The organism is Hyphomicrobium sp. (genome assembly GCF_041659645.1).
Taxonomy (GTDB): domain Bacteria; phylum Pseudomonadota; class Alphaproteobacteria; order Rhizobiales; family Hyphomicrobiaceae; genus Hyphomicrobium_B.
The window spans coordinates 1-230,686 of sequence record NZ_JBAZXX010000004.1; the positions used below are offsets into that span (position 1 = coordinate 1).

At 58.8% G+C, this 230,686-nt stretch carries 208 protein-coding genes, 4 tRNA genes and 3 pseudogenes (1 of these 215 cut by a window edge); 127 read left to right on the forward strand and 88 right to left on the reverse strand.

Annotation, left to right across the window (positions count from 1 at the left end):
- Window positions 1–112: 112 nt before the first annotated feature.
- The gene (locus tag WC811_RS14385) at window positions 113–496 is read right to left on the reverse strand and encodes a dsDNA nuclease domain-containing protein (protein WP_372645805.1); all 384 of its coding nucleotides are present in this window, start codon (window positions 494–496) and stop codon (window positions 113–115) included.
- Window positions 497–698: 202 nt separating this feature from the next.
- Between WC811_RS14385 and WC811_RS14390 the strand changes: the two genes are divergently transcribed.
- Window positions 699–1,412 (forward strand): ParA family protein, encoded by a 714-nt coding sequence (locus WC811_RS14390; RefSeq protein WP_372646729.1) that lies wholly within the window; start codon window positions 699–701, stop codon window positions 1,410–1,412.
- Window positions 1,413–1,450: 38 nt separating this feature from the next.
- Here WC811_RS14390 and WC811_RS14395 read toward each other — a convergent pair whose 3' ends face one another.
- The 4 genes from WC811_RS14395 to WC811_RS14410 all read right to left on the reverse strand — a co-directional run bounded on the left by WC811_RS14395 (window position 1,451) and on the right by WC811_RS14410 (window position 6,870).
- A complete protein-coding gene (locus WC811_RS14395; protein ID WP_372645807.1) occupies window positions 1,451–1,735 on the reverse strand; it encodes a hypothetical protein in 285 nt (94 codons plus the stop codon).
- Between the two features lie 951 nt (window positions 1,736–2,686).
- Window positions 2,687–3,796, reverse strand: coding sequence for a replication initiator protein A (locus tag WC811_RS14400; protein WP_372645810.1), 1,110 nt, complete (start codon window positions 3,794–3,796; stop codon window positions 2,687–2,689).
- Window positions 3,797–4,666: 870 nt separating this feature from the next.
- Window positions 4,667–5,305, reverse strand: coding sequence for a hypothetical protein (locus WC811_RS14405; protein WP_372645812.1), 639 nt, complete (start codon window positions 5,303–5,305; stop codon window positions 4,667–4,669).
- Window positions 5,305–6,870 carry a type IV secretory system conjugative DNA transfer family protein gene (locus tag WC811_RS14410; protein ID WP_372645814.1) on the reverse strand — a complete coding sequence of 522 codons (1,566 nt, stop codon included), beginning with the start codon at window positions 6,868–6,870 and terminating at the stop codon, window positions 5,305–5,307. The genes WC811_RS14405 and WC811_RS14410 overlap by 1 nt, the downstream gene beginning before the upstream one ends.
- 533 nt (window positions 6,871–7,403) lie before the next feature.
- Between WC811_RS14410 and WC811_RS14415 the strand changes: the two genes are divergently transcribed.
- The 19 genes from WC811_RS14415 to WC811_RS14505 all read left to right on the forward strand — a co-directional run bounded on the left by WC811_RS14415 (window position 7,404) and on the right by WC811_RS14505 (window position 26,060).
- Entirely contained in the window at window positions 7,404–8,561 is a 1,158-nt protein-coding gene (locus WC811_RS14415; protein WP_372645816.1) for a hypothetical protein, read from the forward strand.
- 269 nt (window positions 8,562–8,830) lie between these two features.
- Window positions 8,831–9,223, forward strand: a complete 393-nt coding sequence (locus WC811_RS14420; RefSeq protein WP_372645818.1) for a hypothetical protein — start codon at window positions 8,831–8,833, stop codon at window positions 9,221–9,223.
- A gap of 1 nt (window position 9,224) precedes the next feature.
- Window positions 9,225–9,623: a hypothetical protein gene (locus WC811_RS14425; protein WP_372645820.1), complete on the forward strand. Its 399-nt coding sequence runs from the start codon at window positions 9,225–9,227 to the stop codon at window positions 9,621–9,623.
- A 206-nt stretch (window positions 9,624–9,829) separates the two neighbouring features.
- Complete coding sequence (locus WC811_RS14430) at window positions 9,830–10,726, forward strand: ArdC family protein (RefSeq protein WP_372645824.1); 897 nt, start codon at window positions 9,830–9,832, stop codon at window positions 10,724–10,726.
- A gap of 123 nt (window positions 10,727–10,849) precedes the next feature.
- The gene (locus WC811_RS14435; protein ID WP_372645826.1) at window positions 10,850–11,863 is read left to right on the forward strand and encodes a toprim domain-containing protein; all 1,014 of its coding nucleotides are present in this window, start codon (window positions 10,850–10,852) and stop codon (window positions 11,861–11,863) included.
- 523 nt (window positions 11,864–12,386) lie between these two features.
- Window positions 12,387–13,313, forward strand: a complete 927-nt coding sequence (locus WC811_RS14440) for a DUF2493 domain-containing protein (RefSeq protein ID WP_372645830.1) — start codon at window positions 12,387–12,389, stop codon at window positions 13,311–13,313.
- 130 nt (window positions 13,314–13,443) lie between these two features.
- Complete coding sequence (locus WC811_RS14445) at window positions 13,444–13,911, forward strand: hypothetical protein (protein WP_372645832.1); 468 nt, start codon at window positions 13,444–13,446, stop codon at window positions 13,909–13,911.
- On the forward strand, window positions 13,908–14,342 hold the full coding sequence (locus tag WC811_RS14450) for a hypothetical protein (protein WP_372645834.1): 435 nt from the start codon (window positions 13,908–13,910) through the stop codon (window positions 14,340–14,342). The genes WC811_RS14445 and WC811_RS14450 overlap by 4 nt, the downstream gene beginning before the upstream one ends.
- 26 nt (window positions 14,343–14,368) lie before the next feature.
- Window positions 14,369–14,566: a hypothetical protein gene (locus tag WC811_RS14455; protein WP_372645836.1), complete on the forward strand. Its 198-nt coding sequence runs from the start codon at window positions 14,369–14,371 to the stop codon at window positions 14,564–14,566.
- A 79-nt stretch (window positions 14,567–14,645) separates the two neighbouring features.
- Window positions 14,646–15,182, forward strand: a complete 537-nt coding sequence (locus WC811_RS14460; protein WP_372645838.1) for a GcrA family cell cycle regulator — start codon at window positions 14,646–14,648, stop codon at window positions 15,180–15,182.
- Between the two features lie 21 nt (window positions 15,183–15,203).
- Window positions 15,204–15,608 (forward strand): DUF2958 domain-containing protein, encoded by a 405-nt coding sequence (locus WC811_RS14465; protein ID WP_372645840.1) that lies wholly within the window; start codon window positions 15,204–15,206, stop codon window positions 15,606–15,608.
- 60 nt (window positions 15,609–15,668) lie between these two features.
- Window positions 15,669–17,693 (forward strand): ParB/RepB/Spo0J family partition protein, encoded by a 2,025-nt coding sequence (locus tag WC811_RS14470; protein ID WP_372645842.1) that lies wholly within the window; start codon window positions 15,669–15,671, stop codon window positions 17,691–17,693.
- Between the two features lie 206 nt (window positions 17,694–17,899).
- Entirely contained in the window at window positions 17,900–18,253 is a 354-nt protein-coding gene (locus tag WC811_RS14475) for a hypothetical protein (protein WP_372645844.1), read from the forward strand.
- Complete coding sequence (locus WC811_RS14480) at window positions 18,253–19,386, forward strand: DUF6878 family protein (RefSeq protein WP_372645847.1); 1,134 nt, start codon at window positions 18,253–18,255, stop codon at window positions 19,384–19,386. The genes WC811_RS14475 and WC811_RS14480 overlap by 1 nt, the downstream gene beginning before the upstream one ends.
- A 563-nt stretch (window positions 19,387–19,949) precedes the next feature.
- Complete coding sequence (locus WC811_RS14485) at window positions 19,950–20,198, forward strand: hypothetical protein (RefSeq protein ID WP_372645849.1); 249 nt, start codon at window positions 19,950–19,952, stop codon at window positions 20,196–20,198.
- A gap of 73 nt (window positions 20,199–20,271) precedes the next feature.
- Window positions 20,272–20,538: a hypothetical protein gene (locus WC811_RS14490; protein ID WP_372645851.1), complete on the forward strand. Its 267-nt coding sequence runs from the start codon at window positions 20,272–20,274 to the stop codon at window positions 20,536–20,538.
- A gap of 395 nt (window positions 20,539–20,933) precedes the next feature.
- Window positions 20,934–21,110: a hypothetical protein gene (locus tag WC811_RS14495; protein ID WP_372645853.1), complete on the forward strand. Its 177-nt coding sequence runs from the start codon at window positions 20,934–20,936 to the stop codon at window positions 21,108–21,110.
- A gap of 1,102 nt (window positions 21,111–22,212) precedes the next feature.
- The gene (locus WC811_RS14500; RefSeq protein ID WP_372645855.1) at window positions 22,213–24,069 is read left to right on the forward strand and encodes a MobA/MobL family protein; all 1,857 of its coding nucleotides are present in this window, start codon (window positions 22,213–22,215) and stop codon (window positions 24,067–24,069) included.
- Window positions 24,070–25,238: 1,169 nt separating this feature from the next.
- Entirely contained in the window at window positions 25,239–26,060 is an 822-nt protein-coding gene (locus WC811_RS14505) for a hypothetical protein (RefSeq protein WP_372645857.1), read from the forward strand.
- Between the two features lies 1 nt (window position 26,061).
- Here the strand turns inward: WC811_RS14505 and WC811_RS14510 are convergent, their stop codons facing one another.
- Window positions 26,062–26,640 (reverse strand): invasion associated locus B family protein, encoded by a 579-nt coding sequence (locus WC811_RS14510; protein WP_372645859.1) that lies wholly within the window; start codon window positions 26,638–26,640, stop codon window positions 26,062–26,064.
- A gap of 282 nt (window positions 26,641–26,922) precedes the next feature.
- Window positions 26,923–27,642 carry a tyrosine-type recombinase/integrase gene (locus WC811_RS14515; RefSeq protein ID WP_372645861.1) on the reverse strand — a complete coding sequence of 240 codons (720 nt, stop codon included), beginning with the start codon at window positions 27,640–27,642 and terminating at the stop codon, window positions 26,923–26,925.
- A gap of 254 nt (window positions 27,643–27,896) precedes the next feature.
- Between WC811_RS14515 and WC811_RS14520 the strand changes: the two genes are divergently transcribed.
- Window positions 27,897–28,304, forward strand: coding sequence for a hypothetical protein (locus WC811_RS14520; protein WP_372645863.1), 408 nt, complete (start codon window positions 27,897–27,899; stop codon window positions 28,302–28,304).
- 4 nt (window positions 28,305–28,308) lie between these two features.
- Here the strand turns inward: WC811_RS14520 and WC811_RS14525 are convergent, their stop codons facing one another.
- The 6 genes from WC811_RS14525 to WC811_RS14550 form a co-directional block, all read right to left on the reverse strand.
- A complete protein-coding gene (locus WC811_RS14525) occupies window positions 28,309–29,466 on the reverse strand; it encodes a hypothetical protein (protein ID WP_372645865.1) in 1,158 nt (385 codons plus the stop codon).
- Window positions 29,467–30,083: 617 nt separating this feature from the next.
- Window positions 30,084–31,064 (reverse strand): hypothetical protein, encoded by a 981-nt coding sequence (locus WC811_RS14530; protein ID WP_372645867.1) that lies wholly within the window; start codon window positions 31,062–31,064, stop codon window positions 30,084–30,086.
- Window positions 31,065–31,151: 87 nt separating this feature from the next.
- Window positions 31,152–34,304, reverse strand: coding sequence for a type 2 lanthipeptide synthetase LanM family protein (locus WC811_RS14535; protein WP_372645869.1), 3,153 nt, complete (start codon window positions 34,302–34,304; stop codon window positions 31,152–31,154).
- A 1-nt stretch (window position 34,305) separates the two neighbouring features.
- Complete coding sequence (locus tag WC811_RS14540; RefSeq protein ID WP_372645871.1) at window positions 34,306–34,623, reverse strand: mersacidin/lichenicidin family type 2 lantibiotic; 318 nt, start codon at window positions 34,621–34,623, stop codon at window positions 34,306–34,308.
- 92 nt (window positions 34,624–34,715) lie between these two features.
- Complete coding sequence (locus WC811_RS14545) at window positions 34,716–35,000, reverse strand: helix-turn-helix transcriptional regulator (protein ID WP_372645873.1); 285 nt, start codon at window positions 34,998–35,000, stop codon at window positions 34,716–34,718.
- Complete coding sequence (locus tag WC811_RS14550; protein ID WP_372645875.1) at window positions 34,997–35,455, reverse strand: hypothetical protein; 459 nt, start codon at window positions 35,453–35,455, stop codon at window positions 34,997–34,999. Before WC811_RS14550 ends, WC811_RS14545 begins: the two co-directional genes overlap by 4 nt.
- Before the next feature lie 362 nt (window positions 35,456–35,817).
- On the opposite strand from WC811_RS14550, the gene WC811_RS14555 reads away from it, so the two are divergent.
- Window positions 35,818–36,396: a hypothetical protein gene (locus WC811_RS14555; protein WP_372646731.1), complete on the forward strand. Its 579-nt coding sequence runs from the start codon at window positions 35,818–35,820 to the stop codon at window positions 36,394–36,396.
- A 16-nt stretch (window positions 36,397–36,412) separates the two neighbouring features.
- Here WC811_RS14555 and WC811_RS14560 read toward each other — a convergent pair whose 3' ends face one another.
- Together WC811_RS14560 and WC811_RS14565 are read right to left on the reverse strand one after the other, a co-directional pair.
- On the reverse strand, window positions 36,413–36,757 hold the full coding sequence (locus WC811_RS14560) for a DUF86 domain-containing protein (protein WP_372645877.1): 345 nt from the start codon (window positions 36,755–36,757) through the stop codon (window positions 36,413–36,415).
- A complete protein-coding gene (locus WC811_RS14565; RefSeq protein ID WP_372645879.1) occupies window positions 36,758–37,051 on the reverse strand; it encodes a nucleotidyltransferase family protein in 294 nt (97 codons plus the stop codon).
- A gap of 103 nt (window positions 37,052–37,154) precedes the next feature.
- Here WC811_RS14565 and WC811_RS14570 point away from each other — a divergent pair, with 103 nt between their 5' ends.
- Window positions 37,155–37,523 carry a LexA family protein gene (locus tag WC811_RS14570; RefSeq protein WP_372645881.1) on the forward strand — a complete coding sequence of 123 codons (369 nt, stop codon included), beginning with the start codon at window positions 37,155–37,157 and terminating at the stop codon, window positions 37,521–37,523.
- Between the two features lie 6 nt (window positions 37,524–37,529).
- Window positions 37,530–38,783 carry a Y-family DNA polymerase gene (locus WC811_RS14575; protein ID WP_372645883.1) on the forward strand — a complete coding sequence of 418 codons (1,254 nt, stop codon included), beginning with the start codon at window positions 37,530–37,532 and terminating at the stop codon, window positions 38,781–38,783.
- A 330-nt stretch (window positions 38,784–39,113) separates the two neighbouring features.
- Here WC811_RS14575 and WC811_RS14580 read toward each other — a convergent pair whose 3' ends face one another.
- The 3 genes from WC811_RS14580 to WC811_RS14590 form a co-directional block, all read right to left on the reverse strand.
- Entirely contained in the window at window positions 39,114–40,118 is a 1,005-nt protein-coding gene (locus tag WC811_RS14580) for a hypothetical protein (protein ID WP_372645885.1), read from the reverse strand.
- On the reverse strand, window positions 40,115–40,759 hold the full coding sequence (locus WC811_RS14585; protein WP_372645888.1) for a hypothetical protein: 645 nt from the start codon (window positions 40,757–40,759) through the stop codon (window positions 40,115–40,117). The genes WC811_RS14580 and WC811_RS14585 overlap by 4 nt, the downstream gene beginning before the upstream one ends.
- A gap of 77 nt (window positions 40,760–40,836) precedes the next feature.
- The gene (locus WC811_RS14590; protein ID WP_372645890.1) at window positions 40,837–41,214 is read right to left on the reverse strand and encodes a hypothetical protein; all 378 of its coding nucleotides are present in this window, start codon (window positions 41,212–41,214) and stop codon (window positions 40,837–40,839) included.
- Here WC811_RS14590 and WC811_RS14595 point away from each other — a divergent pair, their 5' ends adjacent.
- From WC811_RS14595 to WC811_RS14605, 3 genes are all read left to right on the forward strand, one after another.
- Window positions 41,215–41,952 carry a hypothetical protein gene (locus WC811_RS14595; RefSeq protein WP_372645892.1) on the forward strand — a complete coding sequence of 246 codons (738 nt, stop codon included), beginning with the start codon at window positions 41,215–41,217 and terminating at the stop codon, window positions 41,950–41,952.
- Between the two features lie 814 nt (window positions 41,953–42,766).
- Window positions 42,767–43,798: a hypothetical protein gene (locus WC811_RS14600; protein WP_372645894.1), complete on the forward strand. Its 1,032-nt coding sequence runs from the start codon at window positions 42,767–42,769 to the stop codon at window positions 43,796–43,798.
- A 117-nt stretch (window positions 43,799–43,915) separates the two neighbouring features.
- Entirely contained in the window at window positions 43,916–44,713 is a 798-nt protein-coding gene (locus WC811_RS14605; protein WP_372645896.1) for a metallophosphoesterase, read from the forward strand.
- Between the two features lie 66 nt (window positions 44,714–44,779).
- On the opposite strand, the gene WC811_RS14610 is transcribed toward WC811_RS14605, so the two are convergent.
- The 4 genes from WC811_RS14610 to WC811_RS14625 form a co-directional block, all read right to left on the reverse strand.
- Window positions 44,780–45,118, reverse strand: coding sequence for a hypothetical protein (locus WC811_RS14610; protein ID WP_372645898.1), 339 nt, complete (start codon window positions 45,116–45,118; stop codon window positions 44,780–44,782).
- A 686-nt stretch (window positions 45,119–45,804) separates the two neighbouring features.
- Window positions 45,805–46,908 (reverse strand): alpha-hydroxy acid oxidase, encoded by a 1,104-nt coding sequence (locus tag WC811_RS14615; protein ID WP_372645900.1) that lies wholly within the window; start codon window positions 46,906–46,908, stop codon window positions 45,805–45,807.
- Window positions 46,908–47,591, reverse strand: coding sequence for a Fe2+-dependent dioxygenase (locus tag WC811_RS14620; protein WP_372645903.1), 684 nt, complete (start codon window positions 47,589–47,591; stop codon window positions 46,908–46,910). The genes WC811_RS14615 and WC811_RS14620 overlap by 1 nt, the downstream gene beginning before the upstream one ends.
- Before the next feature lie 75 nt (window positions 47,592–47,666).
- On the reverse strand, window positions 47,667–50,123 hold the full coding sequence (locus WC811_RS14625) for a TonB-dependent receptor (RefSeq protein WP_372645906.1): 2,457 nt from the start codon (window positions 50,121–50,123) through the stop codon (window positions 47,667–47,669).
- Between the two features lie 592 nt (window positions 50,124–50,715).
- On the opposite strand from WC811_RS14625, the gene exbB reads away from it, so the two are divergent.
- Genes exbB through WC811_RS14640 form a run of 3 tightly spaced genes read left to right on the forward strand, consistent with a single transcriptional unit; the run spans window position 50,716 to window position 52,723 of the window.
- Window positions 50,716–51,435 (forward strand): tonB-system energizer ExbB, encoded by a 720-nt coding sequence (gene exbB, locus WC811_RS14630; RefSeq protein WP_372645908.1) that lies wholly within the window; start codon window positions 50,716–50,718, stop codon window positions 51,433–51,435.
- A 5-nt stretch (window positions 51,436–51,440) separates the two neighbouring features.
- Window positions 51,441–51,917 carry a TonB system transport protein ExbD gene (gene exbD, locus WC811_RS14635; RefSeq protein WP_372645910.1) on the forward strand — a complete coding sequence of 159 codons (477 nt, stop codon included), beginning with the start codon at window positions 51,441–51,443 and terminating at the stop codon, window positions 51,915–51,917.
- A complete protein-coding gene (locus WC811_RS14640; protein ID WP_372645912.1) occupies window positions 51,917–52,723 on the forward strand; it encodes an energy transducer TonB in 807 nt (268 codons plus the stop codon). The genes exbD and WC811_RS14640 overlap by 1 nt, the downstream gene beginning before the upstream one ends.
- 286 nt (window positions 52,724–53,009) lie before the next feature.
- Here WC811_RS14640 and WC811_RS14645 read toward each other — a convergent pair whose 3' ends face one another.
- Entirely contained in the window at window positions 53,010–53,432 is a 423-nt protein-coding gene (locus tag WC811_RS14645) for a helix-turn-helix domain-containing protein (RefSeq protein ID WP_372645914.1), read from the reverse strand.
- A 69-nt stretch (window positions 53,433–53,501) separates the two neighbouring features.
- Here WC811_RS14645 and WC811_RS14650 point away from each other — a divergent pair, with 69 nt between their 5' ends.
- From WC811_RS14650 to WC811_RS14715, 14 genes and pseudogenes are all read left to right on the forward strand, one after another.
- A complete protein-coding gene (locus tag WC811_RS14650) occupies window positions 53,502–54,443 on the forward strand; it encodes a cation diffusion facilitator family transporter (protein WP_372645916.1) in 942 nt (313 codons plus the stop codon).
- 1,211 nt (window positions 54,444–55,654) lie between these two features.
- Window positions 55,655–57,001, forward strand: a complete 1,347-nt coding sequence (locus WC811_RS14655; RefSeq protein WP_372645918.1) for a TolC family protein — start codon at window positions 55,655–55,657, stop codon at window positions 56,999–57,001.
- A gap of 40 nt (window positions 57,002–57,041) precedes the next feature.
- Window positions 57,042–58,196, forward strand: a complete 1,155-nt coding sequence (locus tag WC811_RS14660) for an efflux RND transporter periplasmic adaptor subunit (RefSeq protein ID WP_372645921.1) — start codon at window positions 57,042–57,044, stop codon at window positions 58,194–58,196.
- A 43-nt stretch (window positions 58,197–58,239) separates the two neighbouring features.
- Entirely contained in the window at window positions 58,240–61,413 is a 3,174-nt protein-coding gene (locus WC811_RS14665) for an efflux RND transporter permease subunit (RefSeq protein WP_372645923.1), read from the forward strand.
- Complete coding sequence (locus WC811_RS14670) at window positions 61,391–62,203, forward strand: tetratricopeptide repeat protein (protein WP_372645925.1); 813 nt, start codon at window positions 61,391–61,393, stop codon at window positions 62,201–62,203. Before WC811_RS14665 ends, WC811_RS14670 begins: the two co-directional genes overlap by 23 nt.
- Before the next feature lie 423 nt (window positions 62,204–62,626).
- Window positions 62,627–63,322: a ZIP family metal transporter gene (locus tag WC811_RS14675; RefSeq protein WP_372645927.1), complete on the forward strand. Its 696-nt coding sequence runs from the start codon at window positions 62,627–62,629 to the stop codon at window positions 63,320–63,322.
- An 86-nt stretch (window positions 63,323–63,408) separates the two neighbouring features.
- Window positions 63,409–65,592, forward strand: coding sequence for a heavy metal translocating P-type ATPase (locus WC811_RS14680; RefSeq protein WP_372645929.1), 2,184 nt, complete (start codon window positions 63,409–63,411; stop codon window positions 65,590–65,592).
- A gap of 33 nt (window positions 65,593–65,625) precedes the next feature.
- Window positions 65,626–66,105 carry a bacterioferritin gene (locus WC811_RS14685; RefSeq protein WP_372645931.1) on the forward strand — a complete coding sequence of 160 codons (480 nt, stop codon included), beginning with the start codon at window positions 65,626–65,628 and terminating at the stop codon, window positions 66,103–66,105.
- A 772-nt stretch (window positions 66,106–66,877) separates the two neighbouring features.
- Window positions 66,878–68,170 carry an efflux RND transporter periplasmic adaptor subunit gene (locus WC811_RS14690; RefSeq protein ID WP_372645934.1) on the forward strand — a complete coding sequence of 431 codons (1,293 nt, stop codon included), beginning with the start codon at window positions 66,878–66,880 and terminating at the stop codon, window positions 68,168–68,170.
- 14 nt (window positions 68,171–68,184) lie between these two features.
- Window positions 68,185–71,430, forward strand: coding sequence for an efflux RND transporter permease subunit (locus tag WC811_RS14695; RefSeq protein ID WP_372645936.1), 3,246 nt, complete (start codon window positions 68,185–68,187; stop codon window positions 71,428–71,430).
- A 1,294-nt stretch (window positions 71,431–72,724) separates the two neighbouring features.
- Complete coding sequence (locus WC811_RS14700; protein ID WP_372645939.1) at window positions 72,725–74,341, forward strand: MFS transporter; 1,617 nt, start codon at window positions 72,725–72,727, stop codon at window positions 74,339–74,341.
- Window position 74,342: 1 nt separating this feature from the next.
- Window positions 74,343–76,010 carry a tryptophan halogenase family protein gene (locus tag WC811_RS14705; RefSeq protein ID WP_372645941.1) on the forward strand — a complete coding sequence of 556 codons (1,668 nt, stop codon included), beginning with the start codon at window positions 74,343–74,345 and terminating at the stop codon, window positions 76,008–76,010.
- Between the two features lie 18 nt (window positions 76,011–76,028).
- Window positions 76,029–76,451 carry an XRE family transcriptional regulator gene (locus WC811_RS14710; protein WP_372645943.1) on the forward strand — a complete coding sequence of 141 codons (423 nt, stop codon included), beginning with the start codon at window positions 76,029–76,031 and terminating at the stop codon, window positions 76,449–76,451.
- 405 nt (window positions 76,452–76,856) lie between these two features.
- Window positions 76,857–77,364: pseudogene (locus tag WC811_RS14715) on the forward strand (ribonucleotide-diphosphate reductase subunit beta); the annotation flags it as partial.
- Window positions 77,365–77,485: 121 nt separating this feature from the next.
- Here WC811_RS14715 and WC811_RS14720 read toward each other — a convergent pair.
- Window positions 77,486–77,717, reverse strand: a pseudogene (locus tag WC811_RS14720) (hypothetical protein); the annotation flags it as partial.
- 889 nt (window positions 77,718–78,606) lie between these two features.
- On the opposite strand from WC811_RS14720, the gene WC811_RS14725 reads away from it, so the two are divergent.
- Complete coding sequence (locus tag WC811_RS14725) at window positions 78,607–79,074, forward strand: hypothetical protein (protein WP_372645945.1); 468 nt, start codon at window positions 78,607–78,609, stop codon at window positions 79,072–79,074.
- 10 nt (window positions 79,075–79,084) lie between these two features.
- Here the strand turns inward: WC811_RS14725 and WC811_RS14730 are convergent, their stop codons facing one another.
- The gene (locus WC811_RS14730) at window positions 79,085–81,580 is read right to left on the reverse strand and encodes a hypothetical protein (protein WP_372645947.1); all 2,496 of its coding nucleotides are present in this window, start codon (window positions 81,578–81,580) and stop codon (window positions 79,085–79,087) included.
- A gap of 113 nt (window positions 81,581–81,693) precedes the next feature.
- Between WC811_RS14730 and WC811_RS14735 the strand changes: the two genes are divergently transcribed.
- Window positions 81,694–82,383 (forward strand): SOS response-associated peptidase, encoded by a 690-nt coding sequence (locus tag WC811_RS14735; RefSeq protein ID WP_372645949.1) that lies wholly within the window; start codon window positions 81,694–81,696, stop codon window positions 82,381–82,383.
- Between the two features lie 11 nt (window positions 82,384–82,394).
- On the opposite strand, the gene WC811_RS14740 is transcribed toward WC811_RS14735, so the two are convergent.
- The 3 genes from WC811_RS14740 to WC811_RS14750 all read right to left on the reverse strand — a co-directional run bounded on the left by WC811_RS14740 (window position 82,395) and on the right by WC811_RS14750 (window position 83,857).
- Complete coding sequence (locus tag WC811_RS14740) at window positions 82,395–82,691, reverse strand: hypothetical protein (protein ID WP_372645951.1); 297 nt, start codon at window positions 82,689–82,691, stop codon at window positions 82,395–82,397.
- Between the two features lie 182 nt (window positions 82,692–82,873).
- Entirely contained in the window at window positions 82,874–83,128 is a 255-nt protein-coding gene (locus tag WC811_RS14745; protein WP_372645953.1) for a hypothetical protein, read from the reverse strand.
- Between the two features lie 270 nt (window positions 83,129–83,398).
- Window positions 83,399–83,857 (reverse strand): hypothetical protein, encoded by a 459-nt coding sequence (locus WC811_RS14750; protein ID WP_372645955.1) that lies wholly within the window; start codon window positions 83,855–83,857, stop codon window positions 83,399–83,401.
- Window positions 83,858–84,105: 248 nt separating this feature from the next.
- Here WC811_RS14750 and WC811_RS14755 point away from each other — a divergent pair, with 248 nt between their 5' ends.
- Window positions 84,106–85,005, forward strand: coding sequence for a hypothetical protein (locus tag WC811_RS14755; protein WP_372645957.1), 900 nt, complete (start codon window positions 84,106–84,108; stop codon window positions 85,003–85,005).
- Window positions 85,006–85,250: 245 nt separating this feature from the next.
- Here WC811_RS14755 and WC811_RS14760 read toward each other — a convergent pair whose 3' ends face one another.
- From WC811_RS14760 to WC811_RS14775, 4 genes are read right to left on the reverse strand one after another with little or no spacing between them, the layout of a single operon-like run.
- Window positions 85,251–85,715: a hypothetical protein gene (locus WC811_RS14760; RefSeq protein ID WP_372645959.1), complete on the reverse strand. Its 465-nt coding sequence runs from the start codon at window positions 85,713–85,715 to the stop codon at window positions 85,251–85,253.
- Window positions 85,716–85,728: 13 nt separating this feature from the next.
- Window positions 85,729–86,637 (reverse strand): hypothetical protein, encoded by a 909-nt coding sequence (locus WC811_RS14765; RefSeq protein ID WP_372645961.1) that lies wholly within the window; start codon window positions 86,635–86,637, stop codon window positions 85,729–85,731.
- Between the two features lie 52 nt (window positions 86,638–86,689).
- On the reverse strand, window positions 86,690–86,971 hold the full coding sequence (locus tag WC811_RS14770; protein ID WP_372645963.1) for a hypothetical protein: 282 nt from the start codon (window positions 86,969–86,971) through the stop codon (window positions 86,690–86,692).
- Complete coding sequence (locus WC811_RS14775; RefSeq protein ID WP_372645965.1) at window positions 86,968–87,717, reverse strand: hypothetical protein; 750 nt, start codon at window positions 87,715–87,717, stop codon at window positions 86,968–86,970. The genes WC811_RS14770 and WC811_RS14775 overlap by 4 nt, the downstream gene beginning before the upstream one ends.
- A 266-nt stretch (window positions 87,718–87,983) precedes the next feature.
- Here WC811_RS14775 and WC811_RS14780 point away from each other — a divergent pair, with 266 nt between their 5' ends.
- Both WC811_RS14780 and WC811_RS14785 read left to right on the forward strand, forming a co-directional pair.
- Window positions 87,984–88,367: a DUF736 domain-containing protein gene (locus WC811_RS14780; protein WP_372645967.1), complete on the forward strand. Its 384-nt coding sequence runs from the start codon at window positions 87,984–87,986 to the stop codon at window positions 88,365–88,367.
- Window positions 88,368–88,507: 140 nt separating this feature from the next.
- Window positions 88,508–88,717, forward strand: a complete 210-nt coding sequence (locus tag WC811_RS14785; RefSeq protein ID WP_372645969.1) for a hypothetical protein — start codon at window positions 88,508–88,510, stop codon at window positions 88,715–88,717.
- A 244-nt stretch (window positions 88,718–88,961) separates the two neighbouring features.
- Here WC811_RS14785 and WC811_RS14790 read toward each other — a convergent pair whose 3' ends face one another.
- From WC811_RS14790 to WC811_RS14805, 4 genes are all read right to left on the reverse strand, one after another.
- Window positions 88,962–89,354 (reverse strand): hypothetical protein, encoded by a 393-nt coding sequence (locus WC811_RS14790; protein ID WP_372645971.1) that lies wholly within the window; start codon window positions 89,352–89,354, stop codon window positions 88,962–88,964.
- Window positions 89,355–89,510: 156 nt separating this feature from the next.
- Window positions 89,511–90,761, reverse strand: coding sequence for a tetratricopeptide repeat protein (locus WC811_RS14795; RefSeq protein WP_372645973.1), 1,251 nt, complete (start codon window positions 90,759–90,761; stop codon window positions 89,511–89,513).
- Window positions 90,762–91,133: 372 nt separating this feature from the next.
- Window positions 91,134–91,208, reverse strand: a tRNA-Asn gene (locus WC811_RS14800).
- Between the two features lie 121 nt (window positions 91,209–91,329).
- Window positions 91,330–91,403, reverse strand: a tRNA-Cys gene (locus tag WC811_RS14805).
- A gap of 389 nt (window positions 91,404–91,792) precedes the next feature.
- Between WC811_RS14805 and WC811_RS14810 the strand changes: the two genes are divergently transcribed.
- From WC811_RS14810 to WC811_RS14830, 5 genes are all read left to right on the forward strand, one after another.
- On the forward strand, window positions 91,793–92,446 hold the full coding sequence (locus tag WC811_RS14810) for a protein-L-isoaspartate O-methyltransferase (protein WP_372645975.1): 654 nt from the start codon (window positions 91,793–91,795) through the stop codon (window positions 92,444–92,446).
- Window positions 92,447–92,784: 338 nt separating this feature from the next.
- A complete protein-coding gene (locus tag WC811_RS14815) occupies window positions 92,785–94,185 on the forward strand; it encodes a TolC family outer membrane protein (protein ID WP_372645977.1) in 1,401 nt (466 codons plus the stop codon).
- A 278-nt stretch (window positions 94,186–94,463) separates the two neighbouring features.
- Entirely contained in the window at window positions 94,464–95,942 is a 1,479-nt protein-coding gene (locus tag WC811_RS14820; RefSeq protein ID WP_372645979.1) for a DUF2497 domain-containing protein, read from the forward strand.
- 324 nt (window positions 95,943–96,266) lie between these two features.
- Complete coding sequence (locus WC811_RS14825) at window positions 96,267–97,001, forward strand: DUF2497 domain-containing protein (RefSeq protein WP_372645981.1); 735 nt, start codon at window positions 96,267–96,269, stop codon at window positions 96,999–97,001.
- A 122-nt stretch (window positions 97,002–97,123) separates the two neighbouring features.
- Window positions 97,124–99,892 (forward strand): valine--tRNA ligase, encoded by a 2,769-nt coding sequence (locus tag WC811_RS14830; RefSeq protein ID WP_372645983.1) that lies wholly within the window; start codon window positions 97,124–97,126, stop codon window positions 99,890–99,892.
- A 71-nt stretch (window positions 99,893–99,963) separates the two neighbouring features.
- On the opposite strand, the gene WC811_RS14835 is transcribed toward WC811_RS14830, so the two are convergent.
- Complete coding sequence (locus WC811_RS14835) at window positions 99,964–100,563, reverse strand: DUF2939 domain-containing protein (RefSeq protein ID WP_372645985.1); 600 nt, start codon at window positions 100,561–100,563, stop codon at window positions 99,964–99,966.
- A 116-nt stretch (window positions 100,564–100,679) separates the two neighbouring features.
- Entirely contained in the window at window positions 100,680–102,035 is a 1,356-nt protein-coding gene (locus WC811_RS14840) for a M48 family metallopeptidase (protein ID WP_372645987.1), read from the reverse strand.
- Window positions 102,036–102,260: 225 nt separating this feature from the next.
- Between WC811_RS14840 and ilvD the strand changes: the two genes are divergently transcribed.
- Window positions 102,261–103,985, forward strand: coding sequence for a dihydroxy-acid dehydratase (gene ilvD, locus WC811_RS14845; RefSeq protein ID WP_372645989.1), 1,725 nt, complete (start codon window positions 102,261–102,263; stop codon window positions 103,983–103,985).
- Window positions 103,972–105,069: a tetratricopeptide repeat protein gene (locus WC811_RS14850; protein ID WP_372645991.1), complete on the forward strand. Its 1,098-nt coding sequence runs from the start codon at window positions 103,972–103,974 to the stop codon at window positions 105,067–105,069. The genes ilvD and WC811_RS14850 overlap by 14 nt, the downstream gene beginning before the upstream one ends.
- A 29-nt stretch (window positions 105,070–105,098) precedes the next feature.
- Here WC811_RS14850 and xth read toward each other — a convergent pair whose 3' ends face one another.
- The gene (gene xth / locus WC811_RS14855) at window positions 105,099–105,881 is read right to left on the reverse strand and encodes an exodeoxyribonuclease III (protein WP_372645993.1); all 783 of its coding nucleotides are present in this window, start codon (window positions 105,879–105,881) and stop codon (window positions 105,099–105,101) included.
- A 48-nt stretch (window positions 105,882–105,929) separates the two neighbouring features.
- Entirely contained in the window at window positions 105,930–106,253 is a 324-nt protein-coding gene (erpA, locus tag WC811_RS14860; RefSeq protein WP_372646732.1) for an iron-sulfur cluster insertion protein ErpA, read from the reverse strand.
- Window positions 106,254–106,372: 119 nt separating this feature from the next.
- Here erpA and WC811_RS14865 point away from each other — a divergent pair, with 119 nt between their 5' ends.
- From WC811_RS14865 to WC811_RS14930, 14 genes are all read left to right on the forward strand, one after another.
- Window positions 106,373–107,602: a deoxyguanosinetriphosphate triphosphohydrolase gene (locus tag WC811_RS14865; protein ID WP_372645995.1), complete on the forward strand. Its 1,230-nt coding sequence runs from the start codon at window positions 106,373–106,375 to the stop codon at window positions 107,600–107,602.
- 75 nt (window positions 107,603–107,677) lie between these two features.
- Window positions 107,678–109,438 (forward strand): arginine--tRNA ligase, encoded by a 1,761-nt coding sequence (gene argS / locus WC811_RS14870; protein ID WP_372645997.1) that lies wholly within the window; start codon window positions 107,678–107,680, stop codon window positions 109,436–109,438.
- 62 nt (window positions 109,439–109,500) lie between these two features.
- The gene (locus tag WC811_RS14875) at window positions 109,501–111,186 is read left to right on the forward strand and encodes an SPOR domain-containing protein (RefSeq protein ID WP_372646001.1); all 1,686 of its coding nucleotides are present in this window, start codon (window positions 109,501–109,503) and stop codon (window positions 111,184–111,186) included.
- A gap of 117 nt (window positions 111,187–111,303) precedes the next feature.
- Window positions 111,304–112,326, forward strand: a complete 1,023-nt coding sequence (gene nagZ / locus WC811_RS14880; RefSeq protein WP_372646003.1) for a beta-N-acetylhexosaminidase — start codon at window positions 111,304–111,306, stop codon at window positions 112,324–112,326.
- A 73-nt stretch (window positions 112,327–112,399) separates the two neighbouring features.
- Complete coding sequence (locus WC811_RS14885) at window positions 112,400–113,236, forward strand: ScpA family protein (protein WP_372646005.1); 837 nt, start codon at window positions 112,400–112,402, stop codon at window positions 113,234–113,236.
- A 40-nt stretch (window positions 113,237–113,276) separates the two neighbouring features.
- A complete protein-coding gene (gene scpB / locus WC811_RS14890) occupies window positions 113,277–114,128 on the forward strand; it encodes an SMC-Scp complex subunit ScpB (RefSeq protein WP_372646007.1) in 852 nt (283 codons plus the stop codon).
- A 220-nt stretch (window positions 114,129–114,348) separates the two neighbouring features.
- Window positions 114,349–114,558, forward strand: a complete 210-nt coding sequence (locus tag WC811_RS14895; protein WP_372646009.1) for a twin-arginine translocase TatA/TatE family subunit — start codon at window positions 114,349–114,351, stop codon at window positions 114,556–114,558.
- Between the two features lie 47 nt (window positions 114,559–114,605).
- Window positions 114,606–115,046 carry a Sec-independent protein translocase protein TatB gene (tatB, locus tag WC811_RS14900; protein ID WP_372646011.1) on the forward strand — a complete coding sequence of 147 codons (441 nt, stop codon included), beginning with the start codon at window positions 114,606–114,608 and terminating at the stop codon, window positions 115,044–115,046.
- 4 nt (window positions 115,047–115,050) lie between these two features.
- Window positions 115,051–115,875, forward strand: coding sequence for a twin-arginine translocase subunit TatC (tatC, locus tag WC811_RS14905; RefSeq protein WP_372646013.1), 825 nt, complete (start codon window positions 115,051–115,053; stop codon window positions 115,873–115,875).
- 149 nt (window positions 115,876–116,024) lie between these two features.
- Window positions 116,025–116,150 carry a hypothetical protein gene (locus tag WC811_RS14910; RefSeq protein ID WP_372646015.1) on the forward strand — a complete coding sequence of 42 codons (126 nt, stop codon included), beginning with the start codon at window positions 116,025–116,027 and terminating at the stop codon, window positions 116,148–116,150.
- Window positions 116,151–116,387: 237 nt separating this feature from the next.
- On the forward strand, window positions 116,388–116,543 hold the full coding sequence (locus WC811_RS14915) for a hypothetical protein (protein ID WP_372646017.1): 156 nt from the start codon (window positions 116,388–116,390) through the stop codon (window positions 116,541–116,543).
- 502 nt (window positions 116,544–117,045) lie between these two features.
- Entirely contained in the window at window positions 117,046–118,326 is a 1,281-nt protein-coding gene (gene serS / locus WC811_RS14920) for a serine--tRNA ligase (protein ID WP_372646019.1), read from the forward strand.
- 58 nt (window positions 118,327–118,384) lie between these two features.
- Window positions 118,385–119,149 (forward strand): 5'/3'-nucleotidase SurE, encoded by a 765-nt coding sequence (gene surE, locus WC811_RS14925; RefSeq protein ID WP_372646021.1) that lies wholly within the window; start codon window positions 118,385–118,387, stop codon window positions 119,147–119,149.
- A gap of 376 nt (window positions 119,150–119,525) precedes the next feature.
- Window positions 119,526–121,001 carry a LysM peptidoglycan-binding domain-containing protein gene (locus tag WC811_RS14930; RefSeq protein ID WP_372646023.1) on the forward strand — a complete coding sequence of 492 codons (1,476 nt, stop codon included), beginning with the start codon at window positions 119,526–119,528 and terminating at the stop codon, window positions 120,999–121,001.
- Between the two features lie 181 nt (window positions 121,002–121,182).
- Here WC811_RS14930 and WC811_RS14935 read toward each other — a convergent pair whose 3' ends face one another.
- Window positions 121,183–122,040, reverse strand: a complete 858-nt coding sequence (locus WC811_RS14935) for an ATP-binding protein (RefSeq protein WP_372646028.1) — start codon at window positions 122,038–122,040, stop codon at window positions 121,183–121,185.
- A 227-nt stretch (window positions 122,041–122,267) separates the two neighbouring features.
- On the opposite strand from WC811_RS14935, the gene yajC reads away from it, so the two are divergent.
- The 6 genes from yajC to WC811_RS14965 all read left to right on the forward strand — a co-directional run bounded on the left by yajC (window position 122,268) and on the right by WC811_RS14965 (window position 129,080).
- Window positions 122,268–122,606, forward strand: coding sequence for a preprotein translocase subunit YajC (gene yajC / locus WC811_RS14940; protein WP_372646030.1), 339 nt, complete (start codon window positions 122,268–122,270; stop codon window positions 122,604–122,606).
- 89 nt (window positions 122,607–122,695) lie between these two features.
- Window positions 122,696–124,318 carry a protein translocase subunit SecD gene (gene secD / locus WC811_RS14945; RefSeq protein ID WP_372646032.1) on the forward strand — a complete coding sequence of 541 codons (1,623 nt, stop codon included), beginning with the start codon at window positions 122,696–122,698 and terminating at the stop codon, window positions 124,316–124,318.
- A gap of 12 nt (window positions 124,319–124,330) precedes the next feature.
- Window positions 124,331–125,308: a protein translocase subunit SecF gene (gene secF, locus WC811_RS14950; protein WP_372646034.1), complete on the forward strand. Its 978-nt coding sequence runs from the start codon at window positions 124,331–124,333 to the stop codon at window positions 125,306–125,308.
- A gap of 30 nt (window positions 125,309–125,338) precedes the next feature.
- On the forward strand, window positions 125,339–125,716 hold the full coding sequence (locus tag WC811_RS14955) for an Mth938-like domain-containing protein (RefSeq protein WP_372646036.1): 378 nt from the start codon (window positions 125,339–125,341) through the stop codon (window positions 125,714–125,716).
- Window positions 125,717–125,767: 51 nt separating this feature from the next.
- Window positions 125,768–126,586, forward strand: coding sequence for a squalene/phytoene synthase family protein (locus tag WC811_RS14960; RefSeq protein ID WP_372646038.1), 819 nt, complete (start codon window positions 125,768–125,770; stop codon window positions 126,584–126,586).
- A 19-nt stretch (window positions 126,587–126,605) separates the two neighbouring features.
- The gene (locus WC811_RS14965) at window positions 126,606–129,080 is read left to right on the forward strand and encodes a hypothetical protein (RefSeq protein WP_372646040.1); all 2,475 of its coding nucleotides are present in this window, start codon (window positions 126,606–126,608) and stop codon (window positions 129,078–129,080) included.
- A gap of 7 nt (window positions 129,081–129,087) precedes the next feature.
- Here the strand turns inward: WC811_RS14965 and trmFO are convergent, their stop codons facing one another.
- Window positions 129,088–130,515 carry a methylenetetrahydrofolate--tRNA-(uracil(54)-C(5))-methyltransferase (FADH(2)-oxidizing) TrmFO gene (trmFO, locus tag WC811_RS14970; protein WP_372646733.1) on the reverse strand — a complete coding sequence of 476 codons (1,428 nt, stop codon included), beginning with the start codon at window positions 130,513–130,515 and terminating at the stop codon, window positions 129,088–129,090.
- 162 nt (window positions 130,516–130,677) lie between these two features.
- Window positions 130,678–132,036: an Nramp family divalent metal transporter gene (locus WC811_RS14975; protein ID WP_372646734.1), complete on the reverse strand. Its 1,359-nt coding sequence runs from the start codon at window positions 132,034–132,036 to the stop codon at window positions 130,678–130,680.
- A 256-nt stretch (window positions 132,037–132,292) separates the two neighbouring features.
- Here WC811_RS14975 and WC811_RS14980 point away from each other — a divergent pair, with 256 nt between their 5' ends.
- From WC811_RS14980 to WC811_RS14995, 4 genes are all read left to right on the forward strand, one after another.
- Window positions 132,293–133,387, forward strand: coding sequence for a DUF2157 domain-containing protein (locus tag WC811_RS14980; RefSeq protein ID WP_372646043.1), 1,095 nt, complete (start codon window positions 132,293–132,295; stop codon window positions 133,385–133,387).
- A complete protein-coding gene (locus WC811_RS14985; protein WP_372646045.1) occupies window positions 133,384–133,971 on the forward strand; it encodes a GDYXXLXY domain-containing protein in 588 nt (195 codons plus the stop codon). Before WC811_RS14980 ends, WC811_RS14985 begins: the two co-directional genes overlap by 4 nt.
- 67 nt (window positions 133,972–134,038) lie before the next feature.
- Window positions 134,039–134,386 (forward strand): RidA family protein, encoded by a 348-nt coding sequence (locus WC811_RS14990; protein ID WP_372646047.1) that lies wholly within the window; start codon window positions 134,039–134,041, stop codon window positions 134,384–134,386.
- 208 nt (window positions 134,387–134,594) lie between these two features.
- The gene (locus tag WC811_RS14995) at window positions 134,595–134,942 is read left to right on the forward strand and encodes a hypothetical protein (protein ID WP_372646049.1); all 348 of its coding nucleotides are present in this window, start codon (window positions 134,595–134,597) and stop codon (window positions 134,940–134,942) included.
- 80 nt (window positions 134,943–135,022) lie between these two features.
- Here the strand turns inward: WC811_RS14995 and WC811_RS15000 are convergent, their stop codons facing one another.
- Window positions 135,023–135,931 (reverse strand): DUF937 domain-containing protein, encoded by a 909-nt coding sequence (locus WC811_RS15000; protein ID WP_372646051.1) that lies wholly within the window; start codon window positions 135,929–135,931, stop codon window positions 135,023–135,025.
- Between the two features lie 276 nt (window positions 135,932–136,207).
- On the opposite strand from WC811_RS15000, the gene WC811_RS15005 reads away from it, so the two are divergent.
- Window positions 136,208–136,657 carry a VrrB protein gene (locus WC811_RS15005; RefSeq protein ID WP_372646053.1) on the forward strand — a complete coding sequence of 150 codons (450 nt, stop codon included), beginning with the start codon at window positions 136,208–136,210 and terminating at the stop codon, window positions 136,655–136,657.
- Window positions 136,658–136,944: 287 nt separating this feature from the next.
- Window positions 136,945–139,101, forward strand: coding sequence for a sodium-translocating pyrophosphatase (locus WC811_RS15010; protein ID WP_372646055.1), 2,157 nt, complete (start codon window positions 136,945–136,947; stop codon window positions 139,099–139,101).
- A gap of 84 nt (window positions 139,102–139,185) precedes the next feature.
- Here WC811_RS15010 and WC811_RS15015 read toward each other — a convergent pair whose 3' ends face one another.
- Window positions 139,186–139,440 carry a hypothetical protein gene (locus WC811_RS15015; protein WP_372646057.1) on the reverse strand — a complete coding sequence of 85 codons (255 nt, stop codon included), beginning with the start codon at window positions 139,438–139,440 and terminating at the stop codon, window positions 139,186–139,188.
- 174 nt (window positions 139,441–139,614) lie between these two features.
- Window positions 139,615–140,091, reverse strand: coding sequence for an outer membrane protein assembly factor BamE (locus WC811_RS15020; protein WP_372646059.1), 477 nt, complete (start codon window positions 140,089–140,091; stop codon window positions 139,615–139,617).
- 100 nt (window positions 140,092–140,191) lie between these two features.
- Here WC811_RS15020 and WC811_RS15025 point away from each other — a divergent pair, with 100 nt between their 5' ends.
- The 7 genes from WC811_RS15025 to WC811_RS15055 all read left to right on the forward strand — a co-directional run bounded on the left by WC811_RS15025 (window position 140,192) and on the right by WC811_RS15055 (window position 145,419).
- On the forward strand, window positions 140,192–140,806 hold the full coding sequence (locus WC811_RS15025) for a ubiquinol-cytochrome C chaperone family protein (protein WP_372646061.1): 615 nt from the start codon (window positions 140,192–140,194) through the stop codon (window positions 140,804–140,806).
- A complete protein-coding gene (locus WC811_RS15030; protein WP_372646063.1) occupies window positions 140,803–141,321 on the forward strand; it encodes a DUF177 domain-containing protein in 519 nt (172 codons plus the stop codon). Before WC811_RS15025 ends, WC811_RS15030 begins: the two co-directional genes overlap by 4 nt.
- A 246-nt stretch (window positions 141,322–141,567) precedes the next feature.
- The gene (plsX, locus tag WC811_RS15035; RefSeq protein ID WP_372646065.1) at window positions 141,568–142,653 is read left to right on the forward strand and encodes a phosphate acyltransferase PlsX; all 1,086 of its coding nucleotides are present in this window, start codon (window positions 141,568–141,570) and stop codon (window positions 142,651–142,653) included.
- Window positions 142,654–142,655: 2 nt separating this feature from the next.
- Window positions 142,656–143,633 (forward strand): beta-ketoacyl-ACP synthase III, encoded by a 978-nt coding sequence (locus WC811_RS15040; RefSeq protein ID WP_372646067.1) that lies wholly within the window; start codon window positions 142,656–142,658, stop codon window positions 143,631–143,633.
- 129 nt (window positions 143,634–143,762) lie between these two features.
- Complete coding sequence (locus WC811_RS15045; RefSeq protein ID WP_372646070.1) at window positions 143,763–144,068, forward strand: integration host factor subunit alpha; 306 nt, start codon at window positions 143,763–143,765, stop codon at window positions 144,066–144,068.
- A gap of 69 nt (window positions 144,069–144,137) precedes the next feature.
- Entirely contained in the window at window positions 144,138–144,665 is a 528-nt protein-coding gene (locus WC811_RS15050; protein WP_372646072.1) for a MerR family transcriptional regulator, read from the forward strand.
- The gene (locus WC811_RS15055) at window positions 144,649–145,419 is read left to right on the forward strand and encodes a 4'-phosphopantetheinyl transferase superfamily protein (protein WP_372646074.1); all 771 of its coding nucleotides are present in this window, start codon (window positions 144,649–144,651) and stop codon (window positions 145,417–145,419) included. Before WC811_RS15050 ends, WC811_RS15055 begins: the two co-directional genes overlap by 17 nt.
- 47 nt (window positions 145,420–145,466) lie before the next feature.
- On the opposite strand, the gene WC811_RS15060 is transcribed toward WC811_RS15055, so the two are convergent.
- Both WC811_RS15060 and WC811_RS15065 read right to left on the reverse strand, forming a co-directional pair.
- On the reverse strand, window positions 145,467–146,744 hold the full coding sequence (locus tag WC811_RS15060; RefSeq protein ID WP_372646076.1) for a hypothetical protein: 1,278 nt from the start codon (window positions 146,742–146,744) through the stop codon (window positions 145,467–145,469).
- Window positions 146,737–148,110 carry an APC family permease gene (locus tag WC811_RS15065; RefSeq protein WP_372646079.1) on the reverse strand — a complete coding sequence of 458 codons (1,374 nt, stop codon included), beginning with the start codon at window positions 148,108–148,110 and terminating at the stop codon, window positions 146,737–146,739. Before WC811_RS15065 ends, WC811_RS15060 begins: the two co-directional genes overlap by 8 nt.
- Window positions 148,111–148,415: 305 nt before the next feature.
- On the opposite strand from WC811_RS15065, the gene WC811_RS15070 reads away from it, so the two are divergent.
- Both WC811_RS15070 and WC811_RS15075 read left to right on the forward strand, forming a co-directional pair.
- On the forward strand, window positions 148,416–149,444 hold the full coding sequence (locus WC811_RS15070; RefSeq protein WP_372646081.1) for an alpha/beta hydrolase: 1,029 nt from the start codon (window positions 148,416–148,418) through the stop codon (window positions 149,442–149,444).
- 172 nt (window positions 149,445–149,616) lie between these two features.
- Window positions 149,617–149,694 (forward strand) — tRNA-Pro (locus tag WC811_RS15075).
- Between the two features lie 186 nt (window positions 149,695–149,880).
- On the opposite strand, the gene WC811_RS15080 is transcribed toward WC811_RS15075, so the two are convergent.
- The gene (locus tag WC811_RS15080; RefSeq protein WP_372646083.1) at window positions 149,881–150,642 is read right to left on the reverse strand and encodes an FCD domain-containing protein; all 762 of its coding nucleotides are present in this window, start codon (window positions 150,640–150,642) and stop codon (window positions 149,881–149,883) included.
- A 184-nt stretch (window positions 150,643–150,826) separates the two neighbouring features.
- Between WC811_RS15080 and WC811_RS15085 the strand changes: the two genes are divergently transcribed.
- From WC811_RS15085 to WC811_RS15095, 3 genes are all read left to right on the forward strand, one after another.
- On the forward strand, window positions 150,827–152,470 hold the full coding sequence (locus WC811_RS15085; protein ID WP_372646085.1) for an L-lactate permease: 1,644 nt from the start codon (window positions 150,827–150,829) through the stop codon (window positions 152,468–152,470).
- A gap of 84 nt (window positions 152,471–152,554) precedes the next feature.
- Window positions 152,555–153,007 carry a (2Fe-2S)-binding protein gene (locus WC811_RS15090; RefSeq protein WP_372646087.1) on the forward strand — a complete coding sequence of 151 codons (453 nt, stop codon included), beginning with the start codon at window positions 152,555–152,557 and terminating at the stop codon, window positions 153,005–153,007.
- A gap of 2 nt (window positions 153,008–153,009) precedes the next feature.
- The gene (locus WC811_RS15095) at window positions 153,010–155,370 is read left to right on the forward strand and encodes a molybdopterin cofactor-binding domain-containing protein (RefSeq protein WP_372646090.1); all 2,361 of its coding nucleotides are present in this window, start codon (window positions 153,010–153,012) and stop codon (window positions 155,368–155,370) included.
- A 92-nt stretch (window positions 155,371–155,462) separates the two neighbouring features.
- Here the strand turns inward: WC811_RS15095 and rsgA are convergent, their stop codons facing one another.
- Window positions 155,463–156,428, reverse strand: coding sequence for a ribosome small subunit-dependent GTPase A (gene rsgA, locus WC811_RS15100; protein ID WP_372646093.1), 966 nt, complete (start codon window positions 156,426–156,428; stop codon window positions 155,463–155,465).
- A gap of 159 nt (window positions 156,429–156,587) precedes the next feature.
- Between rsgA and WC811_RS15105 the strand changes: the two genes are divergently transcribed.
- From WC811_RS15105 to WC811_RS15135, 7 genes are all read left to right on the forward strand, one after another.
- The gene (locus WC811_RS15105; protein WP_372646095.1) at window positions 156,588–156,902 is read left to right on the forward strand and encodes a co-chaperone GroES; all 315 of its coding nucleotides are present in this window, start codon (window positions 156,588–156,590) and stop codon (window positions 156,900–156,902) included.
- Window positions 156,903–156,943: 41 nt separating this feature from the next.
- Complete coding sequence (groL, locus tag WC811_RS15110; RefSeq protein ID WP_372646097.1) at window positions 156,944–158,578, forward strand: chaperonin GroEL; 1,635 nt, start codon at window positions 156,944–156,946, stop codon at window positions 158,576–158,578.
- 106 nt (window positions 158,579–158,684) lie between these two features.
- Window positions 158,685–158,957 (forward strand): hypothetical protein, encoded by a 273-nt coding sequence (locus tag WC811_RS15115; RefSeq protein ID WP_372646099.1) that lies wholly within the window; start codon window positions 158,685–158,687, stop codon window positions 158,955–158,957.
- Window positions 158,944–159,162 (forward strand): hypothetical protein, encoded by a 219-nt coding sequence (locus tag WC811_RS15120; protein ID WP_372646101.1) that lies wholly within the window; start codon window positions 158,944–158,946, stop codon window positions 159,160–159,162. Before WC811_RS15115 ends, WC811_RS15120 begins: the two co-directional genes overlap by 14 nt.
- Before the next feature lie 40 nt (window positions 159,163–159,202).
- A complete protein-coding gene (locus WC811_RS15125) occupies window positions 159,203–159,487 on the forward strand; it encodes a hypothetical protein (protein WP_372646103.1) in 285 nt (94 codons plus the stop codon).
- Window positions 159,488–159,685: 198 nt separating this feature from the next.
- Window positions 159,686–159,913: a hypothetical protein gene (locus WC811_RS15130; RefSeq protein ID WP_372646105.1), complete on the forward strand. Its 228-nt coding sequence runs from the start codon at window positions 159,686–159,688 to the stop codon at window positions 159,911–159,913.
- A 111-nt stretch (window positions 159,914–160,024) separates the two neighbouring features.
- Entirely contained in the window at window positions 160,025–160,876 is an 852-nt protein-coding gene (locus WC811_RS15135; RefSeq protein WP_372646106.1) for a transglutaminase family protein, read from the forward strand.
- A gap of 39 nt (window positions 160,877–160,915) precedes the next feature.
- Here the strand turns inward: WC811_RS15135 and WC811_RS15140 are convergent, their stop codons facing one another.
- The 12 genes from WC811_RS15140 to WC811_RS15195 all read right to left on the reverse strand — a co-directional run bounded on the left by WC811_RS15140 (window position 160,916) and on the right by WC811_RS15195 (window position 174,727).
- Window positions 160,916–161,878, reverse strand: a complete 963-nt coding sequence (locus WC811_RS15140) for an ABC transporter permease (RefSeq protein WP_372646108.1) — start codon at window positions 161,876–161,878, stop codon at window positions 160,916–160,918.
- 4 nt (window positions 161,879–161,882) lie between these two features.
- Window positions 161,883–163,499, reverse strand: coding sequence for a sugar ABC transporter ATP-binding protein (locus WC811_RS15145; RefSeq protein WP_372646110.1), 1,617 nt, complete (start codon window positions 163,497–163,499; stop codon window positions 161,883–161,885).
- Between the two features lie 12 nt (window positions 163,500–163,511).
- Window positions 163,512–164,582 (reverse strand): substrate-binding domain-containing protein, encoded by a 1,071-nt coding sequence (locus WC811_RS15150; protein WP_372646112.1) that lies wholly within the window; start codon window positions 164,580–164,582, stop codon window positions 163,512–163,514.
- Between the two features lie 83 nt (window positions 164,583–164,665).
- Window positions 164,666–165,655: an XdhC family protein gene (locus tag WC811_RS15155; RefSeq protein WP_372646114.1), complete on the reverse strand. Its 990-nt coding sequence runs from the start codon at window positions 165,653–165,655 to the stop codon at window positions 164,666–164,668.
- Between the two features lie 107 nt (window positions 165,656–165,762).
- Window positions 165,763–166,773: an extradiol dioxygenase gene (locus tag WC811_RS15160; RefSeq protein ID WP_372646116.1), complete on the reverse strand. Its 1,011-nt coding sequence runs from the start codon at window positions 166,771–166,773 to the stop codon at window positions 165,763–165,765.
- Between the two features lie 102 nt (window positions 166,774–166,875).
- The gene (locus tag WC811_RS15165) at window positions 166,876–168,033 is read right to left on the reverse strand and encodes a VWA domain-containing protein (RefSeq protein ID WP_372646118.1); all 1,158 of its coding nucleotides are present in this window, start codon (window positions 168,031–168,033) and stop codon (window positions 166,876–166,878) included.
- 5 nt (window positions 168,034–168,038) lie between these two features.
- The gene (locus WC811_RS15170; RefSeq protein WP_372646120.1) at window positions 168,039–168,929 is read right to left on the reverse strand and encodes an AAA family ATPase; all 891 of its coding nucleotides are present in this window, start codon (window positions 168,927–168,929) and stop codon (window positions 168,039–168,041) included.
- Window positions 168,930–168,934: 5 nt separating this feature from the next.
- Entirely contained in the window at window positions 168,935–169,516 is a 582-nt protein-coding gene (locus tag WC811_RS15175; protein WP_372646122.1) for a (2Fe-2S)-binding protein, read from the reverse strand.
- Window positions 169,513–170,382 (reverse strand): xanthine dehydrogenase family protein subunit M, encoded by an 870-nt coding sequence (locus WC811_RS15180; RefSeq protein ID WP_372646124.1) that lies wholly within the window; start codon window positions 170,380–170,382, stop codon window positions 169,513–169,515. The genes WC811_RS15175 and WC811_RS15180 overlap by 4 nt, the downstream gene beginning before the upstream one ends.
- A complete protein-coding gene (locus WC811_RS15185) occupies window positions 170,379–172,853 on the reverse strand; it encodes a xanthine dehydrogenase family protein molybdopterin-binding subunit (protein WP_372646128.1) in 2,475 nt (824 codons plus the stop codon). The genes WC811_RS15180 and WC811_RS15185 overlap by 4 nt, the downstream gene beginning before the upstream one ends.
- A 5-nt stretch (window positions 172,854–172,858) precedes the next feature.
- Window positions 172,859–173,260: a hypothetical protein gene (locus tag WC811_RS15190; RefSeq protein ID WP_372646130.1), complete on the reverse strand. Its 402-nt coding sequence runs from the start codon at window positions 173,258–173,260 to the stop codon at window positions 172,859–172,861.
- Window positions 173,261–173,320: 60 nt separating this feature from the next.
- Entirely contained in the window at window positions 173,321–174,727 is a 1,407-nt protein-coding gene (locus tag WC811_RS15195) for an APC family permease (RefSeq protein WP_372646132.1), read from the reverse strand.
- 235 nt (window positions 174,728–174,962) lie between these two features.
- On the opposite strand from WC811_RS15195, the gene WC811_RS15200 reads away from it, so the two are divergent.
- Window positions 174,963–176,078: an FAD-dependent oxidoreductase gene (locus tag WC811_RS15200; RefSeq protein WP_372646134.1), complete on the forward strand. Its 1,116-nt coding sequence runs from the start codon at window positions 174,963–174,965 to the stop codon at window positions 176,076–176,078.
- Between the two features lie 47 nt (window positions 176,079–176,125).
- Here WC811_RS15200 and WC811_RS15205 read toward each other — a convergent pair whose 3' ends face one another.
- Together WC811_RS15205 and WC811_RS15210 are read right to left on the reverse strand one after the other, a co-directional pair.
- Window positions 176,126–177,022 carry a fumarylacetoacetate hydrolase family protein gene (locus WC811_RS15205; RefSeq protein ID WP_372646136.1) on the reverse strand — a complete coding sequence of 299 codons (897 nt, stop codon included), beginning with the start codon at window positions 177,020–177,022 and terminating at the stop codon, window positions 176,126–176,128.
- A 51-nt stretch (window positions 177,023–177,073) separates the two neighbouring features.
- On the reverse strand, window positions 177,074–177,481 hold the full coding sequence (locus tag WC811_RS15210; RefSeq protein ID WP_372646138.1) for a RidA family protein: 408 nt from the start codon (window positions 177,479–177,481) through the stop codon (window positions 177,074–177,076).
- 268 nt (window positions 177,482–177,749) lie between these two features.
- Here WC811_RS15210 and WC811_RS15215 point away from each other — a divergent pair, with 268 nt between their 5' ends.
- Window positions 177,750–178,589, forward strand: a complete 840-nt coding sequence (locus WC811_RS15215; RefSeq protein WP_372646140.1) for an IclR family transcriptional regulator — start codon at window positions 177,750–177,752, stop codon at window positions 178,587–178,589.
- 155 nt (window positions 178,590–178,744) lie between these two features.
- The gene (locus tag WC811_RS15220; RefSeq protein ID WP_372646142.1) at window positions 178,745–179,605 is read left to right on the forward strand and encodes an alpha/beta fold hydrolase; all 861 of its coding nucleotides are present in this window, start codon (window positions 178,745–178,747) and stop codon (window positions 179,603–179,605) included.
- A 22-nt stretch (window positions 179,606–179,627) separates the two neighbouring features.
- Here the strand turns inward: WC811_RS15220 and WC811_RS15225 are convergent, their stop codons facing one another.
- Both WC811_RS15225 and gmd read right to left on the reverse strand, forming a co-directional pair.
- Window positions 179,628–180,581 (reverse strand): GDP-L-fucose synthase family protein, encoded by a 954-nt coding sequence (locus WC811_RS15225; protein ID WP_372646144.1) that lies wholly within the window; start codon window positions 180,579–180,581, stop codon window positions 179,628–179,630.
- Between the two features lie 29 nt (window positions 180,582–180,610).
- On the reverse strand, window positions 180,611–181,684 hold the full coding sequence (gene gmd, locus WC811_RS15230; RefSeq protein WP_372646146.1) for a GDP-mannose 4,6-dehydratase: 1,074 nt from the start codon (window positions 181,682–181,684) through the stop codon (window positions 180,611–180,613).
- 475 nt (window positions 181,685–182,159) lie between these two features.
- Between gmd and WC811_RS15235 the strand changes: the two genes are divergently transcribed.
- The 3 genes from WC811_RS15235 (at window position 182,160) to WC811_RS15245 (ending at window position 186,933) form a co-directional block, all read left to right on the forward strand.
- Entirely contained in the window at window positions 182,160–183,059 is a 900-nt protein-coding gene (locus WC811_RS15235; RefSeq protein ID WP_372646148.1) for a glycosyltransferase family 2 protein, read from the forward strand.
- A gap of 127 nt (window positions 183,060–183,186) precedes the next feature.
- Entirely contained in the window at window positions 183,187–184,980 is a 1,794-nt protein-coding gene (locus WC811_RS15240) for an ABC transporter ATP-binding protein (RefSeq protein WP_372646150.1), read from the forward strand.
- A gap of 159 nt (window positions 184,981–185,139) precedes the next feature.
- Window positions 185,140–186,933, forward strand: a complete 1,794-nt coding sequence (locus WC811_RS15245) for a hypothetical protein (RefSeq protein ID WP_372646152.1) — start codon at window positions 185,140–185,142, stop codon at window positions 186,931–186,933.
- Here WC811_RS15245 and otsB read toward each other — a convergent pair whose 3' ends face one another.
- Genes otsB through WC811_RS15265 form a run of 4 tightly spaced genes read right to left on the reverse strand, consistent with a single transcriptional unit; the run spans window position 186,934 to window position 191,139 of the window.
- The gene (gene otsB, locus WC811_RS15250; protein ID WP_372646155.1) at window positions 186,934–187,752 is read right to left on the reverse strand and encodes a trehalose-phosphatase; all 819 of its coding nucleotides are present in this window, start codon (window positions 187,750–187,752) and stop codon (window positions 186,934–186,936) included.
- A 14-nt stretch (window positions 187,753–187,766) separates the two neighbouring features.
- Window positions 187,767–188,861 (reverse strand): carbohydrate kinase family protein, encoded by a 1,095-nt coding sequence (locus WC811_RS15255; protein ID WP_372646157.1) that lies wholly within the window; start codon window positions 188,859–188,861, stop codon window positions 187,767–187,769.
- Complete coding sequence (locus WC811_RS15260; RefSeq protein WP_372646159.1) at window positions 188,858–189,667, reverse strand: ROK family protein; 810 nt, start codon at window positions 189,665–189,667, stop codon at window positions 188,858–188,860. The genes WC811_RS15255 and WC811_RS15260 overlap by 4 nt, the downstream gene beginning before the upstream one ends.
- A complete protein-coding gene (locus WC811_RS15265) occupies window positions 189,664–191,139 on the reverse strand; it encodes a trehalose-6-phosphate synthase (RefSeq protein ID WP_372646161.1) in 1,476 nt (491 codons plus the stop codon). Before WC811_RS15265 ends, WC811_RS15260 begins: the two co-directional genes overlap by 4 nt.
- 320 nt (window positions 191,140–191,459) lie before the next feature.
- On the opposite strand from WC811_RS15265, the gene WC811_RS15270 reads away from it, so the two are divergent.
- On the forward strand, window positions 191,460–192,521 hold the full coding sequence (locus tag WC811_RS15270; RefSeq protein WP_372646163.1) for an HWE histidine kinase domain-containing protein: 1,062 nt from the start codon (window positions 191,460–191,462) through the stop codon (window positions 192,519–192,521).
- Between the two features lie 18 nt (window positions 192,522–192,539).
- Here WC811_RS15270 and WC811_RS15275 read toward each other — a convergent pair whose 3' ends face one another.
- From WC811_RS15275 to WC811_RS15295, 5 genes are all read right to left on the reverse strand, one after another.
- The gene (locus WC811_RS15275) at window positions 192,540–194,441 is read right to left on the reverse strand and encodes a glycoside hydrolase family 15 protein (protein WP_372646165.1); all 1,902 of its coding nucleotides are present in this window, start codon (window positions 194,439–194,441) and stop codon (window positions 192,540–192,542) included.
- 126 nt (window positions 194,442–194,567) lie between these two features.
- On the reverse strand, window positions 194,568–196,493 hold the full coding sequence (locus WC811_RS15280) for a response regulator (RefSeq protein ID WP_372646167.1): 1,926 nt from the start codon (window positions 196,491–196,493) through the stop codon (window positions 194,568–194,570).
- Window positions 196,494–196,504: 11 nt separating this feature from the next.
- Window positions 196,505–202,132 carry a HAMP domain-containing protein gene (locus WC811_RS15285; RefSeq protein ID WP_372646735.1) on the reverse strand — a complete coding sequence of 1,876 codons (5,628 nt, stop codon included), beginning with the start codon at window positions 202,130–202,132 and terminating at the stop codon, window positions 196,505–196,507.
- 267 nt (window positions 202,133–202,399) lie between these two features.
- A complete protein-coding gene (locus WC811_RS15290; RefSeq protein ID WP_372646169.1) occupies window positions 202,400–202,942 on the reverse strand; it encodes a sigma-70 family RNA polymerase sigma factor in 543 nt (180 codons plus the stop codon).
- Window positions 202,939–203,226 carry a NepR family anti-sigma factor gene (locus WC811_RS15295; RefSeq protein WP_372646171.1) on the reverse strand — a complete coding sequence of 96 codons (288 nt, stop codon included), beginning with the start codon at window positions 203,224–203,226 and terminating at the stop codon, window positions 202,939–202,941. The genes WC811_RS15290 and WC811_RS15295 overlap by 4 nt, the downstream gene beginning before the upstream one ends.
- A 200-nt stretch (window positions 203,227–203,426) precedes the next feature.
- On the opposite strand from WC811_RS15295, the gene WC811_RS15300 reads away from it, so the two are divergent.
- Together WC811_RS15300 and WC811_RS15305 are read left to right on the forward strand one after the other, a co-directional pair.
- The gene (locus WC811_RS15300; RefSeq protein ID WP_372646173.1) at window positions 203,427–204,230 is read left to right on the forward strand and encodes a response regulator; all 804 of its coding nucleotides are present in this window, start codon (window positions 203,427–203,429) and stop codon (window positions 204,228–204,230) included.
- A gap of 164 nt (window positions 204,231–204,394) precedes the next feature.
- Window positions 204,395–204,943 carry an SRPBCC family protein gene (locus WC811_RS15305; protein WP_372646175.1) on the forward strand — a complete coding sequence of 183 codons (549 nt, stop codon included), beginning with the start codon at window positions 204,395–204,397 and terminating at the stop codon, window positions 204,941–204,943.
- Window positions 204,944–205,016: 73 nt separating this feature from the next.
- On the opposite strand, the gene WC811_RS15310 is transcribed toward WC811_RS15305, so the two are convergent.
- Together WC811_RS15310 and WC811_RS15315 are read right to left on the reverse strand one after the other, a co-directional pair.
- Complete coding sequence (locus WC811_RS15310) at window positions 205,017–205,634, reverse strand: response regulator (protein ID WP_372646177.1); 618 nt, start codon at window positions 205,632–205,634, stop codon at window positions 205,017–205,019.
- Entirely contained in the window at window positions 205,631–206,995 is a 1,365-nt protein-coding gene (locus tag WC811_RS15315; protein ID WP_372646179.1) for a HAMP domain-containing protein, read from the reverse strand. The genes WC811_RS15310 and WC811_RS15315 overlap by 4 nt, the downstream gene beginning before the upstream one ends.
- 638 nt (window positions 206,996–207,633) lie before the next feature.
- On the opposite strand from WC811_RS15315, the gene WC811_RS15320 reads away from it, so the two are divergent.
- On the forward strand, window positions 207,634–208,794 hold the full coding sequence (locus tag WC811_RS15320) for a hypothetical protein (protein WP_372646181.1): 1,161 nt from the start codon (window positions 207,634–207,636) through the stop codon (window positions 208,792–208,794).
- A 30-nt stretch (window positions 208,795–208,824) separates the two neighbouring features.
- On the opposite strand, the gene WC811_RS15325 is transcribed toward WC811_RS15320, so the two are convergent.
- Window positions 208,825–209,034 carry a DUF2842 domain-containing protein gene (locus WC811_RS15325; RefSeq protein ID WP_372646183.1) on the reverse strand — a complete coding sequence of 70 codons (210 nt, stop codon included), beginning with the start codon at window positions 209,032–209,034 and terminating at the stop codon, window positions 208,825–208,827.
- Window positions 209,035–209,154: 120 nt separating this feature from the next.
- On the opposite strand from WC811_RS15325, the gene WC811_RS15330 reads away from it, so the two are divergent.
- On the forward strand, window positions 209,155–210,276 hold the full coding sequence (locus tag WC811_RS15330; RefSeq protein WP_372646185.1) for a COX15/CtaA family protein: 1,122 nt from the start codon (window positions 209,155–209,157) through the stop codon (window positions 210,274–210,276).
- Here the strand turns inward: WC811_RS15330 and argC are convergent.
- From argC to rplM, 4 genes are all read right to left on the reverse strand, one after another.
- Window positions 210,251–211,198 (reverse strand): N-acetyl-gamma-glutamyl-phosphate reductase, encoded by a 948-nt coding sequence (gene argC / locus WC811_RS15335; RefSeq protein WP_372646187.1) that lies wholly within the window; start codon window positions 211,196–211,198, stop codon window positions 210,251–210,253. The two genes, WC811_RS15330 and argC, sit on opposite strands and share 26 nt — an antisense overlap.
- A gap of 1 nt (window position 211,199) precedes the next feature.
- Window positions 211,200–211,955 (reverse strand): TerC family protein, encoded by a 756-nt coding sequence (locus WC811_RS15340; RefSeq protein ID WP_372646189.1) that lies wholly within the window; start codon window positions 211,953–211,955, stop codon window positions 211,200–211,202.
- A 161-nt stretch (window positions 211,956–212,116) separates the two neighbouring features.
- Window positions 212,117–212,596 carry a 30S ribosomal protein S9 gene (gene rpsI / locus WC811_RS15345; protein ID WP_372646191.1) on the reverse strand — a complete coding sequence of 160 codons (480 nt, stop codon included), beginning with the start codon at window positions 212,594–212,596 and terminating at the stop codon, window positions 212,117–212,119.
- Window positions 212,597–212,601: 5 nt separating this feature from the next.
- Window positions 212,602–213,063, reverse strand: coding sequence for a 50S ribosomal protein L13 (gene rplM / locus WC811_RS15350; protein ID WP_372646193.1), 462 nt, complete (start codon window positions 213,061–213,063; stop codon window positions 212,602–212,604).
- Window positions 213,064–213,462: 399 nt separating this feature from the next.
- On the opposite strand from rplM, the gene WC811_RS15355 reads away from it, so the two are divergent.
- From WC811_RS15355 to WC811_RS15370, 4 genes are all read left to right on the forward strand, one after another.
- Window positions 213,463–214,059 (forward strand): hypothetical protein, encoded by a 597-nt coding sequence (locus tag WC811_RS15355; protein WP_372646195.1) that lies wholly within the window; start codon window positions 213,463–213,465, stop codon window positions 214,057–214,059.
- A gap of 42 nt (window positions 214,060–214,101) precedes the next feature.
- Window positions 214,102–214,917 (forward strand): enoyl-CoA hydratase, encoded by an 816-nt coding sequence (locus WC811_RS15360; RefSeq protein ID WP_372646197.1) that lies wholly within the window; start codon window positions 214,102–214,104, stop codon window positions 214,915–214,917.
- 2 nt (window positions 214,918–214,919) lie between these two features.
- Window positions 214,920–215,357 carry a CoA-binding protein gene (locus tag WC811_RS15365; protein WP_372646199.1) on the forward strand — a complete coding sequence of 146 codons (438 nt, stop codon included), beginning with the start codon at window positions 214,920–214,922 and terminating at the stop codon, window positions 215,355–215,357.
- A gap of 220 nt (window positions 215,358–215,577) precedes the next feature.
- Window positions 215,578–216,219, forward strand: coding sequence for a GTP cyclohydrolase II (locus tag WC811_RS15370; protein ID WP_372646201.1), 642 nt, complete (start codon window positions 215,578–215,580; stop codon window positions 216,217–216,219).
- 56 nt (window positions 216,220–216,275) lie between these two features.
- Here WC811_RS15370 and WC811_RS15375 read toward each other — a convergent pair whose 3' ends face one another.
- Entirely contained in the window at window positions 216,276–218,051 is a 1,776-nt protein-coding gene (locus WC811_RS15375) for a glucan ABC transporter ATP-binding protein/ permease (protein ID WP_372646203.1), read from the reverse strand.
- Between the two features lie 111 nt (window positions 218,052–218,162).
- On the opposite strand from WC811_RS15375, the gene WC811_RS15380 reads away from it, so the two are divergent.
- Together WC811_RS15380 and WC811_RS15385 are read left to right on the forward strand one after the other, a co-directional pair.
- The gene (locus WC811_RS15380) at window positions 218,163–218,864 is read left to right on the forward strand and encodes a RibD family protein (RefSeq protein WP_372646204.1); all 702 of its coding nucleotides are present in this window, start codon (window positions 218,163–218,165) and stop codon (window positions 218,862–218,864) included.
- A gap of 5 nt (window positions 218,865–218,869) precedes the next feature.
- Window positions 218,870–219,469, forward strand: a complete 600-nt coding sequence (locus WC811_RS15385; protein ID WP_372646205.1) for a cytochrome b — start codon at window positions 218,870–218,872, stop codon at window positions 219,467–219,469.
- A gap of 13 nt (window positions 219,470–219,482) precedes the next feature.
- On the opposite strand, the gene WC811_RS15390 is transcribed toward WC811_RS15385, so the two are convergent.
- The 4 genes from WC811_RS15390 to WC811_RS15405 are packed head-to-tail and all read right to left on the reverse strand — an operon-like array spanning window position 219,483 to window position 222,805.
- Window positions 219,483–220,316, reverse strand: coding sequence for a methyltransferase domain-containing protein (locus tag WC811_RS15390; RefSeq protein ID WP_372646206.1), 834 nt, complete (start codon window positions 220,314–220,316; stop codon window positions 219,483–219,485).
- The gene (locus tag WC811_RS15395; RefSeq protein ID WP_372646207.1) at window positions 220,313–221,359 is read right to left on the reverse strand and encodes a glycosyltransferase family 4 protein; all 1,047 of its coding nucleotides are present in this window, start codon (window positions 221,357–221,359) and stop codon (window positions 220,313–220,315) included. The genes WC811_RS15390 and WC811_RS15395 overlap by 4 nt, the downstream gene beginning before the upstream one ends.
- Window positions 221,352–221,756: a 6-pyruvoyl tetrahydropterin synthase family protein gene (locus WC811_RS15400; protein ID WP_372646208.1), complete on the reverse strand. Its 405-nt coding sequence runs from the start codon at window positions 221,754–221,756 to the stop codon at window positions 221,352–221,354. The genes WC811_RS15395 and WC811_RS15400 overlap by 8 nt, the downstream gene beginning before the upstream one ends.
- A gap of 23 nt (window positions 221,757–221,779) precedes the next feature.
- Window positions 221,780–222,805: a zinc-binding alcohol dehydrogenase gene (locus WC811_RS15405; RefSeq protein WP_372646209.1), complete on the reverse strand. Its 1,026-nt coding sequence runs from the start codon at window positions 222,803–222,805 to the stop codon at window positions 221,780–221,782.
- A 19-nt stretch (window positions 222,806–222,824) separates the two neighbouring features.
- Between WC811_RS15405 and mdoH the strand changes: the two genes are divergently transcribed.
- From mdoH to WC811_RS15420, 3 genes are read left to right on the forward strand one after another with little or no spacing between them, the layout of a single operon-like run.
- A complete protein-coding gene (mdoH, locus tag WC811_RS15410) occupies window positions 222,825–224,627 on the forward strand; it encodes a glucans biosynthesis glucosyltransferase MdoH (RefSeq protein ID WP_372646210.1) in 1,803 nt (600 codons plus the stop codon).
- Window positions 224,628–224,631: 4 nt separating this feature from the next.
- Window positions 224,632–225,378, forward strand: a complete 747-nt coding sequence (locus WC811_RS15415) for an FkbM family methyltransferase (RefSeq protein WP_372646211.1) — start codon at window positions 224,632–224,634, stop codon at window positions 225,376–225,378.
- A gap of 26 nt (window positions 225,379–225,404) precedes the next feature.
- Entirely contained in the window at window positions 225,405–226,418 is a 1,014-nt protein-coding gene (locus WC811_RS15420) for a hypothetical protein (RefSeq protein WP_372646212.1), read from the forward strand.
- A 9-nt stretch (window positions 226,419–226,427) separates the two neighbouring features.
- On the opposite strand, the gene WC811_RS15425 is transcribed toward WC811_RS15420, so the two are convergent.
- Window positions 226,428–227,321, reverse strand: a complete 894-nt coding sequence (locus WC811_RS15425; RefSeq protein ID WP_372646213.1) for a TIGR01459 family HAD-type hydrolase — start codon at window positions 227,319–227,321, stop codon at window positions 226,428–226,430.
- Window positions 227,322–227,588: 267 nt separating this feature from the next.
- Between WC811_RS15425 and WC811_RS15430 the strand changes: the two are divergent.
- The 6 genes and pseudogenes from WC811_RS15430 to nusG all read left to right on the forward strand — a co-directional run.
- Window positions 227,589–227,741 (forward strand): annotated as a pseudogene (locus tag WC811_RS15430) (hypothetical protein); the annotation flags it as partial.
- A gap of 197 nt (window positions 227,742–227,938) precedes the next feature.
- Window positions 227,939–229,051 carry an NADH:flavin oxidoreductase/NADH oxidase gene (locus WC811_RS15435; protein ID WP_372646214.1) on the forward strand — a complete coding sequence of 371 codons (1,113 nt, stop codon included), beginning with the start codon at window positions 227,939–227,941 and terminating at the stop codon, window positions 229,049–229,051.
- Window positions 229,052–229,198: 147 nt separating this feature from the next.
- Window positions 229,199–229,582, forward strand: coding sequence for a YbjQ family protein (locus WC811_RS15440; protein WP_372646215.1), 384 nt, complete (start codon window positions 229,199–229,201; stop codon window positions 229,580–229,582).
- Window positions 229,583–229,712: 130 nt separating this feature from the next.
- Window positions 229,713–229,788 (forward strand) — tRNA-Trp (locus WC811_RS15445).
- A 91-nt stretch (window positions 229,789–229,879) separates the two neighbouring features.
- Window positions 229,880–230,077, forward strand: a complete 198-nt coding sequence (gene secE, locus WC811_RS15450; RefSeq protein WP_013948205.1) for a preprotein translocase subunit SecE — start codon at window positions 229,880–229,882, stop codon at window positions 230,075–230,077.
- A 49-nt stretch (window positions 230,078–230,126) separates the two neighbouring features.
- Window positions 230,127–230,686 carry the 5' portion of a transcription termination/antitermination protein NusG gene (gene nusG / locus WC811_RS15455; protein WP_372646216.1) on the forward strand. 16 nt of this gene lie beyond the right edge of the window, so 560 of the gene's 576 nt are visible here — the first part of the coding sequence; its start codon is at window positions 230,127–230,129; its stop codon lies beyond the right edge, outside the window.

Below are 230,686 nucleotides of genomic sequence, written 5' to 3' on the forward strand. Positions count from 1 at the left end.
AAGTTGGCGCCGGAGCATGTGGTCTGATGACGTCGAACGAACCAGCAGCATCCTGCCAGTCCAGCGGCTGCGGTTGCCAGGGCAATCCAAGGTTCGACGGCGTCGATCCGCGCTACAAGCGCGTGCTCTTCCGCAAGCCCGGACCGGTTTCGACGTTAATAACGATGACGAGCTTCGCTTCGCCGAACCGCTCCCCGCTTTGATGCAGTTTCCGCAGCTCTTCGAACCGCTTCAGCGCACTTTCGATATCACCGAACTGAAGCGGCTTCTGCCTCGTCTTGATCTGTACGTAAGTGCGGACCAAAGACCCAATCACTTCGATGTCCTCGTCACGCTCAACGAGCATCGTCGTTCCGTCCTCGCGCACGCACGTCAAAAGGCAGGCGACGCCATAAAGGTGCTGGTAAAGAAAACCTCTATGGACCGCCTCGATGCGGATGACCTGCGCCGGATCATGAGGCGCGCCAAAATCAGGATCTCTCTTCAGGTTGTTCATTTACGCGCCTTCTCCGACACCGTGATTCGCATGACGGAAAGTCTAACACTGCCGACCGTCACACCACCGCTTGGCCTGCGCCTCGCGCTCCACGTGAAGAAATAATTAAGATCCAAAAATATTGTTTACAAAATTCGTATTGAACTCAGCAACCGCGGTAGTACGGTAGCAACATTGCAACGTGTACGGAGTGATTCGGCCCATGCCCCAAACTATTGCGTTCGTCTCGCAGACCGGCAATGTCATGAAGACAACCATTGCCACCGCCATGGGCATCACGCTTGCTGCCGCAGGTCTCAAAGTCCTCGCCGTCGATTTTGATAGCGAACACCGCGACCGCGGCGCCTCCATCGCCACCTGGCTCGAGGAACGCCGCGCCAGGCACCCCGATCGTCCGCAACTCGAAGTCCTGACGCCTCGCACAGCCCAGGAAGGCCTCGATGGCATCAACCGGGCGGATATCGACATCGCCCTGCTCGATTGCCCGTCACGCGCGACGCAAGCATCCTTCTTGCTCGCCGCCGGCGCCGATTTTACGATTCTGCCACAACCGCCCGGCGCGAAAGACGCAATACTGACACTGTCCACCCTTCATCAAATGATCGCTGCCGGCATCCAACCAGAGCGCCTCGCCGTGATACTGGCTCGCACGGGCTCTGACGCGGAAGCGGCCGACTACATCAATTGGCTACATAGCGCCAATGTTGGGCCCATCAACATCATCAGTCAGCATATCCCCGAGCGGCCCTCCTATCGCAATGCCTTGGCCCGCCACCTCGCCATCACCGAAGCCCAGCCGGTGAGTGTTCGCGTACAGGCCCGGCGGGCTATCGATGCGTTGATTGAAGCTTTTGATTACGCGACCACCCGAACCGATATCCGCCCCCCTGCCCACTATCTACAAGGAGCTGCCTAATGGAGGAAACACCCGCCGCACGTCTCGCCGCCCGTAAATCAAATCGTCCATTGCCACCACTTATCGTTCCACAAGAGGGCAAACCCGCACTCGAGATCGGCAAACGACGCCACGCCGGCACGCACTCCGTCGAACGGCCACGCTCGCTCAATACACCCATCACCAACCGTCACTTCGAACTGATTGATAAAATCACGCAGCATTTCAGAGCCAAGCATGGCCGCAATGGATGGAAGATGAATCGCACAATCGAACTCGCCGTCGAAGAACTTGCCCGCAAACTTGATCTCCTCACGTGAATGCCACGCCGTCATCGCCGCCATCCTGCTATCAAGCCATCACTGTAGTTAGCTACTCTGCTACCTCGTTTGGCCACTCCATCATCCGCGCCAGCTCGGACTGATTTCCTCTCGCTTTAAAATCGACGCAACGACGGGTAATTTGACCTGTGGTGCGTTATTTGTGAGTGGTCGCCACCACCCTAGCCGACGGCATGCCGTGCTCATGTCAGGTCAAATTTCAGGTATGGGGAGTTCTGCGAGTACGCTACGTTGCTACCATGCTACATTGCTAGGCCACTATGCTGCTACCCTGCTATTGCGCGATCAGGTGACCCTACGCCTTGACCGCTCCAGATCCGAGGCATGCGATGCCTCCGGGTTGGCACATCATTTAGAAACGAGTTTCATCCCTCGAACCGGCCATCAATTCGGCGACATGGCAGGCTACAGCGCTACAGCGCTAGCCTACCACTACAATAGCGCCATGGCACGATACCGGCGTTGTACGATAGCGGGCTGGCAGGATAGCTCGATGGCACAGTAGCGCGATGGCATGATAGCTTTCACGTCAACTCGCAGACGATACCCCAACAGGTTCTCTCGTTGCCTCGCCTCTCAACCACCAAACCACGAAACTATCGCGCCACGTTGCCATCACGCCACATTCACGGCACTGTCAGACTCTCGCGAAATAGCAGGCCACAACACCATCATGCTGCTGCGCTATCGTGCTACTTCGCGTTCGTCTGGAGAGGGTAGCCATCCACCTCCATGAGTTTGGAAAAGGCGGCCTTTGCCGGCGGCCATCCGGACCAGCTCAGCGTCAAGCCCGCCTGCGCCCACCGTCAAACAACGAGTGCATGGACAAAGCCGCTTCGACTTGACACTTAAACGGAATTTTAAGTTACGATTGCGCCAGAAACAGAGCTTCGGCCGTCATCACTCGACACGACCGGAGAACGTCGCAGCCACGTGCGCCCGGCAGACTTTGCATCAGGGCGGCGTATTGCCCTTGTAGACACTTTTCACCCAGGCAACGAAACGCGCATCCTCATCGAATGCGGTTTCGAGGTTATGCGCGCGCGCAATGTATTGCTGTTCGATGGCACCGATGTCCCAACGTGGCGCCCAAACCTTGGCTCGCTCAATGGCATCAGAAGAAATCAAGATCTTTCTCTCACCGGACGTCGTCGCCTTCACCGGCTGCGGCGAAGGGCCGGAAGCGAGGGCAGGGGAGGTGGCATCTTTTTTTGCCGACTTCGTTGGCCGCTTGGTGAAAAGCACCATGTTGTTTCGTTCCAGCGTCACCTCGTAGTCAGGCAGAACGTCGTTGCCTTCGAGCTCGCGAATGTAGGAAATAAAATGCTTGTTGGCCTGCGACGAGCCGCATTTCTTTTTGAGCAGCTCAAGACCGATCTTCCAGTTCTCCTGATAACCGCAATGTTTGCAGACAATTTCATAAATCTGGCGATGGATGGCCTTGCGAATGTTGAAATACTTCATGTTCATCGTCAAAACATCTTTGCCCTCGATGGCGTTGAGGAGCCACTTGGGCAAAACCAATTCCAAATAATCAGAGCGCTTTGCGCCGTTTTTCCGGCGCGGATATTTATAGCTTTCAATCAAACCGAAATTGGTCACCTCATCCACGACACCTCCCGTCGGAATGTTTGTTTTGACGCGGGTGCCCGCCAACCGATCAACCGCAGCCTCAAGCCGATCATAGCCATCGCCGCTTGGATCCCGGTTGGTGAACTTCATGAGATCGTGGACCATGATACGAATGGTCTGCCCAATCGCCTCCATGTTGTTCTGACGTCGGATCAAATTCGAGATCGCGTAATACCAGATATCCTTATCGAAAATCGTCGCGAAACCTTCGGGACCGGCGCGTAACTCGATATAGTAATCCCCATGCTCATACCGCTCGAGCTTCTCCTTGTCGCCCTTGCGCGATGACAGCTTGAAGATCGGATGTTCGAGCGACGCGACATCGGAGCGCAAAAGCGAAACGTCGGATTTGAGCGACACGTCAAAAAGATTGTCGAGGACGAAGAAATCACCAACCGGGTGGCGATCAGGAAGAAGAAGTCGATTGCGCATATCCACGAAGATTAGAAATCATCCATTCACATCGCAAGCGATTCGTTGCACGGATTGATCCGCCAACGATTTCTGTTATTCCAAATGGTCGCTATCCGGCTCCGTGTTTTTTTCCTTTTCATTTTTTTATTCAAAAACTCCCTGAGTTAAATAAGTTAGACTCAAGTTAAACAAGTTAAGCGACCGAATCCCTTGATAAGGTATTGACGCGACGCGACGATTTTTTCGTTTCGGTCGGTGAAACACCGAATTTTCGTCGGTGAAACACCGAATATAAGGTCGGCGAAACACCGTATTTCAGTCGGCGATACCCAACGCCGGTCGGCGAAACACCGAATAGCCTGTTCTCACTACGGTCGGCGAAACACCGAGGAGAGGTTCCAAAAGTGCCGCTCAACGAAAATATTTCAGTAAAATAAATATGTTATCGGAAATTGGTTGGCGAAACACCGAATCCGAAAACCAAAAAGCCCTAGGCCTTATGCGCGCCAATTGAATCCTGATATATCAATGATTTATACCCATTGGGTCGGCGAAACAACGAAGAGGCCCTGACGATCCCCCTTGGTTGCCATCGCCCCAGAGTCGGCGAAACACCGAAGTGACCGAACACCAACATAATTCAAATCAAAGGCTTACACGCAAATCGTCGGCGAAACACCGAGTGGTCGGCGAAACACCGAATCGGCACCTCAACATTACAGGTAGGAATCACTAGCTGATCAATCCGAGCTCAGCGAAACTGAAACATTTCATCGTCTGCCATCGCGATCTGTATTGTTATAGACCAATGCGTTGGTTTGAAATGGTCGGCGAAACACCGAAGAGGTTCACTATGAACCATCGACACTCGCTCAACTCCACATCGTTTCAAAACAAACCCAGATAATGAAATAGCCAGATTCCACCCGCGATAATCACGAGGACCATAAACCCATCAGCAAATGCGGTCGGTAGAGCGTTATGCTGCACATGCGATGACTCCGGCGGCACAAAATCTTCGACCTCGCCCTTGTTGAGCGGCCAGCAATACTGATGATCACAGTTATCGTCTGCGAGCTTGCGCGCTTTGGCGAACGCCTTATCCAATTCAAGAACCAGATGATTGATCTCAACCGGGGAGGCTTCGGCGCAGTTGATATAAATTGGGTGATCGCCCAGAAAATCAGCAAGGATAACCCTCGCCCCATCATCCAACAGGTCCCCGGCTAGCTTCATTTTTGACTTCAATCTCTGCATTAACGCCAACTCTGCCTGCGACTTGAAAAGCCTTTCGGCAAGATCCTGTTTGAAGCCAGCCAAACTCTGGAACGGCTTGGCCTCGACATAACCGCCGCGCCGCTTCGTCCCCGTCGCGACAAAATAAAGTTTCCGGTCTCCGTCTCGTTTTATCCGACACTCGACCCGGGCTTCGCCGAATGCTTCCGGGGAATGCGCACCCCTTTTTTCGACCCACCTCACAATCGGAAAACCGGCGGGGTCATAAGTAATCGTCAGGCTTTCAATCATCAGCGCGATCCATATTTTGGATCGGGGTCATAAAGTAGTCGTCCGGTCTCATCCTTGAACAACAGATCCGAGTGATAACGAAAGCGTTCGACCACTGCCGGATTCTCTTCAACATTAAACACCAGCAACCGACCCTTGCTGCGTCGGAACAGCAGTCGGAGTTCATGATGCGCGAGCAGGGGTACCGGCCGGCGTTCATCCTCGGATCGGCGCTGACCACTCGAAATTTCGGTGCCAGCCTGCGGGCGCACGCCGCGTTCCTGAATCATCGTCTGACCAAGATACCCGGAAAGAACATCAAGCGTTTCTTTGTCGCTGACGCTGAAAGCCGTCACCACGCCGGCGTTGGCAACGAAGGTCTGCCACGATGACCTATAATGACGCTGTAGCTGTCCGAGATTTTGCACGATCGGCCAAAGCTTGACGCCGTATCCGGCCATCAATCCCGCCGCCGTTTCAATTGCCTCCATGTAACCGAGTGTCGGAAATTCATCTAAAACGAACAAGACCGGGAACTCGGCATCGTGCTTGTCACGCTCCATGACATTGAGCGCCAGAAGGATCATCAAACGCAGCCAGCGCGTATGCGTCGCCATTCGTGACGCGGGAAGACAGAGATAAATTGTCATATTGGTGCGCTTCAGATCGCCAATATCGAAATTGGCCTCCGTCAACATCCGCTCCATCACCGGACTTTCAAGCCATTGCGTTTGTGTGCGGGCCGACGACAGAACCGAGCCTCGCTCATTGTCACCCATCGCCTCCAGCTGATGCGCAACGCCCTTCGGGATGTAGCTGTACCGTGTATGGTCCTGACTGAGAAGAATCCGCATCAGGCCGCCCTGAGCGGTTAGTTCATGTGCTTCCGCCTCCGTGGTCACCGCCGGATCGGTCAACATCAAAAGCTTGCGCACGGTCACCAAGTTCTTCCGGTCCGCAAAACGTGGATCCGTGACCACGATCAGGATCAGAGCGCGCAGCAGCGCCTGCGCCGATTCCGTCCAATGCCGCTCGCCCTTTTCAGGATGCATAATGAGCGCATCGGCAAACATCGCGATGTCTTCAATCAACAGCTCTGAATTTGGATCCAGACCCTGCAACGGATTGAAACTATGCGTCGGCAGACCGCTTTCACCAAACGGATCGAGCACATACACCTTCTGGTTCAAACCTTCGGCACCGCTGCTTGGACCGGTGCCGCGGCGCCTCGCCGTGCGGGCCGCGTTCTCCCCCTTAGGGTCGACCACCACCGCCGAACCCTTGTAATGGATAAGATTGGGTATGATGAGCGACACACCTTTGCCCGCTCGAGAGCCCGCAATTGTCAGCAAATGCCGATTGTCCGCGCAACCGATCAACCGTCCACCGCGATACCCGAGTGTCACGCCGCCGTCAGGCTCCCACACACCGTCGCGCATTTCATCGGGCGACAGCCACCAGGATGACACGGCCCGCTCAAGTGCACTGTTGGCTGGCGGAGCCATGTAACCCCTCGGTATCTCGGCCCGCAATTCCGCTTCAAACCCAGGTGTGCCGAACTTTTGCAGTGAAACGATTTCTGTCATATTTCAACCCGCGGCTCTCCGCGGTCCCTCGCTGCGCCACGTCAACGTTCGTCCGTGAATGCATCGCAAGTCCGCCGCGGTTTCACGGCGCAAACACTGCGCAAATAAATTTGGAGGATCCGAAACGCTTGCTTCCCCGCAAAGCGCCGGAAGTGGATATGAAAGTTGTGGCCTGCCACATTCTGCAAAGATGAATGACACAACGCGACTGCACCCATTCCCATATCACGGCAAACTCGGCGCTACCGCAAGACCCTCTAACAAAATTCCCAAACCTTCCGATACACAGACGCCGTCGATAGTAAGTAAAGTGAACCGGCTACCACAAGCGCGCGCATGGAGCGGCAACGATGGGACGAGAGATTGGCCAAGACAGCGATCAACCACACGACGAAAAGCTCGCCGCCAAACTTGAACAATTGACCGACCGACAACGCCAAACGTTCGATCACGCAATTTACGTCGTCTACGAGGACAAACCGGCACCGAGCCGCTTCCAACATGCCATCGCCGACGAGCTGCTTAAAAACCACATGCCTGCGCTGGAAGAAATCCAGCTTGGGCACATCAAGAAACAGGAGCAAGAGCGAATTCAAGAGGAAGGGAAACAACGGCGCAACAACGACGCCTATAGGAATGATGAACCTTCGCGGCCCCCCAATAGCGGAACGATGGACCAATTCATCCCGCATGCTGCAGAAGACGAGATGGCCAACAAAAAGTCACCCGACGCTGAACTACCGCAGCCGCCACGCGAGCAGATCGCCGTCCAAGCACACTCGGAGGTTCAACAGTCTACAAAAAACCAAACATTGCCCGAAGCCGAACCAACCGGCACACGAAACGATCGACATACGCCCCAGGACAACGATTTCGGCAACCTCATCCTTTACCCGGACCACGAGCAGCCGATGCCTGGCCGCTATGACGAGCTGAGGCAACTCGGTCAGCCTGAACAGGCTAAACCAACCCACACCCAAGCGATCGCAGAACCCGAGCATAAGCCAGCGGCCATCACGCAATCGGAACTACACATCGATGCCGCGAAAGGCGATCAGGAAATTCGCCAAAAACTGACGCCAGAAGCGCTCGATACGATGATGGCCCACTATGATCAGCTGGCGCATCGCTACGACATCTATACCGACGACGCCCAGGCCAAAAAACAAGACGAACTCGACGTTAAACACGGCGTATCGCGCAACACCGACGGCAAAGCCCAGCAAGAGGCCAACCTTAATGAAAGGCAGTATGACCCGGCCGAGCATTTGCGTCTCGCCGAACAAGTCCACGTCACTGCCGGTTACTACGCGGTCCGACTTGAACTCATAGATCCAGCCGAATCGGCCCGCTGCCAACAAGACAGCCAACAGGCCAACAAACTTGCCTTACTTATCCATGCGGACCTTGCCGCCGCGCGCGAGGACGTTAATCCCCAGAAGCTCGTCGAACGGCAAAACCAAGACGCAAAATCCAAAGTTCGTGAAGCTGCCAGCAACGGGCAAGGGCTCACCGATGCCGAAAAGGCCTCGGCATCGCCGGAAGCAAAAAACCAACTCGACGGCCGAGACAAATCCGACAAAGAACGCGGTTCTGAGAAACTATCGAAAGTCGATGAAGCCCTACTTGCCTCCATGCGCAAAGATGCTGGCAAAGACACTGGGCGAGGCGGCGGGGGCCGAGGACGTTAGAACTTTCCATCACAACCCATTATTGGACGCCGTCGCGTCGAAATGCGTTACCGAAAAAAGGTAGCCTATTCGAGGTTGGTGAAAACAACGCTGTCCTTCCCATTTTCCAAGATAATCTGTATACTGATCAAAACCTCAGCGCAGTTCTGAACGGCCCGCCTGTTTTACAATGGCGCAATTCAGCGAGCTAGATATCGCGAAGGGGAGGGGCGTTCCGCCGCAACCAAGAGAGCGGGACAATAGATCGAATTCAAACGGAGGAGCTTTACATGAATTGGCGGCAACCCATCGACACCCATTACAATCCACTTAGTGCCAGGACGTTTCAAAACGAAGTGCGCAAACGCTTCGCTCGGCTGGCGGCCTGCATCGGTTGGACTATGCAGGACTACGATCTGTACACGAAGCCGAGCAAAGGCTCCGACCATATTTACCTGCACCACGACAACTATTACCTCGCCCTCTACCCAGACGTGGGCGTCCTGGCGTTTCACACCTGCCGTTCGCGAAGAGACCATCACGGTCGCCCTGTGGCGCTCATGCGCTTAGATTTCCTCGATGATATTCCCAACCTCGCAAGCAAGATCCACGGAGCAATCACTCTCCGCCGGTTCACCGGCGAAATGCGTCCGGTAACGTTTGCGCTAACGCGAGAGTCGTAGGGTGGAGTGGCGCTACCCTATCAAAGACCGTACCGACCTCGAATACAAAGCGCGTTACCACAGCGAAGTGAAGCAACGTCTGACTCAATTTGCGACTGCGCTTGGGTTCAAGGATCAAGACTATGATCTTCGTTCCATCAAAGGCTACGATGACAGCTCGGGCCTGATCTTTCTCACCCACGACGAGCTTTATGTTTCCGTCGGCCAAGACGCCTTTGCCGGATGGGAAATCAAGATCTACTTCAGCGAGCGTCGCGGTGACCGAAGTCCCACACCACGGCTCGAACTGCCGATCGAGCTCCTCGACAACATTCCTCTGCTGGTCCTGATCGCAAACGATCATTTGAATCACAAACGAAATCTGAAAGCGCTGCAGGCGAGTGGTCCGTTGCCATCGTAGTGCACCGTTTTCGCACCGTCCACATGGCGTCTTCGGGTTAGACGCCGGCACTTTTCCCACCAGCATTTCCCAATCGACCATGGCACCTGTTGTCTGCTGCCCATTCGTTTCGATGAACGCGAATGAGGGCGAGGAGGGGAGCGACGGCTGAGCGCCTCTGAAAAAGAGCGAGCGCTTCGTCCAGTTCCTTTTTTCGGAGCCTTACCATGCCAAACGATCTTTACGCCGAGATCACCGACAAGCTCGTCGCCCTGATGGAAGCCGACCCGCAAAATCCGCAGCTGCCCTGGCGCCGATCGGGAATTCCACTCACCATTCCCGCCAACGCCACCACCCATCAACCCTACAACGGCATCAACATCCTGAGCCTTTGGATGGCGGGCGAACAGCATGGCTTCACCACCCCCCTCTGGGCCACATACCGCCAATGGGCAGCCGCTGGCGCGCACGTACGGCGCGGCGAAAAAGCTTCGCTCGTCATTTTCTATAAAGAATATGAAACCAACCCTAATCCAGACGACACCGATGACAACGGCAAGCGCCGCGTTGCGCGCGCCAGCCACGTCTTCAACGCAGCTCAAGTCGACGGCTTCGAAGTGCCGGCACCCACGGATAAGCTCAATCCCATAGATCGCATTGCCGCCGTCGAGACGTTCATCGCCAACACCGGCGCCACCATCCGCATATCGGGCGATCGCGCCTATTATCGCCCCTCAACGGATGAGATCGTCATGCCTGAAGAACATCTGTTCACGGGCACCGACACGATGACGCGTAGCCAAGCCTTCTATGCAGTGGAATTGCACGAAGGTATTCATTGGTCCGGCGCATTAACGCGCCTCAACCGACAATTCGGCAAACGCTTCGGCGACGACGCCTATGCCTTCGAGGAACTCGTCGCTGAACTCGGTGCATCGTTTCTTTGCGCCGAACTGCAAATCACGCAGGCTGCGCGTCCCGATCACGCGCACTACCTTGCCAACTGGCTTCACGTTCTGAAGAACGACAAACGGGCGCTCTTTCACGCTGCAGCAAAAGCGGCCGAAGCCGTCACCTATCTCAAGTCACTGCAGAAACAACCGGGCCTGTTGGCCGCTGAATAAGCCACGCGGCTGTCCTTATCTGATGAAAGGATCGACAACTCGTTTACGAGCGCGCGTGCAGCGTTCGTTTCCCAAACCAAACACATTTCGGAGACACATCTCTTGTTCTAAGAAAGACCCTCGATGCCCAACACAGCCGCCGACGTCGCCCGCCAGCTTGCCGCCAACGCGGAAGCCTTTTGTCGATATTATCTAAGCCGCGGAAAGCGCCGGGGCCGCTATTGGCATATTGGCGATGTTCACAACACGCCGGGGCAAAGTCTGTTCGTCCGCCTCTATGGAGAGGAATCCGGGCCTGGAGCCGCCGGTAAATGGACGGATACGGCCACGGGTGAGTTCGGCGATCTGCTCGACGTCATCGCGCTGCAAAAAGGCCACCAACACCTTCGCGAAACACTGCGCGAGGCATTTGAATTCCTTCAGGCACCTTACCGGCCAGTTCCGTTGCAGCCACGTGAGACACGATCCGAGCAAGCGCCACGCCGGCTTTTTCGCGCATCGCGCCCCATTCAAGGAACACTCGGCCAGCGCTATCTACAATCTCGCGGCGTCACCATGTCGATTTCTCCGGCCGCAGTCCGCTACCATCCGCGGTGCTATTTTCGCGACGATGACAAGGCGCAACTTCAATTATGGCCGGCCTTGATCGCCGCCGTCACTGATCTTGATGGCCGCATCTCTGGCGTGCATCGCACCTACCTCGCCCTCGACGGATCCGGCAAGGCACCCTTCAACGAACCGCGCCGCGCCATGGGCAATCTCTACGGCAACGGCGTCCGCCTCGGTAAAGTCGACGACGTCGTGGTCATTGCCGAAGGGCTTGAAACAACTCTTTCGACCGTGGCACTGATGCCGCGTCTTCCCGCAGTTGCAGCGCTATCGACCTCGCAACTTTTTCTGTTCAGACTTCCGCCCGGTCTGAAACGCATCTACATCGCCGCAGATAATGACGCCGCCGGTGACATGGCGGCGACGCGACTTGAGAAGCGCGCATCGGATGCCGGCATAGAGTGCTTGCGTCTTTGCTCCGAGCTAAAAGATTGGAACGACGATCTTCGCCACTTGGACTATAGCCGCGTCCGATCACATATTTTATCGCAACTTACCGACGAAGATCGGCAGCGCTTCGCCGCGTAAGGTCCTAGGGCGTCCAGCGAAACACATGACCTACAACCCCGCTGAAAACACGGTCCAGGAAAATCCTGACTTTGCAAACCGAGCAAACGTCCCGCCATTCAAAGGCGGCGGGTCGTCGGATGTTGAACAAAGTTGCGAGACAGAGACGGCTGAAATCTAACCGGGCACGCGGAAGTCCGGCTGGGCCGATCTTTGCCGATTTGCGTTGTGAATAGGTCGACGCGAGGATGGCCACGCGCGGTTCGGCATCGACTGCCGCCGTATTTACCGTGTGATGAGACAAGGTTCGCCACGACAGACCAGCCCCGGCTTCAAACACAACCACCGCGACGGGCGGGCTTTCCATAAGTGTACGCCCGGCCGCGCCGCGCGCTGAGGCGCGCCCTCGGGGAACGCAAGCGAAAAATGCGAAGGTCGTTTCGCATTTTTAGCTTGCCGTTCGGCGCCAGAGGTCCGGGCGCGGAAGGGATGGAAAGGCCCGCGGTGGTCGCGGCGCTTGTCCGTTCTTATTCCGGAGGTTCTTATGTCTATCGTCCCAAAAATTTCCCGCACCCGCAGCAACACCGCCGTCGTCATCGAGCAGCTCGAGCTCTACGGTTATCACCCGGGCCAGGACGAACCCGATCCCCGCCCTCTGCCTGAAACCGAAACCCTCGACACATTGATCGCTGGGCTTTTCGACTCGCTTGCCGAACCGCTCAGCGATACGCGCCTTGAACCCGATCTTCCCGATCTGCTTTGGTCGCTGACCGATCTCTTCCATCGCAAAGCGGCCCGCGTGCAACGCCAGCTCGACGCCAACGAAACGCGGCAGAAGGACTGCCAGGCTGAACAGGACGGTTCCGAGGTCCGCTCGACTGATCTCGAACGACTGATCAGCGAGGGTCACACGCTGATCGAACGCCGCAACGTCTACGAATTCCTGCGTGACCGTGCGGGCGAGCATTTCGAATCCCACACCGGATCCGCCTGGCGCCCGCGCACCGGCTCACTCGTCAATCACCGCAACCTGACGGCCGCCATGATCGACAGCCGCGATTTCATCGCCGCGAAACGATCCGCCGAACGCGACGTGTTGATCCCGACCGGCACCAAGATCCTCTTCGCCGCCGGTGTCGAGTGCAACGATCATCAGGCCATATGGGGTATACTCGACAAGGCTCTCGCCAAACATCCCGACATGGTCCTCGTCCATGGCGGTACGCCGCGTGGCGGCGAACGAATCGCGGCCTGCTGGGCCGACAATCGCAACGTCACGCAGATCGCGTTCAAGCCGGATTGGACCCGAGACGGCAAAGCCGCTCCGTTCATCCGCAACGACCGCATGCTCGAGCTCGTACCGAAAGCCGCCATCGTCTTTCCCGGTTCCGGCATCACCAACAATCTCGCCGACAAGACCAAGAAATTCGGCATCCGCCTGGTCGATTGCCGCAAGCCGCCGGCGGGCTGACCCCGGCTGCGCAGAATACGGCCGGTGTTACCGCCGGTCGTATCCTTCACAAAGGTTCGAGTGCGAGGAGGGTGGGGGAGGGGGCGAACACGCCGATTGCGCGTGCGAACCTCAAACCTCCGGAGCCGCCATGACCATCACCCATCCCCTGACCGATCAGGAGATCGTCGACATCGCCCCGCTCGGTGCCATCATCGCCTTCAGCGACGGCACTCCGAAGCCACCCGAACGTTTCCATAAGAAACTCAACGCCTGGCAATCCCAGAACGGCAGTGGCCGTCTGACGCGAAAAACCAAATCCGCCAATCCCGCCTACCGCGATACCTTCACACTCCACATCGGCAACCACGGCAGCAACGGCACAATCGTCGTGTCGTACAACACGACATTTATGCTCGGCGGAGCCAAGAAATTTGCCATCGTCGAGACCCCCGCCGTCGGCAGCGTTCGCGTCCTGCATCAATGGGGCGGCGAACCTGAACTCCTGCACGTTGCATCCTCGCACGTCGCCGCCGAAGCCTGGCTCAGAGACCATCGCTATTCCAACGTTATCCTCGAGGATGTCGTCGCCATTTCGCCGGCGGGGGTGGCAGCATGAAAGTCACCCTTCCCATCATCATCCCCTCGCAGCGCATCGCCGACCTCATGAAAGGCGCGATCGACAACAACCCGATGACGCGCGTTTGGTGCGCGGGCATCGTGTTTAAAGCCGCCCGCATCAACCAATGCCCGATCAACACGGCCGAGGAACTGACGGGCCCGTCACCGTGGTACGCCAATCCGCTCCTCTACGACGATCAATTCCTGATCGAAGTGCACGAGATCCTTGATGATCCGGCACTCGGAAGCACTCGTTCAACGATCCGCCGTCATCGCGTCACGCACGACGACTTCGCCGAAGCCTTCAAACGCATGGCGCACCGGGATTATGCCCGGCACCTCGCCGATTTTTTCAAGGAACGCGACGACACGGTCACCGGCGGCATCTTCCTTCAGCTCGTGACGTTCAAAGTCGTCGTCTACGGCTAACCACACCCCAACCACATGGATATGTCATGGAATTGATCATTCATACCTACAACCACCGACCGTCTCGCTTTTACGTCGACAGCCGACGCGTCTGCGAAACGGATTTCCATTTTGCGATGATCTCGGCGCGCGTCGCCGGCCGCCAACTGAGCGCATTCTTGACGCGACGGCGCAAAGGCAAATCCGGCGAACATCACGTCGTCCATTACGTATCGATCAACTGAAAACGCTCCGACCCATCATCAATCTCAACGGCTCGCCACCACGGCGGGCCGTTTTCATTTCAACAGAAAGGACATCCTCATGTGCTGGACCAATCAACGCGTCGACACCCTCAAGGCACTCTGGGCTCAAGGCCTCCCCGCTTCGCAGATCGCTGGCCAGCTCGGCAACGTCACACGCAACGCCGTCATCGGTAAAGTCCACCGCCTTGGCCTCGCCGGACGCGCTACCGTAAGCCGTGGTCATGTACACAAACGATCGACCCCGGCACGAACGCCAGACCGCCGCGTGAGAAAGCCGATGCAAGTCGTATTAAGACCTCGCGTTCGACACGTGACTGACCTGCCGCCGCTCGCAGCTGCGCCCGACCAGCATCCCACCATTGCCGATCTCCAACCGTCTCATTGCCGCTGGCCGATCGGCGATCCGAAGCAGCCGGAATTTCATTTCTGCGGCCGAGCCAACGATCTCGTCCATGCCTACTGTCCGCATCATTTCGCGCTCGCGACTCGCGACACCTTTAAACGCTCGCGAACCAAACCAAGACCGGCACCTCTCGCGACACCGCCACCGGTCACGACAATTCCACAACCGGCCTTCCAATCCGCAACCGCTTAAACCCCTTCCGGAGCACGCCCCATGATCCTCATCACCAAAGAACAATTGCAACAACTCGCCGACAACGGCCGCCGTCAAGCAGCTGTCAAAGGCACAGACGCCGAACTCGATCTCCAACCGGTCGTCAAAATCTTCAATCCGACCGGCGCGGGGACTTGGCTGCTCACCGAAATCGATCCCGACGACACAGACATCGCCTGGGGTCTTTGCGATCTCGGATTTGGCTGTCCCGAATTCGGCACCGTGCGCATTAGCGAGCTGCGAACCGTGGGCGGCCGCTTCGGCTTACCCTTGGAACGCGACAGGCATTGGCAAGCCACCGCTCCCATCTCGGCCTATATCGAAGCTGCAGATGCTGCCGGCCACATCGTCGACCACGTCAAACCATCGGCAAAGAAGGGCGAGGACGAGGCGGGGAGAGCGTGAGTGACCGCGTCAGGAGGGGAGAGAGGCTTCCCACCGCGCCGTCATTACCCGGAGCCTCCCATGACCAAGCGTAAAACCGCCAAATCCGAATGCGCAAAACCCGCGCCGTCCGTCATCACATTGACCGAAGCGACCAACATTCCGTTGAACCGGCTGTTCGTCAGCAACGAGAATGTCCGCCGCATCAAAAAGGGCGTCACCATCGAGCAACTCGCCGAAAGCATCTTGCGCCGCTCGCTGCTGCAAAGCTTGTCAGTCCGACCGATCCTCGATGACAACGGCGCCGAGACCGGCAACTACGACGTAACCGCAGGCGAACGCCGCTGGACCGCGCTGCAGCTCCTCGTCAAGCAGAAGCGCCTCGCCGCCGATGCCAACACCCCTTGCATTATCAAGACCACCGGCAACGCCACGGACGACAGCCTTGCGGAAAATACCGACCGGGAAGCCCTGCATCCGCTCGACGAATATCGCGCCTTCGCCAAGATGAAAACCGACGGCATGCCGGATGAAGATATCGCCGCCGCCTATCACGTTACCCCCGCCGTGGTTCGCCAACGTCTGAAACTCGCCTCCGCCAGCTCGGTGCTGCTCAAAGCCTACGCCGAAGACGAACTGACACTCGATCAACTCATGGCCTTCTGCATCACCGATGATCACAAGCGGCAGAACACCATTTGGACGGCCATTCAGAAGAACCAAATCCACCCTTCAGCCTACAACATTCGTCAAGCTTTGACCGAAAAAACGGTCCGTGCCGACGATCCCCGCGTCCTCTTTATCGGTCTGGACGCCTACATAGCATCCGGCGGTCCTGTCATCCGCGATCTCTTCACCGCACGCGAGCATGAAGCGGCCTACTTGCAAGCCCCCGAATTGCTGACCCGTCTGGTCAGCGAAAAGCTTGAGGCCTCGCGCCAAGATTATATCGCCCAAGGCTGGAAATGGGCCGAAGCCGCCGTCGACATTCCCTATGCCGACAAACAGGGTATGACACGCCTGACACCGACCAAAAATTCGCTGACCCGCGACGAACAGAAACAGCTCGATGGGCTTTCGGACGAATATGATCGTCTTATGGACAGCGAAGACGAAGAAACCGACGACACCTCCCGTCGCCTCGATGAACTGAAGGACGAAATCGACCGTCACAGCAGGCCAACACCGGTTTTCAAGAAGAAAGATATGGCCCGTGGCGGCGTCTTCATCGATCTCGCCAATGACGGCAGCCTCAACGTCGACTATGGATATGTCCGTGCCGAAGATCGTGTCGCCGCCGACCTCGCCTCCGGCGACGAAGACAGCGACAATCTTGGCGATGATGTCGACAACGACAGCGGAACGGTTCCAGAAGTCGAAACCGGCGGACTTTCAGAACGCCTCGTGCAGGATCTCACCTCCTATCGCACGCTTGCCCTCCGGGACCGCGTCGCGCAGGATTTTCACATCGCCTTCCGCGCCGTGCTGCATACCTTCTGCCTATCGCACTTCGACTTCTATGGCGAACGAAGCTGTCTGCAGATCACCTCAAACGAAGGCTTCCCGGCGCAAGCACCTGGCCTCGACGAAACGCCTTCAGCGAAAGCCATCGCAGCCCGCCATCAAACATGGGTCCCACGCATTCCGGACAATCCCGATGCGCTCTGGACCATGCTTGGTGAGCTCTCATTTGGCGAACAGCAGGCGCTGTTCGCGCACTGCGTCAGCCTGACACTCAATGCCGTCCGGGAACCGCACAACCATCGCGACGATGAAATTCGGCACGCCAATCAGCTCGCCACTGTTCTGGGTCTCGACATGGTGCAGGAAGGCTTTACGCCTACGGTCGAGAATTATTTCGGCCGCATCACCAAAGCCCAGATCATCGACGCCGTGCGCGAAGCCAAAGACGAGCACGCCGTGCATCTGATCATGGATTTGAAGAAACCCACCATGGCGAGCGAAGCGGCGCGCCTGCTGCAAGGATCGGGTTGGTTGCCGCTGCCGTTGCGTCCCTCATCCAGTGCAGCGGTATCCGCCAGCGAAGCTGCCCAGCTGCCGGCGTTCCTTACCGGCGACGACCACCTAGCCGAAGCCGCCGAGTAACGTCGACACGACAATTCGACCATCAGCAGGGGCGCGTTCCGAAGCGTCCCTGCTTTTTTTATCGATGACAAAAGAGGACCAACGCATTCGGCTCAGCAACCAGCAATGCCGCAGGTTGTGTTTCAGCTGATACCCGCTGAACCCTCGCTCGCGACCGCACGCCGACAACAAAAATCCCAGTTCAACAACGAAAGAAAGGACCGCAGATGACCCACCCGTATTTCCACGCCGTCTCCTCAGCCAAACTGTTTGGGGGGACATCGGACGATTACCTGCCGATCCACGCGTGGTTTGACGCAACCAAAGAAAGCTTCCCTGATTTTCGTCATCGCGCCCTTCGCCACCATGCCGAAGGCGTCTTTGAATGCGAGCGCGTCTTCGGCGCCACGATCCGCAACAGCCACGGCAAGGACGTCCCGGTGCGCTACGTCGGCGAGCAGCACGTCATGGAAGATTGCGGCCGCATTCCCACCATCGCCGACTGGCTGTCAAAAATACGACCCGAAGCCTGGATGTCCCGCGCCACGAATGTGGGTGCTCAGGCGCGGAGGGCCGCCTGATGACCAGCACGTCCAACCCAATAACGAAAGTAAAGGAACGCTTGCACCGATTGCCGGCCAAAACCGCGGCACCCTTTCGGCAGCTCATAAAAACAGGGCAGGTTTCCGAAGGCGTCATCGACACCATCCTCGATGCCGGGGAGCTCGCCGGCGATACCAGCAAACTCATCGGCTTCGCCGCAGGATTTCTGCATATGACCGCCATCGGCGTACCGATCAAAGACACAATCGCTATGGCCGCAACACTCAAGCGTCGCATCAATCTGAACTGGAGCCCTAAACGATGGCACGACGAACACGAGCGCCTGTCGCGCGCCACGACCTTGAAGACCCTCGCCGATCAGAACGTTTCTTACGACGTTTCCGCTTTCCAGAGACACCTGCCGCCCCGCTTCCCAGGCTATCTGATACGTTCGAGTCGCCGCCTCGGGATGGAAGGCTTACGTCAACGTCATTGTGTTGCCAGCTATCACCGGCATCTCGAGGCTCGCCAATGCGCCATTGCCGCGGTCTTCGTCGACAAGCAACGGTGGACCGTCGAGCTTCAACTGACATCCGATCCGGAAGAGCCCATCAGAATTCAGCAAATCAAAACACGCTGCAACGGCCACGCGCCCGCAAGCGTGCGCCAGACAATCCATAACATGCTCGACATCGCCTTGCCGAAAACGTCACCAGCGCCAGACCGAACAGAGGAACGCCTCTATAAGGAAAATCTTCGCCGCCTGCTTCCGGTGCTGCGGAACGCAGCTATAGAATCCGTCACCGTTGAATTTGACGGTAGCGGCGACAACGGCTCAATCCAGAACATAGACTACGCACCGCACGCAAACCGCGACGTCTGCAACCAGCATATGGAATATCTGGCAACCGAAGGCGTTTTTAGCAACGGACGATGGATGACAACCGTCCTCCTCCGCGAAGCCAGAGTTGACGACGTCATCGATACCGTCACCAGTGATTATCTCGATGAAACCGGCGTCGACTGGTGCAACGATGACGGCGGCTTCGGCCGGCTCGAAATCGACGTCGCCGCAGGCACGGTGGAGCTCGAAGTCAATCAGCGCCATACCGAAAGCTCGGTTGAGTTTTCTTCCAAAGACGACATCGCAACCGGGGACCAAATCGAATAGTCCTTAGTCAATCGCGCTGAAGAGGGTCGCCCTGCGCTGTCGCCACGACCAACGCGTCGCCTGATCATCAATCGGCTCTCGAAACACAACGCCTCCACGCGCTCACGGCAACCAACGGCTGTTCCAAAACCAGACTGTTCGCTGACCTCATTCCGCGCAGCGCATTGGCGTCCGCTCCGGCACGGTTTGAAATCTGTTCCGCCAACACCTCGTCCTTTTTCGTTCAAGATTATTGACGCGCGCGACAACGGCCTCTCGAGTTGCCGACCATGGCACAAGCCGCGTCCGGGTGAGGCGCGCTTATCAGGCGGCGAGAAACCGCCGCCCGCGCCCAACTGAAAAATGGCTCCTCTCCCCATAATCTGCGCTTGCCCGCTCCCGACGGGCTTCGCCCGCGGGCTTGCGGGACCAGCGCGATCTTTTAGATCGCGCTCAAGCGCACATTCCAGGGCCCCTCGCTCGCAATTTTTGCAGTTGCCCCAAACGCAGAAGGCTCGTGCCAGCAGGCGGGCAACGAGGCCGCAATCCCGCGGCGTCGTCATCAAGACCGAAAGGAATAGCTCATGGCTAGCAACACTCAAACCGCAGACAAACCAAACCGTCCGCCTTACCGCGTGCTTTGTCACGTGGGTCAAGTCGACCGCAAGTTCTGGGAACAGAACGGCGTTGGCTTCCCGCATAAGAAGACGGAAGGCGGCATCGTCTTCACGCCGCCGTTCGACATCAAGGCTGGTACGCCCTGCATGATCGCACTGAACAGCAAGAACGACGAGGCCTCAGAAGACACCGCGAACGACGAACCGTTCGCCTAACCGTGAGCCGACCGGAGGGCCGCGCAAGCGGTCCTCCGAAGGCTTCCCTCTTACCTCAACTCAGGAGAAAACCATGCCCGACGTCGCTGGAACCGCCCACACCATGACCTCAAGCTTCATTTACTTCAAACGCTCCGGCAAATATTACAGCGAAGGCAACGGCGTCATCACGAACCCGCAATTCGAAAGCACACGAGAAACGCTCCTCAAGATCAATGGCGGCGCCATGCCGGAGCTGAATTCATCGGGCGCGGAATTCTTCATCGTCCTCTTACCGCCACAGGGCTTTCCAATGCTCCTGCCGCCGATCGACGAAATCGCCCTCGATCACTCAATTTAAAAATCCTCCCCTCGGTACCTGTCAATCGCGATCCTGTCCTTGCCGACTGATGTCGGGCCCACCCATCGCTTCCAATTCGCAACTCCCACACCGTGCCGCTTAGCGCATCACCGTCAGGCCAGCGCCACCCTCTACGGCAGGGGCGACAAAGACGATTTACGCATGGTTTTCTCCTCGCGCAGCGCCCGGCGGCTTTCACAGGTGGGATGAAGCCAGAGCCGCCATCGCCGTCAATCGCCAGCGCTTCGGACACTTATTCTTGCGCTTCGCGCATGTCCTGCAGCTTGCCGTGTGGTGCGCGCAAGCGCGCAGCGATGACAACGCCAGCTATGGCTCTGGCCCAATCATCCCACAAAGCCGCGCATCGGGCGCGGCGCAACACCAAGGAGTAAACCATGCGTAAATCGTCCTCCCAAACCGCCCACACCACTCCGTTCTTTCCCGGCCTCGACACCGACGTTTGCAACGATACGCTCGTGGAACGTTCCATCCTGATCGACGACAGTTACGACGATCAGACCGAAATCCTGACCATCATCCGCGACCGCGTCGCACGCGACGGGGTCTTATGACCCCCTCGCTGCAGTCGAGCAAAGTTTAGCGGCGCCAGCCGCAGGCCGCGACGCCGCCGCCTGCGGTGGGTGCGGCCGCTCTGGTCCTGGCTTTTGTTTCCCTGCCGGGCCAAGTGTTACCCCACGACAGTGTGCACAGCGCATTCACTGTAGACGCTGCTTTTATCCGCAATAGCGTTATCAGCGTTTACAGCGTGCCACTTGATAGCGTCCACAACACCATAAACAGCGTATACAGTGTCAAACTTACTGCCACTGTTTACGCCGTGAACAGTTTACTGTTCGCGGCGTAAACCGCTTTTTTTTCACCCTAGGTGTAAACACTGAATACAACTCACTTCATCCGCCACGCCCTGGTCCAGTCTCGATGGGCTATCCGCTCTCGAAAATAAATCCGTCACCGTCCATGCCGAACGGCACAAATCTGGGCCGCCGGAATTCCTTCGGGATATACCTGCCAGCACTTTGTTTCGTATCGGATCGATTCGCCTGGCGAACGATTTTTCTTGAACGACTCGAAGTGTCGTGACTCAATGACTCTATCTTCTCCCGAAATTCCAAAATTTTTTAAGGCGCAATAATGGGGGTTCGCACCCCCTTTGCGCAGCACGTCACGCCTTCGGCGATACGGACACGGAATTCGCCTCATCCGCGCATCGTCTGCTCGCTTGTGAGCGACCGGAAAGGGGAGGGGCGCTTTGTGCTGGCGGTCTCCGACGTCGTGCCCGGTACGGACTGGCGCGGCCGCCGCAGCGGCCAAGCCGATGCTGCGTGCTTGCCTGCGATAATCGGAAAGCAAATAGGACGGGTGAGCCCACAATCGATTCTCTTAATTCCGTGTGCCGAACGAAGGTTTGGGAATTCGCGCTTTCCACTCGGCAGTCGTTACGAACGCGGATATAATTGCGCTGTCCATTCGGTCGGTATTCGGCGGCAATATCCACACGCAGCGATAGGACCGATCTTAGTAATTCTTTAAGCGACGCAAATAGAATCTCGCGTCAGAGCAGCGACAGCAGCTGAAGAGATCCAGGCGGTTGCTTCCCGCCCGTCGCTCTCCGCCAGCTGCGTGTGCCAAGCGCGGCAGAAAGTATGTGTGCCGATGCGCGTTCGTTCTCTTCCGCATTTCAAGCACGATCACATCGGCAAGACATCGCACACAAAGAATTTCAGCTACCATCACATCAACTACATCATGCGCGAGGGCGCCTGCACGAAAGTGCTGGCCGAAAACATGTCGGTGACCCGCGAAGACGCGCGACGATTTTTCGAAAGGGAAGCCTATAGAGAGGGTGTGGCGGCAAACGCGCGCGTTGCCGACACCTTCATCATCGCTCTTCCCATCGAGCTCGATGCCGAGCAGCGCTATGATCTCGTCGAGCGCTTCATGCACAAAATTGGCAAAAACCGTATCGCGTGGCTGGCAGGTTTTCACGAGACAGGTGAAGACGCGCACAATCCGCATTGCCACGTGATCTTCCGTGATGCTGACATCGAGACGGGCCGGAAAGTTCTTGGAACCACAACGAGCGCCAAGGACGTCAAGGAAGCGCAAGACAAAGGCTGGCGAGTGCCGCCGCGCATGACCACCAAGGATCTCCGCGTGGCCTGGTGCAAGCACATCAACGACGATATGAAGCGGCTCGGCATCAACGTGCGCTTTGACGAGCGACGGCTCAAAGACCAGGGCATCGAGCGCGAAGCCGAGATCCATGTCGGCCGCAAAGGTCATGCGATGCAACAAGCGGGTAAGGATCCGGCAAACAGCGAAGATCGCCGCCGCGGCAATCATGTCAATCCCTACACGCTCGTCGATACCGGCAGCCGTCACGATCACAACGAGCGCATCAAGGCCCGCAACCATGGCAGCAACGACAACGCCGACCCGAGCGCCACTTATATTGCCAGCTTTGAGGAAGCGCGACAAAAGACCGAGCTGCGCGAACAGCAGGGAGTCCAGCGCAAGGGCATGTATGCTGAGCAGCACCTCGATCGTGCCGCGCTCCGAAAGGCCCATCGAGCGCAACGCCGCGAAAACGAACGGATGGGGCGCGTCCTCTATGCTGGCGCCCGCGCCAAGGCTTATCGAGAGACCGGCGATGCCTACAAGGAGCGCTGGACAGCAGCTCGGCAGATTAAAAACCACAGGGCCCAACGGCTGGCCATGAAGACGATCTTCGCTGAGCAGAAGGCCGCCTACGCCATCGCTGCCGCTGCCGAAGTGGAAAAGATCAAGCCGGAAAAGAATGCCCGGTGGCAGGCCCAGCAGGCCTCGCAGGCTTCCGAACGAGAAACGCTGAAGAGCCTGCACAGCGCGGAGCAAAACGCTTTGGCGCGCCAACATGTCGCCGAACGCCACGCGCTGCACGAACGCTGGCAGCATACCAACATGGCCAAGCAGGCCGACCGTCTCAGCGCCAAATTTGAGACGCAGCAGAGCATGGCGGTGGTGCAGACGAACGCCGTCAAGCTGATCCAACTCCGCAACCGGCAGGACCGCGGCGCCTATACCGGATCCGACGAAGCCATCGGATTTTTCACCGATACGGCGCGCGCCGAAGCCGACAAGCGGGCCGGTCTGCGCTCGATGCTCGATCAAGACCGTGCCGACAACTTGAGCCGGGCCGCCGCCACCTCTGATCGCTCCCGCGCACAACCTGGTATCAACGTGCAAAAGCGCAGCGGCGTGGACTCGCAAGCCCGTCCGGACCGTCGGGCCGCCAACGATCAGGGCCGGGGGACGATCAACGACACCCAAAAGGGAGCTGGGCCACCCGACAACGCCAAACCGGCAAACGCGAAAGCGCTGAATGCCAAGGCGACGGAGGCAAAGCCCGACGGCAAGACTGAGCCCAAAAAGGACAAATCCCGTAACGATGACCGCCAGGGCGATCTCTTCGCCCGCTATCGCAAAGACTATAAGGACAACGGCCGGGACAGCGGCCGCTCGGGACGATAGCCGACGCCCGGCATTGGCCGTCTAAGCCGAGCGTCGTCACTATCACAGGGCCTTCTCTCAGCGGACCAGGTGTTCAGCCGCCGTTGTTGACACGTACGCAATCGCTTCGCGCGTTATTCCGCGCCGCCGCGCGGGAAGTGACGGAACCAAGACCGTCTCCCCGGTATGGCGGCAGCAGTGGCGGGAGCAAGACAGATCCTGATCTGACGCTCACGACCGGGACGCTGGCTGACAATTACGTCCGTTTGTGCCATAACCCCGCTGCCGATCTTCTTCGGTGGATCGACGAAGACATCAAGTGTGTTGCGCCTCTCGCCGTCCCTCTCCCCACGTCCCATCACATCCTGCATGCTCGGCCGTTCATCCCGTCACCTCCTCTGGAAATCACCAGACAGTTTTGCCGCCGAGTTTTGCACGCGGTGCAAAGCTGGCTGGACCCGCCGCGCGAAGAAGGGCGCACTGACAGTTTGCCTGCTCGATCGCGAGCCAGTGCTGGCGGGCATGACCAGCTGCGATCGGTTCGAACCGCGCCAGCAACCGCACCCGAAAGAGGTGAAGCCGAAAGCCGCGCAGGAGATCTTGCTTCCGAACTCGAAGCGCTGAGCAGCTATTACGCCTCGCGTCTCGCGGCCGTTCGTGCCGGTGCGCGACGCGCGGATGTCGGCGCATTGGTGCGAGCCATTCAGACCGAGCGCGTTCTTGCCATGCGTGCTTTGCTCTCGCGCGAACAAGTGGCGCGGCAGAATCGTAATCTCGATCGTCCGCTTCTCCCTAAGGGCAATTCGACCGACTATGGATCCAACTCTCTGCACTGATCCGGTGGAAGCCCGGCCGCGATCGGAATCATGACCTCTCGTCAAGGTCGCCAACACGTCCAACCAAAGTTCCAGAGTTTTTAAAGTGAGCTGCGGTCCTGGATGCAAGTGTGATGATCCAAAAAGTTTTGGGGTGAAACGATGCATCCGACGTGCTTGTAGGCGCAAAAATACTGGGGCGTTCATTTCACCGGCGGCGCACGCAATGTAGAAAATTGCACTCGGCTAGCTACTCACGGTCAGACGACAGGATTTGCTTCGGGGCTACGTTTGTTCGCATGGCTTGTTTCAAACATTCCACCTCGATATAATCTGCATAAAGACGAGTTATGAGGAAAGGAGAGTCGCCGTTAGTTGAGTAGAACAGCGCTGATCGATCCCACGCGTGAAACGCCGTTTGGCAAGCTTGTGGGCATAATAATCAAGGAGTGCGGTCTTAGTTATAGGGCCGCGGCGCGATTGCTGAAGCTGTCGCCAAATCTTCTCTCGGATATTGTTGCTGGGCGCAAGGATGCGACGCGCAGGCTGATAGCGGAGCGCGGTTGGGCAGAGCAGTTGGAGAAGTACGATCCGGAAATTTGGGAGCGGCATCGCGTTCGATTCGAAAATCTAGCTTCAAAATTAGCATCGAAAGCAAGATACCATCATTCTTCCCCTGCCAATCATTCAACAATCGGTTTCGTTCTCTGGCAGATACTTGGCGGCGTTGCTTACGATGCCGAGCAGGCGAAGCTCGTTTTGGCGATAGATCGCGGACGGCTTCACGACATTCTCCATGGCAAAATACGGCTTTCGCAACAATACATCGCCGAGAACGATTGGGTGGGTCGACTGCAGGCACATTACGCTGATGCTTGGAATGAGTTCGGCGAGAACTTCTTGAGACAGGTCGGACAACTTCAGCCGCGTACGCGCATCATCAAATCCCGCGAACCTTCAGACCGAACAAGCTTTGGATACATTTTATGGAAGATACTCGGTGGCCCCTACATCGGTCACTCCCTAGCGACCGACGTGCTGGGTGTCAGCAAACATGAATTACGGGATCTGATCTATGAAAAAAACTGGTGGCGGACAACGCGCATCGATTTGAAGAGCTGGCGCGATGTTCTGGCTAAGGAGTTTCCCGAGCAGTGGCAACTTCATCGAGAACAATTTGATGGATACGTGAAGTAGCTCAGTCTGACGGTTGCCGGTTGGGATAACCAGGGGCGATAAAACTGAAGATCAGTTCGCGCGTGTTTGGCAATACAACTTTTTGGGGCGGCCGCATAATGAGGTCCTCCCTTTTCTTCGAGAAATCTTCGTAAGTGATGGCAACGTCCGACTGGGCTTTGTTAAAACCGTTTAACGGTATGGTGAACTCAACCGGACGATTGTCAGCGTCCCGTGCTTCGGCGATCATGCAATCGCCCTTCGACATGAGATGCAAAAACTCTTCGGTGGCATCACCCATCGCAAAGCAACCCGCGCCATTGCATGATATGAACTTGAGTAACAGATCGGTTGCAGAATCTCTTTGATCAGTTTTCTCATCGGTTCGAACGTATGCTCGAACGCCGGTCTCGAAAGTGGCGTTACATGGAATGCGCAGCATCAGCGACCTGAACGAAGAGCCTTCGAAATAGGTGATCGATGCGGCCAGGAGAGGCTCGCCCGCGGCGCTGATATGTTCCCAGCACAGCATCGTGCGTATGCGCGATTGATTGGAGCGATCAACTTTGATCCAGGTTGAAGGATTGTCGTTTGAGAACATGGTGGCTCGCGCTAGTTCGTAATACGACCATTCTGCAATGTGTTTGGCGCTCCATGCAAGTCACTGTTCTCGTCACGAAAAGACATTGACACCACGATTTTGCGCAGAGACCGAGCGTAAAGCGGAGTTTCCTGGAACGCTTCTCGACGGGAGCAGGAACGCGCCTTGTTGGCAACCGCGATTGACCAGGACGCGGTCGCTTTGAACTTTGGTCGGCTGCACTGGCGGCAAGCTGCGAGAAAGAATGGCGAGCGCCTCACAGCGAGGGCGTCGGATATGATGTTAGGCAAAGCTATACCCCGGATCGGGTAGGTGAATACTTTCCCAGAAATGTCTTGCAAGGGCAATTTCTTCCGGTCCGCATACATTCATGTAGATCGCTGTCGTCGTGAGACGCGAGTGACCCATCCAGCGCTGGATAATCGGAAGCGCTGTACCGGTTTGCATAGTCCCGACACCGAAGCCGTGACGCAGACCACGCGGCGACGCCTGCCTTCCAACCACGCCCGCGCGCGTCATTACTCTCTTGATGACACGCCAAGCGGTGGAGCGTCCCCACCGCCATAGCCTTGCGCGCGAGGATCTGATGTCTTGCTGTGCTAGCGCAATGTCGAAATAGAGATCGAGTCCGTTCATCAGATTCGGCGGAATCGGCACCTCTCTTAGGCTACGTTTGCGACGCTTGAGGGTGACGAATGTGACGACGCAGCTTTCGATCTGGAATGAGGCCGCCGTCAGTGCGAGCACTTCACTCACTCTGGCACCCGTAAACGCCAAGAGATATGCGAACAGTCTTTGCTTGGGATCGAAGCTTGCCGCCGCGGCCAGGACACGCCGGAGTTCAGCGTTGTTGACGTATTTTCTTAAGCCGTCTCGTGCGTAGAGAGTCTGACCGGTCTCCCAATCCTTCGACGCAGTGCGGCGTGGAACAATATTGGACAGATTGTTTCGGTTCGTTCCTGCAACGCGTTCAATCACTTCGGGCGGCTGTAGAGAGATCATTAGCTTTTCGGTAGCAGTGATAAACGCTCAATACAGTAAAAAATCATGTTGTGCAACATTATGTCCAATAACGTTTCAAATTACTCGGGATCGCAAAATCTAATTGTCTTGGCGTCTCGGGCATTTGCAAGTAATCGTGATCTTGGTTCGGATAAATATCAATTATGTCATTATGTTAGCTGAGCGGCTACTGGAAATAAATACTTGAATCCAACGCATAGAATGAGATAATATAACATATTAGAAGAGCGCAGATGCATCTGATTTTGGAGGGAGGCTTAATGAAATCGTCAAATTTATTGGTCGCCTTCGCGGCAATGGGCTCAGTTTTGGGCGGCGCAGCTGCCGCCGACGAGAAGGTTGCCAACGCGGCAACGGCTGTTAATCCCGAAGTTCAGGCGCACTGGAATAGCTGCATCAAGCAGCAGGCGGAAATCGGTGCCGAAGGTAAGGTACTCAAAGCCAAGTTCAACACTCCTGAAAAAATAAGCAAACGGTCTTGCGACGCAAATGAGCAGTGGGCAGCGCATGATGAGAGATGGGTAGCTTTCGTTCGGGGCTGCTCGGATGTTTTTGGATGGAACGACGTCGATGCTGGGCGAAAAATACTTCAGCTTTCATTGAATGCGGCTGGTTTGCGCGACGGATGTTTGCCGAAATAGAGCGTTACAGTTTAAGTGACGGATTTAATCGACTTGGTGTGGTTCCTGGCGCCACAGGTTTTGACGCTGTAAGAGCTTCGTCCAAGTCGTTAGCCCCCTTCTTCTGAACGGCCTCACCCTTTGCATCCTGTCCCGCCGTCATGTGTCGTTTCTGCTCACCATCTTTACGGCAGTCATCGACAATGCCTTTGAGAACGCTTTCGTCCTTCTTCAGCAACTGCAGCTTCTCATTAGGGACTTTATCGATACATTGCTTGGCTTCCTCTGCCGTCATCGTGTCGCCTGGTCGGTACTCGGCGCCAGCAATCTTTGCCGATCCGAGTAAGGCAGTGAACGCGCGGCGCCGAGAGGAATCGTCGGCGTAGTACTCGTTGCTTTTATACGCAGCGTAATAGACATCGCCCGATTTAGCTTGTGTGCCTGCGAAATATCCCTTGCCGTAAGTGTTTGCCCAACTGTTCCAGCCATCTTGGTAGGATTTGAGCTGGCCGTTCGCGCTGTAGAAGATGTTGTGCGAGGAGGCCATGTAATCGCCGTCGTTGGAATATCCGAAGCCCGAGGAGCCGCGTTCTTCGACCCACGTACCGTCGTCGCGATAGTGGCCGTTGTGATCGCCGCCGGCCGATGCAGCGTCCAGCATTGCGGCCGCATCTGTCTGCTTGATGGCAGCTACGATTTGCTCGAGCTCGGCGATCGAACGGACATGACCGGCGGCATTGAGCGCTAGTGCGATAGCCTGGTCTTGTGCGGCCGGATCGCTGACCTGGCTTCGGATCATCGAAACAATCATCGCTTCGAACTTAGCGGGATCTTCTGTGCTGTTTTGGGTTTCGCCAGCTCGACGCGCAGCGTCACGTTCGTCATTACGAGGATTGGGCATGTCCACGAAGTCGACATGGGCGCGAGGCAGTGTGTTTGAAAGTTTGCCCTGGTTGGCGGCTGTGATGATAACCTCGACCGCATGCAGAGGTTTGATCGCACTGTTCTGGGCTGAAGTTATAAGCTGGCTGTAGCGACCACGAGCGATAGTCGGCGCGGCTGGCGAGCTATTATCGACGCCGGCGTGCAACGATGCCGTGAAGCCGCGAAGCTGATGGCGCCTCGAAAATTGGCGCGGTTCCTGTTCAAATCCCATAGCCATAAAAAGATCTTTCGCCGTCAATGACCGGATTCTTGCGCATTTAGTTTGCTGAATTGCTAATTCCGGCCAAATTGCCAAAATACGCAATAAAATTGCGCGCTTTTTTGTTAGATTGGTAGATTAGTACGCGTATCTAAGGGCTTGATTGCTAATGCAAATGAGTAGGGGTGCCGTGAAAAAGATATCGAATTGGTTGGAATTCGCTAAAAGCCATCCACTCATGTTTCTCTTCATTACAGGGATGTCGATTTTAATTGTCGGCGGGATAATTAACTACTGGATTTATTATTGGCAATTGTCACCCGAGCAGAGACGGCGAGAGCACGAAGAGGCAGAACGGGAACATATTTCAGGCGACTGGTAATTGAGTGTCTTTGAATGTGCGTTTAACAATGAGGGGGCAACAATGTCTGCAGATAAAAAAGACCAGGAAGGCGTCAACAAAGCATGGGCGGATCGCTACTACACGGAACCTGTGGAAGACTGGTCCGATCGGGCCGCGCGCAAACACGCTGAATCGCAAGTCGAAAGAGACCATCAAGACAAGGTCGAAAGGCTTTTGCGTCGGGGTTTCTTTTTTGGAACGACGCCTCCCGGTCCTCGAGGATAAAAAAAGCCGCTAGCGAAAGTGGACACCACTAAGAGAAGAAGCCCGTTCCAAACGTCGCGTCCATGGCTTCGAGAAAGCGATAGATATTTACTGCGAGTACACCCCCGAAAATGTGGGTCAGACCCGCAGCAAGAGTAATACGCTCATTCCCGGCACCCTCGCCAACCTTCTTCAAAATGAGCCAGCCGCGAATGAAAGCGATCATCCCGATAAGTTGGAAAAAGGTTAGGGCCGCGTAGACGGCCGTTTGGAAGGGCTGTGTGTCCGCTCCGAAGTTGAAGGCGATCGCGGACGTTACTGTGCCAGGGCCAGCAATAGTAGAACTGCCAAACACGGTCGCGATGATTTCATTTAAGCTCATGCCGACGGTGTAGAGGACGGCTCCAACCACTAAGTTCGAGAGGATTTTGGGGATCGAGTATGTCCGAGGGTCCTGACCGTATTTCGATGCCGTCACCAGGCCGTTGATGACCAGAAAGGTGCCGATCAGGATCGATATCACTGACAGCATGAAGATCATGGGGCTTTTGATGTTCATGATCAAATTGAGCATCAATCCGTCGAGACCAACATTGCCGGCCGTGCCGCCGAAAGCGGCGTAAGGAATGCAAGCGGACAGACCGCCGCCGGCGTCGGAAGAGCTGCTAAAGTTGAACAAAGAGTTTACCAGCAAACGAATGAACGCTGGCAAGGCCAGCAGGCCCGAGCCTCCGATCAAATATCCTTTCGGGCGGGAGATACCGTACTGGCGTGATGCGTTGATGCTGTCGGTGAAGTAACCCAGTTGGGTGACTCCGATGCCGATCATGATGGCGCCCATGATGTAAGCGACACCAACGAACAATTTTTCAAACGGTGCCATGTTGCGCGAAACACTGCACATCATTTCGCCGAGCGTCAGCGTGTCGGCGAAAGCGGGCGTGGTGACAATGAGAGATGCAACGGCGATAAACGCTGCCAGGGATGGTTGGTAATTAGCCGCTTGCTTTGTGGTGTTAGAATTGCCCATTTTGGGGCGCCTTTCGCGCCAATTAGTATTTTTAGCGATGATTTCATATGCAACTTAAGGAATAGCTAATTACTCGGCCGAATGGGGCTATCCCGCTGTTTTTGCTAATGTCAGGATCGATGGTATGCGGTCTGGAGCTGCTAGGCGTAGAAGGCCATAACCGATGCCGGCAAGGCCAGTCATTAGGCCGTGCCCTAGCGATTGACTGGCTTGAGCTGACCTCCAACCCACTTCGGCGATTTCATGGACGATGTTATCTCTGGCCATCTCGATTAGCTCTCGAGCGCCCGGCGCAAATTCCGGGATCTGTGCGGCTACGACGAAGGGTTCAACATTGCCCAAAGTGCCATGACAGAGGCAATGGCTGGATTGCCAGTAGTTTTGCGCTGTCTCTTGAAGCGTGCGCTCGATATCGACTTTGATGTCAGTGCTCTTCGTAGCCGCGAAGGTGGCCAGCCTGGAGAGTGCTATTCCAGGAGCTCCATGACACCATGAACACTGATGCCCGGTAGCTGTGTGATGGCGGTCAGTCCATTCACTCTCGCCAATAAGTTGTCGTTCATGATCTGCGATCGAAAGCGCAGTCGCGAGATAGTACGGGTCCGCCGTCATGCGGTGAAGTTCGGCAAACGCCAATGCTGGACCAGATGCACCATGCGATAACCCCCGCTGAAAAGGTGTTGCGCGCCAATTTTCCTTTCCGTCGGCATCGGTTTTTAGCAAATGCTCAGCACAGGCGATCGCGAGCTGGAGAGCCGGACCGTCGGGCCTTTGCGCGGCGAGAGGTAACAAGGTCAGAAGCAGACCTGAGGAGCCGCTTATGATGTCGAAAACCTTGTCGTCTGCAATGCGAGGTGCGAGCCCCGGCAGAAGGCCTTCCGCAAGGTCGAGGAGCGCATGGTCTTTCCAAAGAATCCCGAGATGCGTCAGAACGTAAATGGTGGCGCCGGTTCCAGAGAAAGCGCTGATGGAAGGATCGTCGGCGTGAACAAGTTCCTCCTTGATGGTCCCAATAAGCGCGGCGGCGGCCGTGCGGAAGTGTTCGACGCCGCTTTCATGTGCGAGGTAGGCGAGAAATAGGGCCGCTCCGCCGACGCCATCATAGAGACCGTGCCGGGCGGGGTGGATGTTGTAATGTGGATGCCGTGCATCGACGTCATCGAGCAGCGCCTGTATGTGAAGAAATGAGGCGCTGTCGTCCGCAATTATCAACCTGCGGACAAGCTCGTTACCGAGCTTGACCGCTAGCGCGAGACATGGATCGGCATAGCGGCTTAAGTCGCCTTCGAGCGGTCGCGCGTACCCGTGGTCGTATCCTAGCGAAGCGCGAATGAACCAGATTTGCTTCTCGAGGTTCGCGGGGGAAAAAGCTGCGATCTTATTTTTGACGGTATCCATCATTGCGACGGCAAGTATGCCGGGGACGATCGTGCCGTCCGCGCCGTGCGCAGATGTTGTTGCAGGGGTCAAATGAAAGAAGGGAATATCGTTGTCATCGAGTTGCCGTAGCTCGGAGGCGATCAACCGTTTTACCAGTGGCCAATGCGTTGACGCTGGAACGAGCTTCGCGAAGTGCTGCTGGCGATCGAGCTCATCTCGCAAAAAATCTGGGTGTGTGGAGTCGCTTAGCAACGTTGCGTAGAGGGACGTAGGTCTCATCACTGCGCGTGTTTGATCGGCCCTGAACCGTGCGATGGGACCGAGTTCACTGAACAAGAACGTCTGATGTTCTTTCAAGAGCTCGTACGCCGTTGTGAAACCAGCGATCAGATCTGGTATCGATATTTTCCCATCGGTTTGCGGCCGGCTGTGCAATGAGCCAACGCCACCAACCACCTCCGAAATCTGAGGTGTTGAGGTCTCTAATCTTTGAAGAGCAATGATGCGGTGCGGTGACCTTTGGCCGGGCGTAGCAGCGATGCCGCTCGAATCGAAAACAGCTTTCTCGCTGGTAAGCTCAGGCTCAGGGAGCATGGCCGTTGCCATGACCGAACCCCGGATCGCGGCAAAGCAAGCCTCGCGCGATGTTTGCGGGTCGGAATGGAAAAAAGGATGAAAGACGGTTTCTAGATCGACCAGGATTGGGTCGGCACCATGCGCCACGATATTTTCGAAGTGCATGTCTGTCGCTGAGATTGCATAGGCGAGGGCGAGGAGGGCACCTTCACGGCGATAGAACTGCTCTACTTCGTCTGGCGTGTCACACAGGACATGCGGGACGAATTCGACCCATCCATAGGTACCTCGGTCTATCGTGCGCATCAGTTTCAGCGGCGGTGAGAAGCCGGCATCGTTGATCCAGGCCAGCAGTTCTTGGAAATGCTTTTCTGGATTGGTGGAGCGCGGCTTGTAGACAAGCCGGGCCCCCGATTCGAACGACAAGAGGAAGACCGAACGGCCGCCGTTATGGGTATCGCCCGCACCTGGAGTTACAGAGGTTAATCGGTCTCCTTCACCTAAGCTAAAGTGGCTCCGAAGGAGATCGATATCGCTGATGAAGCGCTGATAAAATTCTTGGACGTTAAGAAGCCACGCCGCGCAGGTTTTTTGAACGTTGCGGCCGAGCACGGGGTATTTTTCAAGAAACGCCACTTGTTCGCCGAGGTCCGAGGCGGTTTCGAGGAACGTACGCGGCCTGTCGGCCCCGCTTTCCAGCTCGTCGAGCATTAAATTTCTGACGGCATTTTCCAAAACGACGGCGCGTTGTGTTTGAACAATCAAACGGCCGTAAAGCCAATCCAGCGAGTTGCGGGTGAGTGACTCTGGATCTGCAACGGCATTTTCTGTGCGCGCGGTTTGAGCGTATAAAAACCCGGCAAGAGCGTCGGTATAGAAAGCGATAAGAGTGGAAAACGGCTTTAAGATCGCCGGGTATTCGTTGTCGACAGTTCGGCGATAGCCAGTTCGTGCAATGACCGTTTTAATTTCGCGGAACCATTGCGGTGCCGATGCCTCGTTCAGTAGCTGGTCAGGCTCACCACCCAGAATTTGCAAGGTTTCTTCGCGACTACAATTTAGACCGAACAAGGTGGTGATCAGTTCGTCGTGATTGGATATGCCCGTTGTCGCGACCCAAGCTCCGAGGCGTTCCTCGGCGAGTTCGGCATCGAAATGCCTTGTCGCACGAGGTGCCTGCTGAACGGCCTGCCAGCGCTCCTCAAACGTCAACGCCCTGGACCAGTGTCGCCAATTGAGACGCAAGTCCGATTGAGCGTGAGGCGAAAGGTCGCCGGCAGTCATTTTAATTCGGCGTAGGTACGTGGCAGAAATTCGTGTCCGGGCGGCAATACGACGTATAGGTGTTGCAGCCATAGTCGAAACTTGTGCAGCCTCTGTCGCGCGTTGAACAGTCCGACGTGTAGGTGCCGCAGCCAGTATCGGTCGTGTACTCGCTCGCCTTCACCACGCTATTTTGGGCTGCGCCAAAATTGAGGCCACCGGCCGGGTTCGCAGGAAGAGAAATGAGCTGCTCGTCTGTCAAAGTTTTGCGGAACTCGGGCGATTCCCAGGCTTTGATGATTTGCAATTTCGTAAGCGTTTGATTTTTATCGTTTGGCATTGTTCCTGTCCTTTTTTGTTATTGTTGGCTCGCGCAAGTCGAATTTCGACACCATTTGTCGTGAGCGTGCGGAATGTAGGTTTTTCGCCGCGTTAACGTCTATTCCCGGAAAAGGGGGTATTAGTTTCACCCGATGTCCAAATTGGTTCTGGCGCTATAAGTTTCTGGGCGAGTGCAAGAGCTACCGCATGCGTTTTGTTGCTCGCTTTAAGCTTTTGACGCACGTTCTCAACGTGGGCGCGAACGGTGTCTTCCTTGATGTTCATGATCGTCGCCACTTCACCGCCAGTCTTTCCGCGCGCGGTCCAGGTCATGGCCTCGATTTCGCGTGCGGTCAGGCGTGGCTTGCGCCGATCGGCTTTCGCGAAGGTGGTCATCGGCCACCTGCGCTAACGGGCCGTTTGTTGATGCGGTTAAAGAGATGCTCAGCCGCTTGCTCAGTTGAAAAGTCGAACCCGTCGGTTAGTAGGTTTTCGAGCAATGTACTGGCGTCTTCGAGGACCTCCTGATTTTGACCGATCGAATTGAGGCAGGTCAGCATGAAATTTGCCAAAGCCGGAGCAGGGCTATCGGCATAGTTCCATATTGTCAGCACTACGCGTTTTTCGCGGTCTCCAGTCGCCTGGTGCATGACCTCTGACCGATCGCGATTGTGTACGACCGTCCAGGTGGGAGCCGGCTCGCTGATCAGCCTGGACATAAAGGTGTTCCAACGATCCTCAAGTGAGCGTCCGACTGTGAGGATGATGCCTGTCTGGCGCTCGATTTCTTCAACGACGGCTTGGACACCCGCTTCGCCGTGTCGGTGCACAAAATGCTCGTAAGTATCCATGGCTAAATATCCCTCAAAGTAATAAGTTAATTGGTTTAAATACAATCGCCGTCTAATCTCTGCGTGCTACCAGTAATTGGTAGTTTCTATGCCTTGAATTGTATGTATTGGCGGCTTGAAAGCAATTGAATCCTTTGCTCGAGACGGCTAATGCATTGAGTTTATTACTGGATAGAAATAACTACTTACCAGAAAACGGTAGGTTCAGAGAAATTCGCAATGATGTTGCGAAAGTAATTCGGGACATGGATTTTGCTTGAGCGCTGCGGGACCGATCCGCTCTAATTTTGCTTACGCTTGTCGATCCCGGCGCGCTTACCTAAGTGCGCGCGATACTGAAACGTTTGCCATTCATCACGCCAATGTCGCCACGCTTGGTGGCGAGCCCTCCGTTAGGCTCCGAGTGGCTGCACGAAATCAAATTTGATGGGTTTCGCGCGCAGGCTCACGTCGATCATGGTGATGTTGCCGTCTTCTCGAAAGCCGGCAAGAACCTGACTCGGCGTTTTCGCCGTCTACCTGCCATGGTTCAGAAGTTGCCGGCATCGCAAGTGATCATCGATGTAGAGCTTATCGTTTGCGACGAAGCGGGTCTGCTGGATTTTACGGCGTTGCTTCGGTCAGGAGCCGAGAGAAATTTGTGCCAATGCTGTTTCGATCTGCTTTCGATCGACGGGGTGTCATTGACTGAGAAGCCGCTCGATGATCGGCGCGAGCGGCTGCGGAAGCTGTTGCAAGGGCTGCCGGAGCGGGAGCTCGTTTTTTCGATGGCCTTTGATGATCCAATTAAGTTGCTTGCAGCAGCTGAAGAACAGAAGATTGAGGGGCTGGTGTCGAAAAAGCGGGCATCGCTTTATCGGTCGGGTCCGATACGCGACGGGCTGAAGATCAAGACGGATGCTTGGCGCATGGCCAGCCGCGGCCGTTTTAAAGGCCGCTAGAGACCACCATTAGCGCTTAGGGGGATTTCTCGAGCTCAGCTCTGCAAGCCGCCTCGAGCTCTCCCAGCTTCGTTTGAATGAGGGTGTAGAGCAGGGGCGGAGAAACGTGTTCGTAGTTGTGGCGAAGGACATTGCCGATGCCGGCGACGTTGCGCCAAGGAATGTCAGGGTGGTTGGCTTTGAAGTCGTCAGGCAGATGCCGGCTTGCTTCTGAGATTATTTCGACGCCGCGCTCGACGAGCCATTGCAGTTTCCAGTCCGCTTCGAATTCCTCGAGCTTTAACCCACGTAAGAGCTCCTGCAGGCGCTCGCTAGCTTCAACAATGTCGAGGAGACGCGGGGCGAAGATCTGCGCGACCATCTAAAAGACGGGGACGGCCGATTGAACGATGCGCTCGCGCATCGCGTGGTGGATGCTGTCGCGCGTCATGATATCGGCTGGCCGGCCGAGCAAGGCGCTGGCCCGTTCTTTGATCGTCATCAGATCGAAGAGATCGAGCTCGCCTTTGGTGTAATCAAAGAACAGGTCGACGTCGGAATCAGGTTGCGCGCGATCAACTGCGGTCGAGCCGAACATAAAAAGCCGCTGGACGCCGAGCTGTCGAAGTTCGGCTTCGTGCTTTCTGAGTAAATCTAAGGCGTCGGTGCGTTTCATAGATTTATTGTACCACGACGGATGTCATTTTTCCACTTTCCCCCTTGAAGCGTTGTGCGATCGTCATTGACAAGTTCACTGTCGTTCTTGTTATGTTCTAAAGATGACGGGGTACAAGGGCGATCATACGACGGGCTTTGAAAGCCCGGCACGCGATTATATTGAGCCGGTGGTCGATCTGGCCGCTGCGCTGGATCTGAGGCGTCCGCATAAGTACCCCGTGCGCGTCGTGGGCCAGGCGCTGAGGGGCAGGGGCATCCACGACGGCGACGTGCTGGTGGTCAACGCAGCGGCCGAGCCTATGGCGGGACGGGTCTGTGTGGCCATCGTCGACGCTGAGGTCTGGCTCGCGACGTTACATTTCAAACATGAGCAGTGGTGGTTAAAGCCCTCGGAGCGCGCGCCGCGGCCGGTCGAGGGCGAAGTCGAGATATGGGCGATGGTCGAGGCGCTCGTGCGCTTCGATGTGTGATTGCCGATGTTCGCACTCATCGACGCCAACAGTTTTTATTGTTCGTGTGAGCGTGCTTTCGATCCGCGACTGCGCGGAAAACCCGTCGTGGCGCTCTCAAACAATGATGGCTGCGCGATCGCGCGCACGAACGAGGCCAAGGATCTCGGCATCAAAATGGGAGCGCCGTGGCACCTGATCAAAGGTCAGCCAGAACTTCGGCACGTAATTGCGAAGAGCTCGAATTATTCGCTTTACGCTGACATGTCCCGCCGCATCTACGAAGTGCTGATCGGTTTCGGCGAGGAGGTCGAGCCCTATTCGATCGATGAGATGTTCATCGATACGCGCGAAGTGTACGACCGCGACAAATTCGGGTGTGCGTTGCGTCGGCGGGTGCTGAAGGTCGCGAAGATCCCGTGCTGCGTCGGATTTGGCCCGACGAAGACGATCGCCAAGCTTGCCAATCGGCTTGCAAAGGCCGATCGCGAAGGATCTGGCGTATGCGATCTTTCAGACCGGAGCGAACGTGATGAGCTCTATCGCTCAATTCCTGTGGGCGAGGTTTGGGGCATCGGTTCTGCGGCCGTAAAGAAACTTGAAAAAATCGGTGTCGAGACCGTCGCGGATTTTGTGGCACTGCCCGAGAGCATCGTGCGCGAACTTCTTACCGTGACGGGCCTTCGTACGGTCTCGGAATTGAAGGGGCTGGCGTGCCTGTCACTTGCGACGCAGCCAGGCCCGAAGAAATCGTTGGCGGTGACGCGATCGTTCGGCCGGGCGATCAGCCGGCGCGAGGATCTCGAGGAGGCTGTGATTTATTATGCGACGCGAGCTGCTGAGAGATTACGCGGCCACGGGCTCATCGCTGGCGCGTTGCAGGTGTTCATCACGACCAATCCTTTTTCGAAGACTGACCGGCAATATGGAAATTCGATAACCTTGGGTCTGGAACCCTCGAACGACACTTTTGTCGTCGTAGGAGCCGCGCGCCAAGCGCTCGAGGCACTTTGGTGCGACGGATACCGGTATGCCAAAGCCGGCATCGTATTGCTCGACCTGGAAGCTCAAGACAGTGCAGCGGGTTCGATGTTTCCGAGCCGTGATCCGGCAAAGTCCGCCGTTTTAATGCAGGCTTTGGACGGCGTTAATCGCCGCTATGGCAGACTTGCGTTGCGGCCAGGTAGTTTGACAAACCGGCCGGTTTGGGCAATGCGCAGGGGTAACCTGTCACCGTCATACACGACGCGGCTGAGCGATATTTTGAAGGCGCGTGCTTGATCGAATTGTCGAGGCCGTTTGCTGAAACATATTGAGGTTCCGATGTCCCCGCCAAAGAGACGTCTCGGAGCGATCTGCGTGGCAATATTGATTGGCGTTGCGCCGGCACAAGCGAACGAGATAGCGACGGCCACGAAGTTTGCACGACAGCATTTTCCAAAAAGTCCGAAGGATCAAGACAGGTATATTCGGCTTTTGATGGCGTGGAGAACTTGTGGACGTCGGCCGATCGCCAGCATCGGCGTATGTTCAAAATTGCGATACTGCCTCTCTTACACGAAGCGGTAGGTCACTCCGCAGTTTCGGTCAGCGATTGACGGTCTCGATGTTCTAGTGAAAACTTTTTTCTTCGTAGATACGGCAGTTTTCGTCCCCGCACGATGCAAGCGCATTTCTCCGAGCGTCGTTCGCATCGTGCATCCCCTGTAACGACCAACCGCATTCAGTATCGCTAGTGGCGAACGCGGCCCATCCTTTCGCTCTTTTTTGCCAGGAGCGATAGTTTTTGATGCAATCCCCCTTAGGCGCGAGTGCGGTGTGATCACTTGGCGCTTCTTGATCGGGCACGTTAGTTGATACCAGGTCGGTCGATTGCTCCGGCAGACATTCTTTGCGATAGAAGCGATACCGAACTGCGGGGTTCGTGGCCATGTCGACGTAAAATTCGCCGGTAGTCTTACGTAAAGAACCCCAATTGTCGACCGCCATCTCTTCACTCACTTTGTTGGCCAGTTTTTGATCCGTTGCTTTGATGCATTCATCTATAGCCTCGACGCGCGCTTGGATGATATTCGCTCGCTGCGCGGCGGTTTGGAGTTGATTTTCTAGCTCAGCACTTCTCGATTCTGCGGCGGTCTTCAACGCCTCGGCTTTCGCTCGCCGTTCTTCATAAAGTGCTTTCTCGGAATTGATTGCAGCGGCCGCTGCTTTGTTCATGGCTTCGGCCTGTTGGACGTCTGGAGCGTTCTTAGCGATCTCTTGCTGTGCGCGTACTTCTTCCAATGCTTTGCGCGCCTCGGCGTTGCGAAAACGTTCGGCTTGCTCGGCAAGGGCGGTCTTCGTAGCAGCGTCTTCAGTAGCGAACTGCGCTTCACTGGTTTGATGTAACTCAGAAACGTCGCCCTTGGCGTTTTCGGTCACCGCTTTAGCAGAAACGGAGCGGGCGTTGATCGTTTCCATGATAGAGGGAAGAACCCCTAGGTTCAGAAGTTCGAGTATCGCAAAGCTAACAAGCAGGGCGTGGCCAGTGCGTGTACGCAGCGCGGCTACGAAGGCTTCGTATGCGTTCGACGGTGAGGAGCGAACCGGCGTTGGCGGTGGTTGATGGCTACTCATTTGTCGCTCTCAAATGAAAGGGAAGGAGGAAGGGGTGGTCCGATGTGGAACAAGATTGCCGAAGTGCCGGCATCAGCTTTGTTTTTTAAGCCACTGATTTTGGCGGCAACTACTTGCCCCTCTGTGTCGGCTTTGGTCTGCGCGAGTGCTGCCTCGTTCTCCATTTTTTCGGCAGTCGCCTTGGCTTGATCGCGTGCGGCTGTTGCCGTCTCGACGAGCAGCGAAGCTTCAGCTACCGAGGCGTCGCGCATAGCCTTCTGCTTTGCCGGAGAGTTAATCGCGATGGCATAGGCATTGTCTGCCTCGTTCTCCATCCGATCAGCGTCGGCCTTCGCTTTCATTACTGCGTTGTGAGACTCTGCAGCTTTCGACGTGGCATCGGCAGCGGCGGCGTTCGCGCGGCCGGCCTCTTTTTCTCTGGCCGCGTTCGCTTCTGCTTGAACCTGTTGTTGTTTGCCCCAGGCTTCACGGATCCCGGCGGTCTGTTCCCAGACCGGAAGGGCGGCGAAAGTGTAAATTTGCAAGGCAAAAAAAATAGCAGCGATGACGCGGCCAAGCCGACTCCCGATGATTGAAGCGCCAGCAAAATTGGCGAGTTGGGAAAAAGTTCCCGGGTTTGCTGATTGACCTTGCTCGCTCACTGTGCCCCCCGATGACTATCCGTTCTCAGCATATGCCATTCGTCGACCGGGCGACCCCCAGCGTCTTCGGAAATTCTTCACCGTTGCGCCGGCGCCACTCGCCGGTCAGTCCTCCTTATCACCGGACCGTTTGAGCGCGACGTGCCGAAGGTGCAACACCTAAAACATTTCAAATCCAATTTACGAAAATCGCAATTTCGACCACATTCGACTGCTATCTGGATGGCGCGCGTTGATAGGCGATCTCCTTTTAAAAGGGAGTATCGCGCGCAATGTTCAGGCATCTTCAAGCCATTCTGCAGGGCCTCGTCGACGGCACCCAGCCGCTGCCAGAGCCATTTCCACAGAGACTCAATTTCACAAAACATCGCCGGACCGGTCGTGACGTCACGGCGTACGTCGCTCGCCAGCTCGAGCACGAAGGTTTCAAGCTGAGCGACGACGAGTTGCGGCATTTGCTTTTCAAAATCGCCTCACACGTCACGCGCACCGGCCGCGGCGGCCGGGCGTTTTATGTCCACGAACTCCTCACAAAAATCTGGCCCGCCATAGCCATGACGTTACGCGCCAATCCTGAGTGGTTGAGCAGCAAAGCCGGTGTGCCGTGGGCGGTCGAAAACTACGAAAACTGGACCCGTGCGATGGACAAGCAAGGCCGCGCCCAACTCGGCGAACCGCCGCGCGTCGCCGAAGTTGAATACTATCCCGGCTACTATTTGGTTGAGCTGATGAACAGTCGGCATGTGCACGCTGAAGGCGTTGCCCTCGGCCACTGTATGTCGTGGTCACTCAATCAAGAAGCGCTCGCGAAGCACGGCTATCCACGGCCTGACACACCGGAGGCGATGGAATGCTTAACTTACGCGATGAAAATTCGGTACGGCGAGCTCCGCCTTTTCTCACTGCGCGGACCCGAAAATAAGCCGCTGATGTCTCTCTCTTTTTCAGTTGCGGCCAGACACATCGAAGAAATGCGAGGCGATGGAAGTTTGCACCAGTCCTTTGGCTGGACCATTTCCCAATGCGCGTTGTTTAAGAGCCTTTCGTCGGTCGTCGATTTGGAATTGTCACATCGGCCGCAGTGGGGCGGGTGTTTACGCCGTTGCCCGGGAAATGGCTGGTGTGAAGGAGTCATAAAGTTTTGCGGCGAGAGACACTTGCCGTCTCCGTTCTACCGCAGCTCGGGGGAGTAAGCATCGATGTTCAAACATGCCATTGAGATGCTGCAAGGTCTCATCGACGGTACCGCGCCGCTGCCGCCACCATTTCCTCCGCGGCTTAACTTTCTCAAAGAACCTCGTACGGCAAAGGCCCTTGCCGCCAATGTGGCTTTGCGGGCTAGATGGCAAAGGCTGCCGCTGACCGATACTGAACTCCGGTATCTACTCTTCAAAGTTGCTTCTTATCTTCGCAGCATAAAGCGGCATAACAGACCGCTGAACGTATCGGGCATTATCGACGATATTTGGCCGGCGATTTCGCTGACGTTGAGTAGCAACCCCAACTGGCTGACGAGTAAAGCCGGAGTCCAGTGGGCGATCGATCATCATCGAATGTGGCTCTACAAAATGGAGAAACAAGCCCGCGCGGAGGGCGGTGAACCGGTGCGGGTCGCTGAGCTGGAATGGAACCCCGGATTTTATTTCGTCGAGCTGACGACCGGCTTGCATGTCCGTGACGAAGGTTTAGCGCTCGGACATTGCATGTCATGGTCACTTAATCGCGAAGCCGTCGAAAAACACGGCTTGCCACATGCCGGTTCGCCCGAAGCTTTGGAGTGCCTGACATACGCGGTGAAGTTGCGTCATCGCGAGCTCCGGCTTTTTTCGCTGCGCGGTCCGACCCACAACGCGCCGCTGATGACGATCGCCTATTCGATCGACGACAAAAGTATCACCGATACGAAAGCCCTCGGCGGCGCCGATTGTTACAACTGGACGCCTTACACTTGCGCGATGGTGAAGAGCTTGTCGGCCGTCGTGGAGATCGATTTTAAGAAGGTTCGGCATGGCCACGGCTGTTACCGCAATTGCCCCGGGAACGGATGGTGCCAAGGACGCATCGTTTTCTACGATGAGCTCACCGCTTTTCGCTCCGCTGAAGGCTTGGGAGGTGACGATGCTTCCTGAAAATGAAATCCTCGACATGCTCGTGGGGCTGATCGACGGCTCCCGTCCGTTGCCTCGGCCGCATCCACAACGCCTCAGTTTTCCAAATGACGATTGGGCGTTGATCGAGATTGCCGCGATTACGGCCCACATTGGCGGACATCTGCCACCTGACGAAGTGCGCCACCTGTTGTTCAAACAGACTGCTTGGTGCAGCAAGCGCGGTAAAACCACTCGAGCCGCCGTGAATCATGAACTGCGTTTGATAAGCCTTCCAATTGAAATGGCTCTCTCCTGTTACCCCAAATGGGTGAAGGGCCGCGCGGGAGTCGGATGGGCTGTACGCCGCTATGCCGACTGGCTCACCGCAGCCGACAAATTGGCATGTCTAAGTTATGAGAAGCCGCTGCGTGTTGGGGCGGTGCCGATAGAGAACCGCACACTCGATCTCGTCGAATTGACGAACGCCGCGCATGTTCACAGAGAAGGGAAGAGCCTAGAGCACTGTATGTACTGGTCGGTCAACCACGAGGCCTTGGAGAAGCACGGCTATCCCAAGTTGGGTAGCCCTCAATCTTTGGAATGCCTGACCTATGCTGTGAAGCTGAGACACGGGGAATTGCGCATCTTCTCAGTTCATCTTCCAAGCGGCAGACCTAAAATGACGGTTGCTTACAACAAAAAATCAAAGCGCGTGCTCGCCCAAGGTTTTCGAGAAGATGCTTACGAGTGGTCATTGTTGAAATGCGCGGCCGTTCACGCGGTCGCCGGGATCGTGCATATCGACACCGTCTATTCACAACACCATCAAAGCTGTGATGAGCGCTGCCCGGTGAAAGGATGGTGCAAAGCCAACCTGAAGTTCGAAAACGAATGGGGCGAACTGGCTGTCCCACCGACGGTTATTTACCGCGGTAGCACTGCCCGCTGAAAGAATGGTGCATGACGCGTTTGAATTTCGATCTTGCGACCTGATGCCTAAACGGTTTGCGAGACCGTCGTCGGACACCGCGTCGGGAGCCGTGACGGGCCGCTTATTGGGGGATGAATGTCGATTGATTTGCTGCACTATCCCAGTCCCGAAGCCGTGCAGGCAACATCTGTATACGTGATCGCGGATTTGCATGGACGCTTGGACTTGGCGAGAGAAATGGAGGCCGTTGTCCTTCGCGATATCGCCAAGTACGGACCGAAGAAGCCGGTAATATGTGTCCTCGGCGATTACATAGATCGAGGACCGGATTCTTGTCAGCTTCTATCATGGCTCACCGCTTCACCATTTGATCGACTGCCTTGTGTCTTCCTAAAGGGCAATCACGAAGCATGGATGTTGTCATTTCTGATCGACCCGGTAGGAACAGGCATAAATTGGCTCCTTAATGGTGGTGCCGATACTGTCGAAAGCTACGGCATCAATATCGACGATGACCCAGATGATGCGGATTGGCTGTGGTTACGTTCCCAGCTGTTGAAGGCGATCCCGCCAGTTCATCTTTCATTTCTCGAGGAGCTGCGGCTGGCCTTCGTCTGGGATCAATTTATCTGCGTTCACGCTGGCATCAATCCGCGGCGCCCTCTGAACAACCAGGACGAAGACGATTTGCTCTGGATTCGGGAACCGTTTCTGAATTCACGGAAGGACTTCGGATACCGCATCGTGCACGGCCATACGATCGTAGAGAAACCGCAACTGCGGAAAAACCGCATCGGCATCGACACTGGTGCTTTCGACAGCGATGTCCTTTATTGCGCCGTGTTGACCAGATCCGGCGTGCGGCTGCTCAAGGTCGGAACCAAGCAATCTTCTTTGGGGTCGATTTCAATAGTAGGGGAGTGCGAGGAGTGATCTTCAGCCCTGCATTTGCAAGGGCCGGTCGGTTTGTGATTGCGGGACTGAGGAATAAGCGAACGTCTATTGCGGTGTGACGGTCACTGATCCGTTGGTGAGATAAAGGGCGCCGCCGGCTTGCGTTGTCGTGCAACTGGAAGCGCCACCGCAGTAGCCCGATCCGCCACCACCGCTACCAGAGCCTGCAGGTTGAGCCACCACCGCCACCGCCATAGAAACCGCACCCGCCGCCCCCACCCGATCCGTCGATGGTACCATTTTCACCCGCACCGCCTTATCCGCGTGAACCGGCATGACCATTCCCGCTTTGTCCTCCGCCACCCGCCCCGCCCGCCGTTTGCGTGTCTGGCAAGCCTTGGCAAGTCGCGGTTCCTGGGGCGCCAAATCCAGAAGTGCCGCCACCTGCGCCGCCTGCAGGTCCGGTACTACCGCCGACACCCGTGCTTGACACGCGCTAAGAGTGCAGTGCTCTCCCGCGAACTCAAAACATTTTTGAACGAAGAGAATAGCGTCTCACGAGCTATTGTCGTCAGTGTTAACTGTCTTCGTGGCAAGTCGATCTAACCGACGTCCAAAACTCTACAAGTGAGCAGGTAAAATCGAGTTGGACTGGTTGTTCGATTCCCCGCTGTCTTTTTGTTGCGGTACCCTACTCCGCGGGCCAAACACAAATTTGCTAATGCAATAGTCAGTTGGGGGTTAGCAACCAATCGTTCCCGAATTTTGCGCAGGGCTGTCGCGTCGCCATTTTTCGCTAACGACAGATCATATACTCCGGCCAGCCGAGTAATTGTCTCGGGCCTATCAAGCAAATCCGAAAGTTTTTTTTGGTGCCTCGCGACATCGCTTCCTTGACAGCAATAGAATTTGGCTGCTGTGCAGATTACTGATGAAAGACTAGAGCGTTCCTTATTGCCATATGGGGCACGATTGCGTTTTTGTGATCCCACTCCCCGCTATCAAATTAGACATTTCACCGGAATTTCACAGACCGAGATCTCCCGTGTTCGTCAGCACTATCAATATAGTTCTCGAAAAGAGTAAAGAAACCTAGGCTTCAAAAATGAGAGATAGACGGAGCGAAGAGGTTAGAATTCTGCCCTATACCGCCTAATTATGTGAGGGCCGATATCGCTCAGGGTTCGGCAACCCGTTAAAGCCATCGCAATCTCGAATTCGTCGCGCAGGAGCCTCAATACGTGCGATACGCCGAGGGCGCCGGCTACAGAAAGTCCATAGATGATAGGTCGGCCAACCATCACGGCCGAGGCACCGAGCGCCAGCGCTTTCAGTACATCCGTTCCGCGTCGAATACCGCCGTCGAAAAGCAGCGGCACGCGGCCGCCCACGACCCCGGCGATCTCGGAAATCACGTCAATTGTGGCCGGCAAGGTATCGAGAGTGCGGCCCCCGTGGTTGGAAACGACTATACCGTTCATGCCCGACGCAATCGCTTGCTCTGCGTCCCATGGCGAAAGAATCCCTTTCAGTACGATTGGCAATTTCGTCTGTTGGCGGAGCCAGGCGACGTCATCCCACGTTGGAGCGACCGCCATATAATGATCGAAGACAGCGCTTGCGCCTTCTGACAGAGGCTCCGCATCTGCAGTCGGCAGGCCTTTCAGATTTTCAGGAATTGCATAGCTGCACCACTGAAATCCGGCGCGGTGCTCCCGGTTCCGAACGCCATTGACAGGCGCGTCGACGGTCACCATCAACAGCTCGAAGCCCGCACCTTCCGCTCGTCTTATCAGCTGCAGCGTCGCCTCGCGGAGAGGCTGAAAATAAAGTTGGAACCAGCGACAAGTCGGACCGGCTTTGGCCGCGCTTTCCATGCTGACGCTCGCTTGCATGCTGAACACCATGCCGGCCTGTTGCGCGCCAGCCCCTACAGCCGTGGCAAGTTCCCCTTCCGGGTGCGCCATCTTCTGGTGGGCGAGCGGGGCCACCAAGATTGGATGGGCCTGGTCGCATCCAAACAGGCTTAACTGCGTATGACATCCCGGTCCTCCTCGCAGCACGCGTGGGATCAATGCGAGGCGGTCCAGACGCTCCCGGTTCCATCTCTGCGTAATCTCGTCCGCGCCACCGCCGGAGAAGTACGCCCACGCCTTCCCGTCGAGCCGCATCTGCGCTTGCTGTTCGTAATCGGCAAGGCTAACGGGAAGTTCGGTCGCTCCCTCTACCGACATCAGGCGTCCGCCCAATAGCGGATGAGATTGTGATAAATACCGCTCAGTCCTACGACTTCGGGGTTCTTGACGCCGAGCGACGTCGTCAGCTTTTGGATGGTCTGATCCATATCGAAGAGCATCGTTCGGGCGCGCTCATCCCTCACCATGCTTTGAACCCAGAAGAAGGAGGCGACACGGAAGCCACGCGTCAAAGGCTTTACGTGATGCAAGCTCGTCGCCGGATAGAGAACCGCATCTCCAGCCTGAAGCTTGATTTCGTGAGTTCCGTATGAATCGACCACACATAGCTCTCCACCATCATACTCGTCGGGTTCTGAAAGGAACAATGTCACTGAAACATCAGTGCGCATTCTTGCGCCTGTTCCCGGTATCCCTCGGATCGCCCCATCGACGTGGCTGCCGAAGAACTGGCCCGAACCGTAGCGATTGAACATCGGCGGAAGAACGCGAAGTGGCAATGCAAACGAGACGAACAATGGGCTTTTGAACAAAGCCTCGAGCACCATCTCGCTGAGTTGGCGCGCCTCTGGAGCGCTGTCAGGCAATTGCATATTTTGCTTGACGGCTGCAGCTTGCGCTCCGGCCGTTGCTCGCCCGTCGATCCACTTGGCGTCGTCCGTGACCATTCGGCTTGCGGCGACCTGCTCTTTGGTCAGCACTTTCGGAACGACGATCAACACCGTACCGGCTCCTCAAAAGATACCTCCGGGCGCGGATCGCCCGGAGTTATATTAGCACCAGCAAACATTGGATTGTTAGTACTTGTACTTGACGGTCAAGTACCCCGCACGGCCAGGCGCAACGAATGCGAACGTGCCTCCCGGTGGGTTGTCCGGAGCCTGATAGATCGCATCGTAGTAGAGCTGATTGGTCAGGTTTAGACCTGATACCTCGACCTCCCAGTTCTTTGTTATTTCGTACTCGGCAAAGGCATCGAAACGCCACCAGCTAACGGTATGGTTATTCGCTTCGTTGGCAGCAAGATGGCCACCATAAACTTCCCCCGAGTAGGTTGCCGTTCCGCCGACGGCGAGTTGATCCGTCAATTGATACTTCGACAGCATCGAGAACTGGGTCAATGGAATGTTAGCCAATCTTCTCCCGATATCCTGCGGATTACTGGATCCGAGAACTTCGGTATTGAGCAGCACCAATCCTCCGTAAATGCTCCAATCTTTTGTGATATTACCCGCAGCGCTCAACTCAATGCCTCGTATGCGATACTTGCCGGCAAAGGCATTCGTGTCGTCAGCCGCAGTAACGTTGTCGTTGGTTCGGGCGTGATCGACGTCCGTCTGGAACAGAGCGGCTGTGGCAAGCAATCGCCGATCAAAAAGTTCCCATTTGGTACCTACCTCGTAGCTCCGGGCCCGTTGCGGCGGGACATCGACCAGGGTTGCGCTGATGCCGTTATACTGCGCGCCGGTCGAATCAAGCTCGCTGCCAACAGGGCTCTCAGACGTGCCGTACGCGAAGTAAAAGCTGCTGATTGGAATGGGCTTGTAGACGATGCCGGCATTCCAACTAAAGAGATCATCCTGCACGCTTGCGGTGTTGTTGGCTATGGCGGTGTTGGCGGCGGTAGATCCAGGAATGTTCGTTCCCGGACCGCCGACTTGGCTGCGTGCAAAGTTGTCGAGCCGCACGCCGCCGTTCACGATCCACTGCTCGGACAAGTGCACCGTATCGCCTAGGTACGTTCCGACAGTGTCGATGGTGGCGTCGTACGTTTTGCCTTTGCGAAGGATGGTAGTGTCGTGACGGTAGGGATCTGATACTAGCATTCCATCAATAATCGGGACGGGAGCCGCGTTCGGAGAAAGCGCGTATCCAAACCTATTGATCTCTTCTCGGCTAACTTCCACGCCCGCCACCAAGTCATGACGCAAAAAGCCTGTACGGAATTTCGCGTTGAGCTCGGTCTGGTTTGCGTAAATATGGGCGTCCTGGTCACGGTTGGGATGATGATAAGTAAGGCCTTCAACCGACGTTGCGATGTAATTCAGTGAGCTTTCGCCGACCCGGGTGCGGTTGGTCAATGTCAATCCATCAGTGAGCTTTGCGACCACCGTCGCGGTACCGATGTCGGCTGTTTCCTTGAAGAAATCGAGGTCTTTCTCGCCGTACCAGGTGTCTCGAGGCACGCCGAACTCAGTAACGGGCAGATGGGTACCGATCGTCGGCAAGGAGGGTGCCGAACTGCGGATGACTGGCACGCCCCAATCGGGAGTCGCGTCATTGCGGTAACGATAGTAGTCGAGCGTCACGGCAACGTTCCTCGTCGGCTTTGCGGTCGCCGAAATCAAACCGCCCCACTTCTCCGTGTCCGCAAAATCGCGTCCGGCAACGTCATTTTGGTCGTACATGACGTTGGCCCGCACGGCGAAGTCGTGTGTGATGACTTGGTTGAGGTCGACGGTCGTGCGCACGGTGCTGTCGGTGCCGATCGTCGTGCTGATCTCGCCGAAGTTCCAATTGAGATCGGGCTGCTTGGTGATGAGATTGATGGCGCCGCCAATGGTGCTTCGCCCAGCTATGCCGCCGCTCGGCCCCTTGTAGATTTCGATTTGCTCGATGGCGAAGACGTCCGGAATGACGTTGCCCGGATTGCGAATGCTGTCGACGAAGATGTCGTTGTTGGCTTTGAACCCGCGCACCGCAAATGCGCCGAAGGCATTGCCGCCCTCAGCCGATCCGATCGTTAGGCCGGGCGTTTCTCGCGCGAGCTCGCGAAGATCTCGTGCACCCTTGTCCTCGATCACCTCCTTCGGAATAGTTGTGACGGTCTTGGGAGTATTCAATAGCGGTTGCGTTAGCTTACCGGAGGCCGACCTGTCGACCATGTAGGGCGCATCGGGATTGGCGTAGGGATTGCCACCCGGCTTCGCCGCGCCCATTCCCGCTGCGATATTTGCCTGCTGTTCAGCGGTGAGTTCTTGCGGTCCCGGTGGCGGCGGCGGCGGCGGCGCCTGCTTAGCCTGCTTGGGAGCTGGAGATTTTACAGTTGAAACGGCTTCTTTTTTCTTCTTGTGGGTTTCGACAACAAGCGGTTCAAGATCTGAGGATTTTGCTGTTTGAGCAACGGCAAGAGTCGCTGGACTGATCGCCAGCATGCAAGCGGCGGCAAAGGCGCGTGTAACGTGATCTTTAGGTGGCCTAGCAAGCAGAAACGCAGTTTCATTATTGGGTGTAACGCAAAAAACTGTACGCATGAACTCCCCTCCGCATGCAAAAAGGCAACTCGAAAGAGCCGTGCGCCCCCCGCACGTTCTATTCTCTTTCCGTCAACTACTACTCATGGCATAGGCTTAATGGTCAATCTCAATCCCGGTGGCGACGAAACTGACCTGGAGGTCGATACTTTACAGTCACAGTATAGAATGTGATAGGGGTGGCTATTTGGTTTTCAGCTGCGGTGCCTGCCATCGCGCGATAGGGAAAACAAATCGGTGAGGTCTTGGCACCTGCCGATGATTAAGTTTCGAACGCTCGAGACGGAGAGCTGTTATTCGGCCGACCAAAATGCGATGGGATCAACAATAGCATATGACTAAGCAAGTGTTCGTCGTGGGATTGGCGTTAGCCTTTGCCTGTTTCTACGAAGTGGGCGGACCGCTTGCCCAACCTGCCCCCAAAGCCGAGAAAGCCGTGGTGGCGCCGGGTGTCAACAGGGCGATCGTTCAGAATCCTGTAAATGCTCCGACCTCCGAGCTTACGCCCGTTGAAAACCTTCCCATCAATGATCCCGCCCTTTTATCCCGAACTGCTCCGTCATTGGCCGCACGAGGCGTCGGCGGAGTTCCGATGGCGGAATCAAAGATAAATTCGAGCTTGCCGCATGATTTATCACCACTGGCGATGTTCCTTGGAGCGGGCGCGGTCGTCAAAAGCGTGATGTTAGGCCTCGCTTTCGCGTCGGTGTTGACGTGGACAATTGGACTTTTCAAGGCCGTCGAGCTGTTCTTGGCGCATGCGCGGCTCCGGCGCGATATACGTGCGATAGCTGCCGATACTTCGCTCGCGGCGGCGTCGCAAACGCTTGCCAAAAGAAGAGGCCTGTTGGGGGCGTTCATTGACGTCTCAACGGTGGAATTGACCATGTCGACAGAGGCGCCGGATAAATTCGGCATTAAGGAGCGCGTGGCCTCACGGTTGGGGAGGATCGAGCTCGCGGCAATTCGAGGAATGAACAGGGGAACCGGCGTCCTCGCCTCCATCGGTGCAACCGCTCCATTCATTGGGTTATTCGGAACAGTGTGGGGCATCATGAACAGCTTCATCGGCATTTCGAAGTCGCAAACGACCAATCTCGCGGTGGTTGCACCGGGCATTGCGGAGGCATTGCAGGCAACTGCCATCGGATTGATCGCGGCGATTCCTGCTGTTCTCATTTACAACTGGTTCACCCGAGCCCTCGGCGGATATCGCGCGCTCGCCGGCGACGCCTCGGCGGAAGTAATGCGTCTTGTTTCGCGCGACTTGGACCGCGTCAGCGGTCATCGTAACGCGAACGCCGCGGAGTAGATCGAATGGCTGGCGACCTCAACAGCGATGGGAATGATCTCCACGAGCAGCACGAGATCAATGTCACGCCCCTGATCGATGTGATGTTGGTTCTTTTGATTATTTTCATGGTTGCTGCGCCTCTTTCAACTGTCGACGTGGCTGTCGACCTTCCCGTATCGACGGCGAAGCCACAGCCACTTCCCGACAAGCCACTTTACCTTACCATCAAGGCGGACCGAACCTTGGCTCTGGGAAACGACACGGTTGAACGGCTGTCCTTGGCCTCCGCGCTGGATGAGCATACAGCCGCCGACCGGAACACGCGCGTCTTCCTTCGCGCGGACAAGGTGATCCCTTATGGCGAACTGATGCGGGTCATGAATCTCTTGCGGAGCGCTGGTTACCTGAAGATTGCGTTGACCGGGATCGAGGGGACGGACAGCGAGCCCGTATCGGTTGCGAAGCCGGCCTCCCGATCGGATCCACCGGGTCAGCCGTAATGTTGGCATCAGATGTCCTCAAGCCGCGAAAGGGGTCCTGGCTGTATTGGGTCGCGTGCGGTGGCATCATATGTCTGCTTCACGTGGGGCTCGGACTGTGGGCGGTCTACAAGCAACCGCAGGAAGAAGCCGACGAAGTGGCGGGAGCCATCGCTATGGAGCTATCCCCGGTAGTTGTTTCGCAACGCGCCGAGACGCCAGAGGCGACCGTTGGACCACAAAATGACGAGGCAGTTCCGACGCCGCCGACCACTGAAAAAGTGGATGAATTGAAACCGCTGGATATCCCGCAATTTGAACAGTCTCCCCTTGTACCTACTGCAGAAGTGGCGCTTCCGATTGCGAAACCGATCAAGGACGTGACCCCAAAGGACGAAGAACTCAAGGAAGTTCGGCCGGAAAATCTGGTGCCGCAGCAAACTGCCGCCGCCCAAGCCATGGCTCCGCCTCAAGTCTCCGTCACAGAAACAAAGACCCTCACTGCGAGCCAGATCGGCGAGGCAACCAAGTATAGCCAAGCTGTCCTGACCTTCCAGAAATCGATCCGGTTGCACGTCAAAAAGCATCAAAACTTTCCAGCGGAAGCAAAGGAACGCGGTGAGCAGGGGAGCACCGTCGTCCAGTTCGCGATCGACCGAAAAGGCAGTCTCGTGAGCCGCAGCGTCCAAGCGTCGTCGGGATCGGCGCGACTTGATGACGAGGCCCTGGCTACTCTTGATCGATGCAATCCCTTTCCGCTTCCCCCAGATCAGGCGCCCGGAGATGTTTTAAGTTTCACCCTGAAAATTGAATTCAGGATCAGGTAGTTGACTTGCTGAACGGGAGCATTGTTCGGCATAAAAACAGCGACGAGACCGTCGGGAGGTGTGAGGTACAAGCTTGCGTGATAGCGGGCATGAGTGGGGCCAGCACAGCTTAACTAGGGCGCGAAGGAAAGCTCGCGAGGTAATTCCATTGGCGCGTGGCCGAAAAGAGAATGGACGACAAGGGAGTCCGCTCACCAAAATGGCGACCGTCATGGGAAGTTCCCGGCTTCGGCGCCACCAGCGCTGAACGTCTGGGAGGCGAATCCGGCTTGCCCCCGCCCGCGCTTCATTTGTCGTGGTGAATATAATGCTTGTGCGAAAGCACGTCGATGACCCGACATTCGGAAATCCGCCCGCACGCGCATTCGGCAAGCATCCGTTGGACCTCGCGCTCCAGCGCCCTCAGCCGCGCGATGCGGCTTCTGATTTCGGAAAGATGATGTCGCGCTATGGCGTCGACGGCCTTGCATGATTTCTCGGGCTCATCGGATAAATCGAGAAGTTGTCGGATGGCGTCAACTTCGAACCCAAGCTCGCGAGCGTGTCGAATAAAGCGCAGGCGGTCGACCGCTTCAGCTCCATAAAGACGTCTATTGGCTTCGGTCCGCGACGGCTCGGGCATCAGGCCTACGCCCTCGTAGTAGCGGATGGTGGGGACTTTGACGCCTGTTTTTTGGGAAAGCACCCCAATCGGAATCGCGTCTGACAAAATTTTCTTGCTCCTCTAGCCGCTAGAGGATGTACGAACCGCAGGCGCGACGCAAGGACGACACGAAACATGGCCGCTCACCACGATCACAAGCACGACCATGACGACGCTGGCGGCCACAGCCACAGCCACGCACCTGCGAATTTCGGGACTGCGTTCGCAATCGGGATAACTCTCAATCTTGGATTTGTACTAATCGAAGGTGGTTACGGCGTTGTGAGCAATTCGCTCGCGCTGATCGCCGATGCCGGGCACAACCTTTCCGACGTTTTGGGCCTGCTGGTCGCCTGGGTGGCCAGTGTCCTGGTGAAGCGTCCGCCCAGCAAGCAATACACCTACGGGCTTCGCGGCTCTTCGATTCTCGCCGCACTATTCAACGCCGTATTCCTGTTAGTTGCGCTTGGAGCGGTGGCATGGGAAGCGGTCCAAAGATTAGCGACGCCCGAACCGGTGTCGGTCGGGACAGTCATGGTCGTGGCAGCGGTCGGAATCGTCATAAATGGTGTAACCGCCTGGTTGTTTGCGACAGGGGCGAAGGATGACATCAATATCCGAGGCGCCTTTATGCACATGGCGTCCGATGCATTGATTTCGGCAGGCGTTGTGATAGCGGGTCTGGTGATTTTCCTGACGGGCTGGGTTTGGCTCGACCCGTTGGTGAGCTTGATAATTTCGGCTGTGATTGTGTGGGGCACCTGGAGTTTGCTTCGCGATAGTTTGGCAATGTCGATGGGCGCCGTCCCGTCCGGAATCAATGCCGCCGCCGTGCAAACGTACCTGGAAAGTGTGAAAGGCGTCTCGGAGCTGCATGACCTGCACATCTGGCCGATGAGCACCACTGAGGTGGCGCTCACCGTCCACCTCGTCATGCCGAGCGGGCACCCGGGCGACGAGGCGCTGCTAGAGATCTGCCACGAGTTAGAGCACGATTTCAAAATCGGGCACGCAACCATTCAGATTGAAACGAGCGAAAGTGTGCGATGCGCACTGGCGCCCGCGCACGTGGTCTGACCGATGAGCTAAAGTTGTGTCGAAAATATCTCGTCCAGGCATGTTCTTAAATGTTGAAGTGAACAACCTCTTCACGCGCGCCTTCGTCGACGTGCATTCTCGTTGAGTATTGGGGTCCATTCCAAATTGGAGGTCTTAATGCAGAAGGCTCGAAAAATTCCACAAACTCTAATGGGCGTTCTTTCACTGCTGGCGGCGACACCCGCAGCGGCACAATCGTTATCGGACCTGCACGAGCAGCGCCGCGAGCGCGGTCTCAATTGCATGACCGATCATTTCCACTACGGTTCCAGCTCGGACAAATCCTCGAAACGAGCCGCGCAGGCCGCCGCCATCCAATCGTGGGCTGACTTCGTCGATTTTGAGTATGGATCGGCCTGGACGAGCTGGGCACGTTCAGGCAGCAAAAGCATTTCGTGCACACAGGCGGGCTCAACCAACTGGGGCTGTGACGCCAGCGCGAGAGCGTGTCGGCGATGAACAGAGAATGCAGGGGTCTTACCGCACGCAAATTTTATCCCAGGCGATTCTCGAATTCCGGAACGCCGGGCGAAGTTGCGCGGTAGCAACGCGCGGCGATAGAAGATGTGCCGATGAAGACGTATCGCCACGGCGCGACCATTTTTATAGGCAAAGTTGAGCCGAATATGTTTAGGTCGAAGAATGTCGGGTAGACTTCTCAGATATCTGGTAAATCTCGTTGTCCTGCTCACGATGACCGTGGCAGGGCTGCCATTGGTCGTCTGTGTGAGTGAGGCCCACGGCGCGGCGATTGAACTCGACAGCTCGCATCCAATACGTTCCTCGACTCAAAATTCAAAACAGCACGACGTCCTTTTCAGCAGCGCTAAACAATCGGCGAAATCGCCCGATTGTAAGGATTTCCGCCTTGCAAGGGGCACTTTGCTCGCGCAAGGCCGATTTGAAAAGGCTTCGAATTTAACTGCGGCTGCGCACGGCAAATCACCGGTCGCTCTTGCATATGGCGTCAAAGCGCCTTTGTATGTTGGTGCAGTCAGCAGAATAGTTAGGCGTGCAACCCCGACTCTTCGGTCTGCACTCAGCGACCGGCGCACCATCGTTCTCCAAATTTAGATCATCCCAATTAAGTGTTTGGCCGGCCTTGCACCGCTCTGATGTGGGGCGAGGTCTGATTCCGTCATTGGGGGATTTTGGGCATGCCAGTTCCGACTGGAGCATGGAGACGATCGATGGCGCTTGCCTTCGCGATGGCAGTGGCCGGCTGTAAAGCCGAGCCAGCGCCGCTGTTAATCACATCGGCAACCCGTGCAGGGGAAATTATCGTCCGCGACGCACCTCTGCGGACACCAGCGGCAGAACAGAACAGTAAGCCCGAAAGGTACGGTCCTCCAAAAGGGACGCTCAGTCTTCGTGAAGCGGTTGAACTGGCGCTCGCGTACAGTCCAGCCACAAAGGCCGCGTTCGTGGAGATCGACGCCCGCCGAGCTGACGCGACGCAGGCCTCCTATAGAGTGAATCCCCAACTCTCCTATGAAATCGAGAACTTCGGAGGCAATAAAAGCAAGGTGGCTTTCGGCGAGGCCGAGCAGACGGCCACGCTTTCGCAAGTGATTGAGTTGGGCGACAAGCGGGTGAAACGCCTCGCTGCCGCCAATTTGGAAACATCCTTGGCGGGGTGGGATTTCGAGACGACCCGGGTTGTGGTGGCGGCCCGTGCTGCCGATCTGTTTGTCGACGCTCTCGCGGCCCAAGAACGATGGGTGGTTCTTCGCGAATTTGCGGCCGTCGCTGAGGAAATCCGCTCGGGTGTCGAAGCCCGTGTTCAAGGTGGCAAATCCAGTCCCATCGATCTCGATCGCGCGGTAGCAAGCGTGGCTCGCGCCAACGCGCTCGCCGAAGCTGAGCGTGGCCGATTTGATGCCGCGCGCGCGCGGCTCTCCAATTTTTGGGGCGTGGATCGCCCGACGTTTGCAAGCGTCAAAGGTCGCTTGGGCCTCGATCGGCGAGCGCCGTCCCTCGCCGCGGTGCGCGCATTTTTGGAGAATAATCCTCAGCTCGCGCGCTGGTCCGACGAAGTTGGTCGACGTTATGCGGCGTTGGATCTCGAGCGCGCGAAAAGCGTTCCCGACATCACCGTCGGGGCCGGCGTGCGGCAGCTTGCTGGCGACAATGCAACCGCGCTCGTCGCGTCCGTGTCGCTGCCGCTTCAAATTTTCGACGCCAATCAGGGAAACATCGCCGCCGCCGAGCGTCGAGCGGTCAAGGCGGAATTTGATGCGGCCGCGGCTCGAAACGAGCTCGTCCAATCGCTGGTTGGAGTCCTCGGCGAACTCAGCGTGGCAAACGCGCAGGTAACTGCGTTCGAAAGCAAGGTGTTGCCAGCTGCACAGTCGGCATTCGATCGCACTCGCGCCGGCTACGATGGGGGAAAATTCGATTTTCTTGGCGTCCTCGATACGCAGAGGACGCTGTTCGAGGCGCGTCTGGAACTGCTCAACGCCCGAGCTGAGTACGAAAAAGCTCGGGTGAAAGCCGAAGCCCTTATCGGCCGAAGTCTCAACGATATAGCGCGGTAAGCGACTGTTCTTCACCATAAATTCGAGGACTAAAGTAGTTGTGAAAAAAATCATCATTGCATTGCAGGTTCTGATTAGCGCCGCGTGCGTTGGCGTTCCCGGTCACGCCGCTGCTGAAGATCAGCCGGCGGAAGATGCGGAACAGCTTGTCAGGCTATCCAGCGCCCAGGCCGAACTCATCGGCCTTGAAACGGCGATCGCGAAAAAGGGAGGATTTGCCGTCGAGCTTTGGCTCAACGGCGAGATCACCGCTGATCAGGACCGCACCCTTCAAGTGTTGCCGAAAGCCGGCGGCGTCGTGGCAGAGGTCAAGAAAAGCCTCGGTGATAGCGTGGTCGCAAACGATCGTCTGGTTGTCATCGAAAGCCAGGACATCCCGGCGGCGTCAGCGTCCTATCTCGTTGCGCGATCCAAGGTGGACCTCATGCAGCGCCAGTTGGAGCGGCATGAAAGTCTTTGGAAGAAGAACGTCATTGCGGAAGAAGAGTACCTGGTTTCGAAACAGGCGGCGACCGAAGCCCAAGTCCAACTAAGCGCCGCCATGCAGAAGCTCGCGCTTCTGGGCATCGATCCTCAAACGGTGACGGAGAGCGCAACGATCGGCATGGCTTCGGCGCGCGTGCCGGTGCTTGCGCCGGTCGATGGAACGATCATCGAAAAGAAAGTTTCGGTGGGGGATCAAGTCACCGATCAAACTCCCTTGTTCCGGCTTGCGAACCTCGAGCGGGTATGGGTGATCGCCAACGCCTTTGAGCAGGATATGGGCCGCGTGGCGGTCGGCCAGACTGCGACCGTGACTTTGAAGGCTTATCCCGACAGGAAATTCACGGGGACGGTCACGTGGGTTTCCCAGGTTTTGGATGAGCGGACGCGTACCTTGGCGGTGCGTATCGAGCTTGAGAATCCAGAGAAGTTGCTCAGACCGGGGAGTTTTGCGCGAGTCCTGTTGCGGCTGCCGGTGCAGGCGAGCGCGGTGAGTGTCCCGCCAACGGCTATCCAGCGCCAGGACACCAAGCAGATCGTATTCGTCGACGCAGGTGGCGGGGTCTACAAGCGCCGCGTCGTCAAAACAAACGCGCAATCGCCCAACGAAATCGAGGTGGTGGAAGGCCTTGCGCCCGGCGAACGGGTCGTGACCGATGGAAGCTTCATTCTGAAGTCGGAGTTGGAGAAATCCAGCTTCGGGGGGGAGTGAGAACTATGCACGCGTTCCATCCCTGGGCCCGACGGAGTTCGCCATGATCAACAAAATCATCGCGGGCGCCCTCTCGCAACGATTGCTGGTGCTTCTCGGCGCCGTCGGCTTACTCGCCTACGGAGCCTATTCGGCGCGGTACCTTAATCTCGATGCATTCCCGGACGTCACGAACATCCAGGTGCAGGTTAATACCGAAGCGCCGGGCCTCGCGGCAATCGAAGTCGAAAAGCTGATCACTTTTCCCGTCGAGACCGTCATGAGCGGCTTGCCGGGTTTGCAGCAGGTGAGGTCGATATCGAAAACGGGCTTGTCGGTGGTGACGATTGTCTTTGACGACAACGTCGATACCTACTTCGCGCGGCAGCTCGTAAGCGAGCGCCTCGCGGCGGCGAAGGAGCGAATTCCGAACGGTCTCGGGGCACCCGAGCTCGGCCCTATCACGACCGGCCTTGGTCAGGTGTTCAAATACATCCTCACCAGCCCAACTCTCGACGCTATGGAACTTCGCGCGATTAACGACTGGATCGTGAAGTTCCAACTGCGCACGGTACCGGGCGTCACTGACGTCTTGAGCTTTGGCGGCTCGGTGCGTCAGTACCAGGTCAACGTCGATCCCAACCGACTGGTGAGCTACGCGCTCTCGATCGCCGACGTGAAAGCGGCACTGCAAGCCAACAATGCCAACGCAGGTGGCTGGTACATTGAGGGGTCTCAGGAACAGCTCGTGGTTCGGGGCGAGGGTCTCATTCGAGGCGGCAGAGAAGGCATTGTCGACATCGGAGACGTGGTCCTCAAGTCCGTCGACGGCGTCCCGGTCTATGTACGCGACGTAGCCGATATCGAGTACGGCAGCGAGATTCGCCAGGGGGCCGTTTCGATGAACGGCAAGGGCGAGGTCGTGATGGGTGTCATCCTCCAGCTTAAGGGTGCCAACACTAAGAGCGTCATTGAAAATCTGAGGACCAAGATCGCGACGGTTCAGAAGTCCCTACCGGAAGACGTCAAAATCGAACCCATCTACGATCAAGCGGACCTGATTGAAAAAGCGGTCGGCACCGTAACCAAGGCTTTGAGCGAGGCGGCAGTCCTCATCATCGTCGTGCTGTTTCTTTTTCTGTGGAACGTGCGATCGGCGCTAGTGGTCCTCTGCTCCATCCCGCTCTCCATGCTGGTCGCCGTCATCATGATGCGGTGGTTCGGCTTGTCGGCGAACTTGCAGTCGCTCGGCGGCTTGGCCATCGGCATTGGCATGATGGTGGATGGCTCGCTGGTGATGATCGAGAACATCATGCGTCATTTGGCGGAGCCCAATCGGGGCAACAAATCTGTTTCCGCGCGGGTGCTGCACGCCGCCGAAGAGGTGGGCCAACCAATCTTCTTCGCGGTTTTAATTATCGTCGTTGTTTTTCTCCCTCTGTTCACACTCCAAGGCGTGGAAGGAAAATTGTTCAGCCCTATGGCTTTTGTCGTCGCGTTCGCCATGCTTGGCTCGCTCGTCGTGGCGCTGACGATCGTCCCGGTGCTTGCCTCGCTGGTCTTCCGGGGAAAGCTGAGCGAAGACGACAGCTTCCTGGTCAGGGGTGCCAAGGCGATTTACGGGCCCGTGCTGAATTTCGCATTGCGCCGGAAACGTTTTGTCGTCGGCATTGCGGTCGCCTCGCTGGTGGTCACCGGCATCATCATCCCGAGACTGGGCAGCGAATTCGTTCCCGAGCTCGACGAAGGAACGTTGAGTGTCCGCGTGACGGCGAATCCGAGCATCTCCATCGACGAGTCGCTGCGGATCGCCGGCAGGATCGAAAAGAAGCTCGTCGCTTATCCGGAGGTCAAATATGCGATCAGCCAAATCGGCAGGCCCGAGCTGGGCGGCGACCCGGAAGCGCTGAACAACAATGAAATATGGGTCGGCCTTAAGCCTCAGTCCGAGTGGGTAACAGCGCACACTCGCGCGGGGTTGATTGAAACGCTGACGAACGATCTTTCCGAATACCCGGGCGTTGCCATCAACTTCTCGCAGCCGATCGCCAATCGGGTAGATGAGTTGTTGTCGGGGGTCAAAGCCCAGCTCGCCGTGAAGCTTTTCGGCGAGGATCTCAAGGTCCTCGAGCAAAAAGGGCAAGAGATCGAGAAGATTGTGAGCTCCGTCGCGGGTGCGGCGGACGTTCAGACGGAACAGATCAGCGGCGAAGCCCAGGTCGTGGTGCATGCCAATCGTGATGAAGTGGCCAGATACGGCCTCAACGTCGCCGATGTGATGGACATGGTATCCCTGGCGGTTGGCGGCGAGGCCGTGACGGATGTCCTAGACGGACAACGTCGTTTTTCCATCTACCTGCGAGTGGCAAAGCAATTCCGCTCCAGCATGGACGCAATCGGAAAACTCTGGGTCACCAACAAGGAGGGGGTGAGAGTTCAGCTCGCTCAAGTTGCCAGCATCGGTTTGATCGAAGGTACGCCTACCGTCAGCCGGGAGGACGCGCAACGGCGCATCGTGATCCAGGCAAACGTTCGCGGCCGCGACCTCGGGGGATTTGTCGCCGAGGCCCAGAATCTTGTCGCGAGCAAAGTGGAATTGCCTGCGGGATACTTCGTCACCTGGGGCGGGCAGTTCGAGAACCAGCAACGTGCACAGCGCACGCTGATGATCGTCGTGCCGGTCTGTCTCGGCCTCATCTTTGCGCTGCTGTTCTTTTCGTTCGGCTCCGCACGCAATGCGTTGCTGATTATATTGAACGTGCCGTTTGCGTTGGTAGGCGGCGTATTCGCGCTCTGGATATCCGGCCAGTTTCTAAGTGTGCCGTCGTCGGTGGGCTTTATAGCGCTGTTTGGCGTGGCCGTGTTGAACGGCGTCGTCATGGTGTCTTACTTCAACCAATTGTTGGCCGAAGGATATGACGTCGAGACGGCGGTTCGCAAAGGCGCGATGCTGCGGCTGCGGCCTGTGCTCATGACTGCGACCGTGGCCAGCCTCGGACTCATTCCACTTCTCGTCGCGACGGGGATCGGCTCGGAGGTCCAGCGGCCCTTGGCGACGGTCGTCGTCGGAGGGCTAATGACTTCGACGCTGCTTACGCTCGTCGTCCTGCCGATTCTTTACAGCTGGTTCCCCGCCCTCGACCGCGAAATCGCTCGCGCCGAGGCGGCAGAGCATGGCTTCGGTTCCATTCACGACCATGACACGGGAGGAGGCCTTGGCGGAACCGTCACCAACTAGGAAGCGGCAGACGCGCATCAAAATCGTTGTCGCTTTTACCTGTGCGGCGATTGGCATCCTTATTGGTGCCGCATCGGCGTCAGCGGGGGCATTCGACAACGAGGATGGTCTCGCGTCCAAGAGCATTGAGCCCGTCGATGAGGAGGCTCAACGGCTCGCCGACCTCGCCAATGGTGCCTACAAAACTGGGGATTATGCGCGGGCCGTCGCGGGCTATTCCAGCCTCATTAAGCTCAAGCCCCGCGATGCGCGTGTTTTCTTCAATCGGGGACTCGCGCGTTATAAATTGCAGGAGATGCAGAAAGCCTACGACGATTTCAGTGAGGCCCTGGGAATCGAACCCCGGTTCCCTTTGGCATTGATCAATCGCGCCAAGATTTCGCTTCTCCGGCAATACTATCGAAATGCTCTTGAGGACATAGATCGCGCCTTCGCTTTGAAGCCGGCCGACCCCGCCATTCTTTATCACCGTGGCATAGCCCATCAGGGATTGGGGGAGGGCGCGAAGGCGCTGGCCGATTTTACGAAAGCAATCCAGTACTCCCCCACATTTGCCCCGGCTTTCTCCGAACGCGGACACGCGTTCCTCGCACAGGGGAAAGATGCGGAAGCCGTCCGCGATTTCAATGTCGCGTTGCGACTTGATCCGGGGAATGTCCGGGCCCGAATGGGTTTGGAACAGCTCACAACAGTCGTCTTGTCTCGCCCCCCTCCTACGCCATGGAGCTTATTCGAAAATGAAAAAAACAATGACATTCAACAAAGCAACGCGAACGATGGGGTTCGATAAAATGAAATGGCTGAGTCGAATAATAATTGCCGCCGGGATCGCACTAAGCCCGACATCCTCTATGGCGGTGCCCCAACATTTCGAGGCTTTCCAGAACACGATCGGAGGTTTGGAGGCCATCGACCAACGTTCATATCGGCACTGCCACAATATGCCGGTGCGAACTTACTGCCACAAAGCCGACAGTCTCCCACAAAACTGGCCGCCTTTTTCAGATAGAAAGCCGGAATGGAAACTTGATTATCAAAAGCGCAAAGGACACGTACATTCCGACGAATGCGGTCATCGGGTGCGATGACTTGCGGAGCGCGATTATACACCATCGAGACGGCGTGGGCAGAGAAGGTGTCGCCGCGTCTCCTTCATGTCCGCGTGAATTTTGTACGAATTGCAGACCGTACGTAATGCGAGGATGAAAGTTTGATGACGTTGACGTCGCCCGTTTACTACACGGCGATCCCCGTGATTGCCGCCGTCTTTGGAGCAATGCTAGCCGCCTATCAACGGCCGGGCGCCGCCGTGACGAGTGCTATCCAGCATTTTGCAGCCGGCGTGGTTTTCGCGGCAGCGGCGGGAGAGGTGTTGCCTGATGTCAAACACGGTACTTCACTTTGGCCCATCGTGATTGGCGGCGGAGCTGGTATCGGCACAATGCTGCTTTTCAAAGAATTGGGCGAGCGAACGAGCGGTCAAACCGGCCTCGCCGCGCTGGTCGGCTTAGATCTTTTTATCGATGGTTTGGTCCTCGGCCTCGGATTCGCGGCGAGTGCCAAGGCGGGACTGCTTCTAACAATAGCCCTCACCCTTGAAGTCTTATTTCTGGGTCTATCGCTGGCGGCCGAACTCGGCGAGGCCGCTTTGTCCCGGGTCCGGAGCGTCGCGATTGTCGGTGGTGCGGCATTGCTGCTGCCGGCCGGTGCCTTCGCCGCCTCGGGTATTGCTCAACTATCACCCGCCGTGTTGAGCGGGTTTCTGTCGTTCGGTTTGGTTGCGCTGCTCTATCTGGTGACGGAGGAATTGCTCGTCGAGGCGCATGAAACGCCCGATCGACCCTGGGTGACGGCGCTATTTTTTATCGGATTCCTCCTTCTTCTAGTTTTGGAACAACTCATTGTCTAAGGCGGCGAAGGCAGCGGTAAAAAAACCGCTTGCTCCTCTAGTCACTAGAGAACGTAGCGTGCCCCTCTAAACAGGCAAGGACGCATATGGCGAGCTCAGTTCAAACACGTTTTCGCATCGACGGCTTGGATTGTGCCGGATGCGCGACTAAGGTCGATACAGCGGTGCGCCGCATGCCAGGTGTGGAGGAGGTCGCCGTGTCGGTCGCCGCTGGGACGATGACCGTCCGCCATCAGGGAACGGTCAACCTCGGCGCCATCGAGAAGAAAGTAACGGCCCTTGGCTATAAAATATTTCCGGCATCCGATCGTCACACGCCAACGAAGGCGAACGGTTGCTGCAGTCCTGACGCTACGCACGCCGCCGGCGAAGCTGGCCGCGCCCAGATGCCCGCTCATGATGACGTCCCGAGGAAGGGCGCATGGTGGCAAAGCAAAAAGGGACGCCTGACGCTCGTGTGCGCCGGGGCCCTGGTCGTTGCCTTCGCTATTGGCAAGCTCGCGCCGGCGATTGCGCCCCTTGCGTTCGTGGCGGCGATGTTGGTCGGCCTCGCACCGATCGCGCGGCGTGCCGTCATGGGTGCTCTGGAAGGGGCGCCTTTTTCCATCGAAACCTTGATGACTGTCGCGGCGGTGGGCGCTGTGCTCATCAATGCGGCGGAGGAGGCCGCGACGGTTGTCTTCCTGTTTCTGGTGGGTGAGTTGCTCGAGGGAGTCGCCGCAGGAAAAGCCCGCGCGAGCATTCAGTCGTTGACATCCCTCGTGCCGAAAAGCGCGCTTTTGGAACAGGCCCGTGGCACGCGCGAGGTCCCAGCAGAGAACTTAGCCGTGGGCGACGTAATTTTGGTGCGGCCGGGAGACCGCATTTCAGCGGACGGCGTCATCGTTTCTGGCGAAAGCGGCATCGATGAAGCGCCGGTGACTGGTGAAAGCACGCCGGTCCGCAAAGGCGTAGACGCGGAGGTATTTGCTGGAACCGTCAATGGCGATGCCGCGCTTCGAGTACGGGTCACCGCAGCGGCAGCCGACAATACGATTGCGCGCGTCGTCAAGCTCGTTGAAGAAGCGCAAGAATCCAAGGCACCCACCGAACGCTTCATTGACCGCTTCGCGCGCTACTACACGCCGGGCGTAGTTGTGGTGGCTGCGCTGATTGCCGTTATCCCGCCGCTCCTCTTCGGCGGTGAATGGCAAGAATGGATCTATAAGGGATTGGCTATTCTTTTGATTGGTTGCCCATGCGCGCTGGTGATCTCGACGCCGGCCGCGATCGCAGCTTCGCTCTCGTCGGGGGCGAGAAGGGGATTGTTGCTAAAGGGCGGTGCCGTGCTCGAAAACCTCCGAACCATTACGGCGGTGGCTTTTGACAAGACTGGGACCCTTACGGAAGGTCGGCCGAAGGTTACCGATATCGTCGACTTCTCGCTTTCGGCCGCCGACGTCCTGACATTTGCTGCCGCGCTGGAAACGGGTTCCAGCCATCCGCTTGGTAAAGCGATCTTGGCGAGAGCGACGTCGGACAACAGAGATCTCCCACCCGTGACGGGAGCGAAGGCTCTTGGCGGGAAGGGTATCTGCGGGACCATTGGCGGCAAGCAGGTGTTTTTAGGATCTCCGAAGGCTGCGGACGACCGCGTCCAAATATCTGTAAATCAGTGGGATCGTATCAAGGCCCTCAGCGAGGAGGGTAAGACGGTTTCTGTGCTTATCGTCGACGACGGCATCGCGGGCGCCATAGCGATGCGCGATGAGCCACGCGCCGACGCCTTGGCCGGCCTCAAAGCGTTGGCACTAACGGGCATCAAAACCGTGATGCTCACAGGCGACAATCGGCAAACGGCCGCCGCAATAGGCAAGCAGCTGGGGATTGAAGTGCGCGCGGATCTGTTGCCGGAAGATAAGCAGCGGATCGTAACCGAGCTGCAGCGCCAAGGGTTGGTCGTTGCCAAAGTGGGCGACGGTATCAACGATGCGCCCGCGTTGGCGGCCGCTAATATTGGTATCGCCATGGGAGGCGGGACGGACGTAGCGCTCGAAACCGCCGATGCCGCAATTCTTCATGGCCGGGTGGGCGACGTCGCGGCGATGATAGGCTTATCAAAGCGCACCATGGCCAACATCAGGCAGAACATCACCATCGCATTAGGTTTGAAGGCTGTTTTTCTCGCAACCACGGTTCTTGGTTTAACCGGCTTGTGGCCCGCGATTTTAGCCGATACAGGGGCAACTGTGCTCGTCACCATGAACGCAATGCGCCTCCTTCGCGTTTAGCATAGCCTCGCATCAAGGGCATCGGAGACTGATATGAGCAAGAGCCAACAGGACAAAGCCAGCGACATCACACGCGACGGGCTTGCAAAGCTTCTGAATGAAGATCTTGGCCGGGAATACCAGGCGATCATTTCCTACGTCGTATACTCCCAGGTGCTGAAGGGCGCCGAGTTCATGAGTATAGCTGAACAGCTTGAGGCCCACGCGCATGAGGAGTTGAAACACGCACTCATAATATCCCGTCAGATCGATTACCTCGGCAAAATGCCGACAGTTGTTCCAAAGCCCGTCCGAACGTCGGAAGACGCTAGGCAAATGCTTCAGTTCGATCTTGATAATGAAAATGAGACAATTCGGAACTACCGGGACAGAGTGAGGCAGTGCGAGGCCCTCGGTGAGTTTGCGTTAGCCGAACAAATTCGCCAGATCCTCGTCGATGAACAGGATCATCAAATAGATTTGGCCACCGCGCTTGGCGTTGAGGTGCCGGACTTAACCAAAAGAAATAGCTGAGTGGATTCTCGTAGGAAACGTTTGTGCCGGCTTGACCATCGCGGCAATGCGCATTTTCGGAAACTGGCTATGCGCGTCCGGCGCGCCGCCGCGACGCCAGCATTGTTGCCTGGACTAGACACTTCGCCGCGTCTTACGTGGAATTGGCTGATTTATCGCAATTGTAGCGTGGACTTTGGCTTGACTTTGCCATGATCAGAAAACACTTTCCTCACCTATGAACGGTTCGACCCAAACAGTTGTGCGATTCGCGAACGTGCAGAAGTTGCGCGAGTCGAGTTGTGTGATTTTAGCTTGGTCGAGTCGGCTCCTGAAGGTGTTTTTGGCCGGCTTGGTATTGTTTGCATGTGCGCCGATTTCCGCCTCGCATGCCAAATCACACCTGAATGCCGACGGTTATGCGTCGCAGATCGCGGAGACTGCGGCTGATCTCGCTGGGCAAGAAAGCACGGATAACAACTCTTCTCCGAACGGCGGCCCTGAGCACCATTATTGGTGTGGTTGCCCGTGCCTTGGAGCATTTCCCCCACGCTCGGGATATGAGTCTGCGTATTTCGCCATGACGCGTGTAGGGTATCCCGCTTACCTTGATGCGCTCGCCCCCAAGTATGAACCGGCACCTCTCCGGAAGCCCCCGCGCATTCCGGTAAGCGCATAAGCTCCCGCTCCCGTTCGCGGTTATTTCGATGCACGGGTAGATCCTCATCCTCCTGTAACTAAAGCTTGGACGCGCGCTTTCATCAGCGTGCCGTCCGGCATGGATAATAATATTATGAAGCGACTTGGTCTCGTCGCGGGCTGCCTCCTCGTCGGCACGTTCGTGGGTGCGTACTTTTTTCATACGGAGGATTTTGCAGCGGGGTTGAATAACCTCGCGGGTCTCAATTCTCAGGCCGAAACGTCTCATTCGGAAGACGCGGCGAAAGACACCGGCCATGAGCACGAGGGGAAATCAGCGGGGGTGGCATCCCACGCTGAGCAAGATGGCGGCCAACAGACGGAAAATGAAAAGCTCGCGATGGCGGCCGAGCAAATCGATCGATCCAAAATCGCCGTCAAAGTCGCGGCGCCTGGCCTCATAAGTAAGCGGTTGCGCGTGCCAGGAACCATCCTTGCGGATCGAAATCGCGTCGGCCGCGTGCCGTCGAAAGTCGTCGGAACCGTCGTTGAACTCAAAAAGGGCCTGGGCGATGCAGTGAAAGCTGGTGAAGTCATCGCGATCCTCGACAGTCGTGAGGTCGCTGACGCGAAAAGTGAATTCATTGCAGCCGTCGTCAATTTCGGGCTGCAGGATACGCTTTATCGGCGCGAAAAGACTCTTTGGGAAAAGCAGGTCTCCTCGGAACAGCGTCTTTTGCGGGCAGAGGCAACCTATCGGGAAGCGCAAGTTCGCCGCGACGTTGCAAAACAGAAGCTTTCGGCGCTTGGCGTCAGCGAAAAAGCTGTCTTGGAGCTTGCGGACACGGGCCAAGTGGCAACCCGCCTTGAGCGCTACGAAATTAAATCACCCATCAGCGGCCGTATCGTCGAGCAGCTCGTGGATATTGGCACACCGATGGGTGGTGAAGGCCAAGCGCATGAACTTTATGCCGTTGCGGACCTCTCCAAGGTTTGGGTCGAACTTACGGTATCGCCGCAGGATCTTCCTCAAATCAAGGAGGGTCAGCGGCTCACGATCGAGGGCGCTGGCAAGTCTGACGGGACCATCATCTTCACCAGTCCAGTCCTGAATCAGGATACGCGTTCCGCTCGCGTTATCGCATCGGTAGAAAACGCCGAGGGTATCTGGCGTCCCGGATCGTTCGTCACTGCTGACATTGCTGTCGCGGAATCAAGGGCCAAACTGGTTATCCCGAAATCCGCCCTTCAGACGATCGAAGGAGGCGCGCGCGTTTTTGTTCGCACCCCTGAAGGCTTCGAGGCGCGCCAAGTCACGATCGGGAATGACGATGGGGATGCGGTGGAGGTGCTTTCCGGGCTAAAGCCCGGTGAGCCGATCGCGATTGCCAATACGTTTTTGCTTAAAGCCGAGCTTGGGAAATCCGAAGCCGAGCACGACCATTGATTTAGGGTTCTGAAATGATTGTTCGACTGCTCTCGTTCTCGGTCCATCAGCGCTGGCTTGTCGTGATGCTGACACTGGCTGCGGCCGCCTACGGCATCTATACGCTCGATAAACTACCGATAGACGCCGTGCCAGACATTACGAATAACCAGGTGCAGATCAACACAATCGCGTCGTCGCTCTCACCGGAGGACATCGAAAAGCAAATAACTTTCCCCATAGAGACCGCCCTGGCCGGCATTTCCGGTCTCGAGTACACAAGATCCTTGTCGCGAAACGGATTTTCTCAAGTTACCGCTGTGTTTTCTGAGAAGACAGACATCTATTTTGCGCGACAGCAGGTCGGAGAGCGATTGCGTGAAGCCGAAAAGAATCTTCCGGACGGGATAGCACCCAAGCTCGGGCCCATATCCACGGGTCTTGGCGAGATCTACATGTGGACAGTGCAGTTTGCACCCGCATCTTCCGCGCAAGTGGAAGACGGCAAACCCGGCCCTCAAAGCGACGGCAGCTATCTGACACCTGAGGGCCAGCGGCTGACGACCGACATTGAGCGGGCCGCATATCTTCGAACCGTGCAAGATTGGATCATACGCCCTCACATGGTCACGGTGCCGGGAATTGCGGGCATCGACGTTATCGGCGGCTTTGAAAAGCAGTACTTGGTTCAACCAGATCCCGCGCACCTCACGGCACTTAACCTCTCTTTTGGCGATCTGGCGCAAGCGCTCGAGCAAAACAACGTGAACCGAGGCGCGGGATACGTTGAGAAAAACGGCGAAGGCTTCGCTGTCCTTAGTACGGGACGCCTCATGACGGCGGAGCAAATTGCGAACGTCGTCGTCGCAACGCGTGGCGGTGTCGCGATCCGCATCAGGGACGTCGCCAAAGTGGGCATCGGCCGCGAGATCAGGACGGGTAGCGCCAGCGAGAATGGTCAAGAAGTCGTGGTGGGAACGGCGCTGATGTTGATAGGTGGCAACAGCCGCACAGTCGCGGCCGCCGTTGACGCGAAAATGAAGGAGATCCGGCGCAGCCTTCCGCCGGGCTTGCAGGCACAAACGGTCCTTGATCGCACGCTCTTGGTCGATGCGACGGTCGCGACCGTTAGTAAAAACCTTGCTGAGGGCGCGCTCTTGGTCATTGTCGTGCTGTTCCTGCTGCTTGGAAATTTCCGCGCAGCCCTAATTACGGCTTTCGTCATTCCGCTCGCGATGCTTTTGACGATGACGGGAATGGTTCACGCCAGGATCAGCGCGAATCTGATGAGCCTGGGTGCGCTGGATTTCGGTCTCATCGTGGATGGCGCGGTGATCATTGCAGAGAACACGCTCCGACGAATAACGGAGCATCAGCACGAAATAGGCCGGAAACTCAGGCTTGAGGAGAGATTACAAACGGTCATCCAATCTGCGGAGGAAATGATCAAGCCGTCGGTCTACGGGCAGGCAATCATCATTCTTGTCTATCTCCCGCTGCTTACCTTCACCGGCATCGAAGGCAAGATGTTCGAGCCTATGGCTTTGACGGTCATCATCGCGCTTGTCGCCGCATTCGTGCTTTCGATGACTTTCGTGCCCGCCGCCATCGCGATCGCTCTTTCGGGTCGCGTGGAGGAAAAAGAAAACCTATTTGTGCGGATTCTCAAGCGCGCCTACGAGCCGGTGCTGCGACGAGCAATTGTGCGTCCGATGGCATTCGTCTTGGGTGCCGTGGCGCTCTTGATTGTTGCGGGACCATTGTTCTCGCGGCTTGGTCAGGAATTCATTCCGACGCTTGACGAGAAAAACCTTTCGATGCAGGCGATCCGCATCCCCAGCACATCGCTCTCGCAATCTCAGCAGATGCAAGGCGAGCTCGAGAAAGTCGTTAGCAAGCTTCCAGAGGTTGCTTTCATTTATTCGAAGACGGGTACGGCGGAGGTTGCCTCCGATCCGATGCCACCCAATGCCTCTGATACTTTCATCATCCTGAAACCGACGGAAGAATGGCCAGATCCAAACCTTGGAAAGGATGCGCTCGTCACAAAAATTCAAGCCAGCATTGAGAAGCAGCCAGGCAACAATCTCGTTTTCTCGCAACCTATTCAGATGCGGTTCAACGAGCTTCTGGCGGGTGCGCGGGGAGATCTGGCAATAAAAGTGTTCGGCGAGAATTTCGAACCGATGCTGCGCGTTGCCAACCAAGTCGCATCGATTTTGCGTAGTACGCCGGGCGCGACCGATATTAGTGTCGAGCAGGCGTCGGGGCTCCCCTTCCTCGCGATCAAAATCAATCAGGACGAGACCGCGCGACTGGGCCTCAGTATCATGGCTGTCCAAGACGTGATCGGCGCCGCAATCGGGGGGCGTGAAGCCGGTCTGGTGTTCGAAGGCGACCGCCGCTATCCGATTATCGTGCGACTCGCGGATGGCATGCGCGAGGATCTAGAGAAGCTCAAGCATCTACCGGTGTCTTTGCCACCAGACCGCAATGGCAAAACATCGTCTGTCCTGTTGGAGCAGGTGGCTAACTTCGAATTCACCGAAGGGCCGAATCAAATCAGCCGCGACAATGGCAAGAGACGCGTTGTTGTGACCGCCAATATTCGCGGACGCGACATTGCGTCAGTTGTGGGGGAGGCGCAGCAGAAAGTTGGGAACCAAATCGCATTGCCGCCGGGATATTACATTTCCTGGGGCGGCCAATTCGAAAATCTCGCCGCCGCGCAGCAACGCATGATGATCGTGGTGCCGGCGTGTTTTTTTCTGATCTTTTTGCTGCTCTATTCTGCACTCGGGTCTACTCGCGACGCACTGCTGGTATTTTCGGCCATTCCGCTTGCTTTGACGGGAGGTATTGTAGCGCTGTGGCTGCGCGGTATGCCGTTCTCGGTATCGGCGGCTGTGGGTTTTATTGCGCTGTCGGGCGTGGCGGTGCTCAATGGTCTCGTGATGATGACCAGCATCAATCAGCTCATCGAACGGGGATTTCGGCGTCGCAGGGCGATATTCGTCGGGGCGCTTACGCGTCTACGGCCTGTCGTCATGACTGCGCTCGTCGCTTCGCTCGGTTTCGTCCCAATGGCGGTTTCTACGGGAACTGGGGCGGAAGTTCAGAAGCCGCTTGCCACGGTCGTCATCGGCGGGCTTGTCAGCGCCACGATACTTACACTTTTGGTTCTGCCGGCACTGTGCGCGAAGTTCGGGAAAAGGTCTGTCGCGAGGATTGAAGGTGAAACGCGAATTTCAACGTTGGCGACATCTCAAGGAATGGCATGATCATGGGCAACCAGTATTTTCGGCCGCTGCCAGAAAAGACGAGTCCTCGCGTCTTTGATCGCAATAGAAATCGAGCCATCGCGGGGCCTCGCGCGTTTAGAACTAGCCCCTGTTAGTGTGAGCAGAAGCGGTGCAAAGCCATAACTTCAATAGAAAGGCGTTGCCAATCCGCCTTATAGCGGCGCTGGTGCTCGCCTTTATGTTGCCGGCGTCGGTACTGGCCGCGCCGATGCGCTATTGCGTCGGCCAAAACGGCCATCGCGGGATCGAATTCGTTCTCGCCAAACACTGCTCTCACGAGAATGCCGACGTGAAGAGCAGTGCGGGGTTAATTGACTTCTCTATTGGCGCTTTGCATGTCGTCGGTTCGCATTGTCAAGATAGGCTGCTCGTCCCTGAGGTTACCAAGCCGGATGCATGTCGTATTGCGACGTCACACCCCGAGCCTGTCCTCCCGCCGGGTTTTCGTGCGCAAAAACCTGCCCCGACGAAACCATCAAGTCAGGCAGCCCGGCGATTTGCGCCCGGGTTCTGGTACCTCGATCTCCGCCTCGTTTGTCTCAGGACCATTGTGCTTCTGAACTAGAGCGACGGCAGCAATACGAGCCAAGCAGAGTTAAAGCGCGCGAAATATATCGCATGTCCGCGTAGAGCGCGGCTGAGTGTGCTGTTCCCTTTTCAAAAATCTGTTCAGCGAGCGGGTGCAATCGCGCATTGGCGAGCCCTCCGCTGAAGACTCGAAACATCCTTCAACGAGGAAAACCCAAGATGCAAAATATCAATAGGATTTCATCCCTACGCTTTTTAACGCGATCGATGTTGGCTACAGCGTTCGTCGGTATCAGCCTCGTTTCCTTTGCGGCGCAGAGCGCGGAAGGGGGCACTTCAGCGAATTCGTTTGGTCCTCTGGTCGTCGCGGACGCGCATTCCTATCGGCATTGTCACAATCTCCCTAGGAGAACGTATTGCCACAAGGCCGATCGACTGCCGCAGAACTGGCCGCCGAACACCAACACGCCCCATCGAACGGGAAGCGAAACGGACACACGGAGAGATTGCCTGCCGCTTTCAAGAAGCTGCATCGCGAACTTCCGTTACGGCAAAGGATAAGTGAGCAAGGCTGCCAAGGCGCCAGGTGTGCCTTGGCAGTTCGTTGGGAGGCCACGGAGTTCCTGCACAAAAAGGTGCGCTCGGTGGTCGACTTCAGCGCACGCGCGCGCGTGGCGGCTTGTTTGAAACGAGAGCCTTAGCGGCGATGACAAATCAATGGCCTTTTTCAACTGGGGAGGATTGGATGTCGATGCGGCGAGTGGTCGGCGGAGTGACATTTGCAAATCCGAGAGCGTTTTGGTTCGGTGTTACGGCCGTTACCGCCGGGGTTCTCGCGCATATTCCCATGTATCTGATGGGTAGTGGAAACGGCTATCGCTTGGCAGGGATGCCAATGGATCAAACAATGATCCTTGGAATGGTCTCGATTGCGGTGGGATTGCTTGCGAGCCTTTACGGGTTGATGCCAAGCAAGGGGGAAGAACTCGGAAAGCGCGCATCGCAGTTTGAAGTGACAACCCTAGACGACGCGAAGATCACTATTTCTCATGTTGGATTGATGGTCACGATGGCGTTCGCCGTGACAATCGACGTGATGAAGCCAACGACTCTCGCGTTCGTCATGCCTGGCATGTCCCTCGAATACAATTTGTGGTCTCCGCTCAATCCGCGCGGGGCGATACCCGTCAGTTACATTGCACTTTTCGCGATTGTTGGAACCTTCCTGGGCTCCTTTCTTTGGGGGTGGCTTGGAGATCGGATTGGGCGTAGGGCCTCCATCCTCTATGCAGGCATTGGGTTTATTGCTACTTCGATTTGCGGAGCAATGCCGAGCTTCGAGTGGAATTTGGCAATGTGCTTCCTGATGGGAATGACCGTCGGAGGTATGCTTCCCATCTGTTACACACTTCTCGCCGAAACCATTCCAGCGAGACACCGCGGTGTGCTAATGGTCTTGATCGGCGCCGACATCGCCGGCGCGTACGTTGCAACGAGCTGGCTCGCCGCTGCGTTAATTCCGACGTATAGCTGGCGAATTTTGTGGCTGATTGGCTTGCCCACTGGCCTAGCGCTAATTGCGCTGAATAGGTGGATTCCCGAGTCGCCGCGCTATCTCATTGCTGCGGGCAGAATTGAAGAGGCTGCCGCCGTAATGGCGCGTTACGGCGCGCACATCAAAGATCTAACGGCGTTTACTGCCATGGAAGATCAAGCTCCCGATCGCTGGTCGAGTCTGTTTAGTCCTGCATTTCTCAAACATACAGCGGCAGTAGCCTGTCTTGGTTTCGGTTCAGGGTTGGTTCTGTTCGGGTTTAATCTTTGGATGCCGACTAACTTACGCCAGATCGGCTTTACAGATTCTGACGCACTTCTTCGTAATGCGGCGTTACTAGGTTTTCCATCTACGCTTTTGGTTGCTTGGCTGTATGGGGGCTGGAGCAGTCGCAAGACGATCCTCCTTCTGACGACTACGATATCGGTAGCACTTTTGGCCTTTGTCGTCGCCGCCGGGGGAATCGTCGACAATCGTTTTCTCCTGTCCATTCTGATGCCGATACCCATCTGCGGTATCAGCTCACTGTCGGCGGTGGTGTCGGTATACGCGTCCGAAATTTTCCCTACGCAAATACGGGCGAAAGGCGGCGGACTGGCCGCGGGAGCGAGCAAACTAGGCGGTGTCGTCATCATCGCGCTCGTGACAACGGGGATGGCGCCTCCCTCGATGAAAGCGATCGCCCTTATCGGCGCGGCATCGATGACATTGGCATCGTTGCTCGCGATGGCCACTTTGATTGAAACCAAAAGCCGACGACTCGAACAACTTGGTGCGCACGAAAAAGCGCAAACGGGAGACGCGTGATATGGGAAAGCCGATACGAAGCATTACCATCGTCGGTGGTGGTACAGCCGGCTGGCTCGCGGCCGCTTTTCTCAATCGCTACTGCACATCAGATGACCCGGGTAAGAGTATTGAGATCACTCTTATCGAATCTCCGGACATCCCGATTGTCGGTGTTGGCGAAGCAAGTTTGCCGGGAATGGTCGTGCTGCTTCATCAACTTGGTATTTCTGAAGCGGAATTCTTCAACGCTGCGGACGCGACTTTCAAAGTCGCGGCCCACTTCGTCAATTGGAATCACGATAAAAACGGCAAGCCGATCGAGTTCCTGAATATCTTGAATGCTCCGCCGATCATCGAAGGACGGGCACTGGCTGATTATTTTGTGACCTTCGATCCTGCGCGGAAAGACCCCTCCGTGGGCATATCGTATGTTCGCGGCTTTTCTCCTGTCGTAGAGATCGTGAGGAACAATCTTTCACCCCGTCGCCCCGGTGAGTCCGATTTCAGCGCTGAGATCGGCTACACCTACCACTTCGACGCGACGAAGGTTGCTGAGTTCCTCAGAAAGCTGGCGACGGGCCGGGGTGTCAAGCATATTACCGACAATGTCAACTCGATCGCGCTTGACGAGAGGGGGTTCGTCAGAAGCTTGGGATTAGGTGAGTATGGTGAACATGCGATTGACTTTATCATTGATTGCACGGGCTTCAGAGGATCTATCCTGCAACAGGCTTTAGGGGAACCGTTCGAATCGTACGCCGACTACTTGCTGAATGACCGTGCCGCAGTCGTGCAAATTCCCCACAAAGACCCGGCGGCAATCGCGCCAGTGACGAAAGCGACGGGGTTTTCGGCCGGTTGGAATTTTAACATCCCACTCACGACCCGTATCGGTACCGGCTATGTTTTCTCAAGCCACTTTATCTCCGACGACGAGGCGACAGAGGAACTCCTTAATTGGTATGGCGATCAAGCCAAAGGCTGCGAACCTCGCATTATCGCAATTCGCACGGGCCGTGTCCGCAATGCATGGAGTAAAAACTGCGTCGCGTTGGGCCTCGCGGGAGGATTCATCGAACCACTCGAGGCGACGGCAATATTCATGACGGATCTAGCGGTGAGATGGCTGCGCCGCTTTCTTCCAACTAGCGATTTCGAGCCCGAACTGGCCAACGCGTACAACCGTCAGGTAGCGCGGCTTTACGACGAGGTTCGTGATTTAGTGCAGCTTCACTACCATCTCAATAATCGGCACGATACAGAGTATTGGAAAGCGGCGCGCGACGGGACGAGACTTTCTGATCGTCTCCAGGAGAATCTCAGGATATGGCGCAATAGGACTCCCGAAGATCTGGACCTGGGCAGCACGTTTTTGTTTGGTGGACCTGTCTATGCTCTCCTGTTGATTGCTAAGGGCTTCTATCGGGATACCGATCTCGTTAATGCGCCGTCATTGAACCACGCCGCTTACGATCATTACCGACGCGCGGTCCGCGACGGGAGATCAAACCAACTCCGGGATTTGATTTCGCAAAGCGAGTTCTTGCGAACTATGGGCAAAGCGGCGGTGGTGCGGCCTTCAGGCCAACGCCTCGGGCCGCTTGTCGGCTTTGCGGCAGGCAACACGAAAATCAAGTTGCCAGTATATGCGCCGAAATCAAGAGGAAATGATCCGTCTAAGAGCTAACGAAGCCGAGGCCCCATAATGATCAAAGCAAAAAGCGGAGTGTCAAGGTTTGGAGCCTCGTCCAGACGATCCGCAAGCAAATCTGGACACAAGATCTTTGCAACTCAAATTTACGAGCGATGGAATTTAGATATCGATGATTCAAGAAGAGTCGTTGCCTCACAAATTATATATTCAATCAGGACTAAATGGGGCACAGCGGTCGCATTCGAGGAGGCAACGGGCATCTCGCAGACCGAAATCTCGCGCATTCGGCACGGAAAACTTGCACGATTTTCATTGGACAGATTGGTTCGCCTACTCTGGATGGCTGATCCCGACGTTGAAGTCGAACTTCGAGTGAATGTCGTGCGCAAATCCCGCAAACGGCGGGTGCGAGAAAAGGGACAGGCTTGCACATCACGACGAGCTTCTCCCACAAGTTCCGATGATATGCTGTGATAGTGGGGCACTAGCCGAGAATGCGCTTGAAACCTTTCCGCTCGACAATTCATTACTTATAGAATGAACACGGCCTCAATCTTGGCTTATGTTCAATTCGCTAGACAAGGAGCTTTCCCCTCGCGTGCGTCTCCTCGTGGTGACGGAAAAATTGACCAGGACGTTTTTAGCGGAGATCATCGTGCGGATGCGGACCCCTCACTTTGCCGAAAAAATTCCAACTTGGTGCGGAGCGGCGCGATCGAATCTAGCTTTAAGTCCCCTAGCCGTCATTCAATTACGACTACTGTCGAAACCATAGCAGACAACCTTATGGCCAGTGCCCATCGCTCGACGAGGATGGTCTGAATTGTCAGCTTTCTTTGGGGGCTGTGTGAGAACCCAGCGGGTGGGGTTTCATGGCCGATAGCGCTCTGGAAAGCCAAGGACGGCTTGACGGAGGACGAGCGGCGCATGATCAAGCGCAACCTCGAATTCTTCGCCGCTTCAGAATCCCTTGTTGCCAACAACATCGTGCTGGCGATCTACCGGCATCTCACCAATCCCGAATGTTGGCAGTATCTGTTGCGGCGAGCGTTTGAAGAGGCGGTGCATACTCATACGTTTCAGTACATCGTCGAAAGCCTCGGGCTCGATGAGGGTGAGCTCTTCAACATTTATCGCAAAATCCCTTCGATCACCGACAAAGCCGCCTGGGCAATGGCCTACACCAAGCATCTCGATGATTCGACTTTCGCGACTGGCACAAAATCGACCGATCAAGTATTTCTTCGCGACCGAGTGGCATTCTACGTCGTGTTCGAAGACATGTGGTTCTACACGGGGTTCGCTCAGATTCGGTCGCCGCAACAACATAGTCGGTATCGCCGAGCAGTATCAGTACATCCTGCGGGACGAGAGCATTCATCTGAACTAGCCGGAAATATATTTCTCCCACACATCGGTACTTCAGCGGCAGCAACGGATTGACGTCGGCGCGGCAATTGATCATCGCCTTGTCGTCGACGCGTACTAGGCCTCCAACAGGCTTTGCCTTCTATTGACGACGAAAGCAGAACGGGATTTGCAACTGCGTTTAGCTTGGCGTCCGTGCGCTTGAGCGTCGATTTTTCGACGTGCGTCGCAGACTGCGCCCGAAGGTAATACGTCGTCTTGAGACCGCTCCCATGCAAGATGGTAATGCGCGTCAAGCTTTCGGCCGTTCGGCGCGGCGAGGTACAGATTGGGCGACTGACCTTGATGGGCTGCTGATTGCTGCAACGCAGCAGTTCAAGGCTGTTGATGAGCCATACAATTGCATTTTTCACCAGCAGCCGGCCGCTATCTATTTCGTGCGGGTTGCGCCCGCTCTTGGGGGCGTCGGCTGCGAGACAGGTTCGTTCAGTTCGACGACAATACGCTGTGAAGATTGGGCAGCACATCAGGGTTCCGACGGCGAGAAGCGGCCCCCGCGCGCCCGACGACGAGCGCGCTGAAGCGACTCGCGGCATTATTCAATCAAAGGCAAATTACGCAGCCGCGATTTCGGCGAAGATAGCGGCGGGCGAGTCAACCGCTGACGGGCTTGCTAGCGCCATCGGGAACGAGTGGTATGCATTGGGCGCAATAATAACGCTTCCGATCGCCAATATCATCGTGGGTGTGTGGCGTCCGCGCCTGGCAAAACCATAAGCAATTCGACTTCAGAATTTTCGGACATCTGTAATTCGGATCGACTGTCAGTAAGGGTCCAAAAGCAAGAAGAGCCGCTGGCGTCCACGGATTAATAGGGGAGTCGCACGCGTGAATGTGAAAGGCATTATGTAAAATGATTTTGAGAAGATTGTCATTTCTCAATTCATTAGACGCGATTACAAAAGTCGCATAAGGTATCTTATGTTAAATGTGGCGCGGTGCGTAGGGGAGGGATCACCTCCCGACACTGCTCGGGAAGCACTTTCAACATTGCGAAAAAAGGCGCTCCGATTTTCTAAACGATCGGCCACGAACAAGGCTTTGGCCGCCTTCAGCCTTGATTGTCAGCCCTCTGCCCCACCCTATCCTGAGCCTTGACTTGCAAACCTGACATCCTGACTTTTTATGCATATTAAACGTTCCATTGATGTCATCCTCAATGAGCTAGTAGAACCAACCTCGATTGAGGGCCGGGGGGACTATGGACAGCACGAGTTCTGACAGACCTGTTGCGCGCGCGTTCGCATCGCTGCTGCGCAACCCATTCATGATGACTCTAGCTGTGATTGCAACTGCCGGTGAAGCGTACAACACCGTCCTATTGCCGGCGATTGTGAACACCGAAGAAGCACGGATCAAAATTCACCAGGCAGAAAACGCTGCGACGCTTCTCAAAGCTCAGGCCGACGATGCCCGGGCGAAGGCTTGCGAGGAAATGTTCAAAACTTACGGGGATGCTCTGAATACCGGACAGCCCGATGTCTTGAAGCCGTGTCTTGCGCTTGCCCGGCCGACCGGTAACTCCAGGGTCAAGAGTGCAGAGACGGCCGTAGCGCCTTCGGTTGAAGATGAGGCCCCCCAGCCTAATACCGGCGACCCGAAGTTGGACGCTTTGCTGACGCATTTATTCGGGGATCAGAGCAAGTCCGTCGGCACTCCTAAGCAGTAATCGCAAGGCACTATTTTGCCGGATTGAAGAGCGGAAGCCCCTCGTTGGTATCTTGGCCTGTGCCGTAATTTTTCAGAGCCGAGCGTAGCGCGCGTTGGAGATCGTGTTCAAAGTCGACGCGGACCTGCTCTAAGGCATTCAAGCACCAAACGCGTGGCACGTTCCGCATCTCCGCCTGGTCAACGAGTTGCTGCACCCCCCGGGCGGCATAATCGAAAAACGCTTGAGCGGCTTCCTTGCGCAGTCGAAACCGCCGGGTGCGATCGTTTTCGCCGTAGACCTGGCGCATAAGGTCCTTGATGCGCTGCCAAGAGGCATCGTCGCCAATAAATGTGTCCATCATGACATTTTCGATGAACACGAAACGGCCGATGAGCTCGCGAACGACATAGCCTGCAAGCCGGCTGGGCAGGATAACGCTCTCGCGGGAATAATCTTGGTGGGAACGCGAGAAGAGATAGCGCTGATCGATCAGGTCTTTGATGACTTTCTCAGTATAGCGTTCACTGATACCGAGCTTCTCTAGCACAGTGATAATTTCGCAAGCCTCAATGCCGTCAAAACTCTTTTCGCTTGCCAGATTAACAAGCACTGACAGGATGTAGAGGCGGAGGAACTGCATTTGCGATCGGCCGAGCTTGGCATCAAACGGATTGCCGATCGCGGAGAACGTATCGTTATAGATCGATTGGTTGCCGCACATGATGGCTCGGAGCGCCTCGTGCGGAGGCAGATTGTAGTTGCCGGTGCGCTTGTAGATCTCGACGGCCCGTGTCGAGGACGAATATCCATACTGCAGAAACTGCCGTGTCATCTTAAGCGCTAGGCGTGTATCGCCGGTGGCTGCGACCTCGATGAGGCGGCCGACTTCGGTGTTGAGGATGCCGGCAGACAACATGTCGACGATCATGCCGGCATTATCGACTATCATCCTGGCGCCGCCGTCTGTGATGAACTCAAACCGCTTTCCGGTCAGAAGATTGCGGGCGACGGTGAAGCGTTTGGACAGCACTGCTTGGATGGCCGGCGGATCAATGTAGACAGCGTCGAAATCGAAGGCGTCAAAGACCGGCGCGCTCTTGCTGCGCAGATAGGTTGCATCGCGCATAGCGAGCACAAGATTTGCTCGAAGCGTTCGGGCGAGAGAAAGCGACTCGAGGAAAATCGAAGACTGATCTTTTATGTCCTCGCGTTGATCGACATTGTCGATGACTAGAAATATCGGCGCATTCTGTGAGGCGTACGACAACACTTTAGTGACGTAAGGTTCACGCGCCTGATAATCCGACATCATCAGCTGTGTGATGGCGTCGTTGAGTTTCTCCGGTTCTTTTGCCTGTAGAGCCATTGGACCGACCGTCAAGTTTTCGATGTCGGAGGCATAGGCGTGCTTGAGGCATCGCTCATAGTCGCGCAAGAACGTATGGTTTTTGACGTAATCGAAGGCGCGGCCAATGATATAGGAGCGCGGTGAAACGTCAGCTGAGAAGTCGCGAAAGTCTACATAGATCCAGTGCGCCTTGGCTTTGCTGGGGTCGAGCTCGAAATGCCCGCGGGCGCTGATTTTGGCGACGTAATTCAAGAAGGTGGTCTTGCCCGAACCGACCAGCCCGAGGGTAAGGAGCGCTATAGGGCGTGTCGCCACGCGAAGACCGGTGATATGCCTAGTGATTGAAGTCATGTCACCGCCGCGACTGACGGGCCGCAGCGGCCGAGACGAGAGAACTTGCTCCCGCTTATTGACGTGCATCTGAATACGACTATCGAAGCGAACGCGATCCGGGGTTTCGACATAGGCTTTTTCGAGGATCTCGGGATTGTCACTTAGCAGCTCTTCCGAAAACGCCGTGATGATCTCCTGCTCGATGTGAGAGAAAACGCTCGTCCGTTTCACCTGCGAGAACGTACGATCATAAATTGCGTTGAGCCTGCGCGTGTCGGTTTGATTTCGCTCACCGCCCAGAAGGGCCGTATCGAGGGAACCGTTGATTATGGCCGCACGCGAAAGGAGCCCGACGAATTCTTCGCGATCGGTATCAAGAGCTGTCTGGGCATCCTTAAAAACGATCGCGTGGCTGTTTTCGAAAGATACGTTATCCCGGCGATTGACCGGAAAGATGATCCAGGCATTGCCATTGGTCACGATGGCGAATCCTACGCCCTTGCTGCGCGCGTAATCGCGCGCTTGGCGCACGGCCGCGCCCACCTCCCCTTTCAACCACGAGCCTTTAAGCGGTATCCGCCGTTGGTCCGGTAAGGCATCAAGGCGTGCATTGATACGTTTTGCCTCGACTAGGACATTGGCCTGCGCGCAAGAGAAAAGATAATCGATGTAACGATCCACATCGTCTTCGGGTATCCGCTCTTCGACGGTTACTTCTTCTTTGTTCCACGACAGCGTGCCGTAAAGGATGTCATCGATGATACGTTGACGTGTTATCGCTTCATTCGCATCGCCAATGCGGAGCTCTGAGATGTCTTTGCGGATTTCGTCAGCGGTGCGCATGCAAAACATCTTTTTTGTTGGCAATAAGAGGAGACTACCGTCGCAGCGGGAGACGGGCAAGGTCGTCGTGACCTACGTTGCCGTGCCGGCGTCGGACCGGTAAACTCTGAGGAATGTGCAATCTCTATTCCCAAACACGCAATGTCGAGGCTATTCGGCGGCTCTTCCGGGTACCGCACAATCGCGCCACGTTGCTGGACCCCAGGCCGGCGATTTTCCCGGGCTACGAAGCGCCGATCGTTAGTCGCGCGGATGATGGGGAACGCGAGCTTGTCTCCATGTCTTGGGGCTTTGTGCTGCTGCAGGACGGCAAAGCGCCTCGCCGCGTCACGAACGTGCGCGACGATAAAATCCTCTCGAGCCGATTTTGGAAGCCCTCCTTCGAGAAGCGGCGGTGCCTGGTGCCGGCATCGTCCTACTGTGAGCCGAATGGCGAGAAGCCTGCGTCGTGGTTCTGGTTTGCCGTCAACGGTGACGAAGATCGTCGCCTGTTCGCCTTCCCGGGCATCTGGCAGCGTTGGAAAGGGCCCATCAAAAAGGATGGCCCGAACGTCGACATCGACGTCTATTCTTTCGTGACCACCAAACCGAACGCTTTGACCGACAGCATCAATCACGAACGTATGCCGGTGTTGCTGACCGAAGTGGAAGAATTCGAAACATGGCTGACCGGTTCAACGGAAGCGGCGTTCGCCCTCGCCCGCAGCTTTGACCCCGCCAAAATGCGCATTGTTCAGAGCGGTAAAACCAAGATGGACTTACTCGGTAAAGCCGGCGACGACGGAACGGCCACCCTGCTCTGAAAAGCTGTTTCTCAGCGACGCTTCCAACCGGCTTGCTCGAGGGCGTCTAAGAAGATTTGGATTGCGAGACCGCGGCCAACGTGTCGACCGGCTGCAGCGGTCACGCGCTCGAGGGCGACGTCATAGAGGATCGACGCGGCCAGTGTCAAAACCGTCTGCAATCTTGCCAAGGAATCTGGAGTGCCGCGGTCTTCGGGAAACGCTTGCCCCAACCACTTGATAAGCTCCGTTTCGAGCTTCGCAAGGTCGTAATCGTTATAAGGGACCTGTAGTTGTTTTAACGTCTTGGCGGTGATGGAGCTGGCCATGTCCCGCGGCTCCTTAGATTTTACCGGAACGAAGATTCCTTATGATGCGCGCACGTCTAGCCGGGGACTGCTGCCAGCGTTGCCACCACCAAACGATGCCAGCGACAATCATGCCCCACAAGAGAACAGCGATAGCTACACAAAGCCAAGCCTTCCAAGTCATCCTTAGGTGACCTCCCAGACTATTTTGTATATTTCTTCAGTAAGCGCTTTAGTTGACGCTCGCCGAGGTCCTGCGCAAAATCTATGCCCAAGTTTTCAATCCGCCATTCGATCGCGAGTTCGTTCATAGCCGTAGCAAAACAGCCAGGTTCGCTGTCGGTTGCGAGCATTGTTTTTAGGGAAACTTTTCGCTGGTCGATTTGGACCCGCATACGCTCGCGAAGGACTGCCGCGTAGTCGTGTTTTAGTTCAGTCATTTCACTTGAGTTTGTCATGGAGAACATACTTTCGGAGGAAGCACTTTCTGCCCACGATCACGCTTCTTTAAATTCTGACGAACGGTCGCCTCGCCTTTGCTTTTTTCGAGATCTGCGATGAAGTCGGGATCTGGTTCGACACGGCGAACCGGCGCGTCATCCCGAATCCTCGCCGGAGTATTGCCCCGACGAAAGTCCCAACCGCCTTTCACAACCACCGCTCAAGCCCGATAAGGCAACCCACCCACGCTGAGCGGCACAACCCGCTCAGCTCGTGTTCAGCGGATGTCATTCGAAATCAGCGGATGGCAGGACGGCATCGGCGCTCGCGGCTGGCCGGTAAGGTTCTGCATTGCCCGTGATGATGTTCCCGCGTTCCCAACCTGCGAGCCGGACGACTCGCGTCGCTTCACGGGCGTAGCCGTAGAATTTTGGCTGGCGGTTTTCCTTGGTCGATTTTTCGTTTTCGAACAGGACTGCTTCACCCACTTTCAAATCGAGGTTCGGCGGCAGGTCGACATTCTCTGACTGGCTCTTGCTGGCGCGCAAAGCATCGGAAATGCTTTCCGGTGTCGCTTGGCCCTTCGCGTAAAGCAGGCCGCTATTTTTCTGAGTGCCGCCCCACAATGCGAGCTTTGTCGTCGTCTCCTCGCCCGCAAGTTGGTACTCGCCCTTGAGATTGGGCCGCTGGTTCACTGCGGTTGCACTGCGATCGTAGGTCAGCACGAATTTTGATTGTTCAGTCATTGAAATCCCCCGAGAATGAAATGATCCGTATACGGAGTATTACGAGATCGACGGCTTCTCGCAAGAATTATTTGAACAGCGTTCGTTAACCTTTTAAAGCGGGTCTTTTTTTGGCGGATTGGCCTAATTTGGTGGGCTTATAAGATCGTATAAGGTCGCAGGGGAGAGCCTGTTACGACGCCGACCATGCTACTGGCGTTACAATCACATAAGTGCTGCCGGCACCGGCAAACATCGGGGGATTAGAGATGACAGACCAACCAAGTCCGTTTCGCGCCCTCTTGGGAAGTCGCATTCTCCAATTCTTCGCCGTCCTCGCTGCCGCAATTGGGATCTTCGGCGAGGGCGTCGTTGTTTTCACCAATTATGAAAACTCGAAAATCCAACTGGAGACGGCACGCAACGCCGAACGGGCACAACGTGCGGCGGCCGATCAGGCGGAGGTCGCGGTCACCCAGGCTAAAATCAGTGCCTGCAACGAAACCTCAAAATTTATTCTCGATAACACACCGATGGATCAAGTTAACGACAAGCTCAAACAGCTCGCCGCAAATTGTGGATGGCAACCTCAACACACTGCCGCGTCAGATACGGAATCCCCTGCTTTCAAGGAAGCACTGGCGAAAGCCGAAAAACAGAATGCCGACCTCCTCGCTGACACGCCCAATCTTTTGCGCCGTCAGGAACAAGCGCTACCGGCCATCGAAGCCGCGGATATTCAGGAATTCGGAAAACCGGCTCGAAAAACGGCCATTCAGCTCGCCGGCATTGCTTTCAATGCACTGGGTGTCGGCGATTTCCCCAAGGCGCTGAACGCAGCCACGCGCGCCCACGACATTCTGCCAACCGATTTGAAAATTGAATCCACACGAGCCATTGCCCTCCTCCTGAACGACCGCAAAGCTGACGCCGATGCCATCATAGATGCTCATCACGGCCAAACCGTCCAAGTTGACAAAGACTACAGCGAACCATGGGCGCAGCACGTCTCCTTTTCGCTGGGGCTTCTCAAAGAACTTCATGTCACAACGCCGGCCACCGAAGCCCTCGATCGCAAAATGGCAACAGAGAACACGCAGGGAATCTGCGCGCAGGAGCGCGCCAAAGGCAAAGACGAAGAATTCCTTCGAGCTTTAGGCTGTCTCTAATCAGTGTCGAAGTTATGCTTGCGATAGATCGAGCCTCTTCTCGACACGATCCAGCCGCGTATAAACTTGTGCTTCGCATGTCGTCGCCACGAAGCTCGTTTGTATCCTTGGGGAGGCGAATAAATGAGCGCGGTTCGTCAGCCTTCGTCGCCCTGACCTACGAACCCTGGCCAAGACTCAGCGCGTTAGGCAGCACGACAATCGCAACACAAACAGCTAAAATGCGCGATCGAAACGGAACGCGCTTACTTTGCGCGTGCGAGCAATCCAAGTGCCGCAATTTCCTTGACCATAAGACGTTCGATAACTTCACCGGCGGGCATCTGCATCCGACGACCAAGTTCGCTCGCGCCGCGCCAGACATCGTCGGCAAGTGGCACAGCATAGCCGCTCGCCCCGCCATTCCTGCGTGTTGCTTTCAGCGCTTCGAGCATGATTTCCATTACCTCTCCCTCGGTCACTTTGCGCGCCTGTGAACCGGTCTTCTGCCGCTCAAGCTCGATCTCAGCTACGGCGCGCCGCACTTCGCCCTTGAAGGTGTCACGAACGCGAACGGCATAAACCTCGGTGCGACCCGTTGCGCGCGATGGCCTCGGCTTGCCGGCGGTTGTGGCAGGTGCCGCGTGCGATGCCGCGAAGGGCAACTCATTTTGCTCCTGCGACTGATCCTCTTTCCGGTCACCACGTCCGAAATTTCGAAACACGCTCATCTGATTAACCTCGCTACTCGATCATCAACTGACCATCTGAAGTTCGTACAAGGCGTGTTGGCCGCGTCGAAGACTTGGCACTCGCCAATCGCTTCGCCAAAACATCCCGCGAGCGATCCCGCTCAACGGTCACATCCAGAGAGGGCTTCACTCCCCGTAACGGCAAGGACGCAAGAAACAATCCAAATCCGGCGGCACCTTCTACAACCAAGGCCACCAGCAGGGTCAGCCCCTTCTGCACCCGCGTTTGACGCATGCCGGAGAAATTGGACAGGATTCCCGCCTGCACATCGCCGGAAAGACGAGCGCCCACTTTGATGAGTGCATCGATTTCTGACTGAAGCTTTGCCCGCAGTCTCTCGGTCTTGTCACGCTCCACGGCCGATGCAACTTCAATCTGCAGATCGCCATAAGCGGCGCAAAAAGTCCGGCTCGCGCCGGTCGTGGCGTCCCTGCATTGCTCAGATGTCTGCCAGCGTTTGTCCTGCTTAGCGCGTTCGACGGATGCCAACACGACCGGCGTTGCACGAACCGCAACCACCGTAGCAAGCTGTCTATTGACGTTTTCGAGGTCCGTCTTCGCCGCCGCATACCGCAACGTTTGGGCAGCGTGACTTTCGCCCATTTCTCCGCGCGTCCAAGCTGCGAAGCCGAGCGCGCTCATGAACGAAAAAGCAAGGCAGCCCATGAAGAGGAGGGTGGCGATGCCAGCACCTAAGCGGAAACGCTCGATCCAAGCCCAAGCAATCGCCAAAGGCAGAAGAGCCTTGAAGACATCGATCATGATCGAGACGGCGCCGAGCACGCGGGAGGTTGCGGCATCGACGCCTTGCGCCGTCCAGAAGGAGTAATTCATCGCCATTGACACAGCGATAGCGACGAACGCCGCTAACATCAGCACAAAGGCGACTACTCTACGCATCACGCCACTCCGCTCACAGGTGTCGTCTAGCTTCGCCGCCTGCTACTGACGGTTAACGCACTTTCTCTGCCTGCACCTTGAGATAAGCAGCGCGCATATCTTCGAGCAGCACACACTGTCTCTTGCCGCGCCGCTTGGCCTCGTCTTTCATCCAGGCCTTGAAATCACGCGTCACGATCGTCGCGAATTGCACATCGCGGCCGGTTTTGCGCGAAATACGTCCGTCCTCCCGGCGCACATCGCCGTAGTGATTAAGCGCCCGCTTGGCATTGTCTTCCGGCGGCGGCGGCGGCAGGATCCGCGACGGCAGCGCGCTGTCCTTCTTTACGCTCATCGTCCGCGCCCCTCATTATCCCGGCCTTTGGGTTTGCCCTGATTGGTTCGAAACGGTGCCAATTCTTTCTCGAGACGCAGTAGTTTCTGCAATGCCGCCGAAACTCCCTTGGAGATCGAATGCATCATCCCACGCGCTTCATCGGCAAGCCCACGCCCGCGATCAATTTCAGTCAGTCCATAACCTTCGGCGAGACCGGCGCCGTAAGCTGGCGCGTTACGCACCGAACCTTCAAGGGCCGCATAACCTCCCGCCTCTTTCAAATAAGCTCGCGCCAGATCCTCTTCTTGATCGCGGACTTTGTCTTCGTTGCTGAAGCGCGAGAAAACAATACCCATGCGCCACGTCTCGATGCCTTCGGCACGCAGGCCGTGAAGGAGCTTGACCGTCGAAGCGAGCTCGAAAGTCGGGTTCGGGCCAGTTGGTATCACCATGAAGGTCGATTTGCGCGCGAGTAGCAGCGTGCCCTTATCATTCCAACCGGGCGTATCGACGACAAGCACTTCGCAGCGCCCGACCATCTCGAGCGCTTCGCGCGTGTTCGTCGACTGCACTCTGATTTTCGGCAGAATGTCGTTATGGGCGCGAACCGCCGACCAGGCCATCGCGGTTTGCTGCCCTTCATTGGTGTCGGCAAGAATGACGTCCGCGCCCTCGTGCGCGCGTGCCGCAGCGTAGCTGCAAGCCAACGCTGTCTTGCCGACGCCGCCCTTGCCGTTGGTGAAGGGTACCATCACGTGCGCCATAAAACTTGTCCGCTATGAGTTTCTAGAATTACCGAAATCCTAGAAACCATTGTTCGCAGCAAACCGGAAGCCCCCATGCACCACAACTGCAAAAGTTTGGGAATTCCCAGATCCCAAACCGGCGCCCGGGACGGCATAAACCCGCGCACCTATGTTCACGGCACCGGGTGCATCTCGCATCTGATCGCCATGGCGTTTCGAGACATGCGATCTCCCGGCAAACAGGCATCGCCATTCCGGCGATCTCTACAACGCAGGAGACCAAGATGATTATTGGAAGCTTTGCGTACGACAAAGCCAAAGACGTCTACGCCGGCGGTATCCTCAGCCTCAACTTTCAGATCGAAGGGGTGACTTTCATACCCAACGTGCGCTCGACTGACAAAGAGCCGGACTACCGCGTTATCGCTGAAACGTCGAACGGTGATATCGAACTCGGCGCCGCATGGCGGCGCACAAGCGACAAGGGAAACGATTTTGTGTCGGTTTCGCTCGACGGTCCTCTACTGTCACGGCCCTTCAACGCTGCTCTGTTCCTCGATGGCGAAGGCACGTCGGCGTCGCTGGTCTGGAACCGCATCCGCGCCCAACGAACCGGGCAAGCAAAAACCCAAGCCAATATTTCTGAAGCCGCTATCCAAGGCTCCTAATATTACATGGACCGGTCGCTACCAGCGGCCGGTTTTTCGGCCAGTCATCTGAAAAGGAAGCTGTAAAAAAAAGATGGTCTCGCATTACTGCGGCGGGCCTCGGCCTTGCCGAATCTCGCCGCCTCGCCTAGCACACCGGCATGTCCACTAAGCCACTTCCGATCATCGGCTATCCCCATTTGGCGCTCGCCGCACAAGAGGACGGTGCCCTTTTCGCGCGTACGACCGAGGGGCTGCGCATGACCGGTTTCAAAATCCATCCCGACCACGTGGTACCGCCTGAAAGCTTTGATGGCCGTCAGATTATCACCGCCATCACGGCCGCGTTCCAGAAGGCCCGAAACCGTTAGAACTCGACCCTCGACGCGCGCGAAGTTCTGAAAAGCTCGAAGGTATCGATCTCAATATAAACACGTACGGGTGAACGCCCGGAGCGTAGCGGGCCCGGAACGTAAATTTCACGCCGAGTAAAAGATTGCCTGCAGCTTCGCCAAATCAAGATGAAAGCAAGTCGACGTCAGTATTTCTTCACGCTCAAAAAATGCGAGATCGCGCTCGGCATAACGTCGCATCCGTCACGGATCGCACCTGACCTTACCGCTCAGCCCGCGCAATGACGTCGGTCTCGTCGGCTTCGGGCTCCGACACGACATGAGTATTCCACACCACCTGGCCGTCAAGCCGGTCAACCGGTCCAGGGTAGTCTATGATTTGCCCATCGCTGTAAAAATCGACCACCTTGCCGCCCTGAGTCGCGAATACATGATGCTCTATGCCGTTGCTCGTTGCCACGATGATCAGATCATCTGAGGCGTTGCTTCGCATCCAGCTATCGAGTGACGGCTTTGGATCCGAATAGAAAGTACCCGACAGCGTTCCCCCCAAACGCTGCACGGCCTCCATCCAGTCTTGTTGCGCATAATCGGATCGCCATTCGTCAATGTCTTCGCCCCGGTCATCAACGATTTGCTGTAGCAAACGGCCCATTTCTTCCGCAGTCTTACCAGTGATGGCGCAGAGCATCGTGAGTGTGCACGAGCCAATGTTGGGGTCGGTCGGTCGTAGTTTAAAAGTCATGGCAATAGGCGAGGCAGCGACATCACGAACTCTTTCATACCACCTGTTCTTCTGCCCAACGCAACGTCATGCAACGTCTTTCGCTTCTTCAAAATCCGCCAGGTCATTCTGAACGTCCGCCGCTTTCTTCGCCCATCGACCACCAGCGGGGTCAATTGCGATCATGGCCTCGTACATGCTCAGGGCTAGCGCGTAGCTCGTACGCGCCGCCGCCGACTGGCGCCCGAGTGCCTCAACCTCCCCTGACATCCGAACAAGCTCAGCAAAATCCGCGTGCCAACACAAATTCAACGGATCGATCTTGACCAAATAGCCCATCGCCTCGCGCGCAACCGCCAGATCATCAAGTGCTAGCTGCCAATTGCCGCGTTGGGAATGAAGAACCCCGCCGAGCCGGCTGAGAGCTTGGGAGATGCACACATACCCTGGCAGATATCCCGGATCCGCCGCGACCATGCGTTGTGCAACTGCAAGAGCCTTTAGGTAAGTCTCCAACTGTAAGGCGTCATCTTCAAAGCTGGCGACGTCCCCCAGTACCTTACACGTCGAATAGAGTTCTTCTGCCCATTTGAGATCGTCAGGCTTGGCTTGTGTTGCAGCGATACTTATCCGAAGTGCCTCATCGCCCGAGCGGATCGCGTCCCACGGCCTCCTTGCGAGGAAATGCACACCCGCCACTCTGCGATGCAAATCAACCAGCGTGGCCCAGAATCCGTGCTCAGCAGGCGTGCCCTGCGCCAAAGTTTCGACGAGGGCCACCGCCGTTGCGAACGCCCCATAGGCTTCTTCCAGCCGGTCCTGCAAAACCAAACCATCGCCAAGCACACGATAGACATAGGCGACATTTGCCCCGAACTCCGTATTATCGGGATGGGCGTTGAACAACGCTTCCCGTATAAGAAGCGCTGCTGAAAACCATTCTCGTGCTTTTAGAAAATCGCCCTGCCCCGAGGCCACTTCACCCATACCAAGCCGGGCAAGAGCGAGTCGCCGCTGCCATTCAACGTTCAGCGGCTCGAGCGCGTGAAGTTTTTCCCTGATCGATAACCCCCGCACACAAAAATCGGACGCCTCGCCAAACCGGCCTTGCCCGACGAGCGCATACCCGATGTCCGAACAACAAGAGGCAACCTCACCTTGGGATTCCGAGTTCGCCGGATCGGCATCCGCTAACATCTCGGTGACCGCCAGGGCACTCTTATAGGCCTGTACCGCCGCTCCCAGATTTCCTTTGGCACAAAGACCGACGCCTGAGGCAACAAAAGACGCCGCCAGCTTGGCCTGCCACCTCTCGCCTACCAATTCGGAATTGCTCACGCGCCTCTCCATCCCCGTCGCTTGACCGCTGACTTCAATGTCCACGAAGCAAACTGCGATGCGCAACCGCCAAGGTTTGGGGATTGATTACGCGCGATTGCCGCCGCCGCTGGACAGCTGGCCGCCGTCCGTGATTTCAACCGGCAATGCGAATGACGACTGACGCCCGTTGCCGGGAACCTCGGAGCGCAGTCACGCCCGTCTGAAAGTGTGATCACCCGGCGGGAAATAGAGCCCCTGAGGCAAATTAATCGCCCAAACCATTCCGCCAAATTCCCGCCCCAAAACGCTTGAAATCGCGACGAGTTTGAACGGCCTCCTAGGGACGAGTTTGAATGGGAATCTTATGACAATCTAATCAATTGGAATCATTGGCTCCGCGGGTAGGATTCGAACCTACGACCATCCGATTAACAGTCGGACGCTCTACCACTGAGCTACCGCGGAATACCGGGGCTAGGCCCGGAAAGCGCTCCGCATAGCAGACCGTGTCTGCGCTGGCGAGTGCTTAGATCGATTTTCTTCAGCGTCTCCAAAGCCGCCAGGTGGCGACAAGTCGAAGCACGCTTGGAGGCCACGCCCGGAATTGAACCGGGGTACGCGGATTTGCAGTCCGCTACGTAACCACTCCGCCACGTGGCCCCATTCGTATTCGCTCGACCGTATTCCCCGGCCTTCTAGGTCCCAGATCCACGGAGCCTAAATGTACAGCCCATCCGTGGCGGGAGGCGCGGGTTCCGCCGGTCGATCGAACGGGCCGAATAACACAGTCCCCTCGCTCCTTTCAAGCCGTTACGGCAAGCGCCACGAGGAAAGATTGGAGCCGCGCCGTCAGGATTTGAATTGGGGATCAAATCGGACTGTCCCGCTCGTTCCCAGCGAGTCCGCACCGGTAGGCTCAAATCAGTCAGTGAGTACCGTCTATAAGCGTGGCAAACCGTCCACATGCGACCGCTTTCCAGTCGCGCAGATATCACGCACAGCGTATAGACGGTTTTAGGGCCGAGAGGCTTCCGACGCGGAGACGAATGATGGCGAACGCCGCCTTGCAACGCAAGAATATGGTCGAAAGCCAGATTCGTCCAAGTGACGTGACGGACCGGCGTATCACAGCCGCGATGACGGCTGTCCCGCGTGAGCGGTTTCTGCCGGAACGTCTGGTTGATCTCGCCTACAGCGACGAAAGCCTGACGATCGCGCCGGGACGCGAAGTGTTGCCGCCGCGTGTCCTCGCAAAACTCATTCAACTGGCTGAAATTGACGGCAGCGACACCGTTCTCGTCATCAGCGAAGTCGGATACGCAGCGGCCCTTGTTGGCCAGCTCGCAGCCAAGGTCGTCGCGTTGCTGCCCGATGACGACGCCGCCAGGTTCGCGACTGCGGCCTACTCGGCCGTTGACGCGAATAACGTTCTTGCGGTGGCCGGTCCTGCCGTATCCGGCTGGTCGGCGGGTGCGCCTTACGATGTGGTTCTGGTCGAAGGCGGCGTCGAGTTGGTGCCCGACGGTCTGAAGACCCAAATTCGTGAGAGCGGACGCTTGGTCGCGATTGCGATGAACGACGGAATTGGACGCGCGGTCGAGCTTCACAAGCGCGGCGAGGCTTTTGCGCGTCGGGAGTCGTTCCAGGCTGCGGCACTTCCCTTGCCCGGCTTTGTGGAGGCCAAACCTGCTTTCGTATTTTAAGAGCTTGAGATTTCTGTGCCGATCGGTACATATTGCAGCGTTCACTTGGGGGCGGGGACGACGTCGCTTTGAGAAAAAGGGAGAGTGCATATTCTGCAACTCCTTCAAACAAAGAGACGCAAGCCCCTGGCGTGACTGAAATGCCGCCATAAGTTAGTCGGTGCGTTAATGAAGGGGAAACCGGTTAGTCGAACGGGGTCGAATCGGCTAGATCGGAACAATTGGGGGATCCGCTCGCTCTGTCGGGGCTGCGAGTGGAGTGCAGGTATATGCAATTGACTAAACAATCATCACAGCCATCGTCCCATCGTCGTGCGGCTTCGATACGGCGCAACACGATGACTGCTTTCGCGGTGCTTGCGGCTTGCGCGGCCTTCTCCGCGACGGCGAGCGCCGAAAGCCTGATCGATGCGCTGTCCGCAGCCTATCAATACAGTCCGACACTTGATGCCGCCCGCGCCCAGCAACGAGCGCGTGACGAAGACATCGCACGCGCGAACTCGGGGTATCGTCCCGACATCAACGCTTCGGCAAATGTTGGTCGCGAGAGAATTGGCTCGGTCTCACCAATTCCAGGTCAAACGGGACACAGCGTCGGCTCGCCGCGCGGCTACGCAATCGACCTTGTGCAGCCGTTGTTCACGGGCTTCCAGACCACGAACGCGGTGAACTCCGCCGAAGCGAATGATCGCGCCGGCCGTGAGATTCTGCGAAGCACGGAGCAACAGGTCTTGCTGGATTCCGTCACCGCCTTCGGTGACGTCACCAGAGACCAGGCGATCGTCAAGTTGAACGAAAACAACCTGACGTTTCTCGACGCCGAGTTGAAGGCGCAGCGCGACCGTTTTGCTGTCGGCGAAGTGACCAAGACCGACGTCGCACAGTCGGAGGCACGTCGCGCTCTCGGCCAGTCGGACCTCGATCAAGCGCGCGCCAACTTGAAGTCGAGCCGCGCCATCTTTGAGCAGGTCATCGGGCATCCGCCGGTCAAGTTGGTCGAAGCGAATCCGAACACCAAGCTTGTGCCGCGCTCTTTGGAAGACGCGGTAGCTATCGGTACGAAAGAGAACCCTTTGGTCGTGCAGGCGCTGTATTCGGAGCAGGCGGCGCGCTACACGGTCGATCAGGTTCGCGGCCAGCTGCTTCCCCAAGCGCAGCTGGAAGGAAATTATACCGATCAATTCGATTCCTCTGAGGGGATCGATGAGGGCACTTCGTTGTCGGTCGTTGGTCGCGTGAACGTCCCGCTTTACGCGCAAGGCGGCGCAGTATTCGCCCAGGTCCGTCAGGCCAAGCACAACCAAATTGCAGCGCTTCAGCAGATCGAAGTGTCGCGCGCGTCTGCCCAGTCGCAGGTGGTTCAGGCGTGGTCGCAACTCGTCGGCTTTAAGGCGCAGTCGGAATCGGACAAAGCCTCGATCGTTGCCAACACGACGGCCTTGAATGGCGTCCGCGAAGAAGAGCGGGTTGGTCAGCGTACGGTTCTCGACGTCTTGAACGCCCAGCAGGAACTGCTGCAGTCACAGGTCAACCTCGAGACGACAAAGCGCAATATTCTCGTCGCATCTTATACGTTAGTCTCGGCCATCGGGCGGCTGAGCGTTTCTGAAGTCGGAGCTGCAACCGCAGTCTACAATCCCGACGTTCACTACCAGCAGGTCCGTAACAAGTGGTGGGGCATCGACATCACCCACGACGACGGACGCCAGGAACATATGGATGTTACGCCGGTTAAGTAATCGGCGCACGGCCCGTCGGCCTTTGAGGGGCTGGATTTTTCCACCCCGCTCGCTTTAAATTCCAGCGGCCTCGCGCCGCCTTGAGAGTGCCGCTCTCCGGGGATAACTTCTCCGGGGATTGTTGCGGTTTTTACGTAACCTGCCACCATACTGGCCATAGATGATGGCCGCGCTGATTCTGAATGACGGCCCAACAGCTGCCTTGTGGTGCAGCAGGATCGCATAGCCTCCGTAGCAGGCGGTTGATGCAAGTAGCTGAGTTGCGAAGAAGGTAAGGTATGTCGAGACTTGAATCCAACGCTGAGCCGAGCATGGAGGAGATCCTCGCTTCGATCCGCAAGATCATCGCGGAGGACTCGTCCGGCCTGAGGTCGCCTTCGACATCGCCGAGACCCGGCGCGCCATACACTCCGGCGCCGAGAACAGCGGCCCCGCAGCCGTCACCCGCGCCCGGACCTCAGCGCGGATTTATGTCACGCGAAGCGTTCTTGAAGTCGTCTCAGCCCGCCGAGCCGGAGCCGACGCCGGAAGCCTACGAGCCGGTCAGTTCGCCCGCCACCTCCAGGCTTCGACAACGGGAAGATTTGCAGCCGAAAGAGCCGGCACGGCCGTCCGCCAAAGAGCAGGCGTCCCCGCTCAAGTCGGAACCCGTATCGCCGCGCCAATCATCTTCGGACCAGGACACGGTTTCGGTCGAATCCATGACGCTCGAAACCATGGAAATCGTGCCGATCGAAGAGGCTCTCCCGGTCGTCAAAGAAAGCGCGCCATCGATCCTCAAGGTCGAATCCGAGACGGCCGCCAAGCAAACCGTCAAATCAGATACGATCAGCATCGATGCGCAACTGACCGAGCTGTTGAGCGAAGATCTGAACGCGCTCCGCCAGGGTCGCGGGCGGGCGTCGTTGGATGCCACGGCCGCGAAAGCCGATGAGCTTAAGGTTCAGCCGAGCGAAACGCCGCGCAGTGACGCGACGGCGGCTCGGCCGGAGGCCGAGAGCAGCGATCCGTTTGCCTTCGATTTAGGCCCGTCCCCATTTGCTCCAAAGCCGGAACCGCAGCAGCCGATCCAGGTTTCGTCTGCCGCGTCGTCCAAGCCATCGCCAGCGCCGTCTCAATTGTTCGAACCGTCGTCCGCTTTCGACGCGCCGCGCATCACGGATCGCCCAAGCTATGCCGCGAGCTTTACCGAGGCAGGCTCCGCCGAGAAAAGTGCTCCGGCAAATGGTTCCCCGTATAAGAGCCCGCCGGTTCCCGAAGCCGCTCGCGTCATGCCATCGGTCAGCGTCGCGCCGCCGCAACCCGTCTTCGAATCCGAAGCGCCGGCTCCAAAGCCGCGCCAGACATTTGCCGTACCGAGCGTCTCCGCCACCCTTGGGCCGTCCCGGAAGCTGGAGCCGCTTTCAAATGCCTTCCAGCCCGCGCCGCCGCCTCCGCCGAGCGCATTGGAATCCTTCGTCCCGGCCGCCGAAATCGCGCCGGAGCCCGCGCGTAAGTCTGAGCCGGCTCGCACGCTGGAGCCGCCGGTCGCGCGCGACCGAAGCGACGAAACCGTTCTGCATTCGACGCTGCCCGTGACGACGTCGGATCAGACCTTCGATCGTCCGATGGAAGATGCCATGGCCGATCTCTTGCGGCCGCTGCTAAAAACGTGGCTCGCCGAAAATATGCCGAAAATCGTCGAACGGGCGCTTCGCCGCGAGATGTCGGAACGGCTCCTGCCGGGTCAGACAACTCAAAAGAAGCCGCAAGACTAGTTCATTGATTGAAGCGAAGAACTTCTGCTTGCGGAATTCCTCATTCCGCGAGCGATGACGTGCGGATTTTTGGTCTTACAACTTTTTTTTCTTGCGCGTGACTTTCGCCACACGGTCGCCGCGACCTCGTCTTAGGCTCTTCCTCAGCCGGGGGGCTGCATCGATCTACAGCGTAAAGATCAGCCACCCGTAACGTCCACTGGGTCAAGGCATACGCGCTGCGGCGAACAATTCCTTATCCAGAAACGACGAACCGGAGGGGCAACAACGGGGCTGCCGACGCGGTTCTGCGATTTGAAGTTTGTACGCAGAAGAGGAAGCGTCATGACAATGATCAATGGAGCGAAGCACGACGTCGAAGACATTCTGGCATCGATCCGCACCAGCATTGCCGATCGTTCGCCGATGTTCGAGAGCGAGAAGCGTGAGGTCCGCATCACGACGTTGCGCGGCCGAAGCGCGATAGCGGAAGAAGCTGCGGATTTCGAGCTGCCGGCGATCTTCAAGACCTCGGCGCAATCGACCTCCGGACGGCCCAATTTACTCGGGAGGCTAAGTGAAGCTTTGGCATCAGGTTCCCCACAAGAGCGCGAGCGATCGCGAACCGTAATCCCATTCGAGCCCATTCAAGGCCGCATGCTTGAGCCGCCGCCGGTCGACCGCGGTGAGCCGGAGAACGAAAGTCAGTCTGTGTTCGCCGAGAAGATCGCGACGGAGAATGACAGTCAGCGGCGGAATATGCCGTCGTTTTTCGACACCCGCATGAGCGGCATGAGCGCGATGCCGCAACCCAAGCCGTCGCCCGAGCCTCAGCCGGCTCCCAGGGCCGCCCCCAAGCCTGACCTGACGGCGGAATCGGCCCATCCGCCTCGTCTGCCGGGCTTTCCGCTCGGAGGGGAAGAGGGTGGCACTGTCGAAGACGCCGCAGCCCAGCTTTTGCGGCCGATCCTGCGTCAGTGGCTATCTGAAAACATGCCTAAAATTGTCGAGAGAGCCTTGCTGACCGAGACTAGCGGCGCTGGTTATACCGGAAGCCATCTCGGACCGCCGCGGCGCTGACGCATTCGACAAAACGCAATGGCAGGATAGAAGGGAGCGACGGTTGACAGCTGGCGAAGGTCGGCCTTACGACCGAGGTCGACAAATCACGGCCTTACAGCTGAAAAGCGACGCTCCCTCCAATGCTTGAAAAGACATTCCGACCGGCCGACATCGAGCCGCGTATCAATTCCGAATGGGAGAAGGCCAACGCCTTCAAAGCCGGGCGCACCGCGTCCGGAGGAAAGAACGCGGCGTACTCGATCGTCATTCCGCCGCCGAACGTCACCGGCTCGCTGCATATGGGGCACGCCCTCAACAATACCCTGCAAGATATCCTCGTCCGCTTCGAGCGGATGCGCGGCCGCGATACGCTGTGGCAGCCGGGCACCGACCATGCGGGCATCGCGACCCAAATGGTCGTCGAGCGCCGGCTTGCCGCCGACAAGCAGCCGTCGCGCCGTGAGCTTGGCCGCGAGGAATTCTTAAAGCGCGTTTGGACCTGGAAGGATGAGTCGGGCGGCACCATCGTTACGCAGTTGAAACGCCTCGGCGCGTCCTGCGATTGGAGCCGCGAACGCTTCACGATGGACGAGGGCCTGTCGAAGGCGGTCGTGAAGGTGTTCGTGCAGCTCTACAACGAAGGGCTGATCTACAAGGACAAGCGCCTCGTCAACTGGGACCCGAAATTCCAGACCGCGATTTCCGATCTCGAAGTCGTGCAGGTCGAGGCGCGCGGGAAATTCTCGTGGTCGAAAGATAGCGGCGAGCCGTTCGATGCCACCGCGCTCGCAAAGGTCCTCGCGAAGGACCCCAGCGGCCACATGTACTATTTCCGCTATCCGCTCAGCGCGAAAATTCCTGGATACGACAAGGATTACATCGTCGTCGCCACGACCCGGCCCGAGACCATGCTCGGCGATTCCGGTGTTGCCGTGCATCCCGACGATGAGGGCTACGCGGCACTGGTCAAAGCCGGTGCGAAGGTGAAGCTGCCGCTCGTCGGTCGTGAGATTCCGATCGTTGCCGATGAATACTCAGACCCTGAGAAGGGAACGGGTGCGGTGAAGATCACGCCCGCGCATGATTTCAACGACTTTGAGGTCGGCAAGCGCCACGACCTCGCGCAGATCAACATCCTCGACGCCTTCGGCAGGATCGTCGACGAGGCGCCGGAAGCCTATCGCGGCCTTGATCGCTTCGACGCGCGCAAGAAAATTGTCTCCGACTTCGACGCGCTGGGCCTGCTCGAAAAAATCGAGCCGACCGGACACACAGTTCCGCACGGTGATCGTTCCGGCGTCGTTATCGAGCCGTGGCTGACGGACCAGTGGTACGTCAACGCCGGCGAGATGGCGAAGTCCGCTATGGCCGCCGTCGAGAACGGCAAGACTGTCTTCGTTCCGAAGAACTGGGAGAAGACCTACTTCGAGTGGATGCGCAACATCCAGCCCTGGTGCATCTCGCGCCAGCTCTGGTGGGGCCATCAGATCCCCGCTTGGTATGGACCCGACGGCAAATACTTCGTCGCGCCCGATGAAGCCGAAGCCCAAAGCCTCGCCAAGGCGCACTACGGCAAAGATGAGCCGCTGACGCGCGACGAGGACGTCCTCGACACGTGGTTCTCCTCCGCGCTCTGGCCGTTCTCGACGCTCGGCTGGCCGGACGAAACGCCGGAACTCGACCGCTATTACCCGACGAGCGTGCTCGTCACCGGTTTCGACATCATCTTCTTCTGGGTCGCCCGCATGATGATGATGGGCCTCCACTTCATGAAGGAAGTGCCCTTCAAGGACGTCTACATTCATGCCCTCGTTCGCGACGAGAAGGGGCAGAAGATGTCGAAGTCCAAGGGCAACGTCATGGACCCGCTCGTCCTGATCGACGAGTTCGGCGCCGACGCGTTGCGCTTCACGCTTGCTGCGATGGCCGCGCAGGGCCGCGACATCAAACTCGCGAAGTCGCGCGTCGAAGGTTATCGCAACTTCGCGACCAAGCTCTGGAACGCCTCACGCTTCGCTGAAATGAACGAGTGCGTGCGCGAACGCGGCTTCGATCCGAAGACGGCATCGCAGACCTTCAACAAATGGATCATCGGCGAAACCGAGTTGACGGCGAAGGCTGTCACGGCCGCCCTTGAAGCCTATAAGTTCAACGAAGCATCGAACGCGATCTACGATTTCGTCTGGGGTCAGTTCTGCGACTGGTATGTCGAGTTGATCAAGCCGCTGCTGGCGGGCGACGACGAAGCCGCCAAGTCTGAAACGCGCGCCGTCACGGCCTGGACGCTCGATCAAATTCTGAAGATGCTGCATCCGTTCATGCCCTTCATTACGGAAGAGCTGTGGACGCACATGGTGGAATACGGCGTCAAGCGCGACACGCTGCTGTGCCTGAGCCAGTGGCCGAACCTCAACGGCCTGGTCGAGGCGGACGCCGTCAACGAAGTCAACTGGCTCGTCAACCTCATCTCCGAAATCCGCTCGGTGCGAACGGAAATGAGCGTGCCGGCTGGTGCAAAAATCCCGCTTGTGATCGTTGGCGCCGACGATGTCGTCCGCGAACGCATCCGCCGCAACGACGAGACGCTACGTCGCCTCGCGCGCGTCGATGAAATTGACTTCGAGGAGACGGCTCCGAAGGGCGCGGCATTGATCGTTGCGGGTGAAACGACGGCGGCCCTACCGCTCGCCGGTATTATCGATATGGCCGCCGAAAAGCGCCGTTTGGCGAAGGCGATCGAAGGCGCGGAGGGCGACCTCAAGAAAATGGACGCCAAGCTCTCCAACCCGCAGTTCATCGAGCGCGCGAAGGAAGAAGCGATCGAGGAAGCCAAAGAGCGCAAAGCCGAATTGGAAGCCGAGATCCTGCGTTTCTCCGCTGCCCTCAAACGCCTGAGCGATGCGGCCTAAAATCCGCTCTCCCTTTGGGGAGAGGGGCTACGGAGTCGGGAAATTGCCTGATCGCGCCGTCTACGCGATCGTCAGTTGAAATCCGTGAACTTTTGAACCGCAGCCTTCGCCGTCGTCAGGAATTTGACGCGCAGCTCCGTCAGCTTCCATCCGGCCGGACGAAGTTCGAGCTTGCCGAGATAGACGCGCGTCGGATCGAGCTTGTCTTCCATGTCGATCTCGAAGCTCGTCAGGCTCGTGAATTCGGCGCGCTTCACGCGATCCCACGCCCGTTCCGCGCGCTCGAGGAGCGGAAGCTTACTGTCGTCATCGTTCGAGGCATAGGAACGATAGGTCTTTCGCAGCGTGAAAAGCTGCGGCAAGCCCTCGGGCGTCACATACTTATCGACCAAGCCGTCGACCATGCCCTGTCCCCAGTAGGCCTTGAAGCGAGTCCAGAAGCCTTGGCTGGCCGCAGGGTCTTGTTCGGGATCGGGAAGATTGAGAGCCACGCGCGCAATCGAAGGTTTCAACGTCTCGCGCACGCTGCCCCACTCGATGGCAGACGCGAGATAATCCGAATTGTTGTTGCGAACGGCTTCGCGGATGCTCCACGCCGTCACAAACGGCGAACCGATGTAGATCGTCAGGGCGAGCAACACAAAACCCAACGAGACAAAAAAGGCCTTCATTCCGAGGTCCACGTCAGCGACGGCACCAACCGCCGACATCGTTCTGTTATGCGCAAATTCTGACGAACTTCAGGCCAAAGAGCAGCGGTCATGCCCGCTTCGTCACCAACGCGGCACTAAGTTTTGCTTTCGCTATCTTTCTCCGGTTCGCGCGTCTTGTTGCAAATCGATTTGAGATCCTGCCACGTTTGTGCTTCGAGAGCCGGGGTCGAAGGGTAAGCGGCCTGCGACCGAACGAGACGTGCGCGCTCCGCCGGCAATGGGTGCGTTCGAAACCAACTCATAGCGGCCGATGAGCCGCCGCCGTCTTCGGCTTCCATCTTCATGACGCGGGTAAAGAAATCGCCAAGCCCTTTCGGCGCAACGGCCGCCGCCTTCAGAAGTTCAAGCGCGTGGTGATCCGCCTCGCGCTCGGCGCCGCGCGAATAGTTCAGCTGCGCCAGCATCAGGCCGACGTTCGCCAGCCCGCCGCCGGCCGTACCCCCCATCATGATTTCCAGCGCCGCGCCGAGACCGACGCCGCGAATGATTGCCGCCTCGGGATGCATTTCGATGCCGTGCCCCATCTCGTGCGCCAGCACGCCGGCGACCTCGTCGGGGCTCTGCGATTTGTCGATCAGCCCCTTCGTCAGCGCGATCTGCGCGCCTGGAACGGCGAAGGCATTCATCAGCGGCCAATCATAGACGTGAATGTCGAACGAGGTGCCGGCTGGAACGCCTTTCGACAGCCGTTCGGTCAGCTGGTTCAGTGCCGCGATGCCCGCCGGATCGACGCATTCCTTGAAGCCAGCCGTCATCGATTCGCGCGATGCGTTGCCGAGGCGTTCTCGCCAACTTGCCGGAAGGGTTTTCGCGATCGTCTTCGCCGGGCTCCAGCCGAGCGCGTATCCGGCGCCAATCAGGGCTGCGATAAGGGCGATCAACGCGATCCAAATACGATTGCGGCGCAGTTGCCGCGCCCGTTGCGAAAGATGAGGTGTCCGCTCCCTCAAGCCTTTCGCGAATTCCGGCCCCTGGACGAACAGCGAAGCGCCGAGCTCGGTGCTCGACGACAGCAGGACATTGATAGCGTTGGACCGGATCGGCTCGTCCGCGCTGAGGTGCGCATAAAGCCAAAGGCGGCGTGGCTTGCCGTCGCCGAGGTCGATCTCGACGCCGGTCAATCCCAGATAGGCGGTGCCGTCGGCTGCGGGTTGCCCACGTCCTGCGGTAAAGCGGCAATAGCTCTTGGCGGCGAGCGACGGCTGTGCGCTCCGGCTTGATGACGGCGTCGGGGCCATCGCGGTTCTTTCTATGCTGCGGCCTATAAATGCGGCGATCCGCCATCTAAGCACGACGCTGGGTGAAGGAAATGTCTTGCCGGTGACAAAGTCGAGCCCTTGTGCGGTCGAAGTCCTGCAGCCATATCCGCCGCCCGATCGATCGAAAAAATCGTAGGCTTTCAGCCGGATCGGGAACGCAACATTAAGCATGTTATGCCGGTCGCACGGCTGATGTTGCCGTTAAGCAACTTTCTGGAAACGCCACGCCACTTTCGAGCCACAATGACCGCGCACCTGCTGAAACTTGGACCCGGCTATGCAGCGGCACTTTTTTACACGCTGAGCACTTTCGCTGAGGCCCCGTGACTGGCATCCCTGCACCATCCGAAGCGTCGGATGGAAACGGATAAGGGCAGGATGCCCAAAGAGGACTGAATGGACGCCAAGACGTTCGATAAATCGAAGCTGCCGAGCCGCCACGTGACGGAAGGTCCGACACGCGCTCCGCACCGTTCCTACTATTACGCGATGGGCCTGACCGAAGAGGACATCAATCGTCCGTTCGTCGGCGTCGCCTCATGCTGGAACGAAGCCGCTCCTTGCAATATTTCGCTGATGCGCCAGGCGCAGTCGGTCAAAACCGGCGTCACCGAAGCCGGCGGCACACCGCGCGAATTCTGCACCATCACCGTCACCGACGGCATCGCGATGGGCCACCAGGGCATGAAGTCCAGCCTCGTCTCGCGCGAGGTCATCGCCGATTCGATCGAACTGACGATGCGTGGTCACTCCTATGACGCGCTCGTCGGTGTCGCCGGCTGCGACAAGAGCCTGCCCGGCATGATGATGGCGATGCTGCGCCTCAACGTGCCGAGCGTCTTCATCTACGGCGGTTCGATCCTTCCCGGCCGGTTCCACGATCGTGACGTGACCGTCGTCGACGTTTTCGAAGGCGTCGGCATGTATTCCGCGGGCAAAATGACGAGCGCCGAGCTGCATGAGCTTGAGTGTGTCGCCTGCCCGTCGGCCGGTTCCTGCGGCGGCCAATTCACTGCCAACACGATGGCGTGCGTGTCCGAGGCAATCGGCTTGGCGCTCCCCGGTTCGGCCGGCGCGCCAGCGCCCTACGTGAGCCGCGATCACTTGGCATTCGAAAGCGGCAAGACCGTCATGCGTCTCATCGCCGACGGTCTTCGTCCGCGCGATATCTGCACGCGCAAGGCCTTCGAGAACGCCGCGATCATGGTTGCCGCGACCGGCGGCTCGACCAACGGCGCGCTGCACCTTCCCGCGATGGCGAACGAAGTCGGGATCGACTTCGACTTGTTCGACGTTGCCGAGATCTTCAAGCGCACGCCGTATATCGCGGACTTGAAGCCTGGCGGAAAGTACGTCGCGAAAGACGTCTACGACATCGGCGGCGTGCCGCAGATCTTGAAGGCTCTGCTCGAAGGCGGCGTTCTGCACGGCGACTGTATGACCGTGACCGGCAAGACACTCGCGCAAAATCTCGAAAGTGTGAAATTCAATCACGATCAGAAAGTCGTATTTCCGGTTTCCAATCCGATCACGAAAACGGGCGGCGTCGTGGGCCTGAAGGGCTCGCTCGCTCCCGATGGCGCGATTGTGAAGGTCGCTGGCCTCCATACGCTGAAGTTCCGCGGTACGGCGCTTTGCTTCGACTGCGAGGAAGATGCGTTCCAGGCGGTCGAAGACCGGAAGTACAAGGACGGCGATGTGATCATCATCCGCTATGAAGGGCCGAAGGGCGGTCCGGGAATGCGCGAGATGCTGTCGACGACGGCGGCGCTCTACGGCCAGGGAGCTGGCGATAAAGTTGCGCTCATCACCGATGGCCGCTTCTCAGGCGGCACGCGCGGGCTCTGCATCGGCCATGTCGGTCCCGAGGCAGCTGTCGGCGGACCAATCGCACTGATCCAGGACGGCGACATCATTACGATCGACGCCGAAGCGGGAACGCTCGATCTCGAAGTGAGCGAGGAAGAGTTGGAGAAGCGGCGCAAGGCCTGGAAGGTGCCGCCAAATATGTATCAGTCAGGGGCACTGAGAAAATTTGCGGACCAAGTGGGACCGGCGCGGTTTGGCGCTGTAACCCATGCGGGAGGAAAGGCGGAAGTTCACTGCTATGCGGACATTTAGGCTTGCTGTTGCAGGTAGCATTGCGTCCATTCTGATGCTCGGATCGGCGGTGGCGGGAGAGGTTGTCTTCCGCTCATCCGACGATGCGATGAATCAAGGGATTTCGGCCTTCAACGGCGGCTATTACGAATTGGCCTTGCCGGCGTTTGAAGCGCTCGAAGCCACGAAACCGCAGATCGCGCGCTATTACATGGCGCGCATCTACGGCGACAATGAAGGCGCCTACACCGACCATGGCAAGGCGTTTCACCTCTACAAGGAACTGTCCGACGAGCTTCAGGACGTCGATCCCGATAACGACGAACTTGCGCCGGTCGCCGCAAAATCCCTAACCGCCGTTTCGATGTATTTGCGTGACGGCATTCCCGATGCGGGCGTTCGTCCCGATGTTGAAGCTGCCAACCGCGATCTCCAGCGCGCCGCCCTGACCTTCAACGACGAGGATGCCCAGTTCGAACTCGCGAAAGTTTATCTGCGAGGCGAGGGGCCGGACATGACGGTCAACGGCTTCGACGATTCCGCGAGCAAGATCGAGAATGGCCGCCACTGGCTATCGCGGCTTTCGCAGTCCGGCCATCCCGGCGCCCAGGCTTTCCTCGCCGACCTGATGTGGCGTGGACGATTCGTTGAGAAAAACCAGGCGGCCGCCTTGAACCTCATCGACGTTGCCGTCGCCAATGCCGCGCCGAGCGAACGCGTTTGGATCGAAGACATTTATCAGAACATTTTCTGCAATGCCGGCGAGGGGGTCCGCCAGCAAGCGACTGGTCGCGTCGCCGAGTGGCACAATCGTTATGGACGCCGTCCGGAAACGAGCGAAAACAAAGATGGTTTGGGCGATCTGACTGTTGAGCCGGTCCGGACCTGTTCGAACGGCGAACTCGTTCGGCCCATGAGTGTCGTTGCGCCGAATGACAATAAGCCCGTGCCGCAGCCCCAGATGATCAGCACGCCATCGACGCCGGAGCCGCGTCGAACCTCGCTGATCCCGGCGGGTGCATCATCGATCCAACCAGCGAGCGGAGCGCCGGTCGCTTCGGCCCCGGTCGTCGGCTTTGCGCCGGGCGGAGCGACGGCACGCTAGTCATAAAGCGAGTTCGCAATCGACAAGCATTAAGCCGCGAGCTTGATCCAGACCGGCACATGATCGGACGGCTTCTCTTGCGCCCGCGTCTCGCGGTCGATGCCTGACGACCGCAACAGATCGGCGGCTTGGCTCGACAGCAGCATGTGATCGATGCGGATGCCGTCGTCCTTCTGAAACGCTCCGGCCTGATAATCCCAGAACGTATAAATGCCGGGTCCCGGATGGCAGGCCCGCGTCGCATCTGTGAAACCGAGATTGACGAGCCTCCGCCACGCGGCGCGGCTTTCCGGCTGAAACAGCGCGTCGTTCACCCACGCCTGCGGCCGCTTGGCGTCTTCAGGCTCCGGGATGACGTTGAAATCGCCCGCGAGAATGAGGGGCATTTCCTCGGCAAGCAGCGCCGTTGCACGTGCCTGCATCCGCTTCATCCACGCGAGCTTGTAAGTGAACTTCTCCGTTTCGATTGGATTGCCGTTCGGCAGGTAAAGTGAAACGACGCGGATCATTCGCTCGCCGAGAGCCACCGTGGCCTCAATCCAACGGGCATGCTGGTCGGCCTCATCGCCCTGCAGCCCGCGCGTCACGTCTTCGAGCGGAGTCTTCGATAGGATCGCGACGCCATTGAAGCCCTTTTGCCCATGGGTCGCGACGTTGTAGCCGATGTCCTGAAAGGCCGACGTCGGGAACCCCTCATCGACCGATTTGATCTCCTGCAGGCAGATCACGTCGGGAGATTGATGACGCAAATACGTCAGCGCCGACTCGAGCCGCGCCTTGACGCCGTTGATGTTCCAGGTGGCGATGATCATGGCCTACCATCTGCCATTCATCAGGCGCGAACGCAAATCTGGGGAAGGCTAGATCGAGAAACTCGTTCCGCAGCCGCATGACGCGGTGGCAACCGGGTTGTTGATCTTGAAGGACGCGCCGATCAGATCGTCGACGAAATCGATCTCGGCGCCTTCCATGTACTGCTGGGAGACAGGATCGATCACCACGACGGCGCCGTTCCGCTGGATCACCAAGTCGTCATCGGCTTGGCCGCCGACGAGGTCGAACTTATATTGGAAGCCCGAGCAGCCGCCGCCTTCTACCGAAACGCGCAACATCGGCGCCGCGGTTTCCGTCGCTGTAATCTCCGCGATGCGGGTTGCGGCACGGTCCGTCACGGTGATTGTCATCATACGATCAAATCTTGGCTGGCTGAAAAGCGCAAAAGTCAGCGGGGAAAGCTGGATTCCCCTACTTGTCAAAGATAGGAAGGCGTCAGGCGAAGTCAAATGCTTAAAGCTAGCGGACGATGACAACTCGGGTTAAATCGGTTTCCGATCCCCTGGATTATGGGCAAAACCTCCGTTCGGGCGAGCGCGCCCCTGCGGTCTATGCCGCAAGCGGCATGCCCTCCCGCGGCCGCTATTACTCCGAATCGGACTGCCCGACGCGTAGCCCCTTCCAGCGCGACCGCGACCGCGTGCTCCATGCCACGGCGTTTCGCCGTTTGACCTACAAGACGCAAGTCTTCCTGCCGCACGAAGGCGATCATTTTCGAACCCGCCTGACGCATTCGCTGGAGGTCGCCCAGATCGCCCGCACGATCGCGCGCCAGCTTCGGCTCGACGAAGATCTGGCCGAGACGATCGCGCTCGCACATGATCTCGGGCATTCCCCGTTCGGACACGCAGGTGAACGCGCGCTCGATACCGCCGTGAAGGACTACGGCGGCTTCGACCACAACGCCCAGTCGCTCCGTATCGTGACGACGCTCGAACGCAAGTATCTCGCATTCGACGGCCTGAACCTCACCTGGGAAACGCTCGAAGGCCTGGCGAAGCACAACGGTCCGCTTTGGAAGAAAGACTCGGCCGTCGCCAAGGTCGTGCGTCACATCGAGGCTTGGTCGCCGTTGAATCTGAGCGAGTGGCCGTCGGCGGAAGCGCAGGTCGCAAGCCTTGCCGACGATGTCGCCTATCTTTCTCACGACGTCGACGACGGATTGCGCGCCGGGCTGATCTCGTTCGATATGCTATATGACGTGCCGCTCGTGGGTCCCATCGCTGCCGATGTTCACGCCATCGCGCAGCGCGCTGAGCCGGGCCGCGCCATTTACGAAGTGACCCGCCGCATGATCACGGCGATGGTTGGCGATATCGTCGTCGAAAGTCGCCGTCGCCTGTCCGATATCGCGCCGCGCCTTCCCGACAACATTCGGGGCGCGGGCCGTGCGGCGATTGCATTCTCGGAAGGCATGGCCGCCGATCTCGCGCGCCTCAAGACCTTCCTGTTCCAAGCCGTCTACCATCATCGGCGTGTCCTCGACGTCATGGAGGAGGCCGAGAAGGTCGTCCGCGACCTCTTCGCGAAATATCGCGCTAATGCCGATGCGCTTCCCCAGGGCTGGCGCGAGGCTCTTCCGGGTCTCAATGAGCGCCAACGCGCCCGTCTTGCCTGTGACTTCCTGGCCGGGCAAACCGACCGCTACGCCCTCGCCGAGCACCGCCGGCTATTTGACGTCACTCCGGAACTGGGCTAGGCGCGAAGCCCGCTTTCCGCGCTGGCGGCCGGCTCACCTTTGGGAAGTCGCCAGCGCGCACTGATAAGGACCTCCATGAACGTCTTCGCTGATGTCGCAGCCCGCGTAACGACCGCGCTCGAAACCTTGAAATCGGAAGGCTTTCTGCCGGCCGACTTGGCGCTTCCCGCGTTCGACGCCGAGCCGCCGCGCGACGCCAGCCACGGCGACATTGCCGTCAACGCCGCGATGGTCCTTGCCAAGCCCGCGAAAATGAAACCGCGCGATATCGCCGAGGCATTGAAAGCGAAGCTCGAAGCCGCGCCGGATGTGGCGAAGGTCGAGGTGGCGGGGCCGGGCTTCCTCAACATCACGTTCAAGACTGACGTATGGCAGTCGCTGGTGCGCACCATCCTGAAGGACGGACCGGCATACGGCGGCGGTTCGGTCAGCCAGGGCGGCAAGCTCAATGTCGAGTACGTGTCCGCCAATCCGACTGGGCCGATGCACGTCGGCCATTGCCGCGGCGCCGTGTTCGGTGATGCGCTCGCGAACCTTCTCGTCTTCGCGGGCTACGACGTCACGCGCGAATACTACATCAACGACGCTGGCGGGCAGGTGAACGTGCTCGCGCGCTCGGCATTCCTCCGATATCGCGAAGCGCTGGGCGAAGATATCGGGGCTATCCCCGATGGGTTCTATCCCGGCGACTACCTGAAGCCCGTCGGCGCCGCGCTGGCTGCCGAGCACGGCCCATCGCTGCTCAACATGCCGGAAGAGCGCTGGCTGCCGATCGTCCGTTCGTTCGCGATCTCCAGGATGATGGAGATGATCAAGAACGATCTCGCCGCGTTGAACATCCGCCACGATGTCTTCTTCTCGGAAGCCTCTCTCACGTCGGGCGGGCGCGACCAGGTCAAAGCCGCGATCGAGGTGCTTCGCGCCAAGGGCCTCATTTATGAAGGCACGCTCGAAAAGCCGAAGGGTCACGACGATGCCGATTGGGAGGACAGGCTCCAAACCTTGTTCAAGTCGACCTCCTACGGCGACGACGAAGACCGCGCGCTACAAAAATCGGACGGCAGCTACACCTATTTCGCTGGCGACGTCGCCTACCACTACGACAAGTTGCAGCGTGGCTTCCGCCATCTGATCAATGTCTTCGGCGCCGACCACGTCGGCTACATCCCGAGGATGAAAGCGGCCGTCGCGGCGCTATCGGACGGCGAAGCCGATCTCGATATCAAGGTGGTACAACTCGTCCGGCTCTTCAAAGCGGGCGAGCCGTTCAAAATGTCGAAGCGGGCAGGCACGTTCGTGACGCTGCGCGACGTCGTCGATGAGGTCGGCCGCGATCCGGTCCGCTTCATGATGCTCTATCGCAAGAACCAGGAGACCCTCGACTTCGACTTCGCCAAGGTAACTGAACAGTCGAAGGACAATCCCGTCTTCTATGTGCAATACGCGCATGCGAGGGCTGCGAGTGTTTTGCGCAACGCGATCGAGCAGGTCGCCGGATTGAACGTGTCTCCTGAGGCGCTCGGCCAAGCCGACCTCGCGATCCTCACCGACACGGGCGAGATTGATCTCGTCAAGCGTCTGGCTGCTTTCCCGCGTCTGATCGAGGGCGCAGCCGCCGCCCACGAACCGCACCGGATCGCGTTCTACCTTTATGACCTCGCCAGCGCTCTCCACACCCAGTGGACCCGAGGCAACGATTCGCCACATTTACGATTTATTCAGGCAAATGACGGGGTTGCGACTTCAGCCAGACTCGCGCTGATTTACGCGACAAAGACGGTGATAAAATCGGGGCTTGAGATCCTAGGCGTCGAGGCGCCCGACGCGATGCGCTAAGGTCTCGACTCGATGATTAGGCGCAACCGCTGCTTGCGCCCCACTCTAAGGGGGTTTCCGCGATGTCCTCGCAGAACGCATTTCCCGGGCAAAATTCCGGCAGACCGCTTGCGCGCCCCACAACGCAGACGGGCAATACACAGCCGTCCTGGGTCAATCCGCAGGCGCAGCCTGTCGGCCGTCCGCCCCAGCAGCCAGCAAACGCTTGGCCGCCGCAGCAGGCGCCGAATTACCCTGATTACCAGCAGCCCGCGCCGCAGCAGTCCCCAGCCTACGGGCAGTGGAGCGAACTTCAGCCGGGTGCGGGCCAGCAGAGCGATTACGGCCGCTATCCACAGGACGCCGCCGCCGGTCAGCACGATCCTTATGCGCCGCAGTTCGAACCCTACGTTCCGCCCTCACGGCCGAATTTCAGTCAACCGCAGCAGGCCCGCCCCGCGCCGGGCTACGTCGCACAGCAGCCTCAGCAGCCGGCCTCGCAATGGCCGGGGCGTGGCGTCGAGCAGCCTCGCGGCTACGACGCCGGGAACTATGGCGCGCAACAGCAGCCCTATCCCGCCCAGCAGCAGGCTCCATCCGCTCCGACGTTCGGTCAGCAGCAATATCACGAGAGCGAGCTGAGCTCCGCCGATTGGGCCGGTCCGCATGATTCGTTCAGCCATGATCCGTACCAGCAGCAAAACGCCGACCCGCAGCTGGGCTTTGGGCAGGCGGAAGGGGGCGAGCTTGAGCCCGCCTACAACGAGGAAGAGTACGAATACGAAGACGAAGAAGTAGCCCCGCGCGGCCGCCGCTCGCTGATGATCGTCGCGGCTTTGGTCGGTGCCATCGTGATCGGTGGCGGCATGGCTTACGGCTACAAGAAGTTCACGGGCGGCGGAGCCGCGGAAGGCGAACCGCCGGTCATCAAGAGTGATGATTTCGCCGCCAAGACCAAGCCCGCCGACGCTGGCGGCAAACAGTTTCCTTATTCCGACTCCAAGATCATGGGCCGCCTTGGCGACGGCACGTCGTCGGCATCGGCCGACGAATCGAATGGGTCGGCGCAGGGCTCCTCGACCGGTACAGCCGACGGCTCGGCCTCACAGAACGACGACGGCGGTCCGCGAAAAGTCTCGACTCTGGTGGTCGGCCGCGATGGCAGCATCATGCCGACCGCGACCCAAGACCTCGCTCCGCCCCCGCCGCAGCAGAGCGGAACCGGCGTTCCCGGAACCGCGCTCGTCGATGTCTTCGGTCAGCACGGCGGCGGTGGGTCGCCGCCCGCAGCCGATAGTCCACCCGCCCAGTCGCAGTCCGCGGCCGCTGACGATGTGGCGCCTCCCAAGAAGACGAAGCCGGTCAAGATCACCACGATCAATTCGGCCGACGGCGAAGATGCGCCCGTCCCGCCGAAAAAGAAGTTCAAGAAGGTGGCTCGCGCCGAGCCGACCGTCGAAACCGATGCTACGGCTGACGCGCCTCCGGTTACGACGTCGGGAGGCGGCACAGGCTTCGTCGCCGTTCTCGCGTCCGTTCCGCATTCGGCGTCGAGCCGCATCGATGCGCTCAAGCGGTTCGCCGATATGCAGCAGAAATATTCGACTACCCTTGCCGGAAAAACGCCGGACATCGCCTCCGCGAACCTCGCGAAGGGCGTCTATGATCGTCTCGTCGTTGGGCCGCCCGGCTCACGCGAGCAAGCCAGCAGCGTCTGCACGCAGCTCAAAGCCGAAGGCTATCACGGCTGCTGGGTGACGTCGTATTGATGTCGTCGTAGTGATGCCAGTGACCCGTGCCATTCGTCCGGCTGGCGTTTCCACGCCGGCCGGTGCCATTTCAGGGACCTGGCCGATCGATAACGGATCTTGGAGAGCCAAGTCACGATGACCGCAAGCCTGATCGTTGGCCTCTCCGGTCTTTCGTTGACCGCCGACGAGCGCCGCTTCTATCGCGATGTTCAGCCGGCTGGGATGATCCTGTTCCGGCGCAACGTCTTCGACAGAGCCCAGTTCGCCCGCCTGGTCGACGAGACGCGAGCCGCCGTCGGGCGCAAAGATTTTCTTGTTCTGATCGACCAGGAAGGCGGCCGCGTCCAGCGCCTGAAGCCGCCGATCGCGCGGGCGCTGCCCCCGGCGGCGGCGTTCGCCGACCTCTACGCCGAAGATCCCGAAGAGGCAAAAGAGGCGGCTTTCGCAGTTGCGCGATTGACGGCCGATGAGCTGCGCAATTTTGGGATTACGATGAATTGCGCCCCCGTCGCAGATATCCCGGTTGAGGGCGCCCACGAGATCATCAGCGACCGCGCCTATGGCCGCGCCGTATCTCAGGTCGTGGCGCTGGCCCAAGCCGTCGCCGAAGGGTATCTCGCGGGCGGCGTCGTCCCGGTCGTGAAACACATTCCGGGGCACGGGCGCGCGCAGGCCGACAGTCATCTCTCGCTCCCCGTCGTCACGACCCCTCATCGGATTTTGTCGGCCACCGACTTCGCGCCCTTTAAAGCCCTCGCCGGACTGCCCTCCGCGATGACCGCGCATGTCGTCTATTCCGACATCGACGCCGACAACCCCGCGAGCACCTCGGCCATCGTCACGAAAGACATCATCCGCGGCGAGATCGGCTTCGATAATCTGCTCATGAGCGACGACCTGAGCATGAAGGCTTTGAGTGGACCGATGCGCGCGCGCGCCGAAGCCGTGATCGCGGCTGGGTCCGACATCGCGCTTCATTGCAACGGCGACCTTGACGAAATGCGCGCGGCGGCCGAGGGCGTGCCGCCCCTCTCGGCTCGGGCCGCCGAAAGGTTCGCCGCAGCTTGCGCTTGCATCGAGCGCTCCGAGCCTTACGATAAAGAGAGGGCTCTGCAACTCCTGGCCGACGTTTTGGACCAGCAGACTCCGATCGTCTGAATCAGTGTAGTGTCGCGACACGCGCCTCCGGGCTACGCGAGGCGACGCCCACAAGAACGTAAATCGAGATCCGATGAACGAGACGGCACCTGAGGGCGAAGGAGCGGCTTCCGATTGGGACGCCTCTGGCCTTGAGAATATGCCGGCCGAAGGCGAAGCTTTCGTCGTTGATATCGATGGATTCGAAGGTCCGCTCGACCTGTTGCTGGCCTTGGCCCGCACCCAGAAGGTCGATCTCGCGAGGGTTTCGATCCTGGCGCTCGTTGAGCAGTATCTTGGCTTCATCGCCGAGGCTCAGCGTCTGAAGCTCGAACTCGCCGCCGATTACCTCGTCATGGCGGCATGGCTCGCTTACCTCAAATCCCGCCTGCTGCTGCCGAAGGAAAAAGACAACGTCGAAACCGCGTCCGCCGAGGAGATGGCGCAGAAGCTATCGTTCCGCCTGATGCGCCTCAACGCGATGCGCGACAAGGCGGCGATATTGCTGACGCGCCGCCGTCTCGATCGCGATGTCTTCGCCCGTGGCTTGCCGCAGCCCGTCAAGGTCACGCGCGACACGACCTATACCGCGACGGTCTATGATCTGCTCAAAGCCTATGCGGATCAGAGAAGGCGCACGATCCGCGTCGTCCATGTCGTGAAGGCGCGGCGCGTCTGGTCGATCAAGGAAGCGCGCCTGCGGCTCGAAAAGCTTGTCGGCGCCACCGGCGGCGACTGGGCGCAACTCGACCTCTTCCTTGAAAAATACCTGCCCAAAAACGAGGAAGAGCGGTCCGCGCTCGCAAGTTCCTTCGGCGCCACACTCGAAATGGCGCGGGAAGGGTTAATAGAACTTCGCCAGGATGAACCGTTTGCGCCGATCTACATGCGCAAACGCGAGGAAGGGGCGGAGTGGGAAAAGATCGGCTAGCTGGGCCGCAAAGACCGTTATAAGGGGGCTGATAGAGGCCATGGTTCCGCCGAGACTGACACTGGTATCGGATAACACCCGCGACAAGAAAGACGCGGCCGCCGGCGATGACGCTGCCGCGGCGAGCGATGGCGCGCTGCCTGCAGCCTTGAGCGATCCGGAGGATGTCGTCACGCCTCTCTCGCCATACGCCGCCCGCGAAAAACTCCGCCGGCTGGAAGCGATACTGTTTGCCGCCTCCGAGCCGCTTGACGCGAAGGCGCTTGCGCGCGGCCTCGACGCAGGCGACGACGTCAACGCTTTGCTTCTCGAATTGCAGTCGGAATACCGCGAGCGCGGCGTCAACCTCTTGCGCGTCGCAGGCCGCTGGCAGTTCCGCACCGCCGACGACCTATCCTATTTGCTTGAGCGCGAGCAGAAAGACGAGCGCAAGCTTTCCAAAGCGGCGCTCGAGACATTGGCCATCGTCGCTTATCATCAGCCGGTAACACGCGCCGAAATTGAGGACATTCGCGGCGTGTCGACGTCGCCCGGCACGCTCGATGTGCTGATGGAGACCGGCTGGATCCGCCCGCGTGGCCGCCGCCGGGCGCCGGGGCGTCCGCTGACCTACGGCACGACCGACGATTTTCTCGTCCATTTTGGCATGGACAGCATCAAGGATCTGCCCGGTCTTGCCGATCTAAAGTCCTCAGGCCTGCTGGACGCGAACTTGCCGCCGGGGTTCACCGTGCCGTCGCCGACCGACGTTGCCGCTCTGATGCCCGACGAACTTCCGTTGACGGACGACGGCGACGAGGAAGAGCAGGAAGAACTTGCACTCGACGCGGAAGACGAGCCGGAAGAGCCCGGCGATGCCGCCAGGCCCCCCACGCCGGAAGGCGAGAGCTAAGCCACCGAAAAAGATTACGTTTCATTAATTTGCCGAAGGCGGTCCCGCGAACGCCGATATCTCGGGCTTTTCATTGGCGCCAACGTGTTTACATGAGGGGACGACTGCCCCGCATGAGGCGTTCAGAACCTTGCCGCGCCTTGGAGGTTCTGCGATAAAGCCTTAGATACGCAGAGCGGCGGTCCCTCTCAACTCAAGGCTGCCGCCGAAAGGTCTTACAATGGGTTTCAGCGCGCAACACATTCTTCTGCTCATCGTCATTGCCCTGCTGCTGTTCGGTCGCAACAAGATCTCGGATTTGATGGGCGACGTTGCGAAGGGCATCAAGAGCTTTAAGAAGGGCATGGCCGAAGACGACGAGCCTAAGCCCATGCCGATGCCGCGGACGATCGACAACGAAACGAATCCGGACCGCTCGAAGGTCGGGTGACAGCTTCAAGCTCACGGCGTTGCAGCTGATCTCGACAGGGTTGCTCGATGTTTGACATCAGTTGGAGCGAGCTTCTGATCCTTGGGATCGTGACGCTGGTTTTCGTTGGTCCGAAAGAATTGCCGGTGTTCCTGCGCACGCTCGGCCGCTATGCCGGGATGGCGCGTCGCCATGCCAACGAGTTCAAGGCGCAATTCGATGCCGCCATGCGCGAGGCCGAGCTCGACTCGATGCGCAAGGAAGTCGCGCAGATGCAGAGCTCGATCAACTCCGAAGTCATGAAGGTCAAGAGCACGATCGACGAAGCCGGAGCAGCGGCCAAGATTGAGCCGCCGGTCACGCCGAGTTCCGTACCTCAATCCCAACAGCCGGCTGAACTCCAACAGGAAGCTGCGAGCGCGCTTCCGTCGCCTCCGCTTCCTGCGCCGCCATCGGCCGCGCCGCCGTCCGAGATGGCGCCGCCGGCCGTCGCCAAGACGGAGTCCTGACGCGATGCAGGAGCGTCTTCCGACGTCCAGCTCGGACAACGAGCCTCTGCGTGAAGGCCAGGACGACATCGACGCCAGCAAAGCGCCGTTGCTCGATCATCTGATCGAACTGCGTCAACGGCTGATATGGGCGCTCGGCGCCTTCGTCGTGATGTTCTTCATTTGCTTCTCCGTCTCCGGCCATATCTACAACGTGCTGGTCTGGCCCTACATGTGGGCGTCGGGCAACGACCATGTGAAGCTGATCGCGACGCACTTCCTTGAGCAGATCATGACGCAGGTTAAGCTCGCGATGTTCGGCGCTGCCTTTCTGTCGTTTCCCGTCATCGCGACCCAGGTCTATAAATTCGTAGCGCCCGGCCTCTATAAGAATGAGCGTCGCGCGTTCCTGCCATACCTCATCGCGACGCCCGTGCTTTTTATCGTCGGCGCGATGATGGTCTACTTCGTCGCGATGCCGGTGCTCATCAAGTTTTCCATCGGGTTGACGCACACCTCCGGCCCCGGCACACCCGAGATCGAATTGTTGCCGAAGGTTTCCGAATATCTGTCGCTCATCATGACGCTGATCTTCGGCTTCGGACTGATCTTCCAATTACCCGTCGTATTAACGCTGCTCGCGCGCACGGGCATCGTCACCTCGCAAGCGTTAGCGGACGGGCGGCGCTATGCAATCGTCGGGATCTTCGCGGCCGCCGCGCTTTTGACGCCGCCCGATGCCTTGAGCATGTGCATCATGGCTCTGCCGACGATCGGGCTTTATGAGGCTTCGATCCTTGCGGTGCGTTTCGTTGAGAGACAACAAGCGAAAGCCCGCGAAGGCGCATAGCTCCTATTCGTTTCTTCCCATATTGACGTCGTGCGTTCTCGAAAACCGGGGGTAACGGTTCGAGATAACAATACGTACATGAACTTTAGAGCGGTCACACAGATGACGGCGCTCGCGAAACAAAGTTCTGAACTTGAGGAGTTACCCCGATGTCCGCATTTCTAAAGGTGATCGTCGCAGCCGTCGCATTGTCAGCCGCAGCCAGCAACGTGGCATTCGCCAGCTACAGCTACGACAACGTATGCCAGGATCACGCATATACGCACTGCCGCTAAGTCCTGAGTTCGATGGTGCGCCGTTCCGCTCACCATCATTTCACTTCGGTTCAATCGCGCGACAAAGACGCGGGGAACGTCCCTCACAAAACCTAAGAGTGGTTCGCCCGGCAGCGAGAGATTTGATCCCGCTGACGAGGAGGTGCGGAGCGTTGCCGAGCGTTCGAGAAACACGAGTGAGCCGTGAGACGATCAGTCGAATTAAAAATTTCAACCTCATCCTAAGGACCAATACCAATGAGCAAATCTTTGAAGGCAACTCTCGCAGCCGTTGCGTTTCTTGTCAGCGCTTCCCCCGCAACGATCGCTTTCGCCGCATCAAGCGGTGACGGAACCTACCAGGCATGCGAGGCCCATGACTACACGCCTCACGGCATTTGGGACTGCCGCTAAGCTTCACGAGATTGATGGTGCGTGGACACCATTGTTCGACACATGCAGTGATCCCATTGCGCGATAAAGACGCGAGGGACGCTCCCAAAAATCGAAAATCATTGTCACGCGACGCGTGCATCCGCACCGTCAGCGGGCAGGGAGCGTTACCGGCGAGCGTGATTGGAGACTGCGAGAGGTCGAATGTTTGAGCCAACCTAAGACCAACTCAAAGGACCACGCACATGTCTAAACTCTTGAAAATTGCAGTTGCCGCTGTTGCTCTTTCGCTCAGCGTCTCTCCGGTAACGGTCGCGTTTGCTTCGGCCGGCGACCAAGCGTCCTGCCAGTCCAGCCAGTTTACAGAGCACGGCGTTTGGGACTGCCGCTAACCCCTGAATTAGGATGGTGCCCCGGTTTGGGCGCCATCCATTTGTCCAGGGCTCGCAATTGTCTCGGGCTGGACCGGACCCGGAGCATCGTATAGGACGGCCTCATCGTTTCGACCGTGATGAGGCCCTCCGTGTTCGACATCAAATGGATCAGAGATAACGCCGCGACTTTCGACGAAGGTCTGAGGCGACGCGGGCTTGAGCCGCAGGCAGCAGTGATCACCGCGCTCGACGACAAGCGGCGCGCATTGTTGACTGCGCTTCAAGACGCCCAATCCCGGCGCAACGCTGCGTCCAAGGAAATCGGCAAGGCCAAAGGCGCGAAGGACGAAGCCACCGCATCGCGGCTGATGGCTGAGGTCGCCATCCTCAAGGACACGATCGCTAAGGGCGAGGAGGATGAGCGCACGCTCGACGCCGAAATTCGCGACGTGCTCTCCGTCATTCCGAATACGCCACGCGAAGACGTGCCATTCGGCACGGATGAAACTGGCAACGTCGAAGTTCGCAAGGTCGGCACGCCTGGAACATTCGACTTCGCGCCGAAGCAGCATTTCGAACTCGGCGAAGCGCTGGGTCTGATGGACTTCGAAGCCGCGCAGAAAATTTCCGGCGCCCGCTTCGTTGTTACCAAAGGCGCGATCGCTCGGCTTGAGCGCGCAATCGCGAGCTTCATGCTCGATCTGCATACGGGCGAATTCGGTTACACCGAAGTCAATCCACCGATGCTGGTCAAGGATCAGGCCGCCTACGGCACCGGCAACTTGCCGAAGTTCGCCGAGGACTTGTTCAAGACGACGAACGATTTCTGGCTCATCCCGACAGCCGAGATTTCGCTGACGAATCTCGTGCGCGAACAAATTCTCGACGAAGCTCAATTGCCGATGCGCATGACGGCATGGACGCCGTGCTTTCGTTCCGAAGCTGGTGCCGCCGGGCGCGATACCCGCGGCATGATCCGCCAGCATCAGTTCTCGAAGGTCGAGCTCGTTTCCATCGTCGCGCCCGAGAACGCACTCGAAGAACACGAGCGCATGACGTCATGCGCCGAGGAAGTCCTGAAGCGCCTCGGCCTGCCGTTCCGCACTATGCTTCTGTGCACCGGCGACATGGGCTTTGCCTCGCAGAAAACTTACGACATCGAAGTCTGGTTGCCAGGTCAGAACGCCTATCGCGAGATTTCGTCCTGCTCCGTGTGTGGTGATTTTCAGGCCCGTCGCATGGACGCGCGTTATCGCCCCAAGGACGGCGGCAAGCCGGTCTACGTCAACACGCTGAACGGCTCCGGCCTCGCAGTCGGCCGCACGTTGATCGCCGTTCTCGAAAATTATCAGCAAGCGGACGGAACTGTCGTCATTCCCGATGCGCTCCGGCCATACATGGGTGGCCTCGCACAGATCATGAAGATATAACGTGCCCGGCGACCGGCTCCCCGTAGGAAGAGTCGCTGAGCGCAAGCGAAAGAATCGTATGAGAATCCTGATCACCAACGACGACGGTATCAACGCGCGCGGACTCGAAATTCTAAAAGCGATCGCGCTCGGAATTTCGCCCGACGTCTGGACGGTCGCGCCCGAGACGAACCAATCCGGCACATCGCATTCGATGACGCTCCACACGCCTCTTCGTCAGCGCAAACTCGATGAGCGCACCTACGCGATCGCCGGCACCCCGACCGACTGCGTGATCATGGCCGTTCGTCACATCCTGAAGGATCAGCAGCCGGATATCATTTTGTCCGGCGTCAACCACGGTTCGAATCTCGCTGAAGACATCACGTATTCGGGCACCGTTGCCGCGGCGATGGAAGGCGCTCTGCTCGGCATTCCGTCGATCGCGCTATCGCTGATGATGGGGTTCGAGGAGGGCGCCCGACGCGCGATCTGGGACACGCCACTCGCGCACGCGCCGTCGCTCATCAAGAAGCTGCTCGATGAAAAGTGGAACCCGAAGACGCTCGTCAACGTCAATTTTCCCGACGCTCCGCCCGATGCGGTCAAAGGCGTCGCGGTGACATCGCAAGGCGTGCGCGACCAAGCCCTCCTCGATATCGACAGCCGCACCGACCCGTGGGGAACGCCGTATTTCTGGTTCGGCTTCGAGCGCAGGAAATCGACGCTCATCACTGGAACGGATCTCGCGGCAATCGCTGAAAACAAAATTTCCGTTACGCCGCTGAGCGTCGATCTCACCGATCGTAGCGCGTTGAAATCTCTCGCCAGCCGCCTTGCCTGAGCGAATTTTCGCCGCTGCTCGGTCGCGTCTTCCGCCGCAAAAGGCCGCCGGATTGACGAAATCCCTCCGCGAAGCGAGCGCAATTGTCATCTAGTTGAAGAATACTCGGGACGCGATGCGCAATGCATCGTCATCGAGGCCTATCCCTTCTCTAAGGGCGGCTCTCTCCCGGGGCAGGGGCGGGCAGTTCTCATCAAATTTCGGGGCATCGGAATAAAATCGCGCGGCGGTGTTTACCGCCTGTTAACCGGTTAAAGGTTAATGGATGGTGCGAGTAGAGGTGCGTACCATGATGAGTTGTGTTGGCGTTGGCCTATGCGGGCGCTTGGGCCTCAAGTCCGCAAGAGCGTTTTCTTTAATATTTGCAGGCCTTTCCTTGGCGGGCTGCAGCGCGGATGTCACGCGCTTCGACAGTTCTTCATTCGCGCTTAACGATCCGCCCGAGACGGGAAGCAATCCTGTCCCGTCGGAATCGGTGCACACAAGTGCACTAAGCGATAACCAATCCGTCGACGCTTCGACGCCGCGTGGGCCCTATGGTGCCGGCGCTAAGTCCGTGCAGGTCGCCGCGCTTCCCGATGCCGACAACGACCGCTCTTACGCGCCGCCGCAGCAGCCCGCGTATCGTCAGCCTGCGTACCAGCAACCTGCATATCAGGCGAAGCCGTTTGGTCGAACGCCAAATGTGGCGAGCCAGGAACGCGCAAGGCCGTTGCATGCAGTGCCTGTCGCCAAGGGCGAACTGATCGAGGTGCAGCCGGGGGACACGCTCTATGGTCTTTCGCGCCGCCATCGCGTCTCGCTTGCGGATCTGACTTCGGTCAACAACCTCGGCAACCCGAACATTCACCCGGGTCAGAAGCTCTACCTCCCCGCAGTGGACGGTGGCGGTCCCTCGCCGAGATCGAGCGCCTCCGCCGCAAGTGCGGCGGTTGAAGCGGCAAGGCCTGCTCCGGTTCCGCTTGCTCCAGCATCGCCCGACGTCGCTGCGCGTTACGGAGCCAGCTACACCGTGAGGCCGGGCGACTCCCTTTATGGCATCGCGCGCGCTCACAAAGTGCGATTCTCGGAGCTGCAGCAGGTCAACGGCATCAGCGATCCGCGTCGCGTCAAGCCTGGAATGACATTGCGAATTCCAGGCGCCGGCGCGAACGAAGCGCCGCCACGCGTGGCCGAGAACACGCCGACCGTTCCGCCTTTGCCGCCGGTCGCATCGGCGCAACCCGCTCCGTCAGCGCCGTCGACCGATGCGAAGCCCTCGGAGTCGCAGCGTTACGGCGAAGCGAACACGATGCAGCCGACCATCATCAATGGCGAGAAGCGCGTTGCCTCGCTCTCCGACAAGGCGACGGACGCGTCTCCCGAAGTGCCGCCCGTGCAGCCGTCCGCGCCTGAGAGTAAGCCGGACGTTGTCGAGCAGAAGGTTGCGATCGCCGCGCCGCCGCCGTCGTCCGCTCCGGCATCCGTCGATAGCGTCAAGCTGCGCTGGCCAGCGAGCGGCAAGGTGATCGCTGGTTTCGGCAGCCGTCCTGATGGAACCCACAACGACGGCATCAATCTTCAGGTGCCGCTGGGGACTGAAGTTCATGCAGCCGAAACGGGCATCGTCGCCTATGCTGGCAGCGAACTCAAAGGCTATGGCAACCTCGTTTTGCTTCGGCACGACAACGGTTGGGTGACGGCCTACGCGCACAACGACGAAGTGCTCGTGAAGCGCGGCGACAAGGTCAAGCGCGGTCAGGTCATCGCGAAAGCCGGTAAGACCGGCTCCGTCGATCGGCCGCAGGTTCATTTTGAATTGCGTCAAGGTTCGAGACCGGTCGATCCCGTTCCGTATCTCGAAAAGCTCTGACGTGACTCTCTAGCGCGGGGGCAACGCGCTGGCACAGAGGGAAGCTGAGGGCCGGGTCGCAAGATCCGGCTCTCTTTATTTGTTTGCCACTCGGCGACGTGCGTTCCGCGCCGCTGCCGCCAGCGTGATACCTGCAGCGGCGCTTGCGGCCGGCTCCGCGAAGCGGAGTCGCAAGCGCCAACTAAAGAGATGCTTTGCGCCGGCCGGCGAGGTCTTGCACGTATTGCCAGGCGACGCGCCCTGAACGCGCGCCACGCGTCGTCGACCATTCGAGCGCATCACGCTCAAGCTCGGCGTCATCGATGGCGATGCCGAAGTGATCGACATAGGCACGCACCATCGCGAGATAGTCGTCCTGGCTCGCATTGTGGAATCCGAGCCAAAGCCCGAAACGATCCGACAGCGAGACTTTTTCTTCCGTCGCTTCGCCGGGATTGATCGCCGTCGCCCGCTCGTTGTCGATCATATCGCGGGGCATCAGATGCCGCCGGTTCGACGTTGCGTAAAAAATAACATTCGTGGGGCGGCCTTCGATGCCGCCGTCGAGAACGGCCTTGAGCGATTTGTAGCTCGTGTCGTCGTGATCGAACGAAAGGTCGTCGCTGAAAACGATGAAGCGCAAGGGTGTCGCCGCCTTGAGAAGTGCGAGGCACTTTGGCAGCGACGCGATATCTTCGCGGTGAATTTCAATGAGCTTCAGGCCGCCGTTGAGGCTAACGGCATCGGCGTGGGCCGCCTTGACGAGGCTCGATTTCCCCATGCCGCGAGCTCCCCAGAGAAGGGCATTGTTGGCGGGGAAGCCGGCGGCGAACCGCCGGGTATTGTCGAGGAGTATCCCCGCCGTCCGGTCGATGCCCTTGAGCAGTTTAAGGGGAACGCGGCTAACCTCCGGCACCGGATCGAAGCTGTTGCTATCTGCCTGCCAGATGAAAGCGCCGGCGGCGTCGAAGTCGGCGGCGCGGACCGGCGGCGGGCTCAACCGTTCAAGGGCATCTGCGATACGCTCCAAAAGCGGGCGATAGGCGTCGGCGTCACTCATGAGGGATTTCCAGAAAGGCAAAAGCCCGACGAGCTATCCGCCGGGAAAACCGTGTTTAATCGCAATGGCACCGCATGCCAACGCCATTTCACGGGCCTTTGCGAGGTTGCAAAAGGGCCTCGGACCACTATAGTCCGCCCGAATTTGAGGGGTTCTTCCGCCCGGCCCATTGGGTTTCGGGGCGGCAGTGCTTATTTCAATCGCATCCAAGAGGACGTTCCTTCACAATGTTTACGACTTCCGCGTTCGCACAGGCAGGCGGCCCAAGCGCCATGGACCCCCTTGGCGGTCTGCTCATTCCGATGCTCCTGATGCTGGGGATCTTCTATTTCCTGTTGATCCGTCCGCAGTCTCAGCGCGCAAAGCAGCTTCGCGAACGGGTCAACTCGGTTCGCCGCGGCGATACGGTTGTCACCTCAGGCGGCATGGTCGGGAAAGTCACGAAGGCGTCCGATACGAGCGACGAAATCGAGGTCGAACTCGCTGAAAATTTCAAGGTCCGCATCGTGAAGAGCACCTTGCTGGAAGTGCGTACCAAGGGCGAACCTGTCAAAGACGCAACGTGATTGAATTCAATCCGCGTGCGAAAAAATAAATAGCGCCCGATGTGCGGCCTTTGTTCCGCACATCTTTCAATGCACGAGACCTCCATCCGATGCTGCAATTTACCCGCACGAAAATCATCCTGATTTTGCTCACCTGCCTCGCCGGGCTGGTGGTCGCGCTGCCGAACTTCTTCTCGAAGGAGACCGTCGCGTCGTGGCCTTCGTTCCTCCCGCACAATCAGTTGCGGCTTGGGCTCGACTTGCAAGGCGGCGCGCACTTGCTGCTCGCCATGGACCAGGACGAGATCAAAAAAGATTGGCTGACCAACCTCAGGGATGAATCGCGCAAGGCGCTCCGCGACGCGAAAATTGGGTTCACGGGCATCGGCGTTCAAGGCTCCCAGCTCGTGATCAAGCTCGCAAAGCCCGATGAGCGCGATCAGGCCATCAAGGAACTCAACAAAATCCGCCAGACGATCGGTAGCGCCGTGCTTGGATCCGGGGGCTACGACGTCGATGTCACCGCCGGAAACGATGATGGCGCCGTCATCGTCAAGCCGAGCGAGGCGGGAATGCGCGCCCGCATTTCAAACGCCGCCGCCGCCTCGATCGAGACGATCAACCGCCGCGTCAACAACCTCGGCACTTCGGAATCGACGATTGTGCGCCAAGGCGCTGATCGGATTCTCATTCAATTCCCCGGCCTCAAGGATACCAAAGAGCTGAAGGCGCTCATCGGCGAAACCGCGAAGTTGACGTTCCACGAAGTGCATCCTTCGCTCTCGGCCGAAGAAGCCAAGCAGACCAGCATCCCGACGGGCTACAAGATCTATCCGAACGACAAGGACGAAGGCGGCCCGAGCGAATATCTTCTCCGTGAGCAGCCCGTCGTACAGGGCGAAGACCTTGCCGATGCCCAACCCGGGTTCGATAGTCGCAACAGCGAAGCCGTCATTAATTTCCGCTTCAATCAGGTCGGCGCCCGCAAGTTCGCGAACTTCACAAAAGATAATGTCGGACGCCCGTTCGCGATCGTCCTCGACGATAAGGTGCTGTCTGCCCCGGTGATCCGTGAACCGATCCTCGGCGGCTCCGGTCAGATTTCCGGCAACTTCACGGTTGAAAGCACGAACAAGCTGGCGGTTCAGCTGCGATCGGGCTCGCTGCCGACCAAGCTGACAATTGTTGAAGAGCGCACCGTCGGACCTTCGCTCGGCGCCGACTCGATTGCCGACGGCAAACTCGCCGGCATCGTCGGCGGCATCGCCGTCATCATCTTGACGGTTCTCGCTTACGGCACATTCGGAATCTTCGCCTGCGTCGGCTTGCTCGTTCACTTGATCATGACGGTAGCTCTGATGACGCTGATCGGTTCGACGCTGACGCTGCCTGGCATCGCCGGTCTCGTCTTGGGCGTGGCGATGGCCGTCGATGCGAACGTCCTGATCTATGAGCGCATCCGCGAAGAACTACGCGCAGGCAAGACATCGGTTTCGGCGATTGACTCCGGCTTCCAGCGCGCCTTCGTGACCATCGCCGACAGTCAGCTGACGACGCTTGCTTGCGCCATCATCATGTTCTGGCTGGGGTCCGGTCCGATCCGCGGCTTTGCCGTTACGCTGACGATCGGCATTCTGACCTCGATCTTCGCCTCCGTGACGGTCGTCAGAATGCTCATCTGGTTCTGGCTCAAGGCCCAGCCTAAGGGCCGCATTCAGACCGTTCCGGTCTAGGAGACGTCTTCCGTGTTGATGAAACTTATTCCGGTCTTCAAGGGCGTCGACTTCTTTCCGCACGACCTTCGCTTGCCTTTCATGAAGTTCAAGGGACCTGCACTCGCCGCGTCGATCATTCTGATGTTGATCTCGCTCGTGCTCTGCATGACGTTCGGCCTCAACTACGGGGTCGACTTCAAGGGCGGTTCCCTGATTGAGCTGAAGGCGAAATCGGGCAACGCCGACATCAGCGCCTTGCGCGCTAAGCTCAACGATCTGGGTCTCGGCAATGTCCAGATCCAGGAGTTCGGCACACCCGACGACGTTCTCATCCGCCTCGAAGAGCAACCGGGAGGAGAGGCCGCTCAACAGGAAGCCTTGAAAAAGGTCACGGCTACGACCGACGCGGATTACACGCAGCGGCGCGTCGAGGTCGTCGGTCCCGCGGTTTCGAGCGAGCTTCGCATGACTGGTTTCATCGCGGTCGCTGCCGGCATTCTCGCGATCGTCTGTTACGTCTGGTTCCGGTTCGAATGGCAGTTTGCGGTCGGCGCCGTCGTTGCATTGACTCATGACGTCCTCGTCACGGCGGGCATTTTCTCGCTCTTTCACATCGAATTCGATCTGTCGACGGTCGCGGCGCTTCTGACGATTCTCGGCTATTCGGTGAACGACACCGTCGTGGTGTCCGACCGCATTCGTGAGAACCTTCGCAAGTTCAAGAAGATGGACCTCAACGAGCTTCTGAATTTGTCGATCAACGAGACCCTATCGCGCACGATTTTGACGGGCGTGACGGCTGTCGCGGTGCTTCTTGCGCTCTATATCTTCGGCGGCGAGGTGATCCGCAGCTTCAACCTCGCGATGCTCTTGGGCGTGCTCATCGGTACGTATTCGTCGATCTTCATCGCGGCGCCGCTGCTTGGCTACCTCGGCGTGAAGCGCGATTGGAGCGAGGAGGCGGCCAAGGCGATCGCCGCGACGAAGGCGGGCAAGGCCAAAGCCTGAGGTAACGAATTTTATCGGGGCGGCGCCGTCATGACCAGCGAGGCCGCCCGGTACCCCTACGAAACGCCGATTACCGCCTACGGCAACGGCGGTTTTCGTTTCGCGGACATGAGCCATCGCGGTTCGGTGCTTTGTCTGCCAACCGGCATTTATGCTTGGTCGGCGTCCAGCATCGAGACGATAGCCACCGCCGACGTTGATGTCCTGTTGAGCCGCCTCGAAGCGCCGATAACGGTGCTGTTCGGTACCGGCGAAAAGCAGGTCTGGCCCAGCCCCGAAATCTACGCTGCCTTCGCCCAGGCCGGCATTGGCCTCGAGCCGATGTCGACAGGAGCGGCGGCGCGCACCTACAATATCCTGATCGCGGAAAAGCGTCCGATCGCGGCGGCGCTGATCGCGGTTCCCTGACGCGCCGCCATGTCATGATGCGTACGGCCAGCAACGCGTGAGAATGTGGGTATGCGGACGGTGGATTTTGACGCAGTACGTGCAAGCGCCCGTGCCCATGCGCCCGATCGTTTCTATTCGGCGCTTTTCGCCCCTGCCGAAACGCGCGATGATCTGATCGCGCTTGCTGCGTTCACCGGCGAGATCGAACGCATTTCCCGCCAGGTGAGCGAAGCCTCCCTCGGGGAAATTCGGGTCGCCTGGTGGCGTGACGCATTTCTGAGCCGCGGCGAAAGCGGCCGTTCGGGCAATCCGGTGCTTGATGCGTTTGCCGAGGTGATCCGCCGACGCGCTCTGTCGCTCGGCCGGATCGAAGATTACCTGGCAGCCCACGCCGACGCCCTCTACGCCGAACCGCCGTCGAGCGACGAGGATCTTTTCGCGCGGCTTCGCGTCATCGACGGCACGCCGTTTCGGCTTGCGGCCTCCATTCTCAGCATCGAGTTGGATGACCAGACAGCCGATGCGGCGGCGCGGGCCTCCGGCTTCGCCCGCCTCGGCATAGAGCTGCCCTATGCCTTGATGCACCAGCGTGCGCTCATTCCTTTGGCGCGGTCTCCGAACCCTTACGAAGAAGGCAGTGCGGCGGACTGGCGGCCGCAAATCGCTTGGTTTGCGGCGGAAGGCGGCGGGGCGCTTCGGGACGTGCGGCGTCATCTCACGGGCAAACCACGCTCATTTACGACCGCCCTTCTGCCGCTTGCCCTTGTGGAGCCCTATTTTCGCGCTTTGCAAAACCCTCGGCACGAGCCGGCGCGCGATATCGTGGACGTGGCGCCTATTGCTCGATTGTGGCGTATCGCGCGTGCGCATTGGTCAGGCCGCATTTGACGGCCGGCGAAGAGGTTAGATGGCATCTCGCTTGAGACAAGGACCGCGAGGAATCGCGGCGGGGCTGTTCCTTCTGTTGGTTTGCGCGGTCATGGGACTCGCAATGCCCGGAAGCGCCGAAGCAGCGCCCGTCGTGACTTGGCGTATCGAGAATCCGTTTCGGTTCTTTGTCGATCCGAACGACACCAACGCCCATCGCGAAACGTACCGCGCTCTCGGCCCGCGTGAGCGCACGACGCCGATCCTCTCGGAGGAACACGCCCTGCAGCGCAACGATCGCGACGGCTGGGCAGCGTCGATGTTCGACAAGACGTGCTGGAGCAACAACCGCTTCAAGTGCAAAGCCTACGACGACTACATGAACCCGACGCATCACGCCGTCATAGCGAAGATCACGGGCATCGACGACGCCTCGACGCTGTCGTGTACGTGGCTATCGTCACCGCGCGGCGACGCCAAGAATCCGCGTGGCGACGTCATCACCCAGCCGTGCAACGCCTCAGCCCGCTTCGTCGTCCCCTATCCGGGCGGCGCGTTGATCACCGTTGAAATCGGCGGCCGTCAGATCGCGAAACTCGACATCAAGGTCCGCGATATTTTGATCGCGGGCATGGGCGATAGCTTCGCCTCGGGCGAAGGCAATCCCGACATGGCCGTCAGGTTCTCGCGCGAGCGCACTGCCGATTACAGCACCATCGGCCTCTATGGCAGCCTGACCGGATATCCGGCCCGCATCGGTCCGTGGCGCGATCTTGGTGACAACGCGTTCATCAAGGAAAACGCCCGCTGGCTCGATCAGGCTTGTCATCGATCGCTCTACTCCGAGCAAATGCGCACCGCGCTTCAATTGGCCGTCGAGGATCCGCATCGCGCGGTGACGTTCGTCGGCGTGTCGTGTGCCGGAGCTGAAATCACGGGCGGATTGTTCCTGCGCTACAAGGGCAACGAATGGGTTCCCAATCCGCCGCGGCTTTCACAGATCTCGGCGGTCGCCGAAGCCCAATGCGGAAACAACAAGACCGAAGCCCTGAACCTGCCCGACGCGTATTATCAGAACGGCGCGGTGCCCGAACTGCGCGACATCATCATGCGCAAATGTCCGCAGGACGTCGCGCGCAAGATCGACCTCGTGCTGTTATCAATCGGCGGCAACGACATCGGCTTTTCGCGGCTGATTGCAAATACTGTGCTTTCGAATGAGTCCTTGCTGCGCGAGCTCGGCGGCTGGCTCGGCGAAATTCACAGCGATGCCGAGTCGACTGCCGCGCTCGAAAACCTGGGACCGCGCTATAAGTCGCTCAATCGCGCCCTGCACAGCATTCTGTACGTACCGTGGGAGGAGAGCGACCGTATTCTCCTCGTCGCCTATCCCGGCTTGGCGCTTCAGGGCGACGGCAGCGAGATGTGCGCAAGCGGCAATGCCGGCATGGACGTCGTTCCCGATTTCCAACTCGACCGCACCAGACTGAAGCTCGGAACGTGGTTCGCGGATAAGCTCAATCGGCAGATGCGCGAAAGCGCCAACGAATTCGGCTGGACGTTTGTCGAAACACATCGGCGCTCATTCATCGGGCGGGGTATCTGCGCGGGCTTGAGCGTCGAGGGCGTGAGCGACGTCGATGATCTTCGTCTTCCCCGCAAGATCGACGGCATGTGGACACCCTACAATCCGGCCGACTATCAGGCCTATGCAGCGCGCCAACGCTGGTTTCGGACGCCCAATGATGCCTTCATGACCGGCAATTTTCACGCCGCCGCAGGCTTCCTGACCAAGTATCTCCGCATCGAAGCCTTTGCTCCCTTCCAGGCGATCCTTGCCTCGACCTATTCGGGCGCGTTCCATCCGACGGCTGAAGGACAGGCCGCAATTGCCGACGCCGTAGCCGACAAGGCGAGAGCCGTGCTCGCGAAATATGGAGACGGCCCGGACGCAGATCCCACCGGCTACGTCGTGCCGTCGCCTTCCGATATGCCGCCACCCGTGGCTGCCGAGCCGGATACGTCGATGCCGGACGCCAATTCTATTCTGTCGAAATCGCAGATTGAAAGAGCGGCGACCGGAGCGCTGCCGTCGAACGTCGCAGCGCCCGCGTTGCCGGAGGCAGATACCGCTGTTCCGGTCCTCGACGATCCGGCGCCGACGACGCCTGATACCATTGGCGTGACCTCCGGTCCGCCCGGAAGCGAGCCGCCGCCCGCCGCCACCGCTGCAACAGCCACAGCGCCGATGCAGTCGATCGAGTTGCGCCGGTCGGCCACTCCAGCCGCCATGCCTGCGCCCCCCGCAACGCCAGTCCCCGCGCTCGCAACGACGGCGACGCCAACTCCGACTGCGGCTCCACCGGTTGCGGCGTCGGAAACAACCTCCGGACCTGCAGTATCGCAATCGCCGGTGGCCGTTGAGACGAAAGCGCCGGCCCCGCCGCCAGCGCCTGCCGCCGCTGACGACGAATTTACCCCGAAGGCGTTCGCGCCGTCATCCGGTAACAATTAGCAGCGCACTATGCCGTGCGCTTGGCGAGCGAGGCTTCGCCAAGCCAGCTCATGAGATCTGCAATCGCCCGCCGCGACATGATCCGTTTCTTCTCGCGCCCGCGCTCCGGCCCCTTGAGCCGCTGCCCGCTTTTGTCGTGCGTCGGGTTGGCATCGAGATCCGGCAGCAAACCGTAGTTGATATTCATCGGCTGGAACGATCGCGCCGCGCCGCGCTCGCCGTCGTCGCTCACGATATGACCGCCGGTGATGTGGTTGAGAAGGGCGCCGAGCGCCGTCGTCGGAGGCGGAGCGTCGCACGTCATGCCGGTCGCCTCTGCCGCTGCGAAACGTCCCGCGAGCAAGCCGATGGCCGCGCTCTCGATATATCCCTCGACGCCGGTGATCTGCCCCGCGAAACGCAGGCGAGGCATCGCTTTGAGCCGCAGAGAGCGGTCGAGCAACTTGGGGGAATTGAGATACGTATTGCGGTGCAGGCCGCCGAGCCGCGCGAACTCGGCGTTCTGCAAGCCCGGGATCATCCGGAAAATGCGCACTTGCTCCGCATGCTTTAGCTTCGTCTGAAATCCGACCATGTTCCACAGCGTGGCAAGCGCGTTATCCTGGCGAAGCTGCACGACGGCATAAGGCCATCGCCCCGTTCGCGGATCGTCAAGCCCGACCGGCTTCATCGGCCCGAAACGCAGCGTCTCCCGCCCGCGCTCCGCCATCACTTCGACCGGCAGGCAGCCGTCGAAATAGGGCGTCGACGCCTCCCACTCTTTGAATGTGGTCTTCTCGCCAGCGAGAAGCGCATCGATGAACGCTTCGTATTCGTCTTTCGACATCGGGCAGTTGAGATAATCGGCGCCGGTGCCGGCCGGGCCGGCCTTGTCGTAGCGCGACTGGAACCATGAGATCGAGGTGTCGATGGAATCGCGATGGATGACGGGCGCGATGGCGTCGAAAAACGCGAGGGAATCTTCGCCTGTCAATTGCGCGAGCGCGGCGCTCAAGGATGGCGATGTCAGCGGCCCCGTCGCGACGACGACATTCTTCCAATCCTCTGGCGGAAGACCTTCAAGCTCGCCGCGCGCGATAGTGACGAGCGGATTTGCGGAAAGCCGGGCGGTGACCTCCGCCGAAAAGGCATCGCGGTCGACCGCGAGCGCGCCACCGGCTGGCAGCTTGTGGACGTCGGCGGCCGCCATGATGAGAGAACCCGCGCGCCGAAGCTCTTCGTGCAACAACCCGACCGCATTGTTTTCCCAATCGTCGGACCGGAACGAATTCGAGCAGACAAGCTCCGCGAAACCATCGGTCTTGTGCGCTTCCGTCGAGCGAAGCGGCCGCATCTCGTGCAGCACCACCGGCGTACCAGCCGCCGCGATTTGGTGGGCGGCTTCCGATCCGGCGAGCCCGGCACCAATGACATGAACAGCGGAGGGTCGATCGATCTGCACGGTGTCTCTTCGGTCTGAGGAGGATGATTGTCTCGTCGGCCGGGAAAGCGGGCGCGATGGGGCGCTTCAAACGGCCTAAGGCGCCTTCTTAGGCGCGGCGACGGCCCAACGCAAATGGCACAATGCCAGCGCCAGCCCGATAGCGCCTAAATCCGTCTAGCTCAGGAAATAATCGTAAACCAGCTTCGTATTGAGGGCGATAATCATGACCGCAATCACGGCCGCAACCGCCGTCAGCCAGCGCGGCGCAACGAGGTCGCCAAGCTTTCCCCGGCTCGCCGTGAATTGCACGAGAGGGATCACCGCGAACGGCAGTTGCAGGCTCAGAACCACCTGCGTCAGGATCAGGAGCTTGCCCGTTTCGGCTTCACCGTAAAGCAACGTCACACCGGCGGCCGGAAGCAGCGCGACCGAACGCGTGATCAGGCGGCGAATCCACGGCGCAAGGCGGATGTGGAGAAAGCCTTCCATCACCGTCTGACCGGCAAGCGTCGCGGTGACGGTCGAGTTCAGGCCGCAGCAGAGCAGCGCGATACCGAACAGCGTCGGCGCGATGGCCGAGCCGAGCAGCGGGTGCAGCAGCGATTGGGCTTCGCTGAGTTCGACCACGTTCGTCTTGCCATGGGTATAGAACGCAGCTGCCGCGAGGATCAGGATCGACGCGTTGATCAGCAGCGCCAGACACAGCGCGACCGTCGAGTCGATCGTCGCGAACTTCAAGGCTTCGCGCTTCTGCGGCGTCGTGGTGCCGTAATCGCGCGTCTGCACGATGGCCGAATGCAGATAGAGATTATGCGGCATCACCGTTGCACCGATGATGCCGAGAGCGAGATACAGCATCTCGGGATTTCTGAGAATTTCCGTCGTCGGCGCAAAGCCACGGATCACGGCGCCCCATTCGGGATCGGCCATCGCGATCTGCACCGCGAAACAGATCGCGATAACGGCGAGCATCGTGATGATGAAGGCTTCGAGATAGCGGAACCCAAGCCGCTGAAGCAGCAGCACGACAAAGACGTCGAGCGCCGTGAGCAGCACGCCGATCTCTAGCGGAATGCCGAACAACAGGTTGAGGCCGATGGCCGTGCCGATCACTTCCGCCACGTCCGTGGCGATGATCGCGATCTCGGCGAACAGCCAGAGCGGATAGGCCGCCCACTGCGGATAGCCGTCGCGGCACGCCTGCGCCAAGTCGCGTCCGGACCCGATGGCAAGCCGCGCGCACAGCGATTGCAGGACGATGGCCATGATGTTTGAGAGGAGCGCGATGAACAGCAGCGCATAGCCGAACTTGGAGCCGCCAGCGATGGATGTCGCCCAGTTGCCCGGGTCCATATAGCCGACGGCGACCATGTAGCCCGGACCGAAGAAGGCAGCGAGCCGCCGCCAGCGAGTCGAATGTCCGGAAACCGGGACAGTGCGGAAGACGTCCGAAAGAGACGGCTCCTTCGCCGGATTGCGCCAAGTCCCGTCCGCTGTCAGCTCAGCCGCGGCTGGCGAAGTGCTTGTCCGCATGTCCACGACGGGTTCCGCTCTTTTCGCAAATGATAATCATTTGCAACTAGAGTGGTCGAGAAGGCTGTAACAGTCAAGAACGGTGGCTTTAACCAACCTGTGACAAATTCGAAAATGAGGCCGAAATTGGGGATAGTCGCCGTTAGCGGCAGGCATCGACCGGAAACATAGAGCAGCCGCACTCTGGCCAACGGATCGCCAGCGTGATCTTCAATCAATGAATGACACAGCAGATGTCACCCTGGTGAGAACTCGAATGTGGTCCCCCTACAGAAAACGCGTCGTCCGCGATCTCGACCGCTGGCGGTCGAATGGTTGGCTTTCGGAGGAGGGGCGATCCGCGATTCTGGCCGACGTCCAGACCGGCGCCCGTGAATTCAACCTTGCTTCGGTGCTGGGCATCCTGGCGAGCGTGCTCTTCGGCTTTGCGGCGCTGTCGTTCGTCGCCGCGCACTGGGAGGACGTGCCGCGTCTCGCCCGCCTGATCCTCCTGCTAGCAGCCATTTGGATTGGATACGGCGCCGCCGGATGGTTCGAAACGCGCGGCCAATCTTACCTCGCGGACGCCGCCGTGCTGTTCTCCGCCGGAATGTTCGGTGCCAGCATCATGCTCATCAGCCAGATGTACCACATTGGAGGCGACGCCTCGGACGGCGTGCTTCTGTGGTGGATGGGAACATTTTTCGCAGGCGTGGTGCTTCGCTCGAACCCGGCGCTCGCGTTGACGATGATCCTTGTCTGCGTCTGGTCGTCTTTGCAAACGTTGAACCTCAACGTGGCTCATTGGCCGTTCCTGATCGGATGGGGACTGGTGACGGTCGCCTTCGTTTGGCAACGCTGGTGGCCCGGTCTTCACCTTTCGGCTCTCGCGCTGTCGATCTTCATCATCTCGCTCGGGTTTCTTCTTGGTGACGGCCATTTCCACGGGCTCGTCGCCGCATTGGGCGTACTCGCGGCTATCGGAGCCGTTGCGCTGGAAAAAATCCGCCCCGATCTCGATAATATCGCGGCGCCGCTGTTCGCCTATGCAATCGCCGTCGGCTTCGAAGGCTTTTTCGCCCTGCAGTTTTTCGAGAACCCGTCCTCCGGACATCTCATCCTGCTTGCGATTGTCACCCTCGTTCTGTTGATCGCGGCCATCGCGCATGCCTTGTCCGTCACCAATCGTGGCGCGCTGTGGCTTGGATACATTGCCTTTTCCGTCGAGATCCTCGCGCTCTATAGTGAAACGGTCGGATCAATCCTTGGCACCTCGCTATTCTTCCTGATCGCTGCCGTCATCGTCGCGGCTCTCGCCTACGCCGCATTGCAACTGGCCCGCCGGAGCGCAAGCGGAGGGTTGCCCGCATGATCGTGAACCGCAAATGGATGTGGCCGCTGCTCGGAGCCGTCGCGCTTCTGCAATCGGCCGCGTTGTTCGAAATGGTCTATGAGCGCCACAGTCTTCTGAAATCCGGACGGGAATTGACGCTTGCCGTCCGCCCGCTCGATCCCCGCGACCTCTTCCGAGGCGATTACGTGACTCTCGGCTACGACATCAGCAGGCTCAGCAAGTCGAACACGGAGACCGATCCCGAGTTCTCCGGCTTTATCCGAGGCGGGGATGCCTTCGTAACGCTGTCGCCAAAGCCGGATGGCGGCTGGACCCAAACGCATATTGGCAGCGTCTACCCGACGAAAGTCGCGCCCGGCGATATCGTACTGAAAGGCCTTGTTCAGTCGATTTGGCCGGGTCAGACCGGCGGCGATACCACGGTGAACCTCCGCTACGGCATCGAGCAGTATTTCGTGCCCGAAGGAACCGGCCGCGCCCTGGAAGATCAAGTCCGCACCCACAAGATCGAGGCGATCGTGGCGGTGGGCAGCGACGGAACAGCCGCCTTGAAGGGCCTCGTGGTGGACGGCGAGCGGCACGAGGACCCACCATTGCTTTGAGGCTTCAGGCGAGGTCGGGCACCTGCTATGAGGCGGCCGCATCCAATCTGCAAACAGGAGACCTCAAGTGACCGTCACGCGCTACGAATCCTCCGCCGTCTATTCGAAGGTCACGGAGGCGAACGGCTTCGTCTTTACCGCCGGTGTTATTCCCACCGACCTTTCCAAGGACGTCGAAGGCCAGACGGCTGAAGTCCTGGCTGAGATCGACCGGCTGTTGGCCCTGGCTGGTACAGGCAAGTCCAAGATCGTCCAAGCCACCGTGTGGCTGAGCGACATTCGCAATCGCGACGGCATGAACAAGGCCTGGAGCGCGTGGCTCGGCGGTGAAGGGGCGCCTGCACGAGCTTGCGTCGAAGCGAAAGTCATCGATCCGCGCATGCTCGTCGAGATTTCGGTCGTCGCCGTCAAGTAAGGCTCGACGAAACTCAGAGTACAGAATGCGAAGCTTGACCAAGCGCGGATGCAATATTTTGCGCTTGGCCAAAAAAGCTGTGCCCGGTTTGCCTCTCTCCGCGATTTTCTTTCGCGCGCCATCGACAAAGCTATCGGCGGGATAGCTGAATCTGCGAAATAACCGATGGGGATCTGGGCCCCGATTGTCATCGGGAGACGGTGAGAAAATGAATAGCTTCGAATGGGTAAAGCCGGCGCTCGTCGCGGCTGCAGTATTAGCCTGCGCAGTTCCTGCGCTCGCTGACGACTCGGGCGTCGCCATAATTCACGCGCAGCAGCGCGAACGCGGCAAGACCTGCTTCGTCGACCACTACCACTATGGTTCGAGTTCGGGCCTCTCGTCGAAGAAAGCAGCGATGGCTGCTGGAATCAAATCGTGGGCTGATTTCACCGACTTCGAATACGGTTCCGACTGGGCGCACTGGGGCCGTGCCTCAAGCAAAAGCGCGAAATGCACAGAAGACGGCCCCAAAGGGACGTGGAGCTGCGATCTCAGCGCTCGTCCCTGCCGGTGAAGCGCAGACTTTTTGATCATTTCAAAGAGCCGTTCTTCGGGACGGCTCTTTTTAGCGTGCGAGAGCGCTGATCGCGCCCGTTACCGTCCGCCGACCGCACCGGCAAGGACGCGCCGAACGAGCGAAACGATCCAACGCACGAGGAACAGCTTGATCATGGTGCCGACGACGCCGCTGTTCGATCCAAGAAGATTGCCTATGATCGAACGGATGATGTTCTCAAGAGAACCACCGTCAGGCCCAGGAACACTCTGGCCGCCGCGTCGCACGATGTCGGGCAACCGACTATACGGATTGTCGTCCTCTTGCGAGTCCGGTTGCTGTCGCGGGTCGGGTTCCTGATAGCGGTTTCGCCGCCCGATTCCGGGGATCGTATCGCCCGGTACCGGCAGAGGATTTCCCATATCGGTCGGTCCGCGCGGCGCACTGGGAGTTTCGCTGCTCGACGGCTGATAATTGGGCGTCGTATCGGCATTCGCCCCCGGTGACGGGAAAATATCTCCCGGCAACGGCAACGGACTCCCGCCCGCACCCGAGAACCCCGGAATACTTCCCGCAACCTTTGCAATCGCCGGACCTGATTGCCTCTGCAACTCTCCGATCAGCAAATTCGCGACCACCGGCAGCATCTTCTGGACTGTCGCGGCGTCGAGGCCGGTAGCTGAAGCTGTGCGCCCCGCAATTCCCCGGCTGGCGTGTTTGCTGCCAACGAGGACATCGAGGATCTCGTTGCCGGACGACGCGACGTCGGATGAGCCGAGCGCTTCCGGATTCGAAAGGGCGCGCTGGGCACTCGGCGCCGTCACCAATGAAACGACATCCGCCACGCCTCCGCGAGAAAGCATGGCGCGCTGAATGCGAGCGTTGAGCTCTTCGGTAAGCGATCGCACTGCGGCATCGGCCTTTTGCTCGTCGATCCCGAACGTCGTTGCAACTCGTCCGACCAGTTCCTGGCCCCTGGTGCTGCGCATGCTGTCTTCGATCGTCACGTCGGCCTCCGGCCTTGAGTAGATATCGAGCCTAACTATCATGCCTCGCATCGGCTGGCAGCAGTTCTGAGACGAATGTGCAATGCCGATCGATAGCAGGAGCGAACATTCATCGACTGTTCACAACGCCGGGACTTAATTTGTTCCAGTGGGGAAACTGGGCGGATAACCCAGTAGGCTCGTGAAACCTAACTGGCGCCGCCAGCGTTCAAAAGTGGGCTGGGTTTGTGCCCGGCGAAAAAAGGCTGAGGGTGAGCACCCTCTGTGGAGAGACCAATGCGAAAGCTTGTTATGTGTTTGTCCGTTCTCGCCGGGCTATTTTTCGCGGGAACGCTCCCGGCTTCTGCGAATGCCGCAGCGGGCTTGACTGGAATGCAGGTCAAAAAATCCTCAAACATTGTCAGTGAGGCCCGTTGGCGTCGTTACGGCGGCTGGCGGCATCGTGGATGGCGTCGTTACGGCTGGCGCCGTGGTTTATACTACGGCTTCGGCGTGCCGTATTATGGCTACGGCTATTACCCGGGCTATTACGGCTACTATGGCTATCCCCGTTATTACGGCGGTTACTACGGCGGCGGCGGGTACTACGGCTATCGCCGCGGTTGGCGTCATCGCGGGTATGGCTATCGCGGGTATGGCTATCGCGGATATGGCCATCGCGGCTGGGGTCGCGGCGGCCGTCACGGCGGATGGGGCCATCGCGGGGGCGGGCGTCACCGTCGCTAAGAACGAATGGCCAGCGTCGTCACATCGGCGTAGCCTAAATTAGACGAACTCAAGCGGCTCGAGCGGTTTTTCCGCCCGGGGCGTTTCTTTTCGCACGGGAGTTTGGGCTCGCCCGAGTTGCAACCCCGCGACACTTTTGGCATGGTCCGCCGACTCTAAGCGTACGGCAATAATCAGACATAAGAAAAGCCGGGGCGATGCGCTGTTTCGGCAGCACCTGGAAGCGCCGGCAATAGGGGTCCGATCAAACGGACTTCAATTAGGAAGCGTGCCAAAAGGGACCACTCATGACCAACATACTTTGGGGGATCATCGCCTGCGGGGCGTTGGCGATTCTCTATGCGGTTATAACAGCCAGGGCCGTTTTAAGCGCCGACCAGGGCAACGCCCGAATGCAGGAGATTGCGGCCGCCGTCCGTGAAGGCGCACAGGCCTATCTCAGCAGACAATACCGCACCATTGGCATCGTCGGCGTTGTCATCTTCATTCTCGCTTGGCTGCTTCTCGGGCCTCTGCAAGCAGTCGGCTTTCTGATCGGCGCGGTTCTCTCGGGCCTCGCCGGATTTATCGGCATGAACGTCTCGGTGCGAGCCAACGTCCGCACCGCCCAGGCAGCGACCGTGTCGCTCGCCAAGGGACTAGACATTGCTTTCAAGGCCGGTGCTATTACCGGCCTTTTGGTTGCGGGCTTGGCGCTGCTCGGCGTCGCCGGCTATTACACGTTCCTGACAGTCGGCCTCGGCAAGGAGGCGGGTAGTCGCGAGGTCGTGGACGCGCTGGTGTCTCTTGGCTTCGGCGCATCTCTCATTTCGATTTTTGCTCGTCTCGGAGGCGGCATCTTCACGAAAGGTGCCGACGTCGGCGGCGATCTCGTCGGCAAGGTCGAGGCTGGAATCCCGGAAGACGATCCGCGCAACCCCGCGACCATCGCCGATAACGTCGGCGATAACGTCGGGGACTGCGCCGGCATGGCCGCCGACCTTTTCGAAACCTACGCCGTGACCGTCGTTGCGACGATGGTGTTGGCCGCGATTTTCTTCGCCGGTCAGCCGAATCTCTCCGCGCTTATTCTCTATCCGCTCGCGATCTGCGCCACCTGCATCATCACCTCGATCGCCGGCACGTACTTCGTGAAGCTGGGCGCCAACGGTTCGATCATGGGCGCGCTCTATCGCGGCGTGATCGCATCCGCCGTGCTGTCGATCCTCGGTCTTTACGCGTCGACCGAATATGTCCTCGGCGGCTTCGGAGATGTCGGCACCGCAGCAGGCCAGACAATCACGGGAAGCAATCTGTTTCTATGTGGGATCGTCGGGCTGGTGCTGACGGGCCTCATCGTCTGGATCACCGAATATTACACCGGCATCGGCTATCGTCCGGTCCGGTCGATCAGCCAGGCGTCCGTCACTGGACACGGTACGAACGTCATCCAAGGTTTGGCCGTTTCGCTCGAAGCGTGCGCCATGCCGACGATTGCAATTGTCGCCGCCATCATCGCGACGTATCAGCTCGGCGGTCTGTTCGGCACCGCGATCGCGACGACGACGATGCTTGGCCTCGCCGGTATGATCGTCGCGCTCGATGCCTTCGGCCCCGTGACCGACAATGCTGGCGGTATCGCCGAAATGGCGGGACTGCCGAAGGAAGTCCGCCGCTCGACGGACGCCCTCGACGCCGTCGGCAACACCACGAAGGCCGTCACCAAGGGCTACGCCATCGGTTCGGCTGGCCTCGGCGCGTTGGTGCTGTTCGCGGCTTACAACTACGACCTCCATCACTTCATCGACGAAGCCAACAAAGCCGGCGCCACCGACTATCAGTTCTTCAAGGGTGTTCAGGTCAACTTCGGTCTTGAAAATCCATATGTCGTGGCCGGCCTTCTGCTTGGCGGCCTCATTCCGTACTTGTTCGGCGGTCTCGCAATGACGGCCGTCGGACGTGCGGCCGGTTCGATCGTCGAAGAGGTGCGCCGCCAGTTCAAGGCCGATCCCGGCATCATGAAGGGCACGTCGAAGCCCGACTACGCCCGTGCCGTCGATCTGCTGACGCGCGCCGCGATCAAGGAGATGATCGTGCCGTCGCTACTGCCGGTTCTGTCGCCGATCGCGCTCTTCTTCGTCGTCAATGCCATCGCCGGCAAGGGCGCCGCGTTCTCGGCCGTCGGTGCCATGCTGCTGGGCGTGATCGTCACAGGCATCTTCGTCGCCATCTCGATGACGTCGGGCGGCGGCGCTTGGGACAACGCCAAGAAAAGCTTTGAAGACGGTTTCGTCGATAAAGATGGCGTCAAGCACATGAAGGGATCGGAAGCCCACAAAGCGTCCGTCACCGGTGATACGGTCGGCGATCCCTACAAGGATACCGCGGGCCCCGCGGTAAACCCAGCGATCAAGATCACGAACATCGTCGCGCTTCTGATGCTCGCCGTGCTCGCGCACATGTAAGCGAGACGCCGTTGCAATTGAAAAAGGCTCCGCAAAATTTCGCGGAGCCTTTTTTGTTTCGATGAACCAGAGACGGAGCGGAGATTAGCCGACAAGCTTCGGGTCTTCGCTGTCGTGGACGTGGCCGACGGCGGCGAGCAGACGCTTGTCGAGAAGCTCGGGCTTCAAAAGCACTTTCTGCGAGTGCACGTCTTTGACCGCCGAGCGCGGCACCACGAATTCACCGGCGTTCTCAATGTAGAGGACGAGCGACGTCGCCGTCACGTTACGGACGGCGCCAATGCCGTCTTTGCCGTCCACTAGAAAGGCCATGAAGCCCTCTTCAATTTTGTCGGACATGAATTTACCTGGGTCTGTTGTTGACGGTCGACCGCAGAACGTGCCGGCGGCGCTATCGTTCATTTGCTGTTTGGCCGCACTTTTTCAAGTTCGGCCGCGCATGCCGTTCGCTATAGCAGGCGCCGCGCCGCGGAACGAGAGCCTGCGTCTCGTGCGGTAAACATCCGCCGCCGTTCAGCCGTTGCCGAATAGCTGTTGTTTGCCGAGGTTGCGGAAGAGCCCCTTCAGGATGCCTTCATCCTTACCGCCAGGAGCCGGCGTCGTCCGGCTGATGAAGTCGAAGACCTTGCCGTCCTTCAAGCCGTAGTTGGCGATGCTGTCGACGGTGCCGCCCTGGTTGAAATATACAGCCACGACCTGACGATCCGACTCCGTCGGCAGGAAGAACGATTTTTGGCTGTCGGTGCTCGAAATATAATAAAACGCGCGTCCGTCGCCGATGACAGCGGTCGTCGCCGGAGTGCCGAGAGCTGTCCGCACTTGATCCTGGCTCATGCCGGGCTGGATGGACTGCAGGTCGGTCGGGCGGAATTCCTGGCCGTGCTTGGTGATCGTTGGCGTGCCGCAACCCGCCAGGGATGCAACCGAGGCGAACATGCCGAACAGGAGCGCCGCCGCTTGATACCGGCTTTTTGACCCGTTCTGTTTCATTTGTACTTTCATCTTGCGGGAATCGCCTCGCCCTTTCGGCAACGTGTGTTTAGATTGCGCGTCGAACGCCAGCAACTGCGCGCCCCCGTGGCCGCACGGCATGATCCCCAGACTTTTGCTCGGCGGGCCGCCACCACCCAGGATTCCCAAGATGTTGCGATGGCTGAAAAAGCAGTCCGAAACCGGCCGCAGAGCAGGAGAGCTTTATGGCAGCGTCGTGACCGCCGCGAGGCAGCTGGCTTTTTACGAGCTTATTGGCGTTCCGGACACACCCGAGGGGCGCTTCGAACTCGTCGCACTCCACCTCTATCTCGCCCTTGAAAGTCTACGTGGCGAGGCCCCCGGAGCGGAAGCTTTGAAGCAGCGCATGATCGAGGTTTTCGTTAACGACATGGACGATTGCATGCGCGAAATGGGCGTCGGAGATCTGGCGGTGCCGAAGAAGGTTAAGAGGGCGGCGGCGGCATTTTACGAGCGGGCCACGATTTACCAGCGTGACGGCGCAGACGAGAGCCGTCTCGCTGCTAGCCTCGGGCACTACATCTTCGCCGATGCCGCAGGCCGGGAGGATGCGAGACGGGCGCTTGCGCGCTATGTAGATGCGGCATCCTCGGCGCTCAAACATGAGGCCTTCGACGATTGGGTGGAAAGCGGAGCCGCGCGCCGGCTGCTCGACGCCTCCTGCACTTCAACGATCAGGATAACCGCGACGTGACGAACTCATTGGATTGGATCGAGAAAACAACCGATATTCCGGCCGGTGGCCTGGAGCGTGCGCGCGAGGCGACGGTCGATGAACTCAAACACGTCGCGAAAGCGCTCGATATCCTGGACGTTTCGAGTTTTTCTGCGCGCTATCGCATCGCCGCAATTTCTGCCGGCGGCTATCGCTTGACCGGATCGATAGCGGCGCGCGTGGAGCAGGCGTGCGTCGTCTCGCTCGAACCCGTGAGCGGCAACGTCAACGCCGCGTTCACCGTCGAATTCTGGCCCAACCTCAAAGCCGGCGAGAGCGACGAGGAAAAGAGCATCTTGAGCGGCACCGACGTCGAACTGCTCGAACACGGAGTTATACCGGTCGGACGGGTCGTCTTCGAGACGCTGTCGGCGTCGCTCGATCCTTATCCTCGCCGCGATGGCGCGGAATTTACCTGGCAGGATCCCAAAGCCGACACGCCCGGCGCAACCAACCCGTTCGCGGCGTTGTCGAAACTCAACAACAAGGATTGAGTCGCATGCGGTCCGGAACGCCGCGCCATATCGGCCGCTAGAATTCGTCGGTGGCCGCTATATGCAAATGAAAAGTCAAGATAAACTACGCAGATGTGAGTGCTTCTGTCACGAGGTACGTTTTCGCCTTGTGGGTGGGCTCCAAAAGGCTATGGTCTCGCCGAATTTCGGGGACAGATGGAGCCGTTAGCTGAGTCCGGTGCGTGAGCGCCGAACGCAGCGCGGCGTTCACGGCAAACGACAAGAATGGCAAGCCCAAAGACGATCGCACTCGATGCAATGGGCGGTGATCATGGCCCCGAGGTTGTGATCCCCGGGGCAGCTCTATCGCTTGAGCGCCAGCCCGCGTTGAGCTTCATCATGTACGGCCAGCAGTCGCGCATCGAAGCTATGCTCGCGCAGCATCCGGCTTTACGCGCCAAGAGCCGCGTCGTTCACACAGACCTCGTCATCGCGATGGAAGAAAAGCCGAGTCAGGCGTTGCGGCGCGGCAAGGGCTCGAGCATGTGGCTGCCGCTTGAAGCAGTGAAATCGGGAGAGGCCGATGCCGCCGTTTCAGCCGGCAATACCGGCGCGCTCATGGCGATCGCGAAGCTCGTGCTGCGTCCGATAGCGGGCATCGAACGCCCCGCCATCGCCGCGCTCTGGCCGACGGTAAAATCCGAAAGCATCGTCCTCGACGTGGGCGCCAACATCGGCGCGACCGCGGCGCAGCTCGCCGACTTTTCGCTGATGGGCGCAGCTATGGCCCGCGCCGTGTTTCACATTGAGAAACCATCTGTCGGGCTCTTGAATGTCGGCACCGAGGAAATGAAAGGCAACGAGGACGTCAAGGCGGCGCACGCGTTGTTGAAGTCGATTGATTCCCTGCCGCTCAACTACAAAGGCTTCGTTGAAGGCGATCAGATCGGGCAGGGCGCGGTCGACGTCGTCGTGGTCGAGGGCTTTGCCGGCAATATCGCTCTTAAAACGGCCGAAGGCACGGCCAGACAGATCAGCGCGTATCTCCGGGCAGCCATGACAAGTTCGTTGATCAGCAGGCTAGGGGCGCTGCTCGCACAGGGCGGTTTCCGTGTGCTGAAGGAAAAAATGGATCCGCGCCGCGTCAACGGTGGCACATTCCTCGGGTTGAACGGCATTGCGGTGAAGAGCCACGGCGGCACCGATGCCTTTGGATTTGCGAGCGCTGTTGATCTTGCGTACGAGATGGCCGATTCCGGATTGATCGCGCGCCTCACAGCCGATATCGACGGTTTCCACCATAGGCTTTCGGCTGCCATCGGCAGCACGCCGGCGCGAGATGCGACCGGAAGCTTGCTCGGAAAGGCATAGATTTGGCAGTTCTCCGCTCTGTTATTCGCAGCGTGGGCGCGCATCTCCCCAAGCGCATCGTAACGAATGACGACCTCGCGAAAATCGTCGATACGAGTGACGCCTGGATCCGCGAGCGTTCCGGCATCCAACAGCGGCATATCGCGGACGAAAAAGAGCTGACGTCGGAGCTTGGCGCCGCCGCTGCTAAGCAGGCGTTGGTCCGTGCCGGCATCGATCCGATCGACATCGATCTGATTATCTGCGCAACCTCGACGCCCGACCGGACCTTTCCGGCGACGGCGGTGAAGATTCAGGCGATGCTCGGCGTCACCAAGGGCGCCGCTTTCGACGTCCAGGCGGTTTGCTCCGGATTTGTCTATGCGCTTGCCATCGCCGACAATTTCCTGAAGGCTGGGCAGTCGCGGCGCGCGCTCGTCATCGGCGCGGAAACATTCTCTCGGATCCTCGATTGGTCGGATCGCTCGACGTGCGTTTTGTTCGGCGATGGCGCCGGCGCCGTCGTCCTCGAAGCGCAGCCGCAGCGTGGCACGCGCGAAGATCGCGGCATCATCTCGACGATGATCCGATCGGATGGCCGTTTCGAAGAACTGCTCTATGTCGATGGTGGTCCGGGTTCGACCAAGACGGTCGGGCATTTGCGCATGAACGGCCGAGAGGTGTTCCGTCACGCGGTTCAGAAGATCTCCGGCGTCATCGAAGAGACGCTGGTCGAGACGGGCTACACGGCCGATGAGATTGATCTCTTCATTCCGCACCAGGCGAACAAACGCATTCTGGACGGCATCGTGAAGAAGCTGAACGTCGCGCCCGAGAAGATCATCATGACGCTCGACAAGCATGGCAACACGTCTGCGGCGTCGATCCCCCTGGCCCTTAACGATGCCTTCGAGGCCCATCGGGTCAAGGAAGGCAGCCTCGTCCTGATGGAGGCTATGGGCGGCGGATTCACCTGGGGCGCCGTTTTAGTACGCTGGTAGTGCCATTTTGGTGCGATGCAGCGTAGAAAATCCAGTTTTTTCAGTTGGTTGTTGATTGCAGCCCGTTGACCCCGCGACCAACCGCCGCTACCATTCTCGGTCGATAAGATGTTCGGCCGGGAGGATGTGATGGTGGGCAAGACATTGACGCGGGCTGATCTTGCGGAAGCCGTCGTGGAAAAAGTCGGGTTGCCTCGTAACGAGAGCCAAGACCTCGTCGAGCGCGTCCTAGATGAGATTTCGGGCAGCTTAGCGGAAGGTGACGCCGTCAAGCTTTCGTCGTTCGGCTCGTTCGGCATACGCCAAAAAGGCGAGAGGGTTGGTCGCAATCCGAAAACCGGCGAGGAAGTTCCGATCACGCCGCGCCGCGTCTTGGTGTTTCGTCCGTCCAACATTATGAAGGACCGGATCAACAAGGGCCACGTGAAACGCTAACGGGCCGGTTGCAAGAACGCGAAACAAAGCGTTCAATCGCAATAGGTTGTTGGGCGCGAGGGGAAGGCCATGAACAAGTCGGCGGAAGCGTTTCGCACGATCGGGGAAGTGGCTGACGAACTCCAGATTCCGAAGCATGTTTTGCGTTTCTGGGAAGGCCGGTTTCCCCAAATCCGCCCGATGAAGCGTGGCGGCGGCCGCCGATATTATCGCCCTGAGGATATGGAGTTATTGCGTGGCATCCGCGCCTTGCTCCATGCCGAAGGCTATACAATTCGTGGCGTCCAGAAGATTCTTCGTGAGCACGGCGTCGATCAGGTCAAGGCGGCGGCGCATCGGATCGTTGCGGCCCAGGCCGCGGCACCGACCGTACCCGCCGTCCGCAAGCGTGGCCGCAAGCCCATCGCCAAGGCCGCTCCTGCCGCGCCGCCTCAACCGGAAAATAAGCCCCGCCTGGAGCGCGCCACACTCACGAAAAGCCAGATCCAAATCGCAATCCGCGAGCTTGAAATCGCCGGCGCCATTCTGCGTGGCCAGCCGATCAATCCGGCGGTGAATTCTGACGACGTGAAGAAATCGCGTGCAGGGCGAACATAAATCTCCAACCGCCGCCGGAACCACAGCCACGCGGCGTCAGGCATGTCCCGAACTCGAGATCTTCTTTGTCGATCTTGTCCGAGCCGAGGCCTTCCTTGCCGCCGAGGAAGAGCGCACGCCCCGGCTTTCCGTCGCCGATCATGAGCGCGCGCGTGCGATCGCCGATATCCAGGCGCAGCGCCTGTGGTGCGCGTCGAGAATAGCAACCCGCATCGTCATCGAACGCTTCGGCGGCGAACGCTTTCGCGGCGTCGCATTCCAAATCGATCCTGGCGGACGCCCCGTCTTGGGTGACGGCGGCCCGCAATTCAGCGTCTCTCATACGAACGGCGCTGCGCTCATTGCCGTCTCGATGGACATGGCCGTCGGCGTCGATCTTGAAGCAAAGACTCGCATGCTCCACATGTCGAATGATCGCCGCCAGCGCATCATCCGAGCGGCGGAACGGCTCGGACCTCAGCCGCGCCTGCTCGGTGCCGAGAACGACGGTGACGTGATCGCCGCCTGGGTTCAGCTCGAAGCTGTCGCGAAGGCGCTGGGCATCGGCATTGGCCGGTTGCTGACGGAAGAAGGCGTCGTCGGCGGATCAAAATCAAAAAGCGGCGCGCCGACCGATTACCGGCTCGCGGTTCAGGCGCTATCCGTGGAGAACGCTTACATCGCCGCGATCGCTGCCCCGCGCATTCCCGAGGATCTGAAGGTCGAGTCGTTTCCGCACGCGGACATTGCTGCGTTTTTGCGCCGCCGCCGTTAGCCGGTAATACCTCTCATTAAGCCCGGCGTTGAGGCACTCCCCTTCGCTTATGGCGAGTAGCCGAAAAGCTGAGGCCAGGGATTGCTGACCGACTGCTGCCTGTGCCGACGGTTGCGATTGCGAGGCTTTGCTGGACGATCTGCCTCCGCCACGACCTTCGGCCTAGAACCCGCTGACGCGCTTGTTTTCACGACAGAGGCTGTCTCGACGGCGAAGGCGGTCGCGGTCTCGTCTTTGACGGCGAGCAGAATATTCGACTCCGACGGCTTCCACTGATACCCGAGGCTGAAGTCGATCGGTGTCGTTTTGTCCTTCGCGAAGACGTCTTTGAGCCGCGCCTGATACTGGCCGCCAAAAAGACTGATGGGCCCGACGTACCGGCCGTACGGATGCAGTTGCCATCCTTGGGCAAAGAAGCGGATCGGAACCCCGGAATCGTCTTCCAGCAGCGACACGCTGTGCGTCAGCAGATAGTCGCGCACGGTTGAAAAGCTATCCTGATGCATCAGGTAGGATGCGCTTTTGATGAAGCTGTCACCCTTGCCGAGCGTATTGCAGAACGTCAGGAAGCCGCTGTCCTTGATGCCGCCATCCGAAAGGTCTGTGCTGAAATAGTAGAGCGTGCTCTTCTTCCCGACATTCGCGTCCCCGAAGACGATCTTCACGCCGCGTCCCGTTGGCTTCTCGATCTTGTCCTCGACCGGATGCAATGTTCCGTCGCTCTGAAGATCGATCAGGTCGACGGTATAAACCGTCTTGCCGGAACGTGCGAGGAATGTCATCAGCACCGGAATTGTGCCGTTGAGCTTTGCGCGGCTGAAATCCACGCGCATGAACTTGGTCTGGAAGAAGCTGTAGCTCAGCACCGAACTCAGCGACGAGCGAAGCTCTCGGAGCGATCCCGCGATTTCACCCTTCGAATACTTCCGAAGATCCGGAATCTGCCCAGGCGGTTCCAGTCCTGCCATCACGTAGGTCGTTGCCGATGGGAAAAATGCATCGGCGTAGAGATAGTCAGGGCCGCTGAAGAAATAGAACAGCGTCGGCTGCGGGTTTTTGAAATCCCGCGAGACGAGGGTGCGGATCTTGCTGAGCTGGCGCTTCTCAAGCCCGTCCCATGCTTGATCGAAACTGTTCGCATACTGCTTCCAGAATGCGTCGTTCGTATACGTCCTGAGGGGGGATCCGTCCGATGGCTGCATGCCTGCGATGAAGCGAGCTGTGTCGTTCAGACTTGCGCCGGGTTCGGCGCGTGCTGCACTCGACAGGATCGAGACCGCGAGTGCCGCGAAAGCAATCGCTACGGTGACGCGCATTCTAGCCATGTTGGGTCCTATTGAGATCCTGACCAACCACTGGGCGCCGCTGCAAATAGGCATATACGGCTAAACCCGTCAGCATGATGGCGAGACCAGCGAGAGACTGAAGTGGACGCTCTACGACAAGGTGATACATCATGAAAGCCGTGACGCCGAGAAAGACCAAAGGCGTGAACGGATAACCCCAGGTCTTATAGGGCCGTGGAAGGTTCGGCTCCGTCCAGCGCAGAACGATGACGCCGAGCACCGCGAGGAACGAGCAGAGCGTAAGGCTGAACTGGATCGTATCGAGCACGGCTTCGAAGCTCTGCGTCATCAGCAGCAGGCTGACAATGACGAGCTGCAACAGAATTGCGTACGTCGGCACGCCGTTTTTGCTCATAATCGATAAGGGACGAAACAGCGCGTAATCCTTGCCCATCGCCATCGTTACGCGCGGCCCGATCCACGTCATGGCGCTGACCGAAGAGATCAGCCCGATGCAGATCAGCGCCCCGACGATCATGCCGCCAAACTCGCCAAAAATGTGCTTCCCGGCAACCATGGCAACATCGAGCTGACCGGCCATGGCCGATATCGGAGTGGTGTAGAGAAACACGGCATTGAGCGCGACATAGCAGCTGATCACGATCAGAGTGGCCGCGATGATCGAGCGCGGCAGGCTGACTGCGGGTTCGCGAATTTCGCCGGCGATGTAGGTCGCAGCGTTCCAGCCCGAATAGGCGTACATCACGAAAACAAGACTCACCGCGAACGGAGCGCTTGCGATGTAGCTCGTGTCGATTGCGGACGGTGCGAAGGAGATCGGCTGCGGCACGCCGTATGCAAGCCCGGCAACGATCAGCGCCAGGATGAGCGCGCCCTTGATGATCGTCGAGATATTCTGAAACTTGCTCGAATGCTTGATGCCGCTGAGGTGCACGAGCGTGACGCCCCAGACGACGGCCAGTCCGAGTAGCAGCGGCGGCGCGCCGGGTACGATGCCTTTGAAATATTCCCCGAACGCCATCGCCGCGAGCGCAATCGGCGCCGAAAAGCCGAGCGTCGCCGATATCCACCCAGCGAGAAAGCCGACCGCCGGATGGTATATGCGCGTCAGAAAATTATATTCGCCGCCCGATCGCGGAAAGGCGGCTGCCAATTCGGCATAGGCGAGGGCACCGCAAAGCGCCGCGATTCCTCCGACGATCCAGAGCATCAGGACAGAAAATGCCGACGGGATCGACGCAACCTGGAAGCCGAGGCTGGTGAAGACCCCAATGCCGATCATATCGGCGACGGCAAGCGCAGTCGCGGTCATCGTCGAAACCGTCCGGGCGTCTAGCCCGGGTGTCGCGGAAGTCGGTGCGCTGATTGTTGCGGCCGTTGTCATGTATGGAGCTTGATCCTGGTCGACTCGGGACAGTATTGACTCGGTTGCGTTACAACAACCGCCGGTAAGACATGTTAAATTCAAGTTGCCAAAATGCATCTAAGCGGTGCGCACGGAACACTTTTCGAGCACTTCACCTCGCATTCAATTGTCGTTGCCCGGTCCGGCGGCATTTACCCCACGAATTGAACAATTTTGATCTTTAGAGCGACACAATCTTTCGTTGGGTGGGTTCCGCCGAATATTCTGTCCGAGAGTAAATGCGATTCTAGTGACGATCGTCCAAATGCGGGGTGTCGCAGCGCATGGCGCCGACAGCAATGAATAGCGGGCGACGAAAATTCCTGGCGCGGGTGTTCGGCGCGGGCGCAGCTTTGACGTTGAGTGCCGCCGGCGCCATGGCGAGCAAGGGCAAACAGCGCCAGATCGTCCCGTCAAAGACGCTCGTGCAATCGCGCAGCCGGCCGCTGAAGGTCGATAAGACCAGTCTTGTCCACTTCGACACGGCGCCATTTCCCTATCACGGTACTATGCCCGGTTCGAATGAGCCGTTTCTCAACGTCAACGAAAATGGCCGCAAAGGTCATCGGACGGGATCGGGACGCGTCTACTGGGAAGACGAGACCTATTCCGACAACCGCGTGCTGCTGCACGTCCCAAAGGGTTTCGACATCCGCCGTCCGGCGCTGATGATGGTGTTCTTTCACGGCCACGGAGCCACACTTGAGCGCGACGTGCTCGCGCGCCAGAAGGTACCGGCGCAGATTTCCGCCTCGAACGCGAATGTTGTCCTCGTCGCGCCTCAGCTCGCCGTCGACGCGCGAGACTCGAGCGCGGGCAAGTTCTGGCAGCCTGGAGCGTTCGGACGTTTCATCGGCGAAGCCGGCCAGCAACTCGCGCGCCTGCACGGCGACCGCAAATCGCTCCGCACGTTTGCGAGCATGCCGATCATCATCGTTGCCTATAGCGGCGGCTACGTCGCGGCGGCGTCGGCAATCGAACGTGGCGGCTTGAAAAAGCGCGTTCGCGGCGTCGTGCTCCTCGATTCTCTTTACGGCGATCTCGACAAGTTCGCCCATTGGATCGAGGCCGACCCGTCGGCGTTCTTCGTCAGCGTCTACCTGAACTCGACGCGGAACCAGAACGCCCAGCTCGAAGACATTCTCGCAGCCCATGACGTCGACGTCAGCCCGCAAATCAACACGCGACTGGCGTCCGGCGGTGTCACGGTCGCGCCCGGAGGCGGCGGCCGCCATCGCGATCTTGTCACTCACGCCTGGGTCGATTATCCGATCATCGACATCCTCAAGCGCCTGCCCGAATATCGCCGCTGAGGCGCAAGAGGGCCTTCTACGCGCATCCAATATGGCTGCACGCCCCGTTTTGCCTCAAGCCTGCGCGTATCCGTCCTTGACGCGCCGATGCGTTCCAGGTACCCAACCCGAAGACCGGGACGGCCCACTGTTTGCAATTTAAAGTTGCCAGGGCCGTCAAGATTTTCCAAATCGGAGCGTAGCGCAGCCTGGTTAGCGCACCAGTCTGGGGGACTGGGGGTCGGAGGTTCAAATCCTCTCGCTCCGACCATTCTTTCAACAGCTTAGCCGTATGCTCAATTTTGAGCAAACCTTTCGGCATCCCACGGCTCACTTGCTCGTTTGCGATCAGTTTGTCGAGGGAAGGTTGCTGATCGCTGGGCGATTTGCCGGGCAACGGACGATTGGACCGATCGACAATGATGAAAAGCGGCCCGATGCGATTTCGAACTGAAAATCAATTCGCAAGAAAATCAGTTCGCTTCGCTCGCATCAACGACGTCTTGAGACGCGTATTGGCGCGCTGAATTTTCGCGACCGTGCCAAAGACGAAGCGAATGTGATCGCTGGCGGCTTTCTCCGCGCGGTCCGGATCTCCGGCTATAACCGCTTCGCCGATCTCGATGTGCTGGCACAAGAGCTTTTCGCGTACCCCGGCCTCTCGATAAAGATTTTTGCGATTGAAGAAGATGTTGTTGCGCAGAAGTTCGCTCATGGCGCGCATCACATGCAGGACGACGAAGTTATGTCCGGCCTCATAGACGAGCATATGCAGGTTGACGTCCGCCTCGGCCTCCTGCGTGGAATCTTCAAGTTTGTGCGCCTTCCGCATTTCATCGATGGCCGCTCGAATGGCTTTTCTTTCGACTTCGGTCGCTCGCTCCGCCGCATCGCGAGCCGCGCGGGCCTCGACACAAAGACGAAACTCGAAATAATCCGCTGATGCCTGCTCGTTGTCGCGATAAAGATTGGCGAGCGGCGCCATGATCGGTGAAAGAAATTGCGCCACGTATGTCCCGCTCTTCGAAGATTTGAGAAGCCCGCGACGCGCGAGCTTGTCGATGCCCTCCCGAAGCGACGGCCGTGAGACGTCGAGCTTTTGTGCAAGCTCGCGCTCTGGCGCCAGTTTCTCGCCGGGCCGCAGCGTGCCTTCAAGAATGAGCTTTTCGATGTGAGCCGCAATCGCGTCGGCAATTTTCGGCGTACGTACGGCAAGCATTTCGCCTACCTCCAGATGTTGCGCGTTTCGCTCTTCTATTCACAGCGATGGTGCCGTGTCATTCGATATTTCCGTATGACTATAGTCGGCCGACAAATTTGACCATTCCGAAACACTGGTATAAAAATTTGACCAAAACACCGCCGAAGTCTAGCCGACGTGATGACTGGGGGGAACGGGTCGCATGTGGTCACAAGTCTACGACCCGCTCGGCAGCATGCTGCTTTCCGCGGCGGTTGCCCTTATTCCTGTCGTTGTTTTGCTCGCGAGCATCGGCCTCTTTGAGGTGCGCGCGCACTTGGCTGCGTTGCTCGGCCTCTCGGCCGCATTGCTTGTCGCGGTCCTGGCTTATGGCATGCCCGCGCCGATGGCCGGGATGGCAGCTGCATACGGTGCGGCGTTCGGATTCCTTCCGATCGGTTGGATCATCCTCAACGTCATTTTTCTCTACCGTCTGGCGAGCGAAAAAGGCGAGTTCGAAATCCTGCAGAGCTCGATCGCCCGTATCAGCGACGACCGGCGGCTACAGCTTCTCTTTGTAGCATTTTCCTTTGGCGCGTTCTTTGAGGGTGCCGCCGGCTTCGGAACGCCTGTTGCCGTCACATCGGCGCTGCTGATCGGACTTGGCTTCCCGCCGCTCGCGGCCTCTGGGCTATCCTTGATTGCCAACACCGCGCCCGTCGCCTTCGGCGCGCTCGGGACGCCCGTGGTTGCGCTCTCCGCCGTCACCGGACTCGATCTATATAAATTGAGCGCGATGGTCGGCATGCAGCTCGCCCCATTCGCGATCATCGTTCCATTCTGGTTGATCTGGGCTTTCGTCGGCTTTCGCAAGATGATCGAGGTCTGGCCTGCGATCCTCGTTGCTGGTGTCAGCTTTGCAATTCCGCAATTTCTCATCTCCAATTATCACGGCCCCTGGCTCGTCAACGTCGTCGCGGCGCTCGTTTCGATGGCGTCGCTCGCACTCTTTCTGAAGGTTTGGAGTCCCGCCATCCCGATGACGGAAATTCCGAACGCGGCCGAGAGGACAGACCCGCCACCTGCCGTATCGGACTTACATTCGTTCGCCGATTTGCGCCGGGCGTGGATGCCGTGGATCATCCTTGCGGTCTGCGTCTTCCTTTGGGGAACGCCCCAGGTTCGCGCTGGCTTGGATGGGCTTTGGATGGGAAAAATTCCGGTCTCAGGCCTTCATGAACTCGTTCAGAAAATGCCACCCGTCGTTCCATCGCCGCGCGCCGAAGCCGCGATCTTCAACGTCAACATTTTGTCCGCGACCGGAACCGGCATTCTCATTGCCGCGATCATATCCGGTATTCTTCTCGGCTATGGCGTGCTCGATCTTGTGCGCAACTATCTGAAGACCATCTATGTCGTTCGTTACTCGCTACTGACGATCTCGTGCATGATGGCGATAGGTTTCGTTACCCGCTACTCCGGCAGCGACGCGACGCTCGGGCTGACACTTGCGCATTCGGGTTGGGCGTATCCGTTCTTCGGAACCATGATCGGTTGGCTCGGCGTCGCTTTGACGGGATCCGACACATCCTCGAATGTGCTCTTCGGTGGGTTGCAGAAAATAACGGCCGAGCAGCTCGGCCTCAGTCCGATACTGATGGCGGCTGCCAACAGCGCCGGCGGCGTCATGGGAAAGATGATCGACGCTCAGTCGATCGTCGTCGCCTCGACAGCAACCAAATGGTACGGCCACGAAGGCTCGATCCTACGCTTCGTCTTTTTCCATTCGCTGGCGTTGGCGGCGCTCGTCGGGTTGCTTGTCATGGGACAGGCTTATCTCTGGCCATTTAATCTTATGGTGCGTTGAAAGTAGCGCCGAGCGGCGCCTTTCTCGGGTGCCCTCAATGTGAAGACTGATTTCGAGAATGAATTTGAGAAGGAGTGCGTGACGATGCCCTCAGTGACCATCAACGGCGAAGCTCATGAGTTCAACGGCGATCCCAATATGCCGCTGCTCTGGTATGTGCGCGATATGCTGAACTTGACCGGCACGAAATTCGGATGCGGTGCAGGCGTTTGCGGTGCCTGCACGGTTCACGTCGATGGCGTTGCCGTCCGCTCTTGCCAGACGCCGCTGAGTGAAGCCGCCGGGAAGTCGGTGACGACAATCGAAGGCTTGAGCCCGGATGGAAATCACGAGGTTCAGAAAGCGTGGCGCAAGATCAGCGTTCCTCAATGCGGCTTTTGCCAAGCCGGACAGATCATGCAGGCGGCGTCGTTGCTCACGAAGAACCGCGCGCCGTCCGATGCCGAGATCGTCGAAGCCATGTCCGGCAACATCTGCCGGTGTGGCTGTTACGAACGAATTCATGAAGCCGTTCGACTTGCCGCGGGAGGCGTATGATCATGCTGCAGTACCTCAAAGCCGAAGCGGATCGGTCTGTCGAGCCGGCGTTCTCTGCCGAAATTACCAATGTCAGCCGTCGCGGTGTCCTCAGCGGACTTCTCGGCGCGACTGGGCTAGTTCTCTCCGTCCGGCTTTCGCCCGCGAATGCGCGCGAGCACCTGAAGCTCTATCCGACCGGCGGCCTGAATATGCCCGACGGAGTTGTCTCGGACCCGCACATTTTCATCGCCATCGGGCCGGGCGGCGACGTCACGATCGTCACCCACCGGAGCGAGATGGGAACCGGCATTCGCACAAGTCTTCCGATGGTCGTTGCCGATGAGATGTGTGCCGACTGGTCGCGCGTGCGCTTGGTCCAAGCCCCAGGCGATGAGCAGAAGTACGGCAACCAGGACACCGACGGCTCGCGCAGTATGCGCCACTTCATTCAGCCGATGCGCCAGTGCGGAGCTTCGATGCGGACAATGCTTGAGACGGCAGCTGCCGCGAAGTGGGGCGTCGATGCTTCACTCTGCCGTGCGCGCAATCACGAAGTCGCGCTGCTCGACAAGGACAAGAAGGAGACCGGAAAGGTCCTGACATTCGGCGAGCTTGCCGATGCCGCGATGGGCGTGCCGGTTCCCGCGCAGGAAACGCTTCTCTATAAATCTCCCGATGAATTCACCTTGATGGGCAAGGGTGACGTTCAAATCGCCGATCTTCACGACATCACGGTCGGCAAGGCCGGCTACGGAGCCGATGTTCGCCTTCCCGGCATGAAGTTCGCTGTGGTCGCACGACCCGACGTCCTCGGCGGCAAAATAAAGTCGTACGATGCGTCGGCTGCTCTGAAAGTTCCCGGCGTCCATTCCATCCATGAGATCGAAGGCGTCTTTACGGTGCCGCGAAAGTTCGGCCAGCTTGGCGGCATCGCCGTCGTCGCCGACACGACCTACGCCGCAATTCAGGGTCGCGACGCCCTCACCATCGAGTGGGATAACGGCCCGAACGCCAGCTACGAATCCGAAGCCTTCGCGAAAGAGATGTCGGCAACGGCGGCAAAGCCCGGAAAAGTTCTACGTAATGAGGGCGATCCGGACGCTGCATTCGCCAACGCCAAGAACGTCATCACGGCGGAATATCACAGCCAGCATATGGCGCAGGCGCCGATGGAGCCGCTCGTGTGCGTCGCGCGTATCGTCGATGGGAAGGCGGAGATTTGGGCGCCGGTGCAAAGTCCCTATGGCGCGCGCAAGGATATCGCCGAAGCGCTGAAGATGCCGCTCGAAAGCGTGACCGTACACGTCACGCTGCTCGGCGGAGGCTTCGGTCGCAAGTCGAAGTGGGACTTCATGCTTGAGGCCGCACTTCTATCGCAGAAGCTCGGCGGCACGCCCGTGCTGCTGCAATGGACGCGCGAGGACGATATTCAGCACTCATTCTATCATACGACGTCGGTCGAGCGCATCGAGATCGCGGCAGACGATAAGGGTAAGGTCGTAGGCTGGCGTCATCGCACGGTCGCGCCGTCGATCGTTTCGACGTTCAAGAAGGATGACGGCTATCAGTTCCCGATCGAATACGGCATGGGCTTCGTCGATGTCCCATTCGACATCCCGAACATCCGCTGCGAGAACGGTCAGGCGATGGCTCACACGCGCATCGGCTGGTTTCGGTCGGTGTCAAACGTTCAGCGCGCGTTTGCCGTTCAATCCGCCGTGTGTGAGGCGGCCCACAAACTCGGCCGCGACCCGAAGGATTTCCTTCTCGAATTGATCGGTCCGGATCGCAATATAGATCCCAAAGCGTCCGGGTTCCCGCCCGACTTCTGGAACTACGGCGAGCCCTACGAGGAATTCCCGATCAACACGGCGCGCTTGAAGAACGTAATCCGCGTCGCCGCTGAAAAGGCCGGATGGGGAAAGAGCATGCCGCCCCACGAAGGTCTCGGCATCGCAGCGCACCGCGCCTTCGCGAGTTACGTTGCGAGCGTCGTGCACGTCAAAATCGACGACGACGGCACCATCCGCGTTCCCAAGGTGACGTCGGCGATCGATTGCGGCTTCCACGTCAATCCCGAGCGCATTCGCTCGCAGATGGAAGGCGCGGCGGTGATGGGGATGTCAAACGCGCTCTACAGCGGCATCACTTTTAAGAATGGTGCGGTCGAGCAATCGAATTACTTCGACTACAACGTAACGCACATGAGCAATTTTCCTCAGAAGGTCGATGTTCACATCATCGAGACGCCCGAGAGTGTTCATGCGGGCGGCGTGGGCGAACCTGGCGTACCGCCATTTGCGCCGGCGCTTGCCAACGCCATTTTCGTGGCAAGCGGCAAAAGGTTGAGAAATCTTCCGATGGGCGACAAACTCGCTTAACGGAACACGCGCGGGAGCGGAAAGACTTTTGACGATCTTTTCGCTCCTATGTCGTTCGTTCGAGCGGGACTAAGTTCTGCGGGCCAGGCCCCTCATCCACGCTCGTGCGCAGAGGAAAGATAGCTCGCGACGCGGGTCGCTTCGATGTCGCCTCGTTCCACGGCGGCGCGCACTGCGCAGCCCGGCTCAGCGCCGTGTCTACAATTGCGAAATCGGCAACCGCTCGCCAGGGTTTCGATATCGTCGAAATCCACCTCGACATTGTCGGCGCTCTTCCAAAGCTCCAGCCCTCGCATTCCGGGCATGTCGATCACGGCGCCACCTTGCGGACGTATGAACAACTGGCGATGCGTGGTCGTATGCCGGCCCCGACTATCGTGAGCACGGATTTCCTGCGTCGCCTGCTCTGAGTATCCCGTCAACTTGTTCGTCAGCGTCGACTTGCCGACGCCGGATGAACCAATAAGGCCGACTGTCTGATTGCCAGCGAAATAGCGCTCGATATCGGAGATCCCGTCGCCAGAGCGAGCGCTGATCGCGTGAACCGCGACGCCCGGAGCAAACTCGGCGATCTCTTTGATGATACCCGCCAAATCATCGGCGAGTTCGGCTTTGTTGAGAATGATTACGGGAACCGCGCCGCTATCGCGGACCAACGCCAACAGTCGCTCGATCCGGGGCAGGTTAAAATCGCCGTCCGGAGCGGTGACGATGAACACGATGTCGACGTTCGCCACCAAAAGCTGTGGGCGTTGCTCACCCGATGCCTTCCGGACCAAAGCACTGTGGCGGCGAAGGACGTCCTCGATCGTTGCGTTACCATCGCCCTGCGCCGGACGCAGAGCCACGAAATCACCGACGCCCGCAAGATCGGAGCGCTGAACTGCGGCGTTGCGCAGGCGCCCTGTCATCACTGCGGAGAACTCACCGGCGTCCGTCGCGACCCTGAAATGGCTGCGATGTTCGCTGACGACGCGGCCGGGAATCAGTCCGTCGGCAGCGTGCGCACCGAATTCCGCCTGTCGTTGGCCGCTCCAACCTACTGCGTCCAATGACATATCTCGTTCCTCGACCGGCGAAAGTGCGCGCCTTGGCAATCATCATTAGCAGCTAAGGCAATAGAGTGCTAAAAGAATGATCCGTGCATTTGAGGCGCGTCGTCTGCCGACGCGCCAAGGCCGCACACCAGCAAAAAATCAGAAGATTTGAGGATTTCAATGAAATTCCGGCCCTTGCACGACCGCGTCCTTGTTAAGCGGCTCGAAGAGGACAGCAAGAGCGCGGGCGGCATCATCATTCCCGATACCGCCAAGGAAAAGCCGTCGCGAGGCGAAGTCTTGGCCGTCGGTCCAGGCGCGCGCGATGAGAGCGGCAACATCAACGTTCCGGACGTCAAGCTCGGCGACATCGTGCTGTTCGGAAAATGGTCGGGCGCCGAGGTCAAAATCGACGGCGACGATCTGCTTATCATGAAAGAGAGCGACATCCTCGGCGTGGTCGAGGGCAGCACCAAGATCAAGGTTGCAGCCTAGAGTTATCGACGCCCATCCCCCAATCCAGGAGTTGCTTACCCATGGCCTCTAAAGACATCAAATTCGGTCAAGACGCGCGCGATCGCATGCTGCGTGGCGTAGACATTCTTGCCAACGCAGTGAAGGTCACGCTCGGCCCGAAAGGCCGCAACGTCGTGCTCGACAAGTCCTACGGCGCGCCGCGCATCACCAAGGACGGTGTGACGGTCGCCAAGGAAATCGAGCTTACGGACAAGTTCGAGAATATGGGCGCGCAGATGCTTAAGGAGGTCGCATCGAAGACCTCCGACATCGCGGGCGACGGCACAACGACCGCAACTGTGCTTGCTCAGGCGATCATCAGAGAAGGCGCGAAGTCTGTCGCAGCCGGTGCGAATCCGATGGACCTGCGACGCGGCATCGATATGGCGGTTGCAGTCGTCGTGGAAGAGCTGAAGTCGAAGGCCAAAAAAGTCACGTCGAATGAAGAGATTGCCCAGGTCGGCACGATTTCCTCGAACGGCGATAAAGAAATTGGCGCCAAAATCGCAGAGGCCATGAAACGCGTCGGCAACGAAGGCGTCATCACAGTCGAAGAGAGCAAGAGCTTCGAAACCGAGCTTGAAGTTGTCGACGGCATGCAGTTCGATCGCGGGTATCTTTCGCCCTACTTTGTGACCAATGCCGAGAAGATGACGGTGGAACTTGAGGATCCTTACATCCTCATCCACGAAAAGAAACTCGGTGGCCTGCAGGCGCTTCTGCCGCTGCTCGAAGCGGTCGTACGGGCGAGTAAGCCGCTCCTCATCATCGCGGAGGACGTCGAAGGCGAGGCGCTCGCGACCCTTGTTGTCAACAAACTGCGCGGCGGCCTCAAAGTTGCTGCCGTCAAGGCTCCGGGTTTCGGCGACAGGCGCAAAGCCATGCTCGAAGATATCGCCATCGTCACCGGCGGCAGTGTGATTTCCGAAGATCTTGGCATTAAGCTCGAGAATGTAACGCTCGAAATGCTCGGCCGAGCCAAGAAGGTCACGATCGACAAGGAGAACACGACGGTCATCGATGGTGCCGGCGAAAAGTTGGCTATCGAGGCACGCGTCAATCAGATCAAAACGCAAATCGAAGATACGACGTCGGACTACGATAAAGAGAAGCTGCGAGAGCGTCAGGCGAAGCTGGCTGGCGGCGTCGCCGTTCTCAAAGTCGGTGGCGGTAGCGAAGTCGAAGTCAAGGAGCGCAAGGACCGCGTTGATGACGCGCTTCATGCGACCCGCGCGGCAGTCGAAGAAGGTATCGTTCCGGGCGGCGGCGTCGCGCTGCTCAGGGCAATTCAGGCGCTAGAGAAGCTAAAGTCTGCCAATCAGGATCAGACAACCGGAATAACGATTATTCGCAGGGCACTTCAGGCTCCGGCGCGCCAGATCTTCACAAATGCAGGCGAGGACGGCTCGGTGATCGTCGGTAAGATCCTTGACAACGCGTCGTACGCCTTCGGCTTCAACGCTCAGTCCGGCGCTTATGGCGATCTCGTCGCTCAGGGCGTGATCGATCCAGCTAAAGTCGTGCGCTGTGCGCTCCAGGATGCAGCTTCCGTTGCCGGACTTCTCATCACGACCGAAGCCATGATTGCTGATTTGCCGGACAAGGATGCGGACCATGCGCCCGCGTCAATGGGCGGCGGCGGTATGGGCTTCTAACCCACATCTGCGAGTCTCAGATGCCGGCCGCTTGATGCTTTTTGGCGGCCGGCACACTTTTCTCAGCAATCGTCCGATTCACAAGACATGAGGATGCGCGATGGTCATGACGGAACGAACAACCCGCTCTGCTGTGAGTTTCGCGCACCGGTTCCACCTCGCCGGAATTGAGGGAAGTTACCCGCCAGGCACTTACGCAATTGAAGTATCCGAAGAGCCTGTAGCGGGCATGACGTTTGTCGGATACCGGCGAACACAGACCACCATCGAGTTGCCGTCGAACAAGGCTTACGTGTCGCGGCAAGTCGTTGAGATTGAACCCGCCGACCTGGAAGCAGCGTTGGCGCGAGATTTGGAGGCAGGCAATGGCAAATCCTAGAGTGCCGATTTCGAAATTCAAAGTCGGACAGACGGTCGATTTTTCTCCCTCGTTGCGCGGGCTGGCTGCCTCGGCGAGGCTTTACAAAGTCACGCAAGTGTTGCCTACGGAAGGTCGCGAGCGTCAGTATCGCATCAAGACGATCGCCGAAGCATTCGAGCGCGTGGCACGCGAGAGTGAGTTGGCGGCGTCCGCGGCCATTTGAACGACACCCTCGTCCGCGATGGATCACGCATGGCGATCCGATGGCGGGCGGCGGCAATGACGGAGGCAAAGATCAAAAGATGATTCACTGGAAGCCGATCGGAGAATACGTCGAGCCCAACTGGTTAAAACTTGGGACGGAGCTGCCGCCAGTGCTTTTCTGGCGCCCCAAAAAAGGGGCGACGCTCGGTTATATTCGGGACGGCGAGCTTTTTGACGCAAAATGGGTCTATGTCTGTGACTCGAACAAGGTGTCCGACTTCTCGACGGTCAACGGTCCTGACGACAACGTCGTAGATCTGGACGCACATCGGGCCGAAGCTTGACGAATACCTCTGACTTTTCGGTCGCTGTCCTATGGCCACAATGCGAATATTTGCCTTTCGCGAGACTGCAAATCGGCTGGCGTCAAATAAAGCTGGCTATGGCGTCCGCGAGCGCGCAGAGTGATGGTACCGTCGGTATCGTCCAGAGGCGCCGATGGCTGAGAGAGGCTCGTGCTCCCGCCTGCACAAGGAGGAGCTATGCTCCCTCATCCAGCATTTAATCCCGATCAATTCGCGCTGTGCTACAGTGCGTATGCCTCAGCGTTGCACGACATCCAGTATCAGGAAGACCGAGCGGATACTGCGCCGCCAAGCGATAATACCTGTCTTGTCGTCGCTCTTCGCATCATCGAAGCGTCCGCAAACGGCGTGCGCGATCTTCCGAATCTCAAGCGATTTGGGCTCGCTGATTTGATACGGGGTTGAGCTTATAGGCAGTCGAAGAAGCAGAATTTGCTCGGCCAAATCGGTTGATCTGAGCGGACGATGCGACGTGTCGGGGACCTCGCCCCATCTCACAGGACCAAAGGGAGCATAATGAAACTTCGGATCGGATGCGAATTGCAATATGCGTTCGAGCAGCCGACTCCAGCGATTTTGATGCTCAATGTCCACTTTACGCGCGCCTCCGACCTTGCCGCGCCGGACCACATCAGGATCAGCCCGTCTGTGCCAATCTCAGGCTACCGAGACGGGTTCGGCAATTGGTGCTGTAGGCTCGTCGCCCCAGCCGGACGGGTGCGCATCTCGACGGATGCCGTCATAAGCGATAACGGCTTGCCCGATCCGGTAATTTCAAATGCAAGACAGGTGCCGGTCGAAGAGCTTCCAGAGGAAGCTCTGGTTTTTCTCCTGGCGAGCCGCTTTTGCGACAGCGACCGCTTGCTGGATCTGGCCTGGACGTTGTTCGGCCACGTAACGCCGGGCTGGGGACGCGTTCAAGCGATCTGCGATTTGGTCCATCAGCACATCACGTTCGGCTACGAGCATGCGCGAGTGACACGGACAGCGTCCGAAGCCTACGAAGAACGGCGCGGTGTCTGTCGCGACTACGCACATTTGGCTGTCGCGTTCTGCCGGGCTTTGAACATTCCGGCGCGCTATTGCACCGGTTACCTTGGCGACGTTGGCACGCCGCCGCCTTATCCGCCAGGTGATTTCGCTGCTTGGTTCGAAGCGTTTCTTGGCGGCCGTTGGTACACGTTCGACCCCCGGAATAACGTTCCACGTATCGGAAGAGTCTTAGTCGCACGAGGGCGCGATGCGGCGGACGTTGCCATGACAACGACGTTTGGCCCTAACAAGCTGGAATCCTTCCGCGTATGGACGGACGAAATTCCCGACGATGCGCGTACGTCCACAGCACGACCGACAGCGAAAACACGCTAAGAATTTTTCATACGCCGCGTGCCGCGCCATCCAGGCTGGCTATTCATGCTCCCGACGGACGCGGTCGAGGATGACGGCTAAGATAATGACGATGCCGACGGCAAGCGTTTGATAAAAATCCGAGATGCCGATCATGTTCATCGCGTTGGAGAGCATGCCGAGGATCAACACGCCGTAAAAGACTTGGAGCATGCTGCCGCTGCCGCCTGTCAATGCGACCCCGCCCAGAACAACGGCGGCGAGCGACTGAAGCGTCAGCGTGGGCGCTGCCACCGGTTGCGCCGCGCCGACCCACGCTGTCATCACCAGCGCACCGACGCCCGACGTCACCCCCGCGGCCGCATAGACAAGCATTGTGTAGAAACGAACGTCGATGCCCGATTTCTCGGTTGCCGATCGGCTAGAGCCGATAGCGTAGATATACCGGCCGAAGATCGTCCGGCGCAGCAGGAACCAACCGACGATCATCGTCGCGCTGCTGATGACAACCGTCGATGGAATCCCCAGCACATTTCCGAAACCGACGGTGTCGGTCAGAGCGTCCGGCACGTTATAAATAGGCACGCCGTTCGAAAGGATGAGCGCGATGGCTTGTGCGATCGACATCATGCCGAGCGTGACGATCAACGGTGTCGTCTTGAGATAGGCAATGATGAAGCCGCTGGCGAGCCCGGCCAGCCCGCCTGTAAGAAGCATCACGGCGATGCAGCCGCCGATTCCGACGTGCGGCAACGCCGTGATGCCCGCCACCCCGGCTAAAGACATGACTGCGGCGATGGAAAGATCCAATCCGCCGCTGATGATCGCGAACGCCTGGCCGGTTGAAGCGATAGCCAGCGGCGCGATCTGCCGCGCGAGATTCTCGAAATTACTCCAGCTGAAAAATCGCGGTTCGATGGCGCCGGCCGTGAGCGCTAGCATGACGATGAAAATCGGCAGCGCCAGATCGCCAAGCTTGAGGTGCGCGGGCCAAGCAAACGATCTCACGTGGGGTGTCGTCATGGTGCTATTTTGCTGCGTGCTTCTCATGATTTGTCCCGGTGTCGCCTTGTCGATGCGTGTGCTCCGCAGTTCCTAATTCGCCGAGCACGTCCGCGATGATCGCGGCCTCGTCGGTCGCCGTCGGCGCAACGTATTCGTTGATGATGGCGCCGTTGAACATCGTGAAAACGGCATCTGAAAGCCCGATCGTTTCGCCAAGATCGCTCGACACCAGCAGCACGGAGAGGCCGGCGGCGGCCCGCTCGCGCAACAACTGATGAATGTCGCGCTTTGCCGCGATGTCGATGCCCGCTGTCGGGTCCTCCAGAATGAGAAGCCTCTTCGCGTGGCCGAGGCACCGCCCGAGCAAAACTTTTTGCTGGTTGCCGCCACTGAGGCTGAGCATCGCGTTGTCCTGATCTCCATAGCGCACGCCGAGCGCCCTGAGCTGCTGTTCGGCGGCCGCCCGCTCGGCTTTGAGGGAAATGATGCCGCCCCGGCTGAAGCTGCTGAGCTGCGTCAGAGTCAAATTCTCGCGAATGGCCCGCGCGGGGAGAACGCCATTGCTGGCGCGGCCCGACGGCAGATACCCGACCCCCATCGCGCCGGCGGCGGCCGGAGTTCGCGGCGCATAATCTTGCCCATCAAGCGACGCTTTCGGCCCCGCAAATCGTTCGAGCCCGGCAAGACCTCGAACGATGGCTTCGCGCCCGCATCCGACGACACCGTAGAGTCCGACAATCTCGCCGCGCGCTATACCGATTTCGCAGGCGGCGCCGTCGCGGTTCGGCACATTGCGAAGTGAGAGCAACGCGTCCTTGGCGCGCTCTCGCCGCATGATCGTCGTGTGTTGCGCGCGTTTGCCCGCAAGCCTCTGAAGCACGTAATCGGCGTCCACGTCGCCGCTGATCGGAAATGAATCGACCAACCCGCCGTCCTTCATGATGCTAACCCGGTCGCCCGCCGCGATAACCTCTTCGATATGATGGGTGATAAGGACGATCGCGGTGCCGTCTGCCTTCACGCGCTCGAGAATCTCGAAGAGCTTCCGCTTCTCGACGGCACCGAGCATGGCGGTCGGCTCGTCGAGAATGAGCACCCGCGGACGCAGCGCCAGCGCCTTTGCGATCTCGATGAGCTGCTGCATGGCGATCGGCAGCTTTCGTGTCCGCGTGCCGAGGTCGATGCTCAGGCCGAGGTCGGCCAGCAACTGACGGCAGCGCGTATCTTCCGCGTTGGGCCGCAGAAGCGACAGCAGATGCGAGCCGCGTTCATCACCGAGACAGATGTTCTCACGCACGGTGAGGTCCGGCGCCAGGGAGAGTTCTTGAAAAACGACGACGATGCCGCGTTTGCGGGCATCCGCAACGGATCGGATGTCGGTTCGGAGACCGTCAACGTGGATTTCGCCTTCATCGGCGTTATAGACGCCGCCGACGATTTTTCCGATCGTCGATTTCCCGGCGCCGTTTTCGCCCAGCAGACAATGGATCTCGCCGGGACAGAAGAAAAGAGAAACATCACGTAGCGCACGCGTCGCGCCAAATCGCTTCGATATGTTTCGAACTTCAACCGCCGGAGAGCAGCCCGCCGGTTTATCCCCGCGGGCCGCGTCAACGTCACTTTGAAGCGTGCCTCGCATCACATCTCCGCCTCACTGCATCGCCTGAATCGACCAGTCTTTCGGCGGCAGCTCGTACAATTCGAATGGATACGTATCGGCATTTGCCTGCGTGATCATCGTAATCGGAACCATCAGCGCCGGATAGGGCGTGCCGTCCCTCGTGAGGTTCGGCGTCGGCAGGCCTTCATTTTCGCGGATCGCATATTGAACGATCAACCGGCCCATGATGATGCCGGCCTCGGAGCAAATAGCGAGGAGGCGACCGTCTTTCAGCATTGGAATGGCTTCGCGGACGACCGAACTCGAAACGACTTTCGTCGGCTTGCCGAGTTGCTTCGCGGCCTGCACCGCACCCATGCCGAGCGAGATTTCCGGAGTGTAGATGAATCCGGCGTCAGGATTTTTGAGGAGCAAGTCTGAGGCTTGCGAGAGGCCCTGCTCGATGCCAAGCCCGCCGCCAACAGCGCCATCGATGACTTTTAGGTTGGGACATTTCTTCGCTTCGTCCTGAAAGCCGAGGTGGCGCAAATGGGCCCATTCGGCACCGGCGGGTCCCGGGATGGCAATGACGCTCGCACCGGACGGCCCTTTGGCCTTGCAGACGACATCCTCGAGCGCCGCACCGATGGCCTTATCGTCCTGCCCGACACCGAACGCGACGGCGGCGCTGTTCACGGGAATGCCCGCCGCGACGACCTTTATTCCTGAAGACTTCAGGTTCCTCAGGATCGCATTATATCCATCGAAAGCCGCCGCGCCGATAACGACAACGTCCGCACCAAGTGATTTCAGCGTTTCGAGTTGCGCGAACTGCTCTTTCACATTGCCGTATCCGCCAGCGACCGAGACCTGCAGAACTTGGACGTGTGAACGCTTCGCTTCATCGACGATGCCGTAGGCGATGCCCTTCCAGAAATCGTCGTGAAGATGGACAAGCGTCACGCCGATCTTCAGTGGCTTTGTCGCAACGACGGGTTCGATGATGTGGCGCAGGCGGTCTGGTTCGTCCGCATGCGAACGTGCAGCGTTAAAGAGCGATAGACCGATGACAACGGTCGAAATCACGAATTGGCGCGTGGTCGTCGTAATGGAGCCGGACAAAGTTGCTTCTCCTGGTTGGAAGATAAAACTCCTGTTTCATTTCTCCGAAGGCACACCAGATAGACCCGAGAGTTTCCGTCTCTTCACATGACAAAGCCGTGCAGTTTGGCTTCGCTCACGAGTTCGGACACCACGCTGACGGCAAGGCTAAGTCGGCTTTTAGTTGCGGGAATGAGGCCAATTGGCGCGCGAATACGTGTGAGGCTTTCGGGGCTGATGCCTAGGTCGTGAAGCTCGGAGATTCGCTTCTCCGCGACTGCATTGCTTCCAAGTACCCCAATATAGAAGCAGGCAGAGCGCAGTAGAGTTTGGATGACTGGAATTTCCCAGTGGTGATCGTGGAAGACCAGGATCGCCGCAGACCATAGATCAACTTCAGTGGTGATCGCCTGGTTAGGATCGGAGATCTCGCGCGCCATGAGGCCGAAATTCCGAACGTCCGAACGCGTCGCCCGGTCTGGTGTCGCAACGTCAAGGACAAAGCCAACCGACGACAGCAAATGCGCGATCGCCGCCATGCTCGGACCTGCGCCGATCAGATGCACCTTGAGCGTCGGAATGACGGCGCGCCGAAACAACACGCCATCCATCCGGCTCGTCGAGCCTCCGGCTTGCGGAAGCCATTCGATGCGGCTCTCACCGGTATCGAGGTTCGTGACGTGCGACACGGCCTCTCTGGTACGCCGTGCGTCCATCAAGCGTTCGGCGATGTGATCGTCGGGCGCCTGATCGATGAAGATATCGATACCGCTGCCGCAGGGCAGCCTGATATCGAAATACGGAGAGCCGTTGCCATAGCGAACGAGCTTGTTCTTGCCCTCGCGAATGCACTGCTGCGCCTCAACCGCGACGGCGCTTTCAAGGCATCCACCGGAGAGGTAACCCGCGTAATGGCCCTCCGAGGATACGGCCATGAGCGAACCGAGCGCGCGCGGCGAACCGCCTTCGATGTTCACCAACGTAACGAGCGCGCACTTCAAACCCATACGCCGCCAGGCCAGAAAGCTCGGCAGCACATCCTCTCCCGCAACGAGATTGCGTTGGATCACTTGAGCCTGAAATTGCGGATCCATTGGCTTCACAAAGGCAGATCCTTCGTTTCCCCGCACGGAGACTGGAAGAGGCGATGTGAGTGGAGCGGCCGGACTTAAGGCCGCCCGTGCGTTTCGAGATGTGAGGGTTATGCCGCCTTTGCGAGCACTGGATCGTAGGCGATATAGCCCATGCCGCAGATCCACTCCATGACGGGCTCGTAGCCTACGATGTGCGCCGGTGCGCCACCCATCGCACCCATCACCGCGACCCAATTGAGGATTTCGTGGCCGCCGTGCCCACCGCCTTCCTCGACTTCGTCGTAGGTCATGGCGCGAAGCTTCTCGGCGTCGCCCTGGGCAAACGCCTCGATGATCTCGCGATCCCAATGGGCGTTGACCAGCGGATGCTGGATGCGAAGCGGCCACTGCATCTTCGATGCCATCTCGATCTCGTAGCTCGCGAGATCGGAATATAGGCTCGGGTCCTCGATGGCGACGTGACGGCCTTCTGTCTGATATTTTTTCATACGCATCAGGAATTCATCGTCTTCGGGCGCGCCCTCCGTCCACACAGGCGGCCAGTGGGAGAGACCGCCCGTCGCGAGGAATGCCACGCGCAGATCGGCGGGCAGGGCATCGACTAGTTTTCGAACGGCGGCGCCGAAATCGTAAGCTCTCTGCATCGTCGGCAGCGGCGGCGAAAAGACGTTGATGTAAAGCGGCAGAACCGGGATATCGAAATTAGGCGTCAGAAACTTGAGCGGGACGAGAAGGTTGTTGCCGTATTCGATTTCGCCCATGCGAGCGACGTCGAAGCCCATGCCCACCAGACCGCGCAGCATCGCCTCGCCAAGTTCGGGCTGACCGTCGATGACGACCTTTTCGTCGAACTTGAGCGCTTCCATCATGTAGTCGGCAGGCCCGCTGTGGGTCTGCGCGATGCCGACGGCAAACGTCGGCATGAGGTTACGAAAATGGTTTTCGAAGTGGTCGTCCAGGAAAGCGATGATGACATCGGGCTTGGCTTCCTGGAGGCGTCGGGCGCACTCTGCATGGGCGGCGGCAATGCTATCTTTCATCTCCTTGCTCGGAGCGTCGGGCCATCCAAGCACGCCCGGGGCATGCGACATACTGAGCGCGGTTACGACTTTCGCCATAGGAGACTCCTATTTTTCGTCATTGCACTAACGGCGCGCCTGTTGGACGAACCGAAACCGGTTGACTGATAGATATCGTCCGCTCGCGCGGACTGGGGGTATTTATCGGATGGTGGAATTCTTCACCTCCCGGTCGCGACGACGCCCAAAACTCTCGCCCATGAGGTTAATCAAGCGCGCCAGTTCCGCGGCGGAACTACCCGCCACGAAATCGTCGATTAGCGGCAATGCCGCCTGCATTCCCTTCGTAAGCGGCTCGAACCCCGGGGTCGATTTGTGTGGGTTTGCCCAGATGATCCGGTGACTTAAGGTTTGCAGCCGCCGCATCTGTTGACCGAGCAGGTCCGCGCCGCCGCGCTCCCAGCCGTCGGAGGCAATTACAATGATTGCGCCCCTGGCCATGCCGCGCTGTCCCCAAATGTCGAGAAACGCCCGGATCTGATCACCGATCCGGGTGCCGCCGGACCAATCCGGAACAGCGCGCGAGGCAGCGAGCATCGCGGCTTCGGCGTCCTTCGTATCGAGATATTTGGTAATGCGGGTGAGCCTCGTACCGATTGTGAACACTTCCGTTCGGCAGCGCGCGCACGCATACGCCGCATATCCGAAGCGCAGAAGTCCGGGTGCGAACGGCGCCATCGAACCGCTGATGTCAAGAAGAAGAATTCGCTTCCGCGCGCGCTCGCGGGGCAGGCTTTTGAACAGCCGGTCTGGTTCGCCGCCGCGAGCATAAGCGGCTTTGACCGTCCTGCGGATATCGATCGGCCCACGGCTGGAGCTTTTTCGCCGCCGTCCCCGCTGCATCGCCACTTTCGAGCGCAGTTGGGAAATGAGCTCAAAGATCAATTCCCGTTCTTCCGCCGACAGTGCCGAGAGTTTCCGCGTCCGCAAAACTTCGACGGCGCTGGCCGCCCCCATTTCGATCTCGCGATCATCATCTTCGTCGTCATCGGCCGACGACCGCTTTACCGATCCCGCCGAACCCGGGATGATCGGTGTGGCGTCGGGGTCAGGGAGGATTTCGGTCGCAAGCGTATCGTGTCCGAAAAAGTAGCGGGCAAAGCACGCGTCGTAGCGCGCCATATCGCCGGGGGAGCCGCACAGCGTCGTGCGACCACACAGGAATAGCGTATAAAGGCCGCCGCCCTCGATCACCGTTGTCGCCTCGAACAACATTTCGATGCGGCTTGCATCGATGTAAAGACCCGCTTCGCGCAGCGTTTCGATGAAACCGAGAACCGATTCCTGCGCCGCGTGCATTCTCGTCACGCCCCCTGCGGCACCAGCAGACTGTATTTCCCGGAAATCACCCGCGCCTGATCCTCATGATATTTAAGGACAGTTCCAAGCGTCAGTGCGGCTTCGCGAGGCGTGATCTCGGTTGCGCCAAGCGCGAGCAGCGACCGCGCCCAGTCGAGACTTTCAGCAATTCCCGGCGCCTTGAGCATACCGGCGCCTCTGAGGCGCGCGACCGCCGCCAGGATCTGGTCGGCGAGGGGCACCGGGATGGCCGGAAAGCACCGTTCGATGATCGCCCGTTCGCGCGCAATGCTCGGATGCTCGATCCATTGATAGAGGCAACGCCGCTTCAGGGCATCGTGTACGTCGCGCGTCCGGTTCGACGTGACGATGACGAACGGCGGCACGGCGGCCTTGATTGTTCCGAGCTGAGGAACCGTGATCGCATATTCGGACAGAGCTTCCAGGAGGAACGCTTCAAACTCGTCGTCGGCGCGGTCGATCTCGTCGATCAGCAAAACGCTTGGCGTCGTCTCGAAGGCCTTGAGGATCGCGCGGGGCTGCAGAAACCGGCGGTCGTAAAGCTCGCTTTCGAGGCTTTCCGCGTCCTTGCGCCCGACGGTCTCGGCGACCCGCATATGCAAGAGCTGCCGGGAGAAATCCCAAGCATAGAGCGCATCGGACTCGTCCAGCCCTTCATAGCACTGAAGGCGGAACAGCGGCCAGTTGAAGGCCTCCGAGACGGCGTGTGCTAGGGCGGTCTTCCCAACACCGGGCTCTCCTTCGCAAAAAAGCGGCCGTTGGAGTCGAAGCGACAGGAATACGGACGCACAGACCGATTCCTCGGCAAAATAGCCGACCGTTTCGAGCGCTGAACCGAGCGCTTCGTAATCGGCGGGGATTTGATGCGCGGCCATCGGCGTCAGGCCGTCTCGAGCGCGGGCGTTGTTTCTGTCTCGCCCCTCATCACCTGTGCCGCTTCCATCGCCGCGTCAACGATATGCTGATAGCCGGTGCAACGGCAGAGGTTACCTGAGATCGCAACCCGAACTTCCGCCCGCGTCGGATTTGGGTTCTCTTCCAGAAAGTTTTTCAGAACCATCAGCATTCCCGGCGTGCAAAATCCGCATTGCAGGGCATGACACTTATGGAACGCCGCCTGCAGCGGATGCAGGTCGACCTTATTCGAGCTCATGGCGTCGAGCGGTTTGTAAACGCTCGCAAGCGTCTGCGTCGTAATGTGGGTCACAGGCGTTACGCGCTGCTGCGACAAAGATTCGACCGTATAGATGGTGGCATCTTGCGCTTGCAGTGCCAGCACATTGCACGATTTGACTGTCGCGCCGTTGAGATCGACGGCGCAACAGCCGCAGCGGGCCTCATAGCATCCGGCATGTGTGCCGGTCAGATGTCCGACATCGCGGATGAACTCGATCAGCAGCGTGCGCTCGTCGACATCGCCCGCAACGGTCTTGCCGTTGATGGTCATCGAAATCTTCGTCATGATGCGTGAACTCCCGTGGAGAGGCGGGTCAAAACTCTCGCTGCCAGAGAAATGACGAGTTCAGACTGATACTTCTGTCCCCTCGTGACCGCATTTTCCGGTGGCAAAACTTCGTTCGATACGCGCATGGCGACGCCGGGCAAGAAGATGGCGCCGAGACTTCGACCCTTCAGCGAGTTGGCGGTTCCGATCGCAACGACCGGCGCTTTCGCGACGCCACCGACCACGATGCGCAGCCGTTCGACCGTGCCGTCCGGGGCGAAGAGCACAGCACCTGCCACCGTCGCAATCGCGGCGTCGAATGTGCGGAAGCGGAATTTCTCGAACGCGACGTTGCTCCAGTGGGGGAGGGCGGGAACGGTGATGTCGGTCAAGATCTCGTCGCGCGCGATATAAGTTCCACCCGAAGCGTTGAAAAACGCGTCGGCGTTGAGCACGCGCACTCCCCGTGCCGACGTCAACTTAAACGACGCTTCAAGTCCGCTCAGCAACGTCGGCATGTCGAAGCGAACCCCGGCCTCGCAAACGCCACCGCCGATTGTGCCCATGCTGCGGACGGAGCGGTCGGCGAGATTGCCCGCCACCGCCGGGATTTCCGCGTGCCACCCAGGAAGCGCTATCTTCGCGAGCTTGGCGTAGGTGGTGCAAGGTCCGATTTCGAGCGAACCCGCCTCGGTCTCGGTGACGCCAGAAAGGCCGGGCACGTCGGCGATCGAAATCACGCTGTTCGGACGCGCGTTTCGCTCCTTGAGCGCGAGAAGCAGGCTCTGGCCGCCGGCAATGATTTTTGCGTCCGGGCCGGCCGTCGCCAACACACCGACGGCATCGTCGAGGGTTGCGGGCCGATGGAAACTGAATGGGGTCAAAAGAAGAGCTCCAATTCGCCTTTGGGTTTCGGCCATGACTGAGCATCGCGCGGCCCGAGATAGTCCGGCATGTCGTCGGGATAGCGAAAATCCGCCTTGCCGCTGCGCTCCTTCTCGCGAAGGGCGAGAAGGATCCGATCGGGCGTGATCGGCAGCTCGGTGAAGCGAATGCCGATGGCATTCGCGATGGCATTGCCCATGACGGCCGGAACCGGCCCGGTTCCGGATTCGCCCGCGCCCTTCTGCCCGCCCGGGATCGCCGTCGACGGCGCCGGAATTTCAAACATCCTGTTCAACTCGGGCATGTCGGCGGCTTGCGGCGCCTGATATTCGGCGAATGTCGCGTTCACCATGTGCCCCATCTTGTCGTAGACGTAGTCTTCGCCGAGAGCCATGCCGATGCCCATCAGGAAGCCGCCTTGATGCTGGCCCTCGACGATCAGCGGATTGATCACCGTGCCGGTATCGTGGACCATCACATAATCGAGAATCTCGATCTGACCGGTTTCCGGCGAGATGCGGACATGTGCAGCGTGCGCCGACCCGGCATACGTCACCGAGAAGTTGCCCGAGCCGTCCGGTCCCTCGCGATCCGTCGGCGTGTCGTATGTCGCGACGGCCTCAAGCGTCGGTTCGAAGCCCGGCGGCAATTGGTGCGTGCGGTAAACCGAGAACGTCGCCAGGTTTTCGAGATAAAGGCCGCTGTCGCCCATGCCGCGAACATAAACGCGGTCATTCCCCGTCTCCAGATCCTGCGGGTCGGCCTCAAGAACGTGCGCAGCAATGGCGACGATCTTCTCGCGTAGGCGCTCGGCGGCTGTCCGGCATGCGGTTCCGAGTACGGCGGCGGCGCGGCTTGCGTAGGTACCGAGACCGAACGGTGCGTTGGCCGTATCGGGAGGAGCCAGGAATATTTTCTCGAAGCCGACGCCGAGTACGTCGCTGACGATCTGCCCCAGGAATGTCGCGTGTCCTTGGCCGTGCGTGACATCGCTCGAAAAGATCGTAACGGTGCCGTCCGTTTCAAGACGCAATCGGATCGCTGAGAGGTCCGTATCGAACGATGGATGACGGCAGCTCGTATATTTCATCGAGATGGCCATGCCGACGCCTTCATAGGGTTTCGGATTGGCGCGCTTCTCCTTCCAGCCGATTTCGGCGGCAACCATTTGCAGGCATTCATCCACCGATGTGGTGTCGACCACCTGGCCGATTGGCGTCCGGATGGGACATTGATTGCGCTTGACGGTATTGAGCGCCCGAACGTCAAGCGGATCGAGGCCGAGTGCTTCGGCCGCCATGTCGACGATCTGCTCCTTAGCGAAGATGATCTGCGGAATGCCGAAGCCCCGCAGCGCGCCACCGGGCGCCGTGTTCGTGTGGACGATTTCCCCGTCGATGTGGAGATTGGGAATGGGATAGGGCAGAAGCCCGACGTTCGTGCCGATGTGGACAACCTGGTTGCCCCAAAACGACAGCGCCCCGGAGTTTTGAATAACGTAATCGCGATAGCCGATGATCTGTCCGGTCTTTTTGAAAAACATTTCGACGTGGCGAATCTGCGAGTTGCGCGCCGTGCCGACACGAAAGATGTCGGCCCGCGAGAGCACGAGATGGACCGGCCGCCCGAGCCGCATCGAAAGGATGCACGCGATGACCTCGTGCGGGAACATCTGAACCTTCGAACCGAAACCGGCTCCGACTTCCGGCGCAACGACGCGGACCTTATTGCGCGGAAGCTGCAGCACGTCGGCGATGCTGTCGCGCAGCATGAAGATCGATTGCGTCGAAGAATAGAGGGTCAGAACCCCCGTGAAGGAATCGAAATTCGCGATGCACCCGTGTGGATCGAGCGCCGCACCTGCCTGACGGTTGGTCGAGAAGCGCTGGCGGACCACGAGGTCTGCTTCGGCTTCCGCGGCGTCGATGTCGCCGATACGGACGCGGTAGCGATCGAAGATGTTGCCTTCACCGAACTCGTAGTTGATGCCCTCTTGAATAAGCGGCGCGTCGTCGGCAAGCGCGGCTTCCGCGTCGACCATAACGGGAAGATCGTCGTACTCGACTTTAACTTTTTCGAGCGCGTCGAGCGCCTGATATTTGGTGTCCGCGACGACCGCTGCTATTTCCTGCCCTTCGAACAGGACCTTGTCGACCGCGAACGGGAAATGATCGCCGACGAGCAAGTCCTGCATCAGGTCGCCCCAAGGCTTGACCTTGCCGACGAGTTCTCGTCCGGCAAGGACGCCGTGAACGCCGGGCATCGAATATGCTTCCGACGTATCGACCTTGATCCGGGCATGTGCGTGCGAACTGCGCAGGATTTTTGCATACAGCATCCCGGGAAAACGCAGATCGTCGATATAGCGCGCGGTGCCCGTCAGCAGCGCCATGTCTTCGGTCCGGGGCACGGACGTGCCGACAAGCTTGGCCGGACCCGTCGACAGAGCCGGTTCGACTTTCTTATCCATTGAGTTCACCAGGTCAGATAGGAAATGGCAGCCAGCATTCGCCGCCGCTCGGTCTCGTTGCCGCGCACCTTGATGCGTCCGGCGATCAGCTCGATCGCGGCCGTCGATTCGTCGTAGTAGATGCGCTGCATCGTCTCCGCGAGCATGATGGTTAGGATGCGCGGGTTTTCAGCTTGGCCCTGCGTAACGCTCAGAACCTTGCCCTCGTCGATCATGACGGTGAAGTCTTTTTGAAGGTCCGGCATGCGGACGATCATGGGCCAGTCCCGCCAGGACTTAACGGAGATGACCGTGTCCTTGTTCGGGTTCCATTTCCGCATGTAGTACTGATCCATCACCTCGCGCATGTAGTCCACCGTGACTTCGGTCGGCTTCGGCAGATATTCGTGGGCGGCGGATGCTTCCATTGCGAGTGTCCTTGAGTTGGAGGCGAATAGGCGGGCGGCAGTGCCGCCCGCTTGGTCTCATCAGAGGCGAGCAGCGCTCGTGCGTTGCCGCAGAACCTGGTCACGGTAGAAGCCACCTCGCTTCGTCCTGGGCACGATGAAGTGATCGTAAGCCATGAACAGGACGACGGTTCCGTACCAGGCGACGCCGGCCTTCCAGTTCGTCATGAAGATCGCGTACGCAATGGTTCCCGACAGCAGCAGAAGAAAGATTGCAACAGGCATGCCGAACGCCACTTTCAGCGGGCGATCCATATTCTTGCGCATGCGCATGCAGATAAAGAACAGCGCAATCACGAAGTAGAGGCTCGCTGACCAATTTGAGAGCATTTCGATGATGAAAAGAGTGTCAGTGATATACGCGCCGACGAGTGCGAGGACGGCGAGGATAAGGATCGCTACCCACGGCACGGCGCGGGACGAGTATTGTCCGACCGGGCGCGGCAGTGCGCCTTGCTGCGAGTAGAGCGCGAGCACTTTGCCTTCAGCCATGAAGTAGACGCTGAGAGTCGTGTAGGTCGCAATCAGCATGCTTGCGAGGGCAAGATAGAAGACCGGCCCATCGCCCAGCTTGTCGTGAATGAGCCCGACCGTCGGTACCGGCATGACGACGAGCGCAGCCACCGGCGCCGCCGCAAGAATGCCGAGCGCGAGCGGAATCTGACGAACCCAAAGCTGCCAAGCCGCCGAGAGAAGACCAACGTCACGCGATTTGGGAAAGTCGCTCCATTCGTCGACGAGCACCTGTTGCACTTCTAGAACCGCCGCCATGATGCCAATCCAGAATCCGGCAACCGTAAAGGGGGTCAGCCAATCGACCGTCGTGCCGTCGGGGAGTCCCCAATTGGCGGCGAAATCGACCTTGTTAGCGAGGAGATACCAAACGCAGATCGCCGCGATGCCGTCGCCGATCAAGGTGCAAACGACGAGAAATGACTGCACTTTGCCGGTAACCTGGTTACCCAAGAGGTTCAGGCCGACGACCGGTCCGATAACGACAAACGGCCAGATCCAGGTCGCGACGTCGGGAAACAGGCCGTGCAGCAGCCCGGATCCGACCTGCAGTTCGAGCCACATGAAGACGCCGTAAACCGGTGCGTATCCGACGAAATAGGTCGTGCCGAGCGAGAAGAGACCGGCTTCGCGGCCATACGATTGAATAGAGCCGGGCTCCGGCACAGCAGTGATCATCTCGCGGTAAAGCCACCACGCGCAGTGGATGACGACCACGCCGATCGCGAAGCCGATTATACTCCATTTGATGCCGTAAAGACTGGCGATGTAAACGATCCATGCAAAGCCAGCGGTGAAAAGCATCTCGCCCGTACCGATGGCCGAGACGTCAAACCAGTTCAGTGCCTTTTCGTTGACGAGCTTAATGTCGTCGCCGGATTCATCGAATTCCGATCGGGTCGTGTCAGCGGCCATCGTGACCTCCAGTCAAAAGGAAAATCGCGCAGTGCGTCGCGGTGTCTTGCTCGCTTGAGATCACCTTACGAAGCGTCCGTGCTTCGCGGGCGAGCATTCCGGATAGCGGAATTCGCCGTGCGCTGACGTAGATGGACACGGTATGCCACAGCGAAAGTTAGACGCCGCGGCGTCACTATTCGCAAGCAAGCGATGGGCGTTTGCGGAATAGCCGCATCCAGGGAGAAAGCCGTAAATGGCTAAGACCGTTGAAATCGCAGGAGCCGGGCTCGCGGGTTTGTGTGCCGCCGCCCGGTTCTCACAACTTGGATGGAAGGTGACGCTGCATGAGCGCGCGAAGGATCTTCGCATGTTCGGCGCCGGCATCTGGCTGTGGGAAAGCGGCCTCAAGACATTGTCGATTCTGGGGGCCTACGATCAGGCTGTCGCAAGAGCGCGCCGCATCAACGAATGGCGCATTGTCGACTCGCGTGGACGTATATTGATGTCCCGTCCGATGCCGGACCACGACAGAATGTTGCTGCCTCCGCGCGCCGATCTCTATCAAGCCCTGATCGATCGATGCGTGGCGAACGGCGTTGAAATCATGACGTCGTCGGTTGTGACGGAAGTCCGCCCTGACGGTACGCTGGTAACGGAGCTCGGTGAGCGCAAGGCCGATCTCGTGCTCATCGCTAACGGCGCCTACTCGATGCTGCGGGAGCAAATTCTCGGAACGGCGTGGATGGATTTCGGCGTCGAAGCCGGCATCCGCATGATGATAGGCAACCGTCCGGACGATCCAACCGATGTCGTCACCGAATACTGGAACGGACCGTGGCGGCTGCTCTACAATCCATGCACCGAAGGCGAAAACTACATCTTCCTGAGCGCGCCCGTGAACGATGATCGCGCGCGTGTCCTTCCCGTGGACCGGGCGCTCTGGACTGAGAAGTTCCCTATTGCAGCGGACCTTATCGAGCGGTTCTCAGAAGCGAGCCGCTGGGATCGCCTCGTGAATGTGCGCTGTCGCCGGTGGTCGCAAGGCAAAGTCGCGATCATTGGCGATGCCGCGCACGCGATGCCGCCCAATCTCGGGCAAGCGGCGAATACCGCATTCACGAATGTCATGGCGCTGGCCGTCGCAGCCGACCGCGCGAGCGATATGCCGTCGGCTCTGGTCGCTTGGGAGCAGCAGCAGCGATCGCTTACCAATCACGTTCAGTGGTGGTCGTATCTCTATGGCTACGTGCTCGGACGCTGGCCGAAGAGTCTCGAATCGCTGCGCTCGGACGCACTGAGCACAATGTCGAAGACCCAATGGTTCGACGAAGCCCTGAATCGCGGGGCGCGTCATATGCCGATGGCTTGAAATGCCATCGGCACGTCGGGGGTTTGTTTAAAAAAAACGCGCCGACTTCAATCGGCGCGTTTTACGACGTTGCGGATCGTGCCGATGCCGGTGATCTCGCATTCGACAACGTCGCCGTCCTTTAAAAAGCTCGGCGGTTTGAACCCGATGCCGACACCCTCGGGAGTGCCTGTCGCAATGACGTCGCCGGGCGAAAGCGTCATGACCGCAGAGATGGTTTCGATCAGGAACGGAACATCGAAAATCAGGTCGCGCGTGCTCGCATCTTGACGGACCTCGCTATTTACGCGGCAGATGACACGCATATCGCGGTAGTCGATTTCGTCGGCTGTAACGATCCACGGTCCCATGGGACAGAATCCGTCTACGCCCTTGCCAAGGAACCATTGCTTATGGCGCTGCTGAAGATCGCGCGCCGTGACGTCATTGACGATGGTGTATCCAAAGACGTGCGCCATCGCGTCGTCGCGCGATATACCGCGACCGCCTTTTCCGATTACGACCGCGAGTTCGCATTCGTAATCGACGCCCTGGTCGAGCCCGACGACAAGCGGAATGTCGCTCGCGGGGCCGCTGATCGTCGTCGAGGGCTTCGTGAAGATGATCGGAAATTCCGGTATGGCATCCGCGGGAGAGCTGCTCGAGTCGAAACCGCTTTTGGCGAACTCATTGGCGTGTGCGCGGTAGTTCTTGCCGACGCACATGATGTTATGCGGAGGGTGCGCGATCGGCGCCCAAAGGTTGGCCGGATCGAGCTTAGTCGCGCCCTCCAATTTGTCCGGCAGCGTCGCTCCCAAGAGGAACGGGATGGCCGCTGCCAGATCGCTCGTGGCCTCAAGGGGCAGAGCGGAAAATATCTCGTCGAGTGGCCAGTATGTCTTCGTAGCGGGATCGACGACTGCCGTGACGTAATCGGATTGATGCTTGATCGTCGCGAATTTCATTTTTTCTGAATGTCCCATCGCGGTTGATTGAGGTGGCGGCCCTCTATGCGGTTAAAGCGCGGCAATCGCTGAAACTTCGATTCTGAATTCCGCATGCACGAGTCGGTTGATCATCAGCAGTGTGTTTGGCGGGTAAGCCCCATTCGGGAAGAATTTTGGAAATTCGCGAAGGCGATACGACATGAACTTTGGAATCTCGTTCGCGTCGATCATGTACGTTGTGAATTGCACGACGTTGGACCAGTCTGCGCCGCAGCTTTGAAGTGCGGCATGAAGATTTGCAAAAATCTGCACGCACTGGCCATCGAAGTCGTCGGGTGGAACAGCCACGCCGTCGGCCGAGGCGCCGACCTGTCCGGCGATGAAGATATATTCCGACGCCTTCACGCGGGTGATTTGCGAGTATTGTCCGAGCGGTTTGCCAAGCGTCGATGGACTGAAGATCTGGATGTCGGCCATTACGGTTCCTATGCCAATGAGATCGACCTGCCGCCAATTAAAGCAGCAGCGTAGGCATCGATCTGCCTACTGCCCAGGCATGTACCCTTATGGAGCCGCTGTGGGATCGCTTTCTGCATCCCGGAAATTCTATGCGTGCGGCTTGATCGCTAAGGGGTGCGATTGACATCATTGCAATTCCACGACATCCTTTTCAAAATCATAATGAAGAAAACCAAGCTGGGTGGGAGGAAGTCGTCGGAAGCTGTCCTTCCTGGTAGGCGAACAAATGGGATCTGACGAACTCGAAGGAACAGAACGCGAAGCGAGTCCTCGTCCTGCTAAAGCGAGGAGGGCGGACGGCGATCTCGTTCAATCGCTCAATCGAGCTATTGTTATTCTCGAAATCTTGTCTGAGGGCGGGTGCCGTCTGAAGGACGTTTCGGCGCGAGCGAATCTCCCGCCGTCCACCACGCACCGTCTGCTGACGACGCTTGAGCAGAAGCGTCTCGTTCGCTTTGATCGCGAAGAAAATCTTTGGGACATCGGCAGCAACTGCTTCGCGATTGGCGCAGGATTTTTGCGCCGCAAGCATTTCATGTCGATCGCCGTTCCGAGAATTGAAAGCCTGGCAATGCAGACCGGCGCGACCGTCAGTCTGGGCGTTCTTGAAAGCGGCAGCATTCTCCTGGTGAAGCAGGCAAAGCGTATGCAAATGACGCCAGCGGTGCCGCCTGGAAGCAGCCTGCCGGTTCACGCGACCGCTATGGGGAAAGTCCTGCTCGCGAGCTCGCCGGATTTGCGCCAGTCGGCAAGTTTCGGTTTCGGCAATCTGGCGCGACTGACCGACCGCACCATCTGCGATCCGTCGGTTCTGGCCAAGGAGCTTCACACGGTGCGCGCGGGTGGCATCGCCATCGACAACGAAGAAAGCATGACTGGCCGCCGCTGCGTCGCAGCACCGATCCACAATGAACTCGGCGATTGCGTCGCCGCAGTTTCGGTCACCGACACAAGCTCGCAGCTGACCGACGAAGCCGTCTCGCAGTTGAGCGCCCAGGTCTCCGCGGCCGCCGCGGAGATTACCCGCAGCTCCGGCGGATACCTCAGGCGAAAAGCCGGTTTCTGAAAGTCCGACAATTTACGGCGCAGGTAATCTGTCGTGCCACGTCCGTGCGCGTGCGACAGTCTCTCACCGGATTTTCCGCCATCCAGGAAAGCCGTCACTTCGAGGCCGGTGGAGAGCTTAATGGAGGCTCCAGGAGGCTGCGGAGCTGAGATCAAGTGCCATTTTCCCAAGGAATTAAATTCGAGTTCGAGGGTATTCCCGTTCACGTTATTGAGGGTGGCACCGGCTTTCCGCTGTTGCTCATTCACGGCTCGGGTCCAGGCGCGTCGACATATGCAAATTGGCGGCTGATACTTGAGCCTCTCACGCGGCGATATCATATCTTCGGGATGGATCTCATCGGCTTTGGCGCCTCTGGAAGGCGCGCCGCGCCGCCCTATTTCGACGTCGACTTCTGGCTGCGCCAATGCAGAGCGATGATCGATCGAATGCCGGGCGAGCGGATCGGGGTCATCGGACATTCTTTATCGGCGGCCTTGGCCCTGAAGCTCGCGGCCTCGGAGCCCCGCATTGCAAAGGTTCTCACCACCGGATCGATGGGCGCTCCCTTCGAGATCAACGAGGGTACGATCCGTACCTGGAGCTTTCCCAATGATCGCGACGAACTTGTCGCTCTGGCCGAAACCCTCATCTACGACCACAAGCACATCACCGAAGCGTATATCGAGAATAGAATAGCAACGTTGTGGAAGGACCAAGCCTACAGGGACTATTTCACATCCATGTTTGCCGGTGACCAACGACGCTTTGTAACCGAGGCGCTTGTTTCCGACGACGAGCTTCGGAGGATCAAGATTCCCGTTTCCATGCTGCACGGAAGGAATGACATCGCATTTCCGGCGGAAGTGACCATGCAAATCGCGGCATCGTTGCCGCAAGCGGACATCGCATTGTTGGCTCGCTGCTCGCACTCCATCGCGTTGGAGTTTCCCGAGAAGGTGCTATCGGCGTGTCATATGCTGTTTGGAGAAGAACCCGCATCGGCGCCAATGCCTGACGCGGCCCTCGAGTCGTAGGTCGGCGCGTGCCCTGATAATTCTAAACCGTCAATCGGGCCGTCGTTTCGTTGGTCCTGAACCAATCGTAGGCGTCTGCGAGGCCGTCTCGCAGGCCAATACGGGGCTTCCAGCCGGTTGCTTGCAATTTCGAGACATCGAGCAATTTGCGAGGCGTTCCATCCGGCTTGTCCGGATCGGTCGCGATCGTTCCCTTGAACCCGACGACGTCGCTGACGAGCCGAGCGAGATCGAGAATGGTTATATCCTCGCCGGTGCCGACGTTGACGTGCTCGGATCCGGAATAAACTTTCATCAGGTGTACGACGGCGCTCGCGGCATCGTCGACATGGAGAAATTCTCTCCTTGGCGTTCCCGATCCCCAAATCGCAAATTCCGGCGCGCCCGATATTTTTGCGTGGTGCGCTTTTCGCAGGAGCGCCGGAATCACATGGCTTTTGAGCGGGTCGTAGTTGTCGCCCGGCCCGTAGAGATTGGTCGGCATGGCGGAGATGAAATCCGCGCCGTATTGCCGTCGGTAGGCTTCGCAAAGCTTCAATCCGGCGATCTTTGCAATCGCATACCATTCGTTCGTCGGCTCGAGACTTGCCGTAAGAAGCGCGCTCTCTTGGATCGGCTGAGGTGCGAACTTTGGGTAAATGCAGGACGATCCGAGAAACAACAGCTTCTCAACACCGCTGCGGAACGCGCTGTCTACGACGTTGAGCTCGATCGTAAGATTGTCGTAGAGGAACTCGGCCGGATACGTTTCGTTCGCAAGAATGCCGCCGACTTTCGCCGCCGCGAGAAACACGACATTGGGCTTTTCTTGGTCGAACCAGCGCCTGACCTGTGCTTGATCGCGAAGATCGACTTGGTCCCGGTCGACCGTCACGATCTCGCAGTCTTCGTTGCGAAGCAGGCGCACGAGAGCCGATCCGACCATTCCCCGATGGCCGGCCACAAAAACGCGCTTGTTGCTGAGATCGAAAGACATCGCGCTCTCCCGAATAATCGTCGGCTTCGTCATTCGCTGAGCGTATTGCGCCAACGTTCTCGTTCGAGCAAAGCGGCGTCCGCTGAGACCATTTCCTTGACGAGATCTTGAAAGCCGACCTTGTGACGCCAGCCAAGCTCCTTGTGGGCTTTGCTCGGGTCGCCGAGCAATACATCGACTTCGGTCGGCCGAAAATATTTCGGATCGATGCGAACCAGCTCGTTGCCATTGCTTGTATCGAATCCGACTTCGTCTGCGCCTTTGCCCTTCCAGCCAATGGTTGTCCCGATCTGGGCAAACGAAAGCTCAACGAACTCGCGAACCGAATGCGTTTCGCCGGTTGCCAGCACATAATCGCCCGGTTGGTCGTTCTGGACGATCATCCACATCCCTTCGACATAATCCCGCGCGTGCCCCCAGTCGCGCTTGGCGTCAAGATTACCGAGGTAAAGCGCCGACTGCAAACCGGCGTTGATGCGGGCGATCGCGCGCGTGATCTTGCGCGTCACAAAGGTCTCACCGCGTATCGGACTTTCGTGGTTGAACAAGATCCCGTTCGAGGCATGCATATTGTACGCCTCGCGGTAGTTGACCGTGATCCAGTAGGCATAGAGTTTAGCGACGCCATAAGGCGAGCGCGGATAGAACGGCGTCGTTTCTCTTTGCGGCGTCTCTTGCACCTTGCCGTAGAGTTCGGACGTGGATGCCTGATAAAAACGAACGGAGCGGTCGAGCTTCAGAATTCTGAGAGCTTCGAGAAATCGCAGCACGCCGACCGCGTCGGCATTGGCCGTATACTCGGGCGTCTCGAAACTTACCTGCACATGGCTCTGTGCCGCCAAGTTGTAAATTTCGTCCGGCTGCGTCTCTTGCACAAGCCGAATGAAGTTCGTTGAATCCGTCAGATCGCCGTAGTGCATGAAGAACGACGTGTTCGATTCATGCGGATCTTGATAAATCTCATCGACGCGCTGGGTATTGAACGATGATGACCGGCGTTTGATGCCGTGAACGGTATAACCCTTGTCGAGCAGGAAGCGCGCAAGATATGCGCCGTCCTGTCCGGTGACGCCGGAAATCAACGCAGTCTTCTTTTTCGTCATCTGTCCCCACCATTTCAATCGGAAGTTGTTATGACTGTTCGTCCGCACCTTAGCAAGGATGTTGGAACCGTGCGGACGTTATCCCTCGGGGAAATAGCGAAGTGCCGGTGTCTGTCCGAAGTCGCCAAAGTCGGGTCACCGTTAGCGTTGCGCAACAGAAAGAACAGGCCCTGACCCGGAGCAGACAGCGTGTCCAAAAAAGTGTGGAAAAGGACGACGGGAGACCTATGCGCAGGTCATGATTCCGGCATTACATCAAAGGACTGATGCTCTTCGGTTTCGTGGTGATGCTCATGCGCCGCGATAGCGCGCTCCGAGCAGAAAGCTCGATAGAGGGAATGTGATGCCCGTGAAATCGAAGCAGCCGTTGTAGCGGAAATATCAGCCGTTCCCGCAAACCGACGCCGCACTGGACGAGGGATTCGATACATGTCCACAACGCACTTATACTGCCGCCGATATTAAGTGACCCGATTTGATTTCAGTTGCCCCCCAACAGGTATTTTTTATGAAAAAATTGGCCCTGTCCTGTTTTATTATTTCAAAGAATGAAGCCGATCGCATTGCCCAAACCATACGTTCCGTCGCGTCGTGGGTCGATGAAGTCGTTGTCGTCGATAGCGAAAGCACGGATGCCACCGTTCATGTTGCGACGACCGAAGGGTGTCGTGTCATCACGCAGCCCTGGCTCGGTTTTGGACCACAAAAACGCTTTGCCGAAGACCAATGTCGACATCCCTGGGTCCTTAATTTAGACGCGGACGAAGTCGTCACACCGGCGCTCCGCGAAGAAATTATCGCAGCCTTTGCAAACGGCGATCCAGCAGAGATCGCGTACGCCATTCCGCTTGATCTCGTCTATCCGGGAGAGGAACGGCCACGTCCGTGGGCCAGGGATCATTTGTACGTTCGGCTATATGATCGTCGGGTCGTGCGATTTCGCGATTCCCTCGTACATGACGCGGTCGTGACAGGAGACCGCGCCGTCGGCGTCCTCCGCGCCCCGGCCTTTCACTACTCGTTCCGCACATATGCCGATTTGAAGCGGAAACTTGCCGAGCGGATGTTGCTGTCCGCGGAACACGCCAATTGCTCGTCTCGGATGGCTCTTTTGGCACGCCTCGTACTTGAGTTCCCAATTAATTTCTTGAAGTATTACGTGACCCGTCGGCACTTCACCGGCGGCCTGAAAGGGTTGAGATACGCTTGGATCCAAGCCTCATTCAGGCAAGTAAAAGTCGCGCATATGTGGCGCACCAGGTATTCCAGGCATCGAACGATGGTTCGACGCGCCGATCAGACCTCGCCGCTGCCGGAATTTGTGCTTCGCCCGCAAACTCCCCCGGCAGGCGAGATATATGCAGAACGGGCATAGTTCTGTCCGCTTTGTCACGCGCTATAATTGCGTTTATTGACTTTCGCGGCCGCGCAAATCAACGTAATCCCGCGCATGGCACGCATTAGGTCGGCGCTTCGCGATGACTGAGCGGATGAGAAGCTTTATGACTGCAACGAAGACTACCGAGCCGACGACTTTAGACCTCTTGAAGCGGCTTTTTAGCGATACCGGACGCGAATACGCGCCGCAATATGCGCTTGCCGTTGTGTGCATGTTGCTTGTCGCCGGCACCACGTCGCTGAGCGCTTACGTGCTGAAAACCGTAATTGATACAATCTTCGTTCATCAGAATCGCGAGGCGCTGGTCGGAATAACGCTCGGCATCGTCGCGATCTTCGTCGCGAAAGGTTTCGCGGCTTATTTCTCCGAAGTTATCGTTGGCAATATTGGTAACCGTCTCGTCGCTCACACTCAGAAACGGATGTTCGACCATATGCTTCGGGTCGACGTCGCGTTTTTTCAAACGTACAGCTCGAGCGACCTCACCACCCGGATGTCCTATAACGCGAACAACGTCCGGGAGATGCTCAACTTGGTATCCCTGAACATCGGGCGTGACCTTTTCACGATTATCGGTCTCGTATGTACGATGATCGTGCTCGACCCGGTCCTGTCGGCGATCGCGCTGATCGGCGGTCCGATTGCGGCCCTATCGTCTCGAAAAATGGTCGCACGTATAAAGAAGGCGACCCGCAGCGAAGTCCACTCCCTCAGCGGCATCATTCAGATCACGCGCGAAGTCAGCCAGGGCGCGCAGGTTGTCAAATCCTTCCAACTCGAAAACAAGATGCGGGTTCGGATGTTCAACGCCATCGAGGCCGTCCAGCGGTTGTCGAACAAGATGTTGAAAATTCAGGCTGGCGTGAATCCGCTCATGGAGGCGATCGGAGGCTGCGCCGTCGCTGCTGTCATCTTCTATGCCGGTTGGCAAAATCTTTATCACGGAGCGAGTCCCGGGCAGTTTTTTGCCTTTATCACCGCGCTTCTGATGTGCTCCGATCCAGGCCGCCGGCTTTCTCGCGTTCAGCTGCAACTGGCGTCGGCGGCGATCGGCGTTCGCATGATGTACGAGCTTCTGGATACGCCCGAGCGCGAAGCCGAGGATCCGGATAAACCGGAGTTGAAAGTCGCCGGCGGCGCCGTCGCGCTTCGCGACGTCTCATTCCGTTACGTGCAGAACAAGCCCGTCATCGAAGGCATGACGCTCCGCGCTCCCGCCGGCAAGGTGACGGCTCTGGTTGGGCACTCGGGCGGCGGCAAGACCACCATTTTCGCGCTTCTCCAACGTCTGCGCGCGACGGACTCCGGTGTGATTGAAATCGACGGTCAGTCGATAGCGGATATATCGCTCAAGTCGTTGCGGCGGAATGTTTCGGTTGTGGGGCAGGATGCCTTCCTGTTTGAAGGTTCCATCATCGAAAACATTCGGGCCGGCCAGGAAGACGCATCGAATGAAATGTGCATCGAGGCGGCAAAGGCTGCGAGCGCTCATGAATTCATCACGGGGCTGCCGCGCGGATACGACAGTCCGGTCGGCGAGCTCGGCGGGCAGGTTTCAGGCGGCCAGCGCCAGCGCATCGCCCTGGCCCGGGCGTTTCTTAAAAATGCGCCTATCATCTTGCTGGACGAGCCGACGTCGGCGCTCGACAGCGAGACAGAAGACTTCATCCAGCGTGAGTTGCGTCGGTTGACCGAGGGAAAGACGACGATTGTCATCGCTCATCGTCTGTCGACGATCCTGCACGCAGACTTGATCCATGTAATTGAAGCCGGTCGCGTCATCGAAAGCGGAACCCACGAGCAACTGATCGCCGAAGGCGGGGCCTACAGCCGTCTGTTCAGACTGCAGTTCGCGAAATTTCTCGAAACCGATAAGCCGTTCGCTCAGGCGATCTAGACCCCCTCGCATCTGCGCGACCGCGCGACGCGCTGTAACGCAGTCGTCATGTTGGCTCGCGCCGGGCGGGCACGATTGCGCCGACTGTTGCCCTACGGTTACGGCTGAAGCCTCGTATCTCCGGTATCAAGTTTCTCCGGAGCCAGCGTGGGGGTGAGTATGGCGGAACCAGCGCAACCGAGCCTGATCGGCAGGACGATCGATTACGTCCTGGGCCGCAATACACTGATCGGCATCGCCTCGTTCATGCTGTTGATCATCTCGGGCTACGCGACGTGGCACGGCATGCGCGATTTCATCGTCGGCGTGTCGGCAACCCCTACGGCACCCGCGGCCGGAGGCATCTCCATTTCCAATGACGTCCTCGTCATTGCCGTCGTCGTGGCTCTCACCTTTCTGATGTGGCTGACGCTGCGCGAGACGTTCGGCGCCAAGCGCCGCCTGCGTGAACGCATCGTCACGTTTCCGCTCTACGTGTTCCTCGCAGTCTGGTCGATCGGCTTCGGCTACGGTTTCTGGTGGAGCCTGATTTCAGGGGAGGAGGCGACGAAGACGGGCCTTGCCGGTTTGCAGGAGGACGCCCGCGACGCAAGCGCTGCCGTCGCTGCCCGGCTCGACGCCGTTCGCGGCCAACTCGACAGTGTCGTCACCTGGTCCGATAGTCAAATGACGCGCGAGGAGACGAGCGGCGGCAGTTGCGGCGTGGCTTCGGGTGCCGGAAAGGGTCCGCTCTACAATGCGCGACGGAGCGTGCGCGATGGCGTCAGCGCCCTTCGCGACGGCATGACGAAGTCGTGGCTCGAACCGGTCCAGGCGGACGTGCAGTCATTGCGCCAAGCAGCTGATGGGTTAAGCGGCGCAACGATCGAAGAACGCCAGCGCAATTTCGAAAACAAGGCATCCGAGATCCGTGGCCTCGCCCGCAACATCGCGGCGCGCAGCAATCAGCTCGGGCAATCGACGGCGTCCGAGATGCGATCGCTCGCCGAGTCCGTATCTCAGTCCCCCGGCAAATCCGGATCGTCTTGCTACGATCCGACGCTCGCGGAACGCCTTCGCGACGCAGCAGCGCAAGCCGATCAGCCAGCCGAACTGAAGCTGCGCGAAGCCGTGTTCAACGAAGGCCCGGCCGGCGTCGCGAACGCCGTCAAAAATCTCTGGAGCAACATCGGCGCATATACGTCGAGTGCGTTCCGCTATGTGTTTTCCGGCGGCAAGGTCTTGACAGCGGGGCATACCGGCGAAGGCGAGCCGATCACCGGTCGCGACGTCATCGCCCTCTTGGCGACGATTGGCATTGATATGGGGCTACTCGCGCTCGCGATCATCAATCCGCCGCGCGAGCCGCCGTCCGTTCGTCCTTCTGGCGCCCTCGCACGCCAAATTCGCGACGCCATCGACACCGCGATCAATCGCGCTCCCGGCGCCGATCTTGAATGGGTGCGTCGCCATTTCGTCCATCACAACAACGCGTCGTATCTTGTCATTCCGAACCTCTACAGTTGTGATCCTGACAACAAGGAGGAGGCGGCTAAGGCGATGGCGATCAATCAGCTTGCCGGCGTGTTGAGCGATCTCGACCTCGTGCGCTGGCCAAGAGGCGGCAAGTGGTGGCAATTCCGGAAAAACGAACTCCAAGCCCTGAAGACGGAAGAGTCTTCGGGTAGCGATACCGATCTGACTGAAATCCGTAAGAAGTGGGCGGAAGATCAGGGCATGTCGGGCGAGGAATTGCAAAAGTACGTCGAAAAGCGTGCCGTCAGAAATCACGGACTATTCTCGAAGGCTGAGCGCGCATTGCAAATTGCCGGATGGAGCGAGCAGGCCCGCAACGACATTGAAATTTTCAAGCTGGTCAATTCCGAAGGGCTGACGCCGCTGCTGATGGTGCTGAACGAACCGGGTGGCAGCACGACCGAAAGCGAACCGGACCAGGCCGCAAAGAACGCTTGATCAGCGTCCCGTTTGCGCCAGCATTTGTAGCCAGCTCAAGACTTCGGCCGGTCCTTGGAATGACGACTCTTCCTTTGAGAAATTCTCGCCCGCGACCTTAAGTCCGAAGCCGCCGAGATCCTCAGCCGCGCGGAAGGCCCCGACATCGGCGATGTCGTCTCCGACCATGACCGGCGTCCTCTTGGCGAACGGCGGCAGCGACGCGAGCGTACGAAGCGCTCGCTCCTTCGAGAAGCCGACAGGCAGAACTTCGACGACTTTCCGCCCGCCGCAAATCGAAAACTGATTTGGATATTTTGCGGCGAGCGCTTCAAGCATCATCAGCAGCGACGATTGCAGCTCCGGCGCCAACCGGTAATGCAATGCGATGCCGCCGCCTTTGTCTTCGAACACCACGCCCGGGAGATCCTGCACAATCGCCTTGATGTCGGTTTGCAGCGCCGGAGCGAAGCTCGGAGTCAAATTCTCGATGGCGCCATGGGACGAAAGCCTCATTTGCGAGCCGTGCACACCGGCGCCAACCAGCTTCGACGGATGCAAAAGACGGTCTGCTTCCGCGAGTTGCCGTCCCGTAACGATCGCCACCGCCCCCGAAAATCGCTCGGAAAGCGCGTCGAGAAGGCTCGGCAGAATGGTCGGCACGTGAACGGTCGACGGAGTCAGCGCCACGTCAAGCAGCGTCCCGTCGATATCGAGAAAGAGCGCGACGGGTTCATTTGAAGCGACAAGTTTCTCGACGTCGGTGCGCATTGCGGCGGCACGCGCCTGCGGCGACCAATCCGGCTCGGCTCGCGGCGCGATGTCCCTCAAGTGCTGCATTTAAAACGTCCTTCCTAGATCGAAAAACTCAGCAACGGAGCCTCGCTTTCGCGCGCGAGCTCCCGCTCCAATGCCGACCGGGTCAAAAGCCCCGACTGCGTATCGATGAATTGCACGACACTCGCAGCGTTGATCGACGCGGCGCTCAATGCGCGGATAGCGTCATTCGTATCTGCGAGATAACATGCGAACGTGGCGGAGAACGCATCGCCGGCGCCTGTTGTTGCCGCTGCGACGACATGTTGCGCCGCGCGGTAATGAAGGTCTTGCCCTCTGGCGATAAATGCGCCGTTCGCGCCGTCGGTCAAAACGACAGCGCCGACGCCAAGCTCGATCAACGCGCCCAGAAACTTCACGAGCGTCATCTCATATCCGCCGCTGCGAAGACCGCGCTTCGCGAGCGGCTGTAGCGGGTCGCCGCTTTTCACCGACAGCGGAGCCCCGCCATCTCCGAACGACTGCAATAGGCGCGGCATCAACGTCTGCGCCTCCGCGCGGTTTACACAAAGAATATCGATGTGCTTGAGGCTCTGCCAGAAATCGTCGTAACGGGCTGTGAGTTGGCGGATGCCGGGATTGACCGCCAGCAGCGCCCCCGCAGCCTTCGCGCGCTCGACGACGAGCGGATAGCAGTCAGCCGACTCATTGCTGAGATTGGCCACGTAGACGAGTTGGCGTCCAGCGAATGCCTCCGCTGGCAGATCCTCTGCGCGCAGGCGCGTATTGGCGCCGCGATACGTAAACACGGCTGCGTTCCGATCGTGCGAGGAAATGATCACCGACGTGCCGGTCGGCTCATTGTCATCGACAGCGAGCCGCGAAATATCCACGCCCTCCGCCTGCAATAATATGCGAACGGCGTCGGCTTTATCATCGCGGCCGATCTTCGCAATAATCGATGTCGAGTGGCCGAGCCTTGCGGCCGCAACCGCGGAGTTCAGCGCGCCGCCGCCGCCGCTCGTCGCGATTTGTTCGGCTTCTGTCTTTTGGCCTTCCTCGAGAAGTAGGAAAGAGCTTTCGGCGTTGCGCATCTTGATCTGTTCGATTCTGTCGCTCGCGACCGTGACGATCGTGTCGACCATCGCGCCGCCGATGGTGAGGACGTTCATCGGCGCTCCGCGGCGGCGCCCATCAGATCTCGAGACTGCCGGAACCACTGGTCCATCTCGGGGCGCCATAACCTCGCGCCGCCAGAGATACCCGTAGCCGGCGGGACGACGCTCGCCCACACCGGAAGGTCGAACGTCAGCCGCCGCGAATTGCCGCCGCCGACATAAAGCCGATCGACATTCGTCAATGCCTGCACGGAACTCAAAACTCGTTTGGCACGTTCGTTCCACGCTTCAAGGCCAAGTTCGAGATAGGCAGCGTGACCGATATAGCCATCGTAATTGCAATCGTCGATCGCGTGATGCTGTCCGAGTTCGAGTCCGAAAAATACCGTCCCATTGACGAACAGGGCGCATCCCATACCGGTCCCGAACGTCAGGACGCATTCGCGTCCCGGTCCCTTCGCGACGCCAAGCCCATAGACGATGGCATCGTTCAGGACGCGCACGGGCGCACGCAACTGCTGACTCAGCACCTGCTCGAGATCGAATTCTTTCCATTGCTGCGTGCCGAGATTGGGCGCAGTGCGAATATGCTGGTGGCCGACCACCCCCGGAAAACCGACGGAGACACGGCCGAATGTGGGCAACGTCTTCACGACGTCAGCGACGAGATCGACGATGGCGTCAGGCGTCGACGGCTTCGGCGTCTGCGTGGTTATGAAATCCGAGGTCAGCGTTCCACTTTCATTGACGGTTGCGGCTTTGATCAGCGTGCCGCCAATATCGACGCAAAGAATGTTTGGGTTTCTCGCGACTTCATCAGTCGGTGGAATATTTAATTTATCGACGATAGCAGACATCATGTCCCCGCATTCGCCCCCAAGCGATCCTTAGGGGTGCCATTTTTTACTGAGCCCTTCAATCGCTCAAGCGCTCGTCCCATATCGGCCGAAGATTTCGGCGATCGGCCGAAGCGACGCTGGCCGGCTTTGACGAGCGCCGCGAAATAGCTGCTTCCCCAGGCTTTGGAATCATATTTCCGAACAATGGTAACGAGCTTCTCGTGCCGCGCGCGCCGTTCCTCAAGCGGCATATCAAGTGCTAGCTTGAGACACTGCGCGAGGTCGTTCAGATCATAAGGATTCACGAGCACCGCGTCGGCGAGCTGCTCGGCGGAGCCTGCGAACTTCGACAGAACCAACACGCCGGGGTCGCGCGGATCCTGCGATGCAACGTATTCCTTTGCCACGAGGTTCATGCCGTCCATAAGCGGCGTCACCCAGCCGACCCGCGATGTCCGGTAGATATCGCGCAGTTCGCTGCGCGGAATCGTGCGATGAATATAATTGATCGGCACCCAGTCGAGTTCACCGAAGCGACCGTTGATCGAGCCGGCAAGAGATTCAAGCTCGGCCTTGATGTCCGCATAGGCTTCGACGCTCTCACGTGTCGGCGGCGCAAATTGCGACAGCACGATGCGCCGCCTGTATTCCGGGAACTCTTCGAGAAATTTGCCGTAGGCTTTGAACTTTTGCGGCAGACCCTTGGTGTAATCCAGCCGGTCGATGCCGATGATGCGATGGACATCGCTGGTGTCAGCGGCGGCTAGCGCTTCTGCTTCGCCCGGACCAAAGGCAAAGTCGTCGGAATCGATCCCGACGGGAAAGCACCCGATGTCGAGTTCGGTCTCGTAGACGCGAATCCGCCCCGATGGCAGCAGTCTACCGGATACACTTTGTTGTAGAAAATCGATCAGGTTGCGTACATCCGACTGTGTCTGCAACCCGATGAGATCGTAAGCGCCAAGCGCTCGTGCAATTTCTTTATTCTCCGGAATGGCGAGCAGGGCCTGCGCCGGTCCGACGGGAATGTGCAGAAAGAAACCGATGGGATTTTCAACGCCTAACTTGCGCAGCTCCATCGCCATCGGCACCAAGTGATAGTCATGCACCCAGATGACGTCGTCGGGCTCCAGCAGCGGGGCGAGATGGCGCGCGAACCTAGCGTTTACCTCGACATAGCGCGAGTAATAACCCGCTTCGAATTGCGCGAGATCGAGACGGTTGTGAAAGACCGGCCAAAGAACCGAGTTGGAATATCCGAGATAGTATTCATTGTAGTCGGCAGCGGTGAGAGGTTCGGTGACGGTCGTATGGCCGCCGACAGTGGTGGCTTTCGGTTCCGGAGAGTCTGTATCCTCGATCTGACCGTCCCATCCAAACCAGAAGCCGCTTTGGCGGGCGAGAGTATTGTAAATTGCGACGCCGACACCACCTGCCTGTTGCGCGGCGTTGAAATCGATGACGCGGTTGGAGACCATAACAAGTCTGGTCAAGAGACCTCCTTCTGCATAACGGGCGGCCTCGGAAAACGCCGGCCCCCGCGTAGCATTGCGGTGTTTAAACCCCCGAGATCGCAAGGGGTTCCCTTCCGCGACGGTCTGCCTGTTCCGGTAAAGTTCCGGACTAAAACCCGTAGTGATGTTAACGCACGCGGCATCGGCAGCGCCTTTCGTCGCGCTTGTGAGCATCAAGTCTCGCTTGGCTCGGCATTACATGATAACAAAAGGGCAGAGAAAATCGGGGGCAGCGCGCGACTTCTGCTGCAGCTTCCGCCTGGAATGCTAGATGGAGGCGCGGGCCGCCCGTGCCGCGAATGAGCAAGCTCGTCGACAACTTGATCGAACGAGTATTTCCGCGATTGCGGCGCAAGCCCCAGTACGCTTATCCTGCAGCGATTGCGATTTTTCTCATTGCTGCTGCCGCGCGCATGGGCCTTTCGCCATGGCTGGAAAACAGCACCCCCTTTCTGACGTTCTTCGTCGCGGTCTTGCTTGCGTCCCTTGTAGCGGGCACGGGGCCTGGCCTCGCCGTCGTCGCCGCGTCATTTATCTTCAGCTGGTATATATATTTTCCGGGACCCGGTTGGTTCCCTCTCGACGGTTCGGCTGTCGTAGCACTTGGGAGCTTTGTTCTTTTCTCCCTGCTGATCGTTACGGTCGTCCATCTCCTTAATCGCAGAGTCGAGGGACTTCTGGACGAGCGAATGCGCAGTGAATCTCTCCTTCAAGACAGCGCGCTCGGGGAACTGCAACTCGAACAACTCAACATCGAGCTCCGGCATCGCCTCAAGAATACGTTTGCCGTTATCTCAGGTCTCATCAGCCAGTCCGCGCGACACACGCGAGACGTCGATCAATTTGCCGCCGCACTCGCCGGACGGCTTTCGGCGATGGGCAACGCCATTGATTTGGTCGCGACACGCAATTTCATCGGCGCATCTTTAAACGAGCTAATCGCGGGGACATTGAAACCCCTCGTGCCGCCCGGTAAAGCGCGCTTCGTGATCCGTGGGCCGGAGACAATCATACCGGGCGATGTCGCAAGTGCTCTCGCATTGACGCTGCATGAACTCGGCACGAATGCGATCAAGTATGGGGCCTGGTCAAACAATGGGGGCTCAGTCAGCGTGACGTGGACGCTCACGCGCCTCGATAACGACGATAGCCGCTTTGAACTCCTGTGGAGCGAACGCGGCGGTCCGGCCGTCAGCGCGCCGGAACGGCGCGGTCTCGGAACGACCCTCATCGACAGCGGCTTTCCGACGGCTCAAGTGGAACGGCGGTTCGACGAAGGCGGCGTGCAATGCAGCTTGGTCGCCGTCTTGAGACAGGCAACCACGCGCCGAACACGCGGTCGCGCGCCTTCTGTCCGTTGATGCCCAAGGCGAGCGCCGTCAAAGAGAATTGCGCACGCCCCGACCTGCAAGAACCGCTGATATATCGTTGTCGCCGACGCTCTGCCTGTTGCTCTCCTTGATGTCATGGCGCTCGGCCGCCGAACCCGTCCACGCGTCTTCCCATTTTCGCGACAGCGTCATTCCAGAGTTGATCAATCCCGCCATGGAGTAGGTCTGCGGAAGATTGCCCCAGAGTTCGCCGGTCGCAGGATGCAAATCTTCGCTGAGCATCCCGAACGAGTTACGGTTCTTCAAAATCTCATTGAAGATATCGCGTGCTTCATCCGCGCGGCCTATCGAGGCAAGTGCATCGATGTACCAGAATTGGCAGGCGAGGAATGCCGCTTCCGGCAAACCGAAATCGTCCTCGGCTGCGTAGCGCAGCATCAGACCGTTACGCATCAGCTCGCGGCCGATCGTGTTGCACGTCTTGATGAATCGCGGATCGTCGGCAGGTAGGAAACCGAGATCCGGCAGCAGCAGCACGCTCGCATCAAGTTCCTGGTGATCGAACGCGCCTGTGAACGAGCCCCGTCTTTCGCTCCAGGCGCGCGCTAGAATTTCGGCGCGGATACGCTCCGCCGCAGCCGCCCAATATGTGACCCTGTCCGCAAGGCCGAGCAGTTTTGCAATCCGCGCGAGGCGGTCGCAAGCGACCCAGCACATGGTAGCCGAATGCGTATGGATGCGCTGCCGTCCGCGATATTCCCAAATTCCCGCATCCGGTTCGAGATAAAGATTGCGCGCTTGCTCGCCAAGCGCCTCAAGCTCCCGGAACAAGCTGATATCGCCCATGCGCGGCAATCGCTGATCGATGAACATCTGGGTCGCGCCGAGAATAACGCTGCCATAAGCATCATGCTGCAATTGGCCGGATGCGAGATTTCCGAGGCGAACCGGCCCCATGCCTTGGTAGCCCCGAAGGTTCGGCGCGATCTGCTCTTCGGCCGTGTCGTTGTGAACGATACCGTAGAAGGGCTTCAGAGCACTTTTGCCGTCGCCAACGATGGTGGTGATATAATCGAGATAATGCTCCATCGATTGCGTCGCGCCGAGCCGATTGAGCGCACGAATGACGAAATAGGCGTCGCGCAGCCAGCAAAAGCGATAATCCCATGTTCTCGGCGTATTCGGAGCTTCCGGAATGGACGTCGTGAGCGCGGCGGTAATTGCGCCGGTCTCTTCGAACGTGCAGAGCTTGAGCGAAATCGCCGCCCTGATGATTTCCGGTTGCCATTCGTAGCTGACCGCGAGCCCGCGAACCCACCCGATCCAGAAATCACGCGTGCGTTCTAGAAATTCCCGGGACAGTGCATCGATCGAACCCTCGATCGGCTCGTCGGGGCCGATCACGAGCGTTGCCGGATGCGTGAGCGCAAACTGCGTTTCGTGTTCGATGTAGGAAACGGCAAGGTCAGTGGTGACCCGAACCGCCGTTGAACCGCACATATAGCGAATGTGGTTCGAACCGTGCGACGCGCTGGGAGCGACCTGTCCGTAGCCATGGGTGGGCCGAATGCGAACGGAGATCCGCGGCAGACCTCGCAACGGTTCGATGCGGCGCACCAGTTGCGACGGATGAAACGAGCGATCGTAGCGCCAGAACCGAGGCGCGAAGTCCGTCACCTTCACCACCGCGCCGCTGTCCGAGATCAGGATCGTCTCGAGGATGCAGGTGTTGCGCACGTAACTCGACGTTGCCGAGACCTGGCCCTCAAGAACAACGTCGCAGAAGCCCTTTTCTTCGTTGCCCGCGAGCAGGCGGCAAAAAACAGGATCGCCGTCGAGTCGCGGGAAACACCACCAAACGATGCGAGCGCCCTTATCTATGAGCGCGGCGACTCGTCCGTTACCGATGGCCGCGACATCGAGCGAAGAGCGATAAGAACTGGCAGTCATCAACTTCCCCGATAGAAAACCCATGCAGTCGAGAACAACGCCGAAGGCTGCCTATGGTTGCGTGCGCTGCACAATGAAGCATGAAGCGCGCGCCAAGCATCGGAGCGAATTTCCGGACGTCGCCGACTATGCAACCTGATCGGCCGCGTCGGCAGCGTCATGCTGCCCAGTGCGATAGGCCAGCATCTTGACGAGGTCCTTCACGTCCGCCGGATTATAGGGTTTCGTAAGGTGCGGATATTCGCGCAGGCGAGGCGGCAGGAACACGAGATCGTTGTAGCCCGTGGTGAACGCAAACGGGATATTCTTGCGATCCAGGATCTCCGCGATCGGCGCACTATTGTCGGCGCCAAGGTTGATATCGATGAGCGCAATGTCGAAATTCGAATCCGCCGCTGCCCGCAGCGCCTCGGAGAGCTGGGCGTACGGCCCGACGACCGTGTGACCCTCTGCCTCAAGGTCGAGCTTCAACTGCATGGCGATCAACGCTTCGTCTTCGACGAGGAGAATCCGACAGCTGCTCGTCTCCGGCATATTTGCCGCGAGCAACGGCGCGCGGGACTTTGGCACAATCGCGATGTGGCGCGTGCCGACCATTTGCGTTCGTGATGAAAGTTCGCCATGGAAATTGAACTGGAAGCCGTCGGGCGCGAATGTCATTTCCGCCACTCCCCCGCATTCGGAAGCCGCACTGCGGATGACGGCGAGCCCAAACCCATTGCGCGCCGGCTTCATGCAGACGGGACCGCCGCGTTCTTCCCATGAGAACGCGATTTTTTCACCTTCCGGCATCGAAATGCGAGACCAGCCGACGCTGACCTTGCCGCCGGGAACCGAGAGCGCGCCATGCTTGACGGCATTGGTGACAAGCTCGTGCAACACCAGCGCCATCGACTGCCCGAACTTCGATGTTAGCCGTATGCGATCGCCGTCGACGACGATGTCGTTGTTGCTGCGCGAGCGAAACGGCGCGAGCGCGCCCTGAACGAGTTCGTGCAGGTCGACGCCTGTCCAGCTGCTTTGCCGCAACAGGTCGTGTGCTGACGACATTGCGTGAATGCGCCCGTCGAGAGCCGACGCGAAAGACGGCACGGAAACCGCATTCGAACTTGAAAGTCTGGCGATCGCCGCAACATTGGCGAGAATGTTTTTGACGCGATGATCGAGCTCGGCCATCAGCAACTGCTGATGGCTTTCAGCCGACTTGCGCTCGGTAATGTCGAGGAACGTCCCGAGCACACGGAGCGTATCTTCTTCCCCCGTATTCAGCGCCCGGCCGCGCGCCAGAATCCAGGAAATGCCCCGCGCGCTCGTCACGCGAAATTCGAGTTCGGCGGTCGTATCGGAGTAATTCGTGGTGCGGACGTAATTTCGCACTGTCTCGCGATCGTCGTCGTGAATGAGTTCCATGAAGTCGTCGAAGGTCTGGCGCTCGGGAACATTTCGATGCAGCACATCGGAGATGTTTGCCGACCACTGCAGCATCTGCGTTTTCGGATCGTATTCGAATGTCGCGAGCTTGGCCGCTTCGCTGGCAAGGCGCAAACGCTCTTCGCTCTCTTGAAGTGCAGCATGCGACGCTTGCAGTTGTTCGGTGCGCTGCTTCACGCGTTCTTCGAGTTCGGCATTGAGCGCGTCGAGCTGGCGGCTCTTCCGGAAAAGCTCCACGAAGATCTGCACCTTGGCCTTTAGGATTTCCGGCACCACCGGAACGGACACATAATCGACCGCGCCGGTTCGGTAACCCTTCAGCAGATCGTCCGTTTCGAGCCGAACCGCTGAAATAAAGATGACCGCGGTCTTTTCATGCCGCGGATGGTCTCTGATCATCGCCGCAAGCTCGAAGCCGTCGAGATCGGGCATGCAGACGTCCATCAGGATCACGGCGATGTCGTTCTTGAGGAGCGCCGTCAGCGCTTCTTCCGCCGTCGTTGCCTTGATCAGCGTCGCATCGAGGCCATCGAGGATGACTTCGTAAGTCAGGAGCTTGCCCGGTTGGTCGTCGACCAGGAGAATATTGACAGGTTCGATCGCGGCAAGTTCGGGGGCCATGTTGTTCCTCGTCACCGGTGCAGCCACATGCGCAGCGCCGACAAAAGTTGCTCAGTATCGACGGGCTTTGCAAGGTAATCAGACGCGCCGGCCTCAAGACATTTCTCCCGGTCGCCCTTCATCGCCTTCGCGGTGAGCGCAATGATCGGCAGACGCTGATTTTTCTCGCTGGCCCGAATTTTCTGCATTGTCTGATATCCGTCCATGTCCGGCATCATGATGTCCATCAACACGATCGAGACGTCGGTCTCGTTCAGCGTCTCGATGGCCTCAAGACCGGTCGTCGCCGTCAGGACTTCCATCCCGCGCCGCTCGAGAAGGCTGCTCAAGGCGAAGATGTTTCGCGCGTCGTCGTCAACGAGCAAGACTTTCCTGCCGATCAGATAATCGTCGGTGTCGTGTAGCCGCGACAGCAGCTCCTGCTTCTCCGCCGGCAACTCAGTGACCACGCGATGCAGGAAAAGTGCTGTCTCATCCAAAAGGCGCTCAGGAGATTCAACTCCTTTCACGACGACCGTCCGAGCATATTGCCGGATCAGCAGGTTTTCATCGCTCGAAAGCTCCCGGCCCGTGAATACGATCACCGGAATATCGCGCATCGTGTCCTGTCGGCTCATATGTTCGAGAATCTCAAAGCCCGACATATCCGGCAATTTCAGATCCAGGACGACGCAATCGATGCTCTCGAGCTGGAGCATGTTGATCGCCGACTGGCCATCGACCGCCATTAAAATCTCGACGTCACCCTCCTTAAGGAGCGTGGAAATGCTGAGGCGCTCGGCCTGATCATCTTCGATGATCAGCAGCCTCTTCGTCGTTGATGCCGAGAACGCGCCAATCTTGCGCAACGCCTCTTTGAGCTGACGAGACTCCAATGGCTTTGTCAGAAACGAATAGGCCCCGCGCGCCAGCCCGTGGTGGCGGTCATCGTCGAGCGTCAAGACCTGAACTGGGATGTGGCGGGTGAGGGGGTTATGCTTCAACTGGCTGAGCACCGACCAGCCCAGAACGTCGGGCAGGTGAATGTCGAGTGAGATCGCCGTCGGATTATAATCCGTCGCGAGCGTCATCGCATCGATGCCGCGCTGGCAGACGATGCTCTTGAAGCCCGTTTCGCGCGCGGCATCGAGTAGGATGCGCGCAAAATTGGCGTCGTCCTCGATGATGAGCAGCACTTGATCCCCGGCGGCGATGTTGTCGCGATCGTCTTCGATCGCTAACGGCAGCAGCCCGGGATGGGGAAGTGCAATCGATGGCGACGTGGCTGCATCGGATTTCGCACGAACTTCGCCCGCCAGCGACGCATATCGCAACGGAACATAAAGCGTGAAAACGCTCCCGACGTTGGGTTCGCTGGTCAATTGGATCTCGCCGCCGAGCAGATGCGCAAGCTCACGGCTGATCGCGAGACCAAGACCCGTGCCGCCGTATTTCCGGCTGGTACTGGCATCCGCCTGCTGGAACGCTTCGAAGATGAGCTTTTGCTTGTCGGATGGAATGCCGATGCCTGAATCTTGCACCTCGAAGGCGACGATTGTCTGCGCAGTCGACAGGATTGGATGATCCGCGCTCCATTTGCCGGTTGCCTGCTTGACCGTCAACCGGACGTTACCCTCGCGCGTGAACTTGAAAGCGTTCGAGAGCAGGTTTTTCAAGACCTGCTGCAAGCGCTTCGAGTCCGTGAAGATCGTCTTGCCGAGATCCGCGTCGAACGTCACCTGGAAGTCGAGGCCACGCCGCTCGGCTTCATGCCGGAATGGCCGAGCAACGGCTTCGATGAGCCCACCGAACGCGACTTCCTCGGCGTCGACCGAAACCGTGCCGGATTCGATCTTCGAAAGATCGAGAATGTCACTGATCAGGTTTAAGAGGTCGGTGCCGGCGCCATGGATCGTGCGCGCAAACTCCACCTGCTTGTCCGTGAGATTGCGATCCGGATTGTCGCCGAGCTGCTGGCCGAGGATCAGAATGCTGTTTAGTGGCGTCCGCAATTCGTGGGACATGTTCGCAAGGAATTCCGACTTGTAGCGCGACGTTAGCGCGAGTTCGGCGGCCTTTTCCTCGACCGCGCGCCGGGCCTGATCGATTTCCTCGTTCTTGCGTTCGACTTCGACGTTGCGCTCGGCGAGCTGTTGAGCCTTTTGCGCCAGCTCCTCGTTGGTCTTCTGCATCGCTTTCTGCTGATCCTGAAGCTCGGCCGCGAGCTTCTGCGACTGCATCAGAAGACTTTCCGTCTGCATCGTCGCCTCGATGCTGTTCAAGACGACGCCGATGCTGACCGATAGCTGTTCGAGGAACGTCAGCTCAGCCGGCTCGAAGTTCTGCAGCGAGCTAAGTGAGATGACGGCTTTGAGACGGTCCTCGAACGTGATCGGATGGACGATGACGCTGCGCGGCGGCGCTTTGAACACAACAGCGTCGATGTTCGCGGTCGGTTGCGGAATGTCGGTCAAAACACGCCGCTGCTTTTCGACCGCGCACTGTCCAATGAGACTTGAGCCCAGCTCAAGCCGCTCCGGATAGCGCGCATCGGTGTCGCCTGCGTAACTCGCAAGCAGCTTGAGTTCGCTACTCGCCGCATCGAACTGATAGATGACGCCCTGATGCGCATCGATGAGCGGGACAAGTTCCGACAACAGTTTTTGCGAAACCGTCATGACGTCCCGCTGGCCCTGCAACATACTGGTGAAGCGCGCGAGGTTGGTCTTCAGCCAGTCTTGCTCGGTATTGAGCTGCGTCGTGAGACGCAGGTTGCCGATCATCGTATTGATATAGTCCTTCAGTTCCGCGACTTCGCCGCGCGCTTCGACCTGAATGGTGCGCGAAAGGTCGCCGCGAGCAACCGCCGTCGTGACTTCGGCGATAGCGCGCACCTGCGTCGTGAGGTTGGCGGCGAGCAGGTTGACGTTGCCGGTCAAGTCTTTCCAGGTTCCCGCCGTGCCCGGCACGTTGGCCTGACCGCCGAGACGTCCCTCGACGCCGACTTCGCGCGCCACCGTTGTCACCTGATCGGCGAACAGCGCGAGCGTTTCGGTCATGTCGTTGATCGTTTCGGCGAGCGCCGCGACTTCACCCTTCGATTTCACGGTCAGTTTCGGTTTGAGGTCGCCGTTGGCGACGGCCGTCACGACCTTGACGATGCCGCGCACCTGCTCGGTGAGGTTCGCCGCCATGACGTTCACGGTGTCGGTCAAATCTTTCCATGTACCGGCGACCCCGGGCACGGCGGCCTGACCGCCGAGGCGACCCTCGGTGCCGACTTCGCGGGCGACGCGCGTGACCTCGGACGCGAAAGCGTTGAGCTGATCGACCATCGTATTAATGGTTGTTTTCAGGTCCAGAATTTCGCCTTTGACGTCCACAGTAATTTTTCGCGAAAGGTCGCCGCGCGCGACCGCAGTCGTGACTTCGGCGATGTTTCGAACTTGCGTCGTCAAGTTTGCGGCCAGCAGGTTGACGTTGTCGGTCAAGTCTTTCCACGTACCGCCGACGCCGGGCACGACGGCCTGACCGCCAAGACGTCCCTCTGTGCCGACCTCGCGCGCAACGCGCGTCACCTCGGCCGCGAACGATCGCAGCTGTTCGACCATCGTGTTCAGCGTTTCCTTGAGCAGCAGGATCTCGCCGCGCACGTCGACGGTGATCTTCTTCGACAAGTCGCCGCTCGCGATAGCCGTCGCGACCTCGGCGATGTTGCGAACCTGTGCCGTCAGATTTCCGGCCATGAAGTTCACGTTGTCGGTCAAGTCTTTCCACGTACCGGCGACGCCCGGCACGGCGGCCTGACCGCCGAGCTTGCCTTCGGTACCGACTTCGCGGGCAACGCGCGTGACTTCGGATGCGAAGGCGTTGAGCTGATCGACCATCGTGTTGATGGTGTTCTTGAGTTCGAGAATTTCGCCTTTGACGTCGACGGTGATCTTGCGCGAAAGGTCGCCGCTGGCGACGGCGGTGGTCACTTCGGCGATGTTGCGAACCTGCGCCGTGAGGTTCGAGGCCATCGAGTTGACGTTGTCGGTCAAATCTTTCCACGTACCGGCGACGCCCGGCACCTGCGCCTGACCGCCGAGCTTGCCGTCGGTGCCGACCTCGCGCGCAACGCGAGTCACTTCGGATGCGAAGGCGTTGAGCTGATCGACCATCGTGTTGATGGTGTTCTTGAGTTCGAGAATCTCGCCTTTGACGTCGACGTCGATCTTCTTCGACAAGTCGCCGCTCGCGATTGCCGTCGAAACGTCGGCGATGTTGCGGACCTGAGTCGTGAGGTTCGAGGCCATCGAGTTGACGCTATCGGTCAAGTCTTTCCACGTACCGGCGACGCCCGACACCTGCGCTTGGCCGCCGAGCTTGCCTTCGGTGCCGACCTCACGTGCAACGCGCGTCACTTCACCGGCAAAACCGTTGAGCTGATCGACCATCGTGTTGATGGTCTCTTTGAGCTGCAGAATTTCACCGGACACGTTGACCGTGACCTTCTTCGACAAGTCGCCGCGCGCGATGGCGGTCGCGACTTCGGCGATATTGCGGACCTGCCCCGTCAGGTTGCCGGCCATCGAGTTGACGTTGTCGGTCAAGTCTTTCCACGTACCGGCGACGCCGGGCACCGCGGCCTGACCGCCGAGGCGGCCCTCGGTGCCGACTTCACGCGCCACGCGCGTCACTTCGGACGCGAAGGCGTTGAGCTGATCGACCATCGTGTTGATGGTGTTCTTGAGTTCGAGAATTTCGCCTTTGACGTCCACCGTAATTTTTCGAGAAAGGTCGCCGCGCGCGACCGCTGTCGTGACTTCGGCGATGTTGCGGACCTGCGTCGTGAGATTCGCCGCCAGCAGGTTGACGTTGTCGGTTAAATCCTTCCATGTACCGCCGACGCCGGGAACGACGGCTTGGCCGCCGAGGCGCCCTTCGGTGCCAACCTCGCGGGCGACGCGCGTCACTTCGGCTGCAAACGATCGCAGCTGTTCCACCATCGTGTTGATGGCTTCCTTGAGCTGCAAAATCTCGCCGCGCACGTCGACGGTGATCTTCTTCGACAAGTCGCCGTTGGCGACCGCAATCGTCACGTCCGCAATATTTCGAACCTGTGCCGTGAGGTTCGACGCCATCAAGTTGACGCTCTCGGTGAGATCCTTCCAGACCCCCGTGACTTCGCGGATTTGTGCCTGCCCGCCAAGCTTGCCTTCGATGCCGACTTCGCGGGCGACACGCGTCACTTCCGACGTGAAGACCGAAAGCTGCTTGATCATCGTGTTGACGATCGTGGCGGACCGCAGGAATTCGCCCTTGAGCGGACGGCCGTCGACGTCGAGCCGCATCGGTTGCAGCAGGTTACCCTGCGCCACGGCTTCAATCGAGCGCGTAACTTCGGTCGTGGGTTGCAGTAGATCGTCGATGAGGGAGTTGACGGATTGTTCCATCTCGCCCCAAGCCCCGAGAGCAAGGCCGAGGGTCACGCGCTGATTGGTCAATCCATCCTTACCAACCGTCTGGCCGACGCGCTGAAGCTGATTGGCCATGCGCTGGTTTGTACTAATAATGTCATTGATCGTGTCGGCGATCTTGCCGGGAAGTCCGTCCCAGTCGCCCCGCATCCTGACGCTGAAGTCGCCCGCTTTAACCGCCTGGAGGGTCTGGAGCATCTCGACGAGCACGCCGCCCGGACCCGAAGGAAGTCGTTCGGACCCAACAGCGCTGATCTGCTCCGACATAAAAAACTCCCCTCACGACTTGCTGTAACCCCGTCCAACGCCTGAGACCGGCAATTTGTTCCATAGGGATTTGATCGCCACAGGCAGAGCGGAAATCAACAGCGGCGAATTGTGTGCCGCACCTCGCCACAACCTCAAAACAGAACGAACAAGGTGGCTAAAGATTGGCCTACCGCAAGCTCGAAATCATAGGCCGGTTCAACGACTGGATGAGCTTTTGACGGTGTCTTCATCGCCATCGGGCGAAGTGCTTGCGGGCTGACCCGTCATTTCTTCGAGCAACCGGCTGCGGGCGCGGTTAACACGGCTTTTCATCGTGCCAACGGCGCATCCGCAAACGCGCGCGGCGTCCTCGTAAGAGAAACCCTCCGCCGTGATCAACAGCAGCGCCTCGCGATGGTCGGGAGAAAGGCGCATCAGCGATTTCTGCATATCGTCGAATTCGAGGTGGGTGAGCTGCGTCGGCGGAACGCTGGCGTTCATCGCCGCATGATCCTCGTCCAGTTCCTCGCGCTGCGATTTGCGGTAATATGTGAAATAAGTGTTCCGCAGGATGGTGAACAACCAAGCTCTGAGATTTGAATCCGGGACAAACGAGTTCTTGTGGGTCCAGGCTTTGAGCAGCGTTTCCTGTACGAGATCATTGGAAAGCTGTGCATCGCCGCTCAGCGAATGTGCGAAGGCTCTAAGATTTGGGATAGCCTCGATCAAGGCGTCCCCGAAGCTTTTGGCTTCCGTCACTTCGGCGGCTCCTTCGCCTCAAGTTTGCGAATGAGTTCGAGGAGATCCTCCGGAACTGGCTCTTGGGCGATGATGTCGTACATGGCGCGCATGCGCTGGCCGATGAGCTGGGCCGCGAAGCCGGGAAGCTGTGGAAGCGGAGCTTTAGCGGCTTCGAGCTCAGGCTGGCGCTCCGGTTCCGGAAATTCGCCGTCCGTCCGTTTGTAATCCTCCGGTGCGTCGAGGCGGTGCTGCATGATTGATCTGAAACCTTTGAAGAGTTCGACCGGCCCCGATTGGGACAAACTCCTATAGCATCGTCCGGACGGGGGCTCATCTCGCGAACGTTGCGCGAGAGATTTTGTTCCGGGCGGGAACCGTTTAATCCACATCAGCGTTGTCGTAACGGTACAGAACGGCCATCGCGGAAATTTCGCGGGCTACGTTTATTGCCCGCTGGGGGATGAGTGTGCTTCGTCCGGCTTGGCTTGGGAGATGCAAAGCTATGTCAATTGCGCAGACAATTCGTGTGCATTTGCCTTATCTGCGGCGGTTCGCGCGCACGTTGACGGGCGCGCAGCAGACCGGCGACGCCTACGTCGCGACGCTGCTGGAAGGCCTCATATCGACACCGTCCGACTTCCCCACGTACATGTCGCCACGGACAGCGCTCTATCACGCGTTTCTAAAGGTTTGGAATTCCGTTCGCCTCGATTCGAACGACGGCGACGATGCCACCAGTTCTCTCCTCGCTGCACAACGCAGAATCAATTCGATCAGCTCGCTGCCGCGTCAGGCTTTCTTGCTTGTCGCGGTCGAGGGGTTCACATCGGCCGAAACCGCCGCGATTCTTGAGGTCGACGAGCAGGACGTTGAGAAGCTGCTCGAAGTCGCCGGCCAGGAAATCGCCCATCAGGTCGCGACCAACGTCCTCATCATCGAGGACGAATTGCTGATCGCGATGGACCTTGAGACCATTGTCACCAGTCTCGGCCATTCTGTTCAGGAAGTCGCGACCACGAAGAGCGAAGCGTTGTCGGCGGTCAAGCGCAAGAAGCCGGGATTGATCCTGGCCGACGTTAAGCTCGCGGACGGCAGCAGCGGTCTAGAGGCCGCGAAGGAGATCGTCGCGGAAGGCGAGGTCCCGATTATCTTCATCACGGCCTATCCGGAAAAGGTCCTGACGGGAGAACGGCCGGAGCCCACATTTTTGATCTCGAAGCCGTTCCAGCGCGACACCGTCATGGCGATCATCAGTCAAGCGCTCTTTTTCGATACCAAGGCCCATCCGCGGATTGCAGCGGCATAACGAACGCGATCTTTCCCCATAAACGTGCTGAATATACAAGCCGAGCTGACCGGCGTCCGGTCAAATTTTCCCATTGTAATAAAGTAACGCGCTTGTGAAGTTGGCCGCGCCCGCTTTTTTCGTAAGAGCGTAGAAGCTGACAAGAACAATGGGAGTGAAGCGCAATGAAATTCGCACAGGGTCTCGCGATCGCCGGAGCGGTCGCCGGTGCGCTCGGGGTTACATCCTTCGCCGACGCGGCAAGCCTCGCCGTCGGCAAGAAGCTTGAGCTTAAGGTTGACCCTAAGAAAATGAGCGAGGAACGCACCCGGCTCTGGGCCAAGTTTGGCGGCTGGTGCGCGATCAAGGATTGGCATCCGGCCATTGCGAGCTGCGAGGAGAGCACCGAGGGCGACGCCAAGATCCGCGTCTTAACGCTGAAGGACGGCGGCAAGATCAAGGAAAAGCTTCTCGACGTGAAGCCAAACTTCTACCGTTACGAAATCCTCGAAAGCCCGCTGCCCGTCAAAAATTATCAGGCCCAGTTTGCGCTGACGCCCGACGATGACGACGAGGACGAGATCAACTTCGCTTGGTCGGCCGTCTTCGATCCCGCTGACGGCAAGACCGACACCGACGCTCGCGGCGTCATCGACGGCATCTTCAAGGCCGGGCTCGACAACATCAAAGCCACCGCTGGCGCCAAGCCCGACAACGATGACGACAAGAAGTAACCACGTCGAAAGCTGAGGTCTGAAAGGCGCCGTGCAAACCGGCGCCTTTTTTATTATGACCCAAAAATCGAAGTCACGCCTTCAGCGTTTCGATCGCAAGCCGGATGAGATCGGCGGTGCGATCGACGCCGAGCTTCACCTTCATTTGCGTGCAGATATTGGCGACCGTCTTGTACGCGATCCCGAGGTTTTCCGAGATCGCCGTCATGCTCTTGCCCTGTCCGAGCATGCGCAGGATCTCGACTTCGCGGATGGACAGCGACTGTAGCGGATCGTCCGACGAAATCTGGCTCACCGCGATCCGTGATGCCAGATCGCGGTCGATATACTGCTCCCCCGCCCGCGCCTTGCGAATGGCGGTGATCAATTCCTCAACCGGTGCGCTCTTGCTGACATAGCCGCGTGCCCCGCCGCGAAGCGCACGGACGGCGTAGATCGGCTCATGATGCATGCTGAAAACGACGACGCGCGCGCTGCTGTCCGCCGCCAATATGCGCCTCAGAACTTCCAGGCCGCCGGCACCCTCAAGATTTAGGTCGAGCACCACGACATCCGGGTGCTCTTGCGCGTAGATGGCGAGTGCATCGTCGATCCCCGCCGTTTCCAGGACGTTCGCTTCGAAATGCGCGACAAACAGCTTCCGCAACCCTTCGCGCACGACACCGTGATCATCAACGATAAGAATTTTCATGCCGCGCTCGTGGTCAATGCTTGTGGATTATCTTTTTTGCTCCGAGCCGAAGGCAGCGGAATTTCAACGATCAGCATGACACCTTTCCCCCCTTCGCGATCAGCGATGCGCAGCCGCCCATTGAGCAAGGCCACCCGCTCCCGCATTCCTGCAAGCCCAAATCCGCGCGTTCCCTTTGCCACGATACCGGAGCCGTCGTCTGAAACAACGACGCGCAGCATGTCGTCAGGCGCTTGCCGCGCAGTAAGTCCAATCGCCGACGGCTGTCCGTGCCGCACGGCATTGCTCGTGCCTTCCTGTAAGATTCGGAACGCGGCTTCTTCGATGCCTGCTGGAAATCGCGCGTCTTCGATATCCATCGTAAAGACGATGTTCGGCCGCCGCGCTTTCCAGAACGCCACAAGCTGTTCGACTGCGATGATCAACCCCTGGTCGATCAACAGCGTCGGCCTCAGGCGGCTCAAAATCCCTCGCAAATGCACCTGCATGTGCTGCACCGATTGGCGGATGGCCTTGCTTCGCTCGACGATTTCGCTTGAAGCATCGCGCGACACCAGAAGCGGGATCGCCTGTGCATCGACATCGGCGGCGAATAGAAACGGCCCGATCTCGTCGTGGAGATCGCGCGAGATTTCGGATCGCTCTTCTTCCTGGACGGTGGAGAGTTGTTCGTTGAGGCGTTGGTTGTGCTGTTCGGCCGTCCGTAGCCGCTCGGCCATTTGATTGAAGGCTCGGTAAATAGGCTTCAGATCTTCCGGGCCGGCTTCCGCGACATGCGCCGTATAATCGCCGTCACCCACGCGTTCGAGCGCCGACGAAAGTTGTTCGAGCGGCCGCAGCGCACGGCCAACCGTCGCGTAGATGAGTGCGAGCACAATGGCGCAGAAGCTCGAAACGATCAGAAACTTGAGCTTCAGATCCTCCCAGACTTCGCTCACCTCGTTGTGGGGATCGGCGTGAATTTCGATCGCTCCGAGGCTCTTTGCGTCTGCTGGAAATGCGAAAGTCCGCGAACGAGGCGCCCCCGCGAGCAGGCCATAGAGCCAATGCGGAGGAGGATCCGCCGGTTTTTGGAGGCGTGAGGTGCTTTCTAGTGATCCGCCGGGACCGACGAGGCTCGCAACGATATGCCGGTCTCCGTCAAACGACGAAATGATCCGCTGCGCCTGCGCGCTGGCGTCGGCGCTCGAGGTGATGGTGGCAAGTGCGTCGCTGACGGCGCTGCTCGCAACTTCCATCGCCGACGACATTTCGAGATCGATCTTGCGCAGCCCATGCCAATAGGTGAGCACGCCTCCGCCGATGAGGCAGAGAGCCAGGACAAGCGCCACAAGCGCGAGAAGTCGGCGTCTCAATGGCATTCGTGCAGCGATGCAAGATCTTGTAACATTGTAACTCATTGGCGCACGGCGGGTTGCACGTCAAGCAAAGCCGGAAAGAAAAGTCCCAGTATTCGCCGCTGGCAAAGAACCTGCATTAATCGCTCGTAAACGATGATCGAATGCAGGAGCGTGCCATTCCATGACACCGTATTTCCGTTCCTACGTCGCGAACTTCAATCGTATACGCCTGTTGGAATTGATCGATTATCGCGAACTGTCTCGGCCAGACCGGGAAGTGCGCAGATCGTTTATTCATACCGCTCCAGAGCAACAAATTCACGAGGCGGATTGGACAATGACGATCGGTCAGCACGCAGCGCGCCAGCGTTAATGACGCCCTGCTACGATCCGGACAGAGATAATTCCCGTTTGCGATGGGAAAGTTTCCTGACTGCGGGGCATCGGCAACTCAATCGCAATCTCGAACAATCGAACGAGGCGTAAGCGCACTCTTCCCTCTCGCGCAAAGAACGCTCTCCCCCTTGCAATGCCTCCGCACGCAAAAGGGCCATCAGGAGGCGAAAATGTCTCGCATTTTTTCAACTCAATTAAGCACTTGCTAACTTCGTCGGACGCTTACTCAGGCATCGCTATTCCCCCCTGATTGAGCGCCAGTTATGCCGCCGCGTACGTCCGCATCGACCGAAGACATTCAATCGCCGGCAGTTTCCGACACAGTGAAGCGGAACGCCCGGCCGCTCCTCCTCGTGAGCGCCCTCATCGGCATCGTGACGTTCGCTGCTCTGTCGCTGATCGCGCCGCATGACCAAAGCGAGGCGGCGCGAGCCGCGGCCGTCAACAGCGTTTCGAGTTATCTGCCAACCAAGAAGATCGAGCTCTCTGCGCTCGCGGGCATTGCCGCGCTGATGTTCGGGTTGGCTTGGGTCATCGCGGGGACGGCGTTACGAGGCACGCCGGCCCGGATTTCAGCCAATCGCGCGTCGGCGATGGCGAAGCGCGCCGAGCCCGTGTTGGTCGAGGTCGCGGCCGAACCTCTCGTTAGAGACATGGTGGAGGACGAGGTGGGGTATTTACCTCCAACCGCTGAAATGTCGAATTCTACTCCGACATCGGAGGCCATCTCGGAGCCACCCCGGAGAGAAGCCGCGTCGGAAGATCCGACCTTCGCCGAAATCGACAAACTCGCAGCGCGTCTCAAGTCACAGAGACCACCGGGCGGCGGTCATCGTACGCTCATCACCTCTGAAGCCGCAGCCGTTGTTCCGTACCAGGAAGCGCTGGAACTTTCGAAAGCGCTCGCCGAAAGCGGCGTCCAGACCATCCTTATCGATTGGAGCCCAAGCGGCGACGGTTTCGCTCGCACCGTTGGGCTCGATAACGGCGCCGGATGGAACGATCTCTTGAGTGGCGGCGCCCGCTTCGACGACATCATTCAGCGCCTACCCGGAACCCGCGCACAAGCCATCGCCAGCGGCGAGGCACTCCACGGTGTCCACTCGACGATCGACGCCGACCTTCTGAATTTGGCGCTCGATGCTCTCGATGAAGTCTACGACCACATTGTCGTCACTGGCCGCTACGACGAGGCGCGCAATCTTTTTGAATGTATTGAAGGCCGTTTCGACGCCGGCATCATGGTCGTATCGAGTGGTGACAGTCGAAGGCCGTCGAATAACGCCAGCGCCTTCCTCGGTTTCGAAGTCGCCGACATCGATATCCTTCGTTACCAACGGCGCGAACCGGCTGCTTCGCCTGTCATGGCGCAACGCATAGCGCTCGCCACGCGGCCGCGCGAACCGGTCGCTCAAGGCGCGTAAGCTTGCCAGGCCAATTCTCGCAAGAAGCAATCAGGCGTCGGGACGCTGCATCCAACTGATGAGCAAGCCGGCCGGTAGGACCCAGAGCAGTCCGGCGACCACGTAATAAGCGAGTTCGGCAAACTTGCCGACGTTGCGGACCTGCAGGACAACGGCCACCGCGACAGCCAGAACTGCATAGATGCCCACCAGCACAAGCAGAGCGATGGTGCCCAAAAGCTTTCTTTTGCGCTGCGTCATTCGCCTGAAGAACCGCCCAAATCCGCGAGAATATCCGCCCGCGCCGCATGGGCGCATTGTCCCTGATATACGAAAGCGTATCACACGCGACATAGAACGGCACGAGGATATGCCCCGCCGATGACCATGACGCAAATTTCCGGTAATCGAAACGCGACGGCCTCGGACGACGCCGAAAGCGGCACGCGCGCCATATCGTTGTGGCTCTGGCTGGTGGCTTTGCTGGTTATCGCGATGGTCGTCGTCGGTGGCGCGACCCGGCTGACCGAAAGCGGTCTCTCGATTACGGAGTGGCAGCCTCTCCTCGGTGCGATCCCGCCGCTCAGCGAAGCCGATTGGATGTCGGCGTTCGACAAGTATAAGCAGATCCCCCAGTACGCGGCCATCCATGACGGCATGTCGCTCGGCGACTTCAAATTCATCTATTATTGGGAATGGAGCCACCGGCTGCTCGGCCGCGCCATCGGCATCATTTTCGCGGTTCCTTTCTTGTATTTTTGGTGGACCAGCAAGCTGAAGCGCGGCACCGGAATGAAGTTTCTCGGCATCCTGGCGCTCGGCGGCCTTCAAGGCTTCATCGGCTGGTACATGGTGAGTTCCGGACTCAGCGACCGCATCGAAGTTAGCCAGTATCGTCTGGCCCTACATCTGACGGCGGCCATCATGATCCTTGGCCTGCTTGTCTGGGCGGCGCTCGAAGAATGGCCCGGCCAACCGCGCATCACCGGAGAGGTGGCCACACCGTTGGTCAAGCGCATGGCCGCGATCATTGTGGCGGCCGTTCTGATGCAGGTCGTGCTCGGAGCTTTCGTCGCGGGCCTCAGAGCCGGCTATATTTACAATACGTGGCCCTCGATGAACGGCCAGTTCGTGCCGAGCGACTATTGGATCAAGCCTGCGTACCTGAGCTTCTTTGAAAGCCACGCGGCAACACAGTTCAATCACCGCATGATGGCCTACCTCGTCGCGGCCCTCGCGTTCGTTCAAATCTGGCTGACGACACAGACACCGGTCGACGATCGCATCCGCTTGACGTCCCAGTGGCTCGGCGCCGCGATTGTCGTCCAGATCGCGTTGGGCATCGCCACGCTGCTGACGCAGGTGCGCCTTGACCTGGGGCTTCTGCACCAGGGAGGCGGCGCGCTCGTCTTCGTGATGGCCGTGATTCATCTGCACGCAACACGCCGCGCCGGTATCGTGCCGCGCGATGACTTCGCTAGTCGAGGCCGAGCATCAGCTTGATGTTCTGCACGGCGGCGCCAGCCGCACCTTTGCCGAGATTATCGAGGCGCGCGACGAGCACGGCTTGGTTCAACGCCGCTTTGCCGAAGACGTAAAGCTCGAGCTTATCGGTGCCGTTCAGCGCTTCGGCTTCGAGACGGCTCATCCCCACCGAAGGCTCCGGAATGACGCTCACGAATTCGCTGCCCCGATAGTGCTCATTAAGCACGCGCTCGATATCGCGCAGGCAAGGCTTTCCCGACAGCATATCGAGATGCAACGGCACGGATACGAGCATCCCCTGCCGGAAGTTTCCGACGCTCGGCACGAAGATCGGCCGCCGCGTCAGCCCCGAATATGTCTGCAGCTCAGGTACATGTTTGTGTTCGAGGCCGAGGCCGTAAAGCTCGAACGACGGCCCCGTCCCCGCGTCATAGGCTTCGATCATCGACCGTCCGCCGCCCGAATAACCGGAGACGGCATTGACCGTGATGGGGTAGTCGGGCTCGATGATGCCTGCGTCCACGAGTGGCCGGAGAAGCGCTATCCCGCCGGTCGGATAACAACCCGGATTGGCGACGCGCGACGCGGCCCTGATGACGTCGGCGTGCCCGGGCGTCATTTCGGCGAAGCCGTAAACCCATCCGTCGGCAACGCGATGCGCCGTCGAGGCGTCGACGATCTTCGGCGCTTTCGCGCCAAGCTCATCGGCAAGCGCCACGGTCTCGCGCGCCGCATCGTCCGGCAGACAAAGTACGACGAGATCGACGTCGCGGAGCATTTGTGCGCGCGCGACGCGGTCTTTCCGCTTGGCGGGGTCGATGCTTTTGACGTCGATGCTCTCGACGCCGGCCAGCCGCTCGCGGATCTCGAGGCCGGTCGTCCCGGCCTCGCCATCTATAAAAACCCGAGCGAGCTTCGTTTTTGCTGCCGTCGTCGTCATCTCAACCACCGAAGCCAAGCCGATGCTTGATGCCTTGCCAGATCGATTCCGAACAGCCGATGCCATAGTTCACGCAGGCGATCCTGTGGCTGTCGCGGTAGATCATATCGAGCGCAACATAGAGAATAATCGCGAGCCCGACCCATGCAATCCACGGATAGCGGGCAAGTAGCTTCGCAATATAGGTTGAGGCGGCCGCCATCAAGATGATCGCGATCGCGAGCCCGATAATGAGAACCAGCGTCGATTCACCGGCCGCGCCAGCGACGGCGAGCACGTTGTCCAGCGACATCGACAGGTCGGCGAGAATGATCGTCCAAAGAGCGCCCCAGAATGTTGTCTGGTTTGGGTGAGGGGCGTTCGATGCGAGGCTCTTCTCTACCTCTTCCATCGAATGCGTGTCGGCCTCGACGATCTGCTTGTACATTTTCCAGCAGACGAAGAGCAGCAGAATGCCGCCCGCGAACGTCAGTCCGATTACCTGCAGCATCTGCTGTGCGACGCTCGAGAAGATAATCCGGAGAATGACGGCGCCGAGAATGCCCCAGAAGATCACCTTCGTGCGCATCGACTTCTCGACGCGCGATGCCGCCATGCCGACAACGATCGCGTTATCGCCAGCGAGCGTCAGGTCGATCATCAAGATGTTGAACAGCGCCACGGCGTGCGTCCGCCACCAATGCGGCGATATCAGGTAGCCGATATCGGTAACGAGCACCGTCCAAAGCTCGTGAATGCCGTTTAGCATCGAGTCCATTATCTCTCCGACCCCCCGGTCATAAAGGCTGTGCCGCAAACGGCGTAAAACCAGTTGCTATGTGGCATCGCAGTGGCGACGCGGCAACCCTTCCGCAACAGAAAAGCAAACAGCCCGCCAAGGTGGCGGGCTGTGCTTTCGTCTGACCTTGTCCGCTCGGCTTAGCGCTTCGAGAACTGGAACGACTTGCGGGCCTTGACCTTGCCGTACTTCTTGCGTTCGACGACGCGGCTATCGCGCGTCAGGAAGCCCTGCTTCTTCAGCACACCGCGCAGTTCCGGCTCATAATAGGTGAGAGCCTTCGAGATGCCATGACGCACCGCGCCCGCCTGACCCGAAAGACCGCCGCCTGCGACGGTAATACGAATGTCGTACTGCGTCGCGCGGTTCGCGAGGTTGAGCGGCTGCTGCAAAAGCATCTGCAGAACCGGGCGTGCGAAGTAGACCTTGAAGTCTTTCGTGTTGACCGTGATGAGGCCCTTGCCCGGCTTCAGCCAGACGCGAGCGACGGCGTTCTTCCGCTTGCCGGTGGCGTAGGCGCGGCCAAGCTTGTCGAGCTTCTGCGTGCGAACCGGCGCAGCCTCAGGCTCGGAACCTTTGACGACTGCGAGATCGGCGAGGGTCTTTGTTTCGGTAACCATGGATCTTAGGCCCTCACGTTCTTGCGGTTGAGCTTCGCGATATCGAGCTTTTCCGGATTCTGCGCTTCATGGGGATGTGCATCGCCCTTGTAGACGCGAAGGTTGCGCATCAGCTGGCGATGGAGAGGTCCACGCGCGAGCATACGCTCGACGGCCTTCTCGACGATCCGTTCCGGATGCTTGCTGTCGAGGATCTGACGCGGTGTCCGCTCCTTGATGCCGCCCGGATAGCCGCTGTGCCGGTAGTAGATCTTGTCTTCGCGCTTGGCGCCGGTGAAGACGATCTTTTCAGCGTTGATGACGACGATATTGTCACCGCAATCGACGTGCGGCGTGTAGATCGGCTTGTGCTTGCCCTTAAGGCGCGTCGCGATGAGAGCGGCGAGGCGGCCGACAACGAGCCCTTCGGCGTCGATGAGGACCCACTTCTTCTCCACCGTGGCCGGTTTGGCGACATAGGTAGGCATTATAATGAAGCTCCTTGGCGGATGGCTGCGCAGGCGCGATGAATGCCGCGCGCGGCGTTCCGAGAAGCGGCGTGGATACTCGAAAGCATAGCTCGTTTGCAAGGACAATTTTCTCGCGCGGAGATATTTCATATAAATCAGATAGTTATGCGTATACGGTATTATGATACCTCTTGTGGTAATTAGGTACCGCAAGACTCCTCCGCCCAATTCGCCGCTTCTTTGTTCATTGGCGGTGCAGGGAGCATGCATTACACCCAGGCTGATCTTCTCGCGCCACACCGCTGCGAAAATCAAAAAGCGGAGAAGCGGAAGCTTTCTCGATGCCTCACGGAGGGCGTATGAGGTCCCGAGACAACAATTCCGCGCCATGCGGGAAGCGGTATCTGGAGGAACACGATGTCGGTCTCTCTGACCAAGACGGCGATGCGCGCGATCATCGGAGGGCTTGGTCTCGTCGCCGGCATCGCGCTGGCGAACGCGCAGGATGCGGCAGCTCCGCAAAATCCGCCGGCGGCGCAAGGACCTGCGGACGCGAGCGGTTCGGGTGCACCGTCCTCGGATGACGTGAAGCAGATCAAGCTGACCGACGACCAGGTCACGCACTTCATCGCCGCTCAGGCCGATCTCGCGGCCATCGCCAACAAGATCCAGGCTGCGGGCGACAAGCCCGATCCGGCGCTTCAGGCCGATCTTGAGGGGATCGCGACAAAGCACGGCTTCGGCAATTTCGCCGAGCTCGACGACGTCGCAGCGAATATCTCGATCGTTATGGCGGGCCTCGATTCCGGCACCGGCAACTTCGTCGATCCCGTCGACGCGCTGAAGAAAGAGCGCGAGGAGGTCCAGAAGGACTCGACGATCCCCGAAGCCGACAAGAAACAGCTTCTCGACGAACTGAACGAAGCGATCGGTACGACGCCGCGTCTCCAGTTCAAGGAGAACGTCGATATCGTGAAGGCGCATCGCGCCGAGATCGAGAAGGCGCTGCAATAGCCGACGCCGCTTCGCCGTCGCGTCGGACTTAAAGGGGCTCGAATGCAGGACCTTTCACCCGCCCCGGCGTCGTTGGTGCTGGCGGATATCGTCGAACCCGGAATTGGGCGATTGACGCTCAACCGCCCCGAGGCGCGCAATGCGCTGTCGCGCGCCGTCATTCATGCTCTGCACGCCGAAATCGAGCGCTTGGGAGCCGACTCCACCGTCGCGGCCATCGTTCTAGCGGCGAGCGGCAAAGTTTATTCGTCCGGGCACGACCTGAAGGAAATGACCGCCCGTCGCTCCGAAGCCGACGGCGGCGAAGGCTTCTTCCGCGAAACGATGGGCGCCTGCTCGGCCATGATGCGCGCTATCGTCGCCTGCCCGAAGCCCGTTATCGCGGCGGTCGAAGGACGCGCGACGGCGGCGGGCTGCCAACTCGTCGCGACGTGCGATCTGGCGGTGGCTTCCGAAACCGCCGACTTCGCGACACCGGGCGTGAACATCGGGCTGTTTTGTTCGACACCCATGGTAGCGCTCTCGCGCAATGTCCCGCGCAAACGCGCCATGGAGATGCTTTTGCTAGGCGAAGCGATGTCTGCCGCCGATGCTCTGAGCTACGGCCTCGTCAATCGCGTAGTGGCGTCCGGCGAAGTCATCAACGAAGCGCTGGGCATGGCGCGCATCATTGCCGCGAAATCGAAATCGACGGTTGCGATCGGCAAGGCGGCATTCTACCGCCAAGCCGAACTCTCCCTCGATGACGCGTATGCCTACGCCAGCGAAGTTATGGTGCGGAACATGATGACCGCCGACGCCGGAGAGGGCATTTGCGCCTTCGTCGAAAAGCGTCATCCCGAGTGGAAGGATAAGTAATTTTGACCATCGACGGTTTGGACGACGAGAACGTCCGCGCGATCCTCGCCCGCGTCAAAACATTTGCCGTGATCGGAGCTTCGCCAAAAGCGGAGCGTCCGAGCAATAGCGTGATGCAGTTTCTCATCGACGAGGGGTACGTGGTGAAGCCGGTCAATCCTGGCATCGCCGGCAAAACCATTCACGACCAGCCGGTCTATGCGACGCTGGCCGACGTTCCCCCGCCCGTCGATGTCGTCGACATCTTTCGCGACTCCGAGGCCGTTCCCGGAATCGTCCGTGAAGCGATCGCTCAAAAGGACCGGCTAGGCATAAGCACGATTTGGATGCAGCTTGGCGTTATAAATGAAGATGCCGCAGCCGAAGCCCGCGCCGCGGGGCTGACGGTCGTCATGGATCGCTGCCCGCATATCGAAATTCCTCGCCTTGCCTTCGGCTAAGGCCTTTTCCGGACTTATTCCGGTCTTGTCCGAAGCACCCCCGCGTCATCCTGACGTCCTAAATCTTCCCAAAGACTGTGCCCACTTAACCGTTCTGGCGGGTTTCTTTGTGCCGCGGTGTTCCCCAGGGGACATCTAAGATGTTGCCTGAGGGGCCAGACTTTGCGTTCCCACCGCAAATAAGGCATATGCCTTCTTGAGATCCCGGAGCGATTTAACGATGAAGTCGGGTGCTTTGACGTCCGTGAAAATGCCAGCCGATTGGTCGGTCGAGACTATTCTTCCGATCGACTTTCAGGGCCAAGAGTTGATGCTCGAAGCGCACGCCTATCGGGGCGAAAGCGAAGAAGAGCAGATTCTAGCGCTCATCCATCGCGACCCCGTTGCCGCGAACGGCTCGGCGATGGTTCCCGTGGTCCGCGTTCATTCCGGCTGCGTTACCGGCGATATCTTCCACTCGCTTCGCTGCGATTGTTATCAGCAACTCAAGGCCTCGCTGAAGATCATCAGCGAAGTGCCATATGGGGCTATCATCTACGTCCCCTACCATGAGGGCCGCGGCATCGGCCTCTTCAAGAAAATTCAGGCTTATGCGCTCCAGGATCAGGGCTTCGACACAGTTGAAGCCAATATCGAAGTCGGCGCCCCGATCGACAGCCGCGATTATGGATTGACGGCGCGAGTCCTGCGGGATCTCGGCATGCACGAAATCAAGCTGCTCTCGAACAACCCGGCGAAAGAACTGGCTTTGAAGCAGCATGGCATCCGCATCGCCGAGCGCCTGCCACTCATTTCCGAGCCGAATAAGTTCAATAAGCGCTATCTCGACACCAAGCGCGCGCGCATGGCGCACAAGCTTTAATACTCTTCTTCGTCTCCCTAGGGGGGCGGGGCGGCGTTTTCCGAGCGGATGTCTCGCTAGGCCACGGGCTCGCGCGGCTTTTCCGTTGTCTTCGGCACCGTGAAGCCGCCCTCGGCCACGAGGCGCGAAAACAGGCCGCCTTGCTCCGCAAGCTCGACGAACTGACCGTGCTCGACGACCTTTCCTTGATCCAACACGAAGATCTGATCGGCATCGGCGACGGTCGAAAGCCGATGCGCGATGACGAACGTCGTGCGCCCCGCGCGCAACGTATCGAGCGCCCGTTTGATCTTGGCTTCCGTCTCGGAATCGAGCGCGCTCGTCGCTTCGTCGAGAATGAGGATCGGCGCGTCCTTCAGGATGGCGCGCGCAATTGCGATGCGCTGACGCTCGCCGCCCGACAGCGACAAGCCCCGTTCGCCGATGACGAAATCATACCCGCCCGGCTTGCGCATGATGAAATCGTGCGCTTCGGCAAGGCGGCTCGCGTGCTCGACCTCAGCGTCGGTTGCATTCGGCTTGCCAATGCGGATGTTCTCGCCGATGGAACGGTTGAAAAGTCCGGCGTCCTGAAAAACGACGGCAATCGCATTTCTCAGCGACAGCAGCGTGGCGCGGGCAATATCCTGATTGTCGATCAGCACGCGTCCGGATTTGGGCTTCAGAAAGCGTTGCAGCAGACCGATGGTCGTCGATTTCCCGGAACCCGTCGGCCCGACGAACGCAATCGTTTCACCCGCTTTGGCTGTAAACGAGAGACCCGTGATGCCCTGTTGGCTTCCTTCGTAACGAAAGTTGACGTCGTCGAAGGTAACGGCACCCTCGACCGTCGCGAGTGGCTTGGCGCCCGGAGCATCGCTGACGGCGCCGCCTTCGTCCATCAACTCGAACAGCGCTGTGATGGTCGGTGCTTGCTGATCGATCCGGACCGCGAAGCCCGAAAGCTGATCGAGCTTCGAGATCAGCAACGATGCGAAGGCGACGAAACTAACGATCTGCCCGACAGTCAGTTCACCGCGTCCGACCAGAATGGCGCCTGCCGTAAAAATCACAACCATCGTCAGCGTCGCGGCCGAGCGCTGCATGACGGTCAGCACGCCCCACCACGTCAGGACCGGATATTGCGCCGTGAGAAGATCGTTCGCGAGCTTGCGCAAAGCGTCAGCCTCGGTCTTGAGCCGCGCGTAGCTTTGGACGACGGTTACGTTGCCGATGACATCGACGACGCGGCTCGACAACGCTGTTTCGTGCTCTTCGACGGCCGCCTGCCCAACTGCGGTCCGCTTAACGACAATGACATGCATCAGCGTGTAAGCGGCGGCGAGCGTAACAAGGATCGTCGCCATGCGGACATCCATGGCGAACGCCGTCGGCACCAGCAGGATGATGCCGAAGACCGTGGCCAACTGTTCGCGCATGACGCCGAGCCAAAGCCAGAACAGCGCGCTCATACCCGAAAGGATCGTTCGGATCGTTGCGCCCGATCCACGCGTGGCATGCGAGCTTTGCGGCAACGCAATCGTTTTCTCGAAGACGCTCGCGAGGTGCACCAGCTTCTGACGATGCGCAAGCCGGTCCGCATTGATGCCGACGATGACGCCCGCGACGATTCCAAAAAGCCCCAGGAGCGCCCAAAGACCGATATAGACGAACGCGCTCTCGCCCTTGCTCAGCGCATCGACGACGCGACCGAACAAAATGGGCTCTGCAAGCTGCGTTACCGCAATGACGACGCCAGCTGCCGCCAGTCCCATCGCGAGATATTTCTCGGAGGCAAGAAGAGCAAGGGAGCGCGTATAGATTGCGATAAGGCCAAGCGGCTTCGAGGTCATGTTGGGATGCTACGAGAGAATGAGGTGAGGGCATGGTGATGGCGATGATACGGAATTGTGCAGCGTGCGAAGCGGCGCTCGATGCCGGGCCTTATAGCATGCTAAGATATCATGACATCTGAGAAAAATATTTCAGGATCGATGTTCGAGCCGATCCTGCGCGCCCCGCCGGAACGCCCGTTCATCGTCGCGCAACTCGGCCAATCGCTGGATGGACGCATTGCGACCGTGAGCGGCGACTCGCGGTGGATTAATGGTCCGTTCGCGCTCGATCATCTCCATCTGCTTCGCGCCCATGTCGACGCCGTGATCGTCGGCATAGGCACGATCATCGCCGACGATCCCCAGCTCACCGTCCGCCGCGTCGAGGGTCCGCAACCTGTCCGGGTGATCATCGATCCCAACGGCCGACTTCCGGCATCGGCGCGCTGTCTCGGCGTCGGAGACAAGCCCTGCCTCATCGTGACGGATCGGGATCGTCCGGCACCGAGCGGCGCCGAAATGCTGATCGTGAAGTCATCAGCTCAGCGCTTGGCCCCGGCCGACATCGCGGAGGCCCTTTTCGAGCGCGGCCTCAAGAAGATTTTGGTGGAAGGCGGTGCGGCGACGGTCTCAAATTTCATCGCAGCAGAAGTGGTCGACCGCCTCCATATCCTTGTCGCACCGGTGATATTGGGCTCGGGTATTCACGGACTGTCGCTGCCGCCAATCGGCAAGCTGAGCGAAGCATTGCGACCGGAGACGTCGGTGCACATCCTTGACGGCGGTGACGTGCTGTTTGATTGTGACTTGAGGCACCAGCGGCGAGGCTAGCGGCCATGGCCCAAGATCCGAAATACGATCTCCCGACCTACACGCCGACGGCGCGCGGTCTGCATTGGCTGATCGCGCTTCTGATTTTCATTCAGTTGCCCCTCGGATTCTATATGTCGTATCGCGGCAATGAGATGCCGTCGGTCGACGAAAAGGGCGCGCCGGTCAAAGGTGTCTGGGATGCGCTGACCGGATTTCTTTATAGCTCGCACAAGCTCGTCGGGTTGACCGTTTTGGCGCTCGTCGTTCTTCGGTTGCTCTATAGGCTGACGCGCGGCGCCCCGCGGTCCGATCCGACGGTTCCGCCCGCGCTGACAGGCATCAGCCATCTCGTACACTGGGGTCTCTATGCGCTGCTGATCGCAGTTCCGGTGATCGGCTACACTGCGATTTCCTACGGCGATTATCTTGACGTCTTCGGCTTTCACCTTCCAGCCATAACCGAGAAAAACGAAGACCTATCGAAGCAGGTTTTCGAATGGCACGCGATCGGCGCGTTCCTGATCATCGCCTTCGTAACGCTGCATATTGCGGCGGCGATCTACCATCGGGTCGTCCGCAAGGATCGTGTCGTCGAGCGTATGATCCCGAAACGCGTGGCCTGATCCTCGATCGTCGTTACTGAGGCGCCGCGAAAACGTCGATATGCCCGACGAATGCCGCGCTCCTCGGAACATTGACCCAAGCGACGACGGTCTTCTCGTCGACCCCGCCTTCCTCGGTGATGGCGACGGCGTGCCCGCGTATCAATTCCTCGATCAGCATGCGATCGCCGCGTTCGAGCCGCCACGGGCTCTCACCCGAGAGCGCCAGATAGCCGTTGATGCGGAACTGATCGACGAGATGCGAAGCGGCGAGCGGTCCGGCCGCAGGTCCGAAGCCTTTGTCCTTCATTTGGTGGCGTTGAAATGCGGCCGTCATTTGATTGTCGGCTGGCCGGTGCGGCGTCCATTTCTGGAGGCCATTGTACGTCAGCGTCGTGTAGAAGGCGGCCTTCGTCGCAACGACAGCCTTTGAAAGATCGCGGATATAATTTTCCGAGGTCAGATCGAAAAACGCCGACGCAGTAACAAGTCCCGCGCCCTCATCGATAAGCGCCTTCGTGTCGCGCGCAAGATCAGCGGACCTGAAGACAACGCGAATTTTGCGACCGCTCTTTTCAAGCTCCAACGCGTCGCCGTCGGTCGTGTGGCTGTCCGCCCACCGGACGAGCTTCGTCCGCGCCGCTTCGAGCAGAACCGTGTCGCGATCGACAAGCGTCCAGACTTGGCGTGACGGCAAAAGCTGCGCCGTCGCGCGAAGGTTCGCGCCCGTGCCTGCTCCAAGATCGAGAACGCTCAATTCGTCTCTGAGCCCAAGGCGCGCGGAGACGGCATTCGCAACGTCGCCATTGCGGGCGCGCGCGTCGGCGGCCTCGCGCAGGTCCAGCCAGTCGGTTGAAAAATCGTTCAAGGCCTGAGCCCCAGAATAACCGCCGCGAACCGCCGTGCGGTTTCGTGCCAAGTCGGCAAAGTGCGCCCCGCTTCCCATGCTGCATCCGCGAGTTTATCGCGGACCTTTTTATCCGTAAGAGCCCGCTGCAAAGCGGCCGTGAGTTCCGGCACGTTCCCGGCTTCGACATGAAGCGCCGCCGCATCGCCCGCCGTATCGGCCGCAGCGCCCCCGGCAGCTAGCACGATCGGCAAGCCACGCGCCATGGCTTCGGCGAGAACCATGCCGTAGCCCTCGAAAAGCGATGCCGAGACGAAAAGATCGGCGCTCTCATAGAAGCGTTCGAGCGTGGCCGGCACGACCTTCCCCGTCAGCGTCACGCGATCTTCAAGCCCATGCTTGCCGATAGCCGCGTGAAGCGTCTCGACCGCTTGCGCGTGCCTGTCGAGCGCTCCAGCAATCGTCAACCGCCAGTCGATATCCTTGAGAGGTGCCAGGGCTTCGACAAGTAGGTCGTATCCCTTCCGTGGCAGCACCGCGCCGACGGCGAGAATTTGCAGCGGCGCGCCGGTCCCGGTCGCGCGCTGCGCCGGATCCGTCCCGGGCTCCGCGACCGTGATCTTCTCGGCCGACAGCTCCATACGCTCGACGAGGATCCGCTTCGTTGCGCGGCTCGTGACGATGACATGGTTGGCGCGCTTCAACGCGCGTCCTTCGCTGTCTTTCAATTCGACTTTGCGCGCATGAGCCAGACCCGTTTCGAGAAACAGGGGATGATGAACAAGCCCGATCACCCGGCCCTCGATGGCGTCGAGCACGCCATCGGTAAATGCGCCATACGCCAACCCGTCGACAATGAGAACCGAACCGGACGGCCGCGCCGCGATGGCCCGCCGCGTCTCCTCCAGATCGTCGTCCGTCGGATTGGGGAAGGAAGCCGGGAGCGGCAGCACAGAAGCCGGAACGCCGAACGCCGGAAGCAATTCGATGACCCGGCGATCATAGGCGTAACCGCCCGTCGCCGTCTTCAAGTCTCCGGGAATGGCGAATACGGCTTCAGCCACCGATCGGCCCCTCGTAGCTGGCGCGCGCCAGATCCGTTTCCGACAGCGTCACGCGGATGCGCGACAACGTCTTGCCGTCGCCGCCGAGCGCGCCGGATCGGGCGGCATCAGCGATACGATCGAACACGTACTTGCAAAGGAACTCGGTCGTCGTGAGCTGCCCCTTGAACTGGGGCAGTGCGTCGAGATTCTGATAACCGAGTGGGGCGAGCGTCTTGCCGAGAACATCAAGCGCTGCGCCGATATCGACCACGACGTTCTGCTCCGTCAGCTCCTCGCGAAAGAACGCGACGTCGACGACGAAGGTCGCGCCGTGCAGGTTCTGCGCCGGTCCGAAAAACGGATCGGGCAACGAGTGGGCGATCATCATGCGGTTGCGGACTTCGACTGAGAACATGGGGCTTTCTTCACACGGTGAGATTAATAGCGAATGATTGGCGGCAGATCGGACGACTGCCAGATGCGTGGCAATTCGGCCGGTAGATCGTCGAAATGCACCTCGTCTGCGACGAGCGCATCTAGTCGATCGTCATCGAGCAAGGCAATGGCTCGCTGAAGGCGATCGGCGTGTTTCACTTGGGCGCGATGGCTTGGCGCGATATGCCCCACTTGCGACGACACGATTTTCAGCCGCCGGCTGTGGAACGCCCCGCCGAGCTTTACCGTGACGGGCTGCGACCCATACCAGCTCATCTCGACGACCGAACCCTCGAACGCGCACGCGTCGATGGCGGCATCGAGACCGGCACTCGTCGCGCTGGCGTGAAAAACGATCCTGTTGTCTCGCGGCACGTCGGAAGGCGTCACGAATGGGACGCCGAGCGCTTCCGCGTAGCGCGCCCGGCTGGGATCGATGTCTAAGATGGCAACCTCAGTGCCCGCAATCCGTCGTGCGAGATAGGCCGTCAGCAAGCCGACGATTCCCGCTCCGACGACCAGCACGCGATCGCCGAGCGTCGTGCCCGCATCCCAATGGGCGTTGAGCGCCGTTTCGATGTTTGCCGCGAGCACGCCCCGACGCGACGGCACGGAATCGGGAAGCACCGCCAGCATCGTCTCGGGTGCCTGAAAATGATCTTGATGTGGGTGCAACACAAAGGCGCGCTTGCCGACGAGCTTATCGGCGCCAGCGGTGATCACGCCAGTCGCCGAATAGCCGTATTTGACCGGGAATGAGAACTCCCCAGCCTGCAGGGGAGCACGCATCCGAGACCACTCGCTCTCGGGAACCTGTCCGAAAGCGACGAGACGCTCGGTGCCGCGGCTGATTGCGGAGTATTCGGCTGCGATGCGCACTTGGCCAGGAGGCGGCTGAGCGAGGCGTTCGGTCCGAAGCTCCGCCACCCCGGGCTTGACGTACCACAGCGACCGCGCGACCACGATCTGGCCTTGGCTGCGGCGGCTCGGCTTGGCGTTGGGCTCGGAGGAGCTCTGCGGGTCATGCATTGCGAAGGATTTGTCCGTAATGACGATCGATGCCGAGCGCCACGTAATGTCGAAGCCTGATGCGATGACGATGGCCGATGCCGAGAGCCTTACGACCCCCGCTGGGCTGGACGCAAGAGCGACGCTGACACGGCGGCGGCGCATAGCGCTTATGTCGAATGTCGCGACGTGGCTCTTCGTCCTCGTAATCACCGCAAACGCCCTTTCGCACGGCGGCTGGACGATGACGGCGGCGGCCATGGTCGTGTGCCTTGCAATTGCGGCTCCCTGGCCGATTCTAGGTTTCTGGAACGCTGTCATCGGCTTGTGGCAGCTTCATGGGAGCGGCTCGAAATCGAAAGGGCAGGCGACATTTTACGCGGCGGCAGACAATCCGGCTCCAATTACGGTTAACACCGCCGTCCTGATGACGCTTCGCAACGAAGATCCGGCCCGAGCCCTCCTACGCCTCAAGATCGTCAAGGCAAGTCTCGATCGGACATCCGACGCAGCGCGCTTTTCTTATTTCGTGCTGAGCGACAGCGACGGGGACGATATCGTCCGCCAAGAGGAGATATTGATCGAGGCATGGCGCGACGCCGATCCGGATCGCGACCGCATCATCTATCGCCGCCGAACAGAAAATGAAGGCTTCAAAGCCGGCAACGTCCGCGACTTCGCCGTGCGCTGGGGACCGGACTTCGAGCTGATGTTGGCGCTCGACGCCGACAGCCTGATGACCGGCGAGGCCATTGTCGATCTCGTCCGCATCATGCAGGCATATCCGCGTCTCGGCATCCTGCAGAGCCTCGTCGTCGGAACGCCGTCGTCCTCGGCATTCGCGCGCATTTTTCAATTCGGCATGCGCTTAGGAATGCGGACCTACACGATGGGGCAGGCATGGTGGGTCGGCGATTGCGGACCCTTCTGGGGCCATAACGCCCTCGTGCGCATCAAGCCCTATGTCGAGCATTGCCAATTGGACGGTCTTCTCGGCGATAGTCAGATCCTATCGCACGATCAGGTCGAGGCCGTGCTGATGCGCCGTGCAGGCTATGAAGTGCGCGTACTGCCGGTCGAGACCGGGTCCTACGAAGACAATCCGCCCGACCTTCTTGAGTTCATGCGCCGCGACAGCCGCTGGTGCCAGGGTAACCTGCAGTACTTCCGCTTAATTGGATTGCCGGGCTTAAAACCTGTGAGCCGCGTTCAGCTTCTCTGGGCAATATTGATGTTCCTCGGTGTCCCGGCCGGAACGATGTTTGCAGCGCTTTTGCCGGTGATGACCCTGCATGCGCAAAATGTCGCCGACTTCCCGTGGCATGTCGTCGAAATGCTTTACGCGGCGTTGCTCGTGATGCATCTCGCGCCGAAACTCGCCGGCGTTGCCGATGCGGTCATGACGCCGGGTGAGGTTCGCCGCTTCGGAGGCGGCGCAAGATTCGCGCTAAGCGCCGTCACGGAGATTTTGTTTTCGCTGCTTCTTGGGGCCATCACGACAATTCGCACCGCGATCTTTATGATAGCCCTCATGTTGGGGAAATCGATCACCTGGAACGGACAGCAGCGCGATGGCGCCGGGCTCTCGTGGCAAGCGGCGTTCGCGGCGCTATGGCCGCAACTCCTGTTCGGATTGTCTCTCTATTTTGCTCTCGCCGCGATCTCTCCGGCGTTGTTGCTATGGAGCCTGCCGCTGACGGCCGGCTATCTGCTCGCCATCCCATTCGCCGTTTTCACCGCAAGCCCGGGCGTTGGACGTTTTTTTCGCCGCTATGGCATAGCGGGAGTTCCCGAAGATTTCGCGCCACCGATCGAGATCCGGGCCCTTGAGGCTGGACGCTAGCCGCATGGTCTCTCAGGCGTTGCAGGGTGTCATTCGATCATTGCGGATCTATCTCGGCCCCGACGCGCCGCGCGATGCGATGGACAACCTCTATCGCCGTTTCATCGAACCGGGCGGGCTCGTCTTTGACGTCGGCGCGCACGTCGGCGACCGGGTATCCTCGTTTCGCCGACTCGGCGCGCGTGTGATCGCAGTCGAGCCGCAACCGTTGCTGTTCTCGGCGTTGCATCATCTGCACGGCCGCGACCCGCTGGTCGAGATCGTCGATCGCGCAGTCGGTGCCGACGCCGGTATTCGCGAACTCTTCGTCAACACCGCAAATCCGACCGTCTCAACCCTGTCGGAAGATTTCGTCCACCAGGCCGAGGGCGCGCGAGGATGGGAAGATCAGATATGGGACGTTCACATCCCAATCGAGATCGTCACGCTCGATGGTCTTATCGCCCGCTACGGCGTTCCGGATTTCATCAAGATCGACGTCGAAGGCTACGAGGCCGCCGTTTTGCGTGGTCTCTCGCAGCCGGTGAAGGCGCTGTCGTTCGAGTTTACGACAATCGCCCGCGATGTCGCCATGTCCTGCTTTGATCGCCTGTCGGCGCTCGCCGACTATCGCTACAACTGGGCGCTGGGCGAAAGCCAGACGTTGACATTCGATCGCTGGATCTCGGACGCGGAAATGGCCGATCTCCTGAGCAATCTGCCGCACGATGCGAATTCGGGCGACGTCTATGCGATGCTCGCGCCATACTGATCACGACAATGGAATGGGAGTCCTGAATGCTGTCGCATGTTCGCTCGCTTGTTTTGGTTTTGCTCTCGCTCGCGGCGCCTCTCGCATCGGTGCATGCGGCGTCCCTCGATGGTTTGGCCGTCGATGTGGAAAACCAGACCGAACCGGTGCTCTGTGCCGAAAAAGACAACGTCGCGGTCGCATTTTCAAACAAGAACGTTCGCTCGTTCCGTATTGAAGCGGCTCACCCGGTTTATCTTTCGTCCGCCATGCGCAGCAACATCGAGCCGGATTGGACAGCTTGCGATATGTCCAAGGACCCGGTCTATACCGCGCCGGTTCCGCCAAAGAAAATTACCCTCGTTGGAGAGCCGGACTTGTGGCTCGTCGGATATACGTATCCGTCTTTTTGGCGCCCCGCGACGGCAACCGTGCGCATCGGCGACAAATCCTACAGCAACATCCATATGCTTCAGGTTTGGGTTTTAAAAAACGGCCGCGCCGACGAGGTTCTCGTGCTTTACCCGCAGGACGGCTATTGGCGTCCGCGCCCGATGACGCCGCCAAGCATGGATGTCACGGCGTATGGATCGTCATTCCTCATCGGGCCCATCGAAAAAGACGGACGTCCTCTTGTTAAAATCAAGGAGGTTGTTTTCGACCCCGACAAACTCCAGTTCACGCTGACCTTCGAAAGGGGAGGGTCCGCGACGGTGAAGATCGCGAGCGTCGATACCAATCGCATCGCACTTGACGTCGCCTTCGATCGCGGCATCAGCGACAGCCCGTTTGCGATGCTGCGCTCGATGTACGTCACGGAATTTAATAACGACACCGCTCGCATCGCCGTGCGCGAGAAAAGTGCCAAGGCCTGGCGCGAAGACAATATCATGAAGTTCGATCGGGCCAACGCCACGGACATCTGGATTGGCCGGTTGGCGCCATCGCAGCACAATACGACATCGCCCGATGTTGTCTTCAATAGCTTCTCGGACAGCGCCGAGCCGAAGCGGCCGAAGAGCGAGGTGCCGGCCGAGGTTTCGACGAAGCCAATCAAGTAGAGAAAGCGGCTACCATGCAAGCTCCAGCATAGCGCCGATCGCCGGCGGAGCATTCGGACCGAACAGGTCCGAGAGCTTCGTCGCCGAGAGATCGATCCCGTCGACCGTTTCATGGCGATGAATGCCGGACGCGATAAAAAGAGCGTCGCAGCCGTAGTTTTCGGCGCCCTTGATGTCGGTGCGCAGCGCGTCGCCGATGACGAGGATCCGGCTTTTTTCGACGTTGGAGTTGCGAAGCCCTTCAGCCTTGCGGTGCGCGGTCTCGTAGGCGCTAAGATACGGCTTTCCCGCCCAGTACACTTCGCCGCCCATCTGCGCATACAGATCGGCGATCGCGCCCGCGCAATAGAGCAGCGTTCCGCCAACGTCGACAATGAGGTCCGGATTGGCGCAGACGAATGGCAGGCGCTTTTTGAGCGCGCGCGTAAGGTTGGCGCGATAATCTTCCGGTGCTTCCGTCCGATCGTCGTTCAAGCCCGTGCAGATAATAGCTTCCGCATCGTCAAGCCCGACGGAGCGCGCGCGAAGCGCTGAGAACAGCGCTTGATCGCGATCGAGCGGGCCGATGCAATAGAGCCGTTCGAACTTCCTTTCTTCCAAGTGACTAAGTGCGATATCGCCGGACGAAACGATGTCGTCCCACGCGCCTCTCGGTACATGGCGGCTATCGAGCATGTCGGAAACACGCTTCTTCGGAACCGGCGCGTTTGAAACCAGGATGACCGTGCCGCCGCCGGTACGAAAGGTTTCAAGCGCTCGGCACGCGCCTTCGAACGCCGTCATGCCGTTATGAACGACGCCCCATACGTCGCAGAAAACGACGTCGTAATGCGCCAAGATCGGCCCGGCGTGCATCAAGATTGGTGGAACCTCGGACGCGTGGCGGTGCGATGATGTTGGCAAGCTTTGTTCCGATTAATTGCAATGCGCCAGCGGCCCGAACGCGCTGCGACAGAAGTTGACGATCAGTTAAAGGTCCATCAACCATCGATCAAGAACATTCCGGTATACTCTCGTCTTTTCGCGCCGCCACGCCATCCGCAAATTTCTGAGACGCCCGATCCGATGACTGGCGGAAACGCCAGTAGTTGGTCCAGAAATCTATACGCAGAATATCATCGAATTATATCTTCAATTACTCGCAACTCTTATTAAGGCAATAAGCTCAAGATCGATCGCTCTTTCGTGCGCGATCTTGGAACTCCGCAAGGGAACGACTGCATGGCGATCGTTCAATCGGTCGCCGGGCTGGCGAAACGTCTGCGCATGAGGACAGTCGTCGAGGGCATCGAGACGGCGGATCAGTTCGACCTGATCTCGAGTGCGGGTTGCGAAGAATGCAGGGCTTCTATTTCAGCAAGCCCGTACCGGTCGGCGAGATCGAAGCGGTGCTGTTGCACTGTCAGTCTCTGTTTTCGCCGCCACTCGCCAAGTCGGCGTGACCGGTGGTCTAAGGCGCTTTTCTTGAATCCAAATAACGCTATAACTGCGGGAGCTTGGCCCGCTGGGGAAGTCTCGCAATGAGCGCGTTGTTTTCGCCGTTTTCGGTGCGGGATCTCACGTTGCGTAACCGCATCGTGATTTCCCCGATGTGCCAGTATTCGGCGGAAGGCGGCAAGCCGAACAACTGGCACTTGATGCACCTTCTCAATCTCGCGGTGTCCGGAGCTGGCCTGCTCTGTGTCGAGGGAACGGCTGTCGAGCCGATCGGCAGGATCACCCCCGCCGACCTCGGACTTTGGGATGATGAGACGGAAACCGCTTTCAGGCCTGCCATCGAAGCGATACGAAAATATTCCAATATCGCCGTCGCGGTGCAACTCGCGCACGCGGGTCGCAAGGGATCGAGCCACGTGCCGTGGAACGGCGGTGCGCTCATTCCGTCTTCAGACGGCGGTTGGCAGACCGTCGCGCCTTCGGCTTTGGAGCACAAGGCCGGCGAGGAGAAGCCGCTGGCGCTCGATACAGAAGGTATGGACCGCATTCGAATTGCGTTCGCCGAAGCTGCACAGCGCGCTGATCGGCTTGGCTTCGACGCGATCGAAATTCATGGCGCGCACGGCTATCTCATCCACGAATTCCTGTCGCCTCTCGCCAATCGGCGAACCGACGCGTACGGCGGCTCGCTGGAAAATCGTCTCCGCTATCCGCTCGAAATTTTCGATGCCGTGCGCGCTGCTTTCCCCGTGCATAAACCCGTCGGCATCAAAGTTTCGGCGACGGATTGGGTCGACGGCGGCTGGGACCTTCCCCAAACGATCGCATTCGCCAATGAACTTAAGACGCGCGGCGTCGATTGGATCACGGCCTCGTCGGCGGGAGTCTCTCCGTTGCAGAAGATCGCGGCGGGACCGAACTACCAGTTGCCGTTCGCGGAGGGCATCAAGACATCCTCAGAGACGAACACAATCGCGGTCGGACTGATAACGGATGCGCGGCAAGCCGAAGACATCATCGCGTCCGGCAAAGCCGATCTCGTCGCTCTCGCCCGCGCCATGCTTTATGATCCGCGCTGGCCATGGCACGCGGCAGCGGAACTCGGCGCGACTGTCGAGGCGCCGCCGCCGTATTGGCGCTCGCAGCCGCGCGGGCTTGAAGGATTGTTCGGAAAGACGGTCTCTGGACTGCGTTAGGCGTTGCTGGAACATCCGCCGATTTATCGCTTCCTCTGTCGTCACAAGACAGAGAGTCACGTTAGCTTGCGCGGATGTCCGGTATCATGCCGGATGCCCGGATAATCGACGCTCGGTATCAAGCCGAACGAAATGAGAGGATGCGCCATGCTTGTCGTGACGACGAACGAGATTCAGGGATACCGCATAGTCCGCCACCTCGGATTGGTGCGCGGGTTGACCGTCCGCTCACGTAGTGTCGTCGGCAACCTCGGTGCCGCGATTCAGATTTTCTTCGGCGGCAATATCTCCGTCTATACCAAGCTCGCCGAGCAGGCTCGGCAGGAAGCCTTCGATCTCCTCGTCGAGCACGCGCACAGTATGGGGGCCAACGCTGTCATCGCGATGCGTTACGACGCCAACGAAATCGCGGCGGCGGTGACGGAAGTTCTGGCCTACGGATCGGCTGTCGTCATCGAGCCGGTCGCCGGATCGGGCTCGGGAACGGCTGAAATCAGCGGCCCTTGGACCGGCGCGGCCGCCGGCCGCTGAAAAAATACGGGTGGCGGCTCCGTCCACTCGAAAAAAGGCATGACCGGGGCTGACAAGGCCTCAAACTTCGGTTAAGGGTTCGGCCCCGAAAGAGGCTGCTCGACGAACGGGCTCGCGCCCGTGTCGGTCTAGGGGTGTAGCTCAATTGGTAGAGCGTCGGTCTCCAAAACCGAAGGTCGGGGGTTCGAGACCCTCCGCCCCTGCCAGCCTCGTGGAGTTTGATCTGCCGACCGGCCCCGGTAAATGCCGAGGTCGGGTGCGGCATGTTGCCGCTTATGCACACGGAAAGCAGTTTTGATGGCGAAGTTCAATCCCATAACCTTTATGCAAGAAGTTCGGCAGGAAGTCGCGAAGGTAACTTGGCCGACTTGGAAAGAGGTGTGGATCACGACTTTGATGGTGCTCATCATGGTCGCGCTCGCCTCTGTTTTCTTTTTGCTGGTCGATCAGGCGCTGAGCCACATCGTGCGTTTGGTCTTAGGGGTGGGCACCTGAGTTTGGCTCGCATATTCGTTTTAGGTGACGCGCCAGAGGGCCTTTAAGAATGGTTGTCGCGCAAGAACGCGAAGAAAAAACGACGGTTGCCGGTACGCGCTGGTACATCGTCCACGCTTACACAAATTTCGAACGCAAGGTGGCTGACGCTATCCGCGAGCGCGCGAAAGCGGGCGGCCTTGACAGTCTCTTCGAAGAGATCGTGGTCCCGACGGAAGAAGTCGTTGAGATCAAGCGCGGCCGGAAGATTCCGACGGAACGGAAGTTTCTGCCGGGTTACGTGCTCGTCAAAATGAAAATGACGGACGCGGCGTTCGTGATGATCAAGAACACGCCGAAGGTGACCGGTTTTCTCGGTGCGGACAACAAGCCGATGCCGATCCCCGAAGCCGAGGCGATGCGCATCTTGAATCAGGTCAAGGAAGGCGTCGAGCGGCCGAAGCCGACGATCACCTTCGAGATCGGAGAGAACGTCAAAGTGGCCGATGGCCCGTTCGCATCGTTCATGGGCATCGTCGAGGAAGTCGACGAGGAGCGCTCTCGTGTGAAGGTCGCGGTTTCGATCTTCGGACGTCCGACGCCGGTCGAGCTTGAATTTTCGCAGGTCGA

Excerpts from the sequence above, each read along its gene's own strand:
- argC (WP_372646187.1), bottom strand. The coding sequence starts at position 211,198 with ATGACGACGACGGCAGCAAAAACGAAGCTCGCTCGGGTTTTTATAGAT.
- WC811_RS14460 (WP_372645838.1), top strand. The coding sequence starts at position 14,646 with ATGTGCTGGACCAATCAACGCGTCGACACCCTCAAGGCACTCTGGGCT.
- WC811_RS15170 (WP_372646120.1), bottom strand. The coding sequence starts at position 168,929 with ATGGCCGCGCATCAAATCCCCGCCGATTACGAAGCGCTCGGTTCAGCG.
- WC811_RS15090 (WP_372646087.1), top strand. The coding sequence starts at position 152,555 with ATGCCCTCAGTGACCATCAACGGCGAAGCTCATGAGTTCAACGGCGAT.
- WC811_RS14785 (WP_372645969.1), top strand. The coding sequence starts at position 88,508 with ATGTCCACTAAGCCACTTCCGATCATCGGCTATCCCCATTTGGCGCTC.
- WC811_RS14655 (WP_372645918.1), top strand. The coding sequence starts at position 55,655 with ATGGCGCTTGCCTTCGCGATGGCAGTGGCCGGCTGTAAAGCCGAGCCA.
- WC811_RS14535 (WP_372645869.1), bottom strand. The coding sequence starts at position 34,304 with ATGACTGCCGGCGACCTTTCGCCTCACGCTCAATCGGACTTGCGTCTC.
- WC811_RS15165 (WP_372646118.1), bottom strand. The coding sequence starts at position 168,033 with ATGCACGCGGCGCAGGAATCGGTTCTCGGTTTCATCGAAACGCTGCGC.
- WC811_RS14980 (WP_372646043.1), top strand. The coding sequence starts at position 132,293 with ATGTGGTCCCCCTACAGAAAACGCGTCGTCCGCGATCTCGACCGCTGG.
- WC811_RS15145 (WP_372646110.1), bottom strand. The coding sequence starts at position 163,499 with ATGCGAGGCACGCTTCAAAGTGACGTTGACGCGGCCCGCGGGGATAAA.
- WC811_RS15080 (WP_372646083.1), bottom strand. The coding sequence starts at position 150,642 with ATGCTTGCCGTACGTACGCCGAAAATTGCCGACGCGATTGCGGCTCAC.
- WC811_RS14910 (WP_372646015.1), top strand. The coding sequence starts at position 116,025 with ATGTCCGCATTTCTAAAGGTGATCGTCGCAGCCGTCGCATTGTCAGCC.
- argS (WP_372645997.1), top strand. The coding sequence starts at position 107,678 with ATGAACGTCTTCGCTGATGTCGCAGCCCGCGTAACGACCGCGCTCGAA.
- WC811_RS15415 (WP_372646211.1), top strand. The coding sequence starts at position 224,632 with ATGGTCTCTCAGGCGTTGCAGGGTGTCATTCGATCATTGCGGATCTAT.
- WC811_RS14625 (WP_372645906.1), bottom strand. The coding sequence starts at position 50,123 with ATGCGTACAGTTTTTTGCGTTACACCCAATAATGAAACTGCGTTTCTG.
- WC811_RS14975 (WP_372646734.1), bottom strand. The coding sequence starts at position 132,036 with ATGCGGACAAGCACTTCGCCAGCCGCGGCTGAGCTGACAGCGGACGGG.
- WC811_RS15260 (WP_372646159.1), bottom strand. The coding sequence starts at position 189,667 with ATGATGTCTGCTATCGTCGATAAATTAAATATTCCACCGACTGATGAA.
- WC811_RS14955 (WP_372646036.1), top strand. The coding sequence starts at position 125,339 with ATGACCAGCGAGGCCGCCCGGTACCCCTACGAAACGCCGATTACCGCC.
- WC811_RS14415 (WP_372645816.1), top strand. The coding sequence starts at position 7,404 with ATGCCTGCGCTGGAAGAAATCCAGCTTGGGCACATCAAGAAACAGGAG.
- WC811_RS14690 (WP_372645934.1), top strand. The coding sequence starts at position 66,878 with ATGAAGCGACTTGGTCTCGTCGCGGGCTGCCTCCTCGTCGGCACGTTC.
- WC811_RS14865 (WP_372645995.1), top strand. The coding sequence starts at position 106,373 with ATGACAACTCGGGTTAAATCGGTTTCCGATCCCCTGGATTATGGGCAA.
- WC811_RS15065 (WP_372646079.1), bottom strand. The coding sequence starts at position 148,110 with ATGACAACGGCCGCAACAATCAGCGCACCGACTTCCGCGACACCCGGG.
- WC811_RS15255 (WP_372646157.1), bottom strand. The coding sequence starts at position 188,861 with ATGAACGTCCTCACCATCGGCGGCGCGATGGTCGACACGATCGTCACG.
- WC811_RS15320 (WP_372646181.1), top strand. The coding sequence starts at position 207,634 with ATGCCGCCGCGTACGTCCGCATCGACCGAAGACATTCAATCGCCGGCA.
- WC811_RS14730 (WP_372645947.1), bottom strand. The coding sequence starts at position 81,580 with ATGCGCACCGCTGACGAAATCCGCAAAGACATCTCAGAGCTCCGCATT.
- WC811_RS15160 (WP_372646116.1), bottom strand. The coding sequence starts at position 166,773 with ATGGCGAAAGTCGTAACCGCGCTCAGTATGTCGCATGCCCCGGGCGTG.
- groL (WP_372646097.1), top strand. The coding sequence starts at position 156,944 with ATGGCCTCTAAAGACATCAAATTCGGTCAAGACGCGCGCGATCGCATG.
- WC811_RS15005 (WP_372646053.1), top strand. The coding sequence starts at position 136,208 with ATGCGAAAGCTTGTTATGTGTTTGTCCGTTCTCGCCGGGCTATTTTTC.
- WC811_RS14640 (WP_372645912.1), top strand. The coding sequence starts at position 51,917 with ATGTTGGCATCAGATGTCCTCAAGCCGCGAAAGGGGTCCTGGCTGTAT.
- WC811_RS14835 (WP_372645985.1), bottom strand. The coding sequence starts at position 100,563 with ATGAAGGCCTTTTTTGTCTCGTTGGGTTTTGTGTTGCTCGCCCTGACG.
- tatB (WP_372646011.1), top strand. The coding sequence starts at position 114,606 with ATGTTTGACATCAGTTGGAGCGAGCTTCTGATCCTTGGGATCGTGACG.
- WC811_RS14480 (WP_372645847.1), top strand. The coding sequence starts at position 18,253 with ATGACCAGCACGTCCAACCCAATAACGAAAGTAAAGGAACGCTTGCAC.
- WC811_RS14445 (WP_372645832.1), top strand. The coding sequence starts at position 13,444 with ATGACCATCACCCATCCCCTGACCGATCAGGAGATCGTCGACATCGCC.
- WC811_RS14395 (WP_372645807.1), bottom strand. The coding sequence starts at position 1,735 with ATGGCGGCGATGACGGCGTGGCATTCACGTGAGGAGATCAAGTTTGCG.
- WC811_RS15045 (WP_372646070.1), top strand. The coding sequence starts at position 143,763 with ATGGTGGGCAAGACATTGACGCGGGCTGATCTTGCGGAAGCCGTCGTG.
- WC811_RS14695 (WP_372645936.1), top strand. The coding sequence starts at position 68,185 with ATGATTGTTCGACTGCTCTCGTTCTCGGTCCATCAGCGCTGGCTTGTC.
- WC811_RS15440 (WP_372646215.1), top strand. The coding sequence starts at position 229,199 with ATGCTTGTCGTGACGACGAACGAGATTCAGGGATACCGCATAGTCCGC.
- WC811_RS15135 (WP_372646106.1), top strand. The coding sequence starts at position 160,025 with ATGAAACTTCGGATCGGATGCGAATTGCAATATGCGTTCGAGCAGCCG.
- rsgA (WP_372646093.1), bottom strand. The coding sequence starts at position 156,428 with ATGTCATTGGACGCAGTAGGTTGGAGCGGCCAACGACAGGCGGAATTC.
- WC811_RS14410 (WP_372645814.1), bottom strand. The coding sequence starts at position 6,870 with ATGACAGAAATCGTTTCACTGCAAAAGTTCGGCACACCTGGGTTTGAA.
- WC811_RS14850 (WP_372645991.1), top strand. The coding sequence starts at position 103,972 with ATGCGGACATTTAGGCTTGCTGTTGCAGGTAGCATTGCGTCCATTCTG.
- WC811_RS14820 (WP_372645979.1), top strand. The coding sequence starts at position 94,464 with ATGTCGAGACTTGAATCCAACGCTGAGCCGAGCATGGAGGAGATCCTC.
- WC811_RS15175 (WP_372646122.1), bottom strand. The coding sequence starts at position 169,516 with ATGACGAAGATTTCGATGACCATCAACGGCAAGACCGTTGCGGGCGAT.
- WC811_RS15305 (WP_372646175.1), top strand. The coding sequence starts at position 204,395 with ATGAAATTCGCACAGGGTCTCGCGATCGCCGGAGCGGTCGCCGGTGCG.
- WC811_RS14960 (WP_372646038.1), top strand. The coding sequence starts at position 125,768 with ATGCGGACGGTGGATTTTGACGCAGTACGTGCAAGCGCCCGTGCCCAT.
- WC811_RS14485 (WP_372645849.1), top strand. The coding sequence starts at position 19,950 with ATGGCTAGCAACACTCAAACCGCAGACAAACCAAACCGTCCGCCTTAC.
- nagZ (WP_372646003.1), top strand. The coding sequence starts at position 111,304 with ATGACCGCAAGCCTGATCGTTGGCCTCTCCGGTCTTTCGTTGACCGCC.
- WC811_RS15195 (WP_372646132.1), bottom strand. The coding sequence starts at position 174,727 with ATGGCCGCTGACACGACCCGATCGGAATTCGATGAATCCGGCGACGAC.
- WC811_RS15385 (WP_372646205.1), top strand. The coding sequence starts at position 218,870 with ATGGCCCAAGATCCGAAATACGATCTCCCGACCTACACGCCGACGGCG.
- WC811_RS14400 (WP_372645810.1), bottom strand. The coding sequence starts at position 3,796 with ATGCGCAATCGACTTCTTCTTCCTGATCGCCACCCGGTTGGTGATTTC.
- WC811_RS14420 (WP_372645818.1), top strand. The coding sequence starts at position 8,831 with ATGAATTGGCGGCAACCCATCGACACCCATTACAATCCACTTAGTGCC.
- secE (WP_013948205.1), top strand. The coding sequence starts at position 229,880 with ATGGCGAAGTTCAATCCCATAACCTTTATGCAAGAAGTTCGGCAGGAA.
- WC811_RS14680 (WP_372645929.1), top strand. The coding sequence starts at position 63,409 with ATGGCGAGCTCAGTTCAAACACGTTTTCGCATCGACGGCTTGGATTGT.
- WC811_RS15105 (WP_372646095.1), top strand. The coding sequence starts at position 156,588 with ATGAAATTCCGGCCCTTGCACGACCGCGTCCTTGTTAAGCGGCTCGAA.
- WC811_RS15400 (WP_372646208.1), bottom strand. The coding sequence starts at position 221,756 with ATGTTCTCAGTCGAAGTCCGCAACCGCATGATGATCGCCCACTCGTTG.
- gmd (WP_372646146.1), bottom strand. The coding sequence starts at position 181,684 with ATGACGAAAAAGAAGACTGCGTTGATTTCCGGCGTCACCGGACAGGAC.
- WC811_RS15205 (WP_372646136.1), bottom strand. The coding sequence starts at position 177,022 with ATGAAATTCGCGACGATCAAGCATCAATCCGATTACGTCACGGCAGTC.
- WC811_RS14520 (WP_372645863.1), top strand. The coding sequence starts at position 27,897 with ATGCATCTGATTTTGGAGGGAGGCTTAATGAAATCGTCAAATTTATTG.
- rpsI (WP_372646191.1), bottom strand. The coding sequence starts at position 212,596 with ATGGTTACCGAAACAAAGACCCTCGCCGATCTCGCAGTCGTCAAAGGT.
- WC811_RS14735 (WP_372645949.1), top strand. The coding sequence starts at position 81,694 with ATGTGCAATCTCTATTCCCAAACACGCAATGTCGAGGCTATTCGGCGG.
- WC811_RS15360 (WP_372646197.1), top strand. The coding sequence starts at position 214,102 with ATGCAGGACCTTTCACCCGCCCCGGCGTCGTTGGTGCTGGCGGATATC.
- WC811_RS14965 (WP_372646040.1), top strand. The coding sequence starts at position 126,606 with ATGGCATCTCGCTTGAGACAAGGACCGCGAGGAATCGCGGCGGGGCTG.
- secD (WP_372646032.1), top strand. The coding sequence starts at position 122,696 with ATGCTGCAATTTACCCGCACGAAAATCATCCTGATTTTGCTCACCTGC.
- WC811_RS14740 (WP_372645951.1), bottom strand. The coding sequence starts at position 82,691 with ATGGCCAGCTCCATCACCGCCAAGACGTTAAAACAACTACAGGTCCCT.
- WC811_RS14915 (WP_372646017.1), top strand. The coding sequence starts at position 116,388 with ATGAGCAAATCTTTGAAGGCAACTCTCGCAGCCGTTGCGTTTCTTGTC.
- WC811_RS14465 (WP_372645840.1), top strand. The coding sequence starts at position 15,204 with ATGATCCTCATCACCAAAGAACAATTGCAACAACTCGCCGACAACGGC.
- WC811_RS14385 (WP_372645805.1), bottom strand. The coding sequence starts at position 496 with ATGAACAACCTGAAGAGAGATCCTGATTTTGGCGCGCCTCATGATCCG.
- WC811_RS14935 (WP_372646028.1), bottom strand. The coding sequence starts at position 122,040 with ATGAGTGACGCCGACGCCTATCGCCCGCTTTTGGAGCGTATCGCAGAT.
- scpB (WP_372646007.1), top strand. The coding sequence starts at position 113,277 with ATGGTTCCGCCGAGACTGACACTGGTATCGGATAACACCCGCGACAAG.
- WC811_RS15405 (WP_372646209.1), bottom strand. The coding sequence starts at position 222,805 with ATGCATGACCCGCAGAGCTCCTCCGAGCCCAACGCCAAGCCGAGCCGC.
- WC811_RS14500 (WP_372645855.1), top strand. The coding sequence starts at position 22,213 with ATGCGCGTTCGTTCTCTTCCGCATTTCAAGCACGATCACATCGGCAAG.
- plsX (WP_372646065.1), top strand. The coding sequence starts at position 141,568 with ATGGCAAGCCCAAAGACGATCGCACTCGATGCAATGGGCGGTGATCAT.
- WC811_RS15275 (WP_372646165.1), bottom strand. The coding sequence starts at position 194,441 with ATGACTGCCAGTTCTTATCGCTCTTCGCTCGATGTCGCGGCCATCGGT.
- WC811_RS14725 (WP_372645945.1), top strand. The coding sequence starts at position 78,607 with ATGGACAGCACGAGTTCTGACAGACCTGTTGCGCGCGCGTTCGCATCG.
- WC811_RS14665 (WP_372645923.1), top strand. The coding sequence starts at position 58,240 with ATGATCAACAAAATCATCGCGGGCGCCCTCTCGCAACGATTGCTGGTG.
- WC811_RS15435 (WP_372646214.1), top strand. The coding sequence starts at position 227,939 with ATGAGCGCGTTGTTTTCGCCGTTTTCGGTGCGGGATCTCACGTTGCGT.
- WC811_RS15010 (WP_372646055.1), top strand. The coding sequence starts at position 136,945 with ATGACCAACATACTTTGGGGGATCATCGCCTGCGGGGCGTTGGCGATT.
- WC811_RS14605 (WP_372645896.1), top strand. The coding sequence starts at position 43,916 with ATGTCGATTGATTTGCTGCACTATCCCAGTCCCGAAGCCGTGCAGGCA.
- WC811_RS14450 (WP_372645834.1), top strand. The coding sequence starts at position 13,908 with ATGAAAGTCACCCTTCCCATCATCATCCCCTCGCAGCGCATCGCCGAC.
- WC811_RS15115 (WP_372646099.1), top strand. The coding sequence starts at position 158,685 with ATGACGGAACGAACAACCCGCTCTGCTGTGAGTTTCGCGCACCGGTTC.
- WC811_RS14745 (WP_372645953.1), bottom strand. The coding sequence starts at position 83,128 with ATGACAAACTCAAGTGAAATGACTGAACTAAAACACGACTACGCGGCA.
- WC811_RS14825 (WP_372645981.1), top strand. The coding sequence starts at position 96,267 with ATGACAATGATCAATGGAGCGAAGCACGACGTCGAAGACATTCTGGCA.
- WC811_RS14510 (WP_372645859.1), bottom strand. The coding sequence starts at position 26,640 with ATGTTCTCAAACGACAATCCTTCAACCTGGATCAAAGTTGATCGCTCC.
- WC811_RS15370 (WP_372646201.1), top strand. The coding sequence starts at position 215,578 with ATGAAGTCGGGTGCTTTGACGTCCGTGAAAATGCCAGCCGATTGGTCG.
- WC811_RS14995 (WP_372646049.1), top strand. The coding sequence starts at position 134,595 with ATGAATAGCTTCGAATGGGTAAAGCCGGCGCTCGTCGCGGCTGCAGTA.
- WC811_RS14830 (WP_372645983.1), top strand. The coding sequence starts at position 97,124 with ATGCTTGAAAAGACATTCCGACCGGCCGACATCGAGCCGCGTATCAAT.
- WC811_RS15215 (WP_372646140.1), top strand. The coding sequence starts at position 177,750 with ATGGGATCTGACGAACTCGAAGGAACAGAACGCGAAGCGAGTCCTCGT.
- WC811_RS14775 (WP_372645965.1), bottom strand. The coding sequence starts at position 87,717 with ATGGCGCACGTGATGGTACCCTTCACCAACGGCAAGGGCGGCGTCGGC.
- WC811_RS14885 (WP_372646005.1), top strand. The coding sequence starts at position 112,400 with ATGAACGAGACGGCACCTGAGGGCGAAGGAGCGGCTTCCGATTGGGAC.
- WC811_RS15125 (WP_372646103.1), top strand. The coding sequence starts at position 159,203 with ATGGCGGGCGGCGGCAATGACGGAGGCAAAGATCAAAAGATGATTCAC.
- WC811_RS15375 (WP_372646203.1), bottom strand. The coding sequence starts at position 218,051 with ATGACCTCGAAGCCGCTTGGCCTTATCGCAATCTATACGCGCTCCCTT.
- xth (WP_372645993.1), bottom strand. The coding sequence starts at position 105,881 with ATGATCATCGCCACCTGGAACATCAACGGCGTCAAGGCGCGGCTCGAG.
- WC811_RS15095 (WP_372646090.1), top strand. The coding sequence starts at position 153,010 with ATGCTGCAGTACCTCAAAGCCGAAGCGGATCGGTCTGTCGAGCCGGCG.
- WC811_RS14555 (WP_372646731.1), top strand. The coding sequence starts at position 35,818 with ATGTCGCCACGCTTGGTGGCGAGCCCTCCGTTAGGCTCCGAGTGGCTG.
- WC811_RS14440 (WP_372645830.1), top strand. The coding sequence starts at position 12,387 with ATGTCTATCGTCCCAAAAATTTCCCGCACCCGCAGCAACACCGCCGTC.
- tatC (WP_372646013.1), top strand. The coding sequence starts at position 115,051 with ATGCAGGAGCGTCTTCCGACGTCCAGCTCGGACAACGAGCCTCTGCGT.
- WC811_RS14790 (WP_372645971.1), bottom strand. The coding sequence starts at position 89,354 with ATGGGCCGTTTGCTACAGCAAATCGTTGATGACCGGGGCGAAGACATT.
- WC811_RS15330 (WP_372646185.1), top strand. The coding sequence starts at position 209,155 with ATGACCATGACGCAAATTTCCGGTAATCGAAACGCGACGGCCTCGGAC.
- WC811_RS14705 (WP_372645941.1), top strand. The coding sequence starts at position 74,343 with ATGGGAAAGCCGATACGAAGCATTACCATCGTCGGTGGTGGTACAGCC.
- WC811_RS14570 (WP_372645881.1), top strand. The coding sequence starts at position 37,155 with ATGACGGGGTACAAGGGCGATCATACGACGGGCTTTGAAAGCCCGGCA.
- WC811_RS14650 (WP_372645916.1), top strand. The coding sequence starts at position 53,502 with ATGGCCGCTCACCACGATCACAAGCACGACCATGACGACGCTGGCGGC.
- WC811_RS14560 (WP_372645877.1), bottom strand. The coding sequence starts at position 36,757 with ATGGTCGCGCAGATCTTCGCCCCGCGTCTCCTCGACATTGTTGAAGCT.
- WC811_RS14515 (WP_372645861.1), bottom strand. The coding sequence starts at position 27,642 with ATGATCTCTCTACAGCCGCCCGAAGTGATTGAACGCGTTGCAGGAACG.
- WC811_RS15050 (WP_372646072.1), top strand. The coding sequence starts at position 144,138 with ATGAACAAGTCGGCGGAAGCGTTTCGCACGATCGGGGAAGTGGCTGAC.
- WC811_RS14545 (WP_372645873.1), bottom strand. The coding sequence starts at position 35,000 with ATGACCACCTTCGCGAAAGCCGATCGGCGCAAGCCACGCCTGACCGCA.
- WC811_RS14390 (WP_372646729.1), top strand. The coding sequence starts at position 699 with ATGCCCCAAACTATTGCGTTCGTCTCGCAGACCGGCAATGTCATGAAG.
- WC811_RS15085 (WP_372646085.1), top strand. The coding sequence starts at position 150,827 with ATGTGGTCACAAGTCTACGACCCGCTCGGCAGCATGCTGCTTTCCGCG.
- WC811_RS15315 (WP_372646179.1), bottom strand. The coding sequence starts at position 206,995 with ATGCCATTGAGACGCCGACTTCTCGCGCTTGTGGCGCTTGTCCTGGCT.
- WC811_RS14985 (WP_372646045.1), top strand. The coding sequence starts at position 133,384 with ATGATCGTGAACCGCAAATGGATGTGGCCGCTGCTCGGAGCCGTCGCG.
- WC811_RS15340 (WP_372646189.1), bottom strand. The coding sequence starts at position 211,955 with ATGGACTCGATGCTAAACGGCATTCACGAGCTTTGGACGGTGCTCGTT.
- mdoH (WP_372646210.1), top strand. The coding sequence starts at position 222,825 with ATGACGATCGATGCCGAGCGCCACGTAATGTCGAAGCCTGATGCGATG.
- WC811_RS15185 (WP_372646128.1), bottom strand. The coding sequence starts at position 172,853 with ATGGATAAGAAAGTCGAACCGGCTCTGTCGACGGGTCCGGCCAAGCTT.
- WC811_RS14810 (WP_372645975.1), top strand. The coding sequence starts at position 91,793 with ATGGCGAACGCCGCCTTGCAACGCAAGAATATGGTCGAAAGCCAGATT.
- WC811_RS15300 (WP_372646173.1), top strand. The coding sequence starts at position 203,427 with ATGTCAATTGCGCAGACAATTCGTGTGCATTTGCCTTATCTGCGGCGG.
- WC811_RS15240 (WP_372646150.1), top strand. The coding sequence starts at position 183,187 with ATGACTGCAACGAAGACTACCGAGCCGACGACTTTAGACCTCTTGAAG.
- WC811_RS14815 (WP_372645977.1), top strand. The coding sequence starts at position 92,785 with ATGACTGCTTTCGCGGTGCTTGCGGCTTGCGCGGCCTTCTCCGCGACG.
- WC811_RS15025 (WP_372646061.1), top strand. The coding sequence starts at position 140,192 with ATGATCCCCAGACTTTTGCTCGGCGGGCCGCCACCACCCAGGATTCCC.
- WC811_RS14760 (WP_372645959.1), bottom strand. The coding sequence starts at position 85,715 with ATGAGCGTGTTTCGAAATTTCGGACGTGGTGACCGGAAAGAGGATCAG.
- WC811_RS14580 (WP_372645885.1), bottom strand. The coding sequence starts at position 40,118 with ATGAGTAGCCATCAACCACCGCCAACGCCGGTTCGCTCCTCACCGTCG.
- WC811_RS14565 (WP_372645879.1), bottom strand. The coding sequence starts at position 37,051 with ATGAAACGCACCGACGCCTTAGATTTACTCAGAAAGCACGAAGCCGAA.
- WC811_RS14765 (WP_372645961.1), bottom strand. The coding sequence starts at position 86,637 with ATGCGTAGAGTAGTCGCCTTTGTGCTGATGTTAGCGGCGTTCGTCGCT.
- WC811_RS15355 (WP_372646195.1), top strand. The coding sequence starts at position 213,463 with ATGTCGGTCTCTCTGACCAAGACGGCGATGCGCGCGATCATCGGAGGG.
- WC811_RS15060 (WP_372646076.1), bottom strand. The coding sequence starts at position 146,744 with ATGGCTAGAATGCGCGTCACCGTAGCGATTGCTTTCGCGGCACTCGCG.
- ilvD (WP_372645989.1), top strand. The coding sequence starts at position 102,261 with ATGGACGCCAAGACGTTCGATAAATCGAAGCTGCCGAGCCGCCACGTG.
- WC811_RS14615 (WP_372645900.1), bottom strand. The coding sequence starts at position 46,908 with ATGTCGGTAGAGGGAGCGACCGAACTTCCCGTTAGCCTTGCCGATTAC.
- WC811_RS14470 (WP_372645842.1), top strand. The coding sequence starts at position 15,669 with ATGACCAAGCGTAAAACCGCCAAATCCGAATGCGCAAAACCCGCGCCG.
- WC811_RS15285 (WP_372646735.1), bottom strand. The coding sequence starts at position 202,132 with ATGCTCCAGACCCTCCAGGCGGTTAAAGCGGGCGACTTCAGCGTCAGG.
- WC811_RS14700 (WP_372645939.1), top strand. The coding sequence starts at position 72,725 with ATGTCGATGCGGCGAGTGGTCGGCGGAGTGACATTTGCAAATCCGAGA.
- WC811_RS14780 (WP_372645967.1), top strand. The coding sequence starts at position 87,984 with ATGATTATTGGAAGCTTTGCGTACGACAAAGCCAAAGACGTCTACGCC.
- surE (WP_372646021.1), top strand. The coding sequence starts at position 118,385 with ATGAGAATCCTGATCACCAACGACGACGGTATCAACGCGCGCGGACTC.
- WC811_RS14600 (WP_372645894.1), top strand. The coding sequence starts at position 42,767 with ATGGCCACGGCTGTTACCGCAATTGCCCCGGGAACGGATGGTGCCAAG.
- WC811_RS14405 (WP_372645812.1), bottom strand. The coding sequence starts at position 5,305 with ATGATTGAAAGCCTGACGATTACTTATGACCCCGCCGGTTTTCCGATT.
- WC811_RS14750 (WP_372645955.1), bottom strand. The coding sequence starts at position 83,857 with ATGACTGAACAATCAAAATTCGTGCTGACCTACGATCGCAGTGCAACC.
- rplM (WP_372646193.1), bottom strand. The coding sequence starts at position 213,063 with ATGCCTACCTATGTCGCCAAACCGGCCACGGTGGAGAAGAAGTGGGTC.
- WC811_RS14495 (WP_372645853.1), top strand. The coding sequence starts at position 20,934 with ATGCGTAAATCGTCCTCCCAAACCGCCCACACCACTCCGTTCTTTCCC.
- WC811_RS15130 (WP_372646105.1), top strand. The coding sequence starts at position 159,686 with ATGCTCCCTCATCCAGCATTTAATCCCGATCAATTCGCGCTGTGCTAC.
- WC811_RS14875 (WP_372646001.1), top strand. The coding sequence starts at position 109,501 with ATGTCCTCGCAGAACGCATTTCCCGGGCAAAATTCCGGCAGACCGCTT.
- WC811_RS14840 (WP_372645987.1), bottom strand. The coding sequence starts at position 102,035 with ATGCTTAATGTTGCGTTCCCGATCCGGCTGAAAGCCTACGATTTTTTC.
- WC811_RS15310 (WP_372646177.1), bottom strand. The coding sequence starts at position 205,634 with ATGAAAATTCTTATCGTTGATGATCACGGTGTCGTGCGCGAAGGGTTG.
- WC811_RS15225 (WP_372646144.1), bottom strand. The coding sequence starts at position 180,581 with ATGTCTTTCGATCTCAGCAACAAGCGCGTTTTTGTGGCCGGCCATCGG.
- WC811_RS14435 (WP_372645826.1), top strand. The coding sequence starts at position 10,850 with ATGCCCAACACAGCCGCCGACGTCGCCCGCCAGCTTGCCGCCAACGCG.
- WC811_RS14490 (WP_372645851.1), top strand. The coding sequence starts at position 20,272 with ATGCCCGACGTCGCTGGAACCGCCCACACCATGACCTCAAGCTTCATT.
- WC811_RS15325 (WP_372646183.1), bottom strand. The coding sequence starts at position 209,034 with ATGACGCAGCGCAAAAGAAAGCTTTTGGGCACCATCGCTCTGCTTGTG.
- WC811_RS15210 (WP_372646138.1), bottom strand. The coding sequence starts at position 177,481 with ATGGCCGACATCCAGATCTTCAGTCCATCGACGCTTGGCAAACCGCTC.
- exbD (WP_372645910.1), top strand. The coding sequence starts at position 51,441 with ATGGCTGGCGACCTCAACAGCGATGGGAATGATCTCCACGAGCAGCAC.
- WC811_RS14755 (WP_372645957.1), top strand. The coding sequence starts at position 84,106 with ATGACAGACCAACCAAGTCCGTTTCGCGCCCTCTTGGGAAGTCGCATT.
- WC811_RS15420 (WP_372646212.1), top strand. The coding sequence starts at position 225,405 with ATGCTGTCGCATGTTCGCTCGCTTGTTTTGGTTTTGCTCTCGCTCGCG.
- WC811_RS15020 (WP_372646059.1), bottom strand. The coding sequence starts at position 140,091 with ATGAAACAGAACGGGTCAAAAAGCCGGTATCAAGCGGCGGCGCTCCTG.
- exbB (WP_372645908.1), top strand. The coding sequence starts at position 50,716 with ATGGCGGAATCAAAGATAAATTCGAGCTTGCCGCATGATTTATCACCA.
- WC811_RS15190 (WP_372646130.1), bottom strand. The coding sequence starts at position 173,260 with ATGGAAGCATCCGCCGCCCACGAATATCTGCCGAAGCCGACCGAAGTC.
- WC811_RS14455 (WP_372645836.1), top strand. The coding sequence starts at position 14,369 with ATGGAATTGATCATTCATACCTACAACCACCGACCGTCTCGCTTTTAC.
- WC811_RS14895 (WP_372646009.1), top strand. The coding sequence starts at position 114,349 with ATGGGTTTCAGCGCGCAACACATTCTTCTGCTCATCGTCATTGCCCTG.
- WC811_RS15070 (WP_372646081.1), top strand. The coding sequence starts at position 148,416 with ATGGCGCCGACAGCAATGAATAGCGGGCGACGAAAATTCCTGGCGCGG.
- WC811_RS15380 (WP_372646204.1), top strand. The coding sequence starts at position 218,163 with ATGACATCTGAGAAAAATATTTCAGGATCGATGTTCGAGCCGATCCTG.
- WC811_RS15015 (WP_372646057.1), bottom strand. The coding sequence starts at position 139,440 with ATGTCCGACAAAATTGAAGAGGGCTTCATGGCCTTTCTAGTGGACGGC.
- WC811_RS14540 (WP_372645871.1), bottom strand. The coding sequence starts at position 34,623 with ATGCCAAACGATAAAAATCAAACGCTTACGAAATTGCAAATCATCAAA.
- WC811_RS15245 (WP_372646152.1), top strand. The coding sequence starts at position 185,140 with ATGGCGGAACCAGCGCAACCGAGCCTGATCGGCAGGACGATCGATTAC.
- WC811_RS14675 (WP_372645927.1), top strand. The coding sequence starts at position 62,627 with ATGACGTTGACGTCGCCCGTTTACTACACGGCGATCCCCGTGATTGCC.
- WC811_RS14770 (WP_372645963.1), bottom strand. The coding sequence starts at position 86,971 with ATGAGCGTAAAGAAGGACAGCGCGCTGCCGTCGCGGATCCTGCCGCCG.
- WC811_RS15140 (WP_372646108.1), bottom strand. The coding sequence starts at position 161,878 with ATGACGACACCCCACGTGAGATCGTTTGCTTGGCCCGCGCACCTCAAG.
- otsB (WP_372646155.1), bottom strand. The coding sequence starts at position 187,752 with ATGCAGCACTTGAGGGACATCGCGCCGCGAGCCGAGCCGGATTGGTCG.
- WC811_RS14590 (WP_372645890.1), bottom strand. The coding sequence starts at position 41,214 with ATGCCGCAACTCGTCGTCGCTCAGCTTGAAACCTTCGTGCTCGAGCTG.
- WC811_RS15280 (WP_372646167.1), bottom strand. The coding sequence starts at position 196,493 with ATGGCCCCCGAACTTGCCGCGATCGAACCTGTCAATATTCTCCTGGTC.
- WC811_RS15155 (WP_372646114.1), bottom strand. The coding sequence starts at position 165,655 with ATGGATCCGCAATTTCAGGCTCAAGTGATCCAACGCAATCTCGTTGCG.
- yajC (WP_372646030.1), top strand. The coding sequence starts at position 122,268 with ATGTTTACGACTTCCGCGTTCGCACAGGCAGGCGGCCCAAGCGCCATG.
- WC811_RS14710 (WP_372645943.1), top strand. The coding sequence starts at position 76,029 with ATGATCAAAGCAAAAAGCGGAGTGTCAAGGTTTGGAGCCTCGTCCAGA.
- WC811_RS15200 (WP_372646134.1), top strand. The coding sequence starts at position 174,963 with ATGGCTAAGACCGTTGAAATCGCAGGAGCCGGGCTCGCGGGTTTGTGT.
- WC811_RS14550 (WP_372645875.1), bottom strand. The coding sequence starts at position 35,455 with ATGGATACTTACGAGCATTTTGTGCACCGACACGGCGAAGCGGGTGTC.
- WC811_RS15120 (WP_372646101.1), top strand. The coding sequence starts at position 158,944 with ATGGCAAATCCTAGAGTGCCGATTTCGAAATTCAAAGTCGGACAGACG.
- WC811_RS14530 (WP_372645867.1), bottom strand. The coding sequence starts at position 31,064 with ATGGGCAATTCTAACACCACAAAGCAAGCGGCTAATTACCAACCATCC.
- erpA (WP_372646732.1), bottom strand. The coding sequence starts at position 106,253 with ATGACAATCACCGTGACGGACCGTGCCGCAACCCGCATCGCGGAGATT.
- WC811_RS14475 (WP_372645844.1), top strand. The coding sequence starts at position 17,900 with ATGACCCACCCGTATTTCCACGCCGTCTCCTCAGCCAAACTGTTTGGG.
- WC811_RS15270 (WP_372646163.1), top strand. The coding sequence starts at position 191,460 with ATGAGCAAGCTCGTCGACAACTTGATCGAACGAGTATTTCCGCGATTG.
- WC811_RS14430 (WP_372645824.1), top strand. The coding sequence starts at position 9,830 with ATGCCAAACGATCTTTACGCCGAGATCACCGACAAGCTCGTCGCCCTG.
- WC811_RS14575 (WP_372645883.1), top strand. The coding sequence starts at position 37,530 with ATGTTCGCACTCATCGACGCCAACAGTTTTTATTGTTCGTGTGAGCGT.
- WC811_RS14685 (WP_372645931.1), top strand. The coding sequence starts at position 65,626 with ATGAGCAAGAGCCAACAGGACAAAGCCAGCGACATCACACGCGACGGG.